Source organism: Sinorhizobium medicae, from assembly GCF_007827695.1.
Taxonomy (GTDB): domain Bacteria; phylum Pseudomonadota; class Alphaproteobacteria; order Rhizobiales; family Rhizobiaceae; genus Sinorhizobium; species Sinorhizobium medicae.
In genome coordinates this window covers 57672-288357 of sequence record NZ_VITA01000007.1, presented here as the reverse complement: position 1 = coordinate 288357, position 230686 = coordinate 57672, and the positions used below count along the sequence as shown (strand labels likewise).

The following is a 230686-nucleotide window of genomic DNA, read 5'->3' as shown; positions in this document are numbered from 1 at the left end:
AAGTCCCGCCGGCGCAAGACAAGCCGCAGGTGGCCGCTGCTCCTGCGGCGAATGCGCAGGCGCAGGCCGCCGAGCAGCCCGCGGTTGATCAGGCCCCGATCGATCAGCCGAAGAAGCGCCCGTTCTGGAAAATCTGGGGCAATTGATGCCCGAAGAGGCGAAATTGCGATACGATCTGAGGGGGCTGAAATGCCCCCTTCCCGTTTTGAAAACACGCAAGCGCATGGAAAACATGACGGCTGGCGCTCTCATCGAGATCGAAACCACCGATCCACTGGCCGTTGTCGACATCCCGCATTTCTGCAACGAGGACGGACACCGGCTGGAAAAGGCGGAGCCGGTTTCAGGCGGGCATCGCTTTCTCATCCGCAAGAAGACCTAGCGCTCCAGTTCGTCTCGTCGCAGACGATGGCCCCTGATCTGGAGGGGAATGGGTCGGAAAGACAGCGGCTCAGAACGTCATTCCCGGTACGGCCAGCGGATTGTCGGCGAGCGCCTGTGCGTCCGGCCGATCGATGCGCGGCTTGCCAGTGAAGGCGTCGAAAAGGTCACGCACGAACGCTTCCTCCAGGCCTTTGGTGATCAGCACCATCCGCGTGCGGCGATCGGCCGGGTCAGGCCAGGCGGCAAGCCGCTCCGGAGCGTGAAAGACCGCCTGCACGCCGTGCAGTACCACCGGCCGCTCGGGATTGTCGGCGACAGAAACGATCGCCTTCATGCGGAGAAGCTTTTCGCCATGCGCCGATCGCAGAAGATCGATGAACATCTCCAGCGCCATCGGCTCGATCGGCCGGTCGTGCACGATACTGAAGGAGCGGATGTCCGAGCCATGGCGATTGACGTCGTGGTGATGGTCGTGATGGTGGTGCCCGCCCCCATGGTCGTGACCAGCGCCGTGGTGGTGGTGATGGCCATGATCGGCGTCGGCCTCGTCCTGGAGCCAGCGGCCGACATCGGCGACCTTGGTCGAGGCGTCATAGAGGCCGCAGACGAAGAGTTCGGCCCGGCCCGCCTCCTCCGTATCGCCGTCGATGACGGGCGCGCGCGGGTTGAGATCCCTCAGTCGCGCCTTAAGCCCTCCGAGCCCTCTGCCTTTCGCGAGCCCGGTCTTGCTGATCACCAGCCGGTCGGCAACGGCGACCTGCTTCAGCGCCTCCGGATGATTGGCGATCGTCTGCCCGCCGTTGACAGCATCGACGACGGTGACGACGCCGTCCAGACGGAAGTTCTGGGCAATGACGGGATTGCCGAGGACGGACTGCAGCACCGGCGCCGGATCGGCAAGCCCGGTGGTTTCGATGACGACGCGCTTCAACGGCTTGATACGGCCCGTCTGCATCCGGTCCATGAGATCGGCGAGCGTATCGACAAGCTCACCGCGAACGGTGCAGCACAGGCAGCCGTCGGAAAGCTCGATGACGCCGTCACTTGATGCCTCGACGAGGAGGTGGTCGATCGAGACGTCGCCGAACTCGTTGATGATCACGGCCGTATCTGCAAGCGCCGGATCCTTGAGAACCCGGTTCAGAAGGGTCGTCTTGCCCGCGCCGAGAAAGCCGGTGAGGATCGAGACCGGCACCACCGGCATTGGACCATTCATGAAAGACTCCGTTCAGAAGCTCGGGCGCGGGACCGGAATCGGCACGTCAGCGATCTCGACGGCGTCGCCCTGCGCCGTGGCATTCTTGCCGGCCTTTGCGATCTTGTCGTTGCTGCCCGGCATGAGCCCGGCGAAGGCAAGTTTCAGCGGACGGTCGATCTCGTGAATATAGGGTGAAAGCAGTTTCTGCCGGCCCGCTTCGTCGCGGCCCTCGCTGCGCACCTTCGCTGCCTGCTTGGAGCAGATCTCCCTGCTGACGTCGGCAACGACTTCGCGGCTCTCGCCGTAAGGCGGAATCTCCGCAAGCGAAGGCTTGTCCGTGGCCACCGTCGTCAATGCCTTCTGCAGGAGCCGGGCCGACTCGTCGGCGCGCGCTCCAAGACTGTCTTCGCCAAGCACGACCGAGACCACCCGGCGTCCGGAGCGGACCGCCGAGGAGACCTGATTGAACCCCGAAGCGCAGATGAACCCCGTCTTCATGCCGTCGGCACCCTCGAAACGGCCGATCAGCATGTTGTAGTTGGGATAATCCTTCTTCCCGGTGGTGAAGCCTTCCAGCGCGAAATAGGAGGCATATTGCGGGAATTCGCGCTTCAGCGTGACAGCGAGGACCGCAAGGTCCCGGGCCGTCGTATATTGCCCTTCGCCGGGAAGGCCGTGGGGATTGATGAACCGCGACGACGTCATTCCGATGCGGCGGGCCTCGGCGTTCATCCTCTCGATGAAGGCCTGCTCGGTTCCGCCGACCGTCTCGGCGATCGCAACGGCGACGTCGTTTGCCGACTTGACCAGCATCATCTTCAATGCGCTGTCGAGCGTCATCTTCTGGCCAGGCTTGTAGAACATCTTGCTCGGCGCCTCGGAAGCGGCGTTCTTCGTCATCACGACCGGGCTCTCCAGCGTCAGTTGGTCCGCCTTGATCGCTCTGAACGTGATATAGGCTGTCATCAGCTTGGTCAGCGACGCCGGATACCACTTCTGGAAAATGTCCTGATGCTCGTAGACCTTGAGCGTATCGACGTCGATCACGAGCCGCGGATTGGCAGAAGCGGGAAGCACCGCAGCCAAAAAGATCGCGCAAGCGCCTGCAAGCGTGCCCATCCTGCCTAGCCTGTCACCTACCGACAATCCTGTTATCGCCACAATCCAAACCTCGAAAATCCGCTGTTGCCTCGTATCGTCCCGCTATTTAGCCTATATGGCAAGGAAATGGCAAAGCCCATTCATTTTGGCGGCCGCGTCAATCCACCGCCGGAACACTCCGGCGGCGAGACCTCAGCCGGACGCTCCAGCGCCGGACCTCAGGTTTCGAACCCCATGGAACGAACAGACCGACAGGAAACGAACGATGCCGATTTTGAACCGTGCCGCCGACCTCAAGACCGAAGTGACAGAATGGCGGCGCCACCTGCACCAGAACCCGGAGCTTCTGTTCGCAGTCGAAAACACGGCAGCCTTCGTCGAACGGAAACTGAAGGAATTCGGCGTTGACGAAATCGTGACCGGGCTCGGCCGCACCGGAGTGGTCGGCCTGATCCGTGGCAATCGCGGCCCCGGCCGCACCATCGGGCTCAGGGCCGACATGGATGCTCTGCCGATCACTGAGGCGAGCGGAATGGCCTGGACTTCGAAGACCCCCGGCAAAATGCATGCCTGCGGCCACGACGGGCACACGGCCATGCTGCTTGGCGCGGCGAAATACCTGGCTGAAACGCGGAATTTTGCCGGCAATGTCGCCGTGATCTTCCAGCCGGCCGAGGAAGGCGGCGGCGGCGGAAACGAGATGGTGAAGGACGGCATGATGGAGCGCTTCGCGATCGAGGAAGTCTATGGCATGCACAACATGCCGGGCATGCCGGTCGGCCATTTCGGCAGCCGTGTCGGTCCGATCATGGCCTCAACCGACGAATTCACCATCACGGTCAAGGGCCGCGGCGGACACGCGGCTCAGCCGCACAGGACGATCGACCCGATCGCCATCGGTGCCCAGATCGTCAACGCGCTTCAGACGATCGCCTCGCGCACCGTCGATCCGCTTGCCTCGATCGTCGTCTCCGTCACCAAGTTCAATGCGGGCTTCGCGCACAACGTCATCCCCGAACAGGCCACTCTCGCCGGCACAGTGCGCGCTTTGACGCCGGAGGTGCGGGACATCGGCGAAGTCCGGATCCGCCAGATCGCCGAGAGCATCGCTCTCGCCTATGGCGCCACGGTCGACATCTGGTACGGCCGTAACTATCCGGTGACCGTGAACCACGCCGCCGAAACCGGCCACGCGCTTGCCGTCGCCGCCACGGTTGCCGGCGAAGGCAACGTCGATGAAGCGCTCGATCCGTTGATGGGCGGCGAGGACTTCTCCTACATGCTGCTTTCCCGGCCGGGCGCCTTCGTGTTCATCGGAAATGGCGACACGGCGGGCCTGCATCATCCGGCCTATGACTTCAACGACGAAGTCATCCCGCATGGAATCTCCTATTGGGTGAAACTCGCCGAGGCACGGCTCGCCGCCTGAATAACGGAAAGCGGGAGGGGGCCATGCACCAGATCGACAAGACGGACCGGAGAATCCTCAATATCCTGCAGGCGGACGGGCGGATTACCAATCTGGAACTCGCCGACCGGATCGGGCTTTCCCCGACCGCGACCAGCGAACGCCTGAGGCGGCTCCTGAAAGAGGGCTATGTTTCCGGCTTCGGCGCACGCCTCGATCCGCACAAGCTCGGCTTCGGGCTGCTGGTCTTCATCGAGGTGATGCTCGACAAGACGACGCCGGAGGTCTTCGACCAGTTCGCGGCCGCCATAAAGCAGGCGCCCGCGGTGCTCGAATGCCACATGGTGGCGGGAGGCTTCGATTATCTCGTCAAGACGCGCTTCGAGGACATGGCCGCCTATCGTAATTTTCTCGGCCAGGTGCTGTGGACACTCCCGGGCGTCAAGGAGACGCGAACCTATGCGGTCATGGAGGAAATCAAGAATGACGGGCCGCTGCCGTTGCTTTGAGACAACGGCAGCGGCCCTGCAAATCAGGCCTTGAGCGAGGCCATGTCGATGACGAAGCGGTAGCGTACGTCGCTTCTCACCACGCGTTCGTAAGCCTCGTTGATCTGCCCGATCTCGATCATCTCGATCTCCGAAGCGATGCCGTGCTCGCCGCAGAAATCCAGCATCTCCTGCGTCTCCTTGATCGAGCCGATCATCGAACCGGAGATACTGCGCCGTGCCGGCACGAGCGAGAAGGCATGGACCGGAACCGGATTCTCAGGAATGCCGACCAGCACCAGATCGCCGTCGATCTTCAGGAGGTTGAGATAGGCGTTCCAGTCGATCTCGGCCGCGACCGTGCAGATGATGAGGTCGAAGCTGCCCGCGAGCTTCGTAAACGTCTCCGGATCCTTCGTCGCGTAGTAGTGATCGGCCCCGAGCTTGAGCCCATCCTCCTTCTTGGAAAGCGTCTGGCTGAGCACCGTGACCTCCGCCCCCATCGCATGGGCGAGCTTCACGCCCATGTGGCCGAGGCCGCCCATGCCGACGATCGCCACCTTCTTGCCCGGGCCGGCCTCCCAGTGACGCAGCGGCGAATAGAGCGTGATGCCGGCGCAAAGCAGCGGTGCGGCTGCATCGAGCGGCAGGTTCTCCGGAATGGAGAGCACATAACCCTCCTTGACGACGATATGGTCGGAATAACCTCCCTGCGTCGGAGTCCCGTCGGCCTCCACGCCGTTATATGTGACCACAAGGCCGGGCAAGTACTGCTCCAGGTCGAGATCGCGCGTGGCGCAGGTCGTGCAGGAATCCACGAAGCAGCCAACCCCTACCCGATCGCCGATCTTGAATTTCGTGACCTTGGAGCCGACCGCCCTGACGAGCCCGACGATTTCGTGACCGGGAACCATGGGAAAAGTCGAGTTGCCCCATTCGTCACGCGCCTGGTGGATATCGGAATGGCAGACGCCACAATATTTGATGTCGATCACCACGTCGTCGTCGCGCGGCTCGCGGCGTTCGAAGGTGAAGGGGGCGAGCGGCTTCGAAGCGTCCGTCGCCGCATATCCTCGTGCAATGGCCATTGGTCTGTCCTCATCTGTAGGAAAGTCGCGCCTGTCGGTATGGACCGAAGGCGGCAGGCGGGACTATGCTGCCTCACGAGGGCAGTGCGTTAGTTCGATCCTGCAATAATTTTGCACGATCCTGCAAAGATCATCCATTTGCGGTAGCGTTCTGACGTAACAGACCTATGTTCCTTTCCTAGTCTCATATATCCAAGCGTTTGGAAAGACTTCTGAATATGAAAGACATTCAAGACGCGCCGCGTCAGGAAATGATCGATATTATTGCCCGGATCGCCGGAGCGGACGGTGACCACCAGACGAGCATACCCGGCCTCAGCATTCACCGGCATTCGGTTGCGGCGAAGCTGAACTGCGCCGCTTACAAGCCGAGTGTTGCGATCATCGTTCAGGGGGCCAAACGTGTCGTGCTCGGCGAAGAAACACTCGTTTACGGAGCCTCCGACTACCTTCTGACCTCGATCGACCTGCCGGTTCTCTCGCAAATATCGCTCACGTCGCCCGAAGAACCCTATCTCAGCATGACTTTCCAGATCGATCCGACGAGGGTTCCGGCGCTGCTCGACACCATCGGCCACGGGGCTGCGAAATCCGCAGGCTCGCCGCGCGGCATGGCGGTGAGCAAGCTTACACCCGATCTCGAGGACACGGCGCTTCGGCTGCTGCGGCTCCTCGACAGACCGCACGACGTTCCTGTGCTCTTGCCGCTGATCGAACAGGAACTCCTTTACCGGCTGCTGCTCGGGCCGCACGGCGCCAAGCTCCGACAAATGGCGACAACGGAGAGCCAGCCGCACCAGATCGGCCGTGCGGTCTCCTGGCTGAAAGAGCATTATTCCAGGCCGCTGCGCATCGAAGACCTCGCAAGCCGCGTCAGCATGAGCGTTTCCTCGCTGCATCACCATTTCAAGGCCATCACGGCGATGAGCCCGTTGCAATACCAGAAGCAGCTCCGCCTCCAGGAGGCACGGCGCCTGATGCTGGAGGAGCGCCTCGATGCCGGCAATGCCGGCCACAAGGTCGGTTATGAGAGCCAATCCCAGTTCAGCCGCGAATATGCCCGCCACTTCGGAGAGCCGCCCTTGCGCGATGTCGGCCGCGTTCGCCGCAATCTCATCGGCCGCACGGGCGGCGAGGCGGAGATGCTGAGCGAGGGTTAATGGGAGCTTTCAGGAGGTTGTGCATACGGTAGCGGTCGCTTCGAAGAGCCGCTCAGCCTCGCTCGATGTCGCGGCGCAGCACGATCGAGGTGGTCAGATCCTCGACATTGTCGAGTTGCGCAACCTCGTTGCGCAACTCGTTGAGCGCATTGATCGATGCGACCTCCACCTCCACGATAAGGTCGAGCTGACCGCTGACGGAGGAGACCCGCCTGACCGAGGAAAACCCGGCGAGCCGGTCAAGCACGCCAAGCGAAGGCGTCCGCTGCAGCGTCACCAGGAGGAAGGCCTCGATCTGCCCTTCTTCCAGCTGGCCGATATCGGCGCGGTAGCCGCGGATGACACCGGCCTTCTCCAGCCGTGCGACGCGCTCTGCCGTCGCGCTGCGTGACAAACCGATGCGCCCGGCCAGCGACTTCATCGGAATGCGCGCCTCGCGGCTCAAAATGCTGAGGATTGTTCTGTCTACAGCGTCGATTTTCCGTCTCCTTCGGCCGGAATTGAAAGCGCCGGCAAAATGACGGTTATTACAAACAAAATGCCGGTGCAACCGGCGAAATGACTGGTGCACCCGCCGGGCGGGCGTGCAACTCTCGTGACAAGAGCGAGGGTTCCCATGAACGACATGCTGAAGACGACACCCGATTTCACGATCGAAGAGGCGCAAGCACTCCTTGCGCAGCATTTCGGACTGAACGCGGCGCTCACGCCGCTCGACAGCGAGCGGGACCAGAACTTCAAAGTCAGCGCCGGCGACGGCCGCAGCTATATCCTGAAGATCATCAATGCGGCCGAGCCCGAAATCGAAAGCGATTTTCAGACGGCCCTTCTGGCGCATCTCGGCGCCAGGGCCGACACTCTTCCGGTGCCGCATCTGCAGCCTGCCTTATCCGGCGAAAGCCTGGCTACGACGAGCGCCAGGAGCGGCCTCGTTCACCGGTTGCGCCTGGTCAGCTGGATCGAGGGCATGCCGCTTGCCCAGTCCGAAAGGACCGACGCGGCGCTTCGGTCCCTCGGCCACATGCTCGGCCGCTTCGACGCCTCGCTCAAGGGCTTCATGCATCCTGGCGCACTTCGCGATCTCGACTGGGACATCCGCAATGCCGGACGCTCTGCCGGGCGGCTCCTGCATGTCGCCGATCCCCAGGATCGTGCTCTTCTTCAACGCTTTATCGATCGGTTCGAAGAGCGCATCGCCCCGCGGCTGCCGATGCTGCGTTCGGCCGTCATCCATAACGACGCGAACGACTGGAACGTGCTCGTCGGTGAGGACGATCGCAACCGCATCTCCGGCATCATTGACTTCGGCGATGCCCTCTATACGCCCGTCATGGCTGAAGTCGCCATCGCGGCCGCCTATGCCGGGCTCGATCATCCCGATCCGATCGGCGCGGCCGCTGCGATCGCCAATGGTTATCACGCCGAATACCCACTCCTCGAAGAGGAAGTCGACCTCCTCTTCGACCTGATCGCCATGCGACTGGTGACCTCGGTGACGATCTCCGCCTCGCGTCGGGCGCATACCGGTGGCAACCCTTACCTCGCGATCAGCGAAAGGCCGGCCTGGGCGCTCCTGCGCAAGCTCGATGCGATGAACCCGCGCTTCGCGACGGCAATCCTGAGAAAGGCCTGCGGTTTCGAGGCTGTCGCCGGCGCCCGCGCCGTCGGCGCCTGGATCGACCGCAACCGCAAGAACCTGCTGGCGCTTCTCGACCGTCCAGCCGCAGCCTATGCCGCCGACATTGTCCCCTATGGCGACCCTGCGCATCCGATGACCGTAAATTCGGCAGCGGCGCGGCCGCATGAGGCGCAATCGGTTTGGACGGAGCATTGCCGTGGTACCGGTGTCGAGCTCGGCATCGGTCCCTGGGGTGAGGCCCCGCACCGTCTATTCGGGCGAAATGTTCGTCTCGCGCCTGCTCGAGAAGACCCGCCGCTCGCGCCATCTCGGCCTCGACCTCTTCAAGGCTGCAGGCACGAAGGTCTATACGCCGCTCGCGGCGACGGTCGCGAGTGTCGAGATCGAGACGGATCCGCTCGGCTATGGCTGCCTTGTCGCGCTGCGCCATGAACCGGAGGGTTGCCCGCCCTTCCTGACGCTCTGGGGACATCTTGCCCATGAAGCTGTCGGTCGGCTGAAGGCCGGCGACACGCTGGAGGCCGGCGCGCTCGTCGGCGAAATGGGCGCTCCGGAGGAAAACGGCGGCTGGGCGCCGCATCTGCATCTGCAGATCTGCACGGACACGGGCCTTTCGGCGTCGGAAATCCTGGGCGTGGGCGAGGAACGCTATCTCGACGTCTGGTCAGAACTTTTCCCCGACGCAAGCGCATTTGCCGGTGTTGCTCCGGAATTCTACGAGCAGACCGGCCGCACCCATGAGGAAATCGTCAGGCTTCGAAAGGACCTGCTGCTCTCGAACCTGTCGATCTCCTACGAAAAGCCGATAAAGTTCGTGCGCGGCGAAGGCGTCTGGCTCATCGACGATCGCGGTCGCGCCTATCTCGACTGCTTCAACAATGTCTGCCACATCGGTCACGCCCATCCGGCCGTGGTGGAAGCGATCGCGCGCCAGGCCGCAACGCTCAATACCAACACGCGCTACCTCCACGATAATATCGTCGCCTATGCCGAGCGGCTGACGTCGACGTTGCCGAAGGAACTCGCGATTGCCGCCTTCGCCAATAGCGGCTCCGAAGCCAACAGCCTCGCCCTGCGCCTGATGCGTGCGCACACGGGCCGCGAAAACGCTCTCGTGCTCGACTGGGCCTATCACGGCACGACGCAGGAACTGATCGATCTCAGCGCTTACAAATTTCGCCGCAAGGGCGGAAGGGGTCCAAAATCGCATGTGCACGTGGCAGCCGTCCCGGACAGTTATCACGCCCCCGCCGATTGGCCGGCCGAGGAGCATGGCAAACGCTTTGCAGAAGACATCGCCGAACTGATCGCGGCCATGCGTGCCAGAGGCGAAGCGCCCGGCTTTTTCCTCGCCGAGTCCATTCCCAGCGTCGCAGGCCAGGTGTTTCTGCCGGACGGGTACCTCAAGGAGGTCTACCGCATGGTTCGGGACGCCGGGGGCGTCTGCATCGCGGATGAGGTACAGGTCGGTTTCGGCCGGGTCGGCAGCCATTGGTGGGCCTTCGAAACGCAAGGCGTCGTCCCCGACGTCGTCACAATGGGCAAGCCGATCGGCGCGGGTCATCCGCTCGCCGCCGTGGTCACCACGCGTGAGATCGCGGCCTCGTTCGACAACGGCATGGAATATTTCAACACCTTCGGCGGCAATCCCGTGTCCTGCGCCGCCGGCCTCGCCGTGCTCGACGTCATCGAAGGCGAAGACTTGCGCCGCAACGCCCTTGAGATCGGCAATTATCTCCTTGCCGCCTTCCGCTCGATGCAGGAGCGCTATGAGGTCATCGGCGACATCAGGGGTCTCGGCCTCTTTCTCGGCATAGAGCTCGTCAGCGACCGAAGCACCAAGGCGCCGGCGACGGAGATCGCCCGGGCCGTCTCGAACGGAGCACGGCAGCGCGGCGTCCTGATGGGCACGGAGGGACCGCATGACAATGTCCTGAAGATGCGTCCGCCCATGATCTTTTCGAAGCGCGATGCCGATCACCTGATCGCCGTGCTCGCGGAGACATTCGAGGCCGTGCTCGCGCGAGCCGGATAGAGCTCGACGTAAAGACATCACCGAACCACCAGAGCCATCCGGCGCAACGATGCGTGCGCCGGAGCGAGGAATTGCGTCCAAAAACGGAGGAGAACAGGACCATGAAAACCGGAATCTCGGCACTCTTTGCAGCGGCGCTTCTTGCCGGCACCGCAACGCAGGCCGCGACCCTCGACGTCGTCAAGCAGCGCGGTGAGTTGCGTTGCGGCGTGAGCCAGGGCGTGCTCGGCTTCTCTGCCCCTGATGACAAGGGCGAGTGGTCCGGCTTCGATATCGACTTCTGCCGCGCGGTCGCGGCCGCCGCCCTCGGCGACGCGGACCAGGTAAAATATGTGCCGCTTTCGACCAAGGAACGCTTTACTGCCCTGCAGTCCGGCGAGGTCGATCTGCTGTCGCGCCAGACCACCTGGACGCTGTCGCGCGATACGGATCTCGGCATGAGCTTCGTCGGCGTGACCTATTACGACGGCCAGGCCTTCATGGTGCGCGACGATATCGGCGTCAAAAGCGTCAAGGAGCTCTCCGGCGCTTCCGTCTGCACCGAGACCGGCACCACGACCGAGCAGAATATGGCGGACTATTTCAGCGCCAACAAGATCGAGTACAAGGTCATCGCCTTCGAAAAGGCCGACCAAACGATCCGGGCCTTCAACGCCGGCCGCTGCGACGTCTATTCCACCGACGCCTCCGCGCTCTATTCCCAGCGGATGACGCTCAACGATCCCGACCGCTTCGTCGTCCTGCCGGAGGTCATCTCCAAGGAGCCGCTCGGCCCTGCCGTCCGGCAAGGCGACGACCAGTGGTTCAAAGTGGTTCGCTGGACACTCTTCGCGATGGTAGAAGCGGAGGAACTGGGTATCACCCTGGAGTCGGCCGCGTCGCTTCTTGAAAGCGGGACCGTCGCGCAAAAACGCTTTCTCGGCGTCGACAACGAAGCCGGCAGGGCGCTCGGCCTCAATCCGGATTGGGCTTATCAGGTGGTCTCGGCCGTCGGCAATTACGGCGAGATCTTCGAGCGTCACCTCGGCCAGGCGAGCGCGCTGAAGATCGATCGCGGCCTCAACAAGCTCTGGAACGCCGGTGGCCTGATTTACGCTCCGCCGGTCCGCTGAACTGAGAGCGGGATGCGGACACGTGTCTGCGGTTTTCCGCCCTCATCCGGCGTCTCGATTGTTACCACCCCTCTTCGAGCACCCTGCCCAGCGTGTCGGCGAAGAAATCCGCGCTCTCCCGGGCGAGGCAGAGCGGCGGCTTGATCTTCAGGACGTTCAAATGGTCTCCGGTCGGCTGCATGATAACGCCGAGGTCGAGAAGGCGGTCGCAGATCGCGGCCGTCTCTTCCGTGGCGGGTTCGAGCGTTTCGCGGTCCCGGACGAATTCGACGCCCAGATAGAGCCCCATGCCGTGAACGGCGCCGGCGAGCGGAAACCGCTCCACGAGCGCCTCGAGGCGCCCCTTGAGGTAGTCGCCCACGGACCGGGCATTCTCCGTCAGGGCCTCGTCGTGAAGGATGTCGAGGACGGTCAGGCCGACCACCGAACTCACGGGGCTGCCGCCGGCCGAGGAGAAGAAATAGCCTTCCTCCTCCAGCGCATCGGCAATTGTGCGCCTGGTGATCACGGCGCCCAGCGGGTGGCCGTTGCCCATACCCTTTGCGACGGTGATGATATCGGGCACCACGCCCTGTTGCTCGAAACCCCAGAAATAATGGCCGAGCCGGCCGTAGCCGACCTGCACCTCGTCGGCGATGCAGACGCCGCCCCTCGCTCGCACCAGGGCATAGACCGCTTCCAGATAGCCCGGCGGAAGCGGAATGCCTCCGGCATTGCCGTAGACGGGCTCTGAGATGAAGCCGGCGAGCTTCCCGCCCTTCTCGTCGAGTTCCCGGAGCTTTCGAGAGACGGCATCCACATAGTCGCCCGTCGATCCCTCCCCGCGGAACGGACCGCGATAGGTATTCGGTGAGACGACCGGATGCACCCAGTCCGGACGCGTCGTCAGCGCTTGCGGGTTGTCGGCGATCGAGGTGGAAACGGCGTCGCTTGCAACCGTCCAGCCGTGATAGGCCTCGAGTAGCGAGACTACATTGCGCGCGCCGGAAGCGGCCCAGGCGAGCCGGAGGGCGAGATCGTTCGCCTCCGAACCGCTGTTGACGAGAAAGACCGTGTCGAGCCCCTCTGGCGCCAGTGCCGCCAGGCGTTCCGAGAATTCCGCCACGGCGGCATAGTGAAACCGCGAATTGGTGTTGAGCAAGGACCATTGCCGCCCGACCGCAGCGGACAATCGGGAGTGCCCGTGGCCGACGAGCGTGACATTGTTGACCATGTCGAGATAGGCGCGCCCCTCGAGGTCGAAGAGGTGCTCCTTCCACCCGCGCTCGATCTGCGGCGGCATGCGATAATAGTTCTTCTGCGGCCGTGCATAATGCCGGTGACGGCGCTGCAGGAGCGCGGCTGCGTCAGGCAAGGGCGCATCGCATCCGAAACCCAAGATCGTCTCAGGCGATGGGCAGAGCCGGCCCCATGCCTCCGCCTGATGCGGGGCAGCGAAGGCGGGCGGATCCATATCCAGCACAGTGCAAAGCTGTACGCGCAGGAACCTCAATGCGGACGGTTCGCCGGGGACCAATCCGATCCTCGCGCCCGGCTCCAACGTACCTTCGGCAGGATCGTCCGCCTCGACACCGTAAAGATGGAGGTGAAGACCCTCTCCCGAGAGGATCAGCTTGCCGCCGCCCTGGTGGAGCCGGCCCGCGAAAGGCGCATGCACGGCGGTCTGCCCGTGTAGGCACAAATCCACGTGGAGCGCGAATGTTCGTGGCGCGCTTGCCTGCAGGAGCCGCGTTTCGGTAAGCCGGTACTCGCCATAGCGGGTTGCCGCGGCGCCGGCCGCGCGCGCCGCCGACTGCAGGAGCAGCGCTTCGGTGTCCTCGTAGTGCCAGCGATCGGCAGGAAGGTGCGGCCCGAGCACGGAGAGATCGACGATGCCGACACTTGCGGCATTGAGGTCCGGCAACAGGCGGCCGTGCATCTCGGATGGCGCTGGCTGCCGTTCCCTTGCCACAGCTTTTCTGATCGCATGCTCCATCAGCTCGTTCGGCACCGAAACCGCAACGTCGAAGATTTCCCGCTCATGCGCGGCATTGCTTGCGGCATAGGCATTTTCCGGATCGACCTCGAGCTGGTGCGCCGAGCTCGCGACGAGAACGCAGGCGCGTGCGACGATCAGCGGCCAGAGGGCCGTCAATTCGGCATCGGTCAGCGGGTAAGCCGCATGGAACGCCTTCACCGCCGGCAGGATAGTGAAGGGATCGCCGCCCGCATGGTGCAGCAACGATGCGCAGGTGACGGCGAGATCGGCGACCACCCAGCCCTTCAGGACGTCGCCGAAATCGATGACACCGTCGGGGATGAGCCGCCCGCCGCTGTCCACCCGGCTCACGACATTGTCGTCGGTAACGTCCTGATGGACCGCCTGCAGGCGCAGCTCCGGCATCAAGGGCTGAACTTTGCGCATCGCACCGATCATCGCCTCGGCAATGCGCTTGCGCAGGTCCACGTCGGCCATGGCCGAAAGCAGGTGCAGCGCGACCGGCCCCGCCCTTCTGAGGTCCCATTGCAGCTCTCGTTCGAGCCCAGGATGATCGAAATCCTTGAGTGCGGCGGCGAGTTGTCCCGCAACATCGCCGAGTGCCGCCACCGATTCAGCGCCCAGGTGCCTGCGGCGCGTCAGAGGGCTACCCTCGAGATAGGTGAGCAAGCGGACATGATAGGTCTCCTCGCGAACGGCTGCGGAGACGATGTCCTCACCGCCGAGAGAGGGCACCACTTCCGGCACTTTCGGCGCGCCGGGCTTTGCGCCGACATGCCGCAATGCGGCATTCTGGGCTTCGATCTCCACCCGCGCATATTCGACGCGCGTTACCTTCAGAACGAAACGCCCTTCGTCTGCGTCGACGCGGAAGTTGCGATCCTGCTGGCTGCCGAGTTCGGCAAGATCACCGGAAAGACCGTAGTGTTGGGCCAGGACCGCCTGCGCTTCGTCGGTCGACACGTCCGGTCTTGCAAGCTGCGTCCGGTGCTTCAGCAATTCGTCTACCATCCTATCCTTCCCGTCGGTCAAAGGTGTATCTGTTACTGCGAAACACCCTCGAGACGATAGCGTGTGCCCGGATAAACAAGACGTGCGACCGTCACATTCGCGGTTTCCGACCAGGTCCGGCGGCGGATCATCAGGCACGGCTCGCCGCGGCTGATCGAAAGAAGCTTGCATTCCCACGGCTTTGGCTGCACGGCCTCGACGATCTGCTCCGTGCGCGTGATCGGCGCCACCAGGGTCAGATAGACGTTCGGGGTCATGCTGGCAAAATCCTGTTCCAGATAATTGGGGCAGATTGCGGGATTGACGAAGCGGTCTTCGATCTGGATCGGAACGTCGTTCTCCGCATGAACGATGATCGAGTGAAAGACCCGCGCCTTAGTCGTAAGCCCGAGCGCCTCCGCGATTTCGGGGCTTGCCTGCTCCTCTTCCATGAGCGCTGTCCGCGAGGTATGCCTGTGGCCGCGCTCGCGGATCTCGTCGGCAATATTGCGGACCTCCAGAAGGGCCGTGCTTCCTTTATGGGCAGCGACAAACGATCCCACCCCCTGTACCCGCGTGATCGCTCCCTCGCTCGCCAACTCGCGAAGGGCGCGATTGGCGGTCATGCGGCTGACGCCGAGATCGGCGACGATATCGTTTTCGGAAGGAATGCGATGGTGTGGCGGCCACTCGCCGCTTTCGATGCGGCTCCGGATGAACTGCTTGACCGCCTCATAGCGCGGCACCGGTCCGTCGTCGAAGACCGCCCTATCGCTCCTGCGCCCCAATACCGCCATTCGATGCTCCATATGCGACCGCCCGCCGGGGCCGGAAATCAGGAATTGTTTTCCTTTATTTCCAACTTGCGCGCCACAAGAAAATATCTATAGTTCCATATACAACCACGTACAGGAACGGCACCTATGACAGCTTCGTCCGCTCACCGACTGTTTGCCGAACAGGCGCTGCTGCCGACCGGTTGGTCCGAGAACGTCGCGATCTCCATCGACCAGGCGGGATCCATCGTCGCGGTGGAAGCGGGCCAATTGGCAACTCCGGAAGACGAACGGCTTTGCGGCCCTGTCGTCCCGACGATGACAAACCTGCATTCCCATGCCTTCCAGCGTGCCATGGCCGGTCTCGCGGAAGTGGCCGGAACCGGCGACGACAGCTTCTGGACCTGGCGGGAGGAGATGTATCGCACCGTCGGGCTGGTCGATCCGGATGATGTCGAGGCAATCGGCGCCAAGCTCTACGTGGAGATGCTGAAGGGCGGCTTCGGCCGGGTCGTCGAATTCCACTACCTCCACCACCAGCTCGACGGCACCCCATACGCGGACCCGGCAGAAATGTCGCTGCGCATATTGAGGGCCGCTCAGACGAGCGGCATCGGCCTCACCCATTTGCCGGTCTTCTATGCCCGCGCCAATTTCGGCGGAGCGGCACCCAAGGCAGGGCAGCGCCCCTTCCTGCATGATCCGGACCGCTTCCTCGCGCTCCTAGATCGGCTCTCGCCCGCTTGCGAGGCGGCCGGCGCCACACTCGGCTATGCCATCCACTCGCTGCGGGCAGCGACGCCGGAGGAAATGGGCGTCATTCTGGAATCATCCCCGGTCACGGGGCCCATCCACATCCATGTCGCCGAGCAACCGCGCGAAGTGAAGGATTGCCTGGCCTGGAGCGGGCAGCGCCCGGTCGAATGGCTCCTCGACAATATGCCGGTAGACGAGCGCTGGTGTGCGATCCACGCGACGCACATGACGCCCGGGGAAACGAGACGGCTCGCCCATTCGGGAGCCGTCGCCGGCCTTTGCCCGGCGACCGAGGCCAATCTGGGCGACGGGATTTTTCCGGCGGTGGATTACCTTGCCGCAGGCGGCCGCTTCGGCGTCGGCACCGACAGCCACGTTGCAACAAGCGTAGCTGAAGAACTGCGCCTCCTTGAATACGGCCAGCGGCTGCGCGACCGCAGGCGCAATCGGCTCGCCGCATCAGGCGCATCCGTCGGCAGGACCATCTTCGATGCGGCGCTCGCAGGCGGCGCCCGGGCCGCCGGCGCGGGCGAACCCGGCATCCACGTCGGCGGCAAGGCCGACCTCGTCGTTCTGGACGGCGCCAATCCTTACATCGCGGCGGCAGGCGGCAACCAGATCCTCGATCGCTGGCTCTTCGCACTGGGCGGGGATACTGTTCGCGACGTCATGGTCGCGGGCGAATGGAAGATCCGTAACGGACGGCATGACCGGGAGGAAGATATCGACCGCGCCTTTGCGCGCGTTCTGAACAAGCTCAAATAGCAATCGAAATCGCGATCAGAAAAAAGGGGAATGCGCATGTCGATCAGCACAATGAAACTCACCGTCGCGGCAGCCGGCCTGATGCTGGCGGCATCCGCCGGCGGCGCCAATGCTTCCTATTGCGGCGATGGCAAGACCGTAACCTTCGCCGGCATAGATTGGGAAAGCGGCGCCTTCATTACCGAGGTCATGAAAACGATCCTTTCCAAGGGATACGACTGCCAGGTCGACTCGATTCCCGGCAATTCCGTAACTCTCGAGCAGGCAACGGCCAATAACGACGTTCAGATTTTCGCCGAGGAATGGCTCGGCCGTTCGGACATCTGGAACAAGGCGGTGGAAGAGAAGAAGGTGGTTGCCGTCGGCAAGACCTTTGTAGGCGCCAGCGAAGGCTGGTTCGTGCCGGACTATGTCGTCAAGGGCGATCCCGCTCGCAATATCGAACCCAAGGCGCCGGACCTGAAAAGCGTATCCCAACTTGCCGACCCGAAAATCGCCGAGATCTTCGCTGATCCGGAGGAACCGTCCAAGGGCCGCTTCCTGAACTGCCCTTCCGGCTGGACCTGCGAGGGCGTGAGCACGGCCAAGCTCGAGGCCTACAAGCTTGGCGAGTCCTACGTGAACTTCCGCCCGGGGACGGGAACGGCGCTCGATGCGGCGATTACCTCTGCCTATCTCCAGGGAGAGCCGATCCTCTTCTATTATTGGTCGCCGACCGCGATCATGGGTAAATACAAGCTGATCCAGCTCGAAGAGCCGCCCTATAACGAAGCCTGCTGGAAAGAACTGAGCAGTGCCAACGGCAAGCGTGACGAAGGCTGCGCCTTTCCCTCCGTCGACGTCTCTTATGGCGTGAACAGCACCTTCGCTTCCGAGGCGCCGGAAATCATCGAGATCCTGGAAAAGGCAACTTTTCCGCTCGAGGAGGTCAATGCCAGCCTCGCCTATATGACGGATAATAAGGTCGATGCGACGGCAGCCGCCGCGCAGTTCCTGAAAGCCAAGGGCGACATCTGGGGCAAGTGGGTCTCGGACGAGGCACGCGGCAAAATCGAAGCTGGCCTCGAATAACGGCAGTCTTTCGTCCGCGATCACCAGTGCCCTGCCCCACGCGGGGTAAGGTGATCGTAGGCAGAAGGCTGTTTCCCCGGCCAGGGGGGCTTTCGGCTTGCCGTCGCCCACCTGAACAAGGAACCTACCCGATGTTTCCGGACTCTCTCAATCTCTCGATCCGCGCGCCGGTGAACGACTTCATCCAGGCGCTCGTCGCCAATTACGGCTGGGTGTTCAAGGCGATCAGCGGTGTCATCCTGAAGGCCGTGCTGTTCATCGAATGGATCCTGCGCGGCCTGCCCTGGTGGCTTGTTATCCTCGCCTTCATGGCGCTCGCCTGGCGGAGTTCGCGGCGGTGGTCGCTGACACTGGCCGTCGGCGCCTTGCTCCTTGCCGTCGGCGTCCTCGGTCTCTGGGACCTGACGATGCAAACGCTCGCGCTGATGCTGATGGCGACAATCGTCTCGGTCGTGATCGGCGTACCCATGGGCATTCTCGTCGCCAAGAGCCGCGTCGTCCGCAACATCACCCTGCCGGTGCTCGACGTGATGCAGACCATGCCGAGCTTCGTGTATCTGATCCCGGCTCTGATGCTCTTCGGGCTGGGCAAGGTGCCGGCGATCCTCGCGACCATCATCTACGCCGTTCCGCCGCTGATCCGGCTGACCGATCTCGGCATCCGCCAGGTCGACGCGGAAGTCGTCGAGGCTGCAACGGCGTTCGGCGGCAGCCCGGGGCAGATTCTCTTCGGCGTCGAAATGCCGCTTGCGACACCGACCATCATGGCGGGCCTCAACCAGACGATCATGATGGCGCTTTCGATGGTGGTCGTTGCCTCGATGATCGGCGCACGCGGCCTCGGCGAACAGGTATTGAACGGCATCCAGACGCTCGATGTCGGCAAGGGCCTGGAAGCCGGTATCGGCATCGTCATTCTCGCAATCGTGCTCGACCGCATCACGCAGGGCTTCGGCAAGGTCCGGACGGAGGACGCCCGCAATGGCTGATATTGAGATCCGGAACGTCTACAAGATTTTCGGGCACGACGCGAAGAAGGCCCTGGGCATGGTCAGGGATGGCCTCGGCAAGGCAGATATCCTGGCGAAATCCGGCTGCAGCGTGGGCCTCAACGATGTGAGCCTGAAAATCGGCGCCGGGAAGATCTTCGTGATCATGGGGCTCTCCGGGTCCGGGAAATCAACCCTGGTGCGTCACATCAACCGGCTGATCGACCCCACGAGCGGCGAGGTCCTTTTCGACGGCAGCAACATTCTCGATCTTGACGCGAAGGCGTTGCGTGCGTTCCGAATGCGGCGCGTCAGCATGGTCTTTCAGAGCTTTGCTCTGATGCCGCACAGGACCGTTCTGCAGAATGTCGTCTACGGCCAGCGCGTGCGCGGAGTGGCGAAAGCCGATGCCCGTGAGATCGGCATGAAATGGATCGAAACGGTGGGCCTCTCCGGCTATGACGCCAAGTTTCCCCATCAGCTCTCGGGCGGCATGAAACAGCGCGTCGGCCTGGCACGGGCGCTTGCTGCCGACACCGACGTCATCCTGATGGATGAGGCGTTCAGTGCCCTTGATCCGCTGATCCGCGGCGACATGCAGGACCAATTGCTGCAACTGCAGCAAAATCTCTCAAAGACCATCGTGTTCATCACGCACGACCTCGACGAGGCTCTGCGCATCGGATCGGAGATCGCGATCCTGAAGGACGGCCAGGTCGTTCAGGTCGGTAATCCGAGCGAGATTCTCGACAATCCCGCCAACGACTATGTCGCCCGGTTCGTCCAGCGCCGTCATGAAAGGCCGGAGACCCATGCGTGAGATGATCTCGGTCGATGGACCGCTCAACTGGCGCGAGATCGCTTCGGTCGCCGAGGGCGCTCGCCTCGGTCTGTCGGAGCCGGCACGCGAGCGGATCGTCCACGCCAGGCGGATCGTCGATGCCCTGGTGGAGCGCGGCATCCGCGGCTACGGCATCAACACCGGCGTCGGGGCACTCTGCGACGTAATCATCGACCGCGAGAACCAGCAGGCGCTTTCGCGCAATATCATCCTGAGCCACGCCTGCGGCGTCGGCGATGCGCTCGGCCGTGCGGAAGCGCGGGCGGTGATGGCAGCACAGATAGCCAATTTCGCTCACGGCTATTCCGGTGTGCGGATCGAGACGGTCGAGGCGCTCCTGACGTTGCTCAATGCCGACATGATCCCTCTCATTCCGTCGCGCGGTTCGGTTGGATATCTTACCCATGCCGCCGCGATCGGCCTCGTCCTGATCGGTCATGGCTGGGCCATGCAGGGGACGGAAAGGCTGAGCGGCGATGCGGCGCTTTCCCGCCTTGGGCTGGCGCCGTTGCGGCTCGAAGCGAAAGAGGGCCTGAGTCTCGTCAACGGGACCCCGTGCGCGACCGGTCTCGCGGCGCTGGCGCTCGCGCACACGGAAAGGCTCTTCGCCTGGGCGGATGCAGCCGCGGCCATGACATACGAAAATCTCGGCAGCCAGGCCAATGCGTTTGCCGAATTGCCCCTGGCTTTGCGGCAATCCCCCGGCCTGAGGGCCGTCGGCAAAGACTTGCGTGACTGGCTGGCAGGGAGCGCAATGCTTGCAGAAACCGCCGGTACGCGCACACAGGATCCGCTAAGCCTCAGGGCAGTGCCGCAAGTGCACGGCGCCGCCCGCGACGCTTTCGGACAGGTAGCCGAAATCGTCGACCGCGAACTTTCAAGCGTAACCGACAACCCGGCCGTCGGCGGTTCGCCGGAGGCACCTGAGGTGCATTCGCAGGCACATGCCGTCGGTGCCGCCCTCGGCCTGGCCATGGATGGTCTCGCTGTCGCGGTGGCGGAACTCGCGGCGATTTCCGAGCGCCGTATCGACCGGCTCGTAAACCCTCTGGTGAGCGGTCTTTCCGCCTTCCTGGCTGCCGATAGCGGCGTTTCTTCGGGTTACATGATCGCGCAGTACACGGCTGCTGCGCTCGTGGCGGAGAACCGCCGTCTGGCGGCACCGGCCAGCCTCGATGGCGGTATCACCTCTGCGCTTCAGGAAGACATTCTTACCCATGCGACGCCTGCCGCCTGGAAGGTGCACGCGATCCTCAACAATCTCGAGCAGATCCTGGCGATCGAACTGCTTGCGGCCGTTCAGGCCTATGATCTGCAGCCGCAAGTGCGCGCCAAGGCGCAAGGCACCGCTGCCCTTTACGGGCGCATACGCTCGGTAATTCCCGCCTATCGCGACGATCGCCCGATGAACGAAGACTTCGACCGTATGCGGCGCCTGATGCAGGGGGCCGCCGACCAACAGAAATCGACAGGTAAACCGCTCTGAAAAGGAACGGAGGAGACGACATGACGCACATCACTACCGAGGCAAAGGGCTCGCGCGGCGGCGCCGCATTGCGGCTCGTGCTCTGCAGCTTCATCGGCATATTCCTGTTCTTCGTGCCGGTCGATATCAACGGCAAATCGACGATCCTGCTCGACCATGCGGCCACCGCCATATCGACGCAGGCGCGCCCGGTTGCGATCGGCTTCGTATTGTTGCTGATGGCCTATGGCGCCTTCGCACCCTTCCTGCGCGGTACCTGGCGCAAGACGGTGACCGATGCCGTGTTTTCGGTCCTGCGGGTCCTCGGACTGGCGCTCGCCGTCCTTTATCTCGCAGGCATCGGGCCCGAGGTCCTCTTCGCACCCGACATGCTTCCCTTTCTTTTCGACAAGCTGGTGCTCTCGGTCGGGCTGATCGTGCCGATAGGCGCTCTGGCACTCGCGTTTCTGATCGGCTACGGCCTTCTCGAATTCACCGGCGTGCTCGTCCAGCCGGTGATGCGGCCGATCTGGCGTACGCCGGGTTGGTCGGCTATCGACGCCGTCGCTTCCTTCGTCGGCAGCTATTCCCTTGCGCTCCTGATCACCGACCGGGTCTTCCGTGAAGGCAAGTATACGGTACGCGAAGCCGCGATCATCGCCACGGGCTTTTCCACCGTGTCGGCTACGTTCATGATCATCGTGGCCAAGACGCTGGGGCTCATGGACGTCTGGAATTTCTACTTCTGGACCACGCTTGTCGTCACGTTCATCGTTTCTGCGATCACGGCCCGGATCTGGCCGCTTGCCGGGCTTGCGCACGAGGGCGATCGGGACCAGCCGCTGCCCGCCGGCCGCAGCCGCCTGAGGTTCGCCGTCGAGACCGGCCTCGAACAGGCGGCTACTGCCAAGAGCCTGCCGACACTCTTGCGAGAAAGCTTCCTTGATGGCCTGCGCATGGCCGCGATGATCCTGCCGAGCATCATGGCTGTCGGACTCCTCGGGCTTCTTGCCGCAAAATTCACGCCGATCTTCGACATTCTCGGCCTGACGCTCTATCCCTTCACCTGGATCGTGCAGTTCGGCGAGCCGATGCTCGCGGCAAAGGCACTCGCCTCCGGCCTTGCCGAGATGTTCCTGCCTGCCATACTGCTCAAGGAGGCAGCACCGGACATGAAGTTCGTGGCGGCCGTGGTGTCTGTCAGCCAGGTCCTGTTTCTGTCGGCCTCCGTTCCCTGCATGCTGGCGACCTCTATCCCGCTCAGCTTCCGCAACCTTCTGGTGATCTGGTATATTCGCGTCGTATTGAGCATACTGGTGACGGCACCGATCGTTTGGATCGGAACATCCATGGGATGGCTCGGCTGACGATGATGCGAATTTTGCGCTCGAGCGAGTACAGGCATATGCCCTGGAAGAACGGCGGCGGGGAGACGGTGGAAATCGCCGTTTCCCCGGATCGCGCCACGATTGCCGATTTCGACTGGCGCATAAGCATGGCGACCGTCGCCACCAACGGTTCCTTCTCAACCTTCCCCGGCGTCGATCGCACGCTCTCGATCCTCGAGGGCGGCGGGATGACGCTTTCGATCGAAGGCCGGCAGCCGAAGCTGCTCACTGCCTCGGACGCCCCCCTCAGCTTTCCGGCCGATGTGCCGACATCGGCGGCGCTTTCGGATGGCCCGGTCACTGACCTCAATGTGATGACGCGGCGCCAGGCGTTGAAACATCGCATGCGCAGAATTCATGTCGAGGGCGCGCATCCGGTTGCCACGAACGCCCGCGACCTTGTTCTTTTCTGCCACCGTGGCAGCGTTGCGCTCGTGACCGGAGGCGTCTCGGCAACCCTGCATGGGCTGGACACGGCGATCCTTGTCCAGCCTGCCAGCCTCACGCTCACGGCCGACATCGCTTCGGAAGCTTTTCTGATAGAGATCGGCCCGGCCTGAATTCAGCGCATCCCGAAGAGCAGGAGAGCGCCACCGATCACCATGAGCGCGACGCCCAACCAGTTGCGGATGGGGCTCAGAAAACGCAGTCCCTGCCCGCGTGGCTCGAGCGTTTGCTCGGGATTGGCTCGCGGGGCCTGTGGCGGCTCGCTCAAACGTCTCCGCCCGAGCGCCTCCCAGGCCATGTAGAGGAGCCCGATTATAAAGAGAAATGCTCCGGTCGCTGTTACCCACACGCGCTCATCCTCCGGCCCAGCGCGAACGCCCTTTCCGCATGCCGCTCCAGAGCAATTCCGAGAAAAAGTGCGCGACGGTTTTCCGTCCGGAATTCCGCGATCCGAAGAAAATCGGAAATGCTCTAACGTATGCGCTTCTGAGGACGCACGACGTTCATCTGAAGCTCGTGGCTCGATGCGTAGCGCCCGAGAACCTTGATAAGACGGCGTTCCTCGGCCTCGTGGATGCCGCTACGTCTGCAGTATTCCGCCACATCCCAGACATGCTTGGCCTGGGATTCGTGAAGCTTTCCGATGTCCGCGTGTCTCATCCTGCGCCTCCCAACTGCGATGGATGAAACGCCGATCAGTTCAAATGGTTCCTCCCCCTGGCGATCTTTTTTCCTCGGCCGCGCGGCTCACATCCTCGCGCACGCAGAGATTGAGCAGACGCCCTGGTTCGCAGCGGCCTTAGACGATGCAAGCCGTATGAGGACCGTGTCGCCGGAACCTTTGCGCCCGGCTGCGGTTTCGACCATGAGCGACCGGAGGTGATGTCCATGAACCGGACCTGGGAGAGACTGGCGCTGATCGGCGCCGCCGTCATTATAATTGCCAGTGCGATCTTCTATGTATATGTCGACCGTTTCCCCTCGACCAATACTACCAGGATCGAGGACACCAAGGTCAATGCGGACGGCGTCAATACCATAGACGAGAACCCGCCGAGCGCCACGGGCGACAAGGACAATCCTTCCTGAATTGTTCAAATCGGCTCGCGGAACGCGCACGAGGCAGTCAGCGGGGGGCGGCGTAGTCGGGCACGGCCCGGGGATGGCTTTCAAGGCCCTCCTGCCATTGACCCCACGACCACCATCACCAGCGCGTCGACATCGATCTCTCCATTGATCGCGAGCTTATCTCCCACTCGACGGATCTGAAGCTTTGAAGGGTTCTCCGCCGCCTGCCGCTGCAGCTCTTCTACAACGGCAGTGATGGCCTTCGCCTCAAGATTGCCTTCGTTCATATGGCTGGTACCCATTTCCAGAAGACCCCTTCCTTTCGCTCGGGATAATACTTGAATTCGCATTCGAACTGCCGCCCATAGGCCGCCGCCTCGGCCAAGGCGGTTTTTGAGGGAGGGTTCATCCCCGTTCCCGGAGCGAACCAATCCTCCAGAAGATCGTCGGGAACATATGCCCCGATCCTCAAGGGCAGATTTGTGAGTGCGGAATCCATCTCTTTCGGCGCCGGCATGCGATCCTCCTGACCGATCTAACAAGGCCGGCGCCCGGAAGTTCCGCCGCCTGCCTCGTCCATCCAACGGTATAGCCGCCTTGAACCGAGCGCTGCCGAATGTCTGCTGCATCTGACATAACGGCAACGGAACGGCTTAGGCGTCGTGCATCGACAGACGCGCGGCGCCGCAGCTTATACTATCAGATGAGGTTCAACCTATGCGAGGACATCCCGGCCGATTTGCGAAATAGACGGTCGTCAGCCGCCCGCGTCGCCCGACCCCGTCTACCGCCACCTCGCGCCGCGTAATCGACCGAATATCAGGATCGCGGATACCGAGCCGATAGGCGCGGCGAATAGCCTGGCGCTCGCTGCAGCCCCTGTCGCGATAATCGTCATCGTCATATCTGCGATCACGAAGCTGTGGACCGTCCGGACCGATATACAGGTCGAATGACTGGGCCGACGAAGCAGAAGGTACGGCGGCCACCGCGCCACCCAAGATCAACCCGGCTGCAAAAAGCCTGCCGATGTTCATGACTTCTCCTCCATACTCTCATTTGAGAGATCGCTTAATCTCCTATCTGAACGGTAAGGGAGCGGATTGGTTCCGTGATTGCAGCGTCTCATGCAGGCGTGCCGAATTGATCGGCCAACCCGCCGATCAATTCTGCACGCTGTAGGATGGAAGCTGAGTTTCGAAGAAGAATGTGCACTGCGGGCGGTGGGCGGACAATCACCTCGAGCGGCATTGCCGCCTGCTATTCCAGCCGCCCCGCTATTCCAGCCGCCCCGCTATTCCAGCATGACGACGGCTTCGACCTCGAAGAGCATTGGTTCGATCGCAAGCTTTGGGACGGGAACAAGCGTCTGCGCCGGCAGTGTCTCGCCGAACATCTCCTTGACGGCCCTGGTCAGCACCTCAAGCTTGGACATATTGTGATCGACCACGAAGACCGTGAGCTTGGCGACCTGCTCCGGCCGTGCGCCCAGCGCATCGAGGGCGGTGCGCAGATTTTTGTAGGACTGCTCGACCTGAACGGCAAAATCGGGCGACAAAGCCCCCCTATTGTCCTGGCCGCCCTGCCCGGAGATATATGCCAATCGGCCTTCCCGAGGCACGATCACTGCGGTGCTGTAGCCGTTTGGCGTGGGGTCGTAGAGGTTTCGGGGATTGACGATGGTCAGCTTGAGGTCATTCTCGTTCGCTGCCGTCCCAATCGGAACTCCCATGGTCATGATGATTTGCCCTCCGATAAGCAGATGCGGGATTGCGCGTGACTTATTTCTCTCGGCTCTGGAGCGGGAGTAACGGTCACTCGCGGCTGACAGACCGAAATTTGCCCCCTCGCCATACGACTCGTACGCCGTACGAATAAATTGCATCGTACAACGTACGAGTCAATTGGTCAGGATCGACATTCGCCCCGGTGCCGGATTAAATCGGCGTATTGATCAGTAAGGAAGACGGATGGCAGCCAAACCCAGCGGCCCACAGGGCGACCGGCCTCGACGCCTGCGTGCGTCACCCCAGTCCGCACCACCTCAGTCCGCACCACCCCAGTCCGCCTCACCCGAGTCTGCCCCACCCGAGTCTGGATCATCTGAGTCTTTGGAGGGGCCGCGCACTGAACCATCCCTGTCTCTCGACCGGATCGTGGCGGCGGCGGTGGAACTGCTGGACACCAGGGGCGTCGACGGATTGAAGATGCGTCAGCTGGCCGACCGTCTCGGTGCGGGCGCGATGAGCCTGTACTGGCATGTCGAAAATAAGGAAATGGTCTTCGATCTGGCGCTCGACTCAGTGCTCGCATATCGCGGACCGCCGCAGAAAGCAGAGTCTCGGGACTGGCGCGGCGAAGTGTTTCATATGCTTGAAGACTGGCGCGCCAGCATGCTGCGCCATCCCTGGTCGGCGTCGCTGTTGCCGCGCCGGGCACTTGGCCCGAACATTCTCAGCCGCCTGGAACTGCTGAGCAATACCTTGTCCAGGGCCGGTGTAGCGGACGCGGATCTGAATGCCGCGATATGGTCGCTCTGGAACTATGTGATAGGCGCAACCGTCACGCGGGCGAGTTTCGTCCTCTCGGACGAGGACAGGTCCGTCGCGCAGCAGCGCCTTACAGGTCTCGGCGAACACTATCCGACAATCGAACGCTCTCGGCTGCTGTTGGATGACGATTGGGACGGCGCATTCAGGAAGGGTCTAGACTTCCTGCTCGACGGACTTGCTCCGAGATCATGAATGCCGGTCATTTGAACGCCAGGGTTTCCCCATCCGCAGGGACAAGCAGGCTGGATGCAAAGCCCTGCTCCTCCGAATAGGCTCGTAGCGCGGCGCGGCTGAGGACACAGTGGTTTACCGCCTCCATGTGGCTCGCGATCAACGTAGCTTCCGGTGCAGCCTTGTGAACGGCCAACACGTCTTCCTCTCCCATGATGATCGGAGGGAAACCGGGGAAGACCGCTTTGCCGGCGTTGAGCACGATGATTTCAGGATGATGCCGGGAGATGGCGGCTGCCACATGCTCGTTCCAGATCGTGTCGCCGGCAAGGTACAGCCGCTTGTTCGACGGGTGGCTGAAGACCACCCCGCAGACCTGCCCCAGCGCCGGAATGGCTTCCAGTGTGGCATCTGTTCCGTGCTGCCCGCCAGTCTTCGCAAGGTGGATTCCTTGGAACTCGGTGTTCTCCGTGAGGGTGCGGACATCCTGAAAACCTTGGCTCCTGATATGAGCCGCATCCTCATCGTTCTGGGCAAAGAGCGGTAGCTTCTTATCGAGGATGGCTGCGGCTTCGTCGTCCCAATGGTCGCTATGCAGATGCGTCACGACAACTGCATCTACATCGGCGAGCTGTTCGACTGTCAAAGGCAGGTCGACGAGAGGGTTCCTCAGCTTGCTGTTTGCCGATCCTTCGAAGCCGGGGGTTGCGCCCTTCCCGGCGAACATCGGATCGATGAGGAACCGAACGCCGGCGTAGTCGACACGTAGCGTCGCGTTGCGCACCTGGGTCAGGTGGAACTGCGTCGCTCCGAAGGCGGTTTTTTCCGAAAGGAGAGCGCCGGCGCCGGAAGCGACTGCCGCCGCGGCGAACAGTTTAAGCGTGCCACGGCGGCCTACGAGCATTGGATTCCGACTTGGATCTGTCATGGCTTTCTCTTGCTGTTGCGGTCGTCGGGTGGGGATCACTTCGCCAGATATTCGTCGGTCGAAAGCACCTTCCCGTATCCGAAGGCGAGCGCAGACATGAAGGCAGCGTGGACCTTCGCGGCGGGCACAGCCTCGCCCCGGTATTCAAGATCGCGTGTAGCGCAAGCATCCTGGATGATGGTCGTCTTGTACCCGAGATCGGCAGCAGCCCTTGCGGTCGCATCGATGCACATGTGACTCATGGCCCCGATGATCGTCACGTCTTCAATCGCAGCAGACGACAGCAAGTCCGCCAAATTCGTTTCACGGAACGCATTGGGGTAGTTCTTGGTTATGACGTCCTCGCCCTCCTGCGGGGTCATGGCAGGCACGATCTCCGCCCCCTCAGTGCCCGAGACGAAGAAGGGGGCATCGGTGGGTCCCTCGTGTCGAACGTTGATCACCAGATCGCCGGAACGACGAGCCATGGCCACGATCCTTGCAGCGTTTTCGATCGCAGCGTCCATACCGACCAAAGCGAATTTTCCTGAAGCCAGGTAGTCTTTCTGAAGATCGACAACGATTACCGCGCGCTTGCTCATGAGCATCCTTTCCGAAGTTGATGCGCCTGTATAATGAGGGCTAAGGCATCGTATGAGTGTCGTGAGTGACAAACTTCAGGGTGATATGGACAAAACGAAGGATATTCACGAAGTCGGCATCGTTGGCTACAAGGGGGCTCAGGCTGCCGCGGTGCTTGGAATGACCGATCTTCTGACCGCCGCAGACGGCTTTGCACGTAAAATGCATGCCATTGATCACCCCCTACTTCGCGTGAGTCACTGGACACGCGAAGATGGGCGGGCTGCGCCTGAGCGGCTGTTCGATTCCGACCCTGGCATAGGTGGCAGCAGGCCAACCGTCATCGTCATCCCTCCAGGGCTTGGCGATCCGCTCCCCGAGCACGAAGCGAAATTCTACGCCGACTGGCTTCTTTCAGAACATTCGAGAGGAGCAGCTTTGTGCTCGATCTGCAAAGGAGCCTTCCTGTTGGGAGAGACCGGGCTTCTTGCGGGCCGGACAGTGACCACTCACTGGACCTATGAGGAGCAGCTTGCCTCTCGATTTCCCGACATCAAGGTGAACACCGACCGTCTGATCATAGACGATGGCGACATACTCACGGCCGGCGGCGTGATGGCATGGATCGATCTCAGTCTGATTCTGATCGAGCGTTTTCTCGGCCCGAACATCATGGTGGAAACAGCAGGAGCTTTCCTGGTTGATCCACCGGGACGCAAACAAAGTTACTACAGGGGCTTCTCGCCACGTCTCAATCATGGTGACGATTCGATCTTGAAGGTTCAGCACTGGCTTCAACTCACCGGCGGGAAAGAGATGAGACTTGCGGCCCTCGCGGAGCAGGCAGGCCTTGAACCGCGTACCTTTATGCGGCGATTCCAGAAAGCAACCGGCCATACGGCAGGCGAATATGTTCAACGTCTGCGTATCAACCGGGCACGTGACCTGCTCCAGCTGACACGCGATCCCATCGATTCAATCGCCTGGGATGTTCACTACAGCGATCCCAGCGCCTTTCGACGAATCTTCACGCGGATCATCGGTCTGAGCCCAACTGAGTATCGCCGAAGATTTCGCGCAGGGCCGAACGGAAATGGGACTTGAGCGTGCCGGGGGACGGGCGGAAGCACTCTCGTCCGCACAGGCGCGCGTCGATCAATGACAAAAGCAGAGCTGCAGGTGGAATGGCCAGATCCGCTGCAGCTCCGTTCGCGACGTTTCATCACAGGTTGGGCTTATTCGTCCCGTTCCATCCAAGGGAACCGCTTCGAACGTCGTTACTGCTATTGAGATAGCGAGGACGGAAGCCGGATCAAGGGTGCGTGAGCACCGAAATCGCCCGACATGAAGGGCATATCGGACCTAAGTCCGTCCCATGAAAAGCAAAGGTCTTACGCACGCGGCCAAGCGAAACCATTGAGGCTTATTGGAGTTGTCATGCCGAGCGGCAACCTCGTCAGCCGTTCGTGTGAGTAGTGCCTCAGAGCCGCCGGCGCCGTCCCTTCTTGGCAGCTTTGAGGCGCACTCGCCTTAAACGCCAGGAATCGATGATGCCAGACCGAGACGAACACGGCTTGCCGGAAAAGACCGCACCAGCCGACGAGATTGTTGCATCGGATACGCCAAAGATAACTGTTGCGAAGCGCCGGAAGTCGGTAGGCGTAAACCGCGCAGCGCACCCCGACAGCCTGAAGGCGCTCGAATATCTCGGCAGAAGATGGTTGTCGCGCCGCTAGGACTTTCCAGCGACCTCCACCCGGGTGGCACGAAGTCGTCGCGGTGACCGCCAGCTGCCAAAGGCTAGACATCCGAGCCGTTTCAGCCAAACGGCACCCGGCTTCGTTGTCGAAATTCCGGAAATTCGCGGCGAGCTACAGTAACCTATGTGTCCAGAATGGACCCTGTTCTGTTGGTAGCGGAGGAGGGATTCGAACCCCCGACACAAGGATTATGATTCCTCTGCTCTAACCTACTGAGCTACTCCGCCGCCGGCGCCATGGAAGCTTCTGAGCGAAGCCCGTCTCGGCTGGTCGGGCGGCTTATAAGGCGCTGTTCCGGCTAGTGTCAAGCAATGTCTTCCGGAAAAAGCGATGTTTTCCCGTCTTGCCTGACCGCCTTGTCCTGAAGCGTGTCGAGACGCCTCAGGGCGCTGTTTTCCGATCTTCATTACCCGAAGATCGCTGTGCCCTTCGAGCGAGATGTATCAGGCCGCCGCGGGGGCCTGCAAAAGTGCCTTCAGCGCCGCTTCCGCGGCCGGCTCGCGCTCGGATCTGCGGATGAAGCCGCCGCCATAGACGCGTGCGTCCTCGCCGATGCCGGAATAGAGTGCACAGGCCTGGCCGGGCGCCACGCCCGCCTCGCCTTCCACCAGCTCGACATAAAGCCCTTCGGCGTCGCAGCTGAGAACCGCCGGAGCCGGACGGCGGGTAGAGCGGACTTTGGCGAAACATTCGAAGCCGCTACGCGCCGCCGCCTCCAGCTCTTCGTCACCAAGCCAATTGACGTCGCGCAGGTAGACGCGGCGGGTCTCCAGCGCTTCTTTCGGGCCGACGACGACGCGGCGCGAGCGTGCATCGAGATAGACGACATAGAGCGGTTCGCCGGTTGCCACACCGATGCCTCGGCGCTGACCGATCGTGTAGTGCAGAATTCCCTCGTGCGCGCCGAGCACGCGGCCGTCGAGGTGGACGATCTCGCCGGCCAGCGCCGCATTCGGCTTGAGCTTCGACACGATGTCGCTGTACTTGCCCTGGGGCACGAAACAGATGTCCTGGCTGTCGGCCTTCTTGGCCACGACGAGGCCCATCTCTTCGGCGAGCGCCCGCGTCTCGCTCTTCGGAAGACCGCCGAGCGGAAAGCGAAGGTAGTCGATCTGCTCCTGAGTGGTCGCAAAGAGGAAGTAGCTCTGGTCGCGATCGGCATCGGCAGGCCTGTAGAGTGCGCGTTGCCCGGGATAGCGCGGCATTGGGCTCGGCCGCGAGCGGATGTAATGGCCTGTGGCGAGCGCATCGGCGCCCAGTTCCTTGGCGGTCGCGAGCAGATCGGCGAATTTGACCGTCTGATTGCAGGCGACGCACGGGATGGGCGTCTCGCCCGCTATATAGCTTTCGGCGAAGGGATTGATCACCGTTTCGCGAAATCGCGCCTCGTAATCGAGGACGTAATGCGGAATGCCGATCGTCTCACAGACACGTCGCGCGTCGTCGATGTCCTGGCCGGCACAGCAGGAGCCGGCCCTGTGCACCGCCGCGCCATGGTCGTAAAGCTGCAGCGTGATGCCGAGAACATCGTAGCCTTCGCGTTTGAGCAACCCCGCAACGACGGAAGAATCGACGCCGCCGGACATGGCGACGACGACGCGCGTATCTTCGGGCTTACGGTCGAAATCGAGACTGTTCACGGGATCCAATCCGGCATCCGGGCACGGCACCTGCGGCCGATACTCTGTTTTCAAGCTTGGGGCCGCCGAGCATATCAGGGCGGCGCCCGCTCCTCCTGGAGGGCCCACCCCTTCAGGTATTTCATGTGCATGTCGTCATCTCAAAACAGCCATACACCCTCGGACGGCATGGATCAGGCTGTTTCATGCCGCGACATATAGAAACTTGTGCCGGTCACGGCAAGAGTGGGCGACCCGAACGGGCCGCCAGCAGGCAGGCCTGGCCCCGACCCATCAGATCAGCTTCATCCGCATCGCCCTTGCGATCGCCTGCATGCGGTTGACGGCGTCGAGCTTGCGGGTCGCGCTCTTGAAATAGCTGCTCACCGTATAGGCCGATATGCCGAGGATGATGGCTATCTCGTCGCTGCTCTTTCCGGCCGCCGCCCAGCGCAGACATTCGATCTCACGGCTCGAAAGCTTTTCGCGGGCGCCGCTGCCGGCATCGAAGGTACGCTCGAGACATTCGAAAAGCTGCACGAGCGCCAGATAGAGCGTCGCACGCTCCCCACCGGCCGGTTCGTCCCGCTTTCCTGAGAGTACCACCACAAAAGGTTCGCCATAAGTCGTGTGCAGCAGCACCGCGAAATGGGCCATATCGGCATGGGGCGGAAGCAGAATAGCCGGCGCCTTTCCGGCGCCTTTGCGCGCAGGCTCCATCAGTTCCGGGCCGCCGGCGATGGGCAGCTTCGTCTGGCGCAGCCGCTCGATCAGCAGGCTCGCCTGGAACGTTTCGCTGGCATCGTATTGCTGCACCAGTTCCGCCGGCCAGTTGCTCAGCATGAGACGCTCGGAAAACCGCTGCTCGTCGGCCATCGGCAGCCGCGCGATCATGAAATGCGCAAAGCCGTAGCGGGAGATCAGCCGCCTCATCAGATGCAGGAGTTCATATTCCGTGCGCACCGATGCGGGATCGATCTCGAAAAGCATGTCCGTTTCGCCCTCGCGCCGCGAGGCCGGTTCGTTCGTTACCTTCATTCTGGTCACCGTTTTGCCGGCGTTGCCGCGGCTAGACTGGAGCGGTCCTTTCAAGGCGGTCGACCCGCCCTGGCCGCAAAGATCATCCGCGCCGGCCTTCGCAAACTATGTGAGCGTGCGCATGGAGGCTCTTTGCCGGCGCCTCATTGTCGGGAATTCCAGTCGAAGTGAAATGTGGTAATTGCATGACTTGCACGCGCGAAACTCTAGGAACGGGCTCGCTCCTTCCATCGCGTTAAAGGCACTTCGAACCGTCGCGTCCTTCGCCGCCGAGGCGGGTCAAATGATGATCAAATGGTTATCAACGGTTTAGGCAATTATTAAATGTGGCAAGCTAAGGTCTCAGTCATATGGTCTTGAGTTTGTGTAGAGAGTCCCATGACCGAAATGATGCGTCCACGCGTGAAATATGTTATCGGCCCTGATGGCAGCCCCCTGACGATTGCGGATCTGCCGCCGGCCAATACCCGGCGCTGGGTGATCCGCAGAAAGGCTGAAGTCGTTGCCGCCGTGCGCGGTGGCCTTTTGAGCCTTGAAGAGGCGTGCGAGCGTTACACGCTGACGGTCGAAGAGTTCCTCTCCTGGCAGTCCTCGATCAATGACCACGGCCTCGCCGGCCTGCGCACGACGCGCATTCAGCAATATCGCCACTGATCAGCCCTCCAGGGCCATAGTTCGAACCGGCGGATCGGGAACCTCCTGAGCCGCCGGTTTCGTTTCATCCGATTTCAGCGATATAAACATACGAGATCGAAGTGCTGCAGCCATCCTGCGCGCCTGATAGGGCGTGCCGCGATGAAATGCGCCGCCGGCACCTGCATCAGAACATCACTGCATCATAAGAAGGACGACCGATGGAAATCGCGCAGGAAGAGACGAATGCGAAAGGCCGTTACACGGCGACGCTCGACGGTCACACGGGAGAAATGACCTATTCCAGGTCGTCGCCCCGTCTCGTCATCGTGGACCATACGTTCGTGCCGGACGCGTTGCGCGGCAGGGGCGTCGGGCAGGCGCTGGCGCTCTATGCGGTCGAAGAAGCGCGCAAGGGCGGCTGGAAGATCATCCCGCTCTGCCCGTTCATGCGCGCTCAGACAACGCGCCATGCGGAGTGGCGGGACGTTATCGAGGGCTGAACGTGATTCAGGCCTGAAAGCGCTGGAAGAAGCCTGAAAGAACAGAAAAGCCACCGCGACGGCACTGCGCGTCTCATCGGACGCGCAGTGCCGTCGCTGTGGCTGTTTTGTCAGGCGCGCAGACGCGTGCCCGTGTCCCGCTCCTCGAGTGCTGCTGCCCTCGCATATTCCGCCTGGACCTCCTCAAGCGCGAGTTCGGCCGCATCCTGCTGCATCTTCAGTTCACGGATTGAAACCTGAAGATTGTCGGCCCTCTGACGAGCAGCCTTGGCGAAGGTAGGGTAAGCGAAGTGCGAAGGGTCGGAGATCCCCGACTTCTTCTCCTCAAAAACGATCTGGTTTTCCAGATCCTTGGTCATGCGCTCGAACTCGGCCATCATCATCTGAAGCTGGCCGAGCTGACGCTGCTTTTCCCGAACCTGAAATTCCTTCAGGCGAACAAGGCTCTCACGTGCTTTCATACGCAATACTCCCGTGGATACCGAGACCCCGGTTACTGTTCCCGAGCGGGATGAGTAAGGTGTGAAGCGGATCTCCGTCCGCACCCCGCTCTAACTCCTTCCAACGATCAAACGGCCCCGGATTCGCCGGGAGCCATCGTGATCTGCGGCCCGTTGCGCCGGCCCAACCGAGCCGGAAACAAAAATCGACCGCGGCCTTAACAAATACCTACCGCTGGTAACCTTTCGTTTACGGGCATCGTTAATCATAGGTGCGATGATTTAAGGCTCCGTAAATGCTGATGCATGAAATGTGACTTTCGAGCATTTACGAGTCGTAAGAGTCAGTTAACGGCATTCTCTCACGCATCGCTTGAGGAACGCAAATTCAGATTTATGTTTGAAATCAGAGGACTGCTAAAAATATTTAACAATCTCAATACACCTTGCCAGAGTGAATCAGAATTTGTTAACCATTTAATGGCAGCCTCCAAATCAGGCAACGACTGGATCCGTATCGCGTAAGGATGCCACGACAACCTTGGGCGGCGGAAAAGGGGAAGACTATGCGGGTTCTACTAATCGAAGACGACAGCGCTACGGCGCAAAGTATTGAGCTCATGCTCAAGTCCGAAAGTTTCAACGTCTACACAACCGATCTCGGGGAAGAGGGCGTCGATCTCGGCAAACTTTACGATTACGACATTATTCTCCTCGACCTGAACCTGCCGGACATGTCCGGTTACGAAGTTCTGCGGACGTTGCGCCTGTCGAAGGTCAAGACACCGATTCTCATCCTTTCGGGCATGGCCGGCATAGAGGACAAGGTCCGGGGCCTTGGCTTCGGCGCCGACGACTATATGACCAAGCCCTTTCACAAGGACGAGCTGGTCGCCCGTATCCATGCGATCGTGCGCCGCTCCAAGGGCCACGCCCAGTCGGTCATCTCCACAGGCGAACTGATCGTCAATCTGGATGCCAAAACCGTTGAAGTCGGCGGCCAGCGCGTGCATCTGACCGGCAAGGAGTACCAGATGCTGGAGCTGCTCTCGCTGCGCAAGGGCACGACGCTTACGAAAGAAATGTTCCTGAACCATCTCTATGGCGGCATGGACGAGCCAGAGCTCAAGATCATCGACGTGTTCATCTGTAAGCTGCGCAAGAAGCTCGCAAACGCCGCTGGCGGCGCCAACTACATCGAGACTGTCTGGGGTCGCGGCTACGTGCTGCGCGAGCCGGAAGGCAGCGCCTACCTGGAAACCGCCTGATTTTACGGCATTCCCCCGCAGGCGGCTTCCCCGCACCCGCCGCCGCGCCCCAGCCGCAACCGAACCCGCCTCGACAGGCGGGTTTTTTTGTTGCCTTTGGATCATCGCCGTCTTTTTCCGCCGGCTCGGTTCGGAGGCCGTTTTCCTTCATCTCCATGCAGCAAACGAACAAAAGTGAAAGGAGCAGGCTATGACCGGCAAATGGCCTTCATTCGTTACGAAAGACCTTGGTGACACCCAAGCCGACGACGCCGAAATGATGCGGCGCTGGCAAGAATATGACCGGCAGATAAAAAAGGTCATTCTTGCCGGCGGCGTTCATCAAGACGCTGACGGATGGTGGGTCGAAAACGCCACGGGCGAATTGGTCGGCCCGGATCCTGAAATGGAGCGGCCGCTTCCCACAGAAGAGTTGGCATCGGCGAACCTACGAGGCCGTCTTTCAGCCAAAGCCTTGAGCTGGCGCATTTCAATGACAGCCACAACATAGGGATCAAGGGGTAAACCGCGCAGCTGAATGCTTCCAGGCTCCGTATCAGGCCGCCATGGACTGACCGGCGAAAACGCTCGTCAGGATCTTGCGGTCGAATGGTTTCAGCAGGAAGTCGTCGGCACCGGCCCGCTTACCGGCCATCATCTTCCTGAGATCGGCCTGAACGACACAATAGTAAATTCGCACCGACGCGCCTTCAGGCAGGCGACGGATATTGCCGATCAGGTCGAGCGCGCCATCAAGGCCCGCATCGACGATCAGAATGTTGGGAAGTTCGGCTTCGCATCGCACGAGCGCTTCAAGGCTGCTCGGCGCCTCGGAAACCAGGAAGCCCATCCCCGAAAGGATACGCTTTCCGACCTTGCGCACAACATCCGACCCGTCAGCTATCATCAAGCGCCGCACGACCAAACTCCTTCCCGCCTCGCCAAACGCGAAACCATCTCCATCAACCAATCCTATATGGATTTGGCAAAGAAACCGTTACCACGGTGAGGCCTGCAGCGCCGAAATCCACCGGTGCCTGTCCGAAGGTATCGAAAGGGGGAATGAACACGTGGACCCTATGGGAGGCGCGTGCGCTTTCCCAGAGGTTTCCGCGTCATGCTTTGAGCTTCAGGCGTCCGCCGCCTCCGGCGCGACGACGCGCGCTGTGAAGACGATCTCTTCGCCGGTCGAGACGACGTCGATAGCCATGCCGGCCTCTTCCGCCAGGAGAACAGTGTAATAGGGCTGGATCGAATGTGCGTCGACCGCCTCCTCCGGCGTGCCGGAGATGAGCTCCACCAGCTTCGGCGGCACCCGCATCATCCGGCCCTTCGCCGAAAGGGTAAACAGCGCGTCGAATTCCGGGTTTTCCAGAGTGATGTCGATGATGCCGCCGCGCGGGATCGATCCGTAGGCGATCAGGAAAAGGTTGAGGAGCAGCTTGACGCGGTTTTTTGCGATGATCGCCCGCGGTCCATTCCAGGTGACCTCGGTCTTCTTCTCCGAAGCGGCAAAATCCTTAGCGGCCTTCTCGGCCTCGCCGGTGTCGATCGACGCCCCGACGGAGCCGGACGCACCGAATGCCAGGCGCGCAAACTTCAATCGCACCGAGGCATTGAGCGCACTGGTGCGTATCAGGTCCATGGCATCCGCATCGGCACCGCCCTCGTCGAGGAGTTCAAGACCGTTGTTGATGGCGCCGACCGGCGAGATGATATCGTGGCAGACACGGCTGCACAGCAGCGCGGCCAGATCATGTCCCGTCAACGTCAGATTCGGATTCTTTGCCATCATTCTTCCTTGCTCGCTGCAAACCGGATCACGGGCTGTTGGGGCGCCGGGCACACATAAGCCCGATGAAGCTCCCGCACGGTCGTCGGTCAGACATGGGGCGCGCGGTCGTGCCATGTATCGTGAAGCCATAAAGACATCACATTTGGTAAACCGATTGTTAAGATGATCGGTTCAAATTGTCGAAGCACCCCGAATTCAGGTGGGTTCCTGGAACCGATAGGGTGCACTCGTTCCAAATGCTAGTGCGTCCCGAACGCATTCTTGTGAAAAATGGCCCATACCGGCACCAACCGGGCAGCCGATGGAAGAGCCGGTCATGACGGCCGGCGCGCGAGCCACTTTCGCGCCCCGACGGAGGAAACGATGCAGCCGATGACAAAGACGACCTTGATGGCTGTCCGCGCTATTGCGACCATGATCCTGACGGTCAGCACCCTGATTGCCGGCATCTCGATCACTCAGGCGCAATCCCAAAACACGAGCCAGTACACCATGCAGGAAATCGTCGATGCCGGCCACGGCTTCTTCGGCGAAACCTCCGGCGGTCTCGCCAAGGTCGTCGAACGGGCCTTCGAGCGTTATGGTCTGCCCAATGGCTATATCCTCGGCCAGGAAGGATCCGGCGCCTTCATCGCCGGCGTCACCTATGGCGAGGGCGAGCTCCATACCAAGAATGTGGGGCAGCACAGCGTCTTCTGGCAGGGTCCGTCTCTTGGGCTCGACTGGGGCGGTCAGGGCAGCCGCGCCATGATGCTCGTATACAATCTGCCGAGCGTCCCGGCGCTCTACAAGCGCTTCGGCGGCGTTTCCGGCTCGGCCTACGTGGTCGCGGGCGTCGGTATGACGGTGCTGACCGACGAGCAAGTCGTGGTCGTGCCGATCCGCACCGGCATCGGCGCCAGACTGGGAATCAATGTCGGCTATCTCAAGCTGACGCAACAGCCCACCTGGAACCCCTTCTGAGACGTGGGCATCACCCGGCGCCGATGACGCGTGCCACTCGAAAAAACGTGCAAGCTTGTGGTAATTGTTGCAGCATTTCCTGCATCATGCTTACTGCATGAACGCGAACGACTGACTGCTGCAGACCCGGTCCACACTGAAACGGCCCGCCCGTGATTGAATATGCGCTTCTCTTTGCCCTGGGTTTCCTGACGGCGGTCGTCATTGGCCTTCTCGTCGCGCCTGCCATCCAGAGGCGCATCGTGCGCTTTGCGGAGGACAGGCTGAAGGCAACGATGCCTCTGAGCCCGCAGGAAGTGCGTGCACAAAGGGATGCGGCGCGCGCAAGCTATGCCGTCGAAAATGCCAAGGCGCTTCAGGCGCTGCGCCGGGAGCGCGACAAGGCCGTCGCACTGATGGTGCAGAATGAAAAGACGTTGAGGGATGCGCGCCATCTGGCGAGCGAAAACACCGAACTTCAGGCGCAGCTGGCGGATATGAATGTCGAGGCGGCCAGCATGCGGTCCACGATCCGTCAGCTCGAACAGCGCCTGGAAAGCACGGAGGCCGCGGCCAAAGAATCGGCACGAGAGAACGGCGCGAATTCCGAGACCGTGCGCTCGTTGCAGAGCCGGATCGATAAACAAAGCGCGGACCTCGATGGCTTCAGGATAGATCTTGCGGCGCGCGACACCGAAATCGAGCACCTGAAGAGCCGGATGACAGCGCTGCACAGCGAGCGGGAGGCTTTGCGCGCCAAGCTCGAGGCGGAAGCCATCCGCGCGCGGGAAATGGAGCTGCGCCTCGCCCGAGACGAGACACGCATGCACCAATTGGAAAACCGGCTCGCCCGCGAAACGGCGGCCAATGCCGATCGCGAGAGTGCCCTCGAACAGCGCGCGGCAGAGATCGCTCATTTGAGGTCGCAGATCAAAACGCGCCGTGCGAAGCGCTCGAAACACGAGGACGAGGACAACCCGACGGCGGATGGTCTCGACGCGACCGCCCTTTCCGATGATCTCAGAAACCGGGCGACCGCGCTCTCGGAACGCCTTGTCGGCTCCACATCCGCTGCTCACGACGAGGCGCTCCGCGAGGAAATGGCCGAAATCGCAGCGGGCATGGCCGCCTTGACCGCGACGCGCGAGGGCGATACCTCGCCCATTCACGGCCTTCTCGCAGGGGACGATGCCGAAGGGCAGGCAGGGCGCAGGAGCTTGGCGTTGCGGGTGAAGGAGATGCTGGAGCCCGAATGAGATCAGGCGCTCGGCGCAGCCGGCATTCCCCCTCATCCGCCTGCCGAAGGGAGACCGGCCGTTCCGCTCAAATCCTCCCGTTGATATTTGCGACCTGGTGCAGCGCGATGCCCGCCGCCATGGCCACGTTCAGGCTGTCCAGGCCCGGCCGCTGGCGGATGCGGGCAGTGTGGATCTGCGAAAGGATAGCTTCGGGCAGCCCCTCGCCTTCGGTACCGACCAGCAATGCTGTGCGCGGCGCCGGCGGAATTGCGGTGATGTCCACGGCGCCGCGCGGCGACAGGCCCCAGACGACGAAGTCTGCGGCCTGCAGGCGCCCGATCAGCTCTGCCGCACCACCCTCGCGCGCAAAAGGCAGGGTCAGCACCGACCCGACGGAGACGCGGATTGCCTTGCGGTACATCGGATCGCAGCTCGCCATATCCATCAGCACAGCATCGGCCCCGAAAGCCGCCGCATTGCGAAACAGCGATCCCATATTGTCGTGGTTCGATATGCCGCAGGCCGCGAGCACGAGGCTCGACTGCGGCAACCCTGCAATCAGCGCCTCCTGCTCCGGCGCGGCGTCGCGCCGGCCTAGCGCCAGGACGCCGCGATGCATATTGAAACCGGCGATAGCATCGAAGACTGCGCTGGTCGCCACATAGAGGGGGACGTCGGGCGGAAACTGCGCGAGCAGCTCCGCCAAACCGAAGACCCGGCTCTCGAGGAGCAGGATCGCCTCGGCAGCGATACCGCGCCGCGCGCTGTGCGCGGCGGCGAGCATTCTCAGCACGACGGTACCTTCGGCGATGAAGCGGCCCTGACGGCCGGTCAAATCGCGCTCTTTGATCGACACCAACCCGGCTATGCGCGGGTCCGCCGGATCGTCGATGCGAAGGAGAGGCCGCGTCATGCCGTCAGTTGGTCCTGACCGTGACGTCGGCGACGATGCGGCCGGCCTTGATGTCGAAAACGATCGCCCGCGGCTCCGCGCCGGGTAGGCTGCCGTAGAAGACGATCTGCGAACCGGAAAGCGCCACATTGCTCACGGAAAAGCCCGCCGGCAGCGCTGCAATCGCGCTTATCGGCGCATCCCCCGGCACGCTCAGCCCCGGCTGCGCCGCCTCGGCGCTCCCGTCCGCGCGGGTCAGCTTGTAGACAATCGCCCCGAGGACGGCCATAAGCATCACCAGCATCACGGCGGCCGAGACGAGTTGCAGGCGCACCATCTTGCGACGGACATTCTCCATCGCCGGGTCAAGCGGCTTGTCGTCCTGTTCTTCAGGCTCAATTGCGGTCATGGTCGGCTTTCTATCGGAGTTGAAACGGCGGAATTGGAACGGAATGAACGATCCCTTTAAACAAGCGCCCGGCAATAGGAAAGTCCTGACAGCGGGCGATGACGCGTCGGGGCGCCTCGACGCCTTCCTGACGGAAGCGCTTGGGGGCGAGTTTTCCCGCAACCGTATCAAGGGGCTGATCGAGCAAGGGGCCGTCTCGGTCAACGCTCTAACCGTCACCGAGTCGAAGCGAAAGGTCCATCCGGGCGACACCTTCCAGATTGCCCTGCCGGAGCCGGAGGACCCCGAGCCCAAGGGGGAGGCGATAACGCTCGACGTGCTTTACGAAGATCAAGACTTGATCGTACTGGTGAAGCCGGCCGGACTGGTCGTGCATCCGGGCGCCGGCAACTGGACCGGTACCCTGGTCAACGCGCTCATCCACCATTGTGGCGACAGCCTTTCCGGCATCGGTGGTGTCAAGCGCCCGGGTATCGTTCATCGCCTCGACAAGGACACGAGTGGCGTCATGGTTGTCGCGAAGAATGATGCCGCTCACCGTCATCTTTCCGATCAATTCGCCGACCACGGCCGCAACGGTCCGCTGGAACGCGCCTATCGCGCCGTTGTCTGGGGCCGGCCCCGCCAGCTGAAGGGCACGATCGACGCGCCGCTTGGGCGGGCCGGCGACCGCACGAAGCGGGCCGTCAAACGCGACGACAGCGACGATGCGCGCGAGGCGATCACCCATTACGAAGTGGTCGACCGCTATCACGAGAAACCGGACGGCACCTCCCTCGCCTCTGCGGTCGAGTGCCATCTCGAGACCGGCCGCACCCATCAAATTCGCGTGCACATGGCGCATATCGGCCATCCGCTGATCGGGGATCCGGACTACGGCGCCGCCTTCCGCACCAAGGCCAACCTGCTGCCGGAACCGGCAAGGACGGCCGTCAATCGCTTCCCCCGGCAGGCCCTGCACGCCTTCATGCTTCAGTTCGAACACCCGTCAACCGGCGAGACCATGCATTTCGAAGCGGCCGTGCCGAGTGATATGCAGGAATTGGTCGACGCGTTGAGGATGGCCGCCCCTTGAATTCGCGCGTGAAGATTCCAATCTTATAGGCGTTTCAATACGCCAATCCTTTTCTCTGGCTTCACGACAGCGTGAAACCGGATTCCTTGAATCATGCTTTCGCCGCACTTATCTATTAGCATCGTGGGGTCTTGGATGAAGACCCACAGGCCCGGCCTGCCCTCCCGGAGGCCGGCGACGCACAAAGGGGGTGCTTCATGGCCCGCAATACCTTGCCGACCATTGCCGCTGGAGAGGGCGGCCTCAATCGCTATCTCGACGAGATTCGCAAATTTCCCATGCTCGAGCCGCAGGAAGAGTACATGCTCGCCAAGCGGTACCAGGAGCATGATGATCGTAAGGCCGCGCACAAGCTCGTAACGAGCCATCTTCGCCTCGTCGCCAAGATCGCGATGGGCTATCGCGGCTACGGCCTGCCAATCGGTGAAGTCATCTCTGAAGGCAATGTCGGCCTGATGCAGGCTGTCAAGAAGTTCGAACCCGATCGCGGCTTTCGGCTCGCGACCTACGCCATGTGGTGGATCAAGGCTGCGATACAGGAATATATCCTGCGCTCATGGTCCCTCGTCAAAATGGGCACAACAGCCAACCAGAAACGCCTTTTCTTCAACCTCAGACGGCTGAAAGGCCGTATCCAGGCGCTCGATGAAGGCGATCTCAAGCCGGAACAGGTGAAGGAGATCGCCACGACCTTGAAGGTCAGCGAGGACGAGGTCATTTCGATGAACCGCCGCCTGTCGGGCGACGCATCGCTCAATGCGCCGATCAAGGCGAGCGAAGGCGATTCCGGCCAGTGGCAGGACTGGTTGGTCGACGAAAACGACAACCAGGAACAGATCCTGATCGAACAGGACGAGCTCGACAATCGTCGCGCGCTTCTGGCCAATGCCTTGAAGGTTCTGAACGACCGTGAGCGCCGGATTTTCGAAGCTCGGCGCCTGACCGAGGATCCGATAACGCTGGAGGACCTCTCGACCGAGTTCGACATCAGCCGCGAGCGCGTGCGCCAGATCGAGGTTCGTGCGTTCGAGAAGGTCCAGGAAGCTGTGCGTAAGGCTGCGCTGGAACGCGCCAATGCGTTGCGCGTGGTGGAAGGCGCGTAGAACGCTTCCGGCATTTGCACACCAAACGAAAATCCCGGCTGGAGCCCCAGCCGGGATTTTCGTTTCAGCTCATGCGGCACGCCTTCATTGCCCGCTCGAAGCCGTGCTCCCGAGAGCGCTCCATGCCTGCAATGCTTTATTGAACGCCTCCGCTCCGCTCTGCCCCTTCTCCAGGGTCAGCAGTGCGCGGCGACCGTTGCGATAGGTGATCGGAATATCGATCCAGCTGCGGCTGCGCAGAAGCTCCGTGTTGTTGCTTACCGCTTCGGCAAAATCGTTGAGCGCGATCATGTGGAAATCGTCGGTGATCTTCGCCGGGACGGCAATCAGCGGGTCACCCCGATCCTGCTCGGTTCGCTTCATCGAGACGCGCTGAACGCCGTCGATCGCGCCGCCCTCGAAATTTTCAGGCAGCGAGAACACGAACTCGATGACATGGCTCGCCGGCAAGGACGGATCGGCATTGCGCTTGATCGTCAGCAGTGCCGTTAGCCCACGATCGGGAACCGTGATCTGAGCCTGGATCGCGGGCTCCGGTTTTGCATCGCCGCCCGGCGATTCCTCCTTTACCGACCAGGCGACAGCACCGGGTATCGCAGTCGGCGACGATTGGCCTAGCCTTTCTTCGTAGAGGAACATCTTTTCGCCGTCGGCGACGGAGACCTCAGGCTGCGCCGTCTCGCTGGGTGCCTGACCAGCCGCCGGCGAAGCCGTTTCACCCGCGGCTGCCTGCTGTAGGCCGGCATCGGTGTTCTCCGGCTCTCCCGCATGCGTCCGCGCAGCGACAGATTTGCCTTCCTGGGAAGCGGCCGTGTCGTTTGCGACGGCGGGGCCTTCGTCCCGTTCCGTTCCGTTGGCAAGCAAGCGCTGGGTGAACTTGGTGGAATTGACATCCGATTGCGCGGCATTGTCCTGCGCACCGGATTGTCCGGCCGGCTGGTCCGCCGGATCGTCCTGGCCAGGGGCCGTCGTCGCCGGTGCCTCCGCGGGTTCGCCCGGCATGATCTTCGCGACCATGTCCGAGAGCCAGGCATTGCCTGCCTCCCTGTTCTCCCAATAGGCGTAACCGCCGGCGCCGAGCAGAAGCACGACGGCTACGCCGATCGACAGGCGCTTGATGCTGAACCGGCTGGGCTTGGGCGTGGTGCGATAGGAAGCGGGTCGAGCGGGAATTGCCGGTGGCGCGGCAAGGCTGCTGTCGTTGTCCTTTTGACTGGCCGAACCATTCGCCGTCCGCCCGTCGTCAAGACCGAGCAGATCGCCGACATGGTCCCAGGCAGTGCCGGCGTGCTCTTCCTGGCCGGCTGCGGCCGGAGACTTTTCGACGGGCCACGACCATTCGGAAATCTCCACCTCATCGGCGGGACGCTCCTTCTTGACTTCAGTTCCCTGGGCAAAGGGGTCGCTGTCATCGAAGGACCAGGAACGCGCAGTGTCCGCCTCGCCGCTCTGCTGTTCCGTTTCGGCCCTCTCGGGCTCGACCGGATGTATGCCGAGGCGCTCGGGCTCGACCGGCGATACGTCGTCCTGTCGCGGCGCTTCGGGCTCGGCTGTAACCTCGCTCGGGCGGGCCGAAGGCGTGGCATCCTCCCACTCGGGCAGCGCCCATTCAGACGGCTCCCGCTTCCCCAGCGGATCATCGGTCGGTACGTCATGGGCCGGCACGTCGTCGGCCCCCGCGATGTCGGTTCGAGCCTCAACCGGCGTGGGTTCCGAAGGATGCGTTGCGGCCGCGTCGCCGCTGATATCCTGCGGGCCGGGCGCAATGGCGGTCTCTTCCTCGGCCGGATATTCCGCGTGCGTTTCGGCTTCGCCCGCCGGCGCCTGCTCCTCGATCGGTGCGTCCCATTGCGGAGCGGCGGGAGCCGCCTCGACCGGCTCCTCCTCACGGACAGGTGCCTCTTCACGCATGTCTGCCGTGGCCGTTTCGGCACCCGGTGCAGGCGTCTCCTCATCGGGGACGGCTTCTACGCGATCTTCAGGCTCCTCAGCCGAACCGCCGTCAGAAGAAGGCTCCTCCAGCTGAGCGGTGGCCGGCTGCTCCGCCTCGGCAGCTTCGGCCGGCGCTGAATCCGGCACCGGCTCCTGGGGTAGCGGCGTGGAATCCTCGTCCGTTGGCAGCTCTTCGGCGGAAATCGGCTCGAGAGTTTCCGCCTCATCGATTGGCGGCAATGCCTCGGCGTACTCGCCTTCGACCTCGGAGATTGCCTGTTCCAGCTTGTTGAGCTGACGGCCGATCATGTCGTCCGATGGCCGGGGGTTCATGCTCTCGAGCTGACGGCGTACGGCACCGCGCGCCTTCTCGTAGACCCTACCTCGCATTTCCGGTGTGTTTTCCGACAGGCCGTCTACCGTCCTGCGAATAACTGCAACAAAATCCGCCATCAGTACTTTCTCAGTTTCCAGACCCGCGGCAATTGCCGCGTCGCCGCTTTCCCTGGGCCGACACTAGTCCTCAAAAGGGTCCGTCACAAGTATCGTATCGTCCCGTTCCGGGCTGGTCGAAAGTAGCGCGACCGGCGCGCCGATCAGTTCCTCGACCTGGCGAACATATTTGATCGCCTGCGCCGGAAGTTCGGCCCAACTGCGCGCACCAACCGTCGATTCTTTCCATCCTTCGAGCGTGATGTAGACCGGCTTTGCCAGAGCTTGCTGCGCTTGACTTGCGGGAAGATGGTCGATCTGCTGTCCATCCAGAGTATAACCGACGCAAATCTTCAACTCGTCGAGTCCGTCGAGCACGTCGAGCTTGGTAAGTGCTATGCCCGTGATGCCGTTGGCGGCGACCGACTGGCGCACCAGAGCAGCATCGAACCAGCCGCACCGACGCTTGCGCCCCGTAACGGTCCCGAATTCATGGCCGCGCTCACCAAGAAAGCGGCCGACCTCGTCGTCGAGCTCGGTCGGGAACGGCCCTTCACCGACGCGCGTCGTGTAGGCCTTGGTGATGCCGAGAATGTAGCCGAGCGAGCCGGGGCCCATGCCCGAGCCCGCAGCAGCCTGACCTGCGACCGTGTTCGACGAGGTCACGAAAGGATAAGTGCCGTGATCTATGTCGAGCAGCGTGCCCTGTGCCCCTTCGAAGAGGATCCGGGCACCCTTGCGACGCTCCCGGTCGAGGAGCAGCCAGATCGTATCCATGAAGGGCAGTACGCGCGCGGCGACCGACGACAATTCGTCCATGATCGCCCGGTGGCTGATTTCCGCCTCCCCAAGACCGCGGCGCAGCGCATTGTGATGCGTCAGCAGCCGGTCGACCTTGGCCGGCAGAGTGTCGAGATCGGCGAGATCCATGACGCGAATTGCGCGGCGGCCGACCTTGTCCTCATAGGCCGGGCCGATGCCACGGCGCGTCGTTCCGATCTTGGTGCCGCTGTTCGACGCGGCATCCTCGCGGATACCGTCGAGCTCGCGGTGGAGCGAAAGAATGAGCGTGGCATTATCGGCAATGCGCAGGTTTTGGGGCGTAACAGTGACCCCCTGCGCCGCAAGCCTGTCGATTTCGGCAATCAGTGCATGGGGGTCGATCACCACACCATTGCCGATGACGGCGAGCTTGCCGGAGCGGACGACGCCCGAGGGCAGCAGCGACAGCTTGTAGCTGACGCCGTCGATCACCAGCGTGTGGCCGGCATTGTGGCCGCCCTGGAAGCGCACCACGATATCGGCGCGCTCCGAGAGCCAATCCACGATCTTGCCTTTGCCTTCGTCGCCCCACTGGGATCCGACCACCACGACATTCGTCATAATTCTCTTCCTGTTCACGCGCGCATGCGGAAGGTGCGCTGTTCTCAAAACCCGCGCATCTATACTGTGTTGTCTTTCGGAAAGCGACCCCGTTATGAGCGGTCGCCGGCCCTTTTTGAATGGCAAGCCGCGGATTTAGCGCCTATATCTCGAACTCTCGTGCCAGTTCGGCAATCCTCCTCCTTCCCCTCACGGACCACATCATCGTGAACGCCAGAGCCTATGTCTATCTCAGCATTACTGCGCTCTTTTGGGGCGGCAATTCGGTTGCAGGCAAGATGGCCGTCGGGCACGTCAGCCCGATGATGCTGACGACGCTCCGCTGGCTGATCGCGCTGGCGGTCATCCTGGTGCTGATGACGCCGCAGATCCGTCGCGACTGGCAAAAGATCCGCCAGCACTGGCTGCAACTCCTCGCCTACGGCGCCATCGGCTTCACCATGTTCAATGCGTTCCTTTATTCCGCCGTGCAATACACGAGCGCCATCAACGCGGTGATCCTTCAGGCCGGCATTCCGATGCTGATCTTCATCTTCAATTTCGCGCTTTTCAAGATGAAGGCGTCTTTCGCCCAGGTCATAGGTTTTACCGTGACGTTGATCGGCGTGCTCATCACCGCAGCCCATGGCGATCTTGCAAGCCTCGTGCGCCTGAGCTTCAATTTCGGCGACGCACTCATGATACTCGCCTGCATCGTCTATGCCGCCTATACGGTCGCGCTACGCTGGAAGCCCGCTATGCATTGGCAGAGCTTCATAGCTGCTCCGGCCTTCGGGGCGCTGCTGAGCGCAATACCGCTTCTCGTGTGGGAAATCGGAAAAGACGCGGCGATCATGCCGGACGCGACCGGATGGGCGATCGTGCTCTATGCGGCGATCTTCCCCTCGCTGATGTCGCAGGTCCTCTATGTACGCGGCGTGGAGATGATCGGCGCCAACCGCGCCGGCCTGTTCATCAATGCCATTCCGGTGTTCGGGACACTTCTCTCGGTGCTGCTTGTCGAAGAGATCTTCCGCCCGTTCCATCTGGTGGCGCTGGCGCTCGTCCTCGGCGGCATCGCCGTCGCCGAGCGAGGGCGGCCGAAGCCTCCGCAATGATATGACTCCACCCCTCCCCACAAGTGGGAGGGTGGAGTCAATTGAAGCCCGGGTGCCGCTCAGTCGATATTGAACACCAGCGGCTTCGCCTGGCGGATCGCTTCGTTTGCGCGCAGCCTGTCGAGCACGGTCTCCGAAACCGGACCGTCGACGTAAAGCAGCGCGATCGCATCGCCGCCCTGCTTCTCGCGGCCGAGCTGGAAGTTCGCGATGTTGACGCCGGCGTCGCCGAGTGTGGAGCCGATGAAGCCGATCATGCCGGGAACGTCGGTATTGGTCAGGTAGACCATGTGGGCGCCGACATCCGCGTCGAGATTGATGCCCTTGATCTGGATGAAGCGCGGCTTGCCGTCGGAGAAGACCGTACCGGCGACCGAGCGGGTCTGGTTCGCCGTCTTCACCGTAAGTTTGATGTAGCCGTCGAAAACGCCCGTCTTGTCGCGCTTGACCTCGGAAAGAATGACACCCTTTTCCTTGATCATCACCGGAGCCGAAACCATGTTGACGTCGGCGACCTGCGGCCGGATCAGACCTGCGAGAGCCGCGCTCGTCAGCGCTTTCGTGTTCATCGCCGCGGTCGAGCCGTCATAGAGTATCTCGATCTCCTTGATGGCGCTTTCGGTGACCTGCCCGACAAAGGCGCCGAGAACATCCGCAAGCCGGATGAAGGGCTTGAGCATCGGCGCCTCCTCGGCCGTGATCGACGGCATGTTGATGGCGTTGGTGACCGCGCCCTTGACGAGGTATTCCGACATCTGCTCGGCAACTTGCAGAGCGACGTTTTCCTGCGCCTCGGTCGTCGAGGCGCCGAGATGCGGCGTGCAGACGACATTTGGCAGACCGAAGAGCGGACTATCTGTGGCGGGCTCCACTTCGAATACGTCGAAACCGGCGCCGGCGACATGCCCGGACTTGATGGCCTCGGCAAGCGCCTTCTCATCGACGAGGCCGCCTCGAGCGCAATTGATGATGCGCACGCCCGGCTTGGCCTTGGCGATCGCCTCCGCATTCAGGATGCTGCGGGTCTTGTCCGTCAGCGGCACGTGCAGGCTGATGAAATCAGCCTGGGCGAGGAGCTCGTCGAGCTCGACCTTGGCCACGCCCATTTCCTCGGCCCGCTCCTTCGACAGGAAGGGATCGTAAGCAATGACATGCATCTTGAGCCCGATTGCACGGGCACAGACGATCGAGCCTATATTGCCGGCGCCGATGACCCCGAGCACCTTGCCGGTGATCTCGACACCCATGAACTTCGACTTCTCCCACTTGCCGGCCTGGGTCGAACCGTCGGCGGCGGGAAGCTGCCGGGCAACGGCAAACATCAGCGCGATGGCGTGCTCGGCAGTGGTGATTGAATTGCCGAACGGCGTGTTCATCACGATGATGCCGCGGCGAGAAGCCGCGGGAATGTCGACATTGTCGACGCCGATACCGGCGCGGCCGACGACCTTGAGATTGGTGGCCGCGGCGATCAGCTTTTCGGTCACTTTGGTGGCCGAGCGAATGGCAAGGCCGTCGTAATTGCCGATGATTTCGGCGAGCTTCTCCTTGTCCTTGCCGAGCTTGGGCTGGAAATCGACTTCCACGCCGTGGTCGCGGAAGATCTGGACGGCGGTTTCAGAGAGTTCATCGGATACGAGAACGCGAGGTGCCATGGAGGCCTCCTTGAAGAAACAGGTCTGAGCGATTGGGGATCGTGCTCCGCCCCTCAGGGAGCGATGCAGTCGCATAGGATCAGGCGGCGACCTGCGACAGCGTCGCCTTCTGGGTCTCGAATGCCCAGGCGAGCCAAGGCATCAGGGCTTCCATGTCGGACGTTTCGATCGTCGCCCCGGCCCAGATGCGAAGTCCGGACGGAGCGTCGCGATAATGGCCGATGTCGAAAGCAACGCCTTCCTTCTCGAGGAGGGCCACGACGCCCTTGGCGAAGGCTCCCTGCGCGTCCGCGTCGAGCGCCGATACGTCGCCGTCGACAATCCTCAGGCACACCGACGTATTGGACCGCGTTTCGGGCTTCACCGCGAGGTTGACGATCCAGTCATTGGCTGCAACGAAACGATGGATGACCTCGGCGTTGGCATCGGCGCGCGCCGTCAGGCCCTTTAGGCCACCGACCGATTTCGCCCAGAGAAGCGCGTCGATATAGTCTTCGACGCAGAGCATGGACGGCGTATTGATCGTCTCGCCCGTGAAGATGCCCTCGATCAGCTTGCCGCCCTTTGTCATGCGGAAGATCTTCGGCAGCGGCCAGGCGGGGACGTAGGTTTCCAGGCGCTCCACGGCCCGAGGACTGAGGATCAGCACACCATGGGCGCCCTCTCCGCCCAGCACCTTCTGCCAGGAGAAGGTGACGACGTCGAGCTTGGCAAAGTCGAGCGCCTGGGCGAAGGCGGCGGAGGTCGCATCGCAGATGGTCAGGCCCTTGCGGCCGGAAGGAATGAAATCGGCATCCGGGACACGTACACCCGAGGTGGTACCGTTCCAGGTGAAGACCACGTCGCGGTCGAAATCGACCCTGGAAAGGTCCGGCAGTTCACCGTAATCGGCCTCCAGCCGACGGACATCGGCAAGCTTCAACTGCTTGACCACGTCGGTGACCCAGCCTGAACCGAAGCTTTCCCAGGCCAGCATGTCGACGCCGCGGGCGCCGAGCATCGACCAGAGCGCCATTTCGACAGCACCGGTGTCGGAAGCGGGTACGATGCCGATGCGGTAATCGGCCGGCACTTCGAGGATTTCACGGGTCAGATCGATGGCTTGCTTGAGCTTCGTCTTACCGATCTTGGCGCGGTGCGAGCGACCGAGCGGAGCGTCGGAGAGAGCTTCGAGCGTCCAGCCGGGACGCTTGGCGCAAGGGCCAGAAGAAAAATGGGTATTGGCCGGGCGCTGGGCCGGCTTGGCAGGCTTCGTCATATGCTATCCTCTCAGATAGAAGCCCCTCGTTGGGGAGGGGTGTCCCGCTGTCGGGGATATTGCGGCTCGGAGAGGAAGTCAAGCGGCAGCGTCGTGTTTGAAGAAACTTTTGCCGTTTAAAGCAAACCGGCGCTGCATTACCAAAGCGCGAAACGCAGTCCAACGCGGAATTCATGGCGCGAGAGCCCATCGTCGTAGCCCTGCGCGTCCCCGGAGCCGAACATGTCACCGTCCGAGATTTGCGAATAGCGATAGCCGGCATCGAACTTCAGCCGGTCCGTGACGTCATAGGAGACGCCCGCCATGAGGGCATAGGTAAAGCGCCAGCTGTCCCGTCCGCCGTAGGAAGCGCCGCCGGCGTTACCGGAGCATGCACCGCCTGGCCCGACGCAAGACGATGTCTCATGAGCCGTTTTCCAGTCGATCCGGGTCGCTCCGATACCGGCACCGAGATAGGGCGTGAAACCGGCAAGCGTCGCCAGATCGACATAGCCGTTTGCCATTAGTCCGAGCGCGGAAAAATTGGCGCGATGGGAAAAGGCGCACCCTGTCCCCGCACCCTCTCCCGCGCAGGGGGGGGCGGAGAGCGAGGTCCCGTCGAAGCGGCCCTCGAAATATTCGGCCGTAAGGTCGGCACGAATTACATCGGTGAACTGATACCCCAGGCCGATCGTGGCGGAGGCCGGCTCTTCGAAACGTGCATTGTCGAAGGCCACATTGCCCGAGCCGGGGGAACGATAGTAGGGATCTCCTTCGTCCAGCCAGGCCGCATAGCCTATGTCGCCACGCAGATACAGGCCGCCACCGGCGGCTTCTTCTGACGAGATCGTGATTTCGGGCGCGTCCAGAAAATCTTCATCGGCGGCCTGTGCGAAGAAGGGCGCCGAAAGGCCGGCGCAGAACGCCACACTGCAAAGTCCCCGTCGCCAATCCATGCCATGCCCTCTCGCTGGGGCCATTTTCGAAGTGCTGCGGATTTGGCGATCCAAGGCGCCGCACACGAAACCGGCCATCAGCGTTAACTATTGCAGGCACGGGTTAACTATGGGTTAACCATGTATTTTAGGATTTCGACAGGCCGCCTCAACGGAAGGGCGGCCCGCCTGAACACGCAGGGTTGACAGGATCACTTGTAAACGATCGGCTCCGCCGGCGGTACATAGGCCGCCTCGCAATTGTTGCCGAAAGAATAGCGCAGGCCGGCCCGCGCCTCGTGAACATAGATGTCTTTGTCATAGGCCGGACCGCTGTTCAGATTGTACCCGAACATGTCGCCGCCATTGATGTGGCGGAAGCGGTAACCGACATCGGCCTTGAGATTGCAGGTGAGATCCACCGCGGTACCGGCCATCAGCGCATAGGTGAAGCGCCAATCGCTTTCGCCCTTATGCTCGACCGTGGGGTCGCAGTTGCTCGGATCGGTAACATCGCAACTGGTGTTGCGCAGCGTTCCCCACTTTACCCTGGTGCCACCGATACCGGCACCGACATAGGGGGTAAAGGCGCCGTAGGTGCCGATGTCAACATAGGCATTGGCGAGCAGGCTCCAGGCGGACATCGATGCGACATCGTTCGAGACGCAATTGACCGCAACCCCGCAACCGCCCGTGGTAGAACCGTTGAAGTCGGACTCGCCGAGATAATCGAGCGTGAGGTCGGCGCGCAGATAGTTGTTGATCTGGTATCCGACACCCCCACCGAGCACGTAGGAATCATCGACATCGGCCCTGTCGAAATCGACCAGGTTGCTGTTCGAGCCTTGAAAATAGTGCGCTCCGCGCAGATCATTCCAAGCATATCCGACGTCGCCGCGCAGATACCAGCCGCTGCTTTGCACGACCTCCACCGGCTGCTCGACGAAAGGTGCTTCCACCGGCGGCTGATAGACGTCCGCCGCATATACCGGCGTGCCGCTTAGCAGAGCCGCGGCAACGCCCCTGAAAATCTTCTTCATGCCCCAACCCCAATACATTAGAGTATTCTTGAACGACCGACAAACACAGTCGTGACTGTCCGTATGCTTCGACGCACACTGAAGGGTAAAGGTTAATCGCTGATTAACTACAAAAATTTACCTTGAATATTAACCGTTGGCAGTATTAGCTCGCTTGTATTCACGTGCAGTGCTTGCCCCTCATCCGCCTGCACCTCCCCGCCGGCGGATGAGAGCCCGAAGCTGCGCTTTCTTTCCAAGCTCAGGCAGCGGCGTTGCGTACGGCGCCGATCACGCTGACAAGTTCGTCGACGATGCGCTCGACCTTTCCGCGATCGTCGCCTTCCGCCATGACGCGGATCAGCGGTTCGGTGCCGGAGGGACGGATGAGCAGCCGCCCGTTCTTGGCGAGCTGCGCCTCCGCATCGGCAATCGCCTGCTTGACCCCGGCATCTTCCAGCGGCTTTCCTGCCGAAATCCGCACGTTTTTCAGGACCTGCGGCACCGGCTCGAAACGGCGGCATATCTCGCTCACCGTCTTGCCCTGGCGTTTGACGACTGCAAGGATCTGCAGAGCCGCGACAAGCCCGTCACCCGTCGTTCCGAAGTCGGAAAGCACGATATGGCCGGACTGTTCGCCACCGACGTTCAGGCCGTCCTGGCGCATCTGCTCGACGACGTAGCGGTCGCCGACCTTGGTGCGGTGGAGTTTGAGCCGACGCGCCTGGAGGTAGCGTTCGAGACCGAGATTCGACATGACGGTCGCGGCAATGCCGCCACCCTTGAGCATGCCGTCGGCTGCCCAACTGTCGGCGATCACCGCCATGAGCTGGTCTCCATCGATGACCTGGCCCTCTTCATCGATGATCAATACACGGTCGGCATCTCCATCGAGCGCGATGCCGATGTCCGCCCTCACCTCGTGCACCTTCTTCTGCAGCGCGGCCGGATGCGTCGACCCGCATTCGAGATTGATGTTGACGCCATTGGGTTCGGTCCCGATGGGAACGACCTCGGCGCCGAGCTCCCAAAGGGCGGAGGGGGCGACCTTGTAGGCGGCACCGTTGGCGCAATCGATCGCGATTCTGAGCCCTGTCAGCGTAACGTCGCGCGGCAGCGTCCGCTTGGCCTGCTCGATATAGCGATAGATGTCGCCGTCGACCCGCTTCGCCCGGCCGATGTCCTCCGGTTTTGCAAGCTGGCGGGTCATGTCCTGATCCAGCAGTTCCTCGATCTTTTCCTCGATGTCGTCGGAAAGCTTGTAGCCATCGGGTCCGAAGAGCTTGATGCCGTTGTCGCGGAACGCGTTGTGAGAGGCCGAGATCATCACGCCGATATCAGCCCTCAGCGAACGGGTCAGCATGGCGACGCCGGGCGTCGGGATCGGACCGAGGAGAAACACGTCGAGCCCGGCCGCCGTGAATCCGGCGACCATCGCATTTTCAAGCATGTAGCCGGAAAGACGCGTGTCCTTGCCGATCACCACGCGGTGGCGGTGAGCTCCGTTTCTGAAAATGGTTCCTACTGCAATACCGACCCGCATCGCGAGGTCCGGCGTCATCGGAAATATATTGGATTGGCCGCGAATACCATCGGTGCCGAAATATTTGCGCTTCATAGAAACTCCATTGTCCTCTTTGGGCGTCGCCGCTTGCCCCGGCCGCGTCTGCCTGCGTGTTCCCCGATTGGCCTTCATCATCCCGCGACCCCGCCTGCAGACCCATGCCGACAGCGGAATGAGAAAATTGAAGCGGCCTTCCGTCCCTCATGCCGCTCTCCCATCATGCCGCTCTCTGTCCAACGCCCTTCCCGATCGCATCGGGAAAATCAAGTGGCCCGGCGCCATATTTGGCACAAAACCCTGCTAAACGGCACCGATCATAACATCAGAAATCATTACAGCGCGTAACAACGGTATCCTTCGCTGCAAGATGTTTTCGGCCGGATCGGCCCAGGCGAGAGCACGAAAACTGCTCTTCCTCGGGGGAAGTGCTTTAAGAAATGCCGCCGCCCCTTTCGGAGCGGCGGCATCTGATCTGAACATGCATCGAGCCTATTGCGGCTGCGGTTCGAACCCGCCTTCGGGCTCCTCGCCCTTGTTGCCTGTTTCTTTCTTGGTACCGGCAGAGGGAACGGCCGAGCCGCGATGCGGCGGCGTGTCGTCGCCAAGATCGCGCGCCGGCTTCTCGCCGCGGATCAGAGCCTTGATCTCGTCGCCCGTGAGTGTCTCGTACTCGAGCAAGCCTTCCGCGAGCGCCACGAATTCATGATGGTGCTCGGTAAGGATGCGCCGCGCCGTTTCATAGGCCTCGTCTATCAGACGCCGAATCTCGTTGTCGATCTTCTGGGCAGTCGACTCGGAAACGTTCTTCTGCTGGGCAACCGAATGGCCCAGGAAAACCTCCTGCTGGTTCTCGCCGTAAGCGACCTGTCCGAGCTGGTCGGAGAAGCCCCACTGCGTGACCATCGCCCGGGCAAGCTTCGTCGCCTGCTCGATGTCGGAGGAGGCGCCTGAAGTGATATTCTCCTTGCCGAAGGTCAGCTCCTCGGCAACACGTCCGCCCATCATGATGGCGAGGCGCGAGATCATCCACTTGTAGCTCATCGAATAGCGATCGCCTTCGGGCAGCTGCATCACCATGCCGAGCGCTCGGCCTCGGGGAATGATCGTCGCCTTGTGCAGCGGATCGGCCGAAGGAACGTTGAGCGCGAGGATCGCATGGCCCGCCTCGTGATAGGCAGTCAGCTTCTTCTCGGCTTCGGTCATGGCGGAAGAGCGGCGCTCCGCGCCCATCATGATCTTGTCCTTGGCGTCCTCGAACTCCTGCATGGTAACGACGCGCTTGTTGCGCCGCGCTGCCATGAGCGCCGACTCGTTAACGAGGTTCATGAGATCGGCACCGGAGAAGCCCGGGGTGCCGCGCGCAAGCACCTTGAGGTCGACATTCGGCGCCAGCGGCACGTTTCGGACGTGCACCTTGAGGATCCGCTCGCGGCCGTTGATGTCAGGGTTCGGCACCACGACCTGGCGGTCGAAGCGGCCCGGACGCAGCAGCGCGGGGTCGAGCACGTCCGGCCGGTTGGTCGCGGCAATGAGGATGATGCCCTCATTTGCCTCGAAGCCGTCCATTTCGACGAGCAACTGGTTCAGCGTCTGCTCGCGCTCGTCGTTTCCGCCGCCAAGCCCGGCGCCGCGATGGCGGCCGACCGCGTCGATTTCGTCGATGAAGATGATGCAGGGCGCGTTCTTCTTCGCCTGCTCGAACATGTCCCGGACCCGCGAGGCACCGACGCCGACGAACATTTCGACGAAGTCCGAACCCGAGATCGTGAAGAAGGGCACGTTCGCCTCGCCGGCGACCGAGCGGGCAAGCAGCGTCTTACCCGTGCCGGGGGGGCCGACCAGCAGAACGCCGCGCGGGATGCGGCCGCCGAGGCGCTGAAACTTCTGCGGATCGCGCAGAAATTCGACGATCTCCTCAAGGTCCTGCTTGGCCTCGTCGACGCCGGCGACGTCGTCGAAGGTTACGCGGCCATGCGCTTCTGTCAGAAGCTTGGCCTTGGACTTGCCGAAGCCCATGGCGCCGCGCGAGCCGCCTTGCATCTGGCGCATGAAGAACAGCCAGACGCCGAGGATCAGGAGCATCGGCAGGAGCGTTCCGATATAGCTGAGGAAACCCGACGAGCCGTCCGTCTCCGGACGAACCGTGACCGTGACGTCCTTGGCTTCCAGCCGCTCCGTGAGTGCCGTGTCGACCGCGGGGGCGTAGGTCTGGAAGGTCGCTCCGCTTTCGGTGTAGCTGCCGATCACCTTCGAACCGGTGATCACCACGTCCTTTACGCGGCTTGCATCGACGTCCTTGAGGAATTGCGAGAACGGAATTTCACGCGAGCCTGCCCGTTCGGTCGGCTGCTGGAACATGCTGAACAGCGCTATCAGGAGAAGCGCTATGATCGCCCAAAGGGCAAAATTTCGAAAATTAGGGTTCATCGAACTCCCCGGAACCTGTCGCAACCCGCGCATTCGCCAGGCTGTATTCTTGGTCCTAACATAGGTATCCGGGATGATCTTGCCAAGGAAAACCGCCGGTTACATTCCCATTTCTGTCAAAACATCATGCACTGGCGGAGCGGGGTATCGTTCACGCCCGAAAGACACGGCGACCGCATCCGCCATGATCCTGTCGAAACCCGGCAAAAAGGTGTCGAAAGGCGCAATGTTATACTCGATTTCGGCCAGAGCCTCGCCGTAGGCGATTCCCGCGGCATCCGCCGGCGCGATGCCTGGTGCCACCGTGGATGCGCGCTTGACAATCCCCATTGGCAGCCCTGCGTCAATAAGCCTCTGGGCCGATCGTCTCCCCGATGCGTCAGCGGTAACGACGAGGGCTGGTCCGCCGCTCGTTATCTTGAAGCGCCCGTCCCACAGTCCCTGTCCGCCCGGTCCAAGGGCAAGCACGGGCAGGTTGCGGGCCTCGCGGTAAAGATACAATCCGCCTGCACGTCGGTCGAAGACGACCCGGCCCGCCGTCATGCGGCCAGGCTTGCCGGCCCGCAGGAACTCCGAAAGCCGCTGCACCGTTGCCCGTGCGGGCAGATGATCGCGGCCGCCGAGAGCCGAAGCGACGATCAGGAGCGCTCGGCGCCAGTCCGGATCGTCCGTTGCACCAGCGTTCTCCGCAGTAATCTCCGCGACCAGCGCCTCATGAACGCGGATGCGATCCTCGATCAGCCCGGCCGCTGCCGCCGAAGAAGCAGCGCGCTGCCGTCCACCCCACAAGGGCATCTGCATATCGTCTGAGGCCGCGATCCTGGCACGAACCCGAACCCGCTCGAAGGCGTGGTTGGCGTTGCTCGGATCGTCGATCCAGGCGACGGCGCGTGCGTCGAGAAAGCTTCGGATCTCGGCGCGCCCCAAACGCAGAAACGGCCGCAGAACCCAGACCCGTCGCCCGTAAAGCATGGTTGCGGCCATGCCCGCACCGCCATGCCCCTCACCCTCCCCATCGTCTATACCGGGGCCGTTTGAGCGAGCGCGGCGCATTTCGATCGTTTCGTGCTGGTCTTCGCGCGTATGGCCCGTGACGATGCAGTCGGCGCCAAGCGCCTCGGCGGCAACGGCGAGCAATTCGTAACGTATCTTCCGCGCCGCCGCCTGGATGCCGGTCGCTGGCTTCGCGCCCTCCCAGCGGCGGGTGCGGTGAGCGATGTCAAGCGTTCTGCAGAAGGCAGCAACGCTGGCGGCTTCCTCGGCAGACTGGGGTCTCAGCGCGTGATCGACGGTGCAGGCCGCAAGGGAAAATCCGGGGTGCTCGCCTGTTGCGATCGCCGCGTGCAGGGCCATGAGCACGCCCATCGAATCGCTGCCACCGGAGACGGCCACGAGAATCCTGCAGGGCCGCGTAAAGGAACGAAGAAAATAACTGGCCGTGTCGAAGACGGCATCGGGCATATGGGCCCGCCTCAGCAGCCGAAACGGCTCTGTTCGCTCGTCACCTTGGCCTTCACGGCCGGCGATGCTTTCGGATAGCGCTTGCCGACCTCGCGCAGCGTCGCGCAGGCCGTTTCCTTGTTGTCGAGGGCACCGAGCGACATGCCGAGCTTCAGCAGCATCTCGGGCGCCTTGGGTGATTTGCCGTGGCTCTGATGCGCGTTGAGGAAAGTCTTGGCGGCGTCGCTGTACTTGCCTTGCGAATATTGTGCCTCGCCCATCCAGAAACTCGCATCGGCTGCCTTGTCGCCGCTCGGAAAGGCTTCGAGATAATTGCGGAACTCCTGCTCGGCGATACCGTAATCACCCGAAAGCACGTGACCGTAGGCGGATTGGTAGAGATCGCCCGGATCGCCGAGGGACGCGCTCGCCTGTCCGCCCTCCGTCGTGCTTCCCGGATTGTCGTTGAGGCCGCCGCCTTCGGTCGCAAGCCCCGTGTCGACGCCAGGCAGAGTGGCGTTGGCTCCGGGCTCCACGCCCGTCCTTGCAGAGACCGGATTGCCGTTCTCGTCGAAAATGATCTGACCTAGCGTTGACGGTGCCGGCGCCGCGCCCGTCGCATTTGGATCGACGCCCGCCATATCCGCGCCTCCGGCGGCCGGAGCACTGGGGCTCGGGCTATCCGTCACCCCGGGGGTGACGGACGCCTGATCATTTGATTTCGGCGTTGCAAGTGCGCCGCTTTTCTTGGAAGACGACCTGCCGCTCTCGAGGTCCTGAAAGCGGAATTCGTTGTCCTCCTGGAACTTCCGGATCTGCTCCTGCATCTGCAGGAGCTGGAAGCTCATTTCCTCGATACGCCCGTTGAGGGAGCGGATCTGTTCCTCGAGTTGACCGATCCGTGCAATATCGGGTGATTGCACCTTCACTACCGGAAGGTCTCCCTTGCTGGCGGCATCGGTCTGTGTCGTGCGGGCAACGAGCCCGGAAAGCGGCATGGCATTCACCGAAGAGCCGAGGCCCGCAAGGGTCACAAGGCCAAGCAGTCCTGCCACGACAAATTTCTTCATTTCATTTGTCCTGTTCGTAACCGAATATCCCACCTTTGATCGCGTTCCGCGGTACATCTGCCGATTCCGAGGTGGGTGCCGCACAGTTTTCCAACTGCCGTGAAAAAGCAACGGAGTTCGGCCAAAGTGTGGTAAAAAACAAAGGGCGGCCCTTGAGACCGCCCTCGAATTCCCCCTCGATACGAGGCTGATCAGCTTCCGGCGCCGCCGAGAACGGTAACCGCGCGGCGGTTCTGCGACCAGCAGGAGATGTCGTCGCAGACCGCGACCGGCTTTTCCTTGCCGTAGGAGATCGTGCGCATACGGTTGCCCGGCACGCCGCGGCTGACGAGATAGTCGCGGGTCGCGGCAGCACGGCGGGCGCCGAGCGCGAGGTTGTATTCGCGGGTACCGCGCTCGTCCGCATGGCCTTCGATGGTGACCGCATAGTTCGGATATTTCGCCAGCCACTGGGCCTGACGGTCGAGCGTCGTCTGTGCGTCCGCGCGGATCGAAGTCGAGTCCGTATCGAAGAAGATGCGGTCGCCGACGTTGACGGTAAAGTCCTGCTGCGAGCCCGGCGTCGCCGCACCGGCGCCAAGGCCGAGGCCGGCAGCATCATTCGGCAGGTTCTTCTTGGAAGCGCAACCAGCGAGGGCAAGCGTCATGACGAGCGCGATCATGATCGGATTGCGGGCGATGGTCTGCATGCGGCTTGCTGCCGGGGCGTCAATTCGGCTCATGGGCCGGGTCTCCTTGAGAAGTGTCAAATTCACGGTTGCCAGACTGTAACCGGAAGCGGTTAATTGCTTTTCAACAAGCATGGTTAACGAATCGACAATCTGCGTCGGGGCGCCTGCTACACCAGCACTTTGCGGCGAGAAAGCGGCACATTCGCCTCAATCTCCTCCATATCTGTGGACATGCGATCACGAAGAATTTCGGGCCGAAATCGGCCCGAAATAATTGAATCTCATGAATTCTCTCGAAAACGCGGCGCTACTGCATGTGTCCTTTGATCAGATCCGATTGAAGGACACAAATTGCAGCAGATCAAAGTGCTACAGCGACCTTTGTGCCTCTGATAAGACGCACGGCGCTGCAGCGCCGGCCTACTCCATGAGCGGCGACCAGGCCGGGTCCGAGGCGAAGCCCTGGGTCGGGACAAGCTGCTCGTTATAGCCCGTCAGGTCGATCGAATAGAGCTGTGGGCCGCCTGCGCCGGCGTTCTGGCGGAAGAACATCAGCACGCGGCCGTTCGGCGCCCAGGTGGGACCTTCATTATGGAAGCCTGTCGTGAGGATACGCTCACCCGAGCCGTCCGGTTTCATGACACCGATCGAGAACTTCCCACCCGACTGCTTGGTGAAGGCGATGAGATCGCCGCGCGGGGACCAGACCGGCGTCGAATAGGAACCGTCGCCGAAGGAGATGCGCGTCTGGCCCGAGCCATCGGCACCCATGACATAGAGCTGCTGCCTGCCGCCGCGATCACTTTCGAAAACGACCCGGCTTCCGTCCGGCGAATAGGACGGCGAGGTGTCGATCGCCGCGGTGTTGGTGAGCCGCGTCGTCGTGCGCGAGCGCAGGTCCATCGTATAGATATTGGCGTTGCCTTCCTGCTGCAGGCTCATGATCACCCGCTGGCCGTCCGGCGAAAAGCGTGGAGCGAAGGTCATGCCCGGGAAGTTGCCGACCACCTCGCGCTGCCCCGTTTCCAGCTGCAGCAGATAGACCCGTGGCTGCTGGTTCTCGAACGACATATAGGTGATTTCCTGGCGGTTCGGCGAGAAGCGCGGCGTCAACACGATGTCATTGGAATTGGTGAGCGCGCGGGAATTGGCCCCGTCCTGGTCCATGATGGCCAGCTGGCGCTGGCGCGCATTTTTCGGACCACTTTCGGCGACATAGACGATGCGCGTGTCAAAATAGCCCTTCTCGCCCGTGATCCTTTCATAGATCGCATCGGCGATGATGTGGGCGACCCGGCGCCAGTTTTCCGGCTGGGTGTAGAACTGCTGACCCAGCATCTGCGTTCCGGCGAAGGTATCCCAGAGGCGGAACTCCGCCTTCAGCCTGCCGTCGCCTTCTTTTGTGACGCGACCAATGACGAGCGCCTGCGCGTTGATGACCTTCCAGTCCTCGAAGCGCGGAGTGGCATCGGGATTGGAGACCTTCTCGATGAACGCGCCCTTGTTGATGGGAGCGAAAAGCCCGGAGCGCTTCAGATCGGCGGCAATGACGTCGGATATCTTCTGCGCAAGCTCGCCCTGCACGAAATCCGTGATCGCGATCGGCAGCGGCTCGACGTTACCTTTGTTGATGTCGATCTCGACGAGCGCCTTTGCCGGCGAGGCAATGAGCCCGCAGCCTGCGACCAGCACCATCAGAAGGCGGAAAAAATTGCGTCTCAGCATTTCCATGAAGCCTTTCAGCCTTTCGTTTCCCGAGCAGGATGGGACCGCGCCGCATCCCGCTCGCCTTGTCTAGAGCATCGAGCTCGGGTCAAAGTTGACGACGACCTCGCTCCACGAATCATATTTTTCAGCCGGCAGTCCCTTGAAGGGGGCCGATTTCAGGATGGCGCGACGCGCACCACCCATGAGCGCCCGCCGCGCCGAATCCGAACCGCCGCTGGCCTCCACCTCCGGATCGCCGATCAGCTCCCCGTTCGGGTCGAGCCGCATCCTCACCTTGATGCGGACATCCGCCGCGTCGGCCATGCCGGGGATGATCGACCAGTTGTTTTGGATCTGGCCGCGAAGTGCATCCATTTCGCTTTGCGAAAGGGTGTTTCCCGTCGTCGTCTTCTTGCCACCGAGAGCCGCTTCCTCGGTCGAGCGCTTGGCGCCACCGCCCGAAGACTCCTGCTTGTTGAGCAGCGCCGCGATTTCGTCGGCGTTGAAGTCGCTCTCCTTCTGCGAGGACGCCTTCTTCTGCTCCTTCTGGACTTCATCCTTCTTGCGCTCGGGGGTCTTGGCCGTCTGCGCCGGCTTTTCGACCTTCGGCTTTACCTGCGGCGTCGGCACCTTGTCCGGCAGAGCCTCAGCCTCGGGATTTTCCGTAGGCTGCTCTTCCGCCGGCGCGGGCTCCGGCTTCGTGTCCGGCTTCACTTCCTGCTTGGGTTCGGGCAGTGCCGCCACTTCCGTCGCGGGCTCTGCCGCAGGCTTCGTCTCTTCGACCTTCTCGATCTCTTCCTTCACGGGATCGGGCGTCGGCGGAGCCTTTTCGGTTTTCTGCGGTGCTGCGGCCGACTCGTTGTCGACCGGCTTGGCATTGGGCGTGGGCGGTGTTTTCAGGTCGACGTCGTTCTCGCCGACATTCTCGGCGTTTTCGACCGGCGTCGGCTTCTTGGTCGGAACCGGCGAAGCCTTTTCCCTGGCCGGAGCCTTCTTGTCGCCCTGCTGTATCTGGGTAATCGACTCGACAGGTACGATGTCGACCGGCAAGGCCTCGACATCCGCGACCTCGAAATCGGCCGGGCTGCCAAGCGACACCAGCGCCCAGGTCAGAACCAGGGCGTGGAGGACAGCAGATGTAGCGATACTGCCCTTCATTCAGATGTTCACTTCTCTTGTTCTTGAAGCGTTACCAGACCCAGGTTCTTGAAGCCTGCCGCGGAGATGCGCGCCATCACCTGCATCACGGTGCCGTAATCGGCATTGGTGTCGCCGCGCACGTAGATGCGCTCGTTGTAGCCGGTGGTGGCGATCGCCTCGAGCTTCGGCACGATCTCGTCGATCGCGATCGGCGTTTCCTGCAGGAAGATTTCGCCTGCGGGGTTGACCGAGACAGTGATCGGCTGGGTGTCGGCGTTCATCGCTTTCGCCTGCGTTTCCGGCAGGTCGATAGGCACGCCAACCGTCATCATGGGCGCAGCCACCATGAAGATGATGAGCAGAACAAGCATGACGTCGACGAGAGGCGTGACGTTGATCTCGCTGATCGCGCTTCTTCTGCCGCTGCGGCGGCGCCTGCCGCCCGACCCTTTGGCTCCCCCAACTGCCATACCCATCAGCGTGGTCTCCGTCCTTAGAGGTCGTTACTGCGCGGCCTGGCGAGAAGGCTGCAGCTTCTCGTCGATCTGCCGCGACAGGATGGCGGAGAATTCGTCGGCGAAGGCTTCCATGCGCGCCGACAGCTTGCCGGCATCGGCGGTAAATTTGTTGTAGGCGATAACGGCGGGGATAGCGGCCAGCAGACCGATGGCGGTCGCCAAGAGCGCTTCTGCGATGCCGGGTGCGACGACGGCAAGGTTGGTGGATTTCGAACCCGCGATCGCCTGGAACGAGGTCATGATGCCGACGACGGTACCGAAAAGTCCGATAAAGGGCGCTGCCGATCCAATCGTCGCCAGCGAACCGAGCCTCGCTTCGAGCGCCTCGGACTCACGGGCGAGCGTCACGTCCATTGCGCGATCGATACGCATCTGCAGGCCGATCGGCGCACGCGCGCCGCGTTCGAAGCTCTTCTTCCATTCGCGCATGGCCGAAACGAAGATCGCGCCCATGCCGCTCGTCTGCCGGTCCGAGAGCGTGCGATAGAGCTCTTCCAGTGACTGACCTGACCAGAACACCTGCTCGAAACTATCGAGCTGGCGGCGGACGCGCCCATAATTCAGGCTCTTGTCGACAACGATCGCCCAAGTCCAGACCGAGGCGGCGATGAGCCCCAGCATGACCAGCTTCACGACCAAGCCCGCTTGCATGAAGAGCGACCAGAGGGTCACGTCGCTCGTCGCGGCCAATCCAACCTGTTCCATCGATTTCAGTCCCCGAATCCAAACACCCGGCAGGAGCAACTTATGCTCGTGACCGGGTCGCCCAAATGTCCTGCAGCAGGAATGCCCCGGTATTGCCACTGATCGCGGCATTGCGATCTTCTCGCTCAGCCTGCCTTCTTGCCGTCAATTTTGGTCAAAGGATGACGTGCACTGCACAAATCCTGATGCACGGATTAAGACACCATTATGGTTAAGGGAGTATTACCGCGCGCGCAGTTTGAGAGAGCTTGCCCGATACGGAACCTCGCACCGCGTCGTACGTTTCGGTGCAATGAGCCTCTACCCCTGGAAATATGAAGCCTGCACGGCCCGCTATTGCCCTGATCGACGGCGCCTCGACGGCGCGAAAGCTGCTCTCGGGTGAGGTGCGTTTAGGACCATGGCCGCTCGCAACGAAACACTTACCGAATATAACAGGCGCCGTGACTTCACGCGGACGAAGGAGCCCAAGGGAACCGTCGCTCGTCGCAGCGGGAACAGGATGCGGTTCCTGGTCCAGAAGCACGCCGCAACCCGCCTGCATTACGACTTTCGCCTGGAATGGGAGGGCGTGCTGAAGAGCTGGGCGGTGACGCGCGGCCCAAGCCTCAACCCCGAGGACAAGCGCCTTGCCGTCCGCACCGAAGACCACCCGCTTGCTTATGGCGACTTCGAAGGAACCATCCCGAAGGGAGAATATGGCGGCGGCACCGTGATGCTCTGGGATACGGGCTGGTGGGAGCCGGAGGATGACCCGTCCAAAGCCTTGAGGAAGGGCAAGCTCTCCTTCAAGCTGCATGGCAGCCGCATGAAGGGAGGCTGGGCTCTGGTACGCATGCGCCCACGCGAAGGCGAGAAGCGCGAGAACTGGCTGCTCGTCAAGGAAACGGATGAGATCGCCTCCAAGGATGGCGAGAGCCTGATCAACGAAAACATCACCAGCGTCGTCACCGGTCGCACCATGGAAGAGATCGCCGAAGGCAGGGGCGAAAAGCGCTCACGCGTCTGGCACTCGAACAAAAGCACGGCGGCCAATCTCAGGGCCGGCGCGGTCGCTGAAGACGGCAATGCACGCAAGCGCCCCACGCGAAAGCCCTCAGGCAAACTGCCTACCTTCCGGGCGCCTCAGCTGGCGACGCTGGTGACCCAGGTACCCGTGGGCGACGCGTGGCTGAACGAAGCCAAGTTCGACGGCTACCGGCTTGTTTGCGCCCTGGGCGGCGGTACTGCCCGCTGCTACACGCGCAACGGACTCGATTGGACCGAAAAGTTCCCGGTCATTGCCGCAGCCCTTGCCGAACTCGACTGCCGGTCCGCCCTTATCGACGGCGAAGTCGTAGCACTGTCAGAAGGCGGGTCCACTTTCTCCGCCCTGCAGAAAGCGCTTGCAACAGGGGCCAGCACACGGCTTTACGCGTTCGATCTCATCGAGCTCGACGGCAAGGATTTGAGCAGAAAGCCGCTCGTGGAGCGCAAGGAAAAGCTCGAAGCGCTGCTCCAAACGCTGGGCACGACCTCGACCATCCAGTTCAGCGAGCATGTTCGCGGGAATGGCGAGCACGTGCTTGCCGCCATATGCAAGGCTGGTCAGGAGGGTATAATCGCCAAGGAGGCGAACGCCCCCTACCGGAGCGGGCGCACCCGAAGCTGGCTCAAGGTGAAATGCACCAAACGCCAGGAATTCGTCATCGGCGGCTACAGCCTGTCGGACAAGAAGGGGCGCGCCTTCGCCTCGCTCATCGTCGGGACTTTCGAAGGCGGGAAGCTGATCTATCGTGGCGGGGTCGGAACCGGTTTCAGCAAAAAGACGATGGAGGACCTCGCCGCAGCCTTCGCCTCACGCAAAAGAGAAACGTCGCCCTTCGACAGCATACCGCGAGAGAGAATGCGACATTCAGTTTGGCTGAAGCCGGACCTGGTGGCCGAGGTAGACTTCGCCGAATTCACGGCTGAAGGCCATATCCGCCACGGTTCGTTCGAGGGATTGCGCGAGGACAAGGAGGCAAAGGCCGTGAAACTGGAGACATCGAAGCCAGCGGAAGTGGAGTCCGGGACCACCACCAAGGGTAAATCCACCACAAAGGCGCGCAGGACATCGGCCGCACAAGGTGACGCCGACGTCCTCGGCATCCGTATTTCGCATCCGGACCGCGTCCTGTTCAAAGGTCAGGGCATCACCAAGATCGATCTTGCCCGCTATTATGCAATCGTCGCCGACAGGATGCTCCCCTTTGCCGCCGACCATCCCGTCTCGCTGGTGCGCTGCCCGCAGGGCGGCGAGCGGCAGTGCTTCTTCCAGAAGCACGCAAGCGACGGCTTTCCCGATGCGATCAGGGAAGTGCCCATCACCGAATCGTCGGGAGACACCGAAGACTACATGTATATCCACGATGCCAAGGGGCTCGTCGCAGCAGTACAGATGGGGACGCTCGAATTTCACATCTGGGGCGCAAGGACCGATCGGCTGGAGAAACCCGATCGGCTGGTCTTCGATCTCGACCCCGATCCAAGCGTCGACTTCGCAACCGTCAAAACAGCGGCCGTAGAGCTTCGCGACGAGCTCGCCGGGATCGGCCTGAAAACCGTGCCGATGGTGACGGGCGGCAAGGGAGTCCACGTGATCGTGCCGCTCCGCCCCCATGCCGAATGGGATGAAGTAAAAGGGTTCGCCAAGGCGCTCGCGCAATCTTTTGCCGAGCGCGATCCGGATCATTTCGTCGCGACCATGTCCAAGGCCAAGCGCAAGGGGAGGATTTTCATCGACTGGCTGCGCAACGACCGCGGCGCCACGGCGATAGCCCCCTACTCCACCCGTGCGCGCGCCGGCGGACCGGTCGCCACTCCGGTCGGCTGGGAGGAGCTTGAAAGCCTCGATGCCGCCAATGGGTTTCATATTCCCGAAATTCTCGCACGCATCGAGGCCGGAACCGATCCCTGGCGGGACATCGGCAAGATCAGTCAGTCGCTGACGAAGAAGATCCTGAACTCGGTCGCGTGAGGCCGCCTCTCGCCTGGTCTGCCTGAGCCCTGGATCACGATGATATCACTCGGGTCGAACGTGATCGATTTGAAAGAATAGAGCGGGGTGCGGGCGGAAAACCGCATAGACTTTTCATCACCCCGCTTTGAAAAATTTCGTTGCCAATGCTTCAGGCAGGCGCCTTGGCCGCCCTTGGCCGTTGATGACCGCAATGATCACCTTGGCCGCGATCAGCAGCGATTCGCCCCGCCTGATCTGCTGCTGCAGGATCATCTTGGCCCCGCCCGCCTTCTCGGTCCCCGTCTCGATCGTCAGGACGTCGTCCATGCGCGCCGGCGACTTGAAGTCGATCTCCATCCGATGGACGACGAAGACCAGGCCTTCCACGTCTCCTTCGATCGCGAGCGACGCCTGCTCGACGCCCAGAAGCCGCAAGTAGTCGGTACGCGCGCGCTCCATGAAATGGAGGTAGCGCGCATGGTAGACGACGCCCGAGAAGTCGGTGTCCTCGTAATAGACCCGCTGGATCAGCCGGTGACCGGTCTCCGTCAGCTCGCCAGCAAGCGAAATCAGTGACATGGCAATTCTCCGGGAGGATTATTGCGTTTTCCTGTGCAGGAACGAAAAGACATTTGCAAGCACCTGCAGCTTTGTCACAATCCTAATCTATCAGGACCCTGTCCTCTTCCGATCAGGAGAATCGTGCATGAAAATTGCAGTCCTCGGCGGTGACGGTTTCGTCGGCTGGCCCACCGCCCTGCATTTATCCGATGCGGGCCACGACATTCACATCCTCGACAATCTCTCCCGTCGCTGGATCGACACCGAACTCGGCGTGCAATCCTTGACACCGATGGATTCCATCCAGGAGCGCACGCGCATCTGGCATGCGGAAACGGGCCGGCGCATCCACTTCAAGCTAATCGATCTCGCCCGCGACTACGAACTTTTGAAGAACTGGCTCGCGGAGCATCGCCCCGATGCGATCGTCCATTTCGCCGAGCAGCGGGCCGCCCCCTATTCGATGAAGAGCGACCGGCACAAGAATTATACGGTCAACAACAATGTCAATGCGACTCACAACCTCCTGAATGCGCTGGTCGAACTCGAGCTGGACGCCCATCTCGTTCATCTTGGGACAATGGGCGTCTACGGCTATTCCACCATTGGCGCGGCGATTCCCGAAGGCTACCTGGCGGTCGGCATCGAAACCATGGGCGGCGATACGGTAAGCCAGGAAATTCTCTATCCGTCCAATCCGGGTTCCGTCTACCATATGACCAAGTGCCTGGATCAGCTGCTTTTTCAGTTCTACGCCAAAAATGACGGGCTCAGGATCACCGACCTGCACCAGGGCATCGTCTGGGGCACGCATACCGAGCAGACGCGGCGTCATCCCCAACTCATAAACCGCTTCGACTACGACGGCGATTACGGAACCGTGCTCAACCGCTTCCTGATCCAGGCGGCAATCGACTACCCGCTGACGGTTCACGGAACCGGCGGCCAGACGCGCGCCTTCATCCATATTCAAGACTCGGTCCGCTGCATCGAACTCGCACTCAATAACCCGCCGGCACGCGGCAACCGCGTCGAGATATTCAATCAGATGACGGAAACGCATCGCGTCCGCGACCTCGCCGGGATGATCGCGCGCATGACCGGCGCGAAGATCGCCTGGCTGCCCAATCCGCGCAAGGAAGCGGCGGAAAACGAGCTCGTGGTGCACAATGAGAAATTCCTGGCGCTCGGCCTCAACCCGGTACGGCTGGAAGACGGGCTGCTTTCGGAAATTGTCGACGTGGCGAAAAAATTCGCCTATCGCGTCGACCGCTCGCGCGTGCCGGCTGTTTCCGCCTGGACGAAGGACATCGCTCCGTTGATCAACCACGATCCGGAGGGCAAGCGGCTGAAATCCGTTTCATGAGCCGCGTGTTCGCCAGTCCGGAGGGGCTTAGCCCCTCCTCTCCTGTGGCTGCACGCCACGCGTTCGTGACGCTCGTCACCAATAGCGAGTACGCGCTCGGCGCGCGGGCCCTGCTGCGATCGATCCGGCTCACGCGGACACCGGCGGATATTGTGGTGCTTCACACCGGCGCAGTGAGCGCATCCGACCTCGAGCCGCTGACCGAATTCGACTGCCGCCTGATCGAAACGGAGCTCCTGCCGCTTTCGGACGCGTTCAACGCCCGGCATCAGCGCCGCAACGTCCACGAGCAGGCGCCTTTCACGAAGGGACGGAAGCCAGGCTTCCACTCGCCGCTCGACAATTTTTGCAAGATAAGGCTATGGCAGCTCGTCGAATACGAACGCTGCGTCTTCATCGACGCCGATGCGCTCGTGCTGCACAACATAGACAAACTGTTCTCCTATCCGGAATTTGCCGCTGCGCCGAATGTCTATGAGAACCTCTCAGACTTCCACCGCATGAATTCCGGCGTCTTCGTCGCCGAGCCCTCGGTCGCGACCTTCGAGAAGATGCTTGCGGCGCTCGATGCACCGGACGCCTTCTGGCCACGCACGGACCAGACCTTTCTTCAAAGCTTCTTCCCGGATTGGCACGGCCTGCCGGTAACGATGAATATGCTCCAATATGTCTGGTTCAACCTGCCTCAGCTTTGGGACTGGCGCTCGATCGGAGTGCTTCACTACCAGTATGAAAAGCCGTGGGAAAAGGATCATCCGCGCGCGGACGCCCTGCGGCCTTTGATCGATCTCTGGCATGCATATCTGACGGGCGACCGGATTCCCGATATTGCCGCTCTCGCCAACCCGGCGCACGCCGGCCCCACGTCCCCATGAGCAGCGCCGCCACGACGCGCGTTCTCATCTCCGGCGGAACCGGATTCGTCGGCCGCTTCATCGTCGAGCACCTGCTGGCAAACGGCTATCACGTCACGGTCGGCGGCCGCTCTCCGCCTCCTGCCGGCTTCTATTCGCAACCGGTTTCCCATGTGCCGCTCCGGCTCGACCCCGACGCGGACCAGGCCCGCGCATTCGACAATATCTGTTACTTTGTCCATGCCGCCTTCGAGCATGTCGAGGGCAGATATCGTGGAGGCGAGGGGCAGGACCCTGAGGGATTCCGCCGCGCCAATCTCGAGGGCTCGGTCCGCCTCTTCGAGGAGGCGCGCACCGCCGGCGTGCGCCGCTGCGTTTTCCTGTCGAGCCGCGCCGCCTATGGCGACACGGCGCCGCCGGTTGTCGCAGAAACGTCACCCGTCGCACCGGACACGCTCTACGGACAGGTGAAGCTCGCCGCCGAAAATGCCTTGAAGTCGATGACCGGGCATCATTTCGTCACGGCGAACCTGCGGATAACAGGCGTTTACGGGCCTGCGGGTGAAGGGCGACAGCATAAATGGAGCGATCTCTTCGCCGACTATCTCGCCGGCCGAACCGTGCCGGACCGCATCGGCACCGAAGTGCATGGCGATGACGTCGCCAAGGCTGTCCGCCTCATGCTCGAAACCGAGCCCGCGAGACTATCCGGCCAGGTCTTCAACGTCTCCGACGTGCTGACCGGCAACCGCGAGATCCTCTCCATTCTCCAGGCTGCAACGGGTTGTCCAAACCCCCTGCCCACAGCGGCAGCGGCCGAATTCACGACGATGTCGACGGAGAAGCTGCGCGCTCTCGGCTGGGTGCCGGGCGGAAGGGAAAAACTCGCTGCGACAATCCGTGAACTTGCGGGGAGACGGTGACCGGTAGGCGGAGACGGGGCGATTCCACTCACCCGATATCAACGACCACAATCTCCGGCGGCACGCCAAAACGGATCGGGGCGATGGAGCAGCCAAGGCCACCCGAGACGATCAGATTGCGATCATACTCGACAATATGACCGTATGCGTAACGGTCGCCGAAACGGGAGGGTACTACGGGCGAGTGGCCGGCAAAGCGCACCTGTCCGCCATGGGTGTGACCGGACAGCGTCAATGCCACCCGCGGAGGCACCTTCGGAAAAATGTCCGGCTCGTGCGCAAGCAGGATGACCGGTGCCTCGTCCGTGACCTGCGCGAGCGTTCCGTCGAGATCGTCGAGCCCGCCCATCGAGGCGCGTTTCCACTTCCGGCCCGGCAGAAGGGCAAGCTGGTCCTCGAGCCCTGCAAGCCAGAAGCCGGAGCCGTCCTTCTCGAGACGGACAGCGCGATTGCTGTAAACCTCGATCCCGGCCTCGGCCAATGCCCGATGCCCGAAGGTCTCGCCACCACCGTTCTTCTGGGCGGTCCTGTCTTCCCACCAATCATGATTTCCCATGATGGCATGGACGCCGAGGGGGGCCTTCAAAGTGGCGAGCGCTTTCGACCACTCGTTCGAATGGACGTAGCGCGTCACCAGGTTCATGCCGGCAGCGTAGTCGCCGAGAAGAACTGTGACGTCACCGCCAAGAGCGTTGGCGCGTTCGCAAATAGAGGTGATGCGGCGCGTCGACATCCACGGTTCGCAGGCGTGAATATCAGCGAGTGCCACAATGCGGAGCTTCAGGCCGGAGGGCCAGCGGGATGGGGTCAGGACGTAACGGGCCACGCTGAGGCGCGCCAACGGCTCAACGCCAAAGGCATAGCCGCCAAGCGCCATGGCGCCGAAAAATCCACCGCCCAGAAGTTTCACGAAGCCCCGCCGGGTGAACATGTCAGTCGTCCTCGAGCGTTAGGCGGAATTGGCTCGCCTCGACATCCTTTGGAGGGTTGAGGCCGAGATGCTTCCAGGCATTCGCCGTCAAAACCCGGCCGCGGGGGGTGCGCTGGATGAATCCCTGCTGGATCAGATAGGGCTCGATGATATCTTCGATCGCGTCGCGCGGCTCGGACAAGCCTGCGGCGATGGTCTCGATTCCGACCGGCCCGCCGCCGAAATTCTGGGCGATCATCGTCAGATAGCGCCGGTCGAGCTGGTCGAGGCCCATGCTGTCCACGAGGAGCCGGGTCAGCGCCTCGTCGGCAATCTGGCGCGTTACGGCCTCCGCCCGCGCGACCTCGGCGAAGTCGCGCACACGGCGCAGAAGACGGCCGGCGATTCGGGGCGTGCCGCGCGCACGGCGGGCGATTTCGCGCGCACCTTCGTCGGTCATGCCGAGGCCCATCAGCCGCGCGCCACGGCGCACGATCAGCTCCAGCTCCTCGACGGTATAGAAATTGAGCCGTACGGGGATGCCGAACCGGTCGCGCAGCGGCGTCGTGAGAAGACCGAGGCGCGTCGTCGCGGCAACCAGCGTGAACTTGGCCAGGTCGATTTTCACCGAACGGGCCGACGGACCCTCGCCGATGATGAGGTCGAGCTGAAAATCCTCCATGGCCGGATAGAGTATCTCCTCGACGGCCGGGTTGAGACGATGAATTTCATCGATGAAGAGCACGTCGCGCTCTTCGAGGTTGGTCAGCAACGCGGCAAGATCGCCGGCCTTTGCGATCACCGGGCCGGAGGTCGAGCGAAAATTAACGCCGAGCTCCTTCGCCATGATCTGCGCCAGCGTCGTCTTGCCTAGCCCGGGGGGGCCGACGAACAGCACGTGGTCGAGCGCTTCGCCGCGATTGCGCGCCGCTTCGATGAAGATCTTGAGATTGGCGCGTGCTTCTGCCTGACCGGTGAACTCGTCGAGCGTCTGCGGGCGCAAGGTCGCATCGACGTCTTCCCCTCGCTTTTCCGGCGCAATCAGGCGTGCGGCTTCACTCATGTCAAAGCTTCCGTTTCAGGCTGTCGGCGTCATGATGCGGGTCGTTGAAGCCGAACACCACCTCTTCTGCGCCCAACCATAGTAGGGTCGCCCCAATCAATCCACCGGCATCGGCCGGGCCGGCCCGCGCACCCGTACTCCAATGCCTTTGTGGCCGCAGGAAGGCTCGCCCCCTCACCGCGACAGTTCCTTGAGGCCAAGGCGGATCAGCCTGGCGCTGTCGGCGCCCTCCCCGCCGTTTTTCAGCGCGGCTGCAACGGCATTCGCAGCCTGGTCGCGCGAATAGCCGAGATTGGTGAGCGCCGAGACCGCATCCGAGACCGGCGCGGCGGCAACGCCTTCCCCGAGTTCCTGCTTTAGGCCGATCGACGGTGCCATCTCGCCGACGAAAGCGGGGGCCTTGTTCTTGAGTTCGGTGACGATGCGCACGGCGACTTTCGGGCCGACACCCGGCGCGCGCGAGATCGACGTCTTGTCCTGCAGTGCGATGGCATTGGCGAGTTCGCCCGGAGTCAGCGTGGAAAGAACCGCCAGCGCGACCTTGGACCCCACACCCTGAACGCTCTGAAGCAGCCGGAACCATTCACGCTCCAATGCGCTCAGAAAGCCGAACAGCTTCAGCTGATCCTCGCGCACATAGGTCTCGATGAAGAGCACGGCCGCCTCTCCCGCCCTTCCGAGCTTTGCGAGCGTGCGCGCCGAACAATGGGCGACATATCCGACGCCATGCACGTCGAGTACCACATGATCCTCGCCGATCTCGTCTATGGTGCCTTTCAGCTTGCCGATCATCTGGTCTCTCTGGATGGGGTTGGGTATCCGTCGCCTTTGAAGCAGTACCGATGGCCGGGCTACCCTGCAAGCGCTGCGAGGCGGCTGGTAATCGCCTGCCTGTTATGGGCATGGCAGATGGCGATGGCGAGCGCGTCGGCCGCGTCGTTGCCTTTGAATTCCGCCTTGGGCATCAGCACCTTCAGCATCATGTGAATCTGCTGCTTTTCGCCGTGGCCCACACCGATTACCGCCTTCTTCACGGCGTTGGGGGCATATTCCGCCACCCTCAGGCCTGCCCGGGCCGGCACCAGCATTGCAATGCCACGCGCCTGGCCGAGCTTCAGTGTGGCGGTCGCGTCCTTGTTGACGAAGGTCTGCTCGACCGCCGCCTCGTGCGGCTGATAGCTGTGGACCACCTCGGCAAGCCCGTCATGCAATTGGCAGAGGCGCGAGGCAAGGTCCATGTCGCCATCGGACGTGATCGTTCCCGAAGCGATGAAACGCAGAGAATTGCCGAGAGTCTCAATTATTCCCCAACCGGTGCGCCTTAGGCCTGGATCTACGCCTATGATGCGAATCATATTCTGCATGCTTCACCCTATTTCGGTCAGGGGAACGCTGCCAGCGAAAAGTGAACAAAACAAAAACATTACACAGAAATGGCTTCTCGCTGACCAAAAGCCCGCGGCGCGCCCTTGGCATAAACAAACTTGAACCTACATTGCGGGTGATCAATTTCCCTTAATCGCAGGCTTCGCCATGATCCCCTTTTCCATTCTCGACCTGTCGCCGATCACCGAAGGGGGAAGCGTCGCGGAGTCGCTCGAAAACTCACGCCAGCTGGCGATTGCGGCGGAGGAGAACGGCTACAAGCGTTTCTGGCTGGCCGAACACCATGGCATGAAGGGCATTGCGAGTGCCGCGACGTCTCTGGTTATTTCGCATGTGGCCTCGGCGACCCGGACTATTCGAGTCGGCTCGGGCGGTATCATGCTGCCCAACCATTCGCCGCTCGTCATCGCCGAACAATTCGGCACTCTGGCAGCGCTTTACCCCGGCCGTATCGATCTTGGCCTCGGCCGAGCACCCGGCACGGACATGAGAACGGCGCAGGCGCTCCGGCGCAACATGGAGGCGAGCGGCAACAACTTCCCGAACGACGTGGTCGAGCTTCAGGCCCTGCTCGGCCCGGCCGCCGACGACCAGAAGATCATCGCCGTGCCTGGCGCGGATTCCAACGTGCCGATCTGGCTGCTCGGCTCCAGTCACTTCAGTGCGCATCTCGCCGGCATGCTGGGCCTTCCCTTCGCCTTCGCCTCCCATTTCGCGCCGGACATGCTGCTCTCCGCGCTCGAAATCTACCGGGAGCGGTTCACCCCGTCGGCGCAACTCGACAAGCCGCATGTCATGGTGGGCGTAATGGGAGTCGCGGCGGATTCGGATGAGCAGGCGAATTATCTTTTCACCTCCATGCAGCAATCCTTCGTCGCCCTTCGCCGCAATGCACGCGGGCGCTTCCCGCCGCCGGTCGAGTCGATGGACAATTTCTGGACCCAGGATGAGAAGATTTTCGTCGACCACGCAATGAGCTACGCGATCGTCGGCGGACTCGAGACGATCCGCCGTAAGATCGGAGCGTTCCTCGACCTCACCAGGGCCGATGAACTGATCGTCTCCATGCCGATCTACGACATGGAAGCGCGGCTGCGTTCGGTGAAGCTGTTTGCGGAGGCGCAGAATCAGGCCGAAAGTTTCGCCAGCACTTCCTCAGAGACCTCGAAGTTCGAGTAGACGTTCTGGACGTCGTCGTCGTCTTCGAGGTTGTCGATCAGCTTCATCAGCGACTGCGCCTTTTCCTCATCCACCGGCACGGTGTTCTGCGGCTTCCAGACGGCCTTCACCGTCTCGGCTTCGCCGAGAGCGCCTTCGAGCGCCTTCGAGACCTCGCCGATATCCTCGAAGCCGCAGGTGATGGTGTGGCCTTCCTCATCCGTCTCGACGTCGTCTGCACCCGCTTCGATCGCCGCCTCCATCACAGTGTCGGCGTCGCCGACAGACAGCTTGTAGGTGATCTCACCGACGCGGTCGAATGAGAAAGAGACCGAACCGGTTTCCCCGAGCGCCCCACCCGCCTTGGTGAAAATCGAGCGGACGTTGGAGGCGGTGCGATTGCGGTTGTCCGTCAGCGCCTCGACGATGACGGCGACGCCTGCGGGTCCGTAACCCTCATAGCGGACTTCCTCGTAGGTTTCGGCATCGCCGCCCGCAGCCTTCTTGACCGCACGCTCGATATTGTCCTTCGGCATCGACTGAGCCTTGGCGTTCTGGATCGCCAGACGCAGCCGGGGGTTCATGGCCGGATCCGGGAGGCCGGCTTTTGCAGCGACGGTGATTTCGCGCGCGAGCTTGGAAAACATTTTGGAGCGCACCGCATCCTGACGGCCCTTGCGGTGCATGATGTTCTTGAACTGTGAATGGCCAGCCATGACGCCCTCTGCATGCGTGATTTTGGTGAGATCGGGCGCCTTATAGTTTCATTGCCGCCTCCAGTCCAGCAGGGGGCGTGTTTTCAGGAGCGGAGAAAGGTGTAGAACTGCTGGCACGCTCCGCAAACAGCCAGCACCCCTGCGGGCCTCAAACGCCCTGGAGAACATAGATGAGCGGCCTCTTCGGCAAAGAACGGAGCGATACCTTGACGGACGGTTCGGTGGCGAAGCTCTTGTCGAACTCGTCGCCGAACATCGCCAGAAAGTCGTTGGTCAACGGCCTGTGCATGGGCAGGATCAGCGCCGAGCGCAGCCGCGAGACGACGCGGCTCATGCTTTCCGCTCCCATCGTCAGCCCGCCGTCGACCGGCACCATCAGCACGTCGAGCCTGCCGATCTGCCGGTAATGGCTTTCATCGAGTTCGTGGTGAAGGTGGCCGAGATGGCCGATGCAGAGCCCCGCAACCTCGAAGATGAAGATCGAATTGGCGTCCGGTATCATTCCCTCGAAGCCGGACCGGATATCCGTGGTCACATTGCGGATGTAGGCGTCGCCGACGACAAGGTCGTGATCGGCCGGCGTGCCGTCGTCGCGCCAGCCATGCAGGACATGCTCGATCGCCGGATCCGGCGACAGAGTATAATGGCTCGAATGGGCCCTGTTCATCGTCACGACGTCAGGCGCCGACGGCGTGCGGAACCAGCCGTTGTAATCCGTGGCGATCGAAACCCCATCCGGCGTTTCGATCAGGAAAGTCGAATGCCCGACAAAGGTGATCGTCACCTCGCCCGTATCGGCCGAGGCCACCGGCACGGCCGCAGGGACCGAGAAGCTGGCGAAGCTTGCCGCCGGCGCCGCTGCCGCAATCGCCTGGCACTGGCTCACGGGGGTTGGCGCCTGTTGCGCGTGAGCCGGCTGCGGCCAGAGCGCATGGGTGAGCCAGATCACGGTCAAAGCGTAGGCAAGGTATCGCAGCAGCATCCTTCACCTCTCACCTAACGCGGGATGAAACGCTTACCCTCTGATGCCGCCGCATCCCGCGGTCCTGCTCATGATCGAGCGGGAGGCAGGATCATTCAACGACGTGATTGCGTCCAGCGTCAAACGTCCGATGGATGCTCACAATCGCGTCATTTCCCCTCCACCTCCACCTCATTCGCCCGGCGCCGGCACGGCTTCGGCCGCCGGAGCGCGCTTCCGGCGCAGCGAACGCAGTGCCACGTAGAAGACCGGCGTCAGGAACAGGCCCAGGAAGGTAACCCCGAGCATGCCGGAGAAGACCGCGGTACCGAGCGACTGGCGCATTTCGGCGCCGGGTCCCGTGGCGATGACCAGCGGCACGACGCCGAGGATGAAGGCGAAAGCAGTCATCAGGATCGGACGCAGCCGAAGCCGGCTTGCATCGATTGCCGCCTCGACCGGCGTCTTGCCCTCCTCTTCGCCCTGGCGCGCGAACTCGACGATCAGGATCGCGTTCTTCGCCGCGAGTCCGATGAGGACGATGAGCCCGATCTGAGTAAGCACGTTATTGTCGAAACCCCGGATCGAGACGCCAAGGAGTGCTGCGAGAACGGCAAGCGGCACGATCAGGATGATGGCCAGCGGCAACACCCAGCTCTCATATTGCGCCGAGAGGGCGAGGAAGACGAAGACCACCGAAAGCGCGAAGATGAAGACCGCCGTGTTGCCGGTCTGGCGCTCCTGCAGGGCGAGTTCCGTCCATTCGAAAGTCGTACCCTGCGGCAGGATCTGGCCCGCAAGGGCTTCCATCTTATCGAGAGCGTCGCCCGTCGAGACGCCCGGCGCTGGATTGCCCTGTAGCGGTACGGACACATACATGTTGTAGCGCTGGACGAGCGCCGGTCCGCTCGTGTCGCGGATCTCGACCAGGGTGCCGAGCGGCACCAGAGCGCCCGTGGCGGAGCGTACCTTCAACGCGAGTATGTCTTCCCGTTCCAGCCGGAATTGCTGGTCGGCCTGGGCACGGACCTGGTAGACACGGCCGAAGGCATTGAAGTCGTTGACGTAGGACGTCCCCAGATTGATCGAGAGCGTCTCGAAGATATTGGGAATCGGCACGTTCAGAGCCCGGGCCTTGTCGCGGTCGATCGCCAGGAAGAATTGCGGACTGGATGCCGAGAAGGTGGTGAAGACGCCGGTCAGCCCTTCGGTCTGGTTGGCGGCTCCCATCATCTGATGGGCGAGGCCGAGCGCGCGGCGCATATCGGCGCTCTGGCGGTCCATGATCTGCATCTTGAAACCGCCGGAATTGCCGATGCCTCGCACGGACGGCGGAGGAACGGCAATGATGAAAGCCTCCTGGATGCCCTCCATGGCACCGAATATCTGGCCGATGATCTGTTCGGAACTCTGTTTTCGCTCGAGACGCTCTTCGAAACTGTTGAAAGGCGTGAAAATCACGCCGGAATTGGAGGCATTGGTGAAGGTTGCGCCGTTGAAGCCGGCAAAGGCGACCGCATCCTTGACCCCCGGAACCTCGCGGATGATCTCCGAGGCCCGGCGAACGACCTTATCGGTGCGCTCGAGCGACGCGCCGTCAGGAAGCTGTATGACGACGATGGCGTAGCCCTGATCCATCGTGGGTATGAAGCCGCGTGGCACGATCTGCGCCATGTACCAGGTCGCTCCAAGCAGGGCGACGAAGACGACGAGCGACCCGGCAAGCGCGATCCGCGTCGTGACGAGGTGGCGCACCGTCCATGCATAGCCATCGGCCATGCGGTCGAAGCCGCGGTTGAAGCCGTTGGCAAAGCCACGGCCGAGCCGCGTTAACGGATTACGGCTCTCATGTCCGTGGTTCTCGTGCGGCCGCAGCAGGATTGCGGCAAGCGCCGGTGAGAGCGTCAGGGAGTTGATCGCGGAAATCACCGTCGCCACTGCGATGGTCACTGCGAATTGCAGATAGAACTGCCCGGAAATGCCGGGAATGAACGCGGTCGGTACGAACACCGCAGTCAGGACGAGCGAAATCGCTATGACGGCGGCGCCCACCTCGTCCATCGTCACATGGGCCGCCTCTCGGGGCGAAAGCCCTTTCGCGAGGTTGCGCTCGACGTTCTCGACAACGACGATCGCGTCGTCGACCACGATGCCGATCGCGAGCACAAGGCCGAAGAGCGTCAGCATGTTGAGCGAGAAGCCGAAGGCGAAAAGCAGTGCGAAGGTGCCGACGAGCGAAACGGGGATGGCGACGATGGGAATGATCGCCGTTCGCCACGACTGCAGGAATATGATCACGACGAGAGCCACGAGAAGCGCGGCTTCAGCAATGGTCTTGTAGACTTCGTTGATGGATTCCGAGATGAACTCCGTCGGGTTGTAGATGATCCTGTATTCAAGCCCCTCGGGAAAGTCTCTCGAAAGATCAGCCATCGTCGCCTGGATCGCATCGGCCGCGGCAAGCGCGTTGCTGCCGGGACGTGAGAAGATGCCGAGCGCGACGGCCGGGCTGCCGTTCAGATAACTGTTGGTGACGTATTCGCGCGCGCCGAGCTCGATACGGGCGACGTCCTGCAACTGGACGAGCCTGCCCTCGTCGGTCGCCTTGACGATGACGTAACGAAACTGCCGGGCATCGCCGAATCGGCCGTCGGTGGTGACCGTATACTGAAAGGCGCTGTCGCTCGACATCGGCGGACCGCCGATCGAGCCACCCGAGACCTGGACGTTCTGCTGGCGCAGCGCCTCGACCACGTCGCCTGCGGTCATGCCGTAGGCGGAGAGCTTTTGCGGGTCGAGCCAGACGCGCAGAGCGTATTCGCGTTCGCCGAACAGAAGGACGTCTCCGACACCGTCCAGCCGGACGAGAATGTCGCGGATACGCGATCGGGCGTAGTTTGAGACGTAGAGCTGGTCGTAACGGTCGTTCGGGGAAAGCAGGTGAACGACCATCATCAGGTCGGGCGAGCTTTTCGTGGTGGTGACGCCGATACGCCGGACTTCCTCGGGAAGCCGGGGCTCTGCGATAGAGACGCGGTTCTGAACAAGTACTTGCGCCTGATCGAGATCGGTCCCGAGCTTGAAGGTGATCGTCAGCGCCATCGAACCGTCGGCTGTGGCGTAGGACGACATGTAGAGCATGTTCTCGACGCCGTTGATCTCCTGCTCGAGCGGGGTGGCGACCGTATTGGCCACGGTCTCGGCATCCGCGCCCGGATAGGAGGCGCGCACGACGATGGTGGGCGGTGCGATCTCCGGATACTGCGCGATCGGAAGCTGGAAATAGGCGATGCTGCCGACGATCAACAGGACGATCGAGAGCACCGACGCAAAGATCGGTCTGTCGACAAAGAAATGAGCGAACCTCATTGGGCGTTCTCCGCCGATTGCGCAGCCTCTGGGGGCAGGACGACGATTTCGGGCTTCACCTTCACGCCCGGCCGCACGCGCATGAGGCCGTTGACGACGATCGTCTCGTCTCCTGTCATGCCGCTGCGGATCACCCGATAACCGTGAAGCCTCGGCCCGAGGCGCACCGGCCTGGTCGAGACGCTGCCGTCTTCGCCCACGACGTAGACGACGCGTTCGTTCTGGTCGGCGGCAATTGCCTGGTCAGGCACGAGGACTGCCCGATAGGTGTTCGAGCCTTCGACTTCCACACGCCCGAACAGGCCGGGCTGCAGGACGAATTTTGGATTCGGGAAGCGGGCGCGCACCCGCATCGTGCCGGTTTCGCTGTCGACGCGGTTCTCCGCAAAATCGAGCTTGCCTTCGAATGGCTGCTCGTTGGCGTCGGCGATCGTCACCAGCACCGGAATCGAGCCTGCCCCTTCCTGCAGCGCGCTGCCGCGATCCCGGGCGGTACGGGCGTAGGAAAGCAGCCGGCGCTCATCGACGTCGAAATAAAAATCGATCGGGTCAAGAGAGACGATCGTCGTCAGTATCGTCTGGTCCGCCTGGACGAGATTTCCGGTGGAGATGAGCCTCCGATCGACGCGGCCGCTCAGAGGGGCTGTGATGGTCGTGTAGTCTAGGTCGAGCTTGGCCCGCTCGACGGCCGCCTCGGCTCCGCGCACATTCGCCTGCGCCGCAATCAGCGCGCGGCGGTCATCGTCCAGCCGTGACACGGACAGGGTGCCAGACCCGGCCAGGGACTCCGTCCGTTTGAACGTCGTCTCTGCAAACACGAGCGTCGAGCGCGCCGCCTCGAGCGAGGCTTCCGCCTGGGACAGAGCGGTTCGAAACGGCCGCTGGTCGATGACGAAGAGCTTGTCGCCCTTCTTCACCAGCGCACCATCGGTGAAGAAGACCTGGTCGAGATAGCCTCCGACCCGCGCGCGGATCGAAACCTCATCGACCGCTTCGAAACGGCCGATGAATTCGTCGGCGTCGACGACGTCGCGCACGACTGGTTTGGCAACGGTCACGGTCGGCATCTGCGCGTCCTGCGCCACCGCCGGGATCGAGACGAGAAGGGAGACGAAAACGCCGGCGACGGCCGGCAAACGCCACTTTCGCAACATGCACGCTCTCCAGATATCTGAACATCGGATCGCCGGCACCGGGGCTTGCAATTGGCGCGGCGACAATTCGATACCGAGACCCCTCCAGCGTTTCTGTTGCACGGCTATTCGACGCGCGACGCTACAGGCTCCGGTTACTCCAAGGCGAGACGAGGGAAAGCATGGGCACTTCCGCCCGTATCCCGCTGTAACTATTAGGCATGAAAAATCTGCAAAAACCGGCCGCGTGCATTCCGGCTCTCATTTTGGTCGCTAACCTGCCACCATTTGTCAGGTCTGTCACCCTTGAAAAAAGACGAGTCGGCAGAGACCGCTAACGGCCGTACGAACGCGGAGCAGGAGCAAGTTCTGCCCCTTAAACCCAGAATTGCGGGATCGTTTCGGCCAATCTCGGGCCGATTCTGAGCGGCGCGATCTTCTCGGCCAATCCCGTCCGGTCGGAAATCTCGATGCCGAGGCCGGAGATGGTCGCCGGACCCGATGCCGCTTCGAACCGGCCCTTGGGCATCTTCGAGATAAAGCGGTTGAGCGGCTCTTCCTTGTCCATCCCCAACGAAGAGTCGTAGTCGCCGCACATGCCGGCATCGCTCATATACCCGGTGCCGCCGTTGAGGATCTGGTGGTCCGCAGTGGGCACATGGGTATGGGTGCCGACGACGAGGCTGGCACGCCCGTCGACGAAGTGGCCGAAACACTGCTTTTCGCTCGTCGCCTCCGCATGAAAATCGAAGACGATCGCATCAGCCTGCTCGCCGAGCGGACAGGCCGCAAGGATAGCCTCGGCCGTTTTGAAGGGATCATCGAGTTCCGGATGCATGAAGACCCGCCCCATGACGTTGGCGACCAGCACCCGCGCGCCGTTTCGCGCGAAGAAAAGATTGGAACCCCGGCCCGGGGTGCCCGCAGGATAGTTCGCGGGCCGCAGAAACTGATCGTGACGCTCGCAAAAGACGACCGCCTCCTTTTGATCCCAGACGTGATTGCCGGTCGTCACGACGTCGGCTCCGGCGCTGATCGTCTCGAGGAAAATGTCTTCGGTAATCCCGAATCCGCCGGCAGCGTTCTCGCCGTTGACGATGACGAAATCCAGCTTGAGGTCGCTCACCAGTCCCGGGAGGCGCTCCCAGACGGCGGTGCGGCCCGTCTTGCCAACCATATCCCCCAGAAACAGAAGACGCATACGTTCAATCCCGTTTGGACCACGACAATCTGGATGACGCCAAATCACGCACGTGGTCGGTTCCAATGATTCAATTCGAGGACGCGACGGAGTCCGCGCGAATTTCCTCATTTCACCTTGAAATGTCGAAAGCCGCTCTCCGTCAATACCGCATCCAGCGCGACGTCGTGCGGTTCGGCCGGCACTGATGCCACTTCCTGGCAGTCGAATGCAATCCCGATCAACCGCGGCATGTGGCCTTTGCGACGCAGGCGATCGATTGCGCGGTCATAATAACCGGCACCATAGCCGATCCGATGGCCCATGGCATCGAAGGCGGAAAGAGGAACGAGCATGATATCCGGATCGACTTCCGGCGCATCCGGACCCGGACCGGTGGTGCCGAAGCCGGTTTCGACCACCGCGATACCGTCGAGCAGTTCCCGGAAGATGATCGCCTTCTTGTCCAGGATCACCGGCAGGCAGAGGCGTGCACCACGATCCCTCAGCCGCACCATCAGCGGCCGGATATCGGCCTCCGTTCGGATCGGCCAGAACCCGGAAACCACGTGGCCGGGATCGAGCGCGATAACGTCGCTTGCGTGGTCGGCCATTGCAAGGCTCGCCTCGATCCGCGCTTCCGCCGGCATCGCATCGCGGAGCGCCAGACGCTCCTTTCTCAATGCTGCCTTCAAATCCTTGGGTGACATCCAACCATCCTTCCGGGCAGACCGAACTGCTTTTAATGATCCGGATGCCATAATGCAAAATGGCGCTCGACTGAAACCATGCAGCCTCCTTTTTTCGCCATACCTCGCGAGCTCGTGCCTTCAGGTAATAGCGTTTGGGATTCTCGTCCTGGGGCGGCGACCTCACCGTGAGGGCCGTCCATGAAACCTTGATTCAGAGCATCCAGTGCATATGCCGAACCGATTCACGCTGGCGCCGGGCTTCCTCGCATGCGAGACGATATCGGTCCGGTATGGCTCCATCTGCCATGAGGCGTGGATCGCCGCGACGGCTTACGATCGCCCGTTGCCTTTGAAGGGCAAGCCACAGCCTCAAGCAGGCAAGGGACGTTGCAAGCGGCGAGTTGCTTCGAGAGACGGGACGCGCGGGCAGGACCAGAACGGGCATGGCAAAAACCTCGGAAGGATAGTGGCGGACCTATCTTCGCGCTGCCGTTGACATCTGACAAATGAATTGCCACCATGGCTGCCATCAGGTTTTCTTATGGCGCCAGCATGGTAAATCCGCTCGACAGCGATCTCCTCAGAACCTTTCTCGCCGTTGCCGATACCGGCAACGTGACGCGGGCTGCCGACATCGTGCGCCGCACGCAATCGGCGGTCAGCATGCAGATTCGCAAGCTCGAGGAGCTCATCGGCTCCGCGCTGTTCGAACGCCATTCGCGCGGCGTGATACTGACGGACGAGGGCCGGCGTCTGGTCGACAACGCACGCCGTATCGTAACCCTTCTCGACGACACGGCGGCAGCGATGCGCTCACCGGCGCTTGACGGTTCGGTCCGGATCGGGATTTCGGAAGAGTATATCAACTCCACACTCCCGAAGGCGCTCGGTGCTTTCGCGGCCATTCATCCTGGCGTGGAAGTGACGGTGCGGCAGGATACCTCGATGTCCAATACGGCAGCGCTCGCGGCCGGAGAAATCGACATCGCCGTCGTCTTCGAGCCGGGCGGACGCACCCGGAGCGAGGTTCTCATGGTGAATCCTACCGTATGGGTGACCTGCGACCAGCATGGCGCCCACCAAAGGCAGCCGTTACCGATCGCCACCTATACATATGCGGAAGGCGGCTGGTGCGACGACCTGGCTCTGCGGAGCCTGAAGGCGCGCGGCCTGGAGTGCCGCATCGCCTATGTGAGCCGCACGAGCGGCGGGCTCATTGCTGCCGTCCTGTCGGGCCTTGCGATCGCACCTTTATCGCGAAGCTCCATACCGGCCGGCTGCCGCGAACTCACCGAGGAAGACGGCTTCGGTATCATCGACATGTCGAACGTGGTGCTGCGAACGAGGCGCGAGAACCGGTCGCCGACGGTCAACGCCATGGCGGATGCCATCCGACGCGCCTTTCGAGCACCGGCCAGGCTGGAAGGGGCCGAGCAGGAAAAGGAAGAAGCGCGATCCACAACGACCGATGGATTTTTTACGATCCCGGGTACCTACTAGGTAGGTGGGCACCGTATGTCCGGACCCACGGGTCCGGCCAGGGACAGTTCCCTTGAGATCGTGTATGGCCCCGGGGATTGTGGTTCCTGTCGAGAAGTGCAGACCGCATCAGAGATATAGAACGTCTAGGAGCTTTCCGCCAGAGCAGGACGCCGAGATGCTGCATAATTTCTGCGGAATGTCAGATTGCCTCAATTTGCCGGGGGAATTGGCCGCCCGTTGAGTTTGGCGGCGATATCCTGAATCTGCGCCGTCACCTCTCCAAGCGCGAAGGCAAGCGCCTCCTCGCTTCTCGTCTGATCCGAAAGCGCGGTATCGCGGCCTCTCTTCAGGTCGTCCACTTCGGCCTCGATGCTCTTCAGCCGGCGATTGACCTCGCTCAGCTCGTCCATGACCATTATACCTGCCATGACGGTGAGCCTGAGGTCACCGATCTCGCCGAACTGGGCCTTCAAATGCCCTACATATTGATCGAACCGGGTAGCGAGGTCGCTGAGATGATCCTCCTGCCCTTCCTCGCAGGCCATACGGTAGGCCTTGCCGTCGATCGTCACCGTCACCTGCGCCATATGTTCAGAACCTCAGCGATCCAGCACCGCGCGAATGGTCTCCATCGCCGTCACCAGACGCCGGGATACCTCGCGATTGACCTCTTCCAACCGGTTTGCGCGAAACTGGGACTGGTCAAGCTCTTGCGCCAGCCGTGACCGGTCCTCGTTGACCCGCCTGACCTCGCCTTCGAACTCACTCAGATCCCTTTCCTTGTCAAAGCGGCCGTCGATCGCGATTTCAAGTGACTGAACCGCGTTGCGCAACTCGTCGATCGCCGCCTTGACCGTCTTTGCCGGCATGTCTTCCGATACCTCTCTAGGGGAGCGGCTTCGCCCTGCCCCTCGATCCCGGGCCGAATCGCAGAGCTTCCATCACTTCGGCCCTTTTCTTTTTAAACCTATTACGCAAGTCTCAACAATGCCAAGCGCGGCGATGACGAGCGGAACCTGTGGATCGTCGAAATCGCTCGGGCAAACGGGCTCCTGCAGCATGGCCGCGGTGCCTCTTAGAGGCACCGCGCGTGAGCCGCCGCATTTGGTCGCGGAGGGCCTGTATTTATTGACTCGGCTCACGCACCTGCTATGTGTCTGCCGCTTCTCATGCGGTCTTTGGAGGATAGAGACCGTCCCCTGACCACCGAACGCAAACGGAAAAGTCATGATCTCTCGCGAAAAACACGACCGGATGGCGAATGCAATCCGTTTCCTCTCCATGGACGCCGTCGAGAAGGCAAATTCCGGCCACCCTGGCCTCCCAATGGGCGCCGCCGATATCGCCACGGTGCTGTTTACCCGCTATCTGAGCTTCGATCCGAAAAACCCCGCCTGGCCGAACCGTGACCGTTTCGTGCTTTCGGCCGGCCACGGATCCATGCTGCTCTATTCGCTGCTCTATCTCACGGGCTACGACGACATCACCATCGACGAGATCAAGAATTTCCGCCAGCTGGGTTCGCGCACGGCAGGCCACCCGGAATACGGACACGCCGCGGGCATCGAGACGACGACCGGTCCGCTCGGCCAGGGCATTGCCAACTCCGTCGGCATGGCGATCGCCGAGCGCAAGCTGCGCGAGGAGTTCGGCAGCGAGCTGATGGAGCATTATACCTATGTGCTTGCCGGCGACGGCTGCCTGATGGAAGGCGTGAGCCAGGAAGCCATCGCGCTTGCCGGTCATCTGAAGCTAAACAAGCTGATCGTCTTTTGGGACGACAACAATATTTCCATCGACGGCCCGATCTCGCTTGCCGATTCGACCGACCAGCACGCGCGCTTCCGCGCCTGCAAGTGGCACACCATCGCCGTGAACGGCCATGACCCCGAAGCGATCGCCGCCGCGATCGAGGAGGCCCAGAAGTCCGACAAGCCGACCATGATCGCCTGCAAAACCGTGATCGGCTTCGGCGCGCCGAACAAGGCCGGTACCCACAAGGTCCACGGCTCACCGCTCGGCGCCGAGGAAATCGCAGCCACCCGCAAGGCGCTCGGCTGGGAGGCCGAAGCTTTCACGGTCCCCTCGGACGTGCTTGATGCCTGGCGTATCGCGGGCCTGCGTTCGGCCAAGGCACGCAAGGAATGGGAAGAGCGGCTCGAAGCCGCCGAGGCGGAGAAGAAAGCCCATTTCATCCGCCGCTTCTCCGGCGAACTCGAAGGCAGCCTCGCCTCGGCGATCAGCGCCTACAAGCAGAAGCTTGCCGAGACCAAGCCTTCGCCGGCGACCCGCAAGGCCTCGGAGGATGCGCTGGAGGTGATCAACGGCGTGCTTGCAGAGACGATCGGCGGCTCGGCCGACCTGACCGGCTCCAACAACACCAAGACGAGCCAGACCCACTCCATCACCCCGGACGATTTCTCCGGACGCTACATTCACTACGGCGTGCGCGAGCATGGCATGGCGGCCGCGATGAACGGTATGGCGCTGCATGGTGGTCTCATTCCCTATTCCGGCGGCTTCCTGATCTTCTCGGATTACTGCCGCCCATCCATCCGCCTGGCCGCCCTCATGGGTATCCGCGTCATCCACGTGCTGACACACGATTCCATCGGCCTCGGCGAAGACGGACCGACCCACCAGCCGGTCGAGCATATGGCTGCTCTTCGGGCCATCCCTAACCTCCTGATGTTCCGCCCCGCGGATGCGACCGAGACCGCCGAATGCTGGCAGCTTGCGCTGGAGAACCGCAAACGTCCCTCGGGTCTTGCGCTTACCCGCCAGAACCTCATGGCGGTGCGCACCGAATACGAGGAACAGAACCTCTGCGCCCGCGGCGCCTATGACCTGATTTCGGCAAGCGACGCGCAGGTCACGATCTTCGCCACCGGCTCCGAAGTCGAGATCGCCGTGAAGGCCTGCCAGACGCTGACTGCCAAGGGTATCGCGACACGCGTCGTCTCGGTTCCCTGCTTCGAGCTCTTTGCGGAGCAGAGCGAGGATTACCAGCAGGCGATCATCGGCACGTCGCCGGTCAAGATCGCCGTCGAAGCCGGCATCCGCCAGGGCTGGGACCACTTCATCGGCAATGATGGTATCTTCATCGGCATGTCGAGCTTCGGGGCTTCGGGCCCCTATAAGGACCTCTACAAACACTTCGGAATTACGCCGGAAGTCGTGGTTGCGTCCGCCGAAGCCAAGCTGTCCTGATCAAGCCGGAGGGCGCCGCAAGAGCGTCCTCCTTCCCACCACACGCATTCTGACAGGGAGAGACCCGATATGACAGTCAAAGTCGCCATCAACGGTTTCGGCCGCATCGGCCGCAACATTCTCCGCGCCATCGTCGAATCCGGCCGCACGGACATCGAAGTCGTTGCCATCAACGATCTGGGCCCGGTCGAGACAAACGCTCACCTGCTGCGCTTCGATTCCATCCACGGCCGCTTCCCGGCCGACGTGAAGGTCGAAGGCGACTCTATCATCATCAACAACGGTAAGCCGATCAAGGTGACCGCGGTCCGCAATCCGGCGGAACTGCCGCACAAGGAGCTCGGCGTCGACATCGCGATGGAATGCACCGGCATCTTCACCGCCCGCGACAAGGCCGCCGCTCACCTGGAAGCCGGCGCCAAGCGCGTCATCGTCTCGGCTCCGGCCGACGGCGCGGATCTGACGGTTGTCTACGGCGTCAACCACGACAAGCTGACGAAGGATCATCTCGTCATCTCCAACGCATCCTGCACGACCAACTGCCTGGTCCCGGTCGCCAAGGTGCTCCACGACGCGATTGGCATCGATCATGGCATGATGACCACGATCCACTCCTATACCAACGACCAGCCGTCGCTCGACCAGATGCACAAGGATCTCTACCGCGCCCGCGCCGCGGCGCTCTCTATGATCCCGACCTCGACGGGTGCGGCCAAGGCGGTCGGCCTCGTTCTGCCGGAACTCAAGGGCAAGCTCGACGGTATCTCCGTACGCGTCCCGACCCCGAACGTCTCGGTCGTCGACCTGAAGTTCGTCGCCAAGCGCGAAACCACGAAGGAAGAGGTCAACGCCGCCATCAAGGCTGCCGCCGACGGACCGCTCAAGGGCGTTCTCGGCTATACGCTGCAGCCGAACGTTTCGATCGACTTCAACCATGACCCGCATTCTTCGGTCTTCCACATGGACCAGACCAAGGTGATGGAGGGCAAGTTCGTTTCGATTCTGTCCTGGTACGACAATGAGTGGGGCTTCTCGAACCGTATGTCGGATACGGCGGTCGCCCTCGGCAAGCTCCTCTAAGACCGATGTTCCGGGCCCTTTCCTCAACGACGGTGCGCTGGCGCCCGATCGAGGGGGAAGGGCTTGAGCATCTGACGCTCAGATCCTTGAACAACGCTCTCGGCGCGGCTATCCGCGCCGAGAGCGTTCTCATCGGCGAACGCGGCGGATCGGCCTATGGCGTCCGCTACCGCATCGACTGCGATGCCGGCTGGCGCGTCTTTTCCTTCATCATCGAAACGACCGAAGGGGTGAGGCTGCACCTCCTGTCCGACGGACATGGCAACTGGCGCAGAGCCGACGGAACGGCCTTGCCGCAATTCGATGGCTGCATCGATATCGACCTCGCCGGCACCCCCTTCACGAACACGCTGCCGATCCGCCGCCTGGGCCTTACCCGGCAATCCGGGACGGCCAGGCTGAACATGCTCTACGTGCCCTTCGACAGCTTCGAGCCGACGGTCGACGGCCAGCTTTACACTTGCCTCGACGACGGCAGGCTCTATCGCTACGAGGCGGCGGATCGCAGCTTCACGGCCGAGCTGCCGGTGGACGAGCACGGCCTCGTCATCGACTACCCTACCCTGTTCCAGCGACTATCACCGGAGACCATCTGATGACTTTCAAGACTCTCGACGATCTGACCGACATCGCCGGCAAGCGCGTCCTCGTGCGCGTCGACCTGAACGTGCCGGTCAAGGACGGTCAGGTGACCGACACCACCCGCATCGAGCGCGTGGCGCCGACCATCCGCGAGCTCTCCGAAAAGGGTGCGAAAGTCGTCCTGCTCGCACATTTCGGGCGGCCGAAGGGCGAACCGGTCGCCGACATGTCGCTGAAGACAATCGCCTCCGCCGTCGAGGAGATCCTCGACCAGCGGGTCTATTTCGCGCCCGACTGCATCGGCGACAAAGCCGCCAATGCGATTGCCGATTTGAATGACGGCGAAGTCCTGCTCCTCGAGAACACCCGATTCCACAAGGGCGAGGAGAAGAATGATCCGGCCTTCGTCACGGCGCTCGCCGCCAATGGCGACATCTACGTCAACGACGCCTTCTCCGCCGCCCATCGCGCGCACGCCTCCACCGAGGGTCTGGCCCAGCATCTTCCCGCCTATGCAGGCCGCACCATGCAGGCGGAGCTGGAAGCGCTGGAGAAGGGGCTCGGCAATCCGCAGCGTCCAGTCGTCGCGATCGTCGGCGGCGCCAAGGTCTCTACCAAGATCGACCTTTTGCAGAATCTCGTGAAGAAGGTCGATGCGCTGGTCATCGGCGGCGGGATGGCCAACACCTTTCTCGCCGCGCAAGGCGTGGATGTCGGGAAGTCTCTCTGCGAGCACGACCTTGCGGAAACCGCCAAGGCCATCCTCGCGGCCGCCTCGGAGGCGGGATGCGCGATCGTGCTTCCGGTGGACGGGGTTGTCGCCCGTGAATTCAAGGCCGGCGCCGACAATGAGGTCGTCGACGTCAAGGCCATCCCTGCCGACGCCATGATGCTCGACGTCGGTCCGAAGTCGATCGACGCGATCAACGAATGGATCTCGCGCGCCGAAACCCTCGTATGGAACGGCCCGCTCGGCGCCTTCGAGATCACACCCTTCGACAAGGCGACCGTGGCGGCGGCGAAACATGCGGCAGCCCGCACGCGCTCCGGCTCGCTCGTTTCGGTCGCCGGTGGCGGCGATACCGTTGCGGCACTCAATCATGCCGAGGTGGCTGACGACTTTACCTATGTGTCGACAGCCGGCGGCGCCTTCCTCGAATGGATGGAGGGCAAGCCCCTGCCGGGCGTCGATATTCTCAAGCAGCAGAGGTGACGCTCAGGGGAAGCCGCCCTTGTGCACGGCTCCGCATCAGAGGATGCGGAGCGCCTCACGACCAACTCGAAACGCAAGCCGCTGAGAAGCTCGCGACGCCTGTATGCAACAAGACAGAACCAACCAAAAAGATTCTGATATTTCAAACGATTAAAATTATTTAAATCGTTTTAGCCCATTTTACTGCCATTTTCCCGCACGGTATCTTCTGTTAACGCGCCTTCGTTCCTGCGGCGCGAGGACGCTTTCGCGCCTCCGGCCGAAAACTTGTTTCATCCGCTGGTCCATTGGGACCAGCGTTGTTCGTAGGAGATAAATATGAGCGAAAGACTGGAAGATATCGCGGTTGCCATGGTCGCCAATGGCCGGGGCCTGCTCGCTGCCGACGAGTCAACCGCAACGATCAAGAAGCGCTTCGACGGCATCGGCCTGGAATCGACAGAGACGTCCCGCCGCGACTACCGCGAGATGCTGCTGCGCGCCGACGATGCGATGCGCGACTATATCTCCGGCGTCATTCTTTATGAGGAAACCCTGTTCCAGAACGCCGCCGACGGCACGTCGCTGGTCGACATCATCCGCAAGGCGGATTCGATCCCCGGCATCAAGGTCGATGCCGGTGCCAAGCCGATGGCACATTTCCCGAACGAAACCATCACCGAGGGCCTCGATGGGCTCGCCGCCCGGCTCGCCAAATACCATGAAGCCGGCGCCCGTTTCGCCAAATGGCGCGGTGTGATCGCGATTTCCAACGCCTTGCCGAGCCGGGGCGCGATCAGGGCAAATGCCCATGCGCTCGCCCGCTATGCGGCGCTCTGCCAGGAAGCGAAGATCGTGCCGATCGTCGAGCCGGAAGTGCTTATGGACGGCGCCCCCGGCGACCACTCGATCGAGCGCTCGGAAGAAGTCACCGAATGGACCCTGCGCACCGTCTTCGAGGAGCTGGGCGAACTTCGCGTCAAGCTCGAGGGCATGATACTGAAGCCGAGCATGGTGATCGACGGCAAGAAGGCGCGCAAAGCCTCAGTCGACGAGGTGGCGGAACGCACCATCAAGATCCTGAAACGCACCGTGCCGGCCGCCGTCCCCGGCATCGCCTTCCTCTCCGGCGGCCAATCGACGGAAGAGGCGACGGCCCATCTCTCGGCAATGAACGCTGCCCACGATCTGCCGTGGAAACTCACCTTCTCCTATGGCCGGGCGCTACAGCAGGAGGCGCTCAATGCCTGGGGCGGCAAGGCGGAAAACGTCGCCGCCGGCCAGCGCGCCTTCACCCACCGGGCCAAGATGTGCAGCCTGGCTGCAAAGGGTAGCTGGACGAAGGACTTCGAGAGGGCTGCCTGAGCGAAAAGATACCGGTAAGAGGGAGAGAGGAGAGGTCCGGCGGCAGCGATGCCGCCGGACCTCTACCTTTTTCGGACAAGTAATTGTCAGGGAGACAAGTTCTTCGTTCGTGTGGAGTGCCGGCATTTCTACATCTGTATCGTTTCCGATCCAGAGCGGGATGAGGAAAAGCGTGTGCGGCTTTCCGCCCGCATCCCGCGTCTCAACTCTTTGAAATCGATCACGAGGCTTTCATGAGCAGCGTCTCCTATGCCACCGTCGACGTCTTCACAGCCGAACGTTTCGCCGGCAATCAGCTTGCCGTCATTCCCGATGCCCGCGGTTTGAGCGATGCGCAGATGCAGGCGATCGCCACCGAATTCGCCTATTCCGAAGTCACCTTCGTCCTGCCGCCTGAAAATCCGGAGAATACCGCACGCGTTCGCATCTTCACGCCCACGACCGAAGTGCCTTTCGCCGGTCATCCGAATGTCGGCACGGCCTTCGTTCTTGGCCGGCAGCAGGAAATCTTCGGCCGCAAGCCCGGCCAGGCGTTGCGTTTCGAGGAAAAGGCGGGCCTGGTCGAGGTGACGCTCCTCGGCAATGAAGGCGTTGTCAGCGGCGCAAGGATTATCGCCCCGCAGACACTGCAGATCGGCCCCGCCATCGACCCAGCGGTGATTGCCGCCAGCGCTTCGCTGCGCAGTGACGAGCTCAGCGAACGGGCTCACCGGCCGGTGCGCATTTCGGTGGGGTTGCCCTTCGCCGTCGCGGAGGTGCGCGACCTGGCCGTTCTTTCGAAGGCGCGGCCGAACGTCTCCGCCTTCGAAGAGGCGAATACCCGCTATCCGCTCGCAGAAGACAGCTTCAGCCTGTTCCTTTATGCCCGCACGCTCGAGCGGCCCTGGTATGTGAGAGCGCGCATGTTCGCGCCCCTCGACAACGTCATCGAAGACCCGGCGACCGGCAGCGCTTCGGCGGCGCTCGGTGCCTATCTCGTCTCACTGCTTCCCGATGCCGACGCAAAGGTCGAACTCGTCATTGAACAGGGTGTGGAAATGGGGCGACGCAGCATCATTGCCATCGCTGTCGGCAAGCGAGGCGGCGCCATTCGCGAGGTCAGCATCTCGGGCGACTGCGTGACGGCGATGCGCGGCGTGATCGAGGTCTGATGTTCGCAGCACCCCGGGAGTCCTTCGGACGCGCAGAGGCGGTCGCTCGTCAGGGCCCTGCGGCGTTGCAGTCTCCGAGCGCGTCGAGGAGCGCGCGGAAGCGGGGATCGTCGCGTATGAGATCCAGGTCCGGGTCCTGATTGAACCATAGGACATGATAGCTGGAGCTCTGCGGCACCACTGTCTCCAGCAGCTCCAGCGCACGCTCGCCCTCACCGAGGAGCGCATAGACGCATGCTGCATTGTACTGCGCGACCACATCGTCGGGATCGGTCGCAAGTGCTCGGGAAACCCATTCCTTCGCGCGTTCGGCCTCACCCATATGCGCGAGCGCCAATGCGCCGCGATGGGCCGGACTGGCATTTTCCGGATTCCGCTCCAGCGCTCTTGTCGCCCGCTCGATGCCGATCCGTGCCCAACGCTGGCGCTCGGCTTCCCTACCGAGCGAGAGATGGCAACCCATCAGATGGATCGGCGAAAAATAGTCGTCCGACCTGATCTCCGCCGCGCGCTCGAAAAAGCCGATTGCTTCCTGGAATCGACCCTGCGCGAACAGGAAACGGCCATAATAGAGATTTGCCTCATAGAGCGAAGGATCCAGCGCGAGAGCCTGACGGAACTCACGGCTCGCTTCCTCCGTTTGGCCGTCGTGGTTCAATGCAAGCCCGCGCGAGGCGTGCGCTTCCGCCAGATTCGGATCCAGCGCGAGCGCCTTGGCGCTCATGTCGAGAATGCTCTTCAGCGGGAACTCCTTTTCGTGCCAGTCCCTGATCGCACATTCGCATTCGGCGATTCCCGCATAGGCACGAGCGTAGTTCGGATCGAGCTCGACAGCCTTGAGGAACATCCGGCGGGCGAGAAGCAGATAGGGCTTTGTCCAGGTATGTGAGAACTGGCGTCCCCGGAGATAGTAGGTATAGGCCTCGACGGAAGTCGTGGGATCGCTTTCGATCGCCTTCTTTTCCTCCGGCAGGAGCTTTATCTTGAGCTGGTTGACGATCGCGTGCGTGATCTCGTCCTGGATCGCGAAAATGTCGGTCAGGTCGCGATCGTAACGGTCCGCCCACAGATGCCCGCCGGTCTGGGCGTCGATCAGCTGGCCGGTGATGCGCACGCGTTCGCCCGCCTTGCGTACGCTACCTTCGAGAATGAAGCGCACGCCGAGTTCGTGGGCGATCTGTTTCACCTTCACTGCCTTGCCCTTGTAGGTGAAGACGGTGTTGCGGGCGACGACGTGCAGCCGCGCAACCTTCGAAAGATCGGTGATGACGTCCTCGGTGATGCCGTCGGAGAAGTATTCCTGCTCGGGATCATGGCTCATATTGGTGAAGGGCAGGACGGCGATGGACAATTCGTAGCCACGGTCAACGACACCGGCCGGTTCCGAACCCTTTGCGACCGGATGCGCGCCGAGAGAAACCGTGTAGACGCGAATTGTCGGCGCGATGTTCTTCAGACTGTATTCGCCCTTGTCGACGAAGCCGACATCGAGTCTCGAGCCGACATGGTCGCGCACGGAGGCCGAAACGGCGATGCCGGACGGGTCGGCAAGCCCTTCGAGCCGCGCAGCGACGTTGACGCCATCGCCGAAGATGTCGCCGTCCTCAACGATCACGTCGCCGAGATGGATGCCGATCCTGAGTTCGATACGCCTGCTTTTCGGCAGACCTTCGTTGCAGGAAACCATGCCGCGCTGGATTGCGACGGCGCAGGCGACCGCGTTCACAACGCTCGAAAATTCTACCAGGAAGCTGTCTCCCGCCAGCTTGACGATGCGGCCCTTGTGCTCGGCGATCTTCGGCTCCAGCAACTCGCGTCGATGCCGCTTCAGCGCCGCGAGCGTGCCGGCCTCATCCGCACCCATCAGGCGGCTATAGCCCACCACATCGGCGGCGAGAATGGCAGTGAGACGGCGTTCCAACAGAGCCTCGAATTTCATCTTGTAGCCGAGCACGGTAATTTAACCTTTTCCTGCCATAATGTCGTGCGGAGACTCGCGTCGTTTTGGCCGTGAAGATAAGTGGCCGTTCCGCAAGGTGCTGTTTCTAAAGGAACGCAAAGCTGCGCGATGCTGCCGGGAATGCCGGACGCGCAGCAGCGTGCGTCCAGCGGAAGCACCCCGGCTTCTTCAGGGGCGCACGAGCACCGTGAGCATCATCACGACGATGGCAAGGACGGCAATCTTCCAGAAATCGCGGCGCTGCCGGAGGCCCGGGCAGCCGAGCGGCTTGATCACCTGGACGCACATGGCCAGCAGCAGGAGAAGCGTTAGTGCCTTTGACATCTGCTCATTTCCGGGAAGATCCGCCGCAATGTGAGCGACGCCATACGGACGTCACTTTTCGTCGCATAGAGGGCTATTGTTTTCGCCGCCGATTTGCAATGACCGGTGGTATCGATTTCCCTCGGCAGGGCGATACGCGTCACAGCTTGTCCAGGGCAGAACGTCGGATGGATCATGAGAAATAACCTGCTTCCCGTTGCCGCTCTGCTTCTCGGCACATTGTTTCTCTTTCTCGGAAACGGTCTGCAGGGCCTGCTCCTGCCGGTGCGCGGCACGGCGGAAGGCTATCCGACGACGATACTCGGTCTGTTCGGCACGCTGTGGGCAACCGGTTTCGTGCTCGGCTGCTTTTTTGCGCCGAACATCGTCAAGCGTATTGGGCACGTGCGCGCCTTCAGCGTGTTCACCGCCCTGATCGCTATCGTTTCGTTGTTGACGGGTATTCTGATCGATCCGATCTGGTGGTTGGCGCTCCGCGCAGTCACAGGCTTCTCCACTGCCGGAACTTCGATGATCATCGAAAGCTGGCTGAACGAGCGCGCCACCAATGAGAGCCGCGGCCTGATCTTCTCGCTCTACATCGCCATCACCCTTTTCGGCGTCGTCGGCGGGCAGATGATGATTCCGTTCGGCGAGACCTCCACGACTTTCTTCTTTATGATCTGCGGCATTCTCTATTGCGTCGCGATGCTGCCGACGCTCATGTCCAGGGCCGCGTCGCCGCAGCCGCTGAAGCAGGTCCGCCTCGATCTGCGCGGTCTCTACAGCAATTCCCCGGTCTCCTTTCTCGGCATCCTGCTCATCGGCATCGCCAACGGCGCCTTCGGCACGCTGGGTGCCGTTTTCGGCCGGCAGGCGGGCCTGTCGGACAGCACCGTCGCTGCGATGATGAGCGTCGCGATCTTCTCGGGCGCCGTCATGCAACTGCCGGCCGGCCGCATCTCCGACCGCGTCGACCGCCGCTATGTGCTCGCCGCGCTCGCCGGGATCGGCGCGCTCGCCGGCCTGCTGATGTTTCTCGTCGAGCCGAGCCAGGTCTGGATCGTTCTGACCCTGATCGCAATCTACGGGGCGGCCGCCAATGCGCTCTATCCGATCGCTGTTTCCCACGCCAACGACTTCGCCACAGCCGAGGATTTCGTGAAGGTTTCGGGCGGGCTCCTGCTTCTTTACGGAGTCGGCACGATCATCGGGCCGACGATCGGCGGACCGATAATGACCGCCAGCGGGCCCTATGGCCTCTTCATGATCACGGCGTGTGCGCATATGCTGATCACTGCCTATGCGATCGTCCGCAGTCGCCGGCGCGCACCGGTTCCCGCGGCCGATCGGGAAAACTTCTCGCCGGTCAATGCCGGAACCGCGACGACGCCGGAGAGCCTGCAGCTCTCGCCGCGCGCAGCTCCGATGGAGGAACTGGCGGAGGAAGGCGCCGGCGATCCCCAGGAGGAGGAGAAATCGAATGAGCCTGTTTGACGAGGACCAAGCGAAGAAGAAGACCGAGCACGAGATCGGCAGCGACCTTTCGCTGCTCTCGGTGGATGAACTGAACGCGCGCATCGCGCTCCTGACGCAAGAAATCGCAAGGCTGGAAGCGGAAATGAACCGCAAATCGGCAAGCCGGTCCGCCGCCGAAAGCCTCTTTCGTTGAACTCGGATAGATCTGAAATCAAGAACGAGATCGATTTCAACAAGTTAGAGCGGGATGCGGGCGGAAAACCGCACACACTTTTCCTCATCCCGCTCTAGATCACGATGTTCTTAGGTCGAATCGACCTAAGAACATGAACATGATCGATTCCAATAAGTTAGAGCGGGATGCGGGCGGAAAACCGCACACACTTTTCCTCATCCCGCTCTAGGGGTTAACTCCATATTAAGCAATATCTGCGATTGTAGGATCATCCGGTTTCCTTCCGGACTCAGACAATTTCACCGACTGGCGAATGGTCTGATTTTTCTCCCTGTTTTACCTTGAGAGCCGCTTCGCGCGGCTCTTTTTTTGCTTTACGACAGCATGGCTCCAAAGAATTGTGGAGATTAACCCTTTCTTAAGAATGCCCTTGCGCGGAATGCGGTATGGGATCATTCTTCGAGCATGGAGGGGCCTCAGGAAACTTTTCCCAGAGCCGCCCGTTACCTGACAGTCGTGATGCGTTGGAACCAGGGAATACAGGCATGTCCGAAAGAGGATTGAATACCGTCAGTTTCGCCGGTCACGCTGCGTCGTCGGCGCAGTTCAAGGCGCTCTACTCTGAAGGGATGGGCCTGGTCGAGGAAACGGCGAGCTATCTGGATGGTCCCGGCCGCACCGCAGCAAAGGTACTGCCGCGCATGGCATCCGTTCTCTATGCCGCCGAGTCGATGCGGCTTACCACCCGGCTGATGCAGATGGCTTCCTGGCTCCTTCTGCAGCGCGCCGTCAACAATGGCGAGATGAGCCGTGACCAGGTTCTGTCGGAAAAGAACAAAGTCCGGCTCGACAGCTTCAATGTCGATCGCAGTGCGCCCGGATGGAACGACTTGCCGGAAAGCTTCCGCGACCTGATCGAGCGGTCGCTGCGGCTGCAGAATCGCGTCGCCCTGCTCGACCGCGAAATCTATCGGCCACAGGAAATGACGAGCTTCGTACCGGACAATCAGAATGGTGTGAAGGCGCAGATCAAATTGCTGCAGACCGCCTTCGGAGCGAACTGAAGCGAGGCGATCCTGCCGCTGAGATTATAAACCCGGCCATGTGCCGGGTTTTTTCTTTGGGCAGGCGAGAAAAGCAATGCTTGCGGTTGGATCCTCGGGTCAAGCCCGAGGATCCACACATGGGCCGGCGAAAACCACCGCGAGGTCGCAATAGCCAAAGCGGCCGCAAAGGCGATGCCAGCCAACAAAAAAGCCCGGCATGCCGGGCTTCGCAATATGCAATCGAGCGTCTGATATCAGAGGCCGAGGCCTTCGAAGCGCTTCTTGAACTTGGAGACGCGGCCGCCGCGATCGACGAGCTGCTGGTTGCCGCCGGTCCAGGCCGGATGCGACTTGGGGTCGATTTCCAGGTTCATCGTCGCACCTTCCGTACCCCAGGTCGAGCGGGTTTCGTATTCGGTGCCGTCGGTCATCACCACCTTGATCGTGTGGTAGTCGGGATGGATGTCTGCCTTCATAACAATCTTCCTAGAGTTCCAGGGTCCAATTGTCGCAAGGCATTGCGACTTTGGGACCGAACACGTAAATGAAGCCGCAGACCGCTCTTGGGCCGCGGCTTCCCAATTCGATGCCGTGCCTATACATGAAGGTCTGCGGGATAACAAGTGCCGCGCGGAAGACTTGTGATCTCTGCATGATTCATCGGATCAACACCGGTCCGGAACGGCAGCAGGTCGCAGTCGCACAGCGATAAGCGCCTGGTCGGCGCATGACGTTGTGGCCCCGTGACAGGCGAACGGGGGGCTATGTGCCAAAACAGGAAATTCAAATGCCGGCGCGCAGGTCCATCCGCCCGCTCGCAACCGTACTGCCTTACCTCGCCCGCTACCGCGGCCTTGCGATCGGCGCTGGCCTTTCCCTGACCGCCGCAGCGGTTACGACGCTGACATTGCCGATGGCCGTTCGCCGTATGATAGACCACGGCTTCTCCAATTCCGATTCCGGCTTCATCAACACCTATTTCTCCATGCTGATGGTGCTTGCGGTGATCCTCGCCCTTGCCAGCGCCGCCCGCTACTATTTCGTCATCTCGCTGGGCGAGCGCATCGTTGCCGACCTCAGACGCGACGTCTTCGCACGCGTCATGCAGCTCTCGGCATCCTTCTTCGACGTCAATCAGTCCGGTGAGATCGTATCGCGGCTGACTGCCGACACGACACAGATCAAATCGGCGGTGGGCGCGACGGCATCGGTGGCGCTGCGCAACCTCATCCTCTGTCTCGGCGCTATGGGCATGATGGTCTATACGAGCCCGAAGCTTTCGAGCCTGGTGCTCGCCGCGATCCCCGTCATAGTCTTTCCGCTCGTCGGCTTCGGCCGCTCGGTACGCCGGCGCTCCCGCGAAGCGCAGGATATGCTTGCGGCGGCTTCCGCCTATGCCGGCGAAACGATCGCCGCCACCCGTACGGTGCAGGCTTTCAACGGTGTGGAGAGCGCGCGTTTGCGCTTCGGCAACTCGGTGGAGGCCGCCTATCGTGCCGCCCGCGCTGCAACAAAAGCGCGCTCGGTGCTGACCGCCTTTGCCATCACGATGATCTTCGGAAGCGTCGTCGCCGTGCTCTGGTTCGGCGCAAGGGACGTCCTCTCAGGCTCGCTTTCCGCCGGTACTCTCGGTCAGTTCCTGCTCTACTCCGTTTTCGCGGCGGGCAGTCTCGGCGCGCTGTCGGAGGTCTGGGGCGAACTCTCACAGGCGGCGGGCGCCGCCGAACGCCTGAACGAGCTTCTGAGCGAAGTCCCTGAAATTCGCGCGCCGGAGTGTCCGGTCGCAATGCCCGCACCTGCGACAGGGGCGGTCGAGTTCGACGACGTGCACTTCGCCTATCCCGCCCGGCCGGATTACAAGAGTCTCCGGGGCCTGAGCTTTGCGATAAGGCCGGGCGAGACGGTAGCCATCGTCGGCCCATCCGGCGCCGGCAAGAGCACGGTCTTCTCGATGCTCCTGCGTTACTACGACCCGGCAAAGGGCACCATCCGCGTCGACGGTACGGATGTGCGCGCCGTCGATCCCGAAGAACTGCGTGAGAGACTAGCGATCGTGCCCCAGGACGTGACCATCTTCGCCACCTCGGTGCACGACAACATCGCGTTCGGCGTGCCGGACGCAAGCCGCGAAGCGGTGCGCGCAGCCGCTGTCGCGGCGCAGGCCGAAGAGTTCATCGGCAGGCTTGATCACGGCTACGACACGCTGGTCGGCGAGCGCGGGGTGACCCTTTCAGGCGGCCAGCGCCAGCGCATAGCCATCGCGCGCGCCATCCTGAAAGACGCTCCCATCCTTCTTCTCGACGAGGCCACCTCGGCGCTGGATGCGGAAAGCGAGACGCTGGTGCAAAAGGCGCTTGACGGCCTGATGAAGGAGCGCACGACGCTCGTCATCGCCCATAGGCTCGCGACCGTTCTCAAGGCGGACCGCATCCTGGTGATGGAACATGGCCGCATCGTCGAGGAAGGCACCCACGAGTCCCTGATCCGCCAGGGCGGGCTTTATGCGAAGCTTGCGCGGCTCCAGTTCGATCACGGCGCAGAAGCGCTGTTCGTCGGTTCGCCCGCGCCTGTTTCTCCGTGATCTTATTTTTCTGTTAGCTTGAGCTCGATACGACGATTCTGCGCGCGTGCTTCCTGGGTGTCGCCAGGCGCAATGGGCTGGTATTCGCCAAAGCCAGCCGCCACCAGCCGGTCCGCCGGAACCCCTTTCGAGATCAGGAATTTGACGACGGAGGTCGCTCGCGCCGACGACAATTCCCAATTGTCACGGAAGCGGCCTATTCCCGAAAGCTGAACATCGTCCGTGTGGCCGTCCACGCGCAGGACCCAGTTGATCTCCGCCGGAATCTCCCTGGCAAGGTCGAGAATCGCTGCCGCAAGCTTCGTCATCTCAGCCTGGCCTTCAGGGTTGAGCTCGTTGCCGCCCGAAGGAAAGAGCACTTCCGACTGAAAGACGAAACGATCGCCGACGATGCGGATATTTTCGCGATCGGAGAGAATTTCCCTCAGCCGGCCGAAGAAGTCCGAACGGTAGCGATTGAGCTCCTGAACACGCTGTGCCAGCGCAACGTTCAGCCTGCGGCCGAGATCGGAGATCTTGGCCTGAGAGGCCTCGTCCTTCGCCTCCGATGCCTGGAGGGCGCCCTCGATGGCGGCGATCTGGCTGCGGAGCGCCGCGATCTGCTGGTTCAAGAGTTCGATCTGGCTCATTGCCCTTGCACTGACCTGCCGCTCGTTTTCGAGCTCCGATCCGAGCCGGCCGATCTTTTCATCGGCGACTTCCGCACTGCCTGCACCTCTGTCAAGCAGCGCCTGCAGGCGTGACCGTTCGCCCTCGGATTGTGAAAGCGAAGCCTGAAGATTGGCAAGCGAATCCTCGAGATCCTGTTTGCCGCTTTTCTCGAGGGCCAAGAGCTGGGTGAGTTCGTTGATCTGGCTGTTCAGCCGGTTCAGCACCTCGTCCTTGCCGCTGATCTCCCTGCCGAGCAGGAACTGTGCAGTGACGAAAACACTGAGCAGGAACATGATTGCCATGAGCAGCGTCGAGAGCGCGTCCACGAAACCCGGCCAGTAGTTGATAGCCCGCGGTTCGCGGCGTCGGGAGAGCGCCATGGTCAATCTCCTCCGCTGTCTTCCATGCGGCTGAGTTTCGCCGGAGACACGGATTTCTCCGTCTGCACGGTGATACGGTCAGCCTGACCGATGCGCGCGGTCAGCCGATCGAGCGTCTTGCGCATCGCCTTGGCCTCCTCCTGCTGCGCTTCGATCCAGTCGCGCAGCATCTGCTGCTCGCCCCGCATATTCTTGACAAGGCCCTGAATGCCCTCGGCGAGGCTCGCCATGGCAGCCGTGGTGCGCTGGTTCACGCCACCCTCATGGGTCATGCGCGCGAGCTGGTCGGTGAGCCGCCGCAGTTCCTCGGCGGGAGCGCCGTCGCTCATTTCGCCCGGCTGGGAAAATCCGTGTCCAACATCGGTCACCGAGGAGAGCCAGTTCTCGAGCTCCGTATAGAAACGATTCTGCGCCCGCCCCGCCTGCAGGTCGAGAAAGCCCACGATGAGCGAGCCGGAAAGACCGAAGAGCGAGGCGGAGAAAGCCGTTCCCATGCCGGTGAGAGGCGCCGAAAGACCGCTCTTCAGCGAGGTCAGCAGGTCATCGGTGCTGCCGCTTCCGGCATCGAGCGACTGAATGACGGTGTTGATGGAGCCGATCGTGCCGAGCAGACCCCAAAACGTACCGAGCAGGCCCAGGAAAACGAGGAGACCGGCAAGATAGCGGGTGATGTCACGCGACTCGTCCAGGCGCGCAGCGATGGAATCGAGGATCGACCGGAGCGCAGCCGTCGATATCGCCGTCGTCTGGCGTCCCCCGATCAGGGCCCGCATCGGGGCGAGCAGCACCGGATCGCGTCCAACCTTGTCGGCACTGCCGGCGGCACGGAAGGAGTTGAACCAGCGAACCTCCGGCCTCAGGCTGAGGACATGGTTGAACGCCAGCAGAATACCGATCGCAAGCACGCCCAGGATCAACCCATTGAGGCCGGGATTGCCGGCGAAAGCCTCGCTGGCCTGGCGGAAGAGGATTGCGGCGACAAATCCCACGATGATCAGGAAAAGGACCATCGTCCAGAAATAGGGCATTGGGCTCGAAAGCTTGTGAGGACCGTAGTCCTCCTCCAAGTCTTCGCGATCACGCCACCCGGCCAGGTTCAGTTTCGCCATAAGTTCGCCAGTCTCCCGGTTCTGCGGCGGTTTCCGCGCCTGTCCGACGAACAAGAGGGCGGCCGCAACACTCTGAATTTGCCGCAACACTCCTAAATCGACGAGGAAAGAGGAGCGGTGCCGCCGATGGCCGAAGGCCATCCGTACTGGCCCGGAGACTAGTGGAAGTTTGCGCCGAATTGAAGGGAAAACAAAAGACTTGAGGCGCGCCGCATGCGATCGAATTCATCCGGCGCGGTAGAGGTGCTCCCACGCCCTGAAACCTCGGCGCAATTGGGACGGCAGCAATGCCGTCACCTGGACGGAATCGGACGCTGGATGACCTCGCGCAGCGCCTTGGCTATCTGTTCGTTGCCGCACACGACCGAACCCGCCTCGAGCGGCCTGCCGCCGCCTTCGGCATCGGTGACCCAGCCGCCGGCCTCGCGGATGAGCAGGGTGCCGGCAGCCATGTCCCAGGCGGCCAGATCCCGCTCCCAGAAGCCGTCGAATCGACCTGCAGCCACGTAAGCAAGGTCGAGCGATGCCGAGCCGAGGCGGCGAATGCCGGCGACCTCGCCCATGACGTGGCGCAGCTCGACCAGGTGCTTGCCGTGATTGCCGCGGCCGAGATGCGGCGTACCGGTTCCGATCACGGCGTCCGAGAGCACCTTGCGCCCGCCGACGCGCAGACGCCGGTCGTTAAGGAAGGCGCCGCCGCCGCGCTCTGCGGTGTAGAGCTCGTCCGTGGCCGGGTTGAAGACGACGGCGCCGACGACTTCACCCTGGCGCTCCAGCGCGACCGAGATGGCGAAATGCGGGATGCCGTGCAGGAAATTGGTGGTGCCGTCGAGTGGATCGACGATCCAGCGGTGGGCGCCGTCGGTTCCCTTGATCTCCTCGCCTTCCTCTCCGAGGAAGCCGTAGGTCGGGCGGGCCTTCATAAGGTCCTCGCGGATGATCCGCTCCGCCTTGTGGTCCGCCTGCGATACGAAATCGGCCGGTCCTTTCAAGGACACCTGCAGGTTCTGCACTTCGCCAAAATCGCGCGCGAGCGACTTGCCGGCCTTGAAGGCGGCCTGGACCATGACATTGAGAAGAGCAGAACGGGCCATGCGGCGATTCCTCTAGCGAAGGCCAGCCGAGATGCTCGACCGGACATTGAACCTGTCTGACAGTGCGCATGCCGGCCGCAGCTCGAAGCGCGGGCAAGGGAACCGTCGTCAAAAAACCGAGTGAGATTTCACTCCTTCCGCGGCGGTATAGGAATAGGAGGCCGCGGAGAAAACCGGGGCTTCAAGACCACAAAAACCCCGGAAGTTCAAGAGAAATAGATCGGATCTGCCCACGCATCTCAGGACGAGCGGTATTTGTTGGCCGCCGCGAGCGCCGACTTCTGCTGCGTTTCGTTGAGGCCGAGATAGAAATCCTCGAGCGCGTCATCTTTGAGGCCGGCCCGGCGCGACAGGACGTACCATTTTGCCGCTTCGACGGGGTCCGGACGCGTACCTATGGCATTCACATAGAGGTGGGAGAGTCGGTTCTGGGCGACGACGTTGCCGCTTTCGGCGGCGCGCTTCATCCAGGCAAAGCCCTCTTCGAGGTTGCGGTCGCCGGCGATCCCTTCTATCAGCCAGATCGCAATGTCGAGCTGCGCCGTATCATAGCCCGCGCGCGCCGCCCTGAGCAGCCACTCGCGGGCGCGGGCGCGTTTGTCGTCCTCGACGCCGTCGACATTGACGTAGATCTGGGACAGCGCATATTGCGCGTCCGCAATGCCTTGTTCGGCCGATTTCTCGTAATAGGGCATGGCGGCCTTCAGGCCGCGCTCGCCGGGCATGTCGGCCACCAGCGTTTGTCCGTAGTTGAACTGAGCCGAGGCATTGCCGAGATCGGCAGCCTTTTTCATGAGCTCGTCTGCTTTCTTCCGGTCGCGCTTGACGTGGCGGCCTTCCATCAGGATCAGCGCATATTTGAACATGGCCGCCGGATCGCCATTGGTGGCCGCCTGGCCGTACCAGAAGGCGGCGGCCTTGGCGTCGCGCGCAACACCGAGTCCCTGCTCGAGGATTCCCGCGACGAGCGTCTGGGCGGCTGGATCGCCGAGCTGGGCCCGCGGCAAGGCAAGGTCCATCGCCGTGAGGTAATAGCCCCGCTGGAAGGCACCATAAGCTTCGTCGATCTTGCCTGTGAAGGGTTTCTCCTCAGGAAGATCAGGCAATTCTGCTCCCATGCGATCGATCACGTTGACGCCCTTCGAAGGCGCACTGCCATCGCTGGGCTTCGGCTTTTCCGGCCCGGCCGCTGCCGGCTTTCGCTCGCCATCTTCCGGTAGTGCCGCGCCGTTGAAAGGCGTGATCCGCCCGCGCTTCTGCGCACTGCCCTCGTCGGTCTGCGCTGGCGGTATCGGTTGCTGTGCCAGTGCCGGCGCGACTGCTGAAAGCATCGCTGCGGCAAAGGCTACGGGCCGGCTGGAATTCAGGAGGGAGCGGATTACCATCGGCAGGTCTTAACCTTCAAACCGTGGCGCTTTTTCGTCAAGCAAGGCGTTGACGGCCGCGACCACCGACGGCGCCTGTTCGGCTTCGCCGAAGACGGCAAGGCGGAGTGCCACGAATTCCGCGCCGGTTTCCGCGACCGCAAGCGCCGATTGCGGATCCATGCCGCCCATGACGATGCAGGGAATCTCGATCATCGACGCCCACCATTCGGCAAGCGCCAGGTTCTTTGGATGGGCCTCAGATTTTATATCGCCGTCCGTGCGGCCGAAGAAGACGTAATCGGGCCGCAATTCGCCGATTTCGAGCGCATGGTGACGGTCGGTAGCATTGCCGCCACCAACAATGAGCTTCGGCGCATGCCGCTCGATCGCTTCGGCGAGGGCGGCGGCGGCGCCGGCGATATGGATGCCGTCCGCCTTGGCCCGTCCGGCAACGCGGGTATCTCCCTCGATCAAGGCCGCGGCGCCGGCCTTCTGGATCACCGGCACGAGCGCTTCCGCATGTTTCTGGAAATCCGCATCGCTAAGCCCGTATTGCGGCACGATCACCGACGCCACATCTCCGCCCTTCAGCGCATCGCCAACGAGCTTCACGCGTTCCAGGCCGTCCGGGATATCCGGTGCGACCAGCACGAGGCGGCAGCGGTCTTCAATTTTGCTCATGTCGTCAATCCTGGCGATCTCGGTTCGAGCCGGAAGCCGGCACTCGATTTCATTCGGGAAAACCGATAGACGGAGATGACAAAAGGATCAACCGCCGCCAATGCTTCCCGACATCGACTTCTATCTCGTTGCCATTCCGGCCGTTCTGCTCGTCGGCCTCGCCAAGGGAGGGATGGGCGAGGCTCTCTCGCTGATGGGGGTGCCCATCCTGTCCATGGCCGTTTCGCCGGTGCAAGCTGCGGCGCTGCTTCTGCCTATCCTGATCGCCATGGACATCGTCTCTCTCTGGATCTGGCGAAAGCACGGCGATCGGCAAACCTATATCATGCTGCTCCCAGGCGCGCTGGTCGGCATCGCCGTCGGCTGGGCTACGTCCGCCTATGTGCCACGCGACGCGCTGAGGCTGATCATCGGTCTCATCACTGTCGTCTTCGTGCTGCGCTATGTCTACACTTTGTGGCGCAGCCGCAACGGCATCGCCATTCAGCCGAAGCCGCAGCGCTCCGGCCCGGCTGCTCTCTGGGGCACCTTCGCGGGCTATGGCAGCTTTGTCGCTCATGCAGGCGGCCCTCCATTCCAGATCTACGCGCTGCCGCTGAAGCTCGCGCCCCGTGAATATACCGGCACGATCGTGCGCTTCTTCGCCACTCTCAACGCCGTGAAACTCATCCCCTATTTCGCCCTCGGCCAACTCGACCTCAGCAATCTCAAGACCTCGGCAACGCTCTTCCCGCTTGCCATGGCCGCAACCGCCTGCGGGGCCTGGATCGTCCGGCGCATGAAACCGCAGGTCTTCTATCCGTTCATGTACATGATGGCATTCGTCGCCGGCTGGAAGCTCGTCTGGGACGGCCTCGGAAGCGTAATGTCCGGGACGTTGTAGCAACGACGGAGTTCGCCATTTTTGCTGCAACGCAAAGCGAACTTTCGCAGCGCACAATTTTCTTGCCGGCCCGGGGGAATTCGCCTAACGTCTGCTTATGACGATCGCGGACCCTTTCGATGCCATTGCGGATCCGAACCGGCGCTATCTGCTGGAAGAGTTGCGGCGCGCGCCCAAGATCGTCAACGAACTCGCCGGAGGCCTGCCTATCAGCCGGCCCGCTGTTTCCCAGCATCTCAAGGCACTGCTCGACTGCAATCTCGTATCGGTGTCCGCAAGCGGCACACGGCGGATCTACACGATCAACAAGCCGGGATTCGACCGGCTCAACCTGTGGCTGGACCAGTTCTGGTCCTGATGCAGTCAGGCGGCGCGTGCAACAACGTGACCCCGCACCGCCTAAGGAAGCCGACCGGACGCGGAGCCCGGCCAGCCAATGTGAGTGTATCGTTTCGGGATTGTTTTGACCCTATCGTCGCATCGCCTGAGAGACGGCAATGCAATCGGGAACCGTTCACGATCAGTGCGTCGAGGAACGGAGTCTTTCGATTTCGTCCTTGATGCGCAGCTTCCGCCGCTTGAGTTCGCTGATCAGTTCGTCCTCGCAGGACGGAGAGTTCAGGGCTTCGTGGAGTTCCTCTTCAAGGACGCCATGCTTCTTCTCAAGCGTTGCAAGATGAGCCTCAATGGTCATTGGCAGTCCCTTCCTTTAGCTTGCACCCGGCACGCAAATGCCGGATGTTCCATGGTTGAAACCTTCTTACTGTGCCATGTCATTTTTCATTTGTCGAAGGCGAAATGATGACATCGGATAACTTCCCGTCACCGGGCAAGATGTGTTAGAGCGAGCAGGAAATTCTCGGATCGCGGATCGGCGAAGCCGGGGTTAAGGGGATCGCTTTGCATGCCGGACCAGGACCAGGCCGAACTCAGACTGACGATCGCGCGCCTGAGGCAGGAACACGAAGACTACGATGCGGCGATCAACGCGATGATCCAGACCGGCTGTGACGCATTGCGCATCCAGCGGATGAAAAAGAAGAAACTGGCCATCAAGGACAAGATCACCAAGATCGAAGACCAGATCATTCCAGACATAATCGCCTGAAAAACGGACCAAGACGTGACCGACACTACGCCCCCTCCCGTCGCCATCATCATGGGAAGCCAGTCGGACTGGGAGACGATGAAGAACGCCGCTGACACGCTCGAGGCGCTCGACATCGCTTATGAAGCCCGCATCGTTTCCGCCCATCGCACGCCCGACCGCCTCGTCCGCTTCGCCAAGGGCGCGCGCGACGAGGGTTTCCAGGTGATCATTGCCGGCGCCGGCGGCGCCGCGCACCTCCCGGGAATGTGCGCGGCCATGACGCCGCTTCCGGTCTTCGGTGTTCCGGTCCAGTCGAGAGCGCTTTCCGGTCAGGACAGCCTGCTGTCGATCGTGCAGATGCCCGCCGGAATTCCGGTCGGCACGCTTGCGATCGGCAGAGCAGGCGCCATCAACGCTGCGCTCCTGGCCGCAGCCGTCCTGGCTCTCAGCGACGACGACCTTGCCGACCGTCTCGACGATTGGCGCGAACAGCAGACCGTATCGGTCGCGGAATATCCGGTAGACGAGGCATGAAGACGATCGGCATCATCGGCGGCGGCCAGCTCGGCCGCATGCTGGCCATGGCCGCTGCCCGCCTGAATTTTCGAACTGTCGTACTCGAGCCCCAGCCGGACTGTCCCGCCGCGCAGGTGGCCAACGAGCAGATCCTTGCCGCTTATGACGATCCGGACGCCTTGGCCGAGCTTGCCCGGGTGGCAGACCTCGTCACTTACGAATTCGAGAATGTCCCCGTCTCGGCCGCCGAACAGCTCGCCCGTACGCGGCCGGTCTTCCCGCCGCCGAAGGCGCTGGAAGTGGCACAGGACCGTCTCGTCGAAAAGCGCTTCATCAACGGCTGCGGCATCGACACCGCCCGCTTCCGTTCCGTCGACAGCCAGGCCGACCTTGAGGCCGCCCTTTCCGACTTCGGCGGGGCCGGCGTGCTCAAGACCCGCCGGTTCGGCTATGACGGCAAAGGTCAACGCGTCTTCCGTTCCGCCACCGACGATCCGGCGGGCGCCTATGTCGCGCTCGGGCAGGTCCCCCTGATCCTCGAAAGCCTCGTGTCCTTCGAGCGGGAGATCTCGGTTATAGCCGCCCGCGCGGCCGACGGGACCACCGCCTGCTTCGACCCCGCAGAAAACATACATCGCCACGGCATTCTCCACACCTCGATCGTGCCCGCATCCGTCGGCGCGGCAACCACCGAAGCGGCCCGCAAGGCGGCTACCGGCATCCTTGCGGCGCTTGGCTATGTGGGCGTCATCGGTGTCGAGTTTTTCGTTCTCGCCGACGGCAGCGTCGTCGCAAACGAGATCGCCCCGCGCGTCCACAATTCCGGCCACTGGACGGAGGCCGCCTGTGTCGTTTCGCAATTCGAGCAGCATATCCGCGCGATTGCCGGGCTGCCCCTCGGCGACCCGTCGCGCCATTCGGACTGCGTGATGCAGAACCTTATCGGCGACGACATCGCCGGCGTTGCGGACCTGCTTGGAGAGCGCAACGTGCTTCTTCATCTCTACGGGAAGACCGAGGCGCGGCCCGGCCGCAAGATGGGGCATTTCACCCGCCTGCTCTGATCCGGCCCTCATGAAACGGGGACACATGGAACGGGCACAGATGGGACGGGGAACAGGCGGCAAAATCCCCGGCGCGCGGTTGACACGATTGGGACGACACGCTATGTGCCTGCCTACTTGGACAGCGCGCTGAACGGCGCGCTTTTGATTGTTAGAATTACCGGGCGAATTTTCATTCCCCGAAACCATGCGGATCAGGAAAAATGAAGATCAAGAATTCGCTCAAGTCCCTGAAGACCCGTCACCGCGAAAACCGTCTGGTTCGTCGCAAGGGCCGCGTCTACATCATCAACAAGCTGAACCCGCGCTTCAAGGCGCGCCAGGGCTGATGTCCTGCGGCGGCAATTGCCGCCTGCGCCTTGATGGGGTCACTCGCTGATTTCCTAAAATTGATTTGATCTTGTTTCATGGCGGGCTACGATGCCCGCCATGCGCGTTTTCTCGAACTTGATTCTGGCATGTCTTGCCATGTGCGCCACGACAGTGGACAGCACGCCGCTTGTGGCGGCAGAGCCCTCGCCTCAAACAGAGGTCGCGGCCCTCACCACTCCAAAAGAGCGCGTCGACGCACTCTTCACCGATCTCAAGAGGGAAGTCGAGGAGGACAAGGCCCGTCAGGTCGCCGAACGCATTCGCCTCGAATGGCAGGATTCCGGCAGCGCGACCGTGAACCTTCTGATGCAATGGGCCAACAAGGCGATCGCCGAGGAGAAGCAGACGGCGGCGCTCGATCTTCTCGACCAGGTGATCGCCCTTTCGCCCGACTATGTCGAAGGCTGGAACCGTCGCGCCACGCTTCATTACCAGATGGGCAACTTTCGCAAGTCGATGTCCGACATCAACCGCGTGCTCGCCTTGGAGCCTCGCCATTTCGGCGCACTCGCCGGCATGGCCACCATGTTGGAGGCTGCCGGCAAGGAAGAGCTCGCCATGCGTGCATGGCAGCAATTCCTCGACGTCTATCCGTCCGACCGGAAGGCGCAGGAGCAGCTTGGCGAATTGGCAGAAAAGCTCGCCGGCAGCCGGACGTGACCGGTACGCGTCGACGAATGCCCCTCAGCCGGCCTGATCGAGTCCCTCTCGCGGCTCGCGGCGTGCCGGACACATGCGCGGAGAGAAATCAGCACCTCAGCCTTGCCAGGGATCGACTACAACCACGCCCGTGCCTTCGGCGAAATGACAAGCAGCACAGACCCGAAACGCATCCTGCGATGCTTTACACCGCCGACTGCCCGTCCGAGCCGATATAGGCGATGCGCAACATGTTCGTGGCCCCCGGGGTACCAAGCGGGACACCGGCGGTAACGATGACGCGGTCTCCGGGCTTGCCGAAACCTTCTGTCGAGACGATACGACAGGCGCGGTTGACCATGTCGTCGAGGTCGGTGGCATCCTCGGTGACGACGCAGTGCAGGCCCCAGACCACGGAAAGGCGACGGGCCGTCTGGACGATTGGCGAAAGCGCGATGACCGGCACCTGGGGCCGCTCGCGCGCCGCCCGAAGCCCGGTCGTGCCGGAGGATGTGTAGGTTACGATCGCTGCGAGCTTGAGCGTTTCGGCGATCTGGTGGGCGGCAAGCGAGATGGCATCCGCACCCGTCGCTTCCGGCGGCGTGCGCTGGGCATAGATGATCCCCGGATAATGCGGATCGCGTTCGACGTTGCTGGCGATCGACGCCATGGTCGAAACCGCCTCGATCGGGTACTCGCCGGAAGCGGACTCGGCCGAGAGCATCACCGCATCGGCACCTTCGAACACGGCGGTGGCCACGTCCGACACCTCGGCGCGCGTCGGCACCGGCGAGGAGATCATCGATTCAAGCATCTGCGTTGCGACCACGACGGGCTTGCCGGCTCGCCGGCAGGCCCGCGTCAATTGCTTTTGAAGCCCCGGCACGGATTCGAGCGGCATCTCGACGCCAAGATCGCCGCGGGCCACCATCAGAGCATCCGAAAGCTCGATGATCTCGTCAATCCGCTCGATCGCCTGCGGCTTTTCGATTTTCGACATCAGCCCGACGCGACCCCGTGCGATCTTACGAACCTCCGCAAGGTCTTCAGGGCGCTGGATAAAGGAAAGCGCCACCCAGTCGACCTGCCCCGTCGCCAGCACGGCATCGAGGTCGACGCGGTCCTTGTCGGTCAGCGCGCCGACGCCGAGCAGCGTATCGGGCAGGCTGACGCCCTTGCGATCAGAGATCCTCGTGCCGGAGACGACCGTGGTGACGATGCTCTTGCCATCGGTTTTTTCGGCGCGCAGATGCAGCTTGCCATCATCGATCAGCAAACGATGGCCGGGCTTGACGGCTTCGAGGATCTCCGGATGCGGAAGATAGACGCGGCGGCTGTCCCCGGGCACATCCCGATTGTCGAGCGTGAAGGTCTGACCGGGCTTGAGCTCGACCTTTCCCTCCGCGAACTTTCCGACGCGCAGCTTCGGACCCTGCAGGTCGGCCAGAATGCCGATGGGGCGGCCGCAACGCGCCTCGACCGAACGGATCCGCTCTATCAGAGTGCGCATGACTTCATGACTCGCATGGCTCATATTGATACGGAACAGATCGGCCCCCGCCTCGTGCAGCTTCTGGATCATCTGCTCATCGGCCGATGCCGGCCCCAGCGTAGCGAGGATTTTGACTTTCCTGTTCCGTCTCATCAATTCTGGCTTTCCTGCGTGCCGGGCGTGTCGGAAAGCTGAACCATCCAGCTTCCCTGCCGCCCCGTGTCATATTCCTTGAATCCCATACGCTGGAAACCGCGGGCGAAGCAGTCCTGGACACCGACGATCTTGAACTCGTTCTCGGCCACGCACATGTTGACGTCGCCGGTCCAGCGGCCGCCTTTGGCCGCATCTTCCGCGTAGAGATAGTAGTACCGGGACTGGAGTTCGCCCTCGATCAGGGTAGCGCAGGTCGTTGCCGGCACCTGCCACCAGCCTTCCGTGACCCAGCCTTCCTTAGCCCGGTATCCGATCGCGACGCCGACAAGAGTCTGTGTCCCGTTGCACACGCGAAAATCGGCGCGGGCAGCGCCAGCGGAGAGAAATGGGACGGAAACTGCTAAAGAAAACAGGAGGATGGATCCAAACGTCATCGACCCCGGCTTCACTCTGGAAAAAGGATATCTAGACACGGCTTCCTGCGGAACTCCGTTTTGATTTGCGTGGCACTTTCTTGCGACGGACAGCCTTGAAAGTCAACGCAACTCTAATCGATTATATCAGTCACTCCTGTGACAGAACGGTATAAGAGCTTCGCGTTTTTCTTGCGAATGGCGGCTCTGCGTGCAATCAGATGGGCAGCTATGGACCCCGATGATTTCAGGTTGGATCAACCTGAAATCATGAATGGGATCGATTCTGAAAAGACGGAGCGGAATGCAGCACTACTCTCCCTACGAGATCATCGAGGGCAATCCTGCCAAGGGCCTCGTGCTTCTTGCCGACCATGCAATGAACCGGCTTCCGGCAGAGTACGGCCGGCTGGGCCTGCCGGAAAGCGCTTTCGAGCGTCACATCGCCTATGATATCGGTATCGAACCGCTCACACGGCAATTGTCGGTCGCACTCGAGGCGCCGGCGGTCCTCGGCTGTTTCTCGCGCCTCCTGATCGACCCGAACCGCGGCGAAGACGACCCGACGCTGATCATGAAGATCTCCGACGGCGCGATCGTTCCGGGCAACCATCCGATAGCCGACGAGGAGTGGCAACACCGGATAGAGCGCTTTCACCGCCCCTACCATGGAGCCGTATCGGAGACCATCGCCCGGACCGCGGCCGCCGGCGGACGAGCGCCTCTGGTCATCTCCTTGCATTCCTTCACGCCTTCTTGGAAAGGCATTGCGCGTCCGTGGCATGCCTCGGTTCTGTGGGACAACGATCCGCGTGCCGTCTTTCCGCTGATGGAACGGCTCCAGGCGGACGGCGAGATCGTGGTCGGCAACAATGAACCCTATGACGGCGCACTGCGTGGCGATACCATGTATCGGCACTGCATGACGCCCGGGATCGCGCATGCACTGATAGAAGTCCGCCAGGATCTTATAGCCGATACAGCGGGCGTCGCCGCCTGGGCGGAACGACTGGCGCCCATCCTTGCGGAGCTCAACGACCTGCCGGAGCTCCACGTCTATCAACGTCACCCGTCGCGCACGGGCGCCTATGAAAACTGACGAAGAGGAGACGAAGCCCATGACCGAGCTCACCCCGAACCAAAGCACCGCATTCGAGGCAGCGGCCTTTCGCCGGCTGCTCGAGCATCTGCGCGAACGCAGCGACGTTCAGAACATCGATCTGATGAACCTTGCCGGCTTCTGCCGCAATTGCCTGTCGAACTGGTATCGCGAAGCGGCGGAAGCCTCAGGCGTGACGATGAGCAAGGACGAATCCCGCGAGATCGTCTACGGCATGCCCTATGACGAATGGCGGGCTCGGAACCAGAAAGAGGCTTCCGCCGAGCAGAATGCCGCGTTCGAGCGCAACCGGCCCAAGGAATAGGAGTTGGAGGAAATGCCTGTGTTGTTGCGCAATCGCCCTTGACCTCGGCGGCCGTTCACGGCAGGTCACAGCACCCGGAAAATTCATCCCATAAGGAGACGACCATGTCGGATGCTCACGGCATTGCCCGCGACCAGCTTCGCGCTTTCATCGAACGGATCGAACGGCTGGAAGAAGAGAAGAAGACCATCGCCGACGACATCAAGGATGTCTATGGCGAGGCGAAATCGATGGGCTTCGATGCCAAGATCCTGCGCAAGGTGATTTCCATCCGCAAACAGGATGCCGACGAGCGCATGGAACAGGAAGCCATCCTCGACACCTACCTCCAGGCGCTGGGCATGATCCCTGCGGCCGAGACCGAGGACGCAGCCTGATCAGCCACGATCGGCTTTGACCGGTCCTTGACGACATCCTTTCTCCTGGCATCTCGGACGCCGAAGCCGAGGAATGCGGCCCCATAGTTGGGCGCATTCCTCGAACAATTTCCAATCTTGGGATTGGGCATCGGACACCGCCGCCGCAAGCCCGCACATAGCTTGCCGCTGCAATCGCAGCGATTACGATATTGTGCTTGCCGCCGACGCCGAGGGCTACCTTCTCCGGCGGAGCACCGCATTGCGAACTCGCCTCCACAAACGGTCTGATTGACAGAAGCGTCGACCCAACCGGCGCTCACTCCTTGCGTGACGGCTGGAGGGCTTTTGCCTGCCGTGGATGGCTCAACGGCGGAACGTCTCGGCCCACCTCGTGGGAGCGAGGCATCGCTCCGACACGTCAAGCGCGTAAGAAACCTTAATGCAACTTATTTGCGCATAATGTCGGTTCCAGGCATGCAGATAAGAACCAACGGCCAAACCTCAATAATTGGATCGGCCCTGAGCACGGCCTATTTCGGCGGAAAGGCGCTTCGTAGCATGAAAAATCTTGCCCTTGTTCTCGCAGTGGCTACGGGCCTAAATGGATGTGCAAGCTCTTCTGAAACGGGCCCGTCAGATGGAAAAGGCCAAACCACGGCTATGGACATCAACAGAGCGTTGCAGCTTGCGATGGACAAATGTCTTCCGGCTGCAGAATTGCAAACCGTGTCTGCCGCCGATCTCAAACAGTATGGGTTCAAAGATTCTTTCTTAGCAGGAAAGAACACTGTTGTAGTTGCTGTAGGACCTAAAGTTATAATTGGCTTTTTTCCACGACAAAGATACATGGTTTTTACAATTAACCACAAGCATATCTTTGGAGAAAATAAAGGATGTAAAATTGAGCTGATTGACGGATCAGATTTTATCGGAGACGTCATGATCACAATATTAGGGAACTTCACAAAAGAAAGCTACGGGATTAAAACTGTTAGTAGAGGGCTATTTGAGATGACGAAAGGTTCAACTACTATAAACGTTTCGCTAACCATAATCTACGAAACCGGAAATTCTATTTTGGAAGTCACGGTTTGGCGCAAGGAGACGTCACGATAGCTGCTGATGTCAAAGGGTTCTTTTGAAAATCGAGGCAATTTTGCTGAAAATTTCACCCGCCCTCGCCAGACAGCAATCGCTCTGCTGAGCTTTGGTTTCATGGTCGGTTCAGCCGCATGAAGCATTCGCGACAGACTGTCCGGCTCCACATCCGTCCTGCTCTACGAAAGACTGTCCGGCTGCTTTGATCGGATGGCGCAAAGCGCCGGTCGGGCAGCGGCTTCTCATCCGAAGTTCGAAGCTTCGAAAACAAAAGAGCGTTTCAGCGGAACACTGAAACGCTCTTGCTTATGCGTGGCGGCAAGACTCAGTTGGTGTCGAACTTCTTGACTTCCATGAAGTTGACGGCACTGCCGCTGAAGCGCGCCGTATCGACCGCGCCGTTATTGCTGGTGAAGCCGGCCGCGTAAACGGTCGTCGGAGCGACGCGGAGCGACTTGCTGACGAAGCGCGGCGCCTTGACCGGCTTGGACAGGGTCGCCACACGACCCGCCGAGAGCGCCCACTCGGAAATGATCTTCTGCGTCAGCTTCGGCTCGGTGCGGACGGAAGACCGGCTTTTCGCCTCGGCATCCTGCCTCTTGGGGCGGGCGCCTTTCGTGGGGGCATCCGCGTCTGGGTCGAAGACACTGTCGAAGATCGCCTCACGCGCAGCCGAACCCGGTTGCGGCGCATAGGCGGCAAGCTCGATCGCAGGAGGAATTGCAGGCGCCCGGTTCTCGGTTGTCGGCGCGGCGAGAGCCACGCGTGACCCGGTCGCACCGGTTGCGTTCGGCGCCTGTGCCGCGGAAGCGAGCGCGGGCCGGTCTTCAAAGAGAGGAACGGTGACGTCCGCCTGAGCAACGGCCGCAAGCGCCTCCTCACCTGCCGGGCGCATTCCCGGCACCGGCACGAACCCGAACTCCTCGGCCTCACCGCCGGCCGCGGCGACGAGCGTCTCGTTGGCGATCAGAGCGTTCATGTCGCGCCGGTCGAGCATCTGCGGGACAGGAACCTTGAGGGTGCTCAGATCCGCAAATTCCGATGGCACGGCCGGCGTCTGCGGCATGGCCGCAGCCAACGCCTCCTGAGCGCTGTTCTTCTCCGGAGCGACGAGCGCTACAGCGACGCCGCCATCAGCCGGTGTTTCCTTGAAGGCCGGTCGCACGGCAGGCACTGGTGCGTCGATGTCCTGCTGCTGCGAACCCGCCGCAGACCCTGCAACGCCCGGGAGAGCATCCTGGGCCGCCGGCGCGGACGCGGTACGGACCTTGGCCGGAGCCTCTTCATCGCCACCGGCGACAATCGCCGCGGGTTCTTCATCCTCGTCGCCGCCTCCGCCAAAGAGCGCGGCAAAGAGGTTGCGGCGCTTTCCGGTATCGCCCGACCCCGTGGCACCGCCGCCCGCGACCTGGATCGCAGACGCGCCGACGCGGCGCTTATAATCGGCCACGGCCTGATTATAGCCGGGCAGCGGCTTGCCGTCGGAGGGGATGTGCATGGTCTTGCCATCGGGGAAGAGACGCGCAAGCTCGTTGCGCGTCATGCGCGGCCAGGCGCGTACCCCGCCAACATCCATGTGCACGAAGGGCGAACCGGAGGTCGGATAGTAGCCGACGCCGCCGACCTGGAACTTCATGCCGATCTCGCGCAGCGACTTCAGCCTCACATCCGGAATATAGAAGTCCATCGCCTTGCCGAGCATATGCTGGCTCTTCTTGGCGACGCCCTTGGAGCGTGACCTCAACATGCCGTTCGTCGCCGGTGAACGATAAGCCGAAACGACGTGGATATAATCGCGCGAACCGCTCTTCTGATAAACTTCCCAGACGAGATCAAGCAGGCGCGGATCCATTTTTGTCGGCTCGTTCCGCCGCCAGTCGCGAAGAAAACGGTTTATCTGCTGCAGCCCCTTCTGATCGTAGCGACCATTGCGCTTGAAGGTGATCTGCGCCTTTTCCTTGGTGTGGATGAAATACAGCTTGAGGGTGCGTGTCTGTCCGGCGGCCTCGACCGGAGGCGCCATGCCAGGCGTGACAAGGGAGCATACCAGCGCGATAGACGCCAGGACCTGCGGCGCCTTTCGAGCGACCGCCGAGCAGACTCTGCGCGCAAAGGAACCGACTGGTTCCTCCAAACCGAACAAATTTGGCATTCAATCCCCGTCCGACGGACAACCGTGCTTTGCTGTCTCAGATGACTGTCAAATAAGGTGACAGCATGGCAATTATGCCACAGTGTTCACCGCCCCTTATAATATAGTGAACAGTTTGCTAACAAGGTCTAAACGGCGGCAAACGATTTGCACGGGAAATGAGGTGTGAATGCGTCGATTTTATGCCGCCTCGCGCAAGGGATTGTCGGGATCGATGCCGTAATCCTTGAGTTTGCGGTAAAGGGTCGATCGACCGATTCCCAGTTTGCGGGCAACCTGGCTCATCTGGCCGCGGTAGAATTTCAAGGCAAAGCGAATCAGCTCCTCCTCGACCTCCGCGAGCTTCCTGACCTCGCCGCCCTCGCTCAGGCTGGCTATTGCGTTCTCAATGCGTTCGTCCCGTTGATCGGTAGGTGCGGTTTCCAGTGCCCCGGCATCGGCCGTCACGGCGGCCGGCCGATCGGGCGCGGTGCGGCCTTCCGGACCGCCGTCACCCCAGGAGAGACCGGTCCGGTCGGCAACGATATATCCCGGTATCTGGGTGGCGACCTGCGGAAAATCCCTGACGGTGAGTTCGTGACCTTCGGCGAGAACGACGGCGCGGAAGATCGCATTTTCGAGCTGCCGGATATTACCCGGCCAGTCATAGGATGTCAGCAGCGCCATTGCACCGTTCGAGACCGTCAGCCGCTGGTCGAGCCTCTGCTCTGCGGCGAAGCGCTCGACGAAGGCTCGGACCAGAACGGGGATGTCCTCCTTGCGCCGGCGCAGCGCCGGTATGGTGATCGGGAAGACGTTCAGCCGATAGTAGAGGTCTTCGCGAAACCGGCCCTCGCGTACCTCGTTGATGAGGTCCTTGTTGGTGGCCGAGATAAGCCGCACATTCACCTTCTGCGGCTGACGAGCCCCGACCGTTTCGATCTCGCCCTGTTGGACGGCGCGCAACAGCTTGACCTGGACCTCGAGCGGGAGGTCGCCGATCTCGTCGAGAAACAACGTGCCGCCATCGGCGTCGACGAACTTGCCGCTGTGCTTTTCGCTTGCGCCGGTAAACGCGCCCTTCTCATGGCCGAAGAGAATGCTCTCGACGAGATTGCCGGGGATGGCCCCGCAGTTCACGGTGACGAACGGTTTCGTCGCCCGATCGCTGGCCGCCTGGATTGCGCGGGCGACCATTTCCTTGCCGACGCCCGATTCGCCTTCGAGCACGACCGGGATGTTCGACTGCGCGGCGCGGCGTGCGAGATCGATGACACGGATCATCGCCGGGCTTGCCGAAACGATATCGTCGAAACCGACGGACCCGCCGCGTGGACGCCGGGCGGTTTTGACCTTGCCGTCTCGGCTCGCCATCTTCAGCGCGTTACCCAGGGCGATCGACAGCCGCTCCGGCGAAACGGGCTTGACGAGGAAATCGAAGGCGCCGGCCTGCATCGCCTGAACCACTGTTTCGATCCCCCCCTGCCCCGTCTGTACGATGACGGGGGTGTCGACGCCTCGCTCGGCGAGCGCTTCCAGAAAGCTGTGGCCGTTCATTCCCGGCATCAGGAGATCGAGCAGAATGACATTGATGATGCCACCCTTGCGCTGCATGAGCTCCAGCCCGCTGCGCCCGTTGTCGGCGAGATGCGCGACATGGCCGAGCCGCTCGATCATGTTCGTCAGCAGCCGCCGCTGCACCGGATCGTCGTCGATGACAAGAATATGAGCTGTCACGAAAGCCTCCTGCCTGGGACATGCGGGGTACTGTTGGCAAACCTCATGTGCCAAATCATGCGAGCCATTCGTCCCACAAACGGCTGAACATCCTGTTTTGAGAAATGCTTGCATTTTATCCATCGCCGGCGGTAGCAATGGGAGCCATGCCGTTGCCTCGCTTCAGGGTTGGGCCTGTCCAAAACGAGAGAACCGACAATGAAATTCGCTTCGCCACGTCTCGCCGCCTCCGGGCCCACTTTGCTGCGTGCCGCGCTGGCGAACTCCGGGGCTGATCAGGCAGCCTCGGCGCCGGCCGAACTCGGCGACCTGCCGTCCTGGCGGCTAACGGACCTCTACCTTTCGCCATCCTCCGAGGAATTCCGCTCCGACCTCGCCAGGGCCGAGGCCGACGCGGTCGCCTTTGAGGCTAAGTGGAAGGGCAAGTTGGACCAGGCCGCCGGCCGAACGGGTGATGAGGGTCTCGGCGCCGCCGTGAATGAGTTCGAGGCACTGGACGACCTCATGGGCCGCATCGCTTCGTTTGCCGGGCTCACCTATTTTTCCGACACTTCGAATCCGGCGAACGGCAAGCTCTACGGCGACATCCAGTCGAAGCTTACCGATATTTCGGCGCATCTCCTGTTCTTCTCGCTGGAGCTCAACCGCATCGACGACAAGCGCGTCGATGCGGCACTCGCGGCCGATGGCCTTGCCGCCCACTATGCCCCGTGGATTCTCGATCTGCGCAAGGACAAGCCCTATCAGCTCGACGACAGGCTGGAGCAACTCTTCCTTGAAAAAACGATGACTGGCGCAAACGCCTTCAACCGGCTCTTCGACGAAACGATCGCATCTCTGACCTTTTCGGTGGACGGCAAGGAGCAGCCGCTGGAAGTGACGCTCAACCTTCTGCAGGATTCCTCCGTAGAGGTGCGCAGGAAGGCCGCGCTCGCGCTCGCAGAAACCTTCAAGGCAAATATCCGCACCTTCACCCTCGTCACCAATACGCTCGCGAAGGACAAGGAAATCTCCGACCGCTGGCGCGGATTCGAGGATATAGCCGACAGCCGCCATCTCGCCAATCGCGTGGAGCGCGAGGTCGTGGATGCTCTGGCCGCATCGGTGAAGGCCGCCTATCCACGCCTCTCGCACCGGTATTATGCGATGAAGGCCAAGTGGCTCGGCATGGAGCAGATGGATTTCTGGGACCGGAACGCTCCTCTGCCCGAGACCCCGAACGCGCTCATTCCCTGGAACGATGCCAGGGATACGGTCCTTTCCGCCTATCACGCCTTCGCCCCGGAAATGGCGTCGATCGCCCGGCGCTTCTTCGACGATGGCTGGATCGATGCGCCGGTCCGCCCCGGCAAGGCGCCAGGCGCCTTCGCGCATCCGACCGTCCCTTCCGTGCACCCCTATGTTCTCGTCAATTATATGGGCAAGCCGCGCGACGTCATGACGCTTGCCCACGAGCTCGGACACGGCGTCCACCAGGTCCTTGCCGGCGCGCAGGGCGCGCTGATGGCCTCGACACCCCTGACACTTGCGGAAACCGCATCCGTCTTCGGAGAGATGCTGACTTTCCGCGCCCTCCTCGACCGGACGAAGGACCGGCGCGAGCGAAAGGCGATGCTTGCGCAGAAGGTCGAGGATATGATCAACACGGTCGTCCGGCAGATCGCCTTCTACGATTTCGAACGCAAAGTGCATACGGCCCGCAAGGAAGGCGAACTGACGGCCGAGGATCTCGGCCGCATATGGATGTCGGTGCAGAGCGAAAGCCTCGGCCCGGCGATCCGGCTTTCGGAGAGTTACGAGACCTACTGGGCCTATATTCCCCACTTCATCCATTCGCCTTTCTACGTCTATGCCTATGCCTTCGGTGATTGCCTCGTAAACTCCCTCTATGCCGTCTATCAGAACGCCGAGCGCGGTTTCCAGGAGAAGTATTTCGATATGCTGAAGGCGGGCGGAACGAAGCATCATTCCGAACTTCTGGCGCCCTTCGGGCTCGACGCCGCCGATCCGTCGTTCTGGGCACAGGGCCTGTCGATGATTGAGGGGCTCATCGACGAACTGGAGGCGCTTGATAAGGCGTAACCCGCTCGGGCAATCAGCCCCGTCGGACCGAGTTTGACAGCGACCGACCTCAATGATCGAACACGCGCCCTATGTCCTCTTCCGGGACGACAGCGAGAACCGCACCACGGTTTTCGCCGACCCTTTGCGCGTCGTCACGGCCCGGACGAGGGCTGAGTTTCACCGCGGCCTTGGTGAAATCGAAGCGGCCCATCGTGCGGGAAAATGGATCGCGGGCTTCATGGCCTATGAAGCGGGGCATCTTTTCGAGACGAAGCTGGCCCCCTTCGCGCCGGAGAACCGGGAAACGCCGCTGATGTCATTCGGGGTCTTCGACGCGCCGGCGGAGGACCATGCGCTTGCCGTGGCGCGGCGGCGCAGCGAAAACGAACCCTTCCTCCTGGAGCCTCGCGCCGGCTGGGATTTTCCTGCTTATCGCCAGCGCTTCGAAAGGCTGCACCGGCATCTGCGCCAGGGCGATTGCTACCAGGCGAACCTGACCATGCCGATCCAAGCGCGCTGGTCCGGCGATCCGCTTGCCGCCTTCTGGTCGCTCATCGAGCGTCAGCCGGTGAGATACGGCGCACTCGTCGCCCTCGACGGCCCAGTGCTGCTGTCGCGCTCACCCGAGCTTTTCTTCCGGGTCGATGCCGAGGGCTGGATCGAAACGCACCCGATGAAGGGCACGGCGCGGCGCGGCGCGAGCCCTAAGGAAGATGATGCGATCATCGCGGCGATGCGCGCCGACGAGAAGACGCAAGCCGAAAACCGCATGATCGTCGACCTTCTGCGCAACGACATCTCCCGCGTCACCGAAGTCGGCACGCTCGACGTGCCTAAACTCTTCGATATCGAGACCTATCCGACGGTCCATCAGATGGTGAGCCATGTCAGGGCGAAGCTTCTGACGGACATCGGCATCGCCGACATCTTCGCCGCACTCTTTCCCTGCGGCTCCGTTACCGGCGCGCCGAAGATGCGGGCCATGGAAATTCTTCACGACCTGGAGTCCGGCCCGCGCGACGCCTATTGTGGCGCGATCGGCTACATCGCGCCGGACGGGGCGATGCGCTTCAGCGTCGCGATCCGCACCATTTCCCTTTTCCCCGGGGGGGAGGCGGTGTTCAATGTCGGCGGTGGCATCGTCTTCGATTCGACGGCCGAGGCGGAATACGAAGAATGCCTGCTGAAGGCCCGTTTCGCCGTCGGCGATGCGGAGATCGCTCGATGATCGGTTTTTCCCTGATCGAGACGCTGCGCTACGAACCGGAGCATGGCTTTGCGCGGCTGCCGCTGCATCTGGCGCGGTTGACGCGCTCCGCCAGGCGCCTCGGTTTTGCGGATGCGTCAGCAGCCGGGCCGGCGCTGGCCCGCGCTGTTTCGGGCGCCCAAGCGCCGCTGCGTGTGCGCCTGACACTCGACCGCGACGGCAGCATCGACGTAACCACGGCGCCTTTCGTGCCGCTTGCCGAGGACGCGGTATGGCGAGTGCGGATCGCCTCGTCGCGGCTCGATTCCAGCGACCGGCTTCTCCGGATGAAGACCACGCGCCGGAGCCTCTACGAGGAGGCACGCCGCGAATTTTCCACGGCGGACGCCGACGAGGTGATCCTGCTCAACGAAAGAGGCAATATCTGCGAAGGCACGATCACCTCTGTCTTTCTCGATGACGGCAGCGGCCACTTGAAAACGCCGCCGATCGCCTGTGGCCTGCTCGCCGGCGTTTTGCGCACGGAGCTCATCTGCCGGCGGCGAGCAAGGGTTGAGCGGCTGGAGCCCTCCGACCTCGCCGGCGGCCGCCTCTATGTCGGCAATTCCTTAAGGGGTCTGATCCGGGCTGAACTCATCGCCTGATCCAGGCAGCGTAAAGCGACTTACGCGATCGCGACCTTCGCGCTTGGCGATATAAAGCGCCGCGTCCGCGCGCGAATAGATGTCGCCGACACTGTCGCCCTCGCGGTATTCAGCAAGCCCGACCGAACAGGTGTAGAAGAACTCCGGTATGTTCGACAGCGGCCTCGCGCTCCGGATCTTGTCCAGCAGCCGGTCGAGGATGAGATTGGCTTCGCTGACGGTGGTGTCGGGCAGGATCAGCATGAACTCTTCGCCGCCGATGCGGCCGAAGCAGTCGGAGCGCCGGACGAATTCCTGCATCTGGCGGGCAAAGTCGAGCAGCACTTCATCGCCCCGGTAATGGCCGAAGCGATCATTGATCGCCTTGAAATAGTCGATATCGATGATCGCCACGCATCCCCACATGTGCGGGTTTTCGGCGCAGTTCTGGATGAACTCCTTGAGTCTCTCCATTGTGTAACGCCGATTGGGTAGACTGGTGAGATCGTCCACCTGTGAGGCTCTCAGGGCAAAGTCGCGGTCCTGGCGAAGCTTGCGCTCCCCTGCGCGTACATCGGTGATGCCGGAAGCGATGCAGAGCATCCAGCCCTTCTGATCCACGGTCTCCGTCATCAAAAGCCAGCGACCGTCATGCAGGTCGGTCTCGACCGTGCGAAAGGGCACCTTGCCGCGCCTGTGGAGCGTTGCGGCGATCCAGCCTTCGAGGTCGTCGGTCTCGAGCACGGTACCCCTGCCCGCGGCATGGTTGCGACGCATGATTTCCGCCCAGGTCGGCGCCTCGTCCTTCCCGACATGGTAGGCGGACCGAAAGGCCTCATTGGCGTAGCGCAACCGATCCTGCGGATCATAAAGCGCGATCAACACCGGTGTTGCGGCTTGCAGGCCCAGCAGGGCCTTGAGGTGATCACCAGTCACGGTCGGTCTGCTCCACCAACATAAAGGTCGCTCTGCGAAGCGGCCAGCTCAGTTGAAGCTATAGCACGTAATGCTTGTGGCAAGCTGCCGTGCGAAACGACAGCCGAGAGGGTCAGGTCGAGAACGCACGGCTTCGGTCGCTGCCCCCCTCGGAGATCGCCGGTTAAGCACAGACTCAAGTGCGGGTTGACGGCCCGGCTCTTTATTGTGACAGGAAACTATGCTCTACAGCGCCGCGCGCCGATCCAGACGCGCAAAAGCCGCAGCAGCACTTGCGTTGCCCGCATGAGACGTCCTTGAATCGTTTCCGATTTGACGCCATGCAGGCCCGCCAGGAAGTCGAGGCTCGCTTTCGCGCGCATCCAAGGTACCGCACAGGGACGTTTTCTCAGGAGAAAGACAAAAATGGCAGACACCACCTATCCGGTTTACGGTGAGATCACCGGTCCCATCGTGATGATCGGCTTCGGTTCGATCGGTCATGGTACCTTGCCGCTGATCGAGCGCCACTTCAGATACGACAAGAGCCGGCTGATCGTGGTGGAGCCCCGTGAGGACGCCAAGGACACGGAGATATTCGCGCGTCACGGCGTCCGGCACGTGCGCGCAGCGGTAACCAAGGACAACTACAAAGAGCTGCTGAAGCCGCTTCTGACCGAAGGCGGCGGCCAGGGCTTCTGCGTCAATCTCTCGGTCGACACCTCTTCGCTCGACCTCATCAAGCTTTGCCGCAAGCTGGACGTGCTCTACGTGGACACGGTCGTCGAACCCTGGCTGGGTTTCTACTTCGACGCCGAAAAGGACAACGCGGCACGCACGAATTATGCGTTGCGCGAAACGGTCCGCCGCGAGAAGGAGAAGAACCCGGGCGGCACGACTGCCGTTTCGACCTGCGGCGCCAATCCGGGCATGGTTTCCTGGTTCGTCAAAAAGGCCCTGCTCAACCTCGCCGACGATCTCGGCCTGAAATACGATGAGCCTCACCAGGACGACCGCGATGGCTGGGCGAAGCTGATGAAGAAAGCGGGCGTCAAGGGCGTTCATATCGCCGAGCGCGACACCCAGCGCGCCAAGCACCCGAAGCCCCTCAACGTATTCTGGAACACCTGGTCCGTCGAAGGTTTCATCTCTGAAGGGCTGCAGCCAGCCGAACTCGGCTGGGGCACCCACGAGAACTGGATGCCGAAAAACGCCAAGAAGCACAAAAAGGGCTGCAAGGCGGCGATCTACCTGGAGCAGCCGGGTGCCAATACCCGCGTGCGCAGCTGGTGCCCGACGCCCGGTCCGCAATACGGATTCCTCGTCACGCACAACGAATCGATCTCGATCGCCGACTTCTTCACCGTCCGCGACAAGAACGGCGATGTCGTCTACCGCCCGACCTGCCACTACGCCTATCACCCTGCCAACGACGCGGTTCTTTCGCTGCACGAAATGTTCGGCAACGGCGGCAAGGCACAGCCTGAACTGCACGTCCTGGACGAGCATGAGCTGATAGACGGCGTCGACGAGCTCGGCGTGCTGCTCTACGGTCACGCCAAGAACGCATATTGGTTCGGCTCGCGCCTTTCGCTGGAAGAAACCAGGCGCATCGCGCCCTACCAGAACGCCACCGGGCTGCAGGTCACGAGCGCCGTTCTTGCCGGCATGGTCTGGGCTCTGGAAAACCCGAAGGCGGGCATCGTCGAGGCCGACGAAATGGACTACAAGCGCTGCCTCGAAGTGCAGCTCCCCTATCTCGGTCCCGTCGAAGGGCATTATACCGACTGGACGCCGCTTGACGGCCGCCCCGGCCTGTTTCCGGAAGATATCGACGCGAAGGACCCCTGGCAGTTCAGGAACATTCTCGTCCGTTGAAGATCCCGCCTCGCGGACTCTGATCAAGGCCCGGAGCACCCTGTCTCCGGGCCTTTTTTTTGCGAGCGTCGAGCGCGCCACGCGCATGCCCGCTCTTGCTTTCAACTCATGATCGCGGCATGTTTCGCGCACTGCGTCGCTGCGTGTCTCAAAAGACGCACAATGGTTGCTGCAGTGCTTTGAGACGCCGCACAATTCTCCGTGGACCGGTTCCGGTTCACGGAATTATGCGGTAGAGCGGGGACAGGAAAGTATGAAGCGGTCTTGCGTTTGCATCCCGCTCAAACTCGTGACGCGGGAGAAACGCCGATGAAGCCATTCGCCATCCTCACCCTCTTGGCATCTGCCGCCGCGCTGGCCTCCTGTCAGTCCCAACCTCGGGAACTCAGGCAGATGTCTTCAGCGCCGCAGGCAACGGGCGTCGAGGGTTCGTGGGTCGATCCGAACGGCATCGTCTCCACCTTCGCCGGCGGAACATTTTCGACGCGCACGACCGATACCAACCAGCTTCTCGCCTCCGGCAACTATGTGAACGTCAGCCCTACACTGGTGGAAATCAACATGACGTCCCTGGTGCGCAATATCCAGTCCAAGGTCAATTGCGCCTTGGCAACGCCATCTCAGCTGAACTGCACGACCGACTCTGGCGCCCAGTTCTCGTTGACTCGCCGCGCCTGAGGCCGTCACTTCACCGAGCAGCCCCCCGACCGGGGGCTTTTTTCTTTCTGGGGCCGGCTTAACCCTATCCGAAAGTCCGGCAGCGAGGCATGCGTTTGCGGCTTGAAGTCGCTCTCGACTGGTGAAAACATCCGCTGGAGCGGGACGAGGAAAAGTCTGTGCGGTTTTCCACCCGCATCCCGCCGCGCATCCTATCCGGAACTCGGCCGGCAGCACACAGGAGCACACCATGATCAGACACATGCGGGTCGGCTTTACAGCTGTTTCCCTTTTTGCGCTCTCGTCGGGCGCAGCCTTTGCCGATTATGAATTGAACATCCTGCACATCAATGACCTTCATTCGCGCATCGAATCGATCAACAAGTTCGATTCGACCTGCTCCGTCGAGGAAGAGGGCAAGAACGAGTGCTTCGGCGGCGTCGCGCGCCTCAAGACCCTGATCGACCAGAAGCGACAGGAACGGACGGGCAAGAACCTGCTTCTGCTCAACGCCGGCGACAATTTCCAGGGTTCGCTCTTCTTCACCACCTATAAGGGCGCCGCGGAGGCGGAATTCCTGAACCTGATGAAGTTCGACGCGATGACCGTCGGCAATCACGAGTTCGATGAAAGCGAGGACGGGCTTGCGAGCTTCCTCGACAAGGTCACCTTCCCCGTCGTCACCGCCAATGTCCTGCCGAGTCATAAGTCAAAGATCGGCGACCGCATCAAGCCGTCGATCGTTCTCGATGTCGGCGGCCAGAAGGTGGGTATCGTCGGCGCGGTGGCCAATGACACGCCGGAACTCGCCTCACCCGGCCCCGACATCCTCATCGGCGAGGATGTCGCGACGATCACCAGCGCAGTCGAGGAATTGAAGAAGCAGGGCATCAACAAGATCGTCGCCCTGACCCATGTCGGCTATCCGCGCGACCTGGCGGCAATTGCGAAGATCCCTGATGTCGACGTCGTGGTCGGCGGTCATTCCCACAGCCTCTTGTCCAACACCGACGAAAAGGCCGAGGGGCCCTATCCTACGATGGTCGACAACCCCGGCGGCTACAAGGTGCCGGTCGTACAGGCCGGCTCCTACAGCAAATATCTCGGCGACCTCATGGTGACGTTCGACGACAACGGCGTGGTCAAAGCAGCCAAAGGCGATCCGATCCTCGTCGATTCCTCCGTAAAGCCGGACGAAACGGTGGTCGCCCGCGTCAAGGAGCTGGCCAAGCCGATCGAGGAACTGAGAACGAAGGTCATCGGCAAGACCGAGGCGCCGATCGACGGGTCGCGCGAGAGCTGCCGCGCCAAGGAATGCGAAATGGGCAGCCTGGTGGCCGACGCGATGCTCGACCGCGTCAAGGGACAGGGCGTGACGGTCGCCATCACCAATGGCGGCGGCTTGCGCGCTTCGATCGACGGCGGCGACGTGACGATGGGCGAGGTCATCACCGTTCTGCCCTTCCAGAACACGCTGTCCACCTTCCAGCTCAAGGGCGCGGACATCCGGGCAGCTCTTGAAAACGGACTAAGCCAGGTCGAAGAGGGCGGCGGGCGCTTCCCGCAGGTCGCCGGTCTCAGATTTTCCTTCGATCGTTCGAAGCCCGCCGGCAGCCGCCTCGTCAGCGTCGAGGTCGAAGACGGCGGGGCCTTTGCCGCGCTCGACCCGGAAAAGACCTATTCGCTCGTCAGCAACAATTTCATGCGCGGCGGCGGTGACGGTTACGCGGTCTTCAAGGACAAGGGAGAGAACGCCTACGACTACGGTCCGGGCCTCGAAACGGTGCTCGCCGATTATCTCGCCGCCCATCAACCTTTCAAACCCTACACCAGCGGCCGCATCACGGAAGTGACTGCCGCGGCGGATGCGGCGCCCGGCGCTGCGAGTGAGCCGGAAGCCGCAGCCGCGCCGGCGGAAAGCGCAACGCCCACTCCTGCCCCCGAGCCCTCGACCGAGTCGGCCGCAGCCGCAGGTCCGCGCACGCACGTCATCGCCAGAGGCGACACGCTCTGGGACCTCGCCCAGACCTTCTACGGCAGCGGCGCGGAATGGAAGAGAATATCTGCCGCCAATGGCGATCCGGCACCGCGGGCGCTGGAAATCGGCCGAGAGCTGGAGATCCCGGCCGAATAAGACGATTTGCCTCGGCATTTCCCACCGGCGCGGGCTTTCCCGCGCCGGTATTTCTTTTTAGAAAGGTTTGAAATTGTAGGCAGCCGCGCAGTAACGTGGCGCCCCACGAGGACCGAGATGACAGCCATGGAAGCCGAGCCGAACACCAACCACCCCGCCGTCAGCTATGGAAAGCTGGGCGTGCTCCTGGTCAATCTCGGCACGCCTGACGGTACCGACGTCACCTCCATGCGCCGCTACCTCCGGGAATTCCTGAGCGACCGGCGCGTCATCGAATGGTCGCGCCTCTTCTGGTATCCGATCCTCTACGGCATCGTCCTCAACACGCGTCCGCGCAAGGTGGGCAAGGCTTACGAACTCATCTGGAACAAGGAACTGAATGAAAGCTGGCTCAGAACCTACACACGCAATCAGGCGGCCTTGATGACCGAGGCCTTCGGCGGCCAGCCGCAGGTTATCGTCGACTGGGCGATGCGCTATGGTCGGCCCTCTATCGCCTCGCGGCTCGATGCGCTGCAGAAAGCCGGATGCGAGCGAATTCTCGTATTCCCGCTCTATCCGCAATATGCCGCCGCCACGACAGCCACGGTCAACGACAAAGCCTTCGAGGCCCTGCTCGGGATGCGCTGGCAGCCCGCGCTCAGAACCGTGCCGCCTTATCACGACGACCCGGTCTACATCGATGCCCTGGCGACCTCCATCACCAAGCACCTCGCGACACTTGATTGGGAACCGGAGCTGGTTCTCGCCTCCTTCCACGGCATCCCGAAGAGCTATTTCGAGAAGGGCGATCCCTATTATTGCCAGTGCCAGAAGACGGCGCGGTTGCTGCGCGAAAGACTCGGCTGGCCGAAAGAAAAGCTGCAGATCACCTTCCAATCGCGCTTCGGTCCCGAGGAGTGGCTCCAGCCTTATACCGACGCCACCGTGGAAAGACTGGCCAAGGAGGGCGTGAAGAAGATCGCCGTCATCAACCCCGGCTTCGTTTCGGACTGTCTGGAAACGCTCGAGGAAATCGCCGGCCAGGCGGCGGAGAGTTTCCACCATAATGGCGGCGAGAAATTCGCCCATATTCCCTGCCTGAACGACAGCCCCGAAGGCATGGCGGTGCTCAACCATGTGGTCCGCCGCGAATTGGAGGGATGGCTCTACTAGGTAGACCAACCCAAAGACATCGTGAGCTGCAAGGAAGGCCGTTACGGCCTTTCCTGGAAGAGCTTAAATCCGGTCAAAATCGAAGGCGAGGGTGCCGCCGTCCATTACCGCGCTTGTGATTGCGGTCGCGAGAGGCAGACGCGTTTCGGCATTCTCAATTTGCCGCAACAAGGAGCCTACGATCCGTGCGGTGTCGATGCCTTCGACCGTTTCACCAGCGAGTTCACCCGACATGACGTCTGAGACCGTGCGGCCAAGGCCGAGGCCGTGGCCGAGCCTGCTATTGCGCCCGCCGCCGACCGTCACATGCAGGTCGCCGATCCCGGCGAGGTCGAAAGCGGAGGCGCGGCTGCCGCCAATCCGCTCACAAAGCAGGGCCATCTCCTGCGCCGCCTGGTTGAACGCGGCCGCCGTCGGGTTCTTGGATTGGCCATCGGCGCGCAGCCTGTCCGGATAGCGCGTCTGCATGGTGCTGACGCCGATCGCGAAAAAGTTCTTGAGCGCAGCGCAGGCCTCGACGCCGGTCACATCCTCGCTCGATGCAAGCCGGTAATAGGGTGTCCGCATCAGGCCGGCGGCGAAGTCCGCCGCAACCCTGTCGCAGCTGGCATAGATGCTGGACGTCGGATATCGCTCGGCAAGCTCGCGCGCGATGCAGGGCCCGCCGATGCCGATGAAGCTTTGCATGCCGGCGATCCGTGGCGGCAGCGTCTCGGCATAGGTGACGACCCGGTCGCCTTCGCGGTCGAGCCCCTTCGTTACGAAGGCGACCGGCTTTTCCCGGCCCAGCAGGCCATTAAGCCGGTCAACCGCCCAGACGATGCCCGGGCTGCTGACGCCGACGACAATCAGATCCGCCGCCTCGGCATGCTCGGGCCCGAGCTCTTCGTCCGTCAGGATCGTGACCGTTCCCGCAAGCGGCGCGCCGAGCTTCGGGTGGATCCCGCCTGCTTTCATCCGGGCGACCGGGACGGCATCGAGCGGCGTGCCCGCCAACAGCACCCGGTGGCCGTTATCGCTTGCCGGTACCGCCAGGGCGGTACCCATCACGCCCGCCCCGAGAATGAGGATGGTTGCCATCTTTCGGTTTCTCCGCTTACCTGTTCCCGCGCGCCCTCAACGCATCATCGCGGCAACGTTGCCGCCGTCGACGGTAACGACTGCTCCGGTGGAGGTCCGGGCCTTGGCGAGATGCACGAAGGCCGCTGCCACATCGGCGCCGGTCACCTCGCGGCGAAGCATGTTGCCCCGCATGTAATCCTCCGGCGTCAGGCCACGCGCCATCGAGCGTTCCTCGACCATCTTGTCGGTCATCAGGCCGGTGCGAATCCGGTCCGCATTGACGGCGTTCGACGTGATGCCGGAGCCGCCGTGCTCAATGGCATATTGCCGCATCAGCGCCATCAGTGCCGCCTTCGAGGTTCCATAGGGGCCGAAGTCGGCGCCGGGATTCACGGCTTGCTTGGAGACGTTGAAGACCAGCGAGCCGCCTGACTTCTGCTGTTCCATGACGCGTACCACCGCGCGCGCGACGTAGTGATGGCTCCAGAAATTGAGATCGAAGGCCTTTCGGAAGGTCGCCTCATCGACGCTGAGCAGTTTGCCCTGGAAGGCTGCGCCCGCATTCGAGATCAGAATATCCACACCACCATAGTGCTGCGCGACCCTGGCGACCGCCGCGTCGACCGCCTCGGAACTCGTCACGTCGCAGAGCACCGGCAGCGCGCCGAGTTTTTTCGCCGCCGCGTTCAGCGCATCTTCTGAAATGTCGAAGAGCGCGAGTTCGGCACCTTCCGCCTTCAAGGCTTCCGCGACAGCAAAGCCGAGTCCGCTTGCCGCGCCGGTGACGATTGCAACCTGCCGCGTCAGCGGCTTTTCCTGCACCTTTGTCAGCTTCACCTGCTCGAGCGACCAGTATTCGATGTCGAAAAGATCGCGCTCCGAGAGCGCCTCGAAGGCCTCGATGCCTTCCGCCTTCGTGATGACATCTATCGTTGCTTCCGCAACGTCGGCGCCGACCGTCGCGTTTTTTCGCGCTGCCCCGGCGGCGAAGAGGCCGATGCCGGCGACGTAGAAGACGCGCGGCTTCGGATCGAGCATACGCTTGCCACCCCCGACGCGGGCATTGTTCCGTTCGAAATAGGCCTGGTAGTCGGCCTGATAAGCGGCAACCGCTTCCCTTGCACGCACCGCCCATTCTCCAAGTCTGTTCTTCTCCGGAGCGGGCAGAGCAACGCCGAAGCGCTTGATATGGATCACATGTTCCGGCGTCGCATTGCCGCGGCGGACGAGGCTTTCGATATTTTCGGCGTTGCAGAAGTCGAGTATCTTTTCGCTGGTACGATGTTCGAGAACGAAGCGTTTCGGCGCTCCTTCGATACCGGTGTCGATCGCCAGCGCACCACGCAGAATCGGCGCGATATCCGCGGCAGCGGCCAGGCCTGCGGGAACGGCAATGCTCCTGAACGGCTTCGCCCGGCCTTGGGACAGGCGCCGCTCGGCCTTGTCGATTTTGGCGATCATATCCTCGTAGGCTTCGCGCGGATCCTCCGACCAGGTGAAGATGCCGTGCTTCAGCAGGATCATGCCGTCGCCTTTCGGATCAGCCTTGAAGGCAGTGTCGCAAGCCTTTGCCAGATCGAAGCCCGGCATCACATAGGGAACGATGATCGCATCGGGGAATAGTTCTCGGATCAGATCCTCGCCGTGCGGCTGATTGGTGAGCGAGACGATGGCGTTCGCATGGGTATGATCGATGTGCTTGAAGGGCAGGATCGCATGCAGAATGGCCTCGACCGACGGATTGGGCGCCGCTGGATCGACAAGCAGGCGGCGTTGAAGCATCACCATGTCGTCGTCGGAGAGCGTCTCGAAATCGATCATGGCCTGCAGCGGCTGCAGGCGGACGGCCGGCAGGCCCTGCGGCTCGATCGTGCCCATATCCCATCCGCTGCCCTTGACGCAGAGCACGTCCACCTCGCTGCCGTCCATCTCCGTAAAGGTGGTCTTGACCGAAGTGTTTCCGCCGCCGTGCAATACCAGTTCCGGATCGGAGCCGAGCAGACGGGTCGTATAGGTGCGAATGGCGAGGTCCCGATTGACGCCTTTGGCGACATAGGCATCGATGATGGAGGTGAACTCGGAGTCCGACCAGCGCGATTTCATGGCAGTTCCTTTCCTTGCCGGCACCGTTTGCAGCGCCCGGATACAGTCGATCGGGTGGGTGATGTCCGGTCCGCAGCGTCAAATGCGGATCTCTGTTTCGGCATCGAAAACGTGAACCTTCGAAGGCGGGATCGCGAAGCGGACCTCGGCGCCCTCCGAAAAACGTGCCGCCTTGTCGACGACGGCAACGAAGCTTCCCTCCGGACCTTCGCAAAAAAGCTGCGCGTCATGGCCGAGCCGCTCGGTGAGGATCGCCTTCGCTGCAAGCGGGCCGCCTGCATCGACGACCACGTCGGTCGGGCGCAGGCCGAGGACGACCTTGTGCCCTGGCTTTAGTGCAGGCGAAGGCTCGACGCTCACCCGGCCGGTCGTGGTGTCGACGGCAGGCCCGCCATTGTCGACGACCACGGTGCCGGGGAGGAAATTGATGGAAGACGAGCCTATGAAATCGGCGACGTATTTGCTGGCCGGCCGGTCGTAGACGTCGTCGGGCGAGCCTATCTGCTCGATCTTGCCGGCGCGCATGACGACGATCTTGTCGGCCATGGTCATGGCCTCGATCTGGTCATGCGTGACGTAGATCGTGGTTGTCTTCAGCCGGTTGTGCAGCTGACGGATTTCCGTGCGCATATGGGCACGCAGCTTGGCATCGAGATTCGAGAGCGGCTCGTCGAAAAGGAAGACTTCCGCCTCGCGCACCATGGCGCGGCCCATCGCGACACGCTGCCGCTGGCCGCCGGAAAGCTCCTTCGGATAGCGGCCGAGATAGGGGGTGAGGTTGAGCGTCGCGGCCGCCCATTCCACCCGGCTCTTGATCTCCGCAGGCGGAACTTTCGCCACTTCCAGGCTGAAGGCGATGTTGTCGTAAACCTTCATCGTCGGGTAGAGCGCGTAGTTCTGAAAGACCATCGCGATCGAGCGGTCGCGCGGGTGCACGTCGTTGACGCGTTTGCCGCCGATCATGAGGTCGCCCTGGCTGACGGCCTCGAGCCCGGCCGTCATTCTGAGCAAGGTCGTCTTGCCGCAACCCGACGGGCCGAGCAGGACCACGAATTCGTGATCCTCGATCCGGAAAGAGATGTCGCGCATGATCGTGACGGCACCGAAGGACTTGCCAATTCGTTGATATTCCACGGTCGCCATCGGTCGTTACTCCATTCTTCGTTCAGGCCTTCCGTCGCGCCGACGGCGGCTCCGCTGTGTCAGTATTTCTGTCGGGTCGGCGTGATGACGATTTCCTGGACGATCGCTCGCTGCGGCAGCTGATAGGCGTCGAGGATGAGATCTGCGACGACGTCGGCGGAAATGCCGCCGCCGATCGCCGCTTTGTTCGCCTTGTAATTGGCGAGCGTCGTCTCGTCCTTCACATGATCCAGCACTTCCGTATCGATAATGCCGGGGGAGACCACGATAACGCGCACGTCGTGCGGTGCCAGATATTCGCGCAGACTTTCCGAGACCGCGTGGACGAAGAACTTCGTGCCGCAATAGACCGTATGGTCCGGATAGACCTTGCGCCCTGCAATCGAGCTCATCATTACAAGTGTTCCGTGCTTCCGCCCGATCATTCCCGAGAGCACGGCATGCACGCTGTTCATCGCACCCTTGGTGTTGATGTCGATCATCTCGTCCCATTCCTCGGGCGCCTGGCGGGCGATGTCGCCAAGCCGCGCGATTCCGGCGTTGGCAAACATCATGTCGACCGGGCCGAACCTCGCCTCCGCCTCGCCCACGGCGGCGGCAAGTGCCGCGCGATCGCGGACATCGGCCTTCTTCAGCAAGGCGTTGGGCAGGCCGAGCGCCTCGAGCCGGTCGAGCCTGCGGGCGATCAGCAGAAGCGGATGCCCGGCCCTGGAGAAGGCCCGCGCGACGGCCTCGCCAATGCCGGAGCTGGCGCCAGTGATCGCGATCAGCGGTTTGTCGGGCATGGTGGTCCTCCTGTCTTTCGTCATGTCCGGCCGGAAGGGGCGCCGCTACAGCGCCCCGCCCATATGCAGGATCAGCCCTTCAGCACGGTCTCGACCTGAGAGGCGATGTCGTCCATCGCTTCCTTGGAGGAGCCGTAGCTGCCGGCGAAGTACTTGCCGAGGCCCACGGGAATTGTATCGCTCGACAGCTGGGCCCATTCCGGCAGGTCCGGCTCCGAGCCCATATATTTGTCGATGGTCTCGCGGACGACCGACAGGTGGCGGGTCGTGCCGGCGCCGACGCGGGCATTTGCCTTGACGCGCGGGTCGTCATAGACAGAGGCGCGGGTGGGGCCGGTACCGCCGCCGAGCGTGGTGATGAGGGCCTGCGTGTCGGCGCAAGTCGCCCACTGCATGAAGATCCATGCCGCATCCGGGCTCTTGGAGTATCTGGACACCGCGAGTGACGAGCCGCCCTGGTGGCCGGTGCCGGGAATTTCGCCATACCCGCATTCTTCGGGTTTCCTGAGCGCCACCGGCTGCGGCGGAACGACCGCCTCGCAGAGGCCGGAAACCTTGGTCTGGCTGGCATCGTCGAAGTAGGGGAAGAACTCGCCCCAGGAAAGCATCGAGGCGGCAACGCCCTGAGCGATCGCCTGGCCCTGACCGTCCCAGGTCCACTGATCCACGCCCGGCGGCATGGTTTCCTTGAGCTTGGTATAGTAGTCGAGCGCGGCAATGCCCCGCTCGTCATTGCCCACGAACTTCTTGTCGGCATTGAAGATCGAGCCGCCATTGCCCCAGAGCATGGAAGTCCATTCGCATTCCAGCGCGTAGTGGCCGGACTTCATCTGACCGGCGTAGCCATAGAGGTTCGGTCCCATTTCCTTGGTGATGGTGACGGAATTGTTCAGCAGATCCTCGAATGTTGCCGGAGCCTTGAGGCCGAGCTTCTCGTAGATGTCCTTGCGGTAGATCATGATGAAGATGGGGATGTCGTAGGGTACGCCGACCCAACGGTCCTCGTATTTGGCGATCCCGTCGACGAGCGCAGGCATGAAGTCATCGATATTGTAGTTCGGCATGGCGAGATCCGGCTTTTCCTGAAGCTGCTCGCGCGGATCGAACACGTCCTGGCTGAAAGATGCCGACCAGCTCTGGTCGATATAGTAGAGGTCATAGCTGCCAAGTGAGGAGGCGACATCGAGTGTCAGCTTCTGCAGAACCTGCTCAAGCGGCAGGACCTCGATCTCGACCCTGATGCCGGTCGCTTCCTCGAAATATTTCTTAAGCTGGGAGTTGATGGCGTTCGACGGCGGGGTCGATTCCGTCGCCAGCTTCAGCGTCGTCCCCGCAAACGGTTTGGCGACGTCCTTGAGCCAGGAGATCACTTCGGCGGACGGCTCGAGCTGTTCCTGGGCAAGCGCCCGGCTCACCCCGAAGGGCCGGCTGCCGAAGCCCATCCCGAGCGCGGTTGCGCCGAGGCCGAGCGTACCGGCCGTACGCAGGAAGCTGCGGCGGTCCATCTGGCCGCGGACGAAGCGGTCGGTCACAGACGCGAGATAAAACTTTCTGTCTTTCTCTTTCATGTCTCTCCTCCTCGATCGACGCCGGAAGTGGCCCCGATCTCTCCTGTTGTCGGCGCAGGCGCCGCATTCTCACTGCTTCAGAGACCCCATCGTCAGACCACGCACGAGATGGCGTTGAACGAGCAGGACCACGATGAAGGCGGGCACGATCGCCGCCGCACCGAGGGCGGCCATGTTGCCCCAGGCGGTTCCGATCGATGTGACGAAGGTCGACGACACGACGGGCACGGTCTTCAGACCCGTCTGCGTCAAGGTCAGGACGAAGAGGAACTCCGTCCATGAGAAGATAAAGCAGAGCACCGCGGTAGCGGCTATGCCGCCCTTGGCCATCGGCAGCACGATGCGGCGGAAGATCGTCCAGCGCGACGCGCCGTCGAGCAGCGCGCTCTCGTCGATCTCCGCGGGGATGTCGTCGAAGAAGCTCTTCAGGAGCAGCACCGCCAGAGGCAGGTTCATGAGACCATGCACGAGTATGACGCCGACATAGGTGTCGAGCAGGTTGAACTGCTTGAAGATGAAGAACATCGGGATCGCCACCGCTACTGGCGGCATCATGCGGGTCGACAGCACCCAGTTGACGAATTCATGGCGGCCGCGGAAATGCATGCGCGACAAAGCATAGGAAGCAAGCGTCGCAACCACGATCGCCAGCACCGTCGACAAAGATGCGACGACGATCGAGTCCCAAAGGCGCGGCCCCATGTAGAAGTTGCCGCCGCCGGGCGTCACGGCTTCCTGGCTGCCGTAACCGAAGCCCAGCGAGATGCCGAAGACCTGCTCGAAATTCCTCACCGTCGGCTGGAAATTGAAGAAGATCGGCGGCCAGTTGAAAATGTCCTTGGCGTCGCGGAAGGCGACCGAGGTCCAGAAGTAGATCGGGAAAAAGAATGCCCCGACGACGAGCCAACCGGCAATGGTGCGCAGCGTGCGGGCGAGAGCGCTCTGTTGCATGTTACCACCTCACCTTTGCAACGCGGATGAATATGTTGGCCATGACCATGACGATGACCAGGCTCGTCAGGCTCAGCGTGGCCCCGTAGCCCCATTTCAGGAACGAGAAGGTCTGCTGCCATGCATAGAGGCTGACGGTATAGGTCGCTGTGCCCGGCCCTCCCGAAGTCATCACGAAGACGTAATCGAAGACGCGGAAGAGATCGATGCCGCGCAGGAGTACCGCCACGGCGATGACGCGCGACATCATCGGCAGCGTCAGCCGGCGGAACATCTGCAACGACGAGGCACCGTCGATCATCGCCGCCTCATAGGGCTCGGCCGGCAGCGAGCGCAGCCCGGCCATGAAGATCAGCACCATGAACGGCGTCCATTGCCAGATTTCGGCGATCAGCACGCCGATCAGCGCCAGCGAGGAGGTGGCGAGCATGGGCGTTGCCTTGTCGAGCAGCCCGACGAGGCCGAGCAGATAGGAGAGCGCCCCGAACTGCGAATCCTCCATCAGGAGAAACATCATGCCGGCGATAGCCGGCGGGATGACCAGCGTCATCGAAAGCACTGCGCGCAGCATTGCGAAGCCCGGCAGTTCGGCGTCCAGGAGTAGCGCTATCGCCATGCCGAGGATGATCTCGATCGTCAGGGCCACGGCGAAATAGAGGAAGGTGACGCCAAGTGCGCCCCAGAAACGGCCGTCGTTCCACAGCTGTACCCAATTGGCGAAGCCGACAAACTTCAGTCCGCGGCTCTTCGGCACAAATTCGTGGAAGCTCAGCCACACATTGTAGATGAAGGGATAGATGGTGAAGACGGCGAGGAGCGCGATCAGCGGCAGGAGCCACGGCCACGGCGAGTCCGAGATCGCGATGCGTTTCACCTGTGCAATGGACATTGCCTTCTCCTCCCGGGGACCTCACCGCCGGCGTCCTCCCGCCTGTGGTCGGTTCCTCCAATAATTCGGCGACGATCCGGATACCGCCGGCGTCTCCCCTCACCCACCCGCCCCCCGTTTCAGGGAGCGGCAAGTCTATCCGGCGGCGCGCCTGGTCTCGCCGGCTCCGCGCCGCTCCTGCATGTATCGGTCAAGCGCCCCGATCTCCTCGCTCGTCATCCGCAAGCCGGATTTCGTACGCCGCCAGACCGCATCGGCAGCGGTCAATGCAAATTCCCGCTCCATCAGAAAGGCGATTTCCGCCTCGGTCATGGATCCGCCGAAATCACGGCCGAGATCGGCGCGATCCTGCGCCTTGCCGAGAATCTCTCGTGCCTCGAGCCCGTAATGGCGTACAAGCCGGCGCGCCTCCCGCACGGTAAGGTAGGGATGCTCGCCGTGAATGGCCCTTGCGAGATCATCAGCCGCTCCGGCCGGAAAGGCGCCGCCCGGCAGCGGTTGCGTCGCCGTCCAGCCTCGCTGCCTGTTCCAGTCCGGAAAGATCGCGGCGAGTTTGTCCAGCACGTCCTCCGCGAGGCAGCGATAGGTGGTGATCTTGCCGCCGAAAACGGAGAGCATCGGCGCCTGCGTCCCCGGCCGATCGAGCTGCAGCACGTAGTCGCGGGTCGTCTCCTGCGCGTTGGCGGCGCCGTCGTGGAAGAGGGCGCGGACGCCGGAATAAGTCCAAACGACGTCGGCTTCAGTGAGATCGGTGCGAAAATAGGACGATGCTGCCGCAAGCAGATAGTCGACTTCCTCCGCGGAGGCCGCGACCGCCTCGGGAGCGTCCTTGTAGTCCCTGTCCGTCGTGCCGATTAGGGTGAAGTCCTCTTCATAGGGAATGGCGAAGAAGATGCGACCGTCCGGATTCTGAAAGATATAGCAGCGATCGTGCTCGTAGAGCTTTTTGACCACGATGTGGCTGCCCTGTACGAGGCGTACGCGGCCCGAAGCGCCGATGCCGGCAACATCGGACGCGATCTTGTCGGTCCAGGGGCCCGCCGCGTTGACCAGAGCGCGGGCCGCAGCTTCGCTCTTCAAGCCGGATTGCGTATCTTCAAGCAACAATTGCCAGAGACCGCCCTCGCGGCGCGCCGCGACGCAACGGGTGCGCACACGGATGTCCGCACCCCGCATTGCCGCATCCCGCGCGTTGAGCACGACAAGCCGGTTGTCCTGCACCCAGCAATCGGAATATTCAAAGCCGATCGCCGAGACGTCGCGCAACGGCTCTCCGGCGGGGTGGCTCTTCAGCCGCAGCGTCTTTGTACCCGGCAGAAGCTTGCGTCCGCCCAGATGATCGTAGAGGAAGAGGCCGAGCCGCAGCAGCCAGGCCGGTCGCAGACCCTTGCGGTGCGGCAACACGAACCGCAAGGGCCAGATGATATGGGGCGCAATTCCCCAGAGCTGTTCGCGCTCTTTCAGAGCGTGGCGTACCAGCCGAAACTCGTAATGTTCGAGATAACGCAGGCCGCCGTGAATGAGTTTGGTGGATGCCGAGGAGGTGGCTGAGCCAAGATCGGATTGTTCGGCAAGCAACACCTTCAGGCCGCGCCCGGCCGCATCGCGGGCCACCCCTGCTCCATTGATGCCGCCGCCGATAACGGCAATGTCGAAAAGCGCGCCCGTCATGCCGCGTGCTTTCCCGACCGCGCGTCGAGGATGCGGTTCGCCACTTCGACGAAGCCGTGCCCGCCCTCGCGTGCGGCCACATAGGCCGGCTCCGCATCGATGCGGCCCCTGAAGGCGAGAACATTCGCAACGCCACAGGCATTGGGAAAGAAGCCGAACATGGGCGCGTCGTTCGGGCTGTCGCCGACGAAGACGATCCTATCGCGCTCGCTGTCGATATCTACGCCGAGGATATCGGCGGCAAAACGGCGGGTCATGGTCAGCTTGTCATAAGCCCCATACCAGCCGTTGACATGGATGGAAGAGACCTTGGCAGTAGCACCTTCCTCCTCGAAGATGCGCTTGATGCGCTCCACGTCGGAAACCGGAAGTGCAGGAACATCCTCGCAGAAATCGATGGCGAGGTCGGCCTCACGGTAGAGCTGGTCGGCGGAGATCGCCGCCCCATGCACCTCCGAGAGGATGCGGGTGCCCACTTCGGCAAGCCTCTCGCGGTCGGCCGCGCGCTGTACATCGGCGATTGCGAAGCTGCGACGCATTCGGCGCTGCGCCTGGTCGTAGGCGAAATAGAAGGCGCCGTTTTCACCGACGACCCCCGCGACCGGCCACATACGCGCGATCATATCGCACCAGCCGGCCGGCCGGCCGGTAATCGGAGCCACCGAGATCCCCTCTTCCGTGAGGCGTTCCACGGCGTCATATGCCGCGGCCGGCAGCCGCCCCTCATTGGTCAGCGTATCGTCGATGTCGGCGAAAAGCACCGTGATACGGGCAGCGATTTCGGTCGGCATCTCGGCAACCGCCCGCATCGCCTTACGCCTCCCCGGCAACGAAATCCTCGAGCATGCCCGTGTCGGCGGCAATATCGAGGAAGGTGTAACGGTTGCGCATTTCGCGGCAGTGCAGCACGGCCTCGCGGTAGAAACCGCCCGACAGGCCGAGTTCGGCCGCCGTCATCGGGCCGCCGGCATCCCGCAAGAGCTGCTCCATCTGAGCTACCGGCAGCGCGAAAGCCTCGAGTTCCTGGCGCAGCGTAGGCCAGAGCTCGGCGAGCCTTTCATTCATCTCGGCGGCAGATCGTTCATCGAAAATCTTCGGCTGGATTTCGGCGTAGCACTGGGCGGCTATGTCATCGCCCATGCGCCGGGCCATGTCCGCAGGGTCAATCCGTGTGGGGCCGATGACCGGCGGCTTGTCGCTGTCGAGAAAGATGCGTTGCAGCCGCGCCATGGTGAGCGTTGCGACGCCGACCTGCTGGCCGTGGAGCGTGCCCGGATGTCCCTCGCCGGCAAAGCAGTCGATATAGTGGGAGACCTGATGCTCGCCCATCGAGCCGTGGTTCGACATGCCCGTGAAGGAAACACCCAAGCCGCAAAGCGTCAGCACACGGTGAAGATAACCGTTCGCGCTGATGCTCCCTCGGGCAATACCGGCCGCACAGCTATTCAGGGCCCGCTCGTCGGCGTCCTGAATCATATAGGGCACGCTCGAATAGACGCTGCCGATCAGCCGGTGCGACATCCACCAGTCGATCTGGGCGACGGAGCGGACGAGGCAATCGGCGAAACCCGCAGCAGAAAGATGGCGCGGTGCTGCGGCGTTGACCGCCAGATCGACGAAGAAGCCCGCCGGCGCATGGGACGGCAGCGAGACCTTGAGGCCGTTTTCCAGGGTGATGGAGGCTGTCGTGGACGTGTAGCCGTTCATCGAGCCGGCCGTGGCGAAGATTGCGTAACGGCGGTTGGTACGTCCGGTGACGAATTTGCAGAGATCGTTGATTGTGCCGGACCCCACCGCGACCACGGCGTCGGCTTTCGCGAGCCTCTCGTCGAGATCGTTCACGGCTGCCATGTCGGCGTGCGGATGGTCGAGAATGACGGTATCGACCGGACCCAGGCTTTTCAGAGCCGATGCGACGCGCCCGCCCATCGCATCCCAGGTGCGTTCGTCGGCGACGACCGTAAAGCGCTCCCCGAGACGGAGGCTGGCGACGAGATCGGCCTCCGCGCCGTCGAGGCTCTCTTCGATGACGATCCTCTCGTAGGGAACCGTTGCCGGGCTACCCGTTTCGGGATTGACCCAGTTGCCGGCGAGGATGTCGTCGATGAGGGTCGTCCAGCCCCCTTCCGGCGCATCCGCGGCGATAGTCTGCTGCCTTGACGTTTCCATTCGCTGGTCCGTTTTCTACTGCTGGATAGCATGTGACAACACCTGTTGGCATATGTCAATACACTTGCCAGAGATGATTGACAAATGCCACCCGCCTCTGCCAGATAGCCAAATGGCAAGAGAGAAGAGTTCAGCCAGGGCTGGCGACGAATCGGCGAAAAGCGTGCCCACGGAGTTCGATGACGCCGTGATGTGGGCCGCATGGCTCTACTATGCGGATCAGATGACGCAGAGCGAGATCGCCAAGCAGCTCAACGTATCTCGCGCAACCATCGTCAATTATCTGCAAGAAGCGCGCGAGCGCGGCATCGTCTCGGTCAACATCAATCCCAAGGCCGGTGGCCGCACCAGTGTCGCCCGCGCTCTGATGGAGAAATTCAACCTTCAGGGCGCCTTCGTCATCCCCAACAGCGATGAGGAAAGCCTGTCGCGAAGGCTCGGCGACGCCGGTGCGCGGGTATTGGCCGACCAGATCGAGGATGGAGATACGATCGGCGTTGCCTGGGGCCGCACAGTGCTCGCCGTCGCCGACCGAATTTCGTTGCCGCGGCCGGTCGGCAACCTCACTGTCGTTCAGGTCTCCGGCAGCTCGACCGGAGAACCGAATTTCTCGCCCGAACTCTGCACTTCGCTGCTTTCGAACCGCATTCATGCGCGCTGCGTCAACCTCCTGGCACCCGCCGTGCTGTCGACACGCGAACTGAAGGCGGCGCTGCTCAATGAACCCGTGCTCCGGAAGCAGATGGAGCTGGTCCATTCGACCAATCGCATTCTCTTCGGCGTCGGCGACATCGGTCCGAAGAGCACCGTGCGGGCATCCGGCATCGCCAGCCAGGAGGAGATCGACGATTACGTCGCGCGCGGCGCCACCGCCGTGATTATCGGGCGCTTCATCGATGCGCATGGCGCTGCGATCGGCGGCGACCACGACGAGCGCATGGTCGGCATCTCGCTCGACGAACTGAAGCAGGTGGAGAGCCGAATCTGCGTTGCGGGTGGCGCGCTTAAAATCGCTGCGATCACCGCCACGCTCGAAGCAGGCTACGCCACCCATTTCGTGACAGACATCGCTACGGGAGAGGCGTTGCTGGCGGAGTGATGGGCTGCCGGCAGGCGAGACCGGCGCCCGACGGAAAGGGAGGAAGGCCGCCGCATGCGCTGCGGTCTGAGGAGGACGGAAGGACCGCGTGGTCTTGCGTCGCGGAGGAGGTACGCAATGCAGCCGGACGAACGCTATGTCATCGGCCTGGATTCATCGACTCAATCCGTCAAGGCAGTCGCCTGGACGGCCGATGGCACACCGCGGGCCGAAGGCCGTGCACCGCACCGCATTTCGACGCCGCATCCACTAAAGGCGGAGCAGAACGCCGAGGACTGGTGGTCGGCCGCCTGCGACGCCCTGTCCTCGCTCCTGCGCCAGATCGATTCTCACCGCGTCGACGGTGTCGCAATATCCAACCAGCGCGAAACAATGGTTCTTCTCGGCGTGGACCGGAAGCCGCTCAGCCCGGCAACCCTCTGGCTCGACCGCCGGGCGCAGGACATCGTGCAGCCGTTCGCCGATGAATTCGGCAGCGAGCGCCTGCATGCGATCTCGGGCAAGCCGATCGACGTCATTCCGTGCGTATATCGCCTTCGTTACTATCGCCAGCATGAGCCGGAATTGCTCGACCGCGCGGCGCAGATCCTGAGTGTACACGATTTCCTGACACAGAAGCTGACGGGTGAAGCCGCTGCAAGCTGGACGAGCGCCGACCCTTTCGGCATCCTCGACATCGAGGCGAAGCAATGGTCCCGCGAAATTCTCGATCATCTCGATATTCCTCTCAGCAAGCTGCCGCCGCTTCACCGGCCCGGCACGCTGATCGGCCGCGTGACTGCGGACGCCGCGGCCGCGACGGGGCTTGCCGCGGGCGTGCCGGTCTATGCCGGCGGCGGTGATGGACATTGTGCGGGGCTCGGCGTCAATGTGATCGAGCCGGGGGTCGTCTATCTTAATCTCGGCACGGCAGTGGTCGGCGGCTGCTGGACGCCGACGCGCAAGCTCAGCCGCTACTGGCGCACGCTGGTCTCGCCAAGCGGCGAAGGCTACCTGCTCGAAAGCTGCCAGCGCGGCGGCGCTTATTTCGTCAACTGGCTGCTGGACACCTTTGCCGGCGGCCGGTCCGATCCGGCTATTTTCGAACGGCTCGAAGCGGAGGCCGCCAGCCTGGATGTCGGCTCCGGCGGAGTCACCGTTTGCTCCTATCTCATGGGCTGCATGGATCCGCACTGGGACGCGGATGCCCGAGCTACCTTCAGCGGCATGGGTCCGGAGACAGGCATGGACCATCTCTACCGTGCCTCCATGGAGGCCATCACGCTTGAATTCGTCCGGTCTCTTTCCGAGATGAAATCGATGGGCGTGGCGGCCGACCGGATCTTCGTCATCGGCGGTGGCGCCGGTAGCGCCCTCTGGCGGCAGATGATCGCCGACGCAAGCGGACTCCCCGTCATACGCAGCCTTTCCAACGAGGCTTCCGCACTCGGCGCCGGCATGTCTGCTGCGATAGGTGCCGGCTGGTACGGGCATTTCGGCGAGGCCGCCGGCGCCATGTCACGGCTTGCCGAACAGATCGACCCGCGGCCTGCCGCTGCACAGGCATGGGCCGCACTATCCCGCAGGCAGGCGAACCTCTATCAGGCAACCCGCCGCCTGGATGCCTATGATGGCCCCTGACGCATTCGTGCCGGACAGTCGCACGCCTGCTTGAATTGTCGTCGCGAATCGCCACCTGATGTTTCGGGCGCGACTCCGAACGTTGGAGTTGCAAAAGGGAGGGGCTGTCATGGGCGGCATGGACATCGCAGTCGTTGCATTCGTGGTTGTCGTGATTCTCGTGCTCTTCGCCGGGATCAAGACCGTGCCGCAGGGCTACCGCTATACGGTCGAACGCTTCGGGCGTTACACACGGACGATGGAACCGGGACTGAATCTCATCATTCCCTTCATCGATCGTATCGGGTCGAAGTTGAGCGTGATGGAGCAGGTGCTCGATGTTCCGACGCAGGAGGTCATCACCAAGGACAATGCAAGCGTATCCGCGGATGCGGTCGCCTTCTATCAGGTTCTGAATGCCGCGCAGGCGGCCTATCAGGTCGCCGACCTGGAAAACGCACTCCTCAACCTGACGATGACCAATATTCGTTCCGTCATGGGATCGATGGATCTTGACGAGCTGCTGTCGAACCGTGACACGATCAATGATCGATTGCTCCACGTCGTGGATGAGGCCGCCAATCCCTGGGGCATCAAAATTACCCGCATCGAGATCAAGGACATCGCACCGCCGAAGGACCTGGTCGACGCTATGGCCCGGCAGATGAAGGCCGAACGCGAGAAGCGCGCGCAGGTGCTCGAGGCAGAGGGCTCCCGAAATGCGCAGATCCTGCGTGCCGAAGGTGCGAAGCAATCGGCGATCCTTCAAGCCGAGGGTCAACGCGAGGCAGCCTATCGCGAGGCGGAGGCGCGCGAACGTCTGGCGGAGGCGGAGGCCAAGGCGACCCGGATGGTCTCCGAGGCGATCGCCGCCGGCGACGTGCAGGCGATCAACTATTTCGTCGCGCAAAAATACACCGAGGCCCTGGCCGCGATCGGAACGGCGAACAACCAGAAAATCGTGCTGATGCCGATGGAAGCCTCGTCGCTCATCGGTTCTCTCGGCGGAATAGGCGCGATTGCGCGGGAAGTTTTCGGGGACGCCGCGGCGGCGTCCCAGCGTCAACGGCAGTCCACGCCCAGAACCGGCCCCTCCCTTCCCCTGGAAAAGCCGGAGGATCGCTCATGATCGAGCGCATCGTCCTTGAGCTCGGTCCCTGGAGCTGGTGGGTACTCGGCCTCCTGCTCCTTGCCGCGGAGCTGGCCCTGCCCGGCGTATTCCTCGTCTGGATCGCGCTTGCCGCCCTCGTCACTGGAGCTCTCTCGCTGTTCTTCTGGGAGGCGCCGTTCTGGAGCTGGCAGCTTCAGTTCGTCGCCTTCGCGCTGCTTTCGGTCGCTTCCGTCCTCATCGGGCGGCGTTTCGTCTCCTCATCTGCCGAAAGCGACGAGCCGCTGCTCAACAGGCGCGGGGAAAGCCTCGTCGGGCGTACGGCCGTGCTCGAGCAGCCGATCGCGGAAGGCCGCGGACGCGTCCGGCTCGACGACACGACCTGGGCCGTCGAGGGGCCCGATCTTCCGGTAGGGACGCGTGTCCGCATCGTTGCGAGCAGCGGGCGGCATCTGACCGTCGAACCGGTCTGAGCACGCCGGAAAAACCGCGTTCCGAGCGGCTGTACAGAAACGATTGATTAACCACGCGCCTTTACGATTGCGAAACGATTGCAATCAAATTTGCGGACAGACGGCGCATGGTGCCCAATATCTCACGCTCGACGATGTCGGGCGCCTTGCGTGTGAAGTCGCCAGCATGGCTGCTTGCGGGCTGCGCCTTCCTTACCTGTGCACCAGCGAGCGCGCAAAGCCTCGCCCCTGCAGACCAGCCGATTCCCGCCATCATCGACCCGCAGGCGACCGGCGCCGTTGCCGGCACCGATCTGTCGCCGGCCCTCGACGAGGACTTCAACCGCCTCAACCGGCGCGAGGAAACGATCGACAGGCTGCGCAGGCGCATCGATCCGGATGACGGTCAGGCACCCGGCATTCGCATCGGGACCTTCGTTCTGAAGCCGGCGCTCAGCGAGACATTCAACCACGAACGGCAGAAGAACGGCGGCAGCAGCGAAAGCCGGAGTTTCATGGAGACCGGGCTCAAGGGGTCGCTCACCTCCGACTGGTCCCGCCACCAGCTGAGCGTGACCGGCGAAGGCGTGATCCAGGACAATATATCCGGAGAAGGCGAAGAAGAGCCGCGTGCCGACGTCAATGCCGAACTGCGCCTGGACCTTGGAGAGGAAACCACGGCCAGGCTGAGAGCAGGTTACAGCTTCGAACGCGAGGACGCGAACGATCCGAACGCCATTGCCGATGCCGAAACCCAATCCGGCGTCGATACCTATCGCCTCGGCGCCGCGATCGAGCGCGACCTCGGTCTCATTCGCGGCGCGGTCGGCGTGGACTTCGAGCGCAGGACCTACGGCAATGTCGACCTTGACGATGGCAGGACGCTTTCCCAGGAGGATCGCGACCGCAACCTCGCAACGCTGACCGCGCGGATAGGCTACGAGCTTTCGCCAGCGCTGATCCCCTTTCTCGAGGCCTCCGCCGGCAAGTCGGTCTATGACCTGCGCCGGGATACGTTCGGCTTCGAGCGTTCCTACGAGAGCTATGCCGGCCGGGCCGGCATGGAGGTGGATTTCGGCGAGAAGCTCAACGGGGAACTGGCGCTCGGTTACGAGACCTTTCGCTTCGACGATCGACGTCTCGAGGACTTGGGCGGCGTTTCGCTCGACGGCCGCGTCAACTGGTCGCCTCACCGCGGGACCGACGTTCTGTTCGGCATGCTGACCTATGTCGATCCGTCGACTACACCCGGCGAGGCGGGATCGATCAACTACGAGCTGACCAATGTGGTCACGCAGCAGCTGCGTTCGACGCTCGTCGGGCGGCTTTCGAACAGCGTCACCTGGCGCGATTTCCCTTCCGACGCCACGGCCTCGGACGAGACCGCCTGGCGAGCCGGCGCCGGACTCACCTGGGACATGAGCCGCTATCTCGCGCTCACCGGAGACCTCAGCTACGAGCGCACGAACAGGGATCAGGGCGCATCGAGCGACACCACGCGCGTCGGCGTCGGCCTGACGCTGCGGCGATGACGTGTCGCTTTGCCTCTCCGGAGAGGCCGCGCCTCCTGGCGCGGCCGGTCATCTGATCGATAATCACTTCAGGCCCTGAAGCAGCGTCTTGAGCGGTCCCTCGACCGTGGGGCGGATGTCGCCGCGCTCGAGAGCGAAGGCGACATTGGCCAGAATGAAACCGTCCTTGGCGCCGCAATCATAGGTATCGCCGCGGAAGTGATAGGCGGCAAAGGCCTGTGCTTCTGCGAGCTTCACCATGCCGTCGGTCAACTGGATCTCATTGCCGGCGCCGCGTTCCTGCGTTTCCAGAATCGGGAAAATCTCCGGCTGCAGGATATAGCGGCCGTTGATGAAGAAATTCGACGGAGCCGTCCCCTTTGCCGGCTTCTCGACCATCCTGGTGATCCTGAAGCCGTCGCCGACGGTCTCGCCCACTCCGACGATCCCGTATTTGTGCGCCTGGTCGGGCGCGCATTCCTCGACGGCGACGACGTTGCCGCCGCTCTCTTCATAGAGTTCGACCATTCCCTTCAGGCAGCCCTTCTCTCCCTTCATGATCATGTCGGGCAAGAGCAGCGCGAAGGGCTCGTTGCCGACGAGCTCGCGGGCGCACCAGACCGCATGTCCGAGGCCAAGCGGCGCCTGCTGGCGGGTGAAGCTCGTGGTGCCGGCCTTCGGCAGCATGGCTTCGAGGAGCTCGATCTCCGCCTTCTTGTTGCGCTCGCGCAGCGTCTGGTCCAATTCGACCTGAATGTCGAAATAATCCTCGATGACGGCCTTGCTCCGGCCGGTCACGAAAATCAGATGCTCGATTCCGGCTTCCAGCGCTTCATCGACAACATATTGGATGACCGGCTTGTCCACCACCGTCAGCATCTCCTTCGGGACCGCCTTGGTCGCGGGAAGGAAACGCGTCCCGAGGCCTGCGACGGGGAAAACGGCTTTGCGGACTTTACGCTTATCGGTCATTGGCACCTCCTTGCAGTGCTTCTCAGTCTAGCCTGAAACGGTGGAATTGAATTGATTTAGTCGCCGATTGCCAATTTTTTGCGAAGGAAGACGACTCGGTTTTTTCATGGTAAAGACTTTGTTGACTTCGTTTCTGTAGGCTTCTCCATCGACCAGGTACGGCACACGCCGTCCGGTCTCTAGAAGAACCGCATACTGCCCCTTTCCAGTGGCCTGGTGCGGGCAAATTGCGAACCTCGGAGTAGTTGGTCCGGCATGAACGCTGGCTGAACGCTCCACCGAGAAACGGAACCGACAGCAGATGAGCACAAACCGCAGGACGTTCTTCCGACATATAGCCGCCGCTCTCGTCGTTGCCGCCGCTTTTGGGTCGTCGCCAGCGCGCGCGGATCAAGGTTTTCAAAACTGGATCAACAACTTCTATGCGACGGCTGCCAAGAGCGGCATCAGCCAGGCAACCTATCGCAAGGCCTTTGCCGGTGTGAAGACGCCTGATCAGGCCGTGCTGGAGAAGGCGGCCTATCAGCCTGAGTTCAAGCACAAGATCTGGGAGTATATCGACGCCCGTGTCAATCCGTACACCAAGCGGACGGGACAGGAAATGGCGGCGAAGCATGCACGCACGCTCAACGCTCTCGAGCGGCACTACGGCGTCGACAAGTCCGTTCTGCTGGCCATCTGGTCTATGGAATCGAATTACGGCGCGATCCTCGAAAAAGACGATCGGCTGCATTACGTGCCGCGGGCGCTGGCGACGCTTGCCTATGCCGATAAGAAGCGGGCCAAATTCGCCCGTACACAACTTATTGCGGCATTGAAGATCCTGCAGAGCGGCGATATCACCCCGCGAGAACTGACGGGCTCCTGGGCGGGTGCCATGGGGCACACGCAGTTCATTCCGACGAGCTACCTGCTCTATGCCGTCGACGCCGACGGGAACGGACATAGAGACATCTGGAACTCGGTGCCGGATGCCCTGGCGACGGCTGCCAATCTCTTGCGAAAGAACGGATGGAGATCGGGCGAGACTTGGGGTTACGAGATCGTCCCGCCGGCAAATGCGGCGCAATATTCAGGCCAGACGAAAACGCTTGGCCAGTGGGCAGCCCTTGGCTTTGCCCGCCCGAATGGTAAGGGTTTCAGCAATTCGAAGATGCGTGCGGTCCTGAAAATGCCCGGCGGCAGCAACGGCCCCGGCTTCCTGGTGACCAAGAATTTCTTCGTCATCAAGCGCTACAACGCCTCCGACTCCTACGCGCTCGGCGTCGGCCTCCTTGCCGATCAGATCGCAGGTTATGCGGGCATGCAGCAGCGCTGGCCGCGTCCGGACGGCTCGCTCGACATCAGCGAAAAGTTCGAGCTGCAGAACCGGCTGAAGGAACTCGGCTATTACGATGGCGAAGTCGACGGCAATTTCGGCTCGGGTTCGAAGGCCGCGATCGAGGCGTTCCAGGCACAGAACGGCCTGAAACCGGACGGGCAGCCGACACAGCATCTCCTGCGCGCCCTGCGCCGGTAAACGCACCTGTCGCTTTTTTCCCGGTCACGGCGGTTTCCCAACAAACGGTGCCAATCGCCGTGATTTGGCGTATGCTTCCGGGATTGTCTGCATTCGGCGGTGAAATGATCATGATGACGACCCGATACCGGGGAAAGGGACTGCGTCTGCTGCGACTGGCTCCGGTCATGATCGGCGCAATAGCAATGATAGCCGCCGGCCTCTTTGCCACCGCCGCCGAGGCACAGGAGCCCGTACCCCGGCGCAACGTGCTGCAAAGGCTTTTCGGTGTCTTCACGCCGCAAAGGCGCGTCTACCATCAGGACCAGTACGATTTTCGGCGTCAGCCCCGCCCGCAGCGCATACAGAAGCGCCGCCCGCAACCGTCCGAAACGCGGCAGTCGCGCCCGAGCCGGTCCAAGGCACGGCCAGTCGCGGCACCACCGCCGCCGCCAGTCGTCGTGGAGAAATCTCCCAACGCCAAAAAGGTCCTCGTCGTCGGAGACTTCGTTGCCGGAAGCCTTGGTGACGGATTGAAGGCTGCATTCGAAACAACGCCCGGCATCGTGATCGAGACGCGCGCCAACGGTTCTTCCGGCGTCGTCCGGAACGACTATTTCGACTGGCCGAAGGCCATGTCGGACTACATCGCGGAAATCAAACCCGCCGTCATCGTCGTGAGCCTCGGCGCCAATGATCGCCAGTTGATGCGGATCGGGGAAACGCGGGAGAAATTCCGGACCAATGCCTGGATGGAGGAGTACCGCAAGCGCGTCGCCGCGCTGGCGACCCTTGCGCGGAAGGACGAACTCCCGGTCCTCTGGGTTGGAATGCCGCCCTTTCAATCGACTTCGATGACTGCCGACATGGTCACGTTCAACGGCATCTACCGCGAGGAGGTCGAGAAGGTCGGCGGACAGTTCATCGACATCTGGGACGGTTTCGTCGACGAAGATGGCAAGTTCGTTCTGACCGGCTCGGACATCAACGGCCAGCAGGTCCGGCTAAGGGGATCGGACGGCATCAACCTGACCAAGGCCGGCAAACGCAAATTGGCTTTTTATGTCGAAAGGGATATCCGCAGGCTACTGGGCGAAGCGGCCGCAGCCACGGACGTACCGGGCGCGGAGGGCCTCAAGGATCTTGTCGTCAGCAAGCCGCTTGCCAACGAAGATATCATCAAGACGCAGCCGATCAGCCTCATCGATCCGGAACTCGACGGTGCCACCGCCCTTCTCGGCGGCGATACACCGCTCAAGAGCACGGGCAAAAGCCCGCGCGACCGGCTCGTGGAAAAGGGCGAGGTGGTCGCCGCGCCGCCGGGGCGTATCGACGATTTCCGGCTTGCCAAACAGGGTCCGCCAGGCAGTTCCACCCGTTGACGCGGCAGCGTCGAAGAGGAACTTGGCCGCTTATGCCGAATACGACCCCGGCCTTGTCTCTCGCCTTGATGCGCATCCTCAAGGTCGGCGCCCCACCTCAAGCCCGTCATCCTCGGGTGAGGGCGTCGCAGGAAGGCACAGTCTAATGGCCAAAAAGGGTGCGCGTCGGGAGACGCCCGCCTGAACTACCGCGGCAGCACCGTCGAGCCCATCAACGCCTCGTCGATCGCGCGTGCCGCCTGCCGGCCTTCGCGGATCGCCCAGACGACAAGAGACTGGCCGCGGCGAATGTCGCCCGCCGCCCACAGCTTGTCGACCGAAGTCCTGTAGTCGCGATCATCGGCAACGACATTGGTCGAACCGCGCCGGTCGGTGTTGAGCGTCAGCTTGTCGCCGAGGTCCTTGAGCACGCTATCTGCGAAGGGGCCACGGAAACCGATCGCGATGAAGGCAAGATCGGCCTTGATGATGAACTCGGTACCGGCGATCGGCTTGCGACGCTCGTCGACCTGACAGCATTTGACCCCGGTCAGGTTGCCGTCCTCGTCGCCGACGAATTCGAGCGTCGCAACCTGGAACTCGCGAACCGCACCCTCGGCCTGACTGGAGGAGGTGCGCATCTTCGTCGCCCAGAAGGGCCAGACGGCGAGCTTGTCCTCCTTTTCCGGCGGCTGCGGACGAATGTCGAGCTGCGTCACCTTGACGGCGCCCTGGCGGAAGGCGGTTCCGACGCAGTCGGATGCCGTGTCTCCGCCGCCGACCACGACGACGTGCTTGCCGCCGGCCAGGATCGGCTCGGACGGCCAGCCCACGCTGTCGATATTTTCGCGGCCGATCCGGCGGTTCTGCTGCACCAGATAAGGCATGGCGTCGTGCACGCCGACGAACTCCACGCCTGGAATGCCAGCGTCGCGCGGTGTCTCGGAGCCGCCGCAGTAAACCACGGCGTCGTTTTCATCAACGAGCTTCTGCATGGCCACCTCCACGCCGACATTGACGCCGCAATGGAACGTCACGCCTTCGCCCCGCATCTGGTCGACACGGCGGTCGATGAAGTTCTTCTCCATTTTGAAATCCGGGATGCCGTAACGCAGCAGCCCGCCAGGCTTGGACTCTCGTTCGTAGACATGCACCTCGTGGCCTGCGCGCGCCAGCTGCTGGGCAGCCGCCATGCCGGCCGGTCCGGACCCGATGACGGCGACCTTCTTGCCGGTCTTGGTCACGGCCGGTTGGGGCACGATATAGCCCATCTCGTAGGCCTTATCGGCAATCGCCTGCTCGACCGTCTTGATCGCAACCGGCACGTCTTCGAGGTTCAGCGTGCAGGCTTCCTCGCAAGGCGCCGGGCAGACTCTGCCGGTGAATTCCGGGAAGTTGTTGGTCGAATGCAGATTGCGGATCGCCTCGTCCCAGTTGCCGTTATAGACGAGATCGTTCCAATCCGGGATCTGGTTGTGCACCGGGCACCCGGTCGGGCCGTGGCAATAGGGAATGCCGCAGTCCATACAGCGAGCGGATTGCTTCTGCACTTCCTGATCGGACATCGGAATTGTGAATTCACGGAAATGGCGGATGCGGTCAGATGCCGGTTGGTACTTTGCTACCTGCCGGTCGATCTCCAAAAACCCAGTAACCTTGCCCATCTTATGATCCTGATATCTTCAATCTCAACAGGCGCGCCTGAAGCGCGCGTGAAGGCCTCTGACCCGGCGAGGGGCCGGGAGCCGTTTTCACGACGGGCCGGTTACTCGGCCGCTTCCGCCATTTTCATGCGCTCCATGTCCTCGAGCGCGCGGCGGTACTCGACCGGCATAACCTTGCGGAACTTCGGCCGGTAGTCCGTCCAGTGGTCGAGAATCTCCTTGGCGCGCGCAGAGCCGGTATGGTGGAGGTGGTTCGAGATGAGCTGGTAGAGCCGCTCCTCGTCATGCCGCGTCATGTCGCCCGAGACGTCGACCATGCCCTTGTGCATGAGGTCACCGCCGTGGTGATGCAGCTTCTCCAGCATGTCGTCCTCCTCCGGAACCGGCTGCAGCTCGACCATCGCCATGTTGCAGCGCCGGGCGAAATCGCCCTCCTCGTCGAGCACGTAAGCAACCCCTCCCGACATGCCGGCCGCGAAGTTGCGGCCGGTGCCGCCGAGAACGACGACGACGCCTCCGGTCATATATTCGCAGCCGTGATCGCCGACGCCTTCCACGACCGCGATGGCACCAGAGTTTCGCACCGCGAAGCGTTCGCCGGCCACGCCGTTGAAGTAGCACTCGCCGGAAATCGCGCCATAAAGCACGGTGTTGCCGACGATGATCGACTGATGCGGCACGATCCGCGCGTTCTGCGGCGGCCGAACGACGATGCGTCCGCCCGAGAGCCCCTTGCCGACATAGTCGTTGCCGTCACCAACGAGGTCGAAGGTGATGCCGCGGGCGAGGAACGCGCCGAAGGATTGGCCCGCAGTGCCCTTGAGGGTCACGTGGATCGTATCGTCCTTCAGCCCCTTGTGGCCCCAACGCTTGGCAAGGGCGCCCGAAAGCATCGCGCCGGCCGAGCGGTCGACATTCTTGATCTCGGCCTCGAAGGCGACCGGCACCTTGGTCTCCAGCGCCAGTTTCGCCTTCTCGATCAGTTTGCGGTCGAGAATATCCTGAATGGGATGGTTCTGACGTTCGGTCCAATAGGTTGCTTCCTTCGGAGCCTCCACCTTGTGGAAGATCTTCGAAAAGTCGAGGCCACTCGCCTTCCAGTGCTCGATCATCCGGTCGCGTTCGAGCAGGTCCGAGGCACCGATAATCTCGTCAAGCTTTCTTGCACCGAGCGATGCGAGGAGTTCGCGCACTTCCTCGGCAACGAAGAAGAAGTAGTTGACGACATGCTCGGGCGTGCCCTTGAAACGCTTCCTCAACACCGGATCCTGTGTGGCGACGCCGACAGGACAGGTGTTCAGATGGCACTTGCGCATCATGATGCAGCCGGCCGCGATCAGCGGCGCGGTGGCGAAGCCGAATTCGTCGGCGCCGAGCAGTGCCCCGATGACGACGTCGCGGCCGGTCTTCAGACCTCCGTCGACCTGCAGAGCGATGCGGGAGCGAAGACCGTTGAGCACCAGGGTTTGCTGCGTTTCGGCAAGGCCGATCTCCCAGGGGCTGCCCGCATGCTTCAGCGAGGTCAGCGGCGAAGCACCGGTGCCGCCGTCGAAACCGGCAATGGTGATGTGATCGGCGCGCGCCTTGGCGACGCCGGCCGCAACCGTACCGACGCCGACTTCCGAAACCAGCTTGACCGAGACGTCAGCCTCGGGATTGACGTTCTTCAGATCATAGATCAGCTGCGCCAGATCCTCGATCGAATAGATGTCATGGTGCGGCGGCGGCGAGATCAGGCCGACCCCCGGCGTGGAATGCCGCGTCTTAGCGACGGTCGCGTCCACCTTGTGACCCGGCAACTGGCCGCCTTCGCCGGGTTTTGCACCCTGCGCCACCTTGATCTGCAGCATGTCGGCATTGACCAGATATTCCGTCGTGACGCCGAAGCGGCCCGAGGCAATCTGCTTGATCGCCGATCGCTCCGGGTTCGTCGAACCGTCCGGCAGCGGCAGATAGCGATCGCTCTCCTCACCACCTTCGCCAGTGTTCGACTTGCCGCCGATCCGGTTCATGGCGATCGCCAGCGTCGTGTGCGCCTCGCGGCTGATCGAGCCGAAGGACATCGCTCCCGTCGAGAAGCGCTTGACGATCTCCGACGCCGGCTCGACCTCCTCGACAGGGATCGGCTTGCGGCCGGCTGCCTCGGCGTCCCTGATCGTGAAGAGCCCGCGGATCGTGTTCATGCGGCTCGCCTGCTCGTTCATCATGGCGGAGAACTCGCGATAGCGGTCCTCGGCATTGCCGCGCACCGCATGCTGGAGCGAGGCGATGGCATCCGGAGTCCAGGCGTGGCTTTCGCCGCGCATGCGGTAGGCATATTCGCCGCCGATATCGAGCGTGTTGGCAAGCACCGGGTCGCTTCCGAAGGCGGCTTTGTGGCGAGCGACCGTCTCAGCGGCGATCTCCTCGAGGCCGATGCCTTCGATCGTCGTCGCCGTACCGAAGAAGTATTTGTCGACCAGTTCGGAGGAAAGGCCGACGGCGTCGAAGATCTGCGCGCCGCAATAGGATTGATAAGTCGAGATGCCCATCTTGGACATGACCTTGAGGATGCCTTTGCCGACCGCCTTGATATAGCGGTAGACGACTTCCTTTTCGTCGACTTCTTTCGGAAACTCGCCGCGCTTGTGCATGTCGACGAGCGTGTCGAAGGCGAGATAGGGATTGATCGCCTCCGCACCGTAGCCGGCAAGCAGGCAGAAATGGTGTATCTCGCGCGGTTCGCCCGATTCGACGACGAGGCCGACCGACGTACGCAGGCCCTTGCGGATCAGGTGGTGGTGAACGGCCGCGGTGGCAAGCAGCGCCGGAATGGCGACGCGGTCCGGGCCGATCTGCCGGTCCGAAAGCACGATGATGTTGTAGCCGCCCTTGACTGCCGCTTCCGCCCTTTCGCAGAGACGATCGAGCATCTCCGGCATGCCTTCGGCACCGCGGGTAATGTCGTAGGTGAAGTCGAGCGTCTTGGTGTCGAAACGTTCCTCGGTGTGACCGATCGAACGGATCTTCTCCAGGTCGCCATTGGTAAGGATCGGCTGGCGGACCTCGAGCCGCTTGGCATGTGCCATGCCCTCATGATCGAGGATGTTCGGGCGCGGGCCGATGAAGGAGACGAGGCTCATCACCAGTTCCTCGCGAATCGGGTCGATCGGCGGGTTGGTGACCTGGGCGAAGTTCTGCTTGAAATAGGTGTACAGCAGCTTCGGCTTGTCGGACATTGCCGAGATGGGCGTGTCCGTTCCCATCGAGCCGATTGCCTCCTGACCGGTCGTCGCCATGGGCGACATCAGGAGCTTCGTGTCTTCATGCGTGTAGCCGAAGGCCTGCTGCCGGTCGATCAACGAGACGTCGCGGCGCAACGCCCGCGGTTCGACCGGCTTCAGCTCTTCGAGGATGAGCTGGGTATTGTCGAGCCAGTGGCGGTAGGGATGCTTGCCGGCGAGCGACGACTTCACTTCCTCGTCGGAAATGATTCGGCCCTCTTCCATGTCGATCAGAAGCATCTTGCCGGGCTGAAGCCGCCACTTCTTGACGATCTTTTCCTCGGCGACGGGCAGTACGCCGGCCTCCGACGCCATGATGACGCGGTCGTCGCTGGTGACGATATAGCGCGCCGGGCGCAGGCCGTTGCGGTCGAGCGTCGCGCCGATCTGGCGGCCGTCGGTGAAGGCGACCGCCGCAGGCCCGTCCCACGGCTCCATCAGCGCCGCGTGATACTCGTAAAAGGCCTTGCGCTCCTGCGACATGAGCTGGTTGCCGGCCCAGGCTTCGGGAATCAGCATCATCACGGCATGCGAGAGCGAATAGCCGCCGCGCACGAGGAACTCGAGCGCATTGTCGAAACAGGCCGTGTCCGACTGGCCCTCATAGGAGATCGGCCAGAGCTTGGATATGTCATCGCCGAAAAGCGGCGAGGAAACGGATGCCTGCCGTGCCGCCATCCAGTTAACGTTGCCGCGCAGCGTGTTAATCTCGCCATTATGCGCGACCATGCGGTAGGGATGCGCGAGCTTCCAGGACGGGAAGGTGTTGGTCGAGAAACGCTGGTGTACGAGCGCAACCGCCGACTGGAAGCGTTCGTCGGCGAGGTCCTTGTAATAGGCGCCGACCTGGTAGGCGAGGAACATGCCCTTGTAGACGATGGTCGACGTCGACAGCGACACGATATAGAAACCGAGATCGTCCCCGTCCGCCTCCGCATAGATGCGGTTGGAGATCACCTTGCGGAGCGTGAACAGCCGCCGCTCGAATTCGTCTTTCGTGGCTGCCTCGCGGCCGGCGCCGATAAACACCTGGACATGATGCGGCTCGGTCGCGGCGATGTCCGGCGCCTTGGACAGCGACGAATTGTCGACGGGCACGTCACGGTAGCCGAGCAAAATCTGGCCTTCCTCGGCCACGACTTCGCTGATCACGTCCTTGAAGTGGGCGATAAGCTTCTCGTCGCGCGGCATGAAGAGATAGCCGACGGCATATTCGCCAGCCTTCGGCAGCGTAACGCCCTGCTTCGCCATCTCCTCGCGAAAAAAGCGGTCCGGGATCTGGACGAGAATGCCGGCGCCGTCGCCCATCAGCGGATCGGCACCGACCGCGCCGCGGTGGGTCAGGTTTTCGAGCATGAAGAGGCCGTCGCGCACGATCTGATGCGACTTCTCACCCTTGAGATGCGCGACGAAGCCGACGCCGCAGGCATCATGCTCGTTCCGCGGATCGTAGAGCCCCTGTTTTCGCGGCAGTCCGGAGGAGAATGCGGGCGTTTTCACAACCGTCGCAGCGTCTTGTGCGAGGTTGAGCCCAATCTGTCGTGATGGCGAATGACCCGTCATCGTTTTCCCTCCTGTTGAACCCGGAAGTTCCGGGCATACCGCGGCCCGCACGCAATTGCCGCATGGCGCTTTCGCACGGTGGCAAGCCGGGGCGTTATCGTCGCATGATCCTGATCAGGTCGCAAATGAAGCGCGGCTCGTCAGGCACTGATGTCCGCGACCATCCTGACGCCAAGGCGTAACGACCGGATGAAATCCGGCGAAACCCCTCGCGCACCACGCCGGTTGCCGTTTTGCACGACCCTTCCGGCGATTGCTCCGGCCCCTAGACCGAAATAGGACAGCAAACCTGTCCTATTTCATGCGCTCTATGCCAGAAAGCGCCCACCTTCGCAAGGGCCTTCGCCGCAAATAGTGACAGAGATTTTGCTGAACATTGCCGGAAATTGCGCAGTTTTGAAATTTAATTACCAGGATCCGACGCTTTCTTTATTTTGGTTTCAAACTGGTCTCCGTTGGCACTGCAAGGTGGCAAACGACAGGGCGCAGCCGCTTGCTTGCCGTCGGGACTCGGCTATGGTCGCGCCGACGCACTTGTCGCGCCCGCGTGGCTGGATACAAACAGGATAACTTCACGATGATCTTCTCCTCCGACAACTGGGCCGGCGCCCATCCGGCGATTGCCGAGAGTCTGGTGACGCATGCGGCAGGCTATGCGTCCGCCTATGGCACGAGCGAACTCGACCGGACGGTCGAGAAGAAATTTTCGGAGATTTTCGAAAAGGACGTTGCGGTATTTTTCGTCGGCACCGGAACTGCCGCGAACGCTCTTGCGCTTTCGAGCGCCAATCGGGCGGGCGGCATCGCTTTTTGCCACCGCGAGGCGCATGTAAACGTCGATGAGTGCGGCGCGCCGTCATTCTTCTCGCATGGTGCAAGACTCTGCCCGGTCGGGGGCGAGCGCGGCAGAATGGATCCGGCGAAACTCGAGGCCGGGATCCGCCGGTTCCCGAAGGAGAACGTCCATGGCGGGCAGCCGATGGCGGTGACTCTCACGCAGGCAACCGAGAGCGGCACCGTCTATCCGCTCGACCAGATCGAGTCGATCGGCTCCGTCGCCACAGCCCACGAACTGCCGCTGCACATGGATGGCGCTCGCTTCGCCAACGCCCTGGTCAGCCTCGGAACGACACCCGCCGAGATGACCTGGAAACGCGGCGTCGACCTCCTCTCCTTCGGAGGCACCAAAAACGGTTGCTGGTGCGCCGAAGCGCTGGTCCTCTTCGATCGGTCCAGGGCGCAGCAGATGCATTTCCTGCGCAAGCGATCGGCCCAGCTTTTCTCCAAATCGCGCTTCGTGGCCGCCCAGTTCGACGCATATCTCACCGGAGATCTCTGGCTCGATCTCGCCCGTCAAGCCAACGCAATGGCGCGGCGCCTCGCCGACGGCATCACTGCCTCGGCGGAGAGCCGGCTTGCCTGGACGCCGGATGCCAACGAGGTCTTCGTCGTGCTGAAACGAGAGGCGGCGAGCCGGCTGCGGGAGCAGGGCGCCCTTTTTTACGATTGGGACGTGCCGCACGATCTCGAGGGCAGCCTGGCGGACAATGAAGGGCTCTATCGCCTCGTCACCAGCTTTGCGACGCGCGCCGAGGATGTCGACCGCTTCGTCGCCGCCTGCTGATCAGAGGTTATCCATATAAAGCAGGAAAGGCTCTAGAGCGCACGAACCTTCGAAAGGATCTCGCTGGAGAGTGCGGCGATCAGTTTGCGGTCGGCGCCCTTGCTCGGCACAAGCACGAATTCGACGTCTTCAAGCGGCGGAAGGTTTCCGGCCGGCAATTCCTTGAGACCCTGCGGCACCATGCTGCGCGGCTGGACGAGAATGCCCATGCCGGCGCGCGCCGCGGCCGTCAACCCGCTCAGGCTTCCGCAGGTGCAGACGATTCTCCATGGGATACGATGACGGTCGAGCGTTTCGATCGCGACGCTGCGCGTGATGCTCGGCGGCGGGAAGGCGATGAGCGGCAACGTCCGATCACGGAGGATCCGCTCCGGATCGCGCGCGAGCCACACCAGCGGCTCGCGGTAGACAAGCTGTCCCCGCGCATCGCCGAGACGCCGCTTGGCCAGCACGAGGTCGATCTCGCCATTGTCCTGCATCTGGTACAGCACCCCGCTGAGCGCGACCGTCAGTTCCAGATCGACCGACGGATGGGTGCGTACGAAATCCTCCAGAACACCCGGGAGCCTGCTGGTGACGAAATCCTCGGAAACGCCCAGTCGCAAGCGGCCGCGCAGGCTGCTTTCGGCAAAAAGAGCCTCCACCTCGCTGTCGATTGCGAGCATCTTACGGGCATAGCCGAGAAGCGCCTCTCCGTCGGCCGTCAACGAAACGCGATGCGTATCGCGCGTGACAAGCTTGCGGCCGAGTGCCGCTTCGAGCCGCTGGATATGCTGGCTGACGGTGGATTGGCCGAGGCCAAGTTTTTCCGCAGCCAGCGTGAAGCTTCCCATTTGTTCGAGCGCCACGAAGCTGCGCAATTGCACGAGATCCAGCACCGCTTATCCTAATTCGCAATAGCTGTTATTTCTTGCATCCTGCTTCACAATGCGCTTTCTCGGCAAGCATCCTTTTGCTCGAAGATCCGACATGCGCCGCTATCTCCCAGATACTTTCACCATCCTGCTGCTGCTCACGGTCGCTCTCGCCGCGGTCCTGCCTATCGACGGCGCAGCGGCGGACTGGTTCGCCGTCGCAACCAAGATCGGTGTCGGCCTGATCTTCTTTCTTCATGGCGCAAGGCTTTCACGCGACGTCGTGATCGCCGGTTTCCTACATTGGCGCCTGCACCTGGCGATCCTGTTGTCGACCTTCGCGCTCTTCCCCCTGCTCGGGCTCCTGATCGGTTTCGTCCCGGCGTGGGTTCTGCCGCCGTCGCTTTATACCGGCATCCTCTTCCTTTGTGTTCTGCCCTCGACCGTACAATCGTCCATTGCCTTCACATCGATGGCCGGCGGCAATGTCCCGGCAGCGGTCTGCGCGGCATCGGCGTCCAACATTTTCGGCGTGTTCCTGACGCCGCTTCTCGTCGGCGTCATCTTCTCGGCCGGCGGACACGGGGGCGTATCGCTCGACGCGATCGAACAGATCCTTCTGCAATTGCTCGCACCCTTCGCCGCAGGCCAGTTCCTGCAGCCCTGGATCGGCGGCTGGATCCGCGCCCGCAAGAAACTGCTTGCGCCGGTCGACCGCGGCTCGATCCTGATGGTCGTCTATCTGGCTTTCAGTCAGGCTGTCACGGCCGGCCTGTGGCACGTCTTCACAATGACCGACCTGGCGGTCCTCATCGCCATCGAGCTCGTCCTGCTCGCGCTCGTCCTGGTGGCCACCATATTCGGCAGCCGGCTGCTCGGTTTCGACCGGGCCGACGAAATCGCCATCACCTTCTGCGGATCGAAGAAAAGCCTTGCGAGCGGCATTCCGATGGCGAGCGCGATCTTCGCGGGACAGGACATCGGCATGATCGTCCTGCCTGTCATGCTGTTCCACCAGATCCAGCTTATGGCCTGTGCCGTGCTCGCGCAGCGTTATGCCGCCAAGACGACAGAGCTTGAGGGAGCCGCTGTTCCGGCAACGCTCACCTGAGCAATCGAAAACGGCGCCCTTTCGAGCGCCGTCTTTTTCTTTCCGATGTCGATGCGGCGACTTAGGCGGTCTGCGCCTCGATCTGCTTCGGCTGCGAGGCTGCCGCGCTGATCTCGATGCGGCGAGGCTTGGCCGTTTCGGGGATCTCACGCAGAAGATCGATATGGAGCAGGCCGTTCTTCAGAGAAGCGGACTTGATCTCGACGTGGTCGGCAAGCTGGAAGCGGCGCTCGAAGGCGCGCTTGGCTATACCGCGATGGAGAAACTGGGTTTCCTCACCCTTTTCCTCGCTCTTTTCGCCCTTGATCGTCAGTGTGTTTTCGCGCGCTTCGACAGAGAGCTCGCTTTCGTCGAATCCGGCGACAGCCATGGTGATGCGATAGGCATTTTCGCCGGTACGCTCGATATTATAGGGCGGATAGGTCTGCGACTGATCCGGCTGACCAAGGCTATCGAGCATGGTGAAAAGGCGGTCGAAGCCGACCGTGGAGCGGTAGAGGGGAGAAAAATCAAAGTGACGCATGGTGTCGTCCTCCATAAGAGCAACGGTTGCGATATCTGGCCTGCCACCCCGTTCCGGCTGTGGCTCGACCGGTGAACGGACCCTTGTTCGGCGTCCGCGCTGAAGACATGGGAACGCCGCCGCAACAGTTCAAGAGGGAGCACATGCAGCCTTCCTGAACAATAGATGAACGATGGGTTCGGGCGCCGTTCAGCAGCCCTCGGATAGAAGGAAGATACTGGGGTCTCCCCAGGGCTGAAGTGACATGTCCCTTCTCCCTTCAGCGGCCGGAAACGGTGATCGTCCGGATTTCATCCACCGTTTCCGGCTTTTTTCTTTGACGGGCGGCGGGCCGCCGCCTATCCCTACTGTATGTTGCTACTGGCCCAGGCCCTATGAACGCGCGCCTCCATGACCACGCTCCCATGACCACGCTCCTCCAGTCGATGCCGCAAAATCCGCTTCCAGGCGATCCCGTGGTAGGCTTCTTCGACGGGGCCGATGAGCGCAAGATCCGCTACGCGGTGTTCAAGTCGCGAGCGCCCGTCATTCGCGGCACGATCGTGCTGCTGCAGGGCCGCAATGAGTCGATCGAGAAATACTTCGAAACGATCGGCGAGCTCATGGCGGCCGGCTTCTGGGTTGCGACCTTCGACTGGCGCGGACAGGGCGGCTCCGAACGGCTTTCGCCGCACCGGACCCGCGGGCATGTGGAACATTTCGCCGATTACGAGCGCGATCTGACGAGATTTCTCGATGAAATCGTCCTGCCCGACACCCGCCTGCCCTTCTCGATCGTCGCCCATTCCATGGGCGCGCTCGTCGCCCTGTCGCTCGCCCCCATGCTTGCAAGCCGCATAGACCGAATGGTTCTGCTCGCCCCCTTCGTCGGCCTGGGCGGTCAGGCGATCAGCGAACGGGGTATCGCGGCCATCGCGACCATCATGCGGTTGCTCGGTCTTGGAAGGCTGCCGCTGAGTGCCGACAGGGACAAACGCGCGCAGTTCAAGGGCAATGTACTGACCTCGGATGACCGCCGCTACCGCCGCAACCTGGCACTCATCGATGCGCGTCCTCAATTGCGGGTCGGCCCACCTACAGCCCGCTGGCTGAGCGAAGCCTTCGCAACTATGCGGCGTGTACTCCGACACGAACATCTGACGAGAATCACCATACCGACCGTCATACTCGCACCGACCGCCGACAGGCTGGTGCCCTATGTCCCGGTCGAATATCTCGCAAGCAATTTCCGCGCGGGGCATTTGATCCCGATCGACGGTGCGCGGCACGAACTCCTGCAGGAGGCCGACCGCTATCGCGCCCAGGCGATGGCCGCAATCTTCGCTTTCCTGCCCGGTGCGGACGCCGAGGACCCCGGCTCCCTGCCTCGGCAGCTGGAAGAGGCTTAGTGCCTTTCGTGCCGACTGGAAAAGCCCTAATCCCCCTTGAGCACCTCCAGCGCCCGCGCATGCACTTCACGGCTGCCGGCGGCGATGATTTCGCCGCCCATCTCGGCGGGTCCGCCCTGCCAATTGGTGATGATGCCGCCCGCCTGCTCAATCAGAGGGATGAGCCCGCCGACGTCGTAGGGCTTCAGGCCGCACTCTATGACGAGATCGACATGGCCGGCGGCAAGCAAGGCGAAGGCGTAACAATCGCAGCCGTAGCGGAAGAGCCGCACCTTCGCCTGCAATGTCTCGAAGCGCTCTTTGAGCGCTCCCTGATAAAGATGCGGAGAAGTCGTGAACAGGACAGCATCCGAAAGCGCGTGACAGGGCCGCGTGGCGAGCACCCTTTCTCCGTCCGGGCCGCGATAAAGCGCCTTCTCGCCGTCGGCGAAATAGCGCTCGCCGGTGAATGGCTGGTCCATCAGCCCCATGATGGCCTTGCCGTTGCGGTAGAGGCCGATCAGCGTGCCCCAAACGGGCAGGCCCGAGATGAAAGCGCGGGTCCCGTCAATCGGGTCGATGACCCAGACAAGCTCCCGATCGAGGCCGATATTGCCGTGCTCCTCGCCGAGGATGCCATGGTCCGGAAAGCTGCTCTCGATCAGCGCGCGAATCGATGCCTCAGCCGATCTGTCGGCTTCCGTAACCGGGTCGAAGCCGCCTTCGAGCTTGTTCAGGACACTCGTGCCGACGCGAAAGCGCGGCATGGTTTCGGCCTTGGCGGCATCGGCGAGGCGATCGAAAAAGGAGCGGTCTGGCAGCATGTCGTTCTCTGAGAGAGAGGAGTTCCGACCTGAATAGCCGAAATTCAGCGAAAGGCAACGACCGGGCTCACGCCCACAGTTCCCGATCAATCGGAAACGACAGGCAGATCGGCCGATACCAAAGTCTGCATCTTCGAATCTTGACAATTGTGCACTGCAGCAATATCCTCCGCATGCAGTCACTCGTGGCTGCAAATACCCTCCTTGGGTGTTTCCTCCCTAGACTTGACCGCGCCATTGGCGCGGTTCTTTTTGAGCACGGGTGGCGATAGGGCTGCGGATCGTGCACAGCCGCTGCGCGCGGCTACTCCGCGGCCAGTGGCAGATAGGCGCTGAAGTCCTCGACGTGCCGCGCGAGCGCCGCGATGAAGGTCGCGAGGTCGGCCTCGAGAGCCGCAAATCCCGGCTTTTTGATCAGCGTTGCCTCGTCGACGTAGAGACTGCGGTTGATTTCGATCTGCAGCGCATGCAGCCCGCGCGTCGGGCGGCCGTAATGTTCTGTGATGAAGCCGCCGGCATAGGGCTTGTTCCGCGCGACCGCATAGCCGAGCTGTTCAAGCAGCTCCACCGCAACTCTCGACAGTTCCGCCGCCGCGCTCGTTCCATAGCGGTCGCCGATGATGAAGTCCGGCCGGTGCCCGCTGCCCGGAAGATGCACGTTGCCCGGCATCGAATGGCAATCGATGAGTATCGACATCCCGAACTGGACATGGGTACGGGCGATCAGCTTTCGGAGCATCGCATGATAGGGCTTGTAGATCGTCTCGATCCGCTCTAGCGCCTCCTCGACCGGAAAACGGCCACGATATATTTCCATATTCTCGGCGACGAGGCGCGGAACGGTGCCGAGGCCGCCGGCGACGCGCATGGAACTGATGTTGGCGTGGGGTGGCAGGGCGCCTTCGAACATGCGCGGGTCGAGTTCGTAGGGTTCGCGGTTTACGTCGAGGAAGGCCCGTGGGAAATGAGCCCGGAGCAAGGGCGCGCCGAGAAAGGTGGCACTGCGGAAGAGGTCGTCGACAAAATGGTCTTCGGAACGGCGGATGGAATGCGGATCGAGCCGCGATTGGTCGAGAAAGGACTGGGGATAATGCCGGCCGCTATGCGGGGAGTTGAAAACGAGAGGTATCCGCTGGCTTGCGGGTTCCAGAACCTCGAAAAACGCCCACTCAACCGCTTCCCCCATCGGAACCCTTTTTACCATGTCCGGTTCTTGCTATCAGATCATGTTGCCAGTTGGTCGCCTCTGTGTCCATAGTGGCCGCCCGCTGGTCAAAGGGCATGTTTGCTCCCGTTCACCAGATATTTACCATGTTGCGGTTTGCTGAGCTGCCGCAATTCACCAGTATCCAGAAGAAGTAGCCACGGCTGAATATGACTGCGAAAATCCTCCTTGCCGAAGACGACAACGACATGCGCCGTTTCCTTGTGAAGGCGCTGGAAAAGGCTGGCTACAAGGTCCTTTCCTACGACAACGGCGCCAGCGCCTATGACCGGCTTCGCGAAGAACCGTTTTCGCTGCTCCTGACCGATATCGTGATGCCGGAAATGGACGGCATCGAACTCGCGCGTCGCGCGACCGAACTCGATCCCGACCTGAAAGTGATGTTCATCACGGGCTTTGCCGCTGTTGCGCTGAACCCGGATTCCAAGGCGCCGAAAGACGCCAAGGTCCTTTCGAAGCCTTTCCACCTGCGCGACCTCGTCAACGAGGTCAACAAGATGCTGGCGGCCTGAGCAGCCGGAAATATGCGCACGGGCGCTCCGCTTGAGAGCCTCTCCCGCAGCACCGCATCGAAGCCGCTCCAATCAGAGCGGCTTCTTTTGTTTCAAGAGGTTGCGCCGCGGGCGAAGCTTGCAGGAGACTGAGGAATGCACGAAAATTCCCGCCACTCCGGCCTTACGAATTTCCGTCGAAAAACCTGTGAAAAGCCTATTGACGCCAGCGCCGGTTTTGTGGTCTATGCGCCGCATCGGATGGGCGTGTAGCTCAGCGGGAGAGCACTACGTTGACATCGTAGGGGTCACAGGTTCAATCCCTGTCACGCCCACCATCCATTTCCTTGAAGATTACGTTCAGGGCTCCTTCGGAGCCCATTGCGGCATCGGCATAGATGGCCCACATCATGGATGGCCTGGCGTCAGCTTGCCAGCCTAGACCCGCGTAATTGCTGGCTGCCTATCAAGCGCCTCCTCAGCCCACTGGGTGAGGCTCTTACCGGAAAGCGCGGCGGCGATGGCGGCCTTTCGGTGGAAGGCGGGGTCGACACGGAACATCATCTCGCCGGAATAGGGCTTCTGAGGTTCTTTCCCGAGCGTGGCGCAGGTTTCGATGTAATCGTCCACAGCCTCGTGAAAGGCTTCCTTCAGCCCGGTGACCGTATCGGCATTCAAGCCGACAACATCGTTGATACCAGCGAACCGGCCGACGAAGCGTCTTCGCTGTCGAACTCGATGCGAGCGCTGTAGCCCTTGTAATTCATAACGTTGGTCCTGGCGTCACTCCTATCAGAGCAAGAAACTCGCGAGCTCCTTGACTTGGTAGCACCTGGCGTCCTGAACCCCAATCAGGGGATGCACGGATGCAAGCGCATCAGGATGAGCTGATATTCACTAATCGCTTTGGAAGACAGGCGAAAATTCACATCTGGAGCCGAAACCAAAGGTTGCATTTCCTTGGATCCTTCGGGTAGCCTTCCCGCTAAGGATGGGTCACCGGGTGCGCGTGTTTTTGGGGTGCGGGCACTGCTTTTGCTTACGAGAGGCATGTGACCCCAAAACGGGCATGGCATGAGTTCTTTCCCTTTACCGTTATTGGTCTATTTCGCAATTGCACTTGTATTTGCGTTCATAAGCGCGAGATCGGCGGCTGAGCAGGGGCGCAGCCGCTGGCTCTGGGGAATATTCGGTTTCCTGATCGGGCCCCTTATCATGCTGTTGCCGCGCATTGGGGCGCGAGGCGATTCCGAAACAGGCCAGCCAACGCGGCCAGCCGCCCCTGACCCTTCGGAGGCGGGCCAATCTCAAACGCAATCTTCTGAACCACTCCCGCGACCCAGTGAACGGCTTGTCCAAACTGGGCAAGGAAGGAAATCTCGAAGCTGCGGCAGCTTTGGGAGAATTCTATTTCCGCCAGGAACATCCGCTTACTTACAAGCTCTCGTTCGAATGGAACGAATGGGCAGCACGCAGAGGCGACGCCGGTTCTCAAGGCCGGCTGGCGACGATCTATCACGAAGGCCTTGGCGTCGAGCGCAATCCACAGCGCGCATTCGCATTCTGGCTGCTAGCCGCAAAGCAAGGCCACTCCGGCGCGCGGGCAATGTCGGGGTAAGCTACGAAATGGGAATTTCGGTGCCCCAGGATCGCATAGAAGCTGGCTACTGGAGGTATCTGAGCTGTGCCGCGGGAAATGCGGCAGGCAATGCGGTTTATAATTCACGCTGGCTGAAACTGTCCGATGACGAAAAGGACGCCTTGCAGGAGCTCATAGCGGCAAGGTATTTCGAAATCGGCGCAGATGGCGATCAGGATGACTAGGCTTTAGAGATTTCCGCAGACCGATGAAGCGCGCGCCATATCAGCATTGTCACGCAGTTTTCATTATCGGCTGGTAAAAGACACCCACCTCGCCATTGACCACGGATGTACTGGCACTGGCTGAAGGTGATGAGAAGGTCGGGTTCAGCCCGGCCTTTTTTGTTTGCGCAAGCTTCGGCGGCGGCCTTACGAGTGGCGCTCGCAGCCCGGATCATCACAACCTGCCGACTGCCGGCGGAGGGCGGCGCAAGCCGAAATAATCTGGCGCGGAAGATGACGTGCGCGCAATTTTGCGCTACTACCCCCTGCAATGGCGCTCTGTGATCGCCATATTCCGCCTCGTCACATTCGTCCGTGAAGGAACACGTTCATGCCTGCCTATCGCTCCCGCACCACCACCCACGGCCGCAACATGGCCGGCGCCCGCGGCCTCTGGCGCGCGACGGGCATGAAGGACAGCGACTTCGGCAAACCCATTATTGCGGTGGTGAACTCCTTTACGCAGTTCGTACCGGGCCACGTCCATCTCAAGGACCTTGGCCAGCTCGTCGCGCGGGAAATCGAGGCGGCGGGCGGCGTCGCCAAGGAATTCAACACGATTGCCGTCGACGACGGCATCGCCATGGGCCATGACGGCATGCTCTATTCGCTGCCCTCGCGCGAGATCATCGCCGACAGCGTCGAATATATGGTCAACGCCCATTGCGCCGACGCCATGGTCTGCATCTCCAATTGCGACAAGATCACCCCCGGCATGCTGATGGCGGCACTGCGCCTCAATATTCCGGCCGTCTTCGTTTCCGGCGGCCCCATGGAGGCCGGCAAGGTGGTTCTGCACGGAAAGACGCATGCGCTCGACCTCGTCGACGCGATGGTCGCGGCCGCCGACGACAAGGTGTCCGACGAGGACGTCCAGATCATCGAGCGCTCCGCCTGCCCGACCTGCGGCTCCTGCTCCGGTATGTTCACAGCCAACTCGATGAACTGTCTGACCGAAGCTCTCGGCCTGTCGCTGCCCGGCAATGGCTCGACGCTTGCGACCCATGCCGACCGCAAGCGTCTGTTCGTCGAAGCCGGTCACCTCATCGTCGACATTGCCCGCCGCTATTACGAGCAGGAGGACGAGCGCGTTCTGCCGCGCTCGATCGCCAGCAAACAGGCCTTCGAAAATGCCATGGCGCTCGACATCGCCATGGGCGGCTCGACCAACACGGTGCTCCACATCCTTGCCGCGGCTTACGAAGGCGAGATCGACTTCACCATGGACGACATCGACCGGCTGTCGCGCAAGGTGCCGTGCTTGTCAAAAGTCGCGCCGGCAAAAGCCGACGTGCATATGGAAGACGTGCACCGGGCCGGCGGCATCATGTCGATCCTCGGCGAACTGGACAAAGGCGGCCTGATCAACCGCGACTGCCCGACGGTACATGCCGAAACACTCGGCGACGCCATCGACCGCTGGGACATCACCCGCACGTCGAGCGAAACGGTCCGAAACTTCTTCCGCGCCGCTCCTGGCGGCATTCCGACGCAGACCGCCTTCAGCCAGGCGGCCCGCTGGGACGAACTCGATACCGATCGCCAGAACGGCGTCATCCGTTCGGTGGAACATCCCTTCTCCAAGGATGGCGGCCTTGCGGTGCTCAAGGGCAACATCGCGCTTGACGGCTGCATCGTGAAAACCGCGGGCGTCGACGAGAGTATCCTGAAATTCTCCGGTCCGGCACGAGTCTTCGAAAGCCAGGACTCGGCCGTGAAGGGGATCCTCGCCAATGAGGTCAAGGCCGGCGACGTCGTCGTCATCCGCTATGAAGGACCGAAGGGCGGGCCGGGCATGCAGGAAATGCTCTATCCGACGAGCTACCTGAAGTCGAAGGGTCTCGGCAAGGCCTGCGCATTGATCACCGACGGCCGCTTCTCCGGCGGTACGTCCGGTCTTTCGATCGGCCATGTCTCGCCCGAGGCGGCGAATGGCGGAACGATCGGGCTCGTGCGCGAAGGTGACATGATCGACATCGACATTCCGAACCGCACCATCGTTCTCCGGGTCGACGAGGCCGAACTTGCCGCTCGCCGCAAGGAGCAGGATGCCAAGGGCTGGAAGCCGGTCGAGCAGCGCAAGCGCCGGGTGACGACCGCGCTGAAGGCCTATGCGGCTTTCGCGACCTCCGCCGACCGCGGCGCCGTGAGAGATCTGGGCGACCGCTAAGCAGCATCGCAGCTGTCGCAGAAGGCTCCCACACCGAGGGAGCCTTCTCGATTCTAAGCCGGCGAGATCACATGTGCCGCGTCTCGGCCGGTGCGTTCCACCAATTGTTTGTGCAGCCCGTCCATATATTGGATAGGCAAGGCCGCAAGCTCCTCCGGTGCAATACCGTCGAGGCATGCGACATTGATGGAAACGAAGGCGCCGCCGATCTCTTCGACATAGCCGTGCCCGTAGGGCGTTACGCCGCACGCCATACAAAACCGGTGATGTCCGCTCATCGTTCCGAACTGATAGTCGCCGATCCCTGCCTCCTCACACAGGAGCCGAAAGTCCTCGGGCTTTACGCTCGCGCCCCAATAGCGCAGTTTGGAGCAGTACGAACAATTGCACCGGCTGGTCCCCGCTTCCAGGTCGATATCGACCTCGTAACCGATGCGACCGCAATGACAGCTTCCCTTGTATGTCTTTTTCATCCTGGATCCTTCCCCGGTTTTATTGGAGCGCGACCTTGCCAGCCGTCGCGCAATATGACAACCTATTGTCAATGTAATTGAAATGACAACATGTTGTCAATATGGATTCAAGCTCTCGTACTTCTTCGGGCGATGCGTTCGCCGCGTTCGCGATCTCCGTCCTTCGGCTCGCAGGACACTTGACCTCCGAAGGAGATAGGCTCGCGCAGCCGTCCGGCCAGACCAGCGCTCGCTGGCAGGTCCTGGCCGCGGCCCGGCACGGGAACATGTCGGTTGCCGAAGCCGCCCGTGCGCTTGGGCTCGCGCGACAGGGCGTGCAGCGCATCGCCGACGTTCTCAAAACAGAAGATCTGATCGATTATCGGGAAAACCCCTTGCATCGTCGCGCGAAGCTGATCGTGCTCACACCAGGGGGCGAGAAGGTGCTCGCCGAAATTACCGCACGCCAAGCCATCTGGGCGAATGCGCTTGGCAGCGAAATAGGAGAGGAAAGGCTGCGTCAGGCGACCGTGCTCGCCACCGAAATCATCGCTCTCTTCCGCGAACGAGGAAAAGCGGCCCCGCCGTAGGAGCCGACCGGCAAGCCCATACATGCGGAGGCGGTCCTCGGGCGGAAAGGGTCTCCGGCGCCGCAAACTGGACGGCGCCAGACACCTGCGACAAGCACAGCTATGTGTACGAAACAGCAAGCAGACAGCGCCGCCTTAGGGCGGCGCAATCAGCCGCCGCTTTCGATCTCGGCAAAGATTTTTTCCGCGGCAGCCTTCGACTTTCCGGGATATTTGATGGCCTTGACGGCTTTGAGGTTGGCTGGGTCCCCGACGACGATAGCGCCGATCATGCCCATGCCCAGATGCGGCGTGCATTGATACATGTACACCCCGGGCTCGCTCAGCGTCACGCTGACCTCTTCGTTGATCTTTCCCTTCCAGGTCTGCGCGCCTTCGGGTACGCCTCCCTTCATCACCGCAGAATTGTGGCCCCTGTCGGTTGCCACGAAGGTGATTGTGTCTCCGGGTTTGGCGCGGACGACGGCGGGTTCGAATACCATTATCCGGCCGTCAGCAGCTTTGTTCAGCATCTGCACGCGATATTCCTCGGCATGTGCCTGGCCTGCAAACGCCATGCCCAACATCGCCAAAAGCATCATTCTCGTCTTCAATCCACTCTCCTCCTTGGCGAGCCAAAAGCTCGCATGACGCCGGTCACTCGGCTTTTCCCGCGACCGTCGAGACATAAAGCGCAACGGCCTCGATTTCTTCTTCCGTAAGGGCCTCGTTGGCCGGCATCGGGCCGATGCCGTTGATGACAGCCGTACTGACCCTTTCCGCGTCCGGGGCGAGTTCATCGAGATTGGGCCCTACCTCTCCGACGGCCTCGGCATCCGCCAGCGTGTGACAGAGCGCACATTGCGGTTCCGAGCGCTCGAGGAATATCTCCTTGCCGAGCGCAAGCTTGCCATCGTCGGCGGATGCCGTGATCGGCGACAGGTTGATGGTGGCGCAGGCGAGCAATGCCGCAATCCCACGCGCTGATACATAGGTCATGTTCTGTTCCGAAACTGCTGAAAGAAGATCGTGAAACAGGGTTCCGCTACACAGCGCAGCGGAACCCTTGCGGCACAGTCAGGCAACGGTGAGTGTAACCGCAGGCGCGCGCCAGCCGTTGTGGCCGTAGCCGGCTCCATTCATTTCGCTCTCCTCGGGCTGGACATTGCCCTCGGTATCGGTCGCACGGCTGACGAGCGTGTAGGTCCCCGGCGCCAGATCGGCTGCCAGGAGGAAAACGCGCCAGGCGAACCGGCCGAGATCGGGCCCGACGAATTCGGCTTCCTGCCACGTCTGCCCGCCATCAAGAGAGACCTCCACGCTCTTGCAGGCATTCATGCCGCCGAAGGCGACGCCTGCAATCTGAACCGGTCCGGCTTTCGCGGTCTCATCCGCAGTGGTGATCCACGATTTCACCGGCTGTTCCCACACCGAGGGGTGGTCGGGAGAACCTTTTTCGCCGAGCGCATGAAAGCGATAGCTGCTTTTCTGGATCTTCGCGTCGGACTCGGCCTCGGTCAGAGCGACAGTCTTGACGTATTTGATGTTATTGACCCCCGAATAGCCGGGGACGACCATGCGCAGCGGCCCGCCATGAGCGAGGGAAAGCGGCCTTCCGTTCATTTCCCATGCCAGGATCACATTGTCGAGATTTGCGATCGGGACGGACCGTTCGACCACCAGAAGCTTTGGGTCGAGCCCAGCCGGAAGCTCCTCACCGCCCGTTCCCGTGATAAACCGGGCGCCATCTGCAGGGCCGCCCAGGGCGTCGACAACGGCCCGCAGAGGCACCCCGCTCCAGATGACACAGCCCGCAGCGCCGACGGTCCAGGGCGTCCCGCTCATTTTCTGGTTGCCCGTGAGCTGATCCTTGAAATATTTGCGGCCATTGCCTGAACATTGCAGAACAGTCGCTGCCGTCACCAGCCCCAGGCTCTTCAACTCGGCGACAGTAAGCGTGCGGGGCTCCTTCACGCCAGATATCTCCACTTTCCATCCGTCGCGATCAGCAAGGATCGATTCCGGCGGCGTGTTGACGTTGTTGCGGATGTAAAGCTTCTCTTCGGGCGTGATGACGCTGGTGCCGAATTCGCTCCGCTTGGTCTCCATGGTCTTGTCGCTATGGACGATCAAAGCATTTGCGTCTTTCCACGCAACGTAGTCCGGCAGAACCTTCGTCTCCTTGGCCTCCGCAAGCACACCGCTGCTGGCAGCAACCACGGCTCCGGCGCTTCCGGTCAGAAAACTCCGCCGTTTGATGGTCAGCATGTCTATCAAGTCGCATCTCCCTTTCCCGGATGGCGGCATGCCGATCCGATCGTCCTCGAAATGAACGGAAGAGACGAATGACAGCCCGAAAAATTCCCTCGACCCGACATTTTCCCGAAGATATGCCAAATCCTGACCGGCTCCCCGGAAGGACGCCGGTCAATGTCTGCAATCAAGCGCGCCAAAAACCGCCAGGCGTCAGCCGACGCACGGCTTATGCATCGCCTCGAGGCTCGCGATGACTTCCCTCTTTCCCCGGCCATCCCTTTCACTCGCCAGTTTCAGAGCCCCCGAAAGAAAGGCGAAGCGGGCTTCGTCCATCCCTCGCGCGACGAGCAGAAAGCTGGTGGTATCGTTTGACCAGGAGGCGTGAAGCAGGCCGTCTTCTCTTGCCATGTCGAACCCGTGCCCGGCTCCGGGGCGAGCGATCCGGAAGAGGCTCAGCCGGCAGCCGGAGCGGCCGACATAGCCTGTATGCGTCGCGGCCTCACCGCCAATCGACGCGTCGCGCACAAAGGCAGGGGTCAATCCGGCGGCTGTCATCTCCGGTACAAACACCTCGCCGGGTGCGGAAACCGGAAGCATGGGTGGCGTAAGAGAACCTTCGATCCATGCCGCGTGCTCCAGTGCGGCGTCGCGAACCGCCGCCTCCGCCGGCAGCCCCGCCGGCATCCTTGCCAGGCCGAACCACGTCGCTGCGGAGACGATGAGGAGAACGCATGCACCCGCCGCAAGCGACAGCATCCATCTGCTCACCGGTCGCGGGCGCGGCACCGTCACTACGACAATTTCCGGAGCCATTCCCGCAACCGCCGCCTTGACCTCGGACAGCCTGGCTGCGCGGCGCGCGACGCCCTCGTCGGAAGCAATCAGGCGCGCGACCCGCGACGCCTCCTCCGGCTCGAGCTCACCATCGATATAGGCACTCAGGATTTCGGGTTCGATGTCGTTTTCTTTCATTTGCGGCTTTCTCGTTGCCGGGCAAGGTCGACGACATTGGTCTCGCCGAGGTGAGCGGCCAGAGCCCGCCTAGCACGGCTGACCCGGCTCATGACCGTACCCTTGGGCACGGCGATCATCGTCGCCACCTCCTCGTAGCTGAAACCGGATATGTCGACCAGCGCGAGAATCTCCCGATGTTCGGTGCTGAGCCGGGTAAATGCCTGACGCACGGAAAATGCATCGACCAGCACGGCTTCCGGCGCGACCGGCGCGGGCACGAGATCCGTGACGAACTCCTGCTCCAGGTCGGACCGGCGGCGGCGCGAGCGCGACTGATCGATCCAAATGTTCCGCAGGATGGAGAACAGCCATGCGCGAAATGCAGGCTCCGCTTCGGGTACACTTCGCGCATCGAGCGCACGGGCGATGCACTCCTGGAAGATATCCTGCGCTCCGTCGCGATCACGTGACAACGCCACGGCATAGGCGAATAGCCGCGCATAATGAGGCTCCAGTCTCCGTTCAACGCGCAGGCGCATGGTACCCGATCAGGGGTGCATGGGATCCCGCTTCGATATCTCCGGTTCGTTCCATCGATCCTCCGCGTGTAAAGACGAGCGAACCGCCCCGCTTATTCCGCTCAGCCTGTCCGCGCCTAAGATTTTTTCGGCACAGCCACACAAACGGCTGCGCTGCCCGGAAATCTCAGTCGAGCGATTCAGATAAGCGACAGCAGATCTGCACGCAGGCGGCCCGCGCCGCCCTCACCCAGGCCCTCATCGAGCACTTCGTGCGTTGCCTTCCAGATCGGCAAGGCGTGGGCGAGAAGCTGTCCGCCCTCTTCCGTCAGCCTCACACGCTTCAGGCGCCTGTCGCCGGCATCGGCGAAGGCTTCGACGAGACCACGCCGTTCGAGGGGCTTCAGTGCCGCCGTCAAGGTGGTGCGGTCCATGGCGAGCACTGTGGCGACCGCCTTCATGCTCGGCGGGTCCGGCCGGTTGAGCGACATCATCAGCGAGAATTGGCCGTTGGTAATCTCAAGCGGACGCAACGCCTCGTCGAACCGGCGGGCAAGCGTACGGGCGGCGCGCTGGACGTGGAGGCACAGGCATGTGTCCCTGACGAAGAGAGTGCTGGAAAAAGGGACTGGCGGCGACTTTGACATAAAACAGTAATGTTGATATCAACATAAATAGTCAAGCGCCGGCATGAGGCCGCGCCCGGAACCGCAGATGGACAACCGGTATGGGAGGCGTTTCGACGCCGGTCCCGGCTACCATGGCGGCCGTGTATTCATGGGAGGGAAACCGATGCAAGTGGAGCCGCAGGAAGAACACCGATGGCTGGAGCAGCTGCTCGGCGAATGGACGGTCACCTCAAAGGATTCAACGGGAAGCGGCGAGGACAGCGAACCCTGGATCGAAAGCGTCCGCTCGATGCATGGCGTCTGGATCGTGTGCGAGGGGCGCGGCATCATGCCGGGCGGCAGCCCGGGACAGACACTGATGACACTGGGATACAATCCCGAGACGAAGCGCTATCTCGGAACATGGATCGGCTCCATGATGACCCATATGTGGATCTATAATGGCGTGATCGAGGACGACGGGAAGACACTTGCTCTCAATTGTGAGGGCCCGGACTTTGAAAACCCCGGAAGGTCAGCCCGGTATCAGGATAGAATAACGCTGGTCGATGCGAACCGCAGGACCCTTACGGCCCGCGTCCAGACCGAAAACGGCGACTGGAAGGAAATGATGAGCGCGGAATACCACCGCCGTTAAATCACGATAATTTCAGGCGGGTCGGCCTGAACATGAACGTGACCGATTTCCGATATCGAGCGGGATGCGGGCGAGAACCGCGCACATTTCCTCGTCCCCTTAGACTTTTCAAGACGGGTCGCCTTATCATCGAAGACGGAGAGGCCGAGATCGGCCTGCTATTACGTTGGCGTCCCGCAGCCGTTCCGTCGCGGATGAAGATACATCGAGACAACCGGAGGACCGACAATGCATGGGAAATTCGTCTGGTACGAGCTGATGACGACGGACATGAAGGCCGCGGAAGCCTTCTACACCGACATCGTCGGCTGGAGCGCCCGCGACGCGGGAATGGCCGGCATGGACTACACGCTTTTTTCCGCCGGCGACCACCAGATCGCGGGCCTGATGACGATGCCGGACGGCGCGCTTGAAATGAAGGTGCCGCCTGCATGGCTCGGCTATATCGCCGTCGAGGACATCGACGAGGTCGCCGCGCGGGTCGGTACGGAGGGCGGAAAAGTTCATCGCGCGCCGGAAGACATCCCGAATATCGGCCGCTTCGCGATCGTGACCGACCCGCACGGTGCTGCCTTTTCGCTTTTCCAGGCCAACGGCGAACCGCCGCCGCATCTGGAGCAAATGGCTCCAGGAAATGTCGGCTGGCACGAATTGATGGCCGGCGATCTCGAGACCGCTTTCAGCTTCTATTCGAATCTGTTCGGCTGGACCAAGGATCAGGCAATGGATATGGGCGACATGGGCGTCTACCAGATCTTCGCCCATCAGGGTCAGCCGATCGGCGGAATGATGACCAAGCCGAAGGAGGTTCCCAGTCCTTTCTGGCTCTACTATTTCAACGTCGATGCGATCGACGCGGCGATCGACCGGGCACAATCAGGCGGCGCAAAACTATTGCTGGAGCCGATGGAGGTGCCCGGAGGAGCGTGGATCGCGCAGTTCACAGACCCTCAAGGGGCGGTCTTCGCGCTGGTAGCGCCGAAGCGCTGAGGCTTGGCTCCTCTCAAACGCGGGAAAGGCGGCGAAGATCTTCGCCGCTACCCCGGCGTGACGCGGGCATGCCGGGCGAGGAAATCCAGGACGGCACGGACGCGGGCGGGAAGCGCCCCGCCCTGGCCGAGATAGACCGCGTGGACCTCCTCGAGATCACCCGGATTGAGGTCTTCCAGAACGGGCACGAGACGCCCGGCGCGAACGTCCTCCCGCACCGTGAATTCCGCAAGCCGTGCCAGTCCGGCTCCGGCAAGCGCCAGCTGGCGCAGTCCCTCGCCGTCGCTCACCTGAACCGCGCCCGAGGCCGGCAGCACGATCGTTTCCCCTTCCGCCCTTATTGGCCATCCGTCGACGGCGCGGGCGTAGCAGAAGCCGAGTCGCTCATGTCCTGCGAGATCCTCTAGCGACGACGGCATCCCGTAACGTTCTACGTAGGACGGTGCCCCCACGATCATCATACGCGTCGCCCCGAGCTTGCGCGCAATCAGCGTCGAGCTCTTCAGCGGCCCTGCGCGGATGGCAACGTCGGTTCGTGCTTCCATCAAGTCGACGACGGCATCGGTCATGACGATGTCGAGGCTGACGGCCGGAAAGCTGGCCCGGAATTCCGGCACAAGGCGCATCAGAACGTGAGTGCCGAACGAGGCATTGACGTTCAGCCGGACCCGGCCGGTCGGGCTCTCCCCGGCCGATGCCGAGCGCTCCGCCTCGTCGATATCGGCGAGGATGCGCACCGTGCGCTCATGGAACGCATGTCCTTCGGGCGTGAGCTGCAGCCTGCGTGTCGAGCGGTTGACCAGCCTTACACCGAGGCGTTCTTCGAGACGCAGCACAAGCTTGCTGACTGCGGAGGGCGTCATCCGGTAATGGCGGGCAGCCGCCGAAAAGCCGCCGAGCTCCACCGCTTTCGCAAAGACTTCCATTTCACCCGAGCGATTGACCGATGGCCGCGACATATGAATTCAGCTCACAGATAATATTCCTTTTAGCAGCCTATATCCAAAGTGCCAGAGGCTCCATCTTCGTGTAACCAGTTCATTGTCAAGAATGGAGTTGCGAAATGGAATATAGACGGCTTGGTTCCTCCGGACTGAAAGTACCGGCCCTCAGCTTTGGTGCGGGCACATTCGGAGGCAAGGGGCCACTCTTTAGCGCCTGGGGCAGTACGGACACGGAAGAAGCCCGGCGCCTCATCGACATCTGTCTCGAGGCGGGCGTCAATCTTTTCGACACGGCGGATGTCTATTCCGACGGCGCTTCGGAGGATGTCCTCGGAGCGGCGATCCGGGGACGGCGCGACGACGTGATCCTGTCGACGAAACTGACGCTCCCCACGGGAGATGGGCCTAACGACGCCGGCTCGTCGCGCTCGCGCTTGATCCGCGGTGTGGATCACGCGCTGAAGCGGCTCGGAACCGACTATATCGACCTGCTTCAGCTCCACGCCTTTGATGCGGGGACGCCCGTCGAAGAAGTGCTGTCTACCCTCGACACGCTCGTGCGCTCCGGCAAACTGCGCTATGTCGGTGTTTCCAACTTTTCCGGTTGGCAGCTGATGAAATCGCTCGCTGTCGCCGATCGGCATGGCTATCCTCGCTACGTCGCCAACCAGGTCTACTATTCGCTGGCCGGCCGCGACTATGAATGGGAACTGATGCCGCTCGGTCTCGATCAGGGCGTCGGCGCACTCGTCTGGAGCCCGCTCGGTTGGGGGCGGCTCACCGGTAAGATCCGCCGTGGCGAGCCCTGGCCGCAGGGCAGCCGCCTGCACGAAACCGCCGCCTTCGGGCCGCCCGTCGATGAGGAAAAGCTATACGATATCGTTGACGTTCTCGATGCTATCGCGCAGGAAACCGGCAAAACGGTCCCGCAAATCGCCATCAACTGGCTCCTCCGGCGTCCATCCGTTTCGAGCGTCATCATCGGCGCGCGCAATGAAGAGCAGCTTCGGCAGAACCTCGGAGCGGTCGGCTGGTCGCTCTCGGCCGATGAGGTAGCCCGCCTCGACGCCGCGAGTGCGACGACTGCTCCCTACCCCTACTTCCCCTATTTCAGGCAGGAAGGCTTTGCCCGGATCAATCCTCCGGCCGTCTGACCGGCGGGAGATCGCCTTGGAACGCGGCCGGAACCGTCCAACGGTTTCGGCCGGCGCGGCCGCCAAGGAGCCACGCGGCATGGCGGGCACACCAGGTGAATTTTTTCCCATCACGTACTGAAACTTCGTCAGCGATACATTCAATTTTTATGGTAAACGCTCGAATCGAGCGATCTACAATGTTGCGCTCCTCGGTTGCAGGTGTCCGGCAGGAGTTTGAATGGCGAAGAAGCAGACGGCAGTGCCGGAAGAGGCGAGCCGGTATGGCGGCGGCCCCGCATTGGGCTATCGCGCCTTGCCCGGCATCGCCGACGAAATGCTCGGCGCAGACGGCAATGTCCGGCCGGTGTGGCAGCGGCTGCTCGCAACGCTTGGGTCCATGAACGAGGCAAACCTTGCCGACCGCTTCTCCCGGGCAGACCGGTATCTGCGTGACGCGGGTGTCTTCTATCGTGCCTACGGCAAGGAGAATTCCGAGCGAAGCTGGCCGCTCTCGCACATTCCCGTACTGATAGACGAGACGGAATGGGCGACCGTTTCCACCGGGCTCGTCCAGCGGGCAGAACTGCTCGAGCGGGTGCTTGCCGACGTTTATGGCGAGAACCGGTTGGTCAAGGGAGGTCTGCTGCCCCCCGCGCTCGTCGCCTCCAATCCTGAGTTTCTGCGGCCGATCGTCGGCATCAAACCGGCCAATGGACATTTCCTGCATTTCTGCTCCTTCGAAATCGGGCGTGGTCCCGACGGCAATTGGTGGGTGCTTTCCGACCGGACCGAAGCACCATCCGGCGCCGGCTTCGCACTCGAGAACCGGGTGGCGACGACTCGCGCCTTCTCGGACCTTTATGCCGAAAGCCATGTCCATCGGCTGGCGGGATTCTTCGGTGCCTTCCGCGACACGCTGCAGGAGCATAAGCAGCATGCGGACGACCGCATCGCCGTGCTCTCGCCGGGCATCGCCAACGAAACTTATTTCGAGCATGCCTATATCGCTCGCTATCTCGGCTTCATGCTGCTCGAAGGCGAGGATCTGACCGTCGTCGGCGGGCGCGTCATGGTGCGGACGGTGGCCGGCCTTAAACCCGTGGGCGTGCTCTGGCGCCGCCTCGACGCATCCTTCGCCGATCCCCTGGAGCTCAACCAGTCGTCGCATATCGGAACGCCTGGTATCGTCGAGGCAATCAGAAGCGGCTCGGTTTCGGTCGTGAACGCACTCGGCTCCGGTATTCTGGAAGCACGCGCTTTTATGGCTTTCATGCCATCTATCTGCCGTCATCTGCTCGGTGAGGAACAGAAGCTGCCTTCGATCGCCACCTGGTGGTGCGGACAGGAAGCCGAACGCCGGCATGTCGCGAACAATATCGAGCGTATGGTGATCGGCCCCGCCTATTCGACGCGCCCCTTTTTCGACGACGACGGACAATCGATACTCGGCGCCTCGCTGCGCGAGAGCGCCAAAACCTCAATCGGGGAATGGCTCACCTCGGACGGCGGAAAGCTGGTGGGCCAGGAGGTCGTCACGCTCTCGACGACGCCGGCCTGGGCTCATGGCCGGCTCACGCCCCGGCCGATGAGCCTTCGGGTCTTCGCCGCGCGTACGCGCGATGGTTGGCAGATCATGCCGGGTGGGTTCGCTCGGATCGGCACCGGCGACGATGTGGCAGCGATCGCAATGCAGGCCGGCGGCACCGCCGCCGACGTCTGGATCGTAAGCGACAAGCCCGTCGACCGCACGACCTTGCTTCCTGCGGAAGAGAGCTTCACCCGAAACCTGCCCGGCAGCCTGCCCAGCCGCGCTGCGGACAATCTCTTCTGGCTCGGCCGTTATATCGAACGGGCCGAGGGAACCCTGAGGATTCTGCGCGCCTGGCACGGACGTTTCGCCGAATCCGCAGATCCGAACATGCCGCTTCTGAAGGATGTGAGCGACTATCTCGCCGCGCACGGCATCGACACCCGGCAGCCGGTGCCGGGCAATCTGCTTTCCAGCATCGACAGCGCTCTTTCCAGTGCCGGCAACATCCGCGACCGCTTCTCGCCTGACGGCTGGCTCGCGCTTAACGACCTGTCGAAAACGGCGCGGAAATTCCACGCGAGCGTACAGGCGGGCGACGACGCCACCCACGCGATGACAATCCTCCTGCGAAAGCTCGCCGGGTTTGCGGGTCTGGTGCACGAGAACATGTATCGCTTCACCGGCTGGCGATTCCTGTCGATCGGGCGTTATCTCGAACGCGGCCTCCAGATGACGGGGCTGCTCGGACACATGTCCGGACCGGAGGCTCCCGATGGGGCCTATGACATGCTGCTGGAGATCGGCGACAGCGTCATGACGCATCGCAGACGCTACAACGTCAACACGGCGGCACCGACGGTGACCGACCTCCTGGCGCTCGACGCCCTCAATCCGCGCTCGATCCTTTATCAGCTCAACGAAATCAAGAAAGAGGTCGAGCTTCTGCCGAACGCCTTCGTCAACGGGCAGATGTCGCGCTTCTGCCGTGAAACGATGCGGCTTCATTCCGGACTTGCGATCATGACTCCGGAGGCGATGGACATGGCCGTCTACAGCCGGCTCGAGCAGGATCTCCAGGGGCTCTCGGACCTGCTTGCGCAGACCTATCTCGGCTGATGGAGGCGGGTTCCATGCTCTATGACATCAGCCTGAAGATCACCTACGGTTACGAGGCTCCGGTAAGCGGCGGCAGGCATCTCGTGCGCGTACTGCCTGTCTCCATTCCCGAGCGCCAGCGTCTCGTTGCGGGATCGGTGACTTGCCAGCCGGCGCCAGACGAGCGGCTGGAAGGCAGGGACTTCTTTGCCAATCATACGACGTCCATCCTGTTCCGATCCGCGCACGATCATCTCGTCATCCTCATGAAAGCGCGCATTCAGGCGGAGACGCCTGCGATCACGGCCGATCTGTCACCTCCGCTCGGCGCCCTTCCCGCCGAGCTTGCCGGCTTGTGGTCCGTCGATTCGGAATCTCCCCATCATTTCATCGGTCCAAGTCCGCTCCTGCCGGCCGTGCCGGAGATCGCCGCCTATGCCCGCGCCATCGCCGGCGAAAACATGACGATCGAGCAGATCGGGGCCAGCATCTGTAATCGCATCCATCGAGACTTCGTCTACGACGCCGAGGCAACGACCGTGAACACCACGGCCGCGCAAACCTTCGAGCTGAAGCGCGGCGTCTGCCAGGACTTCGCCCATGTGATGATCGTGGCGCTGCGCAGTCTCGGTATCCCGGCCGGCTATGTCAGCGGGTTCCTAAGAACCCTGCCGCCGCCGGGCCAGGAGCGGCTCGAAGGCGCCGATGCCATGCATGCATGGGTCCGTTTCTGGTGCGGCACCAACTGCGGCTGGCTCGAACTCGATCCGACCAATGATATTCGCGCCGGCACCGACCACATCGTGGTCGGCCATGGCCGCGATTACGGCGACGTGGCACCGGTGATCGGGGTGCTGAAAGGCTACGGCAGTCACACGACGGAACAGGCCGTCGACGTCGTTCCAGTCGGATGACCCGGAACGGGACAGGCGTCCCGTTCCCGCACAAGCGGCCATTCAAGGAACCCCAGAATAAGCAGAGGTTTTTTCGGCAGTTGGATAAAATTGCACCGACTGCCGGAATGGGAAAGTAACGTCTCCGCCGTATTTGTCGTCCCGAGTTTGCGGATCTGTTCTTCTGGGGTGGCAACAATGGGAAGACGTAACAATGCAGGCCTGTCCTTCATGAGGATGCTGCGGGATCGAGGCGGGAATTTCGGGATGATGACGGCGCTGGTCGCGCCGCTACTCCTTGCCGTCGGCGGGGTATCCGTCGACGTCGCCAACATGCTGATGACCAAGAACCAGCTTCAGGACGCAACCGACGCGGCAGCGCTCGCGGCCGCCTCCGCTCTCGTATCCGACGCGAGGCCAGACATCGAAGAGGCAAAGGACCTCGCGCGCAAGTTCCTGAAGACGCAGGCGGCAGCGGCGACCGCGTCGGACCTCCCGGACGAGGGGCCGTCGATAGGGGCGCGCGGCGGCGGGAATGCGGATGACGAAGTACCTGCGACGCCCCGGTGGGAGGATGTGAATGCTACGGAAATCGACATCACCGCGACGCCGAACGGTGCAAAGGGGAAGTCTTTCCAGGTTACCGTCGCCAACAAGCACCTGCTCCAGTTCAATGCCATGACGCGTCTGCTCGGCCCGGAGTCGATCGAGATCGAAACCCGATCCACCGCCGAGAGCGCGACGGAGAGCAAGAACGCCCTGTCCATGTATCTGGTGCTCGACCGGTCCGGGTCGATGGCGTGGAAAACCAACACGATAAACACAGGCAAGGCGAAATGCCCCAACTACACGGAGGCGAACTGGAGCAAGTATCCGGACCTCAAGGCTACCGGCCCCTGCTATGTAACGAAGATTGATGCCCTGAAGACAGCGGTTGGCGACCTCCTCGCCCAGCTTGTCACGGCGGACCCGGAATCGGCCTATGTCCGCACCGGTGCGATCTCCTACAATTCCGCCCAGGACGCGGCGAGCAGTCTTTCCTGGGGAACGAGAGGTGCAGCCGGTTATGTCGACGCCCTGGTCGCCATAGGCGGGACCGCCTCCGGCAACGCCTTCAAGACCGCGTTCCAGAAGGTCACCAACGCTGCGGAAGACAGCGAGCACGGTGCAAAGAACGGTCAGGTGCCGACGAAGTACATCGTGTTCATGACCGATGGCGAAAACAACCATGCCAATGACGACACCGTCACCAGGCAGTGGTGCGACACAGCCAAAGCAAGCAAGGTCCAGATCTACAGCGTTGCATTCATGGCGCCGGATCGCGGCCAGAAGCTGCTGAAGTCCTGTGCTTCGTCTTCCTCCCACTATTTCGAAGCGGAGGAGGCGTCCGATCTCGTCGCCGCCTTCAAGGCGATCGGCGAACGCGCGGCCGCGTCGGTATCCCGCTTGACGAAATGATCCTGAAGTCCAGCTCAAGTGGCGCCCGGTTTTGCCGGGCTGCCTTTTGATTCGGCTGCTACCACAAGTGGGTGCTGTCAAGCATCTGCTGTTTTAATCCTTTTAAAAACACCTGTTGCAAGCGCTTCGGATCGATGCATAAATTGCCTTGACCTGGTCGGTTCCGACCCGGGGCTTCCGAAATGCAATAAGGGTATGACAGTTCTCATGATGAATCGGCTCTCCAACACCGAACTGCCGCAACCCGCCCCCAGATCCTCGGAACCCAGCCAGCTTGCAGTCGAAATCCTCGAGCGCCTGAAGTATCGCATCGGCAAGGATCCGAAAGTCGCCAAGCCGCATGACTGGCTGACGGCCGCCATTCTCGTCGCACGTGACCGCATCACCGACAAATGGATGGATTCCACCCGCAAGACCTACTCGACCGGTGCAAAGCGCGTCTATTACATGTCGCTCGAGTTCCTCATCGGCCGCATGATGCGCGATGCGATGACGAATCTGGGGCTTATGGACGAAATGCGGGACGCCCTCGCTTCGCTTGGTGTGGATATCGACGTGATCGCCGCGCTCGAGCCGGACGCGGCACTCGGCAATGGCGGTCTCGGCCGCCTCGCCGCCTGCTTCATGGAATCGATGGCGACCGTCGACGTGCCTGCCTATGGCTATGGCATCCGCTACATGCACGGTCTCTTTCGCCAGCAGATGGCCGACGGTTGGCAGGTGGAACTGCCGGAAACGTGGCTGGCCCATGGCAACCCCTGGGAATTCGAACGCCGCGAATGCTCCTACGAGATCGGCTATGGCGGCAGCGTGGAAACGGTCAACATCGACGAGGAAGTGCAGCGCTACGTTTGGAAGCCGGCTGAGCGCGTCATCGCCACCGCCTTCGATACGCCCGCCGTCGGCTGGCGGGCGACGCGTGTTAACACGCTCCGCCTCTGGGCCGCGCAGCCGATCGACCCGATCCTGCTGGACGCCTTCAATGCGGGCGACCATATCGGGGCTCTGCGCGAAAGCAACAAGGCCGAAAGCCTGACGCGCGTGCTCTATCCGGCCGACGCCACGCCGGCCGGCCAGGAACTCAGGCTCCGACAGGAATATTTCTTTTCCTCCGCCTCGCTTCAGGACATCCTGCGCCGGCACCTGCAGCAATATCCGGATTTCACGTCGCTTCCCGATGCCGTTGCCATTCAGCTCAACGACACGCATCCAGCCGTCTCCGTGGCCGAACTCGTACGTCTTTTGAGCGACGTCCACGGATTGGATTTCGAGCAGTCCTGGGACATCGCACGACGGACCTTCTCCTATACCAACCACACCCTGCTGCCTGAAGCGCTCGAGAGCTGGCCGGTTCCGCTCTTCGAGAGGCTGCTGCCTCGCCACATGCAGATCGTCTACGCCATCAACGCCAAGATTTTGATCGAAGCGCGCAGGGTGAGGTACGCGACGGACGAGGCGATCCGCAACATCTCGCTCATCGACGAGACGGGCGAGCGGCGCGTCCGCATGGGCAATCTGGCCTTTGTCGGCTCGCACTCGATCAACGGCGTATCGGCTCTGCATACCGAGCTGATGAAGGAAACTGTCTTCGCCGATCTGCATGCGCTCTATCCGGACCGCATCAACAACAAGACCAACGGCATCACGCCGCGACGTTGGCTCATGCAGTGCAATCCGGATCTGTTCGGTCTGATCCGCGAGGCGATCGGCGACGAATTCATAGACAATACCGAGGCGCTTCAGGCGCTCGACGCCTTTGCCGATAACGCGGATTTCCAGGAGCGTTTCGCAGCCGTCAAACGCGCCAACAAAGTGCGGCTTGCGAAGCTGATCCAGGCCAATCTCGGCATCCGGCTCGATCCCTCGGCGATGTTCGACATCCAGATCAAGCGCATCCACGAATACAAGCGGCAGCTGCTGAACCTTATCGAAGCCGTGGCGCTTTACGATCAGATCCGCTCACACCCCGAGCTCGACTGGGTGCCGCGCGTCAAGCTCTTCGCCGGAAAAGCGGCGCCAAGCTACCACAACGCCAAGCTGATCATAAAACTTGCCAATGACATCGCCCGCGTCATCAACAACGATCCGGCGGTCCGCGGGCTCCTGAAAGTCGTCTTCATCCCGAACTACAACGTTTCGCTTGCGGAGGTGATGGTCCCGGCGGCCGACCTTTCGGAGCAGATATCGACGGCCGGCATGGAAGCGTCGGGCACCGGAAACATGAAGTTCGCCCTGAACGGAGCGCTGACCATCGGCACGCTCGACGGGGCTAATGTCGAGATGCGAGACTGGGTCGGAGAGGAGAACATCCAGATCTTCGGCATGACTGCCGAGGACGTGGGCAAGGCGCGGGCCGAAGGGCACAATCCGCGCGCCATCATCGAAAATTCGCGTGAACTCTCGCAAGCGCTCTCGGCGATCGCGTCAGGCGTCTTCTCCCCCGATGATCGAAATCGCTTCTCGGGCCTCGTCGACGGACTCTATAACCACGACTGGTTCATGGTTGCGGCCGATTTCGAAGCCTACGCCAAGGCGCAGCGCGAAATCGACCAGCTCTGGACCAAGCCAGCCGCCTGGTATTCGAAGGCGGTCCGCAATACCGCCCGGATGGGCTGGTTCTCATCCGATCGAACGATCCGGCAATATGCCGGAGAGATCTGGAGAGCCGGATGACGGTTCCCCCCGGCCAGGATCCAGCTCCCGCCCCGTCAGGCACGCTGCCAGCGCCGGAAATTGCGGCAATACTTTCCGGCACCCATAGCGACCCCTTTGCCGTCCTTGGAGTCCACGCCGCGGGCAAGACATTTGTTGCCCGATGCTTCATTCCCGGAGCGGAGACGGTCGTTGCGGAGACGCTTGCCGGGAACGAACTCGGCACGCTCGTGCGGCGCGACGAGGCCGGCTTCTTCGAGGGGCCGGTGGCCTTGAGCAAGGAGCAACCCGTCCGCTACCGCGCTCGCAATGGCGGCGGCGAATGGACGGTCATCGATCCCTACAGCTTCGGTCCCGTGCTCGGGCCGATGGACGATTACTATATCCGCGAGGGCTCGCATCTTCGCCTCTTCGACAAGATGGGTGCGCATCCGATCTCGCATGAAGGCGCGGAGGGCTTTCACTTCGCCGTCTGGGCGCCGAACGCGCGGCGCGTCTCCGTCGTCGGGAACTTCAATGAATGGGACGGGCGCCGGCACGTGATGCGCCTGCGCGTGGACACCGGTATTTGGGAAATCTTCATACCCGGCGTGCCGGTCGGCACACCCTACAAGTACGAAATTGTCGACCGTCAAGGCACGCTCTTGCCGTTGAAAGCCGACCCTTTTGCCCGCCGGTCGGAACTCAGGCCCGACACGGCTTCCATGACGGCGGCCGAAATCGCTCAGGTTTGGGAAGATGAGGCGCATCGGCGCCACTGGGCCGAGCTCGATCCGCGCCGCCAGCCGATCTCGATCTACGAGGTCCACGCCGCCTCATGGCAGCGTCGCGACAATGGCGACATGCTCTCCTGGGACGAGCTGGCGGAAAGGCTGATCCCCTATTGCGTCGACATGGGCTTCACCCATATCGAGTTCCTGCCCATTTCGGAATATCCCTATGACCCGTCCTGGGGCTACCAGACCACCGGCCTGTATGCGCCGACCGCACGCTTCGGCGAGCCGGAGGGCTTTGCGCGCTTCGTCAACGGTTGCCACAAGGTCGGCCTCGGCGTCATCCTCGACTGGGTGCCGGCGCATTTCCCGACGGACGAACACGGGCTGCGCTGGTTCGACGGCACCGCCCTCTACGAGCATGCGGATCCACGCCAGGGCTTTCACCCCGACTGGAACACTGCAATCTACAATTTCGGCCGTCAGGAGGTCGTCGCCTTTCTGGTCAACAACGCCCTCTACTGGGCGGAGAAATTCCATGTCGACGGCCTGCGCGTCGATGCGGTCGCTTCGATGCTTTATCTCGACTATTCGCGAAAGCATGGCGAATGGGTGCCGAACGAATATGGCGGCAACGAAAACCTCGAGGCCGTGCGTTTCCTGCAGACGATGAATTCCAGCATATACGGTATTCACCAGGGCGTGCTGACCATCGCCGAGGAGTCGACCTCCTGGCCGAAGGTCTCGCACCCGGTGCATGCGGGCGGCCTCGGCTTCGGGTTCAAGTGGAACATGGGCTTCATGCATGACACGCTGCAATATCTCGCGCGCGAGCCCGTTCATCGGAAGTTCCACCATAACGACCTGACTTTCGGGCTGCTCTATGCCTTCAGCGAAAACTTCGTGCTGCCGCTCTCTCATGACGAGGTCGTGCACGGCAAGGGATCGCTGATCGCCAAGATGGCCGGCGATGACTGGCAGAAATTCGCCAATCTCAGGGCCTATTACGGTTTCATGTGGGGCTATCCCGGCAAGAAGCTGCTTTTCATGGGACAGGAATTCGCGCAGTGGCGAGAGTGGTCTGAGGACCGCGCACTCGACTGGAACCTGCTCGAATACAATCTGCACGAAGGAATGCGCCGCCTGGTGCGCGACCTGAACGGTACCTACCGCTCGAAGCCGGCGCTGCACGCGCGCGACTGCGAGGGCGACGGATTCGAGTGGCTGATTGCCGATGACCGTCAAAATTCCGTCTTCGCCTGGCTCAGGAAAGCACCCGGTGAGAAGCTCGTCGCCGTCATCACCAATTTCACTCCCGTCTACCGCGAACATTACGACATACCGCTTCCGGTCGCCGGGCGCTGGAAGGAAATCCTCAACACCGACGCGGAAATCTACGGAGGAAGCGGCAAGGGTAACGGCGGCGCCGTCATTGCGGAAAAGAGAGCGAACGGAGAGACAATCGCCACCATCACGCTGCCGCCTCTGGCGGCACTGATGCTGGAGCAGGATTAGAGGTCCCGCCCGGCTGGAAATGGCACGTCGGGCGGAGCAGGAGTAAGGGCTGCGAGCGTCGGAAAGAGCACGCCGGGCAGTCCTCCGAAATGACTTTGGGGAGGATGAACAGTGGAAAAACGTACGCAACCCCTAGCCCGTGATGCCATGGCCTATGTGCTTGCCGGGGGCCGCGGCAGCCGGCTCAAGGAACTGACCGACCGCCGCGCAAAACCCGCTGTCTACTTCGGCGGCAAGGCGCGGATCATCGATTTCGCGCTTTCCAACGCGCTGAACTCCGGCATCCGTCGCATAGGCGTCGCCACGCAGTACAAGGCCCACTCGCTGATTCGGCACCTCCAGCGCGGCTGGAACTTCTTCCGGCCGGAGCGTAACGAGAGCTTCGACATCTTGCCGGCAAGCCAACGCGTCTCGGAAACACAATGGTACGAAGGCACCGCCGACGCGGTCTACCAGAACACCGACATCATCGAGGATCATGGCGTCGAATTCATGGTCATTCTCGCCGGCGACCACGTCTATAAGATGGACTACGAGCTGATGCTGCAGCAGCACGTCGATTCGGGCGCCGACGTGACCGTCGGCTGCCTCGAAGTGCCGCGGATGGAGGCGACGGGCTTCGGCGTCATGCATGTCGACACCGAAGACCGCATCATCGCCTTCGTCGAAAAGCCGGCCGATCCGCCGAGCATTCCCGGCAACCCGGAGATGGCGCTCGCGTCCATGGGCATCTATGTGTTCCACACGAAATTCCTGATGGACATGCTGCGCCGGGACGCCGCCGACCCGAAATCGAGCCGCGACTTCGGCAAGGACATCATCCCCTACATCGTAGAGCACGGCAAAGCGGTTGCCCACCGCTTCACCCATTCCTGCGTCCGGTCCGACTTCGAACGTGAGGCCTATTGGCGCGACGTCGGCACCATCGACGCCTACTGGCAGGCCAATATCGACCTTACCCATATCACGCCCGAACTCGACATCTATGACAGCACCTGGCCGATCTGGACTTTCTCCGAGATCAAGCCGCCTGCCAAATTCGTCCATGACGATGAAAATCGCCGCGGCTCAGCCACATCCTCGCTCGTCTCGGGCGATTGCATCATATCGGGCGCCGCGCTCAACAGGAGTCTGCTCTTCACCGGTGTCAGGGTGAATTCATACTCCAGACTCGAAAATGCCGTAGTTCTCCCCGACGTGACGATCGGGCGCCATTCGATCCTGCGGAACGTGGTCATCGACAGCCGCGTCGTCATTCCGGAGGGACTGGTCGTCGGCGACGATCCGGAGCTCGACGCGAAACGCTTCCGCCGCACGGAGAGCGGCGTTTGCCTGATCACGCAGCCAATGATCGACAAACTGGGAATGTAGCCGAGTATGAACATCCTTTCAGTCGCGTCCGAAGTCTACCCGCTGGTGAAGACGGGGGGCCTGGCCGACGTCGTCGGCGCACTGCCCACAGCACTTCTCCCGCATGGCGTACGGACGCGCACGCTGGTACCCGGCTACCCCTCGGTGCTGCAGAAACTGAAGAAGAGAAAAAAAGCCGGCCGCTTCGACAATCTCTTCGGCCAGCCTGCGACAGTGCTTTCCGCAGAAGTCAACGGAATGGACCTGCTCGTCCTGGATTATCCCGCTCTCTACGACCGCGACGGCGGACCTTATCTGGATACGACCGGGCTCGATCATGCCGATAATTTCCGCCGCTTCGCCGCACTCTCGCTGGCAGCCGCCGAGATTGCAGGCAACGGCGTGGTCCCGAACTGGAAGCCGGATATCGTCCACGTCCACGACTGGCAGGCGGCGCTGGCGCCGGTCTATATGCGCTTCGGCTCCGCATCTGACATCCCGTCCGTCATGACGATCCACAACATCGCCTTCCAGGGACAGTTCGGCGCTTCTGTGTTCCCGGAACTGGCGCTGCCGCCGAATGCCTTCTCCACCGAGTTCGTCGAATATTACGGGGATGTATCTTTCCTCAAAGGCGGCCTGCAGACGGCAAGCGCAATCACCACGGTCAGCCCCTCATACGCGCAGGAGATCCTGACGCCCGAATTCGGCATGGGTCTCGACGGGCTCCTTGCAAGCCGCGTTGCGGACCTGACGGGCATCGTCAACGGCATCGATGGAGACACCTGGAACCCGCAGACGGACCCGCATATTCCGGCCCATTACGGTCCCGCAACGCTCAAGCGGCGGGCCGGCAACCGCAAGGCACTGGAAGAGCGCTTCGGTCTGGAAAGAGGCCCGGGGCCGATTTTCTGCGTCATCAGCCGCCTCACCTGGCAGAAAGGCATGGACCTCGTTGCAGAAGCGGCCGACGATATCGTGGCACTCGGCGGCAAACTCGTCGTGCTGGGCTCGGGCGAGCCGGCGCTCGAAGGCGCACTCATGGCTGCCGCCTCGCGCCACCGCGGACATATCGGCATGGTGACCGGTTATGACGAACCGCTTTCGCATCTCGTGCAGGCAGGTGCCGATGCGATCCTCATTCCATCGCGTTTCGAACCCTGCGGCCTTACACAACTCTACGGCCTGCGCTATGGCTGCGTTCCCGTCGTGGCCCGCACCGGCGGCCTCACCGATACCATCATCGACGCCAATGAGGCGGCGCTTTCGGCGAAGTGTGCGACTGGATTTCACTTCCTGCCCGTGACGGCCGACGGGCTGAAGCTTGCGATCCGCCGCGTCATGCGTGCATACAATGAACCGAAGCTCTGGGCACGCCTGCAGACCCAGGGCATGAAGTCCGACGTTTCCTGGGCAAAAAGCGCGGAACGCTACGTCTCGCTTTACTCCGCTCTTCTCGCGAAAGGCTAAGACAAATGACAAGAACCGTCTCCACCAATCCTTATAGCGACCAGAAGCCGGGCACCTCTGGCCTGCGCAAGAAAGTTCCGGTTTTCCAGCAGAAAAATTATGCCGAGAACTTCATCCAGTCGATCTTCGACTCGCTTGATGGCTTCGAAGGCCAGACGCTGGTGATCGGCGGCGATGGCCGCTACTACAACCGCGAGGTCATTCAGAAGGCTATCAAGATGGCGGCCGCGAACGGCTTTGGCCGTGTGCTCGTCGGCCGCGGCGGCATTCTCTCGACTCCGGCCGCGTCCCATGTCATCCGCAAGTACAAGGCGTTCGGCGGCATCGTGCTTTCGGCGAGCCACAATCCCGGCGGCCCCACCGAAGACTTCGGCATCAAGTACAATGTCGGCAATGGCGGCCCGGCCCCCGAAAAGGTCACCGACGCGATCTTTGCCCGCAGCAAGACGATCGACAGCTACAGGATCGTCGACGCGCCGGACGTGAACCTCGACGCGGAAGGCAGCCATCAGGTCGACGACATGACGGTGACCGTCATCGATCCGGTCGCCGATTATGCCGAGTTGATGGAAAGCCTGTTCGACTTCGATGCGATCCGCAAACTGATCGCGGGCGGCTTCCGCGTCGTCTTCGACGCCATGAGCGCAGTCACCGGGCCCTATGCCAAGGAGATCATCGAGAAGCGGCTCGGCGCACCCAAGGGCTCGGTCATGAATTTCATACCGCTGCCCGACTTCGGCGGACATCATCCGGATCCGAATCTCGTCCACGCGCGCGCTCTCTACGAGACGATGATGGCGCCTGATGCGCCCGATTTCGGCGCCGCGTCGGATGGCGACGGCGACCGGAATTTGATCATCGGCAAGAGCATCTTTGTCACTCCGTCTGATAGCCTTGCAATGCTCGCAGCCAATGCGCACCTCGCCCCGGGCTATGCCAAAGGACTTGCAGGGATAGCACGCTCCATGCCGACGAGCGGCGCGGCTGACCGTGTGGCCGAGAAGCTCGGTATCGGCATCTACGAGACGCCGACCGGCTGGAAGTTCTTCGGCAATCTGCTCGACGAGGGATTGGCGACGATCTGCGGGGAGGAAAGCGCCGGCACCGGATCGAACCACGTTCGCGAAAAAGACGGCCTCTGGGCCGTGCTGCTCTGGCTCAACATCCTTGCGGCGCGCAAGGAAAGCGCGCTCGAGATCGCCCGCAAGCACTGGGCGACCTACGGCCGGAACTACTATTCCCGCCACGACTACGAAGAGGTCGACTCCGATGCGGCGAACAGTCTGATCACTGCGCTTCGCGACAAGCTGGCCGCGCTGCCCGGCACGAGCTTCGGCGCGCTCACGGTCGATACGGCCGACGATTTTTCCTACCATGATCCAGTCGACAAGTCGGTCAGCAAAAACCAGGGCATCCGCATCCTTTTCAAGGGGGGATCGCGCGTCGTCTATCGCCTGTCCGGCACGGGGACGTCGGGAGCGACACTGCGCGTCTATATCGAGCGCTACGAACCGGATCCGGCGCGACATGATCTCGACACGCAGGAAGCGCTCGCCGATCTGATCGCCGTTGCCGACGAGATCGCCGAGATCAAGGCACGCACCGGCCGCGACCAACCGAGCGTCATCACCTGAGGTGTTGTATCAACGCCGCCCTCTGTGCGCCCTTTCCCCCTCCGCCCTGCCGGGCAGAGGGGGATCAACACCGGCACTGACTTGAGCTGCAATATCATGAGGGGGCCCGCACTCATGCCGACGACCGGCTTTCCACCACTCGGCGTGACACGGGCAGCCGACGGAACACGCTTTACGGTCTGGTCGCATAATGCAGCCCGCATCGATCTCTGCCTGTTCGACGGAGCCGGGATGGCAGAGCTCAGCCGCCTGCCGATGCTGCGCGATGGCGACGTCCACAGCATCATTCTGCCCGACATAGCGCCCGGCACCCGCTACGGCCTGCGCGCCGACGGCGTGTACTCCCCGGATCATGGGCTTTGGTTCGATCCGTCGAAGCTTCTGGTCGACCCTTACGCGGTCGAGCTCGACGGGCCTTTTCGTCACGATCCGCGGCTGACGGCCTTCGGCGAAGACACGGCCGACCTCGTCCCGAAAGCAGTCGTCACGGAAGCGAAGACGGTAAAACCCGGGCCTCCACTCTTTTCATCGGGCGCGCTGATCTACGAAGTTGCGGTCAAGCCGTTTACGATCCTTCACCCGGGCGTACCGGAAAAGAAACGCGGCACTGTGGCGGCTCTGGCCGAACCCGCCATCATCGAACATCTCACGCGCCTCGGGGTTTCCGCGGTCGAACTCATGCCGGTGGTTGCCTGGATCGACGAGCGGCATCTGCCTCCGCTCGGCCTGCGCAACGGTTGGGGCTACAATCCGATTGCGCCGATGGCTCTCGATCCGCGCCTGGTGCCGGGCGGCATCAGGGAACTGCGCGAAACCGTAGATGCCCTGCATCAGGCCGGCATCGGCGTCATCCTTGATCTCGTCTTCAACCATTCCGGCGAGAGCGATCGTTTCGGCGCCACGCTTTCGATGCGCGGACTGGACAACCTGACCTATTATCGCCATGCCACCGGCCGGCCGGGCGAACTCATCAACGACACGGGCTGCGGCAACACGATCGCCTGCGACCACCCGGTCGTCCAGCGACTGATCGTCGACAGTTTGCGGCATTTCGTACTTGCCGCCGGCATTGACGGTTTCCGCTTCGACCTCGCCTCGATTCTCGGCCGCGACATGGGTGGCTTCCGCCGCGATGCCGCGCTTTTCTCGGCGATGGCAGCCGACCCGGTCCTTTGCGACCGCGTGTTCATCGCCGAGCCCTGGGACACCGGGCCCGGCGGCTACCAGCTCGGCAATTTCCCGCCTCCCTTTCTGGAATGGAACGATCGGGCACGCGACGACATCCGCCGCTACTGGCGCGGCGATCGTCACACGGTCGGTGCGTTTGCGACAGCGCTCGCCGGCTCCTCCGCCAGCTTTTCTCGATGGGGCGAGACGGACACCCGCAGCCTCAACTTCATCGCCGCCCACGATGGCTTCACGTTGATGGATCTCGTCTCCTACGCCCGCAAGCACAATGAGGCGAACGGCGAGGGTAATCGGGATGGCCACGACGAGAACTTCTCGTGGAACAACGGTGCCGAAGGTCCGGTAACGGATCCGGAGATCGCCTCTTTCCGGCAGCGCGATGTCATGGCGCTCCTCAGCACTCTCTTCGCCTCGCGCGGTGCAATCATGATGAGAGCCGGCGATGAAGGCGGCCACAGTCAGGGCGGCAACAACAACGCCTATGCGCAGGACAATGCCGTGACCTGGCTCGACTGGAGCAAACCGGACGGCACACTCGTCGAGCACTCTGCACGGCTTTCCGCCATGCGCCGGCGTTTCGGCGTCTTTGCCGAGACCGCCTTCTTCACCGGCATCGACGATGTCGCCTGGCTATGTCTCGATGGAGAGCCCCTAACCGTCGAGCAATGGGAGCACCCCGCCACCGACAATCTCGTCATGATGCTTGCGACCGAAGATCGCCACCAGAAAAAAGCCACCCGGCTTGCCGTGGTCGTCAACCGCAGCCACGCGCCACACCCGATCCGGCTTCCGGCGAACCTCAAGAACGAATGGCGCGACGCTCTCTCGGATGGACCGGCACCGGCAAGCGTACCAGCCCGTTCGGTCACCTTTCTCGTCGAGTTTTTTTAACGACTTACGACCACTTGCTAGACCTTGCCCGGCCGGCCTATAGATCGGCAGGGGAGGCTATTTAGGACAGCCATATGCCGCAGGATATTTCACTTTCCGACATCAAGGAGCTGATCGGCAAGGAGCTCGGCGTCTCCGACTGGATTACCGTGACGCAAAAAACGATCGACCGGTTCGCCGAGGCGACGGGTGACTTCCAGTACATTCACACCGATCCGGTGCGCGCTGCCGCGGAAACGCCTTTCGGTGGTACGATCGCACATGGCTTCCTGTCGCTGTCGCTGCTTTCGGCGATGAACTACAATTGTCTGCCTAAGATCCGCGAGCAGACGATGGGCATCAACTACGGCTTCGACAAGGTGCGCTTCATGGCGCCAGTCAAGAGCGGTGCGCGCGTACGCGGCCGCTTTACGATGGCGGACGCACGTTTCCGAGGGGCCGGAATGCTGATGATTACCTACGATGTTACCGTCGAAATCGAAGGCGAAAGGAAACCGGCGCTGACCGCGACCTGGCAGACGATCATCCAGTTCGATCCGAAAGACCGGCCAGCAGATGTCTGACGCGACGCCAGCCGGGACGCGCGTTCGCGATGCTTTCCGAGATCAGGCAAGATCCTGCGACGAACTGGGATCGCCATTTACCGCCCGGCTCTGCCGTCTCGTCGCCGATCGACTGGCGACAGGGTCGAAAGTTGGCACGCATGTCCTCGGCTGGCATGGCGACCCGACCTCAAAAGGCGATTCGGTGCCGCTACGCCTTGCCGGTGCCTTGCATGCGCTGGTCCTCTCCGGCCGCGACGAGGAGCTCGAGGCAAGCTATCCACCGAACCGATACGACGACGAAGCCCTCTGGCAGGCGATCACTCGGGCAATGGAGCAGCAGGCCGGTTTCATCCTCGACCGCCTCATCTCGGCGCCGCAGACCAATGAGGTGCGTCGCTCCGCCGCCCTTCTTCCCGGTTTTCTCACTGTGGCGCAGCTTTTCGGAAAACCACTTCTGCTTTCGGAGGTCGGCGCCAGTGCGGGCTTGAACCTGCACTGGGACCGCTACCGCTACGCTCTGGCGGGCAACCATTGGGGCAATGAAGCCAGTGCTGTGGCCATCGCACCTGAATGGTCGGGAGCAAGGCCGCCCCTGCGGAATGTCGAAATCATCGACCGCGCCGGGTGCGACCTCAATCCCATCGATCCGTCCGATAGCGAGGATCGGCTTCGGCTTCTCTCCTATGTCTGGGCCGACCAGCAGGACCGGATCGACCGCACGAGGCAAGCACTGGAGCTCGCCGCCTTTCACGGCAGCCTGGTCGAGCGGGCGGACGCGATCGACTGGCTGAGGATGCGCTTGTCGATCGCCCATTCGGGCGCTGCCCACGTTGTCTATCACTCGATCGCCTGGCAATACCTGCCGCAAATCGCCCGCAACGCAGGTGAGGCTCTGATTTCCGCCGCGGGGGCGGCTGCGACATCTGAGGCTCCGCTTGCCCGACTCCAGATGGAAGCCGACGGTCAGGCGCCCGGCGCGGCACTTTCACTGCAGATCTGGCCGAGCGGCGACAAGCATCTCGTCGGCCGTGCCGACTTTCACGGACGCTGGGTCGCCTGGCAGGGATGGCCGACATGATTTCCGTGACAATGGTGAAGTGATCAGAACTCTATCACGTGTCTGATCACGCGGCCCTGATCCAGAAGGTCGAAGGCTTCGTTGATCTCCTCAAGCGGACCCGTGCTGGACAGTAACCGGTCGACGGGCAGCCTGCCGCGCTGATAGAGCGCGATGAACCGCGGAATGTCGCGCGCGGGCACACAGCTTCCCATGTAACTTCCGCGCATACTGCGCTCTTCCGCAACGAGGCTCACTGCCGGGATGGAGATCTGGCTCGAAGGATGAGCAAGCCCCGCGGAAACCGTCAGCCCTCCTCTCCGTGTGATGTGATAGGCAAGTTCGAAGGCCTTGGCGGAGCCCGCCGCCTCGACCGCATGATCGACGCCGCCACGGGTCGCGAGGCGGATTTTTTCGGCCGCGTCAGAGTCTGCCGCCAGGACGGTATCCGTGGCACCGAGCGAAAGGGCGAGTTTCAGCTTGTCCTCCGCGAGATCCACCGCGACGATGCGCTCGGCACCGGCGGCGACAGCACCGAGAAGAGCCGCCAGCCCTACCCCGCCCAGCCCGACGACCGCAACGGATTCGCCCGGCCGCACGCGGCACGTATTGACGATCGCCCCGACTCCGGTGAGCACGGCACAGCCGAACAGCGCCGCCTCGACCAACGGCAGATCCGCCTCGATCTTGACGACGGATTGGCGGGAAACCACCGAATAATCGGCAAAACCCGAAACACCGAGGTGATGGTTGACCGGAACGTCCTGGCAATGCAGCCGGCGCTCGCCGGAAAGCAGAGTGCCCTTGCCGTTCGCTTCCGCTCCGGGAAGGCAGAGTGCCGGCCGCCCTTCCGCGCAGGGCAGACAATGCCCGCAACTCGGCATGAAGCTCATCACCACCCGGTCGCCGGCGGCGAGATCATGCACATTGCTTCCGACCGCCTCTACCGTCCCGGCGGCCTCGTGCCCAAGCACCATCGGCACCGGCCGCGGCCGGTCGCCATTGATGACCGACAGGTCGGAGTGACAGAGGCCGGCGGCCCCGATCTTCACGAGCAATTCATCCGGCCCCGGCGGATCGAGCTCGATCGTCTCGATCGAAAGCGGCCTCGTATGGGCGTAGGGCCTCCCGACAGGTGATGTCCTCAGCAGCGCCGCACGTGTCTTCAAGCTCTTTCCTCCCGTTTGCAGTTCGTGCGAGGAAATATAGATGCCATTGTCTCCCGTAAGTCGAGATGCGGGAGAGCCCGTCTTCACTCTCCCCCTGCTGCGGACCGTTAGCGAGCCCGGTTGAGAGGCCGACCGCCAATCGAGCAACGACTGGCCGGAACAGATCGTGTTGCCCTGAATAAGTTTTCGTGCAACATTGGGTAAATACAACCTAGAGGGGAACATGAAAGCTTGGAGCAAATGGTTAACTCGGCTCTTCTGCCTGATTATCCTGGTCGACGTCGTTGGCATTGCTTCAAGCTACGGACAGCATCGACTTCTTGATCAATTCGAAACTGCGCTTGCCGTTAATGACACAATGCTGGCGGCAGCCGAGAGCAATGACCTCCGTCAACAAGTTGTTGCCGGGCTGCAAGTCTTCTTGTGGATCTGCGCAATGATCGCCTCGCTCACATGGATCAGGAGCGCGAACCAGAGCGCTCGCGCTCGGGGGGCAGTCGGGATGCGATTCACGCCGAATTGGTCTATCGGCTGGTATTTCATTCCGATCGCAAGCCTCTGGATGCCTTATCAGGCCATGAAGGAAATATGGCAGGCGGGACGCGGAGGAGATGCCTGGAAAGAGGACCAGGTACCCGACTTTTTTCCGATTTGGTGGTTCGTGTGGCTCTTCAACATATTCGTGAGCAAGGCCGTGCTCAGGAATACTCTGAACACCGAGACGATAGCTGAACTCAAGCACGCCACCGTCATTGCGATAGCGTCTGATGCAGCGAGTATCGTACTATACCTGATGTTTTTATCCGTCGTTCGAGAGGTGTGCCGCCGACACACTTCCGACCCTTCAAAAGAAAGCGATTATAACCGCCCGATGCAAGAAAGCCTGCCGGGTTAAGACCTGTTCCGAGGGGCGGCAGGTTGCCTTGGCTAGGCAGCTTCGCCCAGGCCGGGCCGACGGGCGGCGGCTCGTCTCGTTCGCCCCCGCCTCCTTGCGGAAGAAGGGCTTCAGGCCGAAGAAAGGCCGACGCTACGCCGCGTCAGTGCCCGGCGTCTTCCGCGCCTTCCGACAATAGCCCGAACACGAAGGGCGAGAACGACCGCCAGCATTCGACGCGGAAGGTATCCTCGGCGGTGCGCAGGAGCACGATCTCCGCCTTGCCGAATATCGTGCGCGAGCAGGCACCAACGGGAAAAAGGGCGAGCGACAGGTCCTGCGGGCAGCCGCTGTTGATCGCCGCCTCCGCGCCGGGTCCGCTGACGATGACAGCAGTGTTCCGATGCGAGACGTCGACGGCCGAGTGCAGGGCTCCGCTCGACGCGGCCGCCGCAACCAGATCGGCACCCTCCTCGTCGATGACCAGCCACTCATCGGGGCCGAGCCAGAGCGCGTGGCGTTTTCCTGTTGATGCAGAGGTCTTCGGCCGCAAGGGAACGGTCACACCGAGCGCGGCGGAGAGAGCGGATATGGCGTCATGGCCGGCGCGCAGCGAAATGCGCGAAGCCGGTTCCGCCGGCGTCAGGATCGCCGCCGGCGAGCCGCCACGGCGGCCGGCGAGCGGAGCTTTGCGGGTAGCGATTGCCTGGTCAGCCATGGAGGCGACCTCCTTCCTTGTCAAAAAACACCATGTCGCTTACCTCGACGGCGATCGTCCGGTCGGCCATCGGCACATAGAGCGTCTGCCCGTGGCGCGCGCGGCCGCCGGCGACCACCGCCAGCGCGATCGAACGGCCGCAGTTCGGCGACCAGTAGGACGAGGTCACATGGCCAAGCATGGTCATCGGCTTCGGCTGGTTCGGATCGGCAACGATCTGCGCCCCTTCCTCCAGCACCACCTGCGGGTCCTTCGCAAGCAGCCCGACAAGCTGCTTGCGGCCTTCCTTGACCAGATCCGGCCGCTTCATTCCGCGAATGCCGACGAAATCCGGCTTTTTCTTCGAAACTGCCCAGGAGAGGCCGGCATCTTCAGGCGTAAGAGTGCCGTCCGTGTCCTGGCCGACGATGATGTATCCCTTCTCGGCGCGCAGAACGTGCATTGTCTCCGTGCCGTAGGCGCAGGCTCCCATCGGCTCGGCCCTTGCCCAGATCGCTTCCCACACGGCCTGCCCGAAATCGGCGGGAACGTTGACTTCGAAACCGAGCTCGCCGGTGAACGACATTCGGAAGAGCCGGGTCGGAACACCGCAAATGCTCCCTTCCGCAACACTCATATGCGGGAAGGCCTCTTTCGATAGATCGATGCCTTCGACAAGCGGCGCGATGATCTCGCGCGCCCTCGGCCCCTGTACGGCGATAACGGCCCATTGCTCGGTCGTCGAAGTCAGCCACACCTTCAGATGCGGGAACTCCGTCTGAAGATAGTCCTCCATGTGGTGCAGCACCCGCGGTGCGCCGCCGGTCGTCGTCGTCACATGGAAGCGGTCATCGGCCAGACGGCCGACGACGCCGTCGTCATAGACGAAGCCGTCATCGCGAAGCATGATGCCGTAGCGGCAGCGGCCAGGCTTCAGATTGTCCCAGGCATTGGTATACATGAGGTTCAGGAACGCGGCTGCATCAGGGCCGACCACCTCGATTTTTCCGAGGGTCGATGCATCGAAGACTCCGGCCACGTCGCGAACGGTTTTGCATTCGCGCGCGACCGCCTCGTGCATGTTCTCGCCCGCCTTCGGATAGAACCAGGCGCGTTTCCAGTTGCCGACGTCCTCGAACTCGGCGCCATGCGCCTCCTCCCACGCATGGATCGGCGTCTTTCTGGCGGGATCGAAGAGATTTCCGCGCGAGTGGCTGACGATGGTCCCGAAGGTCACCGGCGTGTAGGGCTGGCGGAAGGTCGTGAGCCCCACCTGAGGGATTTCCTTGCCCAGCGCTTCGGCGGCGATCGCAAGGCCATGCATGTTCGAGAGCTTACCCTGGTCGGATGCCATCCCGTTGGTCGTGAACCGCTTGATGTGCTCGATCGAATGCATCCCTTCTCGCACCGCCAGGCGGATATCCTTCGCGCAGACGTCGTGCTGGAAGTCGATGAAGGCCTTGACCGTCGTATCCTGCCCCGCGCCTTCCGCTGCGCCGATCATGCCGCCCGTCCATTCGAAGGCATTGCGGCCGGAGAGCGCAACCTGCACGCCACCTTCCGCACCCGCTGCACGGGCTGCCAGTTCACCGGCGGCAAGCGCCTCGTCGATCGTCGCCTGCAGGTCGTCCGTGCCGTTGCAGGCGCCAACGGAGAGGCATTCTTGCGCATAGGTTCCCGGCAGGAACCGCTCCGTCGCCGCATCGAAGGTCACCTTGCCGCGCGACTGCGAGAAGAGATGCACCGAAGGTATCCAACCGGCAGAGACCAGCAGTGCGTCGACCGCGATCTTGCGTGCCGCTCCGCCGCCGTTCCGAGCGACGCTGATGGAGGAGATGCGCAGCTTGCCGGATGTGTTGACGACCGATTGACCGCTCAGCACTTCGATGCCGAGGCTTCGCGCCTCCGCAAGCACCATGTCGCCCGGCTTTTCGCGGCAATCGACGATAGCAGGGATGTCGATGCCGGCCTTTCTGAGGTCGAAGGCCGCCTCATAGGCGGAATCATGGGCTGCATAGATGCCCACCTTTTTGCCGACGGCGACGCCGAAATGGTTGAGATAGGTGCGGCCGGCCGAGGCCAGCATGATCCCGGGACGATCATTGTTGGGGAAGACCATGTGGCGCTCGATGGCGCCGTTGGCGAGAATGACCTTTTTCGCGCGCACCTGCCACAGCCGCTCACGCGGGAGCGCCTTGTCGGGCGCGGGCAGGTGATCCGTCACGCGCTCTACGAGGCCTACGAAATTGTGGTTGTAATATCCGAAGGCCGTCGTGCGGGTCAGCAGCGTGACATTGTCCATTGCCGCCAGCGCCTTGCCCGTCGCCAGCGCCCAGTCATAGCCCGCCCTGCCGTCGATCTCGCTGCCGCTGTCGTAATGCAGGGCACCGCCGACAGCCGGCTGTTCGTCGCACAGGATCACCTTCGCGCCGGCATTAGCCGCCGCAAGTGCCGCCGCAAGCCCCGCGGCGCCGGCGCCGACCACAAGCACGTCGCAATGGACATAGCGGCTTGCATAATGGTCAGGGTCTGTCTCCGTCGGCGCTACACCGAGACCGGCGGCCCGACGGATAAAGGGCTCATAGAGCTTATGCCAGGCGGCTTTCGGCCACATGAAGGTCTTGTAATAAAATCCCGCTGCGAAGAAGGGCGACAAGAGATCGTTGAAACCGCCGACGTCGAAGGCAAGCGAAGGCCAACGGTTCTGCGACGACACTCTCATGCCGTCGAAGACCTCCTGCACGGTGGCGCGGACGTTCGGCTGCCGGCGGGCGGCATCGCGAGAAACGTCGAGCAAAGCATTCGGCTCCTCGGCGCCTGCGGAAAGAATGCCGCGCGGACGGTGATATTTGAACGAACGGCCGACGAGATGAATGTCGTTGGCAATGAGCGCCGAGGCGATGGTGTCGCCCTCGAGCGCCGTCAGCGTCCGGCCGTCGAAGGTGAAGCGGGCGGTGCGCGCCGGTGTCAGGCGGCCCGCGCCTGAAATGCGGTTGACCCCGGTCATTCTGCCACTCCTTCCAATGCCTCGTAGGTCTCGACCGTTTCGTTCGTCTTCGGCTCGGCATCGAGGTCGGGCTTCGGCTCGCCGGCCTTGTAGGTCACGTGGAAGCGGTCGCTTACGGTGTCACGGACAGCATTGAAAAAGCGGCCGCAGCCGTGGATATGGCGCCATCTCTCATAGATCAGCCCTTTCGGGTTCTGACGGAGGAAGAAGTATTCCTCGAATTCTTCATCGCTGATCTCGGCGATATTGGCCGGCCGGACGATATGGGCATCGCCGGCATTGCGGAATTCGAGCTCGGAGCGCTCTTCTTCGCAATAGGGGCAGTAAATCAACAGCATCTGGAATGTCCTCGCATCAGAGCGCCGCGCTTCAGCGGAAGGCGCGAAAGGCCGCTCTATGTTCGTTTCTCTGAAGCATAACCGTATCGATCCTCGCTTCGCTCCGGTAAGCTCATGCTTTAATGGGCAACGGCGGCAGCCGCCGCCTCGTCGATGAGCCGCCCGGTGCGAAAGCGCTCGAGGGTAAGCCCCGCGGCCAGCCGGTGCGGCTCCCCGCGCGCGATGAGATGAGCGAAGAGATTGGCCGAACCCGGCGTCGCCTTGAAACCGCCCGTTCCCCATCCGGCATTGAGATAAAGGCCGGGCACCGGCGTCACGCCTTGAATCGGCGAACGATCCTGAGTGACATCGACGATGCCGCCCCATTGCCGCATCATCTTGACGCGACGAAACATCGGGAAGAGCTCACAGATCGCATCCAATGTATGCGTGATGATCTGCAGCCCGCCGGTCTGCGAGTAGGAGTTATATTGGTCGGTGCCGGCGCCGATAACGAACTCGCCCTTATCGGACTGCGAAATATACGCATGCACGGAGTTCGACATGACGACGCAGGGGAAGATGGGCTTCAAGGGCTCGGAAACGAGCGCCTGCAGCGGTTGGCTCTGCAGCGGGACGCGCACATCCGCCATCTGCATCAGAACCGACGAGTGGCCCGCAGCCGAGATGCCGACCTTCTTCGCACCGATGAAACCGCGATTGGTGTCGACGCCGGTCACATGCCCGGTTTCGTCGCGCCTGATGCCGGTCACTTCGCAGTTCTGGATGATGTGGACGCCACGGTCCGACGCAGCGCGGGCATAGCCCCAGGCAACCGCGTCGTGGCGCGCCGTACCGCCGCGGCGCTGCAGTGCCGCGCCGTTGATCGGATATCGGGCGGTCTTCGAGATATCGAGCGGCGGGCAGTAGGCCTTCGCCTGTTCCGGCGTCAGCCACTCATTATCGATGCCGTAGAGCCGGTTGGCATTGATATGCCGCTTGAAGGACTGCTGGTCGTGGATGTTGTGCGAAAGCATCATCACGCCGCGCGGCGAGTACATCACGTTGTAATTCAGGTCCTGCGACAGGTTCTCCCAGAGCTTCAGCGAATGCTCGTAGATGTCCATGCTCTCTTCATAGAGATAGTTGGACCGGATGATCGTCGTGTTTCGGCCGGTGTTGCCGCCGCCGATCCAGCCTTTCTCGAGCACGGCGACATTGGTTATGCCATGCTCTTTGGCAAGATAGTAGGCCGCGCCGAGGCCATGGCCGCCACCCCCGATGATGATTGCGTCATATTGCTTGCGCGGCTCCGGCGAGGCCCAGTGCGGGCCCCAACCCTTGTGCCCGCGCAGCGCTTCGCGCGCCACGGCAAAAACAGAATATTTGCGCATCCGCCTGCTACTCCATGAACCGGTAAACGTCCGTTGGCGTTAGAAATCGCAAATCCGGAGACCACGCAACGTTTCTTTTGCGACGCGATCCGGCGGACTTGCGCGGAGTTGCGACATCGAGGCTACACGGCCGCAGACGGCCCCGGCGCTTTTTCCCCGTCCAAAGTCTCTCCGCGCTGGACTTTCTGCGCGCGATCTGTTATCGGCTCTTTTAATCGTAGGGTTCTCGCCCAGCGAACGTAAATTTATTGCCTCCCTAAACCTGATGGTGAGGCTTACCACTCGAAGCAAAGGAACGGGATTCACGTGCAGGTACTTGTCCGCGATAACAATGTCGACCAGGCGCTCCGCGCTCTTAAGAAAAAGATGCAGCGTGAAGGCATTTTCCGCGAAATGAAGATGCGTGACTTCTACGAAAAGCCGTCCCAGAAGCGTGCGCGCGAAAAGGCAGAAGCCGTCCGCCGCGTCCGCAAGCTGGCCCGTAAGCGCGCACAGCGCGAAGGCCTCGTGGCGGCCCGCTGATCGTCTTTTTTTCGACGCTTTCCAATGCAAGTGGCGGAGGCGAGGAATCGCCGCCGCCATTTTGTTATGGACACCCAGTCCGTCGACAGTCTAGCGTGGATTATCAGCTGGCAACGGCCCAGCATCGCGCGCGAATGCTCGCAAACGGAAAGCCGCTGGCTTTCGTTGACCTTGTCGCATTGAGGGATCGACTTTGACACTTGCTGCCATGACTGCGGACGTCTCCGGCCTTGCCACCGAGGAGGCGAACCGCCGCCGCCAGCGCAAGCCGAAGCTTGCCGCCTTTTTCGTACTCGGCTCGGCCCTGCTCGTTGCAGGTTGCCAGACCGACAAGCCCGAATCGATGTTTCGCGTCGAACGCGCGCAAGGCTCGGAAGGCAACATCGCCTCGCTCTCGAGCGTCATCGCCTCTAACCCCGGCGATCCCGAGGGCTACAACGTGCGCGGCTCGGCCTACGGGCGCGCTGGCGAGTTCCGCCGCGCGGTCGCCGATTTCGATCAGGCGATCCAGCTCAATCCACGCTTCTATCAGGCCTATGCCAACAGGGCTCTGGTCCAGCGAAACCTGGGCAACCAGCAGGCTGCACTCGCGGATTACAACGCGGCGCTGCAGATAAATCCGAACTACGACGTCGCCTATATCGGCCGTGGGAATCTGTACCGCCAGGCCAACCAGCTCGACGCCGCCTTCAACGATTTCAACAAGGCGATCGAACTCGACACGGCCGACCCCCGCGCCTATCACAATCGCGGCCTGATCTATCAGACACGGAATCAGCACGTGCAGGCGATCGAGGATTTCTCCAAGGCGATTTCGCTCTCGCCGAGTTCCCCCGAGCCCTATAACGGCCGCGGCATATCCTATGTAGCGCAGGGCGATGACGACAACGCCTTCTCCGACTTCAATACGGCCATCAACCTCAACGGCAAGCTGGCCGAATCATGGGCAAACCAGGCGCTGGTCTACGAACGGCGCGGCGATAAGGCCAAGGCGGCGAAGTCCTATTCGCACGCCTTGTCGCTGGATCCCAAATACGAGCCGGCTCGTGCCGGCCTTGCCCGCGCCAAGGCGATGTCCTGAGGACAGCTTGAATTGTTCGACTTCAGACGCCCGCGACCATGTCGCGGGCGTCGTCGTATCATCTGCGCGGATCCGGGTTGCGGAACTATCCGGAGTTCAATCCGTTGACAATGGCTCAATACGGAGATCCGAGCCATGATCAGACAGACCTTCCTTACGGCTATCGTCCTAACGGCCCTCTCCGGAGCTGCCGCCGCCCAGAACTACGTGACGCTCGGCCGTCTTACCTGCGGGTCGGAGGGCGGGACCGGGCTTATTGTCACCTCGACCAAGAACCTGATGTGCACCTTCACACCTGCGGATGGCTCGTCGGGAGGTGTCTATGCGGGCAGGATCACCAAGATCGGCCTCGACATCGGTTCGACCGGCAAAACCGTCATGATCTGGGACGTGCTGGCTAAGACCGGCACACCCCTGGCCGGACATGCGCTGGCAGGCGAGTATGTCGGCGTCGGTGCCGATGCAAGCTTTGCGGTGGGCGGCGGAGCCAAAGTCATCGCCGGCGGCATGAACAAGGCCTTCATGCTGCAGCCTGTCAATGTTCAGGTGCAGGAGGGCCTGAATGTCGCTCTCGGAGTGGATCACCTCGTCCTGGCACCGGCCAGCTGATCGCCTCGAGCAGCCATCGGGGGGCAGCATGCCGGAGTTCCTCGCGCTTCGCAGCATATGACGTCCGGCAGCAGCAGCATCGGGTTACCTTGCGCGCCGCAGCAAGAGCGGGATGAGGAAAAGTGTGCGTGGTTTTCGCCCGCCTCCCGCTCTACTTTTGGAACCGTTCACGTTCATGTTTTATGCCGATCTGACCTAAAGAGAACGTGATCCAGGTGCGGCACTGTGAAGATGATCGTTGCCGGACGCGGTAACGCCGGCTCGACAGGATGTAGTATGAAGGAACAGCTGATCCGCGACATCGTTCTTTGGATGTCGGAAGAGGGAATTCGAGGTCTGAAGGAGCAGGATCTTCTCGCGGGCTTTTGTGACCGGTGTCACGCGGCAGGCCTGCCCATTGACCGCGCTCTCGGCATCATCGACACGCTGCATCCGGAGTTCGAGGGCCGCGCCTTTCAATGGAACAGTGACAGCGACGAGGTTCCGGAGGTCGTTCAATACGGCTCGACCAGCGGCGGCGAAGCTCAGGCCAATTGGCAGCGCTCCGTTTTCTTCTACATGCTCGAACAGAATGAAACCGAACGACGAATCCGCCTCGCAGCGGAGCCGCACATTGCCTTTACCGTCCTCGATACGCTCAAGTCAGAGGGCTACACCGACTGCGTGAGCATGATTCATCACTTTACCGACCGGGGCCGCGTCGGGCAGATGGACTGTCTCTATTCCTATTGGACAACGAAAAGGAAATCCGGCTTTCGTGAAGAGGATGTCGCGGCGCTGAGAGTGCTGTTGCCAACGCTTGCGCTCGCCGTGAAGACCGCCTCGTGCATACGCATCATCGGCACGCTTGCCGATGTCTATCTCGGTCGGGACGCCGGCCGCCGCGTCGTCGAGGGCAGCATCGAAAGAGGCTCGGCCGAGCGTATCGAGGCGGTCTTGTGGTTCTCCGATCTGCGCAACTACACGCGTATAGCCGACAGTGTCGCGCCGGAGGCCGTCATTCCCTTTCTCAATGACTATTCCGGCATGGTGATCACGGCCGTCCACGATCATGGCGGGAGCGTCTTGAAGCTGATCGGCGACGGCGTGCTTGCCATCTTCAACGGCCGCGAGCCGGCCGAGGCCTGCTCCGCCGCGATCGCGGCGGAGCGGCAACTGCGGGTCATGCTTTCGGAATTGAACGCGCGTCGGCTCGATGAAGGAAATCCGACCACCGACATCTATCTCGGCTTGCATATCGGCGAGGTCTTCTATGGCAATATCGGCAGCCAGAACCGCTTGGATTTCACCGTCGTCGGTCCAGCGGTCAACGAGGTGAGCCGTATCTCCGCCATGTGCCGTTCAGTCGAACGACACGTCATCATGTCATCGCAATTCGTCGCCGCCTGCCCAGTCGAACATCGCGCCAATGCCGTTTCGCTGGGCCGCTTTGCGCTACGCGGCATTGCCAAAGCAAAAGAACTCTTTACGTGGGATCCGGAGCTCGCGGGCGGTTGAGCGAAGCCGGGGCGCGGTGGACCATTGTTGGTTCAAGGCCCACAAACCCATCGCCCTGGCCCTTGCGACTCCGCCGCCACCCGGCATCGGCTAAGAGCCGTGCCGTTCACCGCGAGAACCGGAGGCGGCCGTCAGTGATTGATCGCCTTGACGATCTCCTCCGTCATCTTCTTGGCATCGCCGAGCAGCATCATCGTACCGTCCTTATAGAACAGCGTGTTGTCGATGCCGGCATAGCCGGAGCCAAGCGAACGCTTGACGAAGAGGCAGGTTTTCGCCTTGTCGACGTCGAGGATCGGCATGCCGTAGATCGGCGAGGACTTGTCGTCGCGAGCCGCCGGATTGGTGACGTCGTTGGCGCCTATGACATAGGCGACATCGGCCTGGGCGAATTCCGAATTGATGTCCTCCAGTTCGAACACCTCGTCGTAAGGAACGTTCGCTTCGGCGAGCAGTACGTTCATGTGTCCAGGCATGCGGCCGGCGACCGGATGGATCGCGTATTTGACCTCGACACCGTTCTCCTTGAGCTTGTCCGCAAGTTCACGCAGAGCGTGCTGAGCCTGGGCAACCGCCATGCCGTAGCCCGGGACGATGATCACCTTCGAGGCATTCTGCATCAGGAAGGCTGCGTCGTCTGCAGAACCCTGCTTCACCGTTCTCGCTACTCCGTCGTCGGCACCACCGGCCGCCGCGGTCTCGCCGCCGAAGCCGCCGAGGATGACCGAAATGAACGAACGGTTCATGCCCTTGCACATGATGTAGGAGAGGATCGCACCGGAGGAGCCGACCAGCGCGCCGGTAATGATGAGCGCCAGATTGCCGAGGGTGAATCCGATGCCGGCCGCCGCCCAGCCGGAATAGGAGTTCAGCATGGACACGACGACGGGCATGTCCGCGCCGCCGATCGGGACGATGATCAGAACGCCGAGGGCCAGCGACAGGGCGACGATCGCCCAGAAGTCGAAGTGGCTTTCGCTCAACGCCAGCCCGATGATGAAGAATACGACGAGTGCGGCAAGCGCGAGATTGATCGCGTGGCGGTAAGGCAGAAGGATGGGTTTTCCCGACATACGCCCATCGAGCTTCAGGAAAGCGATGATCGAGCCTGTGAACGTGATGGCGCCGATCGCCACTCCGAGCGCCATTTCGACGAGTGCCTGAGTGGGAATCGAACCGACGTCGCCGATGCCGAAGGAGGATGGCGCGTAGAGCGCGGCCGCCGCTACCAGCACGGCGGCGAGACCGACGAGGGAGTGGAAGCCGGCAACGAGCTGCGGCATCGCCGTCATCGGGATGCGCTTGGCGATATAGGCGCCCGCACCGCCGCCGATGGCAAGACCGGCGACGATCAGCAGGAAGCCGCCGATCGATGGCTGTGCAAGGAACAGCGTCGTGATGATCGCGATGCCCATGCCGACCATGCCGTAAGTATTGCCTTTGCGGCTGGTGGTCGGATGCGAGAGCCCGCGCAGCGCCATGATGAAGAGCACGCCCGAGACGAGATAGAGGAAGGCAGCAAAATTAGCGTTCATCGGCCCGCCTCACTTTTCTTTTTTCTTGTACATGGCAAGCATGCGCTGAGTGACCAGGAAGCCACCGAATATGTTCACCGAAGCAAGCACCAGCGCGACGAAGCCGAAGCCGGTGGCCAGTCCCGAGGCGGAGATGCCGACCGCGAGCAAGGCGCCGACGACGATCACCGACGAGATCGCATTGGTCACCGCCATCAGGGGCGTGTGCAGGGCCGGCGTCACCGACCACACGACGTAGTAGCCTACGAAAATCGCCAGCACGAAAATCGCGAGCCGAAAGACGAAGGGGTCGATCGCGCCGCCCGTCGCGCCATGCGCAACCGCTCCGGCCGCATCCGGTACGTATTCGGCGGCGGTCCTCACCGCCTCGACTGCCCGTTCAAGATCGACGAGCGCCTTGTCCAGAAGTTCGTTCGCCATTTACTTCTCCCCCTTCATGGCACCGCCGAAGGCCGGATGCACGACGGACCCGCCGTGAGTCAGTGCCGTAGCCTTTACGAGCTCATCCTCCATGTTCAACGCCAGCGCCTTCGTCTCCTTCGAGACCATCGTCTCCAAGAAGGTGACGAGGTTCTTGGCGTAAAGCAGCGATGCGGAAGCCGCGATGCGGCCAGGCACGTTCAGATGGCCGACGATCTTGACGCCCCCGACCTCCGTCACCTTGCCGGCTTCCGCTCCCTCGATATTGCCGCCGCGCTCGACCGCGAGATCGACGGCGACGGAGCCCGGCTTCATCGAATCGAGCATTTCGCGGGTCACGAGCCGTGGTGCCGGCCGGCCGGGGATCAGCGCCGTGGTGATGACAATGTCCTGCTTGGCGATGTGCTCGGCGACAAGCGCAGCCTGCTTGGCCTGATATTCCCCGGACATCTCCTTGGCATAGCCGCCGGCAGTCTCGGCGGCCTTGAACTCCTCGTCCTCGACGGCGATGAACTTGGCGCCGAGAGAGGCGACCTGCTCTTTGGCGGCAGGCCGGACGTCCGTCGCCGAGACGACGGCGCCCAGTCGGCGAGCGGTGGCGATCGCCTGCAGGCCGGCAACGCCCGCCCCCATAACGAAGACCTTGGCCGCCGGCACAGTGCCGGCCGCCGTCATCATCATCGGCAGCGCCCGGTCGTACTCATTGGCGGCATCGATCACCGCCTGGTAACCGGCGAGGTTTGCCTGGCTGGAAAGCACATCCATGGATTGCGCGCGGGTGATACGCGGCATCAGCTCCATGGCGAAGGATGTGAGGCCCGCACCGGCCATCGCCGATATCGACTCCTCGTTCCCGTAAGGATCCATGATCGCGATGACGATCGCGCCCGATCGGTAGCCGGCAACTTCCTGCGCACTCGGCCGGCGAACCTTGAGGATCACGTCAGCGGTCTTCGCATCGGTCGCCTTGCCGATCCGTGCACCGGCCTTCTCGTAGTCCTGATCGGGTATTCGCGACCCTTGGCCGGCACCCGATTCGACGACGACGTCGAAGCCGAGTGACTTAAGCTTTTTCACGCTATCGATGGAACCGGCAACGCGCCCCTCGTTCGGATCCGATTCCTTGGCGATAAAGACGATTTCGCTCACAAATCCCCCTCCCTGGCCCGGCCCGGCAGGCCGGGTTGCGGACGTTGTCCTCCAGGCGACAGCCTTCAGCCGCCCCTCAAATTCACATGGGCCTCCCGAATCGCGCCGATCCGAAAGAGAACCATGCCGCACTTCAATGCGCTATACCGACCTTGGTGCACCCTGTGGCGCGCCGTTACAGCGACAGAACTCCTCCTTCGGGGGCGGTTTCGTCCGCCGCCGAGGCAATACTCCCACATGGGGAAACTCGACCGTTCACGGCCAAGACAGGACCTCCTCCCATCTTCGGCGGAACGTGTCAGCGACGCCGGTCAGCGAAGAAAGAAATAACCGCCGACGTTGATGAGGATGAAAAGCACGAGCGAGCTGAAGAAGCCCATCGTCGTGAAGAAGGCAGCAGCCATCGCAATCAGCAACGCGATGCAAAACAGCGTGCCGTATTTGGTGGCGTTCACGAAGAAATTATATGTCTTCTCATGCTCGGAATAGTCCATCGGAGCGCCCGTCTCGACTGGTCCCGAATGATGCTCTGCCATCGTCCACTTCTCCAAAACTATGCGGCACCGCGTTGGCGGCCCGGCCTTACGCACTCACGACCGCCTGCCCGCGAAGGCGCAATTGGTTCCTTTAGCTCCGCATACACAATGCGCCGCCCGTTCGCAACGAAAACCCGCCCCGAGCGAGTGCGGCAAATCGAGCGGATGCCTTTTCGCCTCGCCCCTGCGCACCCACCGCCGGAGAGACGTTCAGCCCAGGGACTTGGGCTGTGACGGATTTTCATGAAAGTCGGCGGAGGGAGAGCCGCCTGATGCGGCCCTGGCCTGCGACGTGTGTGTGCAAAGGGCTGCAACGGCAGAAGCGGGCATCGGCGCGGCAAAGACGAATCCCTGAATCAGATCCGCACAATTGCGCTCGCGCAGGAGCTGCAGCTGCTCGGGCGTCTCCACCCCCTCCGCGACGATCTTGAGTTCAAGGGCGCGGGCCAGATTGACAATGCCGAGCAGCAATTTGAAGTGTCGCGAGTCTTCGTCGATATCATAACGAAGGATCGGTCGATCTTGATGACGCTGACCGGGAGCGAATCGAGATAGCTGAGGCTCGAGTAACCGGTTCCGAAGTCATCTATCGCGATCGTCATGCCACCCGCACGCAATTGATGAAGGACCTTCTGGACCCGCGCCGGGTCGGCCATCAGGCAGCTTTCCGTAATTTCCAGATGCAGCCGATCCGGCGCCAGTCCCGTCTCCTTCAGAATCCCGGTCAGGACCCCCACTATCTCGTCTCCGCGCAGATCGAGAACCGACAGATTGACGGAGACCGCCACTTCCGGTGGCCAGCTCAGGCAGTCGCGGCAGGCCTGCGCGACCACCAGACGCGTTAACTCCGTGACGAGCCCCAGCTCTTCAGCAAGCTGGATGAAGACCGGGGGCGGTACCGAACCGCGTTCGGGGTGGATCCAGCGCGTCAAGGCCTCGCAGCTCTCGACCCGTGACCCGTCCGGTGTGAACATCGGTTGATAGGCAAGGTCGAGGGCGCGCCCGGCGACCGCCTCCCGCAGATCGACCTTGAGCTTCTGACGGTCGAGATAGCGGGCCTCCATTGCCTCCTCGAAGGCAGCGCAGCCGCCATGGCCGCGTTTTTTCGCTTCCGACAACGCCAAGTCCGCCTTGATCTGCAATTCCTCGAACCGGAAATCGCTAGCATTCACGAGGACGAAGCCGCCATCTATCGCCATCTCGAATCTCAAGCCATCGGCCACGTAGGTGCCTTGCAGTTCGGCATGGAGACCGCATATCCGCTCCTTCAGATCCGAGCGACCTGGCAGGTTCGGGAAAAACACCAAGAACTCGTCGCCCATCAGACGGGCGGCGATCGTTTCGGCTGCCGCGAGGCTTTTCAATCGGACTGCAATCGCCTTGAGCAGTTTATCGCCGGCAATATGGCCCCTCGTGTCGTTGACGTGCCTGAACTCGGCAACGTCGAGGAGCAGAAAGCCGACATCGCGGTCGGGCGCGGCGTCGACCCCCATTGCGTCGTGAACAAGCTCGGCAAAATGATTACGGCTCGGCAGTCCGGTCAGCATGTCGAATCGCGCCATGTACAGAATCTGCCGCTCCGCCAGAACATGCGCCGTCATGTCTTCCAAAATCAGGACGACTTCGCCGTTCTCCCGAGGGTAGGCCGCAAATTCGAGGAAGAGATCTTCCGCAATGGAGATGAGAGTGCGGCTGCGCCTGCCAGCGATCAGGAGGTGAAGCTGGGTTGCGATGTACTCGCTCTTTTCCGCGTCGAGCGCCATGCCCCGAGCACCACGCTCGAGCACGTCGTCGATCGGCATTCCTTTCAATTCAGCTTTGTCGCCGAGGCGAAGAAGTTCGGCGGCACGCTCATTCACGACAGCAACGCGACTGTGCCTGTCCAGCATGAAAAGGCCGCGCGTCATACTGTTGAGTGCAGTCTCGAACTGGCTGGCGATCGTGCCGATTTGCTCGGCCGAAAGCAGGTTATCGTTCCTCGCCGAGAGCACTTTTTCGCTGAGGAAGGAGCGTACATTGTTGGCCATCATTCGAGTCGACAGAATGAACGGGAGTATCAGGAACGCCAGCGCAGCCATGAAGGGGTCGCCCAGAGAAAGGGCGGCGATCATCATCGGCAGGCACGCCGCCGATGACAGCAGCAGCACCGCCCGCTCGGAGCCGAAATTGCGGCCAACCAATGGACTGAGCGAAGCAAGCGTCACCGAGATGCACGCGAGCTGAGCGAAGGAGTCCCGGGTGACCGCTATGGCATATGCGCAGGCTGCGCCGCAGGTCAGCGCCACGGCAACCCCTCCGGCTATGTACCTGTTTTCCCATCTTCTGACGGCTGCATCGTCCGCATCGGAGAGATCCGAACGGTCGAACCGCATCATATCCAGGTTGCGCAAAACCCATAGAAAGAGGATCGCCACGATGCAGGCGAGGTAGAATGCGTCCGATGTCTTCAGAAAGACGAGCAGAAATGTGGCGACATGCAAAAGCATGCCGATCACGAGCATCCCACGATTATGATAGAGCGAGCTTACGAAGGACAGGTAGATGTCCGTCGGGAGGGGCCCTTGTTCATTGCGCATCGTGAACCAGCTCCGGTTTACCGCATGTTAGATTCAAACGCTTAACGAAATTTTTCGATCGGCGCAGAAGAATCCGAAGAGTTTAGCAACGGCGGAAACGTGCGTCCCCGTGTAAAGGTTCAGTCGAGCACGCCGACTATATCGATTGCACAGGGCAAAAGAACTTTCGAGATGAACTCAATTGTCGGCTTCTTTTTCTTGAGACTGCCGGACGGCGAACGTTGCCGAGAGTTACATGACGCCGCAGTAGCTTTCGAACGCACTCTCTTCTTGACCGCCCGACGGGCGGCGTGTTCTGCGCTGTGCGGCCTTTCTCCCACTGTTGACTTTCTGAACTTTCTGACGGCAAGGCTTTTGCGGAAGATATACGGAGCCTGAAGATGTCGAAACCTGTCGTTGCCATTCCTTGCGACTTCCGCGAATTCGACGGCAATGTCTGGCATGTTGCTGCCCACCAATATGTCCGCGCTGCAGTTGAGGGCGCTGGCCTGATGGTGTTCCTCGTTCCGGCTCTGGAGACCGGCAACGACGTCGACGAGATCCTCGACCGCGTCGACGGCGTGCTGGCAAGCGGCGCGCGCTCCAACGTCCACCCTTCGCTCTATGGCAGGGAGGCGGCTGAAACAGACGGGCCTTTCGATCCGGGTCGCGATGCGACCAGCCTCCCGCTGATCCGCCGCGCCATCGATCGGGGTATCCCTCTGTTTGCGATCTGCCGCGGGATACAGGAACTGAACGTCGCGCTAGGCGGCACGCTCGCAACGGAAATCCAGGAGCAGGCCGGCGTCTGGGACCATCGGAAGCCCGACGTGCCGGAGCTCGACCTTGCCTATGGCATTCGCCAGGACGTGGTGGTCAACGAAGGAAGCTGCCTCGCACCCGTCCTCGGTACAGGCCGCATAAGAGTCAATTCGCTGCACCGGCAGGCAATCGCCGCTGCCGCGCCGCGCCTTGCGGTCGAAGCCCTTGCCGACGACGGGACGATCGAGGCCGTCTCGGTCATCGGCGCCAAGGCCTTCGCCATCGGCGTTCAGTGGCATCCCGAATACTGGGTACGCACCGACGCCCCATCAGCCGCCCTCTTCAGGGCCTTCGGCGATGCCGCACGCGCCTATCGTGAGAGCAAGGCCCGTTAATTAGACACTTTACGCCGAAACGGCGTCTCGACGACCGGCGTCAACGCCTCGCCGGTCGAGAACCATGCCTTCAGATTGTCGACGACGAGATCGGACATGGCGTTGCGCGTGACGACCGAGGCCGATGCCACATGCGGCAGCAGCGAAACATTGGGAAGCTCAAGCAGCGCTCCGGGAACATGAGGCTCGTTCTCGAAGACGTCGAGACCGGCGCCCGCGATCGTACCGTTCTGAAGCGCGGTGACGAGCGCCGCCTCGTCGACGGTCGAGCCGCGGCCGACATTGATCAGCACACCATTCGGCCCGAGCGCCGAGAGCACATCCGAATTGATCGCCCTCAATGTGCTCGCCGTGCCCGGCACGATGACGATGAGCGTGTCGACGGCTTCGGCCAATCCAATGAGGCTCGAACAATAGGCGAAGGCAAGGCCTTCGCGGGGCGTACGCGTGTGATAGGCGATCGACACGCCGAAGGCTTCAAGTCGCCGTGCGATTGCAAGGCCGATCCGGCCGAGACCGAACAGCCCGACTTTCCGCCCGCGCAGCGAAAGAGGCGATAGCGGAAAGGCGCCGTCGCGCTCCCAGCGGCCTTGTCGCAGCCATTGCTCGGCTTGCGGCAGGAGGCGCAGCGTATTGAGGAGGAGGCCGATGGCCGTATCTGCGACTTCCTCCGTCAGGACATCAGGCGTGTTGGTGACGACAATGCCGCGGGCTGCTGCGCGCGAGACATCGACGCCATCATAGCCGACGCCGAAATTCGCAACGATCTCGAGGCTGGGGAACGCATCCATCAGCGGCACCGGAAGCTTGCCCGAAACGGCAATGCCGGAGATATCGCGCATGTCGGCGGTCACGAGCGCCGCATCGGCGCGCTCGATGCGCACGGTCTCGAACAACTCGGGCAGCCGTTCGAGGACCCTCGCATTGATCTTACCAGGCACAAGAATTCTAGGACGGCTCATCGGGTTTCCTTTCCAGGCGTAGCGGGAATGCGAACGATCACGCACGCATCCTGTTCAGACTCGGAGGAAACGATCAAGCGGTTACGCGCAGCGGTCCGGTCGACTGGCGGATGCGCATTTCCGGCTTGATCAGATGTATGCCGTCCGGTTCGTGGCTGCCGGAAAGCTTGTCGAGGAGCGCGCGCGCCGCGCTGCGGCCCACCTCTGCCTGGCCGTTCCAGACGGTCGTCAGCGCCGGCGTCGCGATCGACGCCTCCTCGAGATCGTCATAGCCGGTGACCGAGATGTCGACGCCCGGAACGAGACCGGCTCGGGCAATGCCGTTCATCATGCCGATGGCGACCAGATCGTTCCAGCAGACGACCGCCGTCGGCTTTTGCGGCAGAGAGAGGAGATGCACGGCGGCCTCGAAACCGCCCTGCTTGGAGCGTGGCCCGGGGATGCGCAAGTCCGGATCGACGTCGATATTCGCCTTGCGAAGCGCATTGACATAGCCCTGATAGCGGTCCCGTCCGGTGGAAGTCTGATCGGTTCCGCCGACCATCGCGATGCAGCGGTGGCCCAACCCGATGAGGTGGTTGGTGGCAAGCGCGATGCCATAGGCGTCGTCGCCGCGGAAGATCGGCACGTCAAGCCCTTCTATCGAGCGGGCGATCAGGATCGCCGGCATGTTATTGTCCTCGGCAAGCTGAATATCCTGCGGCGGCGTGCCGATAGCGGGCGACATGATGACGCCGTCGCCGCCGAGCTGCAGCAGCGTCTCGATGAAATCGCGCTGCTTCTCGACGGAATCGTAATGATTGGACAGAATAAAGGTCTGCTTGTCGCGATCGAGTTCCGCTTCGATCGCCTTCAGGATCTCACCGTAGAAAGGGTTCATGATGTCGTGAACGACGACGCCGATGATGCCCGAGCGCGACGTCCTGAGGCTGGCGGCACGGCGATTGTAGATATAGCCGAGTGCGCGTGCCTGTTCCTTTATCTTGTCGCGGGTAACCGCGGCCACCAGCGGACTGTCGCGCAATGCCAGGGATACCGTCGCCGTCGAAAGGCCGAGTGTTTCCGCGATTGTAGAAAGCTTGACCTTTTGCGCCACCATGCCCCCCGATTGCAGCCGCTGCCGTCACCGTTTTAAATCTCTTTAAACTGTTTAAATTCCCGCTGCAATCGGCAAGTCGGTCCGACGCTCAATCCGCGGCTCGGGCGGCCTGCAGATTGCTGTCCACCGCGCGCAGGAGCTTCATGAGGGTACGCACCTGTTTATCGGTCAAACCGCGCGTCGCCAGCTTTTCGGAATGCTGGCCCGCCTCCGCGATGATCTGCAGGCGATCGCGACCGAGTTCGGTCAGGTAGACCTTGGTCAGCCGCGCATCGTCCCTGTCAGGCCGGCGTTCGAGAAAACCCTGCGCTTCCATGCGGCCGATGGTGCGGGTCATCGTCGGCGCCTTGACCCCGAGCTTCGCCGCCAGTGCACCGGCCGTAAGCCCGTCGCTCTCCGCGAGGGCGAGCATGACGCCGTCCTGTCCGGCGTAAAGTCCGCTGGCGACGAGATTGCGAGAAAGCACGGTGCGCATCGAGCGGGCCGCCTGGACGAGAACCGAAGCGAGATCGTAATCGTTCGCCTCGGCGACGATCTCGTCCCTCTTCTTGCCGTTCTTGCCCTTCTTTTCGGCTTTGCTCTTCTTGCCCATTGGACCTCCCGCCGAATCCCTTACACTGCACTTATAGCAATAAGGCTTGAGATTACGAACTGTATGACTCAAATAACGATTTTACGACAGACGATGCCGAGGACCGATTAGAAATGTCGCTGCCGAAGCCCCGATGGAACGACAATTCCGACGCACTCGCAGCTGCCGAGCGGCACGACTGGATCGCGGTGCTCCCACTCGGTGCGTATGAGCAGCACGGACCGCATCTCCCCTTCGAAACCGACAGGCTGATCGCGGGTGGCATCGTCGAGCGCGTGATCGCCGCCATGCCCCGAACACTTCCCGCGACATTCCTGCCCGTCGAGCCGGTCGGCTATTCCGTCGAGCACATGCATGTGCCCGGCACCCGTACGCTCGCCTATGACGAAGCCGTCGAGCGCTGGCTCGGCATTGCCGAGGATCTCGCCGGGCGCGGCATCCGCAAATTCGTGATGTTGAACGCGCATGGCGGCAATTCGCCCCTGATGACCGTGGTGGCGACGGAGGCGCGGAGACGCTTTCGGATGCTGGCCGTGGCGACGAGCTGGACGCGCTTTGGGCAGCCGGACGGCTGGATCGGTGCTAAGGACAGGACAATCGATATCCATGGTGGCGACATCGAGACATCCGTCATGCTGGCGCTCCATCCGGACAAGGTGGACATGATGCAGGCTCGGGACTTTCCCTCGCGCCAGAGTGAATTCGCGCGTTCGTTCAAGCATTTGCGCGCCTACGGTCCGCACGCCTTCGGCTGGAGGATGTCGGATCTGAACCCAGACGGGGTCGCCGGCAATGCCGCCGCCGCCACGGCAGAGCGTGGAGAAGCGCTTCTCGGGCACGTGGCAAAAAGCATCATCGAACTGCTCGAGGATGTGAATGCCTTCGACATCGGAGAATTGGACTGATTTCTTTCCTGTCGATCGCGACGAAAGTCTGCATCGTTTTTGTTCCGCACATTTGCGCATCGCTACCTCATCTCTTATATCAGGACCCAACCATCGATGCCTGCGGCGCATCGCCAACCTCGAGGTTCCCATGACCGAAACGACCCCGCAGAAGCCGATCCCCGTCACCGTGCTCACGGGCTATCTCGGCTCCGGCAAGACGACGCTTCTCAACCGCATCCTCAGCGAAAATCACGGCCGCAAATATGCGGTCATCGTCAACGAATTCGGCGAGATCGGCATCGACAACGACCTGATCGTCGAGTCGGACGAAGAAATTTACGAGATGAACAACGGCTGCGTCTGCTGCACCGTTCGGGGCGACCTGATCCGCGTCGTCGAAGGGCTGATGCGCCGGCCCGGGCGCTTCGACGCGATCATCGTCGAGACCACCGGCCTCGCAGATCCGGTGCCGGTGGCGCAGACCTTCTTCATGGATGACGACGTCCGGGCCAAGACCGAGCTCGACGCCGTCGTCGCGCTCGTTGACGCCAAGCACCTGCCGCTCCGCCTGAAGGACAGCCGGGAAGCCGAGGACCAGATCGCCTTTGCCGACGTCGTGCTGCTCAACAAGACCGATCTCGTAACGCCCGAGGAGCTCGAACGCGTCGAGGCAACGGTACGCGTCATCAATCCCTCGGCCCGCATCTATCGCACGCAGCGCTCCGAAATCGATCTTGCCAAAGTGCTCGATCAGGGAGCCTTCAACCTCGACAGGGCGCTGGAGAACGATCCGCACTTCCTCGATCACGACGATCACGACCACGTCTGTGGCCCCGATTGTGGTCATGATCATGATCATGACCACGGTCACCATCATCACGATCATCATGGCCACCACCATGATCATGGTCATGATCACGACCACCATCACCACGATGCGCCCTCGCCGATCCATGATGTGACGGTGCAGTCGATCTCGCTTCGCGGCGGTGAAATGAACCCGGATCGTTTCTTCCCCTGGATCCAGAAGATCACCCAGACCGATGGCCCGAACATCCTGCGCCTCAAAGGCATCATCGCCTTTTCCGGCGACGGGGAGCGTTACGTCGTTCAGGGCGTCCACATGATCATCGAAGGTGATCATCAGCGCCCCTGGAAAGAGGGCGAGAAGCGGGAAAGCAGGCTCGTCTTCATTGGTCGCGATCTGGATCGAGAGAAGATCGAGCGCACCTTCAGGGCGTGTGAAGTCCAGGCATGATCTTGAAAGATGGTGCCCGGCTTCGGAATAAGATCATGATGAAACAAGAGAGCCCGCCAAACTGATGCCGACCGTCGCTCCGCTCGATCTCGAAGGCCACGTCGTCGGCGTCGCCTTCCTCAAGGATGTTCCCTTCTTCGCCGGGGCTGCCGGCGCGGTCCACCGGCTCGATCACGGCCACAAAACGACCGAAGCACACGACGGGCTGCTGTCATTCGTCGTAGACGAGGCGAACGACACGCTGCTGACCGGCGGCGAAGACGGCAAGGTGATGCGCATTTCGGCACACGGCACAGCGAGCCTCGTTGCCGATACGGGCCGCAAATGGATCGCGCAGGTTGCTGCCGGACCGCAAGGTGCTGTCGCTTACGCTTATGGAAAGACGACGCATGTCCGCCTTTTCGACGGCACGACCCGGGAGTTTCCGGAGCAGCGCACCGTCGAGGGGCTCGCCTTCGCACCCAAGGGCCTGAGGATCGCTGCCGCGCGCTACAATGGCGTTTCGCTGCATTGGGTTGCGATGTCAGGCCAGCCGGTCGATCTCGAATGGAAGGGCGCCCATACCGGCGTCACCTTCTCACCCGACGGGCGCTTCGTCGTCACGGCCATGCAGGAAAATGCGCTGCATGGGTGGAAACTCGATGCAAAGCCGGGCGCCGAGGCGCGACACATGCGCATGACCGGCTACCCCGCAAAGGTGAAGTCGCTCTCCTGGTCGGCGAAGGGCAAGTGGCTCGCTTCGTCCGGCGCGCCGGCGGCGATCGTCTGGCCATTTCAGGGTAAGGACGGGCCGATGGGCAAGGCGCCGCTCGAACTCGGCACCCGCGCCAACATCATGGTCACGACGGTCGTCTGCCACCCGGCAGAGGATATCGTCGCCATCGGCTATGAGGACGGCATGATCCTCGCCGCCCGCCTTGCCGACAGCAAGGAAGTGCTGCTGCGCCGCCCCGGCAAGGGCGCAATCACCGCCATGGCCTGGAGCAAGAACGGCCGCCAACTGGCGTTCGGCTCGGCCGCCGGGGATTGCGGCGTGGTGGATATTGCAGGGTAGCAGGCATTCGTGCCGTTCCCCTCGCCTGCGAGGAGAACGGCTTCGAAGTAAAAACGCCGCGAGTCACCTTCGCCCTTTGTTCACCACTCCAGTTCCAGATGCGGCCGCCCGTCAGAAGTCCTCTCGACCGTCCGCCCCGTTTCATCGACGGTGGCCGTAACTCTCTGTCGGAAGGCCGAGAAACTCTCGAAGGTGACCACATCCACCGGCTCGTCAAACTTGAAGGTCAGGCGATAGCGCCCCGGCTGTGCGGTCAGAGCCTGCGCCGAGAGGATCTCCGCTTTGAAAGGCTTACCCAGGTAACGGCCTCTGACCCGCGTGCCGAGCCTCCAGGAATTGAAAGGAGGCCGGTTACCGGCAGCCGCGTGCAGTGTGTTCCAATCGCGATAGCCGTATTGGGCAGCGATCAGTTCAAGTGACTTGGAGTGGCTGACTTCCTTGCCCTCCGACACGAGCCGGAACCGCAGGCGTTTGGCCTGATCTTTCAGCGCATCGAGCGAGGGAATACTTCGTAATTCATGCGTCATGACAGGGTCTCCTGCTAAGGCATGCATTCTCGGGATGGGTGTCCGCATTACCATCGGCCGCATGCCAATAGCGTGACCGTGTCGAATAGAGGGGCTTCACCGAAGCTTTTCGCTCGCGGACGGCAGGGGCCCTCGCCCGGGACCTCCATAGGACAAGCCACCGATACTGTCAAACGGGGGCGCCCACAACATGTCGGATCGGCGCTTGCGCGCACGTCATAGCTGTGGGACCAGTTGTGACCAAAGGAAGGACATAATGAGCGAAGTCACCATTCTCGCATTCGCCCTCATCGCTTTCGTCGGCATAGCGACACCCGGACCGACCGTGCTTCTCGCGCTGACGAATGGTTCGCGCTACGGCGTGAAGCGCGCAACCCCAGGGATGATTGGCGCGGTCCTCTCGGATTTCGTCCTGATCGGCGCCGTGGCGGTCGGGCTCGGCGCGCTGCTCGCGGCATCGGAGTTCTGGTTCTCCGTGGTCAAATGGTTAGGCGTCGCTTATCTCGCTTTTCTCGGGGTCACGCTGCTGCGCTCCCGCGGTACGCTGGACCTCCCGTTGCAAGGGTCGCAGGGCACGGAATCCGGCGCAACGCGCTCCATCTTTATCAAGAGCTTCCTCGTCGCCATCACCAATCCCAAAGGCTATCTGTTCTTTTCGGCCTTTCTGCCGCAATTCATCGAACCCGCCCTGCCGCAGGCGCCGCAATACGCCATGCTGGCCACCGTCTTCGCATCGATCGATTTCGCAGTGATGTTCGGTTACGCCCTGCTTGGGTCGCAGGCGGTGCGCTTCATGAGGCGCTCAGGCTCGATCTGGCTCGACCGCATCTGCGGCGGCGCGTTGCTGGCGCTCGCGGGATCCCTGGCGCTCTATCGGCGTGCTGCGAGCTGAACGCCTGAATCCAGGCGCTCAGGCCGCGCGGCGAAGCGGCGGCAAAGCGAGTTTGCGGCCGCTGGCCACCAGCATGCCGGCAGCGCCGTCGAGCCAGCCGTCCTTGAGCTCCAGCGCCAGGAAGCGGTTGCGCTCGAACGGACCCGGCATAACGAGGTGCTGTGCCCGGTGCGCGAAGAAGCCGAATCGTTCGTAGTAGGCGGCATCGCCGACAAGCAGGACAGCGCCATGGCCACGGTTCTTGGCTTCCTGGATCGCCGCTCGCATCAGCATGCCGCCGATACCTTTGCCCTCATGCGCCGGATCCACGGCAAGCGGGCCGAGCAGCAGCGCCGGCACGGCCTGCCCCTCACGGTTGACGCCGGCTTCGACGTTCCAGAGACGCACGGTGCCGATTACGTGCCCGTCGGTATCGCGAGCGACAAGGGCCAACCCTTCGGCGGGCACACGGCCGCGGCGCAGCTTCTCCGACGATTTCCGGCGGCGACCGGGACCCATGGCGCGGTCGAGCAGGTTCTCGCGCGCGACGACGTCGCCCGGAGTCTCCGAGTCGATAACAAAGGTGGTTGGCGCGAAAAACGCGCGCAAGGAATCAACAACAGCGGCCATCGGGGCCTCCCGTCATCAAAACCGCTTCAGGCGGACCGGACATGAATTGTGAATTGCCGCTCCCGTTTGAGCCGGGAGCGAGCAGGATCAGATGACATAGGCTTTCAGCGGCTCGAAGCCGTTGAAGGCGACGGCCGAGTAGGTCGTCGTGTAGGCGCCCGTACCTTCGATCAGAACCTCGTCGCCGATCGTCAGCGAGATCGGCAGCGGATACATGTTCTTCTCGTAGAGCACGTCGGCCGAGTCGCAGGTCGGCCCGGCGAGCACGCAGGGCTCCATCGCATCGGCATCGCGCGCGGTGCGAATCGGATAGCGGATCGCCTCGTCCATCGTCTCGGCGAGGCCGCCGAATTTGCCGATGTCGAGAAAGACCCAGCGGTGGCTGTCATTGTCCGACTTCTTCGACACGAGAACGACTTCCGCCTTGATCACGCCGGCATTGCCCACCATGCCGCGGCCCGGCTCGATGATCGTCTCCGGAATGTTGTTGCCGAAGTGCTTCTTCAGCGCGCCGAAGATCGCCTGGCCATAGGCCTCGGCCGAGGGAACGTCCCGGAGATATTTGGTCGGGAAGCCGCCGCCCATGTTGACCATCTTGAGCTCGATGCCCTGCTTGGCAAGCTGGACGAACACCCGCTTGGCATCGGCAAGAGCCGCGTCCCAGGCATCGAGCTTCGTCATCTGCGAGCCGACATGGAACGAAACACCGTAGGATGCCAGTCCGAGCTGGTGTGCATAGACGAGCACGTCGACCGCCATCTGCGGCACGCAGCCGAATTTGCGCGACAGAGGCCATTCGGCGCCTTCGCCATCGGTCAGCACGCGGCAGAAGACTCGGGCACCGGGAGCGGCGCGCGCGATCTTCTCGACCTCTTCGTGGCTGTCCACCGCAAAGAGGCTGATCCCCAGCGTATGGGCGCGCGCAACGTCCCGCTCCTTCTTGATGGTGTTGCCATAGGAAATGCGGTTCGGGGTCGCGCCAGCGTCGAGGGCCATTTCGATTTCGGCGACGGACGCGCAATCGAAGTTGGAGCCGAGACTGGCGAGGAGACGCAGAACTTCCGGCGCCGGATTCGCCTTCACGGCATAGTAGATTGCGCTGTCGGGCAAGGCATGCCGGAAGGCCTTGAAATTATCGCGCACGACGTCGAGGTCGACGACGAGGCAAGGACCTTCCGGGCGTCGGGTGTTGAGGAAGTCGATGATACGTGCGGTGGTCATGGCCATATTCCCCGATCCATTAAACTCCACGACTGTGGAGGACAAAGGGCATACGCACGCTTGCACAGGAACCAGCCGGTGGAGACCCCGGAACCATGCATGCGCTCGATGCGCGAATGTGAATCAAAGCCCGCGAAGGCTGGGATTCGGCTTTGTCTGCCATGGATTGGAGGGATTGACCCAACCGCACTTCCGGCAATGAAGGTGTGCCTCTTCAGTAACCCCGGCTGTTGGAAAGCCGGCAGACACCAGAAAGGCCCGCACCGTCGTTGCTTCAAGATGTCCTCGCATTTCCCGGTTGGCCGGAATAGCGACTGGAGGGGTTAGTTCCAGGTACCTTACCGATAACCTCACCTAATCGAGGGTCGGCGGACACCCACAGGCACGTGCGACTTTGGGCAAGGCGTAGGTAAGAAAAATCATTGTCGTAATCAAGAGTTTTTTCCGTTCTTCAATAAATATTTCTGGACCTCGGCCAGAGCGCCGGTGTTCACTTTCGCTGAACAATCGCAGGAAGACCGCTGATGCGGCCGGAATGCACAGAGAAAGACGAATCATGGATACCTTGACCCGCATCCGCGCTTTCATCGACGTCGTGGACGCGGAAGGCTTTTCGGCAGCGGCCCGGCGGATCGGCAAATCCAAGGCGCTCCTGTCGAAATATGTGCGCGAACTCGAGGACGAGCTCGGCGCGCTGCTCTTGAACCGCACGACGCGCCAATTCTCGCTGACCGAGGCCGGCCACACCTATTACCGCAGCGCATCGGAGATCCTGAAGGAGATCGACAACCTCGCCGATCTTGTGCGCGCCAGTAATTCCGATCTCAAGGGCAGACTCCGAATCACCGTACCGAGGACCTTCGTGGACGCGGATATCGGCCAGTCGCTGATAGACTTCGGCAAGGAGCACCCCGAACTTTCGCTCGAAATCGTCTCCGACGACCGGTTCGTCGACCTCGTCGAGGAGAGTTTCGATGTCGCCATCCGCATCACCCGACTGGAGGATTCGACGCTGATCGCCCGCAAGCTCGATGACTTCCAGGTGCTGGTCTGCGCATCGCCGGATTTCATATCCAGGGCCGACCCTCTCATACATCCAAGTGAGCTTTCAAAACTCCCATGTATCCTCGACACCAACGGCCGGTCCTATTCTAGCTGGCGTTTCGTCGAAAAGGACGGTTCGCCCTTCACGGTATCCGTGAGCGGACAGATCGAAGTCAACAGCCCGCTTGGCGCGGCACGCGCCGCCGTGACAGGCATCGGGGTGGCAGTCCTTCCCGATTTCATCGCCCGCCCGAAGATCGCGTCCGGCGAGCTCGTCACCCTCTTCGACGATTTCCTGCCCAAGGACCGCGGCATCTATGCGATTTATCCGCATCGCCGCTACCTGCCGACCAAGGTTCGCACCTTCGTCGATTTTCTCCACAACTGGTTCCGCAGCACCCGCTGATGAGACCGCAAACCTTTACGACCCCGATGAAAACCATGCGCCGCAAGTCCCAATTCCGTCTCATTTACGGTACATTCGGAAGACGATTCGCACGGCTCCGGCCGAAAGGATTTCCGTTTTCATGAACACACGACGCCTCGTCATGGCCGGCCTCGCCACCCTCCTCGCGCCGATGCTCGCCCGCGCCCACCCGCATATTTTCGCGGAGGCTCGGCTGGAGATCGTCTCCGACGACAAGGGCGAGATCGGGGAACTGAGGAATGTCTGGCGCTTCGACGAGCTGTTTTCGGCCAGTGTCGTTCTCGACTTCGACAAGAACTCGAACGCCACGCTCGACCCGGATGAATTGAAGGAAGTCGGCCAGACGGTCCTCGATTCGCTCGCTGAGTACAACTATTACACGTCGATCTCCGACAATGGCAAATCGGTGAAGGTCAGCAAACCGGACAGCATCACGGTCGATTACAAGGACAACCAGCTCCTGATGATCTTCGCAGTGAAGCCGGCCGAGACCATGCCTCTCAAAGGCAAGCTCTCCTTCGGCGTCTATGACCCAACCATGTATACCGCTATGGATTTCCCGACGGACGAAGACCTCTCCGTCGTCGGCGACACGATCGAAGCGTGCGATCATCAGGTCGTGCGGCCCGATCCTGACGAGGTGCTGGCGGAAAACAAGGATACGTTGACCGACGCCTTCTGGAGCGACCCGACCGGCACGGACATGTCGAAGCTCTTTGCAACCAGGATCGAGATTACATGCTGATTGCCCGCAGTGCCGGCCGCCTGCTAGCGACTGCGCTCCTGTTGACGGCCCTTTCCGCAACCTTCGCCGCCGCCCAGTCGCCGCTCGGCATAGGCACTGCCGAGCCCTCAATCCGGACGACGGGCTTCCTCGGCGGTTTCTTTGCCTGGGTGAACATGGAGCAGCAGGGCTTCTACCGGATGCTGACCGACTCGCTCAAGGGCATGCGTGAGAACCCGTGGCAACTCTGGTCCTTGATCGGCCTTTCCTTTGCCTATGGCGTCTTTCATGCGGCGGGACCCGGCCACGGTAAGGCCGTCATTTCGTCCTATATGATCGCCAATGAAACCGAGTTGAAGAGGGGCGTGCTCCTCTCGTTTCTCTCCTCGATCCTACAGGGCGTGGTCGCCATCCTTCTGATCGGCGCCGTCTATCTCGTGCTGCGCGGTTCGTCCATCAGCATGACGAACGCCACGCGTGCGCTCGAAATCGCAAGCTATGCGCTGATCGCAGCCTTTGGCGGCTGGCTGGTCTTCCGCAAGCTGCGGTCGATGCTGCGTCCGGCCCCCGCCCCGGCCGCCGTTCATCCCCGTGATGATCATGATCATCATCATCATCACGACCACCACCACGCGCATGGTCCGGGCGAGGTCTGCTCCTCCTGCGGCCACGCCCATGCGCCCGATCCGGCGCTTCTGAAGGGCGACCGTTTTGCGCTCACCGAAGCCTGGTCCGCGATCGTCGCGGTCGGCATGCGCCCCTGCTCAGGGGCGCTGATCGTGCTTTCCTTCGCGCTCCTGAACGGGCTCTATCTCGGCGGCGTCCTTTCGGTCTTCGCGATGTCGATCGGCACGGCGATCACCGTGTCGATCCTAGCGACCATGGCCGTCACCGCGAAGGGCTTCGCCCTGCGCTACGCCTCGAACGATTCGGCTGCGGCACGGATTTCGAACGGAATCGAGATCGCCGGTGCCTTGCTCGTCATGTTACTCGGGCTGGTGCTCCTGGCCGCGGCGCTGCAAAGCTGAAGCACCATCTCCCTGCCAGCAAACGGGAGAGGGCTGGTCCGGTCCTCGGCTTGCCACCCGAGGAGAGGGCAAATCGCGCGCCAGCGCATGAGCGTGCGTCCGGTGCAGAGATTATAAACCTTTCCGGCGCTGATAGCGGGCGCGCAGCCAGAAGATCAGGAAGAAGCTGATAACGAAAAGCGCACCGACTCCGGCTGCAAGCCATGGCGATATGTCGCCGAGCCTCACCATGATCGAGGGCAAGGCGAAAAATCCTATGCCGACCACCAGCAGAATGATGGCGGCCGCGACTGCGGGCGATCTTTCCTTCTCGCGTGGGCTCACCTTGGCTCCTCCTGCGCAAGCTCCGCGCGAATCTCTTCGAGCCGACGCTTTTGTCGCCCCCCGTGATCAAAGTTTTCAGGCGAAAGCCAGCGCTCGAAGGCGGACCTGATGAGCGGCCATTCGCGATCGATAATCGAAAACCACGCCGTGTCGCGATTGCCGCCCTTCGAAACCATGTGCTGACGGAAAATGCCCTCGAAGGTGAAGCCGAGACGCGCAGCCGTCGTGCGGCTCGCCTGGTTTTCGCTATGGCACTTCCACTCATAGCGGCGATAGCCGAGATCCTCGAAGACATGCTTCGCCATCAGATAATGCACCTCGGTCGAGAGCGGTGACCGCGCCATTGCAGAACCATGTGCGACGCCGCCGACCTCGACGACGCCGTTTGCGGCATCCGCGCGCATGTAGTTCGCCATGCCGACCACCTTGCCGGTCGCCTTATCCCGAAAGACTTCGGTGACCCAACCGGATTTCCGCTGAACGGTCGAAAGCCAGGTGTCGAAATCCTCGATGCCGGAAAAATCGTCCTGCGAAAAATATTTCAGCAGAGGATTGATGGCCATCCCGCCGAAGGCGTCGTTCCAAAGGGCGCTGAGATGTCCCGCCCGGTCATACGGCTCGAGGAGGACGTATCGTCCTTCCATCCGCACCGGTTCCGGCGCCGGGCATCCTTTCCAGTGGGCAAGATCACGCATCAACTGCTCCTGCGTTGCATTTGTATCCGGCCATAGGACAGACGCAGGTCGGTGACAAATTCAATCTCGTGATGCATCCATGAGCGGGCGGATCGCCGCCCGCTCATGACACGCTTCAAGCCGGAATCTTTGCCGCAGAAACCGTCGCCTCTATATGGTCGACAAGAGCATCGGCCAATCCAAGCCGGCCGGCAAGGAGGTCGAGATAGCCGCGCTCGGCACGACCGTCCGGCTCGATTGCGAGACGAGAGGCGGTATAGATCTCCACTCGCTCCTCCTCAGTCTTTCCGGCCGAGACGATGGCGTCGAGATCTATCGGATTGACGAGTTCCGCTTCAAGGAAGGCAGCCGCATCGGCGGAAAGACCGGAGACCGAAAGCTTGTCCATGATGCGGCCGCGCTCGGAGGCGTCGATATGGCCATCCGCGCGCGCTGCGGCGATCATGGCGCGCACCAGAACGAGCGCAAAGTCCTCACTCAGCGCTTCCGGCGCAGCGAAGCCGGAATCGGCGGGCGGCGCGGGCAATTGCGCCGGCGCGCGCGAGGCGGGCTCGGCCGCCGGTTCCTTGCCCGACTGATAGTTCTTGTAGGCCTGATAGCCGAGGCCGGCGATCGCTGCCAGACCGCCGAGGACGGCAGCATTGCCGGCGAGCTTGCGTCCGGATTTCGTGCCGAGCAGGACCGCGGCGATCGCGCCGCTGGCAAGCGGATTGTCCTTTGCGACTTTGGTCACCTGATCCGCCCGGCCCCGGACAGTCCCTCCGGCACCGGGTACCTGCGATCCTAGGAACTGATCCAGCAATTTCTTCGCGTCGAACATCGGGCTTGCTCCTTTTCGATCCGTGCGATGGCAGGCATGAACGCCCCACCCCGCTCCCTCGTCGGCCGATTGAGACATAGGAACGGCACCGCGGAAATACAAACCGGCTTGGAAAATGAAACGGCCGGACAACAGCCGTCCTCGATCGCGTGCCGGCCGGCCTCAGCCCTTGAGCGCGAAGGCCTCGGCCGCCAGCTTCGTGATACCGACCCAGTCCCCTCGGGCGACCAGATCCTTTGGCGCAACCCAGGAGCCGCCGACGCACACCACGTTCGGAAGCGTCAGATAGTCGCGTGCATTGGCAAGCGAAAT

At 62.1% G+C, this 230686-nt stretch carries 207 protein-coding genes, 2 tRNA genes, 1 other RNA gene and 5 pseudogenes (2 of these 215 only partly in view); 104 read left to right on the top strand and 111 right to left on the bottom strand.

Going from position 1 to position 230686, the window contains the following annotated elements; all coding sequences use genetic code 11:
- Positions 1–146: the 3' end of a L,D-transpeptidase family protein gene (locus FB009_RS14980; RefSeq protein WP_026160936.1), read on the top strand. Its footprint begins 1276 nt before the window's first position; 146 of the gene's 1422 nt are visible here — the last part of the coding sequence; its start codon lies beyond the left edge, outside the window; the stop codon is at positions 144–146.
- On the top strand, positions 146–382 hold the full coding sequence (locus FB009_RS14975) for a sulfurtransferase TusA family protein (protein WP_012066791.1): 237 nt from the start codon (positions 146–148) through the stop codon (positions 380–382). Before FB009_RS14980 ends, FB009_RS14975 begins: the two co-directional genes overlap by 1 nt.
- Before the next feature lie 69 nt (positions 383–451).
- On the opposite strand, the gene FB009_RS14970 is transcribed toward FB009_RS14975, so the two are convergent.
- Complete coding sequence (locus tag FB009_RS14970) at positions 452–1600, bottom strand: CobW family GTP-binding protein (RefSeq protein ID WP_012066792.1); 1149 nt, start codon at positions 1598–1600, stop codon at positions 452–454.
- Positions 1601–1612: 12 nt separating this feature from the next.
- The gene (locus tag FB009_RS14965; RefSeq protein ID WP_145161653.1) at positions 1613–2701 is read right to left on the bottom strand and encodes a D-alanyl-D-alanine carboxypeptidase family protein; all 1089 of its coding nucleotides are present in this window, start codon (positions 2699–2701) and stop codon (positions 1613–1615) included.
- Between the two features lie 247 nt (positions 2702–2948).
- Between FB009_RS14965 and FB009_RS14960 the strand changes: the two genes are divergently transcribed.
- Positions 2949–4112, top strand: a complete 1164-nt coding sequence (locus FB009_RS14960) for a M20 aminoacylase family protein (RefSeq protein WP_012066794.1) — start codon at positions 2949–2951, stop codon at positions 4110–4112.
- 23 nt (positions 4113–4135) lie between these two features.
- Entirely contained in the window at positions 4136–4600 is a 465-nt protein-coding gene (locus FB009_RS14955; RefSeq protein ID WP_010970133.1) for an Lrp/AsnC ligand binding domain-containing protein, read from the top strand.
- A gap of 23 nt (positions 4601–4623) precedes the next feature.
- On the opposite strand, the gene FB009_RS14950 is transcribed toward FB009_RS14955, so the two are convergent.
- Positions 4624–5667, bottom strand: a complete 1044-nt coding sequence (locus FB009_RS14950) for an NAD(P)-dependent alcohol dehydrogenase (protein ID WP_012066795.1) — start codon at positions 5665–5667, stop codon at positions 4624–4626.
- A 218-nt stretch (positions 5668–5885) separates the two neighbouring features.
- Between FB009_RS14950 and FB009_RS14945 the strand changes: the two genes are divergently transcribed.
- On the top strand, positions 5886–6827 hold the full coding sequence (locus tag FB009_RS14945) for an AraC family transcriptional regulator (protein ID WP_012066796.1): 942 nt from the start codon (positions 5886–5888) through the stop codon (positions 6825–6827).
- Positions 6828–6879: 52 nt separating this feature from the next.
- On the opposite strand, the gene FB009_RS14940 is transcribed toward FB009_RS14945, so the two are convergent.
- The gene (locus tag FB009_RS14940) at positions 6880–7377 is read right to left on the bottom strand and encodes an Lrp/AsnC family transcriptional regulator (RefSeq protein WP_012066797.1); all 498 of its coding nucleotides are present in this window, start codon (positions 7375–7377) and stop codon (positions 6880–6882) included.
- Between the two features lie 66 nt (positions 7378–7443).
- Between FB009_RS14940 and FB009_RS14935 the strand changes: the two are divergent.
- Positions 7444–10501: pseudogene (locus FB009_RS14935) on the top strand (aminotransferase class III-fold pyridoxal phosphate-dependent enzyme).
- A gap of 101 nt (positions 10502–10602) precedes the next feature.
- Positions 10603–11613 carry an amino acid ABC transporter substrate-binding protein gene (locus FB009_RS14930; RefSeq protein ID WP_102045061.1) on the top strand — a complete coding sequence of 337 codons (1011 nt, stop codon included), beginning with the start codon at positions 10603–10605 and terminating at the stop codon, positions 11611–11613.
- A gap of 61 nt (positions 11614–11674) precedes the next feature.
- Here the strand turns inward: FB009_RS14930 and FB009_RS14925 are convergent, their stop codons facing one another.
- Both FB009_RS14925 and hutC read right to left on the bottom strand, forming a co-directional pair.
- Positions 11675–14602: an aminotransferase gene (locus FB009_RS14925; RefSeq protein WP_012066800.1), complete on the bottom strand. Its 2928-nt coding sequence runs from the start codon at positions 14600–14602 to the stop codon at positions 11675–11677.
- Positions 14603–14634: 32 nt separating this feature from the next.
- Positions 14635–15378 (bottom strand): histidine utilization repressor, encoded by a 744-nt coding sequence (gene hutC, locus FB009_RS14920; RefSeq protein WP_012066801.1) that lies wholly within the window; start codon positions 15376–15378, stop codon positions 14635–14637.
- Between the two features lie 126 nt (positions 15379–15504).
- On the opposite strand from hutC, the gene hutF reads away from it, so the two are divergent.
- The 7 genes from hutF to FB009_RS14885 all read left to right on the top strand — a co-directional run bounded on the left by hutF (position 15505) and on the right by FB009_RS14885 (position 23192).
- Positions 15505–16878 carry a formimidoylglutamate deiminase gene (hutF, locus tag FB009_RS14915; protein ID WP_145161650.1) on the top strand — a complete coding sequence of 458 codons (1374 nt, stop codon included), beginning with the start codon at positions 15505–15507 and terminating at the stop codon, positions 16876–16878.
- 36 nt (positions 16879–16914) lie between these two features.
- On the top strand, positions 16915–17949 hold the full coding sequence (locus FB009_RS14910; RefSeq protein ID WP_012066803.1) for an ABC transporter substrate-binding protein: 1035 nt from the start codon (positions 16915–16917) through the stop codon (positions 17947–17949).
- 131 nt (positions 17950–18080) lie between these two features.
- Positions 18081–18938 (top strand): ABC transporter permease, encoded by an 858-nt coding sequence (locus FB009_RS14905; protein ID WP_012066804.1) that lies wholly within the window; start codon positions 18081–18083, stop codon positions 18936–18938.
- Positions 18931–19758, top strand: a complete 828-nt coding sequence (locus FB009_RS14900) for a quaternary amine ABC transporter ATP-binding protein (protein WP_012066805.1) — start codon at positions 18931–18933, stop codon at positions 19756–19758. The genes FB009_RS14905 and FB009_RS14900 overlap by 8 nt, the downstream gene beginning before the upstream one ends.
- A complete protein-coding gene (locus tag FB009_RS14895) occupies positions 19751–21265 on the top strand; it encodes an HAL/PAL/TAL family ammonia-lyase (RefSeq protein ID WP_012066806.1) in 1515 nt (504 codons plus the stop codon). Before FB009_RS14900 ends, FB009_RS14895 begins: the two co-directional genes overlap by 8 nt.
- 20 nt (positions 21266–21285) lie before the next feature.
- Positions 21286–22611 (top strand): YjiH family protein, encoded by a 1326-nt coding sequence (locus FB009_RS14890; protein WP_012066807.1) that lies wholly within the window; start codon positions 21286–21288, stop codon positions 22609–22611.
- Positions 22599–23192 (top strand): HutD/Ves family protein, encoded by a 594-nt coding sequence (locus tag FB009_RS14885; protein ID WP_012066808.1) that lies wholly within the window; start codon positions 22599–22601, stop codon positions 23190–23192. The genes FB009_RS14890 and FB009_RS14885 overlap by 13 nt, the downstream gene beginning before the upstream one ends.
- Positions 23193–23194: 2 nt before the next feature.
- Here the strand turns inward: FB009_RS14885 and FB009_RS14880 are convergent, their stop codons facing one another.
- Together FB009_RS14880 and FB009_RS14875 are read right to left on the bottom strand one after the other, a co-directional pair.
- On the bottom strand, positions 23195–23428 hold the full coding sequence (locus tag FB009_RS14880; protein ID WP_012066809.1) for a hypothetical protein: 234 nt from the start codon (positions 23426–23428) through the stop codon (positions 23195–23197).
- 122 nt (positions 23429–23550) lie between these two features.
- On the bottom strand, positions 23551–23739 hold the full coding sequence (locus FB009_RS14875) for a hypothetical protein (RefSeq protein ID WP_012066810.1): 189 nt from the start codon (positions 23737–23739) through the stop codon (positions 23551–23553).
- 228 nt (positions 23740–23967) lie between these two features.
- Between FB009_RS14875 and FB009_RS14870 the strand changes: the two genes are divergently transcribed.
- Complete coding sequence (locus tag FB009_RS14870; RefSeq protein WP_012066811.1) at positions 23968–24168, top strand: hypothetical protein; 201 nt, start codon at positions 23968–23970, stop codon at positions 24166–24168.
- Positions 24169–24248: 80 nt separating this feature from the next.
- Here FB009_RS14870 and FB009_RS14865 read toward each other — a convergent pair whose 3' ends face one another.
- The 4 genes from FB009_RS14865 to FB009_RS14850 form a co-directional block, all read right to left on the bottom strand.
- Entirely contained in the window at positions 24249–24449 is a 201-nt protein-coding gene (locus FB009_RS14865; protein ID WP_012066812.1) for a hypothetical protein, read from the bottom strand.
- Positions 24431–24664 (bottom strand): hypothetical protein, encoded by a 234-nt coding sequence (locus tag FB009_RS14860; RefSeq protein ID WP_012066813.1) that lies wholly within the window; start codon positions 24662–24664, stop codon positions 24431–24433. The genes FB009_RS14865 and FB009_RS14860 overlap by 19 nt, the downstream gene beginning before the upstream one ends.
- 193 nt (positions 24665–24857) lie before the next feature.
- Positions 24858–25184, bottom strand: coding sequence for a hypothetical protein (locus tag FB009_RS14855; RefSeq protein WP_012066814.1), 327 nt, complete (start codon positions 25182–25184; stop codon positions 24858–24860).
- 257 nt (positions 25185–25441) lie between these two features.
- Positions 25442–25885, bottom strand: coding sequence for a RidA family protein (locus tag FB009_RS14850; protein WP_012066815.1), 444 nt, complete (start codon positions 25883–25885; stop codon positions 25442–25444).
- 232 nt (positions 25886–26117) lie between these two features.
- On the opposite strand from FB009_RS14850, the gene FB009_RS14845 reads away from it, so the two are divergent.
- Complete coding sequence (locus FB009_RS14845) at positions 26118–26891, top strand: TetR/AcrR family transcriptional regulator (RefSeq protein WP_024310966.1); 774 nt, start codon at positions 26118–26120, stop codon at positions 26889–26891.
- A 7-nt stretch (positions 26892–26898) separates the two neighbouring features.
- On the opposite strand, the gene FB009_RS14840 is transcribed toward FB009_RS14845, so the two are convergent.
- Both FB009_RS14840 and FB009_RS14835 read right to left on the bottom strand, forming a co-directional pair.
- On the bottom strand, positions 26899–27798 hold the full coding sequence (locus tag FB009_RS14840; protein ID WP_012066817.1) for an MBL fold metallo-hydrolase: 900 nt from the start codon (positions 27796–27798) through the stop codon (positions 26899–26901).
- Positions 27799–27833: 35 nt separating this feature from the next.
- Positions 27834–28379, bottom strand: a complete 546-nt coding sequence (locus FB009_RS14835; protein WP_012066818.1) for a cysteine hydrolase family protein — start codon at positions 28377–28379, stop codon at positions 27834–27836.
- A 52-nt stretch (positions 28380–28431) separates the two neighbouring features.
- On the opposite strand from FB009_RS14835, the gene FB009_RS14830 reads away from it, so the two are divergent.
- A complete protein-coding gene (locus FB009_RS14830) occupies positions 28432–29463 on the top strand; it encodes a GlxA family transcriptional regulator (RefSeq protein WP_012066819.1) in 1032 nt (343 codons plus the stop codon).
- 446 nt (positions 29464–29909) lie between these two features.
- The gene (locus FB009_RS14825; protein ID WP_024310968.1) at positions 29910–30095 is read left to right on the top strand and encodes a hypothetical protein; all 186 of its coding nucleotides are present in this window, start codon (positions 29910–29912) and stop codon (positions 30093–30095) included.
- A 174-nt stretch (positions 30096–30269) separates the two neighbouring features.
- Here FB009_RS14825 and FB009_RS14820 read toward each other — a convergent pair.
- The 3 genes from FB009_RS14820 to FB009_RS14810 all read right to left on the bottom strand — a co-directional run bounded on the left by FB009_RS14820 (position 30270) and on the right by FB009_RS14810 (position 32776).
- Positions 30270–30346 (bottom strand) — tRNA-Met (locus FB009_RS14820).
- A gap of 216 nt (positions 30347–30562) precedes the next feature.
- Positions 30563–31759: a tRNA 2-thiouridine(34) synthase MnmA gene (gene mnmA / locus FB009_RS14815; protein WP_012066820.1), complete on the bottom strand. Its 1197-nt coding sequence runs from the start codon at positions 31757–31759 to the stop codon at positions 30563–30565.
- Positions 31760–32032: 273 nt separating this feature from the next.
- Positions 32033–32776, bottom strand: a complete 744-nt coding sequence (locus tag FB009_RS14810; protein WP_012066821.1) for a helix-turn-helix transcriptional regulator — start codon at positions 32774–32776, stop codon at positions 32033–32035.
- 378 nt (positions 32777–33154) lie between these two features.
- Between FB009_RS14810 and sciP the strand changes: the two genes are divergently transcribed.
- Entirely contained in the window at positions 33155–33430 is a 276-nt protein-coding gene (gene sciP / locus FB009_RS14805; RefSeq protein ID WP_003527546.1) for a CtrA inhibitor SciP, read from the top strand.
- A 200-nt stretch (positions 33431–33630) separates the two neighbouring features.
- Entirely contained in the window at positions 33631–33912 is a 282-nt protein-coding gene (locus tag FB009_RS14800) for a GNAT family N-acetyltransferase (protein ID WP_012066822.1), read from the top strand.
- Positions 33913–34022: 110 nt separating this feature from the next.
- Here FB009_RS14800 and FB009_RS14795 read toward each other — a convergent pair whose 3' ends face one another.
- On the bottom strand, positions 34023–34373 hold the full coding sequence (locus FB009_RS14795) for a hypothetical protein (RefSeq protein WP_012066823.1): 351 nt from the start codon (positions 34371–34373) through the stop codon (positions 34023–34025).
- A 545-nt stretch (positions 34374–34918) separates the two neighbouring features.
- Between FB009_RS14795 and ctrA the strand changes: the two genes are divergently transcribed.
- Both ctrA and FB009_RS14785 read left to right on the top strand, forming a co-directional pair.
- Complete coding sequence (ctrA, locus tag FB009_RS14790; RefSeq protein ID WP_012066824.1) at positions 34919–35620, top strand: response regulator transcription factor CtrA; 702 nt, start codon at positions 34919–34921, stop codon at positions 35618–35620.
- A 190-nt stretch (positions 35621–35810) separates the two neighbouring features.
- The gene (locus FB009_RS14785) at positions 35811–36110 is read left to right on the top strand and encodes a hypothetical protein (RefSeq protein ID WP_012066825.1); all 300 of its coding nucleotides are present in this window, start codon (positions 35811–35813) and stop codon (positions 36108–36110) included.
- A 45-nt stretch (positions 36111–36155) separates the two neighbouring features.
- Here FB009_RS14785 and FB009_RS14780 read toward each other — a convergent pair whose 3' ends face one another.
- On the bottom strand, positions 36156–36518 hold the full coding sequence (locus FB009_RS14780) for a response regulator (RefSeq protein ID WP_012066826.1): 363 nt from the start codon (positions 36516–36518) through the stop codon (positions 36156–36158).
- A gap of 210 nt (positions 36519–36728) precedes the next feature.
- A complete protein-coding gene (chpT, locus tag FB009_RS14775; protein WP_012066827.1) occupies positions 36729–37391 on the bottom strand; it encodes a histidine phosphotransferase ChpT in 663 nt (220 codons plus the stop codon).
- Between the two features lie 366 nt (positions 37392–37757).
- On the opposite strand from chpT, the gene FB009_RS14770 reads away from it, so the two are divergent.
- Together FB009_RS14770 and FB009_RS14760 are read left to right on the top strand one after the other, a co-directional pair.
- Positions 37758–38357 carry a DUF1134 domain-containing protein gene (locus FB009_RS14770; RefSeq protein ID WP_012066828.1) on the top strand — a complete coding sequence of 200 codons (600 nt, stop codon included), beginning with the start codon at positions 37758–37760 and terminating at the stop codon, positions 38355–38357.
- A 152-nt stretch (positions 38358–38509) separates the two neighbouring features.
- Positions 38510–39592 carry a coiled-coil domain-containing protein gene (locus FB009_RS14760; RefSeq protein WP_012066829.1) on the top strand — a complete coding sequence of 361 codons (1083 nt, stop codon included), beginning with the start codon at positions 38510–38512 and terminating at the stop codon, positions 39590–39592.
- Between the two features lie 67 nt (positions 39593–39659).
- Here the strand turns inward: FB009_RS14760 and FB009_RS14755 are convergent, their stop codons facing one another.
- Together FB009_RS14755 and FB009_RS14750 are read right to left on the bottom strand one after the other, a co-directional pair.
- Complete coding sequence (locus FB009_RS14755) at positions 39660–40487, bottom strand: TrmH family RNA methyltransferase (protein ID WP_012066830.1); 828 nt, start codon at positions 40485–40487, stop codon at positions 39660–39662.
- A 4-nt stretch (positions 40488–40491) separates the two neighbouring features.
- Positions 40492–40875 (bottom strand): hypothetical protein, encoded by a 384-nt coding sequence (locus FB009_RS14750; RefSeq protein ID WP_012066831.1) that lies wholly within the window; start codon positions 40873–40875, stop codon positions 40492–40494.
- Positions 40876–40918: 43 nt separating this feature from the next.
- Between FB009_RS14750 and FB009_RS14745 the strand changes: the two genes are divergently transcribed.
- Together FB009_RS14745 and rpoH are read left to right on the top strand one after the other, a co-directional pair.
- Positions 40919–41950, top strand: coding sequence for an RluA family pseudouridine synthase (locus FB009_RS14745; protein WP_012066832.1), 1032 nt, complete (start codon positions 40919–40921; stop codon positions 41948–41950).
- Positions 41951–42147: 197 nt separating this feature from the next.
- Positions 42148–43053, top strand: a complete 906-nt coding sequence (gene rpoH / locus FB009_RS14740; protein ID WP_012066833.1) for an RNA polymerase sigma factor RpoH — start codon at positions 42148–42150, stop codon at positions 43051–43053.
- Between the two features lie 84 nt (positions 43054–43137).
- On the opposite strand, the gene FB009_RS14735 is transcribed toward rpoH, so the two are convergent.
- Together FB009_RS14735 and FB009_RS14730 are read right to left on the bottom strand one after the other, a co-directional pair.
- Positions 43138–45438 (bottom strand): hypothetical protein, encoded by a 2301-nt coding sequence (locus tag FB009_RS14735; protein ID WP_012066834.1) that lies wholly within the window; start codon positions 45436–45438, stop codon positions 43138–43140.
- Between the two features lie 63 nt (positions 45439–45501).
- On the bottom strand, positions 45502–46800 hold the full coding sequence (locus tag FB009_RS14730; RefSeq protein WP_012066835.1) for an adenylosuccinate synthase: 1299 nt from the start codon (positions 46798–46800) through the stop codon (positions 45502–45504).
- 206 nt (positions 46801–47006) lie between these two features.
- Between FB009_RS14730 and FB009_RS14725 the strand changes: the two genes are divergently transcribed.
- Positions 47007–47897, top strand: coding sequence for a DMT family transporter (locus tag FB009_RS14725; protein WP_024310970.1), 891 nt, complete (start codon positions 47007–47009; stop codon positions 47895–47897).
- A 59-nt stretch (positions 47898–47956) separates the two neighbouring features.
- Here FB009_RS14725 and serA read toward each other — a convergent pair whose 3' ends face one another.
- The 13 genes from serA to tolQ all read right to left on the bottom strand — a co-directional run bounded on the left by serA (position 47957) and on the right by tolQ (position 63985).
- The gene (gene serA, locus FB009_RS14720; RefSeq protein WP_012066837.1) at positions 47957–49552 is read right to left on the bottom strand and encodes a phosphoglycerate dehydrogenase; all 1596 of its coding nucleotides are present in this window, start codon (positions 49550–49552) and stop codon (positions 47957–47959) included.
- A 79-nt stretch (positions 49553–49631) separates the two neighbouring features.
- Complete coding sequence (locus tag FB009_RS14715; protein ID WP_012066838.1) at positions 49632–50810, bottom strand: phosphoserine transaminase; 1179 nt, start codon at positions 50808–50810, stop codon at positions 49632–49634.
- A gap of 137 nt (positions 50811–50947) precedes the next feature.
- Entirely contained in the window at positions 50948–51745 is a 798-nt protein-coding gene (locus tag FB009_RS14710) for an outer membrane protein (RefSeq protein WP_012066839.1), read from the bottom strand.
- 191 nt (positions 51746–51936) lie between these two features.
- Positions 51937–52764 carry an outer membrane protein gene (locus FB009_RS14705; protein ID WP_012066840.1) on the bottom strand — a complete coding sequence of 276 codons (828 nt, stop codon included), beginning with the start codon at positions 52762–52764 and terminating at the stop codon, positions 51937–51939.
- 241 nt (positions 52765–53005) lie between these two features.
- Positions 53006–54361 carry a phosphoglucosamine mutase gene (gene glmM / locus FB009_RS14700; protein WP_012066841.1) on the bottom strand — a complete coding sequence of 452 codons (1356 nt, stop codon included), beginning with the start codon at positions 54359–54361 and terminating at the stop codon, positions 53006–53008.
- Between the two features lie 435 nt (positions 54362–54796).
- Positions 54797–56734 carry an ATP-dependent zinc metalloprotease FtsH gene (gene ftsH, locus FB009_RS14695; protein ID WP_012066842.1) on the bottom strand — a complete coding sequence of 646 codons (1938 nt, stop codon included), beginning with the start codon at positions 56732–56734 and terminating at the stop codon, positions 54797–54799.
- 99 nt (positions 56735–56833) lie between these two features.
- Complete coding sequence (gene tilS / locus FB009_RS14690; protein ID WP_012066843.1) at positions 56834–58195, bottom strand: tRNA lysidine(34) synthetase TilS; 1362 nt, start codon at positions 58193–58195, stop codon at positions 56834–56836.
- A gap of 11 nt (positions 58196–58206) precedes the next feature.
- Positions 58207–59244, bottom strand: coding sequence for a tol-pal system protein YbgF (ybgF, locus tag FB009_RS14685; RefSeq protein WP_145161647.1), 1038 nt, complete (start codon positions 59242–59244; stop codon positions 58207–58209).
- 191 nt (positions 59245–59435) lie between these two features.
- The gene (gene pal, locus FB009_RS14680) at positions 59436–59966 is read right to left on the bottom strand and encodes a peptidoglycan-associated lipoprotein Pal (RefSeq protein WP_012066845.1); all 531 of its coding nucleotides are present in this window, start codon (positions 59964–59966) and stop codon (positions 59436–59438) included.
- A gap of 369 nt (positions 59967–60335) precedes the next feature.
- A complete protein-coding gene (gene tolB / locus FB009_RS14675; protein ID WP_012066846.1) occupies positions 60336–61646 on the bottom strand; it encodes a Tol-Pal system beta propeller repeat protein TolB in 1311 nt (436 codons plus the stop codon).
- 63 nt (positions 61647–61709) lie between these two features.
- The gene (locus tag FB009_RS14670; protein ID WP_012066847.1) at positions 61710–62780 is read right to left on the bottom strand and encodes a hypothetical protein; all 1071 of its coding nucleotides are present in this window, start codon (positions 62778–62780) and stop codon (positions 61710–61712) included.
- An 8-nt stretch (positions 62781–62788) separates the two neighbouring features.
- Positions 62789–63238, bottom strand: coding sequence for a protein TolR (gene tolR, locus FB009_RS14665; RefSeq protein ID WP_012066848.1), 450 nt, complete (start codon positions 63236–63238; stop codon positions 62789–62791).
- A 27-nt stretch (positions 63239–63265) separates the two neighbouring features.
- Positions 63266–63985, bottom strand: a complete 720-nt coding sequence (gene tolQ, locus FB009_RS14660) for a protein TolQ (RefSeq protein WP_012066849.1) — start codon at positions 63983–63985, stop codon at positions 63266–63268.
- Between the two features lie 400 nt (positions 63986–64385).
- On the opposite strand from tolQ, the gene ligD reads away from it, so the two are divergent.
- Complete coding sequence (gene ligD, locus FB009_RS14655) at positions 64386–66983, top strand: DNA ligase D (RefSeq protein WP_145161644.1); 2598 nt, start codon at positions 64386–64388, stop codon at positions 66981–66983.
- Positions 66984–67100: 117 nt separating this feature from the next.
- On the opposite strand, the gene ybgC is transcribed toward ligD, so the two are convergent.
- On the bottom strand, positions 67101–67544 hold the full coding sequence (gene ybgC, locus FB009_RS14650; RefSeq protein ID WP_012066851.1) for a tol-pal system-associated acyl-CoA thioesterase: 444 nt from the start codon (positions 67542–67544) through the stop codon (positions 67101–67103).
- 127 nt (positions 67545–67671) lie between these two features.
- Between ybgC and FB009_RS14645 the strand changes: the two genes are divergently transcribed.
- From FB009_RS14645 to FB009_RS14635, 3 genes are read left to right on the top strand one after another with little or no spacing between them, the layout of a single operon-like run.
- Positions 67672–68892 (top strand): NAD-dependent epimerase/dehydratase family protein, encoded by a 1221-nt coding sequence (locus FB009_RS14645; RefSeq protein WP_012066852.1) that lies wholly within the window; start codon positions 67672–67674, stop codon positions 68890–68892.
- A complete protein-coding gene (locus tag FB009_RS14640) occupies positions 68889–69767 on the top strand; it encodes a glycosyltransferase (RefSeq protein ID WP_012066853.1) in 879 nt (292 codons plus the stop codon). The genes FB009_RS14645 and FB009_RS14640 overlap by 4 nt, the downstream gene beginning before the upstream one ends.
- Positions 69764–70669 (top strand): NAD-dependent epimerase/dehydratase family protein, encoded by a 906-nt coding sequence (locus FB009_RS14635; protein WP_012066854.1) that lies wholly within the window; start codon positions 69764–69766, stop codon positions 70667–70669. The genes FB009_RS14640 and FB009_RS14635 overlap by 4 nt, the downstream gene beginning before the upstream one ends.
- A gap of 28 nt (positions 70670–70697) precedes the next feature.
- On the opposite strand, the gene FB009_RS14630 is transcribed toward FB009_RS14635, so the two are convergent.
- The 4 genes from FB009_RS14630 to ruvC form a co-directional block, all read right to left on the bottom strand.
- Complete coding sequence (locus FB009_RS14630) at positions 70698–71600, bottom strand: metallophosphoesterase (protein ID WP_012066855.1); 903 nt, start codon at positions 71598–71600, stop codon at positions 70698–70700.
- A 1-nt stretch (position 71601) separates the two neighbouring features.
- A complete protein-coding gene (gene ruvB, locus FB009_RS14625) occupies positions 71602–72642 on the bottom strand; it encodes a Holliday junction branch migration DNA helicase RuvB (RefSeq protein ID WP_012066856.1) in 1041 nt (346 codons plus the stop codon).
- A gap of 174 nt (positions 72643–72816) precedes the next feature.
- Positions 72817–73434, bottom strand: coding sequence for a Holliday junction branch migration protein RuvA (gene ruvA, locus FB009_RS14620; protein WP_012066857.1), 618 nt, complete (start codon positions 73432–73434; stop codon positions 72817–72819).
- A 59-nt stretch (positions 73435–73493) separates the two neighbouring features.
- Positions 73494–74006, bottom strand: coding sequence for a crossover junction endodeoxyribonuclease RuvC (ruvC, locus tag FB009_RS14615; protein ID WP_018011849.1), 513 nt, complete (start codon positions 74004–74006; stop codon positions 73494–73496).
- 169 nt (positions 74007–74175) lie between these two features.
- Here ruvC and FB009_RS14610 point away from each other — a divergent pair, with 169 nt between their 5' ends.
- Positions 74176–75207 carry an LLM class flavin-dependent oxidoreductase gene (locus FB009_RS14610; RefSeq protein WP_012066859.1) on the top strand — a complete coding sequence of 344 codons (1032 nt, stop codon included), beginning with the start codon at positions 74176–74178 and terminating at the stop codon, positions 75205–75207.
- On the opposite strand, the gene FB009_RS14605 is transcribed toward FB009_RS14610, so the two are convergent.
- From FB009_RS14605 to FB009_RS14580, 6 genes are all read right to left on the bottom strand, one after another.
- A complete protein-coding gene (locus FB009_RS14605; RefSeq protein ID WP_012066860.1) occupies positions 75156–75902 on the bottom strand; it encodes a YebC/PmpR family DNA-binding transcriptional regulator in 747 nt (248 codons plus the stop codon). The two genes, FB009_RS14610 and FB009_RS14605, sit on opposite strands and share 52 nt — an antisense overlap.
- 148 nt (positions 75903–76050) lie before the next feature.
- Positions 76051–76884 carry an MBL fold metallo-hydrolase gene (locus tag FB009_RS14600; protein ID WP_012066861.1) on the bottom strand — a complete coding sequence of 278 codons (834 nt, stop codon included), beginning with the start codon at positions 76882–76884 and terminating at the stop codon, positions 76051–76053.
- Positions 76885–77055: 171 nt separating this feature from the next.
- Positions 77056–80232 (bottom strand): efflux RND transporter permease subunit, encoded by a 3177-nt coding sequence (locus tag FB009_RS14595; RefSeq protein ID WP_145161641.1) that lies wholly within the window; start codon positions 80230–80232, stop codon positions 77056–77058.
- Positions 80229–81386 carry an efflux RND transporter periplasmic adaptor subunit gene (locus tag FB009_RS14590; RefSeq protein WP_012066863.1) on the bottom strand — a complete coding sequence of 386 codons (1158 nt, stop codon included), beginning with the start codon at positions 81384–81386 and terminating at the stop codon, positions 80229–80231. Before FB009_RS14590 ends, FB009_RS14595 begins: the two co-directional genes overlap by 4 nt.
- 355 nt (positions 81387–81741) lie before the next feature.
- Positions 81742–82566, bottom strand: coding sequence for a TIGR00282 family metallophosphoesterase (locus FB009_RS14585; RefSeq protein WP_012066864.1), 825 nt, complete (start codon positions 82564–82566; stop codon positions 81742–81744).
- A gap of 107 nt (positions 82567–82673) precedes the next feature.
- Positions 82674–83255 carry a 5-formyltetrahydrofolate cyclo-ligase gene (locus tag FB009_RS14580; protein WP_012066865.1) on the bottom strand — a complete coding sequence of 194 codons (582 nt, stop codon included), beginning with the start codon at positions 83253–83255 and terminating at the stop codon, positions 82674–82676.
- 501 nt (positions 83256–83756) lie between these two features.
- Here FB009_RS14580 and FB009_RS14570 point away from each other — a divergent pair.
- A pseudogene (locus FB009_RS14570) lies at positions 83757–84581 on the top strand (LysR family transcriptional regulator); the annotation flags it as partial.
- A gap of 105 nt (positions 84582–84686) precedes the next feature.
- Here the strand turns inward: FB009_RS14570 and ssrS are convergent.
- The 3 genes from ssrS to FB009_RS14555 form a co-directional block, all read right to left on the bottom strand.
- Positions 84687–84845: non-coding RNA, 6S RNA (gene ssrS / locus FB009_RS14565), on the bottom strand.
- Positions 84846–84928: 83 nt separating this feature from the next.
- Positions 84929–85306: a cell division protein ZapA gene (locus tag FB009_RS14560; RefSeq protein ID WP_012066867.1), complete on the bottom strand. Its 378-nt coding sequence runs from the start codon at positions 85304–85306 to the stop codon at positions 84929–84931.
- A gap of 12 nt (positions 85307–85318) precedes the next feature.
- Positions 85319–85588, bottom strand: coding sequence for a DUF4164 domain-containing protein (locus tag FB009_RS14555; RefSeq protein WP_012066868.1), 270 nt, complete (start codon positions 85586–85588; stop codon positions 85319–85321).
- Positions 85589–85946: 358 nt separating this feature from the next.
- Between FB009_RS14555 and tkt the strand changes: the two genes are divergently transcribed.
- The 6 genes from tkt to FB009_RS14520 all read left to right on the top strand — a co-directional run bounded on the left by tkt (position 85947) and on the right by FB009_RS14520 (position 93299).
- Positions 85947–87929, top strand: coding sequence for a transketolase (tkt, locus tag FB009_RS14550; RefSeq protein ID WP_024310980.1), 1983 nt, complete (start codon positions 85947–85949; stop codon positions 87927–87929).
- 69 nt (positions 87930–87998) lie between these two features.
- Entirely contained in the window at positions 87999–89009 is a 1011-nt protein-coding gene (gene gap / locus FB009_RS14545) for a type I glyceraldehyde-3-phosphate dehydrogenase (protein WP_018011857.1), read from the top strand.
- 5 nt (positions 89010–89014) lie between these two features.
- Complete coding sequence (locus FB009_RS14540) at positions 89015–89605, top strand: putative glycolipid-binding domain-containing protein (protein ID WP_012066871.1); 591 nt, start codon at positions 89015–89017, stop codon at positions 89603–89605.
- On the top strand, positions 89605–90804 hold the full coding sequence (locus tag FB009_RS14535) for a phosphoglycerate kinase (RefSeq protein WP_012066872.1): 1200 nt from the start codon (positions 89605–89607) through the stop codon (positions 90802–90804). Before FB009_RS14540 ends, FB009_RS14535 begins: the two co-directional genes overlap by 1 nt.
- Before the next feature lie 318 nt (positions 90805–91122).
- Positions 91123–92148, top strand: coding sequence for a class I fructose-bisphosphate aldolase (locus FB009_RS14530; RefSeq protein WP_012066873.1), 1026 nt, complete (start codon positions 91123–91125; stop codon positions 92146–92148).
- 233 nt (positions 92149–92381) lie between these two features.
- Entirely contained in the window at positions 92382–93299 is a 918-nt protein-coding gene (locus tag FB009_RS14520) for a PhzF family phenazine biosynthesis protein (RefSeq protein ID WP_012066874.1), read from the top strand.
- 49 nt (positions 93300–93348) lie between these two features.
- Here FB009_RS14520 and FB009_RS14515 read toward each other — a convergent pair whose 3' ends face one another.
- Positions 93349–95253, bottom strand: coding sequence for a TPR end-of-group domain-containing protein (locus tag FB009_RS14515; RefSeq protein WP_012066875.1), 1905 nt, complete (start codon positions 95251–95253; stop codon positions 93349–93351).
- Between the two features lie 174 nt (positions 95254–95427).
- Positions 95428–95583 (bottom strand): hypothetical protein, encoded by a 156-nt coding sequence (locus FB009_RS14510; protein ID WP_012066876.1) that lies wholly within the window; start codon positions 95581–95583, stop codon positions 95428–95430.
- Positions 95584–95757: 174 nt separating this feature from the next.
- Between FB009_RS14510 and FB009_RS14505 the strand changes: the two genes are divergently transcribed.
- The 3 genes from FB009_RS14505 to rcdA all read left to right on the top strand — a co-directional run bounded on the left by FB009_RS14505 (position 95758) and on the right by rcdA (position 98280).
- Positions 95758–97059: an MFS transporter gene (locus FB009_RS14505; protein ID WP_012066877.1), complete on the top strand. Its 1302-nt coding sequence runs from the start codon at positions 95758–95760 to the stop codon at positions 97057–97059.
- Positions 97046–97234 carry a DUF1192 domain-containing protein gene (locus FB009_RS14500; RefSeq protein ID WP_012066878.1) on the top strand — a complete coding sequence of 63 codons (189 nt, stop codon included), beginning with the start codon at positions 97046–97048 and terminating at the stop codon, positions 97232–97234. The genes FB009_RS14505 and FB009_RS14500 overlap by 14 nt, the downstream gene beginning before the upstream one ends.
- Before the next feature lie 527 nt (positions 97235–97761).
- Positions 97762–98280 carry a protease adaptor protein RcdA gene (gene rcdA / locus FB009_RS14495; RefSeq protein WP_012066879.1) on the top strand — a complete coding sequence of 173 codons (519 nt, stop codon included), beginning with the start codon at positions 97762–97764 and terminating at the stop codon, positions 98278–98280.
- Between the two features lie 236 nt (positions 98281–98516).
- Here the strand turns inward: rcdA and rpmE are convergent, their stop codons facing one another.
- Positions 98517–98738, bottom strand: coding sequence for a 50S ribosomal protein L31 (rpmE, locus tag FB009_RS14490; RefSeq protein ID WP_010970183.1), 222 nt, complete (start codon positions 98736–98738; stop codon positions 98517–98519).
- Positions 98739–99028: 290 nt separating this feature from the next.
- Here rpmE and FB009_RS14485 point away from each other — a divergent pair, with 290 nt between their 5' ends.
- Positions 99029–100843, top strand: a complete 1815-nt coding sequence (locus tag FB009_RS14485; RefSeq protein ID WP_162304018.1) for an ABC transporter ATP-binding protein/permease — start codon at positions 99029–99031, stop codon at positions 100841–100843.
- 2 nt (positions 100844–100845) lie between these two features.
- Here FB009_RS14485 and FB009_RS14480 read toward each other — a convergent pair whose 3' ends face one another.
- From FB009_RS14480 to FB009_RS14460, 5 genes are all read right to left on the bottom strand, one after another.
- Positions 100846–101874 carry a peptidoglycan -binding protein gene (locus FB009_RS14480; RefSeq protein ID WP_018209410.1) on the bottom strand — a complete coding sequence of 343 codons (1029 nt, stop codon included), beginning with the start codon at positions 101872–101874 and terminating at the stop codon, positions 100846–100848.
- A 2-nt stretch (positions 101875–101876) separates the two neighbouring features.
- Complete coding sequence (locus FB009_RS14475) at positions 101877–102983, bottom strand: MotA/TolQ/ExbB proton channel family protein (RefSeq protein WP_012066882.1); 1107 nt, start codon at positions 102981–102983, stop codon at positions 101877–101879.
- Positions 102984–103276: 293 nt separating this feature from the next.
- Positions 103277–104077 carry an inositol monophosphatase family protein gene (locus tag FB009_RS14470; RefSeq protein WP_012066883.1) on the bottom strand — a complete coding sequence of 267 codons (801 nt, stop codon included), beginning with the start codon at positions 104075–104077 and terminating at the stop codon, positions 103277–103279.
- Between the two features lie 239 nt (positions 104078–104316).
- On the bottom strand, positions 104317–105462 hold the full coding sequence (locus tag FB009_RS14465; RefSeq protein ID WP_012066884.1) for a tetratricopeptide repeat protein: 1146 nt from the start codon (positions 105460–105462) through the stop codon (positions 104317–104319).
- Positions 105463–105471: 9 nt separating this feature from the next.
- Entirely contained in the window at positions 105472–106125 is a 654-nt protein-coding gene (locus tag FB009_RS14460) for a thiamine phosphate synthase (RefSeq protein ID WP_012066885.1), read from the bottom strand.
- Positions 106126–106225: 100 nt separating this feature from the next.
- Between FB009_RS14460 and FB009_RS14455 the strand changes: the two genes are divergently transcribed.
- Both FB009_RS14455 and FB009_RS14450 read left to right on the top strand, forming a co-directional pair.
- Positions 106226–107008 (top strand): sulfite exporter TauE/SafE family protein, encoded by a 783-nt coding sequence (locus FB009_RS14455; RefSeq protein WP_012066886.1) that lies wholly within the window; start codon positions 106226–106228, stop codon positions 107006–107008.
- Between the two features lie 97 nt (positions 107009–107105).
- Positions 107106–107366, top strand: coding sequence for an ArsR/SmtB family transcription factor (locus tag FB009_RS14450; protein WP_145161638.1), 261 nt, complete (start codon positions 107106–107108; stop codon positions 107364–107366).
- Between the two features lie 162 nt (positions 107367–107528).
- Here FB009_RS14450 and FB009_RS14445 read toward each other — a convergent pair whose 3' ends face one another.
- Positions 107529–107702 carry a YdcH family protein gene (locus FB009_RS14445; protein WP_003536026.1) on the bottom strand — a complete coding sequence of 58 codons (174 nt, stop codon included), beginning with the start codon at positions 107700–107702 and terminating at the stop codon, positions 107529–107531.
- Positions 107703–107912: 210 nt separating this feature from the next.
- Between FB009_RS14445 and FB009_RS14440 the strand changes: the two genes are divergently transcribed.
- The 5 genes from FB009_RS14440 (at position 107913) to FB009_RS14420 (ending at position 110710) form a co-directional block, all read left to right on the top strand.
- Complete coding sequence (locus FB009_RS14440; protein ID WP_012066888.1) at positions 107913–108116, top strand: YdcH family protein; 204 nt, start codon at positions 107913–107915, stop codon at positions 108114–108116.
- Between the two features lie 51 nt (positions 108117–108167).
- Positions 108168–108632: a 5-(carboxyamino)imidazole ribonucleotide mutase gene (gene purE / locus FB009_RS14435; RefSeq protein ID WP_012066889.1), complete on the top strand. Its 465-nt coding sequence runs from the start codon at positions 108168–108170 to the stop codon at positions 108630–108632.
- Positions 108629–109678, top strand: coding sequence for a 5-(carboxyamino)imidazole ribonucleotide synthase (locus FB009_RS14430; protein ID WP_012066890.1), 1050 nt, complete (start codon positions 108629–108631; stop codon positions 109676–109678). The genes purE and FB009_RS14430 overlap by 4 nt, the downstream gene beginning before the upstream one ends.
- Positions 109679–109881: 203 nt before the next feature.
- Positions 109882–110007, top strand: coding sequence for a type B 50S ribosomal protein L36 (ykgO, locus tag FB009_RS14425; protein WP_010970191.1), 126 nt, complete (start codon positions 109882–109884; stop codon positions 110005–110007).
- Positions 110008–110098: 91 nt separating this feature from the next.
- Positions 110099–110710 carry a tetratricopeptide repeat protein gene (locus FB009_RS14420; RefSeq protein WP_012066891.1) on the top strand — a complete coding sequence of 204 codons (612 nt, stop codon included), beginning with the start codon at positions 110099–110101 and terminating at the stop codon, positions 110708–110710.
- 184 nt (positions 110711–110894) lie between these two features.
- Here FB009_RS14420 and pyk read toward each other — a convergent pair whose 3' ends face one another.
- Both pyk and FB009_RS14410 read right to left on the bottom strand, forming a co-directional pair.
- Positions 110895–112334 (bottom strand): pyruvate kinase, encoded by a 1440-nt coding sequence (gene pyk / locus FB009_RS14415; RefSeq protein ID WP_012066892.1) that lies wholly within the window; start codon positions 112332–112334, stop codon positions 110895–110897.
- Entirely contained in the window at positions 112334–112771 is a 438-nt protein-coding gene (locus FB009_RS14410; protein WP_012066893.1) for a DUF1036 domain-containing protein, read from the bottom strand. The genes pyk and FB009_RS14410 overlap by 1 nt, the downstream gene beginning before the upstream one ends.
- Positions 112772–113054: 283 nt before the next feature.
- Here FB009_RS14410 and FB009_RS14405 point away from each other — a divergent pair, with 283 nt between their 5' ends.
- The 4 genes from FB009_RS14405 (at position 113055) to FB009_RS14390 (ending at position 115649) form a co-directional block, all read left to right on the top strand.
- The gene (locus FB009_RS14405; protein ID WP_012066894.1) at positions 113055–113849 is read left to right on the top strand and encodes an N-formylglutamate amidohydrolase; all 795 of its coding nucleotides are present in this window, start codon (positions 113055–113057) and stop codon (positions 113847–113849) included.
- A 19-nt stretch (positions 113850–113868) separates the two neighbouring features.
- Positions 113869–114174 carry a DUF1244 domain-containing protein gene (locus FB009_RS14400; protein ID WP_012066895.1) on the top strand — a complete coding sequence of 102 codons (306 nt, stop codon included), beginning with the start codon at positions 113869–113871 and terminating at the stop codon, positions 114172–114174.
- Positions 114175–114278: 104 nt separating this feature from the next.
- Positions 114279–114551: a DUF2312 domain-containing protein gene (locus FB009_RS14395; protein ID WP_012066896.1), complete on the top strand. Its 273-nt coding sequence runs from the start codon at positions 114279–114281 to the stop codon at positions 114549–114551.
- A 456-nt stretch (positions 114552–115007) separates the two neighbouring features.
- A complete protein-coding gene (locus FB009_RS14390) occupies positions 115008–115649 on the top strand; it encodes a hypothetical protein (protein ID WP_127618781.1) in 642 nt (213 codons plus the stop codon).
- A 307-nt stretch (positions 115650–115956) separates the two neighbouring features.
- Here the strand turns inward: FB009_RS14390 and FB009_RS14380 are convergent, their stop codons facing one another.
- A complete protein-coding gene (locus FB009_RS14380; RefSeq protein ID WP_018209405.1) occupies positions 115957–117783 on the bottom strand; it encodes a DUF882 domain-containing protein in 1827 nt (608 codons plus the stop codon).
- A gap of 180 nt (positions 117784–117963) precedes the next feature.
- On the bottom strand, positions 117964–119499 hold the full coding sequence (locus tag FB009_RS14375; protein ID WP_024310986.1) for a sigma-54-dependent transcriptional regulator: 1536 nt from the start codon (positions 119497–119499) through the stop codon (positions 117964–117966).
- A gap of 198 nt (positions 119500–119697) precedes the next feature.
- On the opposite strand from FB009_RS14375, the gene FB009_RS14370 reads away from it, so the two are divergent.
- Genes FB009_RS14370 through FB009_RS14360 form a run of 3 tightly spaced genes read left to right on the top strand, consistent with a single transcriptional unit; the run spans position 119698 to position 123414 of the window.
- Positions 119698–121581 (top strand): M3 family oligoendopeptidase, encoded by a 1884-nt coding sequence (locus FB009_RS14370; protein WP_012066900.1) that lies wholly within the window; start codon positions 119698–119700, stop codon positions 121579–121581.
- A gap of 52 nt (positions 121582–121633) precedes the next feature.
- Positions 121634–122791: an aminodeoxychorismate synthase component I gene (locus FB009_RS14365; protein ID WP_012066901.1), complete on the top strand. Its 1158-nt coding sequence runs from the start codon at positions 121634–121636 to the stop codon at positions 122789–122791.
- The gene (locus tag FB009_RS14360; RefSeq protein ID WP_012066902.1) at positions 122788–123414 is read left to right on the top strand and encodes an aminotransferase class IV family protein; all 627 of its coding nucleotides are present in this window, start codon (positions 122788–122790) and stop codon (positions 123412–123414) included. The genes FB009_RS14365 and FB009_RS14360 overlap by 4 nt, the downstream gene beginning before the upstream one ends.
- Here FB009_RS14360 and FB009_RS14355 read toward each other — a convergent pair.
- Positions 123379–124329 carry a sensor domain-containing diguanylate cyclase gene (locus FB009_RS14355; protein WP_012066903.1) on the bottom strand — a complete coding sequence of 317 codons (951 nt, stop codon included), beginning with the start codon at positions 124327–124329 and terminating at the stop codon, positions 123379–123381. The two genes, FB009_RS14360 and FB009_RS14355, sit on opposite strands and share 36 nt — an antisense overlap.
- A gap of 405 nt (positions 124330–124734) precedes the next feature.
- On the opposite strand from FB009_RS14355, the gene FB009_RS14350 reads away from it, so the two are divergent.
- The 4 genes from FB009_RS14350 (at position 124735) to hemH (ending at position 130132) form a co-directional block, all read left to right on the top strand.
- A complete protein-coding gene (locus FB009_RS14350; RefSeq protein ID WP_012066904.1) occupies positions 124735–126186 on the top strand; it encodes a homospermidine synthase in 1452 nt (483 codons plus the stop codon).
- Positions 126187–126495: 309 nt separating this feature from the next.
- Positions 126496–126864 (top strand): outer membrane lipoprotein Omp10, encoded by a 369-nt coding sequence (omp10, locus tag FB009_RS14345; protein ID WP_012066905.1) that lies wholly within the window; start codon positions 126496–126498, stop codon positions 126862–126864.
- 229 nt (positions 126865–127093) lie between these two features.
- On the top strand, positions 127094–128977 hold the full coding sequence (locus tag FB009_RS14340) for a 5'-nucleotidase C-terminal domain-containing protein (RefSeq protein ID WP_012066906.1): 1884 nt from the start codon (positions 127094–127096) through the stop codon (positions 128975–128977).
- Positions 128978–129094: 117 nt separating this feature from the next.
- On the top strand, positions 129095–130132 hold the full coding sequence (gene hemH / locus FB009_RS14335; protein ID WP_012066907.1) for a ferrochelatase: 1038 nt from the start codon (positions 129095–129097) through the stop codon (positions 130130–130132).
- A 63-nt stretch (positions 130133–130195) separates the two neighbouring features.
- On the opposite strand, the gene FB009_RS14330 is transcribed toward hemH, so the two are convergent.
- The 10 genes from FB009_RS14330 to FB009_RS14285 form a co-directional block, all read right to left on the bottom strand.
- Positions 130196–131212 (bottom strand): 2-dehydropantoate 2-reductase N-terminal domain-containing protein, encoded by a 1017-nt coding sequence (locus tag FB009_RS14330; protein ID WP_012066908.1) that lies wholly within the window; start codon positions 131210–131212, stop codon positions 130196–130198.
- A 36-nt stretch (positions 131213–131248) separates the two neighbouring features.
- Positions 131249–133297, bottom strand: a complete 2049-nt coding sequence (locus FB009_RS14325; RefSeq protein ID WP_012066909.1) for a bifunctional aldolase/short-chain dehydrogenase — start codon at positions 133295–133297, stop codon at positions 131249–131251.
- A 78-nt stretch (positions 133298–133375) separates the two neighbouring features.
- The gene (locus FB009_RS14320; protein ID WP_012066910.1) at positions 133376–134440 is read right to left on the bottom strand and encodes an ABC transporter ATP-binding protein; all 1065 of its coding nucleotides are present in this window, start codon (positions 134438–134440) and stop codon (positions 133376–133378) included.
- Between the two features lie 59 nt (positions 134441–134499).
- Entirely contained in the window at positions 134500–135225 is a 726-nt protein-coding gene (locus FB009_RS14315; RefSeq protein ID WP_012066911.1) for an SDR family oxidoreductase, read from the bottom strand.
- Positions 135226–135296: 71 nt separating this feature from the next.
- Positions 135297–136793, bottom strand: coding sequence for an ABC transporter substrate-binding protein (locus FB009_RS14310; RefSeq protein WP_012066912.1), 1497 nt, complete (start codon positions 136791–136793; stop codon positions 135297–135299).
- A gap of 69 nt (positions 136794–136862) precedes the next feature.
- Positions 136863–137744 (bottom strand): carbohydrate ABC transporter permease, encoded by an 882-nt coding sequence (locus FB009_RS14305; RefSeq protein WP_012066913.1) that lies wholly within the window; start codon positions 137742–137744, stop codon positions 136863–136865.
- A 1-nt stretch (position 137745) separates the two neighbouring features.
- Positions 137746–138633, bottom strand: a complete 888-nt coding sequence (locus FB009_RS14300) for a carbohydrate ABC transporter permease (protein ID WP_012066914.1) — start codon at positions 138631–138633, stop codon at positions 137746–137748.
- Positions 138634–138768: 135 nt separating this feature from the next.
- Positions 138769–140304, bottom strand: coding sequence for a glycerol-3-phosphate dehydrogenase (glpD, locus tag FB009_RS14295; protein WP_012066915.1), 1536 nt, complete (start codon positions 140302–140304; stop codon positions 138769–138771).
- On the bottom strand, positions 140301–141113 hold the full coding sequence (locus FB009_RS14290; RefSeq protein ID WP_012066916.1) for an HAD-IIB family hydrolase: 813 nt from the start codon (positions 141111–141113) through the stop codon (positions 140301–140303). The genes glpD and FB009_RS14290 overlap by 4 nt, the downstream gene beginning before the upstream one ends.
- A 4-nt stretch (positions 141114–141117) precedes the next feature.
- On the bottom strand, positions 141118–142473 hold the full coding sequence (locus FB009_RS14285; protein ID WP_012066917.1) for a sn-glycerol-1-phosphate dehydrogenase: 1356 nt from the start codon (positions 142471–142473) through the stop codon (positions 141118–141120).
- 112 nt (positions 142474–142585) lie between these two features.
- On the opposite strand from FB009_RS14285, the gene FB009_RS14280 reads away from it, so the two are divergent.
- From FB009_RS14280 to FB009_RS14260, 5 genes are all read left to right on the top strand, one after another.
- A complete protein-coding gene (locus FB009_RS14280) occupies positions 142586–143572 on the top strand; it encodes a sugar-binding transcriptional regulator (protein ID WP_033042345.1) in 987 nt (328 codons plus the stop codon).
- 117 nt (positions 143573–143689) lie between these two features.
- Positions 143690–145192 (top strand): xylulokinase, encoded by a 1503-nt coding sequence (locus tag FB009_RS14275; protein WP_164830003.1) that lies wholly within the window; start codon positions 143690–143692, stop codon positions 145190–145192.
- 109 nt (positions 145193–145301) lie between these two features.
- Positions 145302–146300: an SPFH domain-containing protein gene (locus FB009_RS14270; protein WP_012066920.1), complete on the top strand. Its 999-nt coding sequence runs from the start codon at positions 145302–145304 to the stop codon at positions 146298–146300.
- The gene (locus tag FB009_RS14265; RefSeq protein ID WP_012066921.1) at positions 146297–146752 is read left to right on the top strand and encodes an NfeD family protein; all 456 of its coding nucleotides are present in this window, start codon (positions 146297–146299) and stop codon (positions 146750–146752) included. The genes FB009_RS14270 and FB009_RS14265 overlap by 4 nt, the downstream gene beginning before the upstream one ends.
- A 107-nt stretch (positions 146753–146859) precedes the next feature.
- Positions 146860–148263, top strand: a complete 1404-nt coding sequence (locus FB009_RS14260; protein ID WP_012066922.1) for an outer membrane beta-barrel protein — start codon at positions 146860–146862, stop codon at positions 148261–148263.
- A 63-nt stretch (positions 148264–148326) separates the two neighbouring features.
- On the opposite strand, the gene galU is transcribed toward FB009_RS14260, so the two are convergent.
- A complete protein-coding gene (galU, locus tag FB009_RS14255) occupies positions 148327–149214 on the bottom strand; it encodes a UTP--glucose-1-phosphate uridylyltransferase GalU (protein ID WP_012066923.1) in 888 nt (295 codons plus the stop codon).
- Between the two features lie 301 nt (positions 149215–149515).
- Between galU and FB009_RS14250 the strand changes: the two genes are divergently transcribed.
- Positions 149516–150733 carry a lytic murein transglycosylase gene (locus FB009_RS14250; RefSeq protein WP_018011537.1) on the top strand — a complete coding sequence of 406 codons (1218 nt, stop codon included), beginning with the start codon at positions 149516–149518 and terminating at the stop codon, positions 150731–150733.
- Positions 150734–150837: 104 nt separating this feature from the next.
- Entirely contained in the window at positions 150838–152094 is a 1257-nt protein-coding gene (locus FB009_RS14245) for an SGNH/GDSL hydrolase family protein (RefSeq protein WP_024310995.1), read from the top strand.
- Positions 152095–152279: 185 nt separating this feature from the next.
- Here the strand turns inward: FB009_RS14245 and FB009_RS14240 are convergent, their stop codons facing one another.
- On the bottom strand, positions 152280–153737 hold the full coding sequence (locus tag FB009_RS14240) for a glutamate synthase subunit beta (protein ID WP_012066926.1): 1458 nt from the start codon (positions 153735–153737) through the stop codon (positions 152280–152282).
- 101 nt (positions 153738–153838) lie between these two features.
- Positions 153839–158563, bottom strand: coding sequence for a glutamate synthase large subunit (gene gltB / locus FB009_RS14235; protein ID WP_012066927.1), 4725 nt, complete (start codon positions 158561–158563; stop codon positions 153839–153841).
- Between the two features lie 577 nt (positions 158564–159140).
- On the opposite strand from gltB, the gene FB009_RS14230 reads away from it, so the two are divergent.
- A complete protein-coding gene (locus FB009_RS14230; RefSeq protein ID WP_012066928.1) occupies positions 159141–160187 on the top strand; it encodes a threonine aldolase family protein in 1047 nt (348 codons plus the stop codon).
- Positions 160188–160219: 32 nt separating this feature from the next.
- Here the strand turns inward: FB009_RS14230 and FB009_RS14225 are convergent, their stop codons facing one another.
- On the bottom strand, positions 160220–161065 hold the full coding sequence (locus FB009_RS14225) for a LysR substrate-binding domain-containing protein (RefSeq protein WP_012066929.1): 846 nt from the start codon (positions 161063–161065) through the stop codon (positions 160220–160222).
- Positions 161066–161156: 91 nt separating this feature from the next.
- On the opposite strand from FB009_RS14225, the gene FB009_RS14220 reads away from it, so the two are divergent.
- The gene (locus FB009_RS14220) at positions 161157–162152 is read left to right on the top strand and encodes a bile acid:sodium symporter family protein (protein ID WP_018011543.1); all 996 of its coding nucleotides are present in this window, start codon (positions 161157–161159) and stop codon (positions 162150–162152) included.
- Between the two features lie 61 nt (positions 162153–162213).
- Here FB009_RS14220 and FB009_RS14215 read toward each other — a convergent pair whose 3' ends face one another.
- Entirely contained in the window at positions 162214–162675 is a 462-nt protein-coding gene (locus tag FB009_RS14215; protein ID WP_012066931.1) for an Hsp20 family protein, read from the bottom strand.
- Between the two features lie 404 nt (positions 162676–163079).
- On the opposite strand from FB009_RS14215, the gene FB009_RS14210 reads away from it, so the two are divergent.
- Positions 163080–164063, top strand: coding sequence for an alpha/beta fold hydrolase (locus FB009_RS14210; protein ID WP_024310998.1), 984 nt, complete (start codon positions 163080–163082; stop codon positions 164061–164063).
- A 26-nt stretch (positions 164064–164089) separates the two neighbouring features.
- Here FB009_RS14210 and hisN read toward each other — a convergent pair whose 3' ends face one another.
- Positions 164090–164866: a histidinol-phosphatase gene (hisN, locus tag FB009_RS14205; RefSeq protein WP_024310999.1), complete on the bottom strand. Its 777-nt coding sequence runs from the start codon at positions 164864–164866 to the stop codon at positions 164090–164092.
- Between the two features lie 304 nt (positions 164867–165170).
- Complete coding sequence (locus FB009_RS14200) at positions 165171–166052, bottom strand: N-formylglutamate amidohydrolase (protein WP_012066934.1); 882 nt, start codon at positions 166050–166052, stop codon at positions 165171–165173.
- A gap of 188 nt (positions 166053–166240) precedes the next feature.
- Between FB009_RS14200 and cpdR1 the strand changes: the two genes are divergently transcribed.
- Together cpdR1 and FB009_RS14190 are read left to right on the top strand one after the other, a co-directional pair.
- A complete protein-coding gene (gene cpdR1, locus FB009_RS14195; protein WP_003531148.1) occupies positions 166241–166603 on the top strand; it encodes a response regulator CpdR1 in 363 nt (120 codons plus the stop codon).
- A gap of 242 nt (positions 166604–166845) precedes the next feature.
- Positions 166846–166920 (top strand) — tRNA-Val (locus FB009_RS14190).
- Between the two features lie 100 nt (positions 166921–167020).
- Here the strand turns inward: FB009_RS14190 and FB009_RS14185 are convergent.
- Positions 167021–167349: pseudogene (locus tag FB009_RS14185) on the bottom strand (type II toxin-antitoxin system HicB family antitoxin).
- Positions 167350–167933: 584 nt separating this feature from the next.
- Here FB009_RS14185 and FB009_RS14180 point away from each other — a divergent pair.
- The 3 genes from FB009_RS14180 to ilvD all read left to right on the top strand — a co-directional run bounded on the left by FB009_RS14180 (position 167934) and on the right by ilvD (position 170615).
- On the top strand, positions 167934–168200 hold the full coding sequence (locus tag FB009_RS14180) for an SEL1-like repeat protein (protein ID WP_225996780.1): 267 nt from the start codon (positions 167934–167936) through the stop codon (positions 168198–168200).
- 20 nt (positions 168201–168220) lie between these two features.
- Positions 168221–168406 (top strand): hypothetical protein, encoded by a 186-nt coding sequence (locus FB009_RS14175; protein ID WP_234824677.1) that lies wholly within the window; start codon positions 168221–168223, stop codon positions 168404–168406.
- A gap of 370 nt (positions 168407–168776) precedes the next feature.
- Positions 168777–170615: a dihydroxy-acid dehydratase gene (gene ilvD / locus FB009_RS14165; protein WP_012066938.1), complete on the top strand. Its 1839-nt coding sequence runs from the start codon at positions 168777–168779 to the stop codon at positions 170613–170615.
- Between the two features lie 67 nt (positions 170616–170682).
- Here the strand turns inward: ilvD and FB009_RS14160 are convergent.
- Positions 170683–171088 (bottom strand): annotated as a pseudogene (locus tag FB009_RS14160) (GFA family protein).
- Between the two features lie 101 nt (positions 171089–171189).
- Here FB009_RS14160 and FB009_RS14155 point away from each other — a divergent pair.
- Positions 171190–171657, top strand: a complete 468-nt coding sequence (locus FB009_RS14155; RefSeq protein WP_018011553.1) for a MarR family winged helix-turn-helix transcriptional regulator — start codon at positions 171190–171192, stop codon at positions 171655–171657.
- A 149-nt stretch (positions 171658–171806) separates the two neighbouring features.
- Here FB009_RS14155 and FB009_RS14150 read toward each other — a convergent pair whose 3' ends face one another.
- The 6 genes from FB009_RS14150 to FB009_RS14120 all read right to left on the bottom strand — a co-directional run bounded on the left by FB009_RS14150 (position 171807) and on the right by FB009_RS14120 (position 176011).
- Complete coding sequence (locus tag FB009_RS14150; protein WP_012066941.1) at positions 171807–172250, bottom strand: pseudoazurin; 444 nt, start codon at positions 172248–172250, stop codon at positions 171807–171809.
- Positions 172251–172293: 43 nt separating this feature from the next.
- Positions 172294–172635: a SorU family sulfite dehydrogenase c-type cytochrome subunit gene (gene sorU / locus FB009_RS14145; protein ID WP_012066942.1), complete on the bottom strand. Its 342-nt coding sequence runs from the start codon at positions 172633–172635 to the stop codon at positions 172294–172296.
- A gap of 78 nt (positions 172636–172713) precedes the next feature.
- The gene (gene sorT, locus FB009_RS14140) at positions 172714–173913 is read right to left on the bottom strand and encodes a SorT family sulfite dehydrogenase catalytic subunit (protein ID WP_024311000.1); all 1200 of its coding nucleotides are present in this window, start codon (positions 173911–173913) and stop codon (positions 172714–172716) included.
- Between the two features lie 189 nt (positions 173914–174102).
- Positions 174103–174864, bottom strand: coding sequence for an anti-sigma factor family protein (locus FB009_RS14130; protein WP_012066944.1), 762 nt, complete (start codon positions 174862–174864; stop codon positions 174103–174105).
- A complete protein-coding gene (locus FB009_RS14125; protein WP_012066945.1) occupies positions 174861–175385 on the bottom strand; it encodes an RNA polymerase sigma factor in 525 nt (174 codons plus the stop codon). The genes FB009_RS14130 and FB009_RS14125 overlap by 4 nt, the downstream gene beginning before the upstream one ends.
- Positions 175386–175564: 179 nt before the next feature.
- A complete protein-coding gene (locus FB009_RS14120; RefSeq protein WP_012066946.1) occupies positions 175565–176011 on the bottom strand; it encodes a MarR family winged helix-turn-helix transcriptional regulator in 447 nt (148 codons plus the stop codon).
- Positions 176012–176156: 145 nt separating this feature from the next.
- Between FB009_RS14120 and FB009_RS14115 the strand changes: the two genes are divergently transcribed.
- The gene (locus FB009_RS14115) at positions 176157–176630 is read left to right on the top strand and encodes a DUF1579 domain-containing protein (RefSeq protein WP_012066947.1); all 474 of its coding nucleotides are present in this window, start codon (positions 176157–176159) and stop codon (positions 176628–176630) included.
- Between the two features lie 228 nt (positions 176631–176858).
- Positions 176859–177620: a VOC family protein gene (locus FB009_RS14110; protein WP_012066948.1), complete on the top strand. Its 762-nt coding sequence runs from the start codon at positions 176859–176861 to the stop codon at positions 177618–177620.
- A gap of 47 nt (positions 177621–177667) precedes the next feature.
- Here the strand turns inward: FB009_RS14110 and FB009_RS14105 are convergent, their stop codons facing one another.
- Positions 177668–178579: a LysR family transcriptional regulator gene (locus FB009_RS14105; RefSeq protein WP_012066949.1), complete on the bottom strand. Its 912-nt coding sequence runs from the start codon at positions 178577–178579 to the stop codon at positions 177668–177670.
- Positions 178580–178683: 104 nt separating this feature from the next.
- On the opposite strand from FB009_RS14105, the gene FB009_RS14100 reads away from it, so the two are divergent.
- From FB009_RS14100 to FB009_RS14045, 12 genes are all read left to right on the top strand, one after another.
- Entirely contained in the window at positions 178684–179718 is a 1035-nt protein-coding gene (locus FB009_RS14100) for an aldo/keto reductase (protein WP_012066950.1), read from the top strand.
- 220 nt (positions 179719–179938) lie between these two features.
- A complete protein-coding gene (locus tag FB009_RS14095) occupies positions 179939–182347 on the top strand; it encodes a circularly permuted type 2 ATP-grasp protein (protein ID WP_012066951.1) in 2409 nt (802 codons plus the stop codon).
- 14 nt (positions 182348–182361) lie between these two features.
- A complete protein-coding gene (locus tag FB009_RS14090) occupies positions 182362–183240 on the top strand; it encodes a transglutaminase family protein (RefSeq protein ID WP_145161635.1) in 879 nt (292 codons plus the stop codon).
- A gap of 177 nt (positions 183241–183417) precedes the next feature.
- The gene (locus FB009_RS14085) at positions 183418–184677 is read left to right on the top strand and encodes a vWA domain-containing protein (RefSeq protein WP_012066953.1); all 1260 of its coding nucleotides are present in this window, start codon (positions 183418–183420) and stop codon (positions 184675–184677) included.
- 195 nt (positions 184678–184872) lie between these two features.
- Entirely contained in the window at positions 184873–187350 is a 2478-nt protein-coding gene (locus FB009_RS14080) for a glycogen/starch/alpha-glucan phosphorylase (RefSeq protein WP_018209387.1), read from the top strand.
- Positions 187347–189557, top strand: a complete 2211-nt coding sequence (glgB, locus tag FB009_RS14075) for a 1,4-alpha-glucan branching protein GlgB (RefSeq protein WP_012066955.1) — start codon at positions 187347–187349, stop codon at positions 189555–189557. The genes FB009_RS14080 and glgB overlap by 4 nt, the downstream gene beginning before the upstream one ends.
- Positions 189558–189668: 111 nt before the next feature.
- Positions 189669–190928, top strand: coding sequence for a glucose-1-phosphate adenylyltransferase (gene glgC, locus FB009_RS14070; RefSeq protein WP_012066956.1), 1260 nt, complete (start codon positions 189669–189671; stop codon positions 190926–190928).
- A 6-nt stretch (positions 190929–190934) separates the two neighbouring features.
- Positions 190935–192377 (top strand): glycogen synthase GlgA, encoded by a 1443-nt coding sequence (gene glgA / locus FB009_RS14065; protein WP_012066957.1) that lies wholly within the window; start codon positions 190935–190937, stop codon positions 192375–192377.
- A gap of 5 nt (positions 192378–192382) precedes the next feature.
- Complete coding sequence (locus FB009_RS14060; protein ID WP_012066958.1) at positions 192383–194011, top strand: alpha-D-glucose phosphate-specific phosphoglucomutase; 1629 nt, start codon at positions 192383–192385, stop codon at positions 194009–194011.
- Positions 194012–194125: 114 nt separating this feature from the next.
- Positions 194126–196090, top strand: coding sequence for a glycogen debranching protein GlgX (gene glgX / locus FB009_RS14055; RefSeq protein ID WP_012066959.1), 1965 nt, complete (start codon positions 194126–194128; stop codon positions 196088–196090).
- 74 nt (positions 196091–196164) lie between these two features.
- On the top strand, positions 196165–196653 hold the full coding sequence (locus tag FB009_RS14050) for a MaoC family dehydratase (protein ID WP_012066960.1): 489 nt from the start codon (positions 196165–196167) through the stop codon (positions 196651–196653).
- Positions 196646–197713, top strand: a complete 1068-nt coding sequence (locus FB009_RS14045; RefSeq protein WP_012066961.1) for a DUF2332 domain-containing protein — start codon at positions 196646–196648, stop codon at positions 197711–197713. The genes FB009_RS14050 and FB009_RS14045 overlap by 8 nt, the downstream gene beginning before the upstream one ends.
- A gap of 23 nt (positions 197714–197736) precedes the next feature.
- On the opposite strand, the gene FB009_RS14040 is transcribed toward FB009_RS14045, so the two are convergent.
- Positions 197737–198861, bottom strand: a complete 1125-nt coding sequence (locus FB009_RS14040; protein WP_024311004.1) for a zinc-dependent alcohol dehydrogenase family protein — start codon at positions 198859–198861, stop codon at positions 197737–197739.
- Positions 198862–199084: 223 nt separating this feature from the next.
- Here FB009_RS14040 and FB009_RS14035 point away from each other — a divergent pair, with 223 nt between their 5' ends.
- Positions 199085–199756, top strand: coding sequence for a DUF4328 domain-containing protein (locus tag FB009_RS14035; RefSeq protein WP_012066963.1), 672 nt, complete (start codon positions 199085–199087; stop codon positions 199754–199756).
- Between the two features lie 142 nt (positions 199757–199898).
- On the opposite strand, the gene soxG is transcribed toward FB009_RS14035, so the two are convergent.
- From soxG to FB009_RS14015, 4 genes are all read right to left on the bottom strand, one after another.
- Positions 199899–200453: a sarcosine oxidase subunit gamma family protein gene (soxG, locus tag FB009_RS14030; protein WP_012066964.1), complete on the bottom strand. Its 555-nt coding sequence runs from the start codon at positions 200451–200453 to the stop codon at positions 199899–199901.
- Complete coding sequence (locus tag FB009_RS14025; RefSeq protein ID WP_012066965.1) at positions 200446–203439, bottom strand: sarcosine oxidase subunit alpha; 2994 nt, start codon at positions 203437–203439, stop codon at positions 200446–200448. The genes soxG and FB009_RS14025 overlap by 8 nt, the downstream gene beginning before the upstream one ends.
- A complete protein-coding gene (locus FB009_RS14020) occupies positions 203436–203777 on the bottom strand; it encodes a sarcosine oxidase subunit delta (RefSeq protein ID WP_012066966.1) in 342 nt (113 codons plus the stop codon). Before FB009_RS14020 ends, FB009_RS14025 begins: the two co-directional genes overlap by 4 nt.
- A 119-nt stretch (positions 203778–203896) precedes the next feature.
- Positions 203897–205150: a sarcosine oxidase subunit beta family protein gene (locus tag FB009_RS14015; RefSeq protein ID WP_012066967.1), complete on the bottom strand. Its 1254-nt coding sequence runs from the start codon at positions 205148–205150 to the stop codon at positions 203897–203899.
- A gap of 306 nt (positions 205151–205456) precedes the next feature.
- On the opposite strand from FB009_RS14015, the gene rpsU reads away from it, so the two are divergent.
- From rpsU to FB009_RS13990, 4 genes are all read left to right on the top strand, one after another.
- Entirely contained in the window at positions 205457–205672 is a 216-nt protein-coding gene (gene rpsU / locus FB009_RS14005; protein WP_012066968.1) for a 30S ribosomal protein S21, read from the top strand.
- 193 nt (positions 205673–205865) lie between these two features.
- Entirely contained in the window at positions 205866–206753 is an 888-nt protein-coding gene (locus FB009_RS14000) for a tetratricopeptide repeat protein (RefSeq protein ID WP_127580591.1), read from the top strand.
- Between the two features lie 135 nt (positions 206754–206888).
- A complete protein-coding gene (locus tag FB009_RS13995; RefSeq protein WP_012066970.1) occupies positions 206889–207362 on the top strand; it encodes a DUF992 domain-containing protein in 474 nt (157 codons plus the stop codon).
- A 225-nt stretch (positions 207363–207587) separates the two neighbouring features.
- Positions 207588–208859 (top strand): adenylate/guanylate cyclase domain-containing protein, encoded by a 1272-nt coding sequence (locus FB009_RS13990; RefSeq protein ID WP_024311006.1) that lies wholly within the window; start codon positions 207588–207590, stop codon positions 208857–208859.
- Between the two features lie 131 nt (positions 208860–208990).
- Here the strand turns inward: FB009_RS13990 and FB009_RS13985 are convergent, their stop codons facing one another.
- The 5 genes and pseudogenes from FB009_RS13985 to FB009_RS13965 all read right to left on the bottom strand — a co-directional run bounded on the left by FB009_RS13985 (position 208991) and on the right by FB009_RS13965 (position 214388).
- The gene (locus FB009_RS13985; protein ID WP_012066972.1) at positions 208991–210394 is read right to left on the bottom strand and encodes an NAD(P)(+) transhydrogenase (Re/Si-specific) subunit beta; all 1404 of its coding nucleotides are present in this window, start codon (positions 210392–210394) and stop codon (positions 208991–208993) included.
- A 9-nt stretch (positions 210395–210403) separates the two neighbouring features.
- A complete protein-coding gene (locus FB009_RS13980) occupies positions 210404–210814 on the bottom strand; it encodes an NAD(P) transhydrogenase subunit alpha (RefSeq protein ID WP_012066973.1) in 411 nt (136 codons plus the stop codon).
- Entirely contained in the window at positions 210815–211963 is a 1149-nt protein-coding gene (locus FB009_RS13975) for a Re/Si-specific NAD(P)(+) transhydrogenase subunit alpha (RefSeq protein WP_012066974.1), read from the bottom strand.
- 311 nt (positions 211964–212274) lie between these two features.
- The gene (locus tag FB009_RS13970) at positions 212275–212499 is read right to left on the bottom strand and encodes an aa3-type cytochrome c oxidase subunit IV (protein ID WP_012066975.1); all 225 of its coding nucleotides are present in this window, start codon (positions 212497–212499) and stop codon (positions 212275–212277) included.
- A gap of 210 nt (positions 212500–212709) precedes the next feature.
- Positions 212710–214388, bottom strand: a pseudogene (locus tag FB009_RS13965) (putative bifunctional diguanylate cyclase/phosphodiesterase).
- Between the two features lie 1067 nt (positions 214389–215455).
- Here FB009_RS13965 and FB009_RS13960 point away from each other — a divergent pair.
- Positions 215456–216211, top strand: coding sequence for a gamma-glutamyl-gamma-aminobutyrate hydrolase family protein (locus FB009_RS13960; RefSeq protein WP_012066977.1), 756 nt, complete (start codon positions 215456–215458; stop codon positions 216209–216211).
- Here FB009_RS13960 and FB009_RS13955 read toward each other — a convergent pair.
- From FB009_RS13955 to FB009_RS13945, 3 genes are all read right to left on the bottom strand, one after another.
- Complete coding sequence (locus FB009_RS13955) at positions 216208–217173, bottom strand: 2-hydroxyacid dehydrogenase (RefSeq protein WP_012066978.1); 966 nt, start codon at positions 217171–217173, stop codon at positions 216208–216210. The two genes, FB009_RS13960 and FB009_RS13955, sit on opposite strands and share 4 nt — an antisense overlap.
- Before the next feature lie 73 nt (positions 217174–217246).
- Positions 217247–218269 (bottom strand): LacI family DNA-binding transcriptional regulator, encoded by a 1023-nt coding sequence (locus FB009_RS13950; protein ID WP_012066979.1) that lies wholly within the window; start codon positions 218267–218269, stop codon positions 217247–217249.
- A gap of 91 nt (positions 218270–218360) precedes the next feature.
- Entirely contained in the window at positions 218361–218864 is a 504-nt protein-coding gene (locus FB009_RS13945; RefSeq protein WP_012066980.1) for a MarR family winged helix-turn-helix transcriptional regulator, read from the bottom strand.
- Positions 218865–218977: 113 nt separating this feature from the next.
- Between FB009_RS13945 and FB009_RS13940 the strand changes: the two genes are divergently transcribed.
- From FB009_RS13940 to FB009_RS13930, 3 genes are all read left to right on the top strand, one after another.
- Entirely contained in the window at positions 218978–219769 is a 792-nt protein-coding gene (locus tag FB009_RS13940) for a creatininase family protein (RefSeq protein ID WP_012066981.1), read from the top strand.
- 130 nt (positions 219770–219899) lie between these two features.
- On the top strand, positions 219900–221009 hold the full coding sequence (locus tag FB009_RS13935; RefSeq protein ID WP_012066982.1) for a CobW family GTP-binding protein: 1110 nt from the start codon (positions 219900–219902) through the stop codon (positions 221007–221009).
- 64 nt (positions 221010–221073) lie between these two features.
- Positions 221074–222063 (top strand): WD40 repeat domain-containing protein, encoded by a 990-nt coding sequence (locus FB009_RS13930; RefSeq protein WP_012066983.1) that lies wholly within the window; start codon positions 221074–221076, stop codon positions 222061–222063.
- An 80-nt stretch (positions 222064–222143) separates the two neighbouring features.
- Here FB009_RS13930 and FB009_RS13925 read toward each other — a convergent pair whose 3' ends face one another.
- Positions 222144–222590: a glyoxalase superfamily protein gene (locus FB009_RS13925; protein ID WP_012066984.1), complete on the bottom strand. Its 447-nt coding sequence runs from the start codon at positions 222588–222590 to the stop codon at positions 222144–222146.
- A gap of 256 nt (positions 222591–222846) precedes the next feature.
- Between FB009_RS13925 and FB009_RS13920 the strand changes: the two genes are divergently transcribed.
- On the top strand, positions 222847–223482 hold the full coding sequence (locus FB009_RS13920) for a LysE family translocator (RefSeq protein ID WP_024311008.1): 636 nt from the start codon (positions 222847–222849) through the stop codon (positions 223480–223482).
- 18 nt (positions 223483–223500) lie between these two features.
- Here FB009_RS13920 and FB009_RS13915 read toward each other — a convergent pair whose 3' ends face one another.
- Entirely contained in the window at positions 223501–224091 is a 591-nt protein-coding gene (locus FB009_RS13915; RefSeq protein WP_012066986.1) for a GNAT family N-acetyltransferase, read from the bottom strand.
- 87 nt (positions 224092–224178) lie between these two features.
- Complete coding sequence (odc2, locus tag FB009_RS13910) at positions 224179–225318, bottom strand: ornithine/lysine decarboxylase (protein ID WP_225996779.1); 1140 nt, start codon at positions 225316–225318, stop codon at positions 224179–224181.
- A 550-nt stretch (positions 225319–225868) separates the two neighbouring features.
- On the opposite strand from odc2, the gene FB009_RS13905 reads away from it, so the two are divergent.
- From FB009_RS13905 to FB009_RS13895, 3 genes are all read left to right on the top strand, one after another.
- Positions 225869–226762 (top strand): LysR family transcriptional regulator, encoded by an 894-nt coding sequence (locus FB009_RS13905; protein WP_018011700.1) that lies wholly within the window; start codon positions 225869–225871, stop codon positions 226760–226762.
- 121 nt (positions 226763–226883) lie between these two features.
- Positions 226884–227528, top strand: coding sequence for a DUF1007 family protein (locus tag FB009_RS13900; protein WP_012066989.1), 645 nt, complete (start codon positions 226884–226886; stop codon positions 227526–227528).
- Positions 227522–228535, top strand: a complete 1014-nt coding sequence (locus FB009_RS13895) for a nickel/cobalt transporter (protein WP_012066990.1) — start codon at positions 227522–227524, stop codon at positions 228533–228535. The genes FB009_RS13900 and FB009_RS13895 overlap by 7 nt, the downstream gene beginning before the upstream one ends.
- Before the next feature lie 111 nt (positions 228536–228646).
- Here the strand turns inward: FB009_RS13895 and FB009_RS13890 are convergent, their stop codons facing one another.
- The 4 genes from FB009_RS13890 to FB009_RS13875 form a co-directional block, all read right to left on the bottom strand.
- The gene (locus FB009_RS13890; protein ID WP_012066991.1) at positions 228647–228859 is read right to left on the bottom strand and encodes a hypothetical protein; all 213 of its coding nucleotides are present in this window, start codon (positions 228857–228859) and stop codon (positions 228647–228649) included.
- On the bottom strand, positions 228856–229554 hold the full coding sequence (locus tag FB009_RS13885; protein WP_012066992.1) for a GNAT family N-acetyltransferase: 699 nt from the start codon (positions 229552–229554) through the stop codon (positions 228856–228858). The genes FB009_RS13890 and FB009_RS13885 overlap by 4 nt, the downstream gene beginning before the upstream one ends.
- Before the next feature lie 115 nt (positions 229555–229669).
- The gene (locus FB009_RS13880; protein ID WP_024311009.1) at positions 229670–230374 is read right to left on the bottom strand and encodes a tellurite resistance TerB family protein; all 705 of its coding nucleotides are present in this window, start codon (positions 230372–230374) and stop codon (positions 229670–229672) included.
- 162 nt (positions 230375–230536) lie between these two features.
- Positions 230537–230686 carry the end of a 2-dehydro-3-deoxy-phosphogluconate aldolase gene (locus tag FB009_RS13875; protein ID WP_012066994.1) on the bottom strand. Its footprint extends 489 nt past the window's final position, so only the last 150 of its 639 coding nucleotides appear in the window; its start codon lies off the right edge, out of view — the gene reads right to left on this strand; its stop codon occupies positions 230537–230539.

Excerpts from the sequence above, each read along its gene's own strand:
- FB009_RS14975 (WP_012066791.1), top strand. The coding sequence starts at position 146 with ATGCCCGAAGAGGCGAAATTGCGATACGATCTGAGGGGGCTGAAATGC.
- FB009_RS14970 (WP_012066792.1), bottom strand. The coding sequence starts at position 1,600 with ATGAATGGTCCAATGCCGGTGGTGCCGGTCTCGATCCTCACCGGCTTT.
- FB009_RS14965 (WP_145161653.1), bottom strand. The coding sequence starts at position 2,701 with ATGGGCACGCTTGCAGGCGCTTGCGCGATCTTTTTGGCTGCGGTGCTT.
- FB009_RS14960 (WP_012066794.1), top strand. The coding sequence starts at position 2,949 with ATGCCGATTTTGAACCGTGCCGCCGACCTCAAGACCGAAGTGACAGAA.
- FB009_RS14955 (WP_010970133.1), top strand. The coding sequence starts at position 4,136 with ATGCACCAGATCGACAAGACGGACCGGAGAATCCTCAATATCCTGCAG.
- FB009_RS14950 (WP_012066795.1), bottom strand. The coding sequence starts at position 5,667 with ATGGCCATTGCACGAGGATATGCGGCGACGGACGCTTCGAAGCCGCTC.
- FB009_RS14945 (WP_012066796.1), top strand. The coding sequence starts at position 5,886 with ATGAAAGACATTCAAGACGCGCCGCGTCAGGAAATGATCGATATTATT.
- FB009_RS14930 (WP_102045061.1), top strand. The coding sequence starts at position 10,603 with ATGAAAACCGGAATCTCGGCACTCTTTGCAGCGGCGCTTCTTGCCGGC.
- FB009_RS14925 (WP_012066800.1), bottom strand. The coding sequence starts at position 14,602 with ATGGTAGACGAATTGCTGAAGCACCGGACGCAGCTTGCAAGACCGGAC.
- hutC (WP_012066801.1), bottom strand. The coding sequence starts at position 15,378 with ATGGCGGTATTGGGGCGCAGGAGCGATAGGGCGGTCTTCGACGACGGA.
- hutF (WP_145161650.1), top strand. The coding sequence starts at position 15,505 with ATGACAGCTTCGTCCGCTCACCGACTGTTTGCCGAACAGGCGCTGCTG.
- FB009_RS14910 (WP_012066803.1), top strand. The coding sequence starts at position 16,915 with ATGTCGATCAGCACAATGAAACTCACCGTCGCGGCAGCCGGCCTGATG.
- FB009_RS14905 (WP_012066804.1), top strand. The coding sequence starts at position 18,081 with ATGTTTCCGGACTCTCTCAATCTCTCGATCCGCGCGCCGGTGAACGAC.
- FB009_RS14900 (WP_012066805.1), top strand. The coding sequence starts at position 18,931 with ATGGCTGATATTGAGATCCGGAACGTCTACAAGATTTTCGGGCACGAC.
- FB009_RS14895 (WP_012066806.1), top strand. The coding sequence starts at position 19,751 with ATGCGTGAGATGATCTCGGTCGATGGACCGCTCAACTGGCGCGAGATC.
- FB009_RS14890 (WP_012066807.1), top strand. The coding sequence starts at position 21,286 with ATGACGCACATCACTACCGAGGCAAAGGGCTCGCGCGGCGGCGCCGCA.
- FB009_RS14885 (WP_012066808.1), top strand. The coding sequence starts at position 22,599 with ATGGCTCGGCTGACGATGATGCGAATTTTGCGCTCGAGCGAGTACAGG.
- FB009_RS14875 (WP_012066810.1), bottom strand. The coding sequence starts at position 23,739 with ATGAGACACGCGGACATCGGAAAGCTTCACGAATCCCAGGCCAAGCAT.
- FB009_RS14870 (WP_012066811.1), top strand. The coding sequence starts at position 23,968 with ATGAACCGGACCTGGGAGAGACTGGCGCTGATCGGCGCCGCCGTCATT.
- FB009_RS14865 (WP_012066812.1), bottom strand. The coding sequence starts at position 24,449 with ATGGGTACCAGCCATATGAACGAAGGCAATCTTGAGGCGAAGGCCATC.
- FB009_RS14860 (WP_012066813.1), bottom strand. The coding sequence starts at position 24,664 with ATGCCGGCGCCGAAAGAGATGGATTCCGCACTCACAAATCTGCCCTTG.
- FB009_RS14855 (WP_012066814.1), bottom strand. The coding sequence starts at position 25,184 with ATGAACATCGGCAGGCTTTTTGCAGCCGGGTTGATCTTGGGTGGCGCG.
- FB009_RS14850 (WP_012066815.1), bottom strand. The coding sequence starts at position 25,885 with ATGACCATGGGAGTTCCGATTGGGACGGCAGCGAACGAGAATGACCTC.
- FB009_RS14845 (WP_024310966.1), top strand. The coding sequence starts at position 26,118 with ATGGCAGCCAAACCCAGCGGCCCACAGGGCGACCGGCCTCGACGCCTG.
- FB009_RS14840 (WP_012066817.1), bottom strand. The coding sequence starts at position 27,798 with ATGACAGATCCAAGTCGGAATCCAATGCTCGTAGGCCGCCGTGGCACG.
- FB009_RS14835 (WP_012066818.1), bottom strand. The coding sequence starts at position 28,379 with ATGAGCAAGCGCGCGGTAATCGTTGTCGATCTTCAGAAAGACTACCTG.
- FB009_RS14830 (WP_012066819.1), top strand. The coding sequence starts at position 28,432 with ATGAGTGTCGTGAGTGACAAACTTCAGGGTGATATGGACAAAACGAAG.
- FB009_RS14825 (WP_024310968.1), top strand. The coding sequence starts at position 29,910 with ATGCCAGACCGAGACGAACACGGCTTGCCGGAAAAGACCGCACCAGCC.
- FB009_RS14810 (WP_012066821.1), bottom strand. The coding sequence starts at position 32,776 with ATGAAGGTAACGAACGAACCGGCCTCGCGGCGCGAGGGCGAAACGGAC.
- sciP (WP_003527546.1), top strand. The coding sequence starts at position 33,155 with ATGACCGAAATGATGCGTCCACGCGTGAAATATGTTATCGGCCCTGAT.
- FB009_RS14800 (WP_012066822.1), top strand. The coding sequence starts at position 33,631 with ATGGAAATCGCGCAGGAAGAGACGAATGCGAAAGGCCGTTACACGGCG.
- FB009_RS14795 (WP_012066823.1), bottom strand. The coding sequence starts at position 34,373 with ATGAAAGCACGTGAGAGCCTTGTTCGCCTGAAGGAATTTCAGGTTCGG.
- ctrA (WP_012066824.1), top strand. The coding sequence starts at position 34,919 with ATGCGGGTTCTACTAATCGAAGACGACAGCGCTACGGCGCAAAGTATT.
- FB009_RS14785 (WP_012066825.1), top strand. The coding sequence starts at position 35,811 with ATGACCGGCAAATGGCCTTCATTCGTTACGAAAGACCTTGGTGACACC.
- chpT (WP_012066827.1), bottom strand. The coding sequence starts at position 37,391 with ATGGCAAAGAATCCGAATCTGACGTTGACGGGACATGATCTGGCCGCG.
- FB009_RS14770 (WP_012066828.1), top strand. The coding sequence starts at position 37,758 with ATGCAGCCGATGACAAAGACGACCTTGATGGCTGTCCGCGCTATTGCG.
- FB009_RS14755 (WP_012066830.1), bottom strand. The coding sequence starts at position 40,487 with ATGACGCGGCCTCTCCTTCGCATCGACGATCCGGCGGACCCGCGCATA.
- FB009_RS14750 (WP_012066831.1), bottom strand. The coding sequence starts at position 40,875 with ATGACCGCAATTGAGCCTGAAGAACAGGACGACAAGCCGCTTGACCCG.
- FB009_RS14745 (WP_012066832.1), top strand. The coding sequence starts at position 40,919 with ATGAACGATCCCTTTAAACAAGCGCCCGGCAATAGGAAAGTCCTGACA.
- rpoH (WP_012066833.1), top strand. The coding sequence starts at position 42,148 with ATGGCCCGCAATACCTTGCCGACCATTGCCGCTGGAGAGGGCGGCCTC.
- FB009_RS14735 (WP_012066834.1), bottom strand. The coding sequence starts at position 45,438 with ATGGCGGATTTTGTTGCAGTTATTCGCAGGACGGTAGACGGCCTGTCG.
- FB009_RS14730 (WP_012066835.1), bottom strand. The coding sequence starts at position 46,800 with ATGACGAATGTCGTGGTGGTCGGATCCCAGTGGGGCGACGAAGGCAAA.
- serA (WP_012066837.1), bottom strand. The coding sequence starts at position 49,552 with ATGGCACCTCGCGTTCTCGTATCCGATGAACTCTCTGAAACCGCCGTC.
- FB009_RS14715 (WP_012066838.1), bottom strand. The coding sequence starts at position 50,810 with ATGACGAAGCCTGCCAAGCCGGCCCAGCGCCCGGCCAATACCCATTTT.
- FB009_RS14710 (WP_012066839.1), bottom strand. The coding sequence starts at position 51,745 with ATGGATTGGCGACGGGGACTTTGCAGTGTGGCGTTCTGCGCCGGCCTT.
- FB009_RS14705 (WP_012066840.1), bottom strand. The coding sequence starts at position 52,764 with ATGAAGAAGATTTTCAGGGGCGTTGCCGCGGCTCTGCTAAGCGGCACG.
- glmM (WP_012066841.1), bottom strand. The coding sequence starts at position 54,361 with ATGAAGCGCAAATATTTCGGCACCGATGGTATTCGCGGCCAATCCAAT.
- ftsH (WP_012066842.1), bottom strand. The coding sequence starts at position 56,734 with ATGAACCCTAATTTTCGAAATTTTGCCCTTTGGGCGATCATAGCGCTT.
- tilS (WP_012066843.1), bottom strand. The coding sequence starts at position 58,195 with ATGCCCGATGCCGTCTTCGACACGGCCAGTTATTTTCTTCGTTCCTTT.
- ybgF (WP_145161647.1), bottom strand. The coding sequence starts at position 59,244 with ATGAAGAAATTTGTCGTGGCAGGACTGCTTGGCCTTGTGACCCTTGCG.
- pal (WP_012066845.1), bottom strand. The coding sequence starts at position 59,966 with ATGAGCCGAATTGACGCCCCGGCAGCAAGCCGCATGCAGACCATCGCC.
- tolB (WP_012066846.1), bottom strand. The coding sequence starts at position 61,646 with ATGGAAATGCTGAGACGCAATTTTTTCCGCCTTCTGATGGTGCTGGTC.
- FB009_RS14670 (WP_012066847.1), bottom strand. The coding sequence starts at position 62,780 with ATGAAGGGCAGTATCGCTACATCTGCTGTCCTCCACGCCCTGGTTCTG.
- tolR (WP_012066848.1), bottom strand. The coding sequence starts at position 63,238 with ATGGGTATGGCAGTTGGGGGAGCCAAAGGGTCGGGCGGCAGGCGCCGC.
- tolQ (WP_012066849.1), bottom strand. The coding sequence starts at position 63,985 with ATGGAACAGGTTGGATTGGCCGCGACGAGCGACGTGACCCTCTGGTCG.
- ligD (WP_145161644.1), top strand. The coding sequence starts at position 64,386 with ATGGCCGCTCGCAACGAAACACTTACCGAATATAACAGGCGCCGTGAC.
- ybgC (WP_012066851.1), bottom strand. The coding sequence starts at position 67,544 with ATGTCACTGATTTCGCTTGCTGGCGAGCTGACGGAGACCGGTCACCGG.
- FB009_RS14645 (WP_012066852.1), top strand. The coding sequence starts at position 67,672 with ATGAAAATTGCAGTCCTCGGCGGTGACGGTTTCGTCGGCTGGCCCACC.
- FB009_RS14640 (WP_012066853.1), top strand. The coding sequence starts at position 68,889 with ATGAGCCGCGTGTTCGCCAGTCCGGAGGGGCTTAGCCCCTCCTCTCCT.
- FB009_RS14635 (WP_012066854.1), top strand. The coding sequence starts at position 69,764 with ATGAGCAGCGCCGCCACGACGCGCGTTCTCATCTCCGGCGGAACCGGA.
- FB009_RS14630 (WP_012066855.1), bottom strand. The coding sequence starts at position 71,600 with ATGTTCACCCGGCGGGGCTTCGTGAAACTTCTGGGCGGTGGATTTTTC.
- ruvB (WP_012066856.1), bottom strand. The coding sequence starts at position 72,642 with ATGAGTGAAGCCGCACGCCTGATTGCGCCGGAAAAGCGAGGGGAAGAC.
- ruvA (WP_012066857.1), bottom strand. The coding sequence starts at position 73,434 with ATGATCGGCAAGCTGAAAGGCACCATAGACGAGATCGGCGAGGATCAT.
- ruvC (WP_018011849.1), bottom strand. The coding sequence starts at position 74,006 with ATGCAGAATATGATTCGCATCATAGGCGTAGATCCAGGCCTAAGGCGC.
- FB009_RS14610 (WP_012066859.1), top strand. The coding sequence starts at position 74,176 with ATGATCCCCTTTTCCATTCTCGACCTGTCGCCGATCACCGAAGGGGGA.
- FB009_RS14605 (WP_012066860.1), bottom strand. The coding sequence starts at position 75,902 with ATGGCTGGCCATTCACAGTTCAAGAACATCATGCACCGCAAGGGCCGT.
- FB009_RS14600 (WP_012066861.1), bottom strand. The coding sequence starts at position 76,884 with ATGCTGCTGCGATACCTTGCCTACGCTTTGACCGTGATCTGGCTCACC.
- FB009_RS14595 (WP_145161641.1), bottom strand. The coding sequence starts at position 80,232 with ATGAGGTTCGCTCATTTCTTTGTCGACAGACCGATCTTTGCGTCGGTG.
- FB009_RS14590 (WP_012066863.1), bottom strand. The coding sequence starts at position 81,386 with ATGTTGCGAAAGTGGCGTTTGCCGGCCGTCGCCGGCGTTTTCGTCTCC.
- FB009_RS14585 (WP_012066864.1), bottom strand. The coding sequence starts at position 82,566 with ATGCGTCTTCTGTTTCTGGGGGATATGGTTGGCAAGACGGGCCGCACC.
- FB009_RS14580 (WP_012066865.1), bottom strand. The coding sequence starts at position 83,255 with ATGTCACCCAAGGATTTGAAGGCAGCATTGAGAAAGGAGCGTCTGGCG.
- FB009_RS14560 (WP_012066867.1), bottom strand. The coding sequence starts at position 85,306 with ATGGCGCAGGTGACGGTGACGATCGACGGCAAGGCCTACCGTATGGCC.
- FB009_RS14555 (WP_012066868.1), bottom strand. The coding sequence starts at position 85,588 with ATGCCGGCAAAGACGGTCAAGGCGGCGATCGACGAGTTGCGCAACGCG.
- tkt (WP_024310980.1), top strand. The coding sequence starts at position 85,947 with ATGATCTCTCGCGAAAAACACGACCGGATGGCGAATGCAATCCGTTTC.
- gap (WP_018011857.1), top strand. The coding sequence starts at position 87,999 with ATGACAGTCAAAGTCGCCATCAACGGTTTCGGCCGCATCGGCCGCAAC.
- FB009_RS14540 (WP_012066871.1), top strand. The coding sequence starts at position 89,015 with ATGTTCCGGGCCCTTTCCTCAACGACGGTGCGCTGGCGCCCGATCGAG.
- FB009_RS14535 (WP_012066872.1), top strand. The coding sequence starts at position 89,605 with ATGACTTTCAAGACTCTCGACGATCTGACCGACATCGCCGGCAAGCGC.
- FB009_RS14530 (WP_012066873.1), top strand. The coding sequence starts at position 91,123 with ATGAGCGAAAGACTGGAAGATATCGCGGTTGCCATGGTCGCCAATGGC.
- FB009_RS14520 (WP_012066874.1), top strand. The coding sequence starts at position 92,382 with ATGAGCAGCGTCTCCTATGCCACCGTCGACGTCTTCACAGCCGAACGT.
- FB009_RS14510 (WP_012066876.1), bottom strand. The coding sequence starts at position 95,583 with ATGTCAAAGGCACTAACGCTTCTCCTGCTGCTGGCCATGTGCGTCCAG.
- FB009_RS14505 (WP_012066877.1), top strand. The coding sequence starts at position 95,758 with ATGAGAAATAACCTGCTTCCCGTTGCCGCTCTGCTTCTCGGCACATTG.
- FB009_RS14500 (WP_012066878.1), top strand. The coding sequence starts at position 97,046 with ATGAGCCTGTTTGACGAGGACCAAGCGAAGAAGAAGACCGAGCACGAG.
- rcdA (WP_012066879.1), top strand. The coding sequence starts at position 97,762 with ATGTCCGAAAGAGGATTGAATACCGTCAGTTTCGCCGGTCACGCTGCG.
- rpmE (WP_010970183.1), bottom strand. The coding sequence starts at position 98,738 with ATGAAGGCAGACATCCATCCCGACTACCACACGATCAAGGTGGTGATG.
- FB009_RS14480 (WP_018209410.1), bottom strand. The coding sequence starts at position 101,874 with ATGGCGCTCTCCCGACGCCGCGAACCGCGGGCTATCAACTACTGGCCG.
- FB009_RS14475 (WP_012066882.1), bottom strand. The coding sequence starts at position 102,983 with ATGGCGAAACTGAACCTGGCCGGGTGGCGTGATCGCGAAGACTTGGAG.
- FB009_RS14470 (WP_012066883.1), bottom strand. The coding sequence starts at position 104,077 with ATGGCCCGTTCTGCTCTTCTCAATGTCATGGTCCAGGCCGCCTTCAAG.
- FB009_RS14465 (WP_012066884.1), bottom strand. The coding sequence starts at position 105,462 with ATGGTAATCCGCTCCCTCCTGAATTCCAGCCGGCCCGTAGCCTTTGCC.
- FB009_RS14460 (WP_012066885.1), bottom strand. The coding sequence starts at position 106,125 with ATGAGCAAAATTGAAGACCGCTGCCGCCTCGTGCTGGTCGCACCGGAT.
- FB009_RS14455 (WP_012066886.1), top strand. The coding sequence starts at position 106,226 with ATGCTTCCCGACATCGACTTCTATCTCGTTGCCATTCCGGCCGTTCTG.
- FB009_RS14450 (WP_145161638.1), top strand. The coding sequence starts at position 107,106 with ATGACGATCGCGGACCCTTTCGATGCCATTGCGGATCCGAACCGGCGC.
- FB009_RS14445 (WP_003536026.1), bottom strand. The coding sequence starts at position 107,702 with ATGACCATTGAGGCTCATCTTGCAACGCTTGAGAAGAAGCATGGCGTC.
- FB009_RS14440 (WP_012066888.1), top strand. The coding sequence starts at position 107,913 with ATGCCGGACCAGGACCAGGCCGAACTCAGACTGACGATCGCGCGCCTG.
- purE (WP_012066889.1), top strand. The coding sequence starts at position 108,168 with ATGGGAAGCCAGTCGGACTGGGAGACGATGAAGAACGCCGCTGACACG.
- FB009_RS14430 (WP_012066890.1), top strand. The coding sequence starts at position 108,629 with ATGAAGACGATCGGCATCATCGGCGGCGGCCAGCTCGGCCGCATGCTG.
- ykgO (WP_010970191.1), top strand. The coding sequence starts at position 109,882 with ATGAAGATCAAGAATTCGCTCAAGTCCCTGAAGACCCGTCACCGCGAA.
- FB009_RS14420 (WP_012066891.1), top strand. The coding sequence starts at position 110,099 with ATGCCCGCCATGCGCGTTTTCTCGAACTTGATTCTGGCATGTCTTGCC.
- pyk (WP_012066892.1), bottom strand. The coding sequence starts at position 112,334 with ATGAGACGGAACAGGAAAGTCAAAATCCTCGCTACGCTGGGGCCGGCA.
- FB009_RS14410 (WP_012066893.1), bottom strand. The coding sequence starts at position 112,771 with ATGACGTTTGGATCCATCCTCCTGTTTTCTTTAGCAGTTTCCGTCCCA.
- FB009_RS14405 (WP_012066894.1), top strand. The coding sequence starts at position 113,055 with ATGCAGCACTACTCTCCCTACGAGATCATCGAGGGCAATCCTGCCAAG.
- FB009_RS14400 (WP_012066895.1), top strand. The coding sequence starts at position 113,869 with ATGACCGAGCTCACCCCGAACCAAAGCACCGCATTCGAGGCAGCGGCC.
- FB009_RS14395 (WP_012066896.1), top strand. The coding sequence starts at position 114,279 with ATGTCGGATGCTCACGGCATTGCCCGCGACCAGCTTCGCGCTTTCATC.
- FB009_RS14390 (WP_127618781.1), top strand. The coding sequence starts at position 115,008 with ATGCAGATAAGAACCAACGGCCAAACCTCAATAATTGGATCGGCCCTG.
- FB009_RS14380 (WP_018209405.1), bottom strand. The coding sequence starts at position 117,783 with ATGCCAAATTTGTTCGGTTTGGAGGAACCAGTCGGTTCCTTTGCGCGC.
- FB009_RS14370 (WP_012066900.1), top strand. The coding sequence starts at position 119,698 with ATGAAATTCGCTTCGCCACGTCTCGCCGCCTCCGGGCCCACTTTGCTG.
- FB009_RS14365 (WP_012066901.1), top strand. The coding sequence starts at position 121,634 with ATGATCGAACACGCGCCCTATGTCCTCTTCCGGGACGACAGCGAGAAC.
- FB009_RS14360 (WP_012066902.1), top strand. The coding sequence starts at position 122,788 with ATGATCGGTTTTTCCCTGATCGAGACGCTGCGCTACGAACCGGAGCAT.
- FB009_RS14350 (WP_012066904.1), top strand. The coding sequence starts at position 124,735 with ATGGCAGACACCACCTATCCGGTTTACGGTGAGATCACCGGTCCCATC.
- omp10 (WP_012066905.1), top strand. The coding sequence starts at position 126,496 with ATGAAGCCATTCGCCATCCTCACCCTCTTGGCATCTGCCGCCGCGCTG.
- FB009_RS14340 (WP_012066906.1), top strand. The coding sequence starts at position 127,094 with ATGATCAGACACATGCGGGTCGGCTTTACAGCTGTTTCCCTTTTTGCG.
- hemH (WP_012066907.1), top strand. The coding sequence starts at position 129,095 with ATGACAGCCATGGAAGCCGAGCCGAACACCAACCACCCCGCCGTCAGC.
- FB009_RS14330 (WP_012066908.1), bottom strand. The coding sequence starts at position 131,212 with ATGGCAACCATCCTCATTCTCGGGGCGGGCGTGATGGGTACCGCCCTG.
- FB009_RS14325 (WP_012066909.1), bottom strand. The coding sequence starts at position 133,297 with ATGAAATCGCGCTGGTCGGACTCCGAGTTCACCTCCATCATCGATGCC.
- FB009_RS14320 (WP_012066910.1), bottom strand. The coding sequence starts at position 134,440 with ATGGCGACCGTGGAATATCAACGAATTGGCAAGTCCTTCGGTGCCGTC.
- FB009_RS14315 (WP_012066911.1), bottom strand. The coding sequence starts at position 135,225 with ATGCCCGACAAACCGCTGATCGCGATCACTGGCGCCAGCTCCGGCATT.
- FB009_RS14310 (WP_012066912.1), bottom strand. The coding sequence starts at position 136,793 with ATGAAAGAGAAAGACAGAAAGTTTTATCTCGCGTCTGTGACCGACCGC.
- FB009_RS14305 (WP_012066913.1), bottom strand. The coding sequence starts at position 137,744 with ATGCAACAGAGCGCTCTCGCCCGCACGCTGCGCACCATTGCCGGTTGG.
- FB009_RS14300 (WP_012066914.1), bottom strand. The coding sequence starts at position 138,633 with ATGTCCATTGCACAGGTGAAACGCATCGCGATCTCGGACTCGCCGTGG.
- glpD (WP_012066915.1), bottom strand. The coding sequence starts at position 140,304 with ATGACGGGCGCGCTTTTCGACATTGCCGTTATCGGCGGCGGCATCAAT.
- FB009_RS14290 (WP_012066916.1), bottom strand. The coding sequence starts at position 141,113 with ATGCGGGCGGTTGCCGAGATGCCGACCGAAATCGCTGCCCGTATCACG.
- FB009_RS14285 (WP_012066917.1), bottom strand. The coding sequence starts at position 142,473 with ATGGAAACGTCAAGGCAGCAGACTATCGCCGCGGATGCGCCGGAAGGG.
- FB009_RS14280 (WP_033042345.1), top strand. The coding sequence starts at position 142,586 with ATGGCAAGAGAGAAGAGTTCAGCCAGGGCTGGCGACGAATCGGCGAAA.
- FB009_RS14275 (WP_164830003.1), top strand. The coding sequence starts at position 143,690 with ATGCAGCCGGACGAACGCTATGTCATCGGCCTGGATTCATCGACTCAA.
- FB009_RS14270 (WP_012066920.1), top strand. The coding sequence starts at position 145,302 with ATGGGCGGCATGGACATCGCAGTCGTTGCATTCGTGGTTGTCGTGATT.
- FB009_RS14265 (WP_012066921.1), top strand. The coding sequence starts at position 146,297 with ATGATCGAGCGCATCGTCCTTGAGCTCGGTCCCTGGAGCTGGTGGGTA.
- FB009_RS14260 (WP_012066922.1), top strand. The coding sequence starts at position 146,860 with ATGGTGCCCAATATCTCACGCTCGACGATGTCGGGCGCCTTGCGTGTG.
- galU (WP_012066923.1), bottom strand. The coding sequence starts at position 149,214 with ATGACCGATAAGCGTAAAGTCCGCAAAGCCGTTTTCCCCGTCGCAGGC.
- FB009_RS14250 (WP_018011537.1), top strand. The coding sequence starts at position 149,516 with ATGAGCACAAACCGCAGGACGTTCTTCCGACATATAGCCGCCGCTCTC.
- FB009_RS14245 (WP_024310995.1), top strand. The coding sequence starts at position 150,838 with ATGATCATGATGACGACCCGATACCGGGGAAAGGGACTGCGTCTGCTG.
- FB009_RS14240 (WP_012066926.1), bottom strand. The coding sequence starts at position 153,737 with ATGGGCAAGGTTACTGGGTTTTTGGAGATCGACCGGCAGGTAGCAAAG.
- gltB (WP_012066927.1), bottom strand. The coding sequence starts at position 158,563 with ATGACGGGTCATTCGCCATCACGACAGATTGGGCTCAACCTCGCACAA.
- FB009_RS14230 (WP_012066928.1), top strand. The coding sequence starts at position 159,141 with ATGATCTTCTCCTCCGACAACTGGGCCGGCGCCCATCCGGCGATTGCC.
- FB009_RS14220 (WP_018011543.1), top strand. The coding sequence starts at position 161,157 with ATGCGCCGCTATCTCCCAGATACTTTCACCATCCTGCTGCTGCTCACG.
- FB009_RS14215 (WP_012066931.1), bottom strand. The coding sequence starts at position 162,675 with ATGCGTCACTTTGATTTTTCTCCCCTCTACCGCTCCACGGTCGGCTTC.
- FB009_RS14210 (WP_024310998.1), top strand. The coding sequence starts at position 163,080 with ATGACCACGCTCCTCCAGTCGATGCCGCAAAATCCGCTTCCAGGCGAT.
- hisN (WP_024310999.1), bottom strand. The coding sequence starts at position 164,866 with ATGCTGCCAGACCGCTCCTTTTTCGATCGCCTCGCCGATGCCGCCAAG.
- FB009_RS14200 (WP_012066934.1), bottom strand. The coding sequence starts at position 166,052 with ATGGGGGAAGCGGTTGAGTGGGCGTTTTTCGAGGTTCTGGAACCCGCA.
- cpdR1 (WP_003531148.1), top strand. The coding sequence starts at position 166,241 with ATGACTGCGAAAATCCTCCTTGCCGAAGACGACAACGACATGCGCCGT.
- ilvD (WP_012066938.1), top strand. The coding sequence starts at position 168,777 with ATGCCTGCCTATCGCTCCCGCACCACCACCCACGGCCGCAACATGGCC.
- FB009_RS14155 (WP_018011553.1), top strand. The coding sequence starts at position 171,190 with ATGGATTCAAGCTCTCGTACTTCTTCGGGCGATGCGTTCGCCGCGTTC.
- sorU (WP_012066942.1), bottom strand. The coding sequence starts at position 172,635 with ATGACCTATGTATCAGCGCGTGGGATTGCGGCATTGCTCGCCTGCGCC.
- FB009_RS14130 (WP_012066944.1), bottom strand. The coding sequence starts at position 174,864 with ATGAAAGAAAACGACATCGAACCCGAAATCCTGAGTGCCTATATCGAT.
- FB009_RS14125 (WP_012066945.1), bottom strand. The coding sequence starts at position 175,385 with ATGCGCCTGCGCGTTGAACGGAGACTGGAGCCTCATTATGCGCGGCTA.
- FB009_RS14120 (WP_012066946.1), bottom strand. The coding sequence starts at position 176,011 with ATGTCAAAGTCGCCGCCAGTCCCTTTTTCCAGCACTCTCTTCGTCAGG.
- FB009_RS14115 (WP_012066947.1), top strand. The coding sequence starts at position 176,157 with ATGCAAGTGGAGCCGCAGGAAGAACACCGATGGCTGGAGCAGCTGCTC.
- FB009_RS14110 (WP_012066948.1), top strand. The coding sequence starts at position 176,859 with ATGCATGGGAAATTCGTCTGGTACGAGCTGATGACGACGGACATGAAG.
- FB009_RS14105 (WP_012066949.1), bottom strand. The coding sequence starts at position 178,579 with ATGTCGCGGCCATCGGTCAATCGCTCGGGTGAAATGGAAGTCTTTGCG.
- FB009_RS14100 (WP_012066950.1), top strand. The coding sequence starts at position 178,684 with ATGGAATATAGACGGCTTGGTTCCTCCGGACTGAAAGTACCGGCCCTC.
- FB009_RS14095 (WP_012066951.1), top strand. The coding sequence starts at position 179,939 with ATGGCGAAGAAGCAGACGGCAGTGCCGGAAGAGGCGAGCCGGTATGGC.
- FB009_RS14090 (WP_145161635.1), top strand. The coding sequence starts at position 182,362 with ATGCTCTATGACATCAGCCTGAAGATCACCTACGGTTACGAGGCTCCG.
- FB009_RS14085 (WP_012066953.1), top strand. The coding sequence starts at position 183,418 with ATGGGAAGACGTAACAATGCAGGCCTGTCCTTCATGAGGATGCTGCGG.
- FB009_RS14080 (WP_018209387.1), top strand. The coding sequence starts at position 184,873 with ATGACAGTTCTCATGATGAATCGGCTCTCCAACACCGAACTGCCGCAA.
- glgB (WP_012066955.1), top strand. The coding sequence starts at position 187,347 with ATGACGGTTCCCCCCGGCCAGGATCCAGCTCCCGCCCCGTCAGGCACG.
- glgA (WP_012066957.1), top strand. The coding sequence starts at position 190,935 with ATGAACATCCTTTCAGTCGCGTCCGAAGTCTACCCGCTGGTGAAGACG.
- FB009_RS14060 (WP_012066958.1), top strand. The coding sequence starts at position 192,383 with ATGACAAGAACCGTCTCCACCAATCCTTATAGCGACCAGAAGCCGGGC.
- glgX (WP_012066959.1), top strand. The coding sequence starts at position 194,126 with ATGCCGACGACCGGCTTTCCACCACTCGGCGTGACACGGGCAGCCGAC.
- FB009_RS14050 (WP_012066960.1), top strand. The coding sequence starts at position 196,165 with ATGCCGCAGGATATTTCACTTTCCGACATCAAGGAGCTGATCGGCAAG.
- FB009_RS14045 (WP_012066961.1), top strand. The coding sequence starts at position 196,646 with ATGTCTGACGCGACGCCAGCCGGGACGCGCGTTCGCGATGCTTTCCGA.
- FB009_RS14035 (WP_012066963.1), top strand. The coding sequence starts at position 199,085 with ATGAAAGCTTGGAGCAAATGGTTAACTCGGCTCTTCTGCCTGATTATC.
- soxG (WP_012066964.1), bottom strand. The coding sequence starts at position 200,453 with ATGGCTGACCAGGCAATCGCTACCCGCAAAGCTCCGCTCGCCGGCCGC.
- FB009_RS14025 (WP_012066965.1), bottom strand. The coding sequence starts at position 203,439 with ATGACCGGGGTCAACCGCATTTCAGGCGCGGGCCGCCTGACACCGGCG.
- FB009_RS14020 (WP_012066966.1), bottom strand. The coding sequence starts at position 203,777 with ATGCTGTTGATTTACTGCCCCTATTGCGAAGAAGAGCGCTCCGAGCTC.
- FB009_RS14015 (WP_012066967.1), bottom strand. The coding sequence starts at position 205,150 with ATGCGCAAATATTCTGTTTTTGCCGTGGCGCGCGAAGCGCTGCGCGGG.
- FB009_RS13995 (WP_012066970.1), top strand. The coding sequence starts at position 206,889 with ATGATCAGACAGACCTTCCTTACGGCTATCGTCCTAACGGCCCTCTCC.
- FB009_RS13985 (WP_012066972.1), bottom strand. The coding sequence starts at position 210,394 with ATGAACGCTAATTTTGCTGCCTTCCTCTATCTCGTCTCGGGCGTGCTC.
- FB009_RS13980 (WP_012066973.1), bottom strand. The coding sequence starts at position 210,814 with ATGGCGAACGAACTTCTGGACAAGGCGCTCGTCGATCTTGAACGGGCA.
- FB009_RS13970 (WP_012066975.1), bottom strand. The coding sequence starts at position 212,499 with ATGGCAGAGCATCATTCGGGACCAGTCGAGACGGGCGCTCCGATGGAC.
- FB009_RS13960 (WP_012066977.1), top strand. The coding sequence starts at position 215,456 with ATGTCGAAACCTGTCGTTGCCATTCCTTGCGACTTCCGCGAATTCGAC.
- FB009_RS13955 (WP_012066978.1), bottom strand. The coding sequence starts at position 217,173 with ATGAGCCGTCCTAGAATTCTTGTGCCTGGTAAGATCAATGCGAGGGTC.
- FB009_RS13945 (WP_012066980.1), bottom strand. The coding sequence starts at position 218,864 with ATGGGCAAGAAGAGCAAAGCCGAAAAGAAGGGCAAGAACGGCAAGAAG.
- FB009_RS13940 (WP_012066981.1), top strand. The coding sequence starts at position 218,978 with ATGTCGCTGCCGAAGCCCCGATGGAACGACAATTCCGACGCACTCGCA.
- FB009_RS13935 (WP_012066982.1), top strand. The coding sequence starts at position 219,900 with ATGACCGAAACGACCCCGCAGAAGCCGATCCCCGTCACCGTGCTCACG.
- FB009_RS13930 (WP_012066983.1), top strand. The coding sequence starts at position 221,074 with ATGCCGACCGTCGCTCCGCTCGATCTCGAAGGCCACGTCGTCGGCGTC.
- FB009_RS13925 (WP_012066984.1), bottom strand. The coding sequence starts at position 222,590 with ATGACGCATGAATTACGAAGTATTCCCTCGCTCGATGCGCTGAAAGAT.
- FB009_RS13920 (WP_024311008.1), top strand. The coding sequence starts at position 222,847 with ATGAGCGAAGTCACCATTCTCGCATTCGCCCTCATCGCTTTCGTCGGC.
- FB009_RS13915 (WP_012066986.1), bottom strand. The coding sequence starts at position 224,091 with ATGGCCGCTGTTGTTGATTCCTTGCGCGCGTTTTTCGCGCCAACCACC.
- odc2 (WP_225996779.1), bottom strand. The coding sequence starts at position 225,318 with ATGGCCATGACCACCGCACGTATCATCGACTTCCTCAACACCCGACGC.
- FB009_RS13905 (WP_018011700.1), top strand. The coding sequence starts at position 225,869 with ATGGATACCTTGACCCGCATCCGCGCTTTCATCGACGTCGTGGACGCG.
- FB009_RS13900 (WP_012066989.1), top strand. The coding sequence starts at position 226,884 with ATGAACACACGACGCCTCGTCATGGCCGGCCTCGCCACCCTCCTCGCG.
- FB009_RS13895 (WP_012066990.1), top strand. The coding sequence starts at position 227,522 with ATGCTGATTGCCCGCAGTGCCGGCCGCCTGCTAGCGACTGCGCTCCTG.
- FB009_RS13885 (WP_012066992.1), bottom strand. The coding sequence starts at position 229,554 with ATGCGTGATCTTGCCCACTGGAAAGGATGCCCGGCGCCGGAACCGGTG.
- FB009_RS13880 (WP_024311009.1), bottom strand. The coding sequence starts at position 230,374 with ATGTTCGACGCGAAGAAATTGCTGGATCAGTTCCTAGGATCGCAGGTA.